Raw genomic sequence first — 173,106 nt, 5'->3', positions numbered from 1 at the left:
CGAAGAAATCATCGACTCGCTTGCACGATATTGCCGACGAATTTCAGGCGCAGGACACTAGCCCTCCAGCGTCAAATACCCCTGCGCGAACCCCGCGGCCACCGCCGCCGCGCGGTCGTTTACGCCGAGTTTCGCATAGACGTGCAGCAAATGCGTCTTCACCGTCGCCTGGCTGATGAACAGCTGCTCCGCCGCCCGGCGGTTCGTCGCGCCCTTCGCGATCAGCTGCAGGACCTCGACCTCACGCTCTGACAACGGATCCGCCGCCGGTTGCCTCAGCTGTCCCATCAGCCGCGTCGCGACGGTCGGCGACAGCACCGCCTGCCCTTGCGCCGCGGCCTCGACCGCGCGGAAAAGCTCCTCCCGGGGCGCTTCCTTCAGCAGATACCCGGTCGCTCCGGCTTCGATGGCGGGAAGGACGTCGCTGTCGGTGTCGTACGTCGTCAGCACCAGGATCCGCGCGGGGACACCGCGTTTCGCCAGTTCCTTGATCGCCGTCACGCCGTCCGTCCCCGGCATCCGCAGGTCCATCAGGATGACGTCCGGGCGAAGCTGCTCACCGGCGGTGATCGCGGCCGCTCCGTCGGCTGCCTCGCCGACCACCTCGAAGCGCGGGTCGGCGCCGAACATGCCGCGCAGGCCGTCGCGCACCACCGGATGGTCGTCGACGATCAGCAGCGAGATCATCGCTCACCGCCGGCGGGAATGGCGGGAACGGTCGCCGAGATCGCCGTGCCTCGGCCCGGTTCCGATTCGACGTCCAGGCGGCCCGCGAGGCGCTGCACTCGCTGCCGCATCCCGGCCAGTCCGAAGCCGCCGTTCGTGGAACCGTTGGCGCGCTTGGCATTCGGTTCGAAGCCGACACCGTCGTCGCGGACATCCAACGTCACCAAATCCGGCATGTACGACAGGGTCAGGCCGACTCGGTTCGCCCGCGCGTGCTTCGCGACGTTCGACAGCGCTTCCTGCGCGGTCCGCAGCAACGCCACCTCGACGTCGGTGTGCATCGGCCGCGCGTCACCGGTGGTGGTGAGCACGGCGTCGACGTCGTTGGCGGCCGACCAATTCCTGGTCACCTCGCCGATCGCCTCCGGGAGCCGGGCTTCGGCGAGCACCGACGGCTCCACGGACTGGACCGTCCGGCGGGCTTCGACCAGGCTTTCCCTCGCCAGGTTCGTCGCGGTCGCCAGGTGGCGGCCCAGCACCGCCGGCTCGGCCGCTGTTTGCTCCGCGGCCTGGAGCTGGGTCAGGATTCCGGCCAGGCCCTGGGCGAGGGTGTCGTGGATTTCCCGCGCCATCCGCTGCCGTTCGTCCAGCACCCCGGCCTCGCGGGCCTGGACCAGCAATCGCGCGTGCAGCCCGGCGTTCTCGGCCAGCGCGGCCTCCAGTTTGAGATTCACCTCGTGCACTTCCGCCAGCGCCTGCTTCTGCAGTTCATTCCGCCGGTAAGCCATTTCCACGAAATAAAACACGGCTCCCGCCAGCGCGACCGAAAGCACGCTGACGCCCAGCCACACCCACCACAGCTTCTCGGCGCTGATTTTGGAGATTCCGCCGAGGAATGCCATCGCCGAGATCACCGCGGTGGCGGCTGCGCCAGCGTAACGCCAGCGTCCCGTCAGGTATTCGAAAGCCTGCGGGTAGCCGACGAAAGCGAAGAGGCAGTACCACGGCGCGAGAGCGGCCAAACCTGCTGCGATCGCCAGCAGACCGGTGTAATACCCCGCCATCAGCGAACGATTCCGGTGCCATTCCGAATGAAACGAGTGAAACCACAGCAGCAAAAGCACCGCCGCGGCGGAAAGTTCGAGAACAACCGGAAGGTGCTCGGGCAGTTGCAGCAAAGTAATGGTCACGCTGATCGCGAGAAGAACATAGGGCAGCGCGGTGAAGGTCGCCGCCTGTGCTTGTTCCCAGCGGTCGAACTCTTCGCGCAGATCCCCCTCGATGCCCACCAGTCACTCCCAGCGGAAATATCGTGCGGCCAAGCCCCCGGCCGCGACGAGCCACCCTAGCATGACCCCGAGGTGCAGCAGCTGCGGCCAATTCCCGGAAGCTGTGTCCTGCAACGCTTGTACGCCCGCGCCGAGCGGTGTCAGGTCGCTGATCGTCAGCAGCACCTGGTTCATGCTCGCCCGCGGCACCCAGAGCCCGGCGAAGAACACGAGCGGGAAGAACACCAGCGACCCGACTGCGCTGGCGCTCTTGGCCGAGGGCGCCAGCGCCGCGACCAGCAGGCCGATCGCGAACAACGCCAGCGCCAGCAACGCGAAGCTGAGCACGTACGCGGACAGTTGCCGAGGCAGGCCGACGTCGAACGCCAGCCGTCCCGTCACGACGATGACCAGCGTCGAGGCCGCCGAAAGCACCACGGCCATCAGCAGTTGCGCGCCAAGCATGACCGTCGGTTTCACTGGCGTGAGCCGCATTCGCCGCAACACGCCCTTCTCCCGGTACGAAGCGAACAGCTGCGACAGCCCGCTGAGCGAGAACAGCGCAACCCCCATCGCGACCACGACCGGCAGGTACCGGCTGATCATCCGGACCCCGTCCGGGCCGGGTTCGCGCAGAGCCGGGATCAGGCCGAGGACGCCGAACAGGATCGGCGAGAAAGCGAGCGCGAAGAACACGACGATCGGTTCGCGGAAGAATAGTTTCGTCTCGGCGGCGGCGAGCCGGACCAAAGCGGGCACCGGGATCTCCTCAGGATTCGATGGAACGGCCGGTGAGCGCGACGAACGCGTCGTCCAGCGTGGTCTGGTCCACCCGCAGGTCCACGACGGCGAGCTCGTGGCGGGCGAGCGTGGCGGTCACCGCCAGCAGCAGGTTTCCGGTCCCGGTGACGACGATCTGACTGCCCGCCCGCTCGACAGCGGCGACCTCCGGCAGCCCGGTCAGCACCGCGTCGTCCAGCGGCGCGGACGCGCGAAACCGGATTCGCTGCCGATCGTCGACCCGCGACACCAACCCGGCCGGGCTGTCCACCGCGACGACCTGACCAGCGTCGATGACCGCCAGCCGGTCGCACAGCCGCTCGGCTTCCTCCATGAAGTGCGTGACCAGCAGGATCGTGACGCCGCGCGCGCGGATGCGCTCGACCAGGCCCCAGACGTCCCGGCGAGCTTGCGGGTCGAGTCCGGTGGTGAGCTCGTCGAGCACCGCGACCTTCGGGTTGCCGAGCAGCGCGAGCGCGATGGAAAGCCGCTGTTTCTGACCTCCGGACAGGCGGCGGAACTGGGTGCCGAGTTTGCCGTCGAGAGTGAGGATTTCGGCCAGCTCGCGCCAATCGGCCGGGTCGCGGTAGAACGAGCTGTACAGCTGGAGCGCCTCGCCGACTTTCAGTTTGTCCGGCAGTTCGCTTTCCTGGAGCTGCCCGCCGAGCACCTGACGCAGTTCGCCGTCATCGCGCTGCGGGTCGAGACCGCAGACGCGGATCGTCCCGCCGTCCGGCCGGCGCAGCCCTTCGACGCACTCGACTGTCGTGGTCTTGCCGGCTCCGTTCGGGCCGAGAATGCCGAAAATCTCGCCCGGTTCGACGGCGAAGCTGACTCCGTCCACCACGGCTTGCCCGCCGTACCGCTTGACGAGGCTGTCCACCTCGATGATTGCCATGCTTCAACCGTGCCGGGCGGGGCCGGCGCGGCGAATCGACTGCGTGGCCAGACTTTCCGGCCAGCCGGGGCGGAGCGGCGGATCAACCGATCGGTCGATGCGCAGTCACCCGAGATGGACGGCCTCCGCGCCGACAGCCGGTTCGACGTGCACTGCCGCCGCGGTCAGCCGGGGCACCGCGGCGATCAGCCGGTGTTCCAGGCTGTGCGCCAGTTCGTGCGCTTGCTCGACGGTGAGCGTATTGGCGACCTGGACGGAAAGTTCGGCGCGCAGGCTGTGGCCGATCCAGCGCATCCGGACCTCGCGAACGCCCTCCACTCCGGGCACCGTCGCGGCGGTCCGCTCGGCCAGTTCGACGGTCGCCGGATCGACCGCGTCCATCAGCCGCCGGAAGACTTCCTTGGCCGCGTCGCGCAAAACGAACAGGATCGCGACCGTGATCAGCAATCCGATCACCGGGTCGGCCGCCGGGAAACCGAGGGCGACGCCGATCGCGCCCAGCACCACCGCCAGCGAGGTGAAGCCGTCGGTGCGGGCGTGCAGGCCGTCGGCGACCAAGGCGGCGGAGCCGATTTCGCGGCCGACAGTGATTCGGTACCGGGCGACGAGTTCGTTTCCGGCGAATCCGACCACGCCTGCTGCGGCGAGCACCCAGAGCTGCTGGACCGGGTGCGGGTGCAGCAGGCGGTCGATCGCTTCGTAGGCCGCCAGTGCCGCCGATCCGGCGATGATCAGCACCACCACGACTCCGGCCAGATCCTCGGCGCGGCCGAGGCCGTAGGTGTAGCGGCGGGTCGCCGCGCGGCGGCCGAGGGCGAAGGCGATGCCCAGGGGCAGGGCGGTCAGGGCGTCGGCGAAGTTGTGGATCGTGTCGCCCAGAAGGGCTACCGAACCGGTGACGGCCACCAGGGCCAGCTGGATGACGGCGGTACCGAACAGGGCGGCGAACGACCAGGTCAGCGCCCGGATGCCGCGTTGGCTGGTTTCGAGGGCGGTGTCGAGGCGGTCGGCGCTGTCGTGGCTGTGCGGGGTGAGGAAGTGCTTGACGCGGTGCCGCCAGGTCCCGTGACCGTGATCATGCCCGTGGCCGGAAGGCTGACCGTGCCCGTGCGCATGTCCGTGCCCGTGACCAGGAGCGCGGTCGCGATCGGAAGCCCGCTCGTGCGCGGGACCGCGGCCGTCCTCCGGCCGCGGACGATCATCGCGCAGCTCTGCCATCAGCAACTCCCGGGATCCTCGAACGCCTCTCGCGACCGGGCGAACGGACCGGTCGGCTACCAGCATACCTGCGCAGATGCGCAGGTAGTCGAGAAGGGACGGTAGCATGCGGGACATGCACTCCTCCCTGCCGGACTTCGACATGCCTTCCGACGAGCAGGTCCACCTGGCCGCGGAAAGCTTCCGCCTGCTGTCGGACCCGACGCGGATCAAGGTGCTCTGGGCGCTCCTGCAGGGAGAATCGTCGGTGGCCTGCCTCGCCGAGCTGGCCGGGGCCGCGCCGACCGCGGTCAGCCAGCATCTGGCCAAGCTCCGGCTCGCGGGCCTGGTCAAGGGCCGCCGCGAGGGGACGTTCGTGTACTACTCCGCCGCGGACGAGCACGTCCGCGGGCTGCTCGCCCAAGCGCTGCACCACGCCGACCACGTGGACCGCGACATCCCGAGCGAGCCCGGCGGCCACGCCCAGCCGCACCGGCCGCGGATGCGGAACACCTGAGTCACGCGACCCGCAGCCGCTCCGCTTCCACCAGCTGCCGCAACGGTTCCGGCAGCACGTCCCACACCTCGTCCGCGACGTGCACCGTCTCCCGGCTCAGCACGTCCAGCACCACACCTGCCCGATGGAGGGCCTCGGGATCCGTCAAGTTCCCGCGCTCGGCGATCCGCTCCACGAAATCCGCCAGCTCGAAGCCTCCCTCGACCGGACCGCCGCCCGGGCGCAGGTCTTCCGCCAGTTCGGACGGCAGCTGCGCGGCCAGGCTCGCCGCCGCTTCCGGGGAAATCCGTTCGGACAGCGTCCGCAGCACCGCGTGCGCGACCAGTTCGGCGTCACGGGATTCCGCGAGGCAGGCCCGTCTGCGGATCAGTTCGACGATCTCGTTCATCGTTCCCGGATACCCGCGGCAGCGGTCCGCAACCGTCCGGTTAGCCGTGCCACCACCGGGTATCAGCGATACATGGACCATTCAGCGACGTCTCCCGCACCAGCCGAGCAGGCGCAGGCCGCGCTGCGCCGGCTCCGTCGCGAAGCCGGCGCCGGCGGCTACGAATCCCCCGCGGAGCTGTACCGGACGCTCGGCTCGCTGAGCCTTCTCGCCGACGACCTCTCCGAACTGCTCCCCGACCTGTGCGGCCAGCTCGAGGGCGCCTTGCTCGCCGGACGCGTGCGGCATCGCGCGGCCGACGCGCAGGAAGCCTGCGACGCCGTCGCCTCGGCCGCGCACAGCATTTCGGTCGCCCGCTTCACCGCGCTGCTGGTCGGGCAGGAAATCCAGAAGGCGCAGACCGCGATCCGCGACCTCGCCGCCGCCTGACGCCGTTTTGTCCCGTTCCACGCGGGTACCCGGCCAGGAAAGCGTTGCACGGAGAAGGGAGCACGATGGCCGACCGCGATCCGGCAGAGCCCGAAACGCTCGATCCGTCCGAGGCCCTCGACGAGGACGAACTGCGGGTCGACCCGCTGGAGGACGGCGTCGAACCCGCCGAACGCTGGAGCCCGGCGACCCGGCAGGCCACGACGCCCGCCGAGGCGCGCGAAGGCGCACCGCTCGGCCGCAGGCTCGCCGAGGAACGGCCGGACGTCCAACCCGAACAGAACCCGCCTGACGACGAGACCCTCGCGCGGGCGGAAGCGGCCCGCGCCGTCGCCCCGGACGAGGATCTCCCGCAGCGCCGGGCGGATCCGGATCCCGGCGAACAGGCGGACGAAGCAGGCGGTTCCGTCGCGAAATCGCTTCGCGAGGAGTAACCCGCCGCGGGCCGTGCCGGAGAGGATTTCCCATGCGGACGGTCACCACGCCCGTCCGGTCGTCGCTGTGCTCGGGCTGGTTTACCTGGGCCTCGGCACCGCCAGGTTCTTCGTCCCGGAAACCACGCGCGTCGTGTGGATGTTCAGCTCCAGCGCGGTGCTGAACATCGTCCACACGGCACTGGGCCTACTCGGAATTTTGGCCGCACGCAAGCTTTCCGGAAGAACGAGCGTGACGGGCACGGAATTCACTGCACCGCAGCAGCCCATCCGGACTCTTCCATCGGCATGGCCTTCTCGTACACCCGCACGGTTTCCGCCGCGATCCGGTCCCACGAATACCGCGCCCGAACCCGCTCCAGGCCCGCCGTCCCCATGGCCTCCAGCTCGGCGGGTTCGTCCAGCAAAGCCCGCAACCGAGCCGAAAGCCGGGCCGGATCGCGCGGCGGCACCAGGCGTCCGGTGATGCCGTCCACCACCGTGTCGGCCAAGCCGCCCACTGCGGCGGCCACCACCGGCACTCCGCACGCCATCGCCTCCAGCGGGACGATCCCGAACGACTCGTACCAGGGCGTGCACAGCACCGCGTCCGCCGAACGCAACAACGCTGGCATCTCGGCACGGCTCACCTGACCTGCCAGCTGCACCCGATCAGCGACCCCGAGCCGTTCCGCCAGCCGCCGCAGCCGCTGCGCCTCCGGATGCCGCGAGAGCGCCTCGGAAGGCGGTCCGCCCGCGATCACCAGTTCGGTGTCCGGCACCCGCGGCAAGGCGGCGATAGCCAGGTCGAATCCCTTGCGCGGCACCAATCTCCCCACCGACACCAGCCGCTTCGGCGCGGTCCGCGAAGCCACCGGGCCGCCGGTGCCGAACCGGTCGAGGTCGACCCCGCACGGCACCACCGAGATCCGCTGCCGCGGCACCCCTTGGCGGGCCAGTTCGAACACCTCGTCCGAGCAGCCCGCGACGATCCGGCCGGCCTGTTTGCCGACCATCCGCTCCAGTCGCATCCGGTCCGGCGGGCTCGTGTCGCCGTCCCCCAGATTCCGCCGCTTCACCACCCCCAGCGTGTGAAACGTCTGCACTGTCGGCACCCCGGCCTCGCGCGCGGCGAGGACGGTCGCCACCCCGGACGTCCAGAAGTGCGCGTGCGCCACGTCCGGCGGCTCCTCCGTCCACCGGTCGCGCAGCCAGCTCCCGAATTCCCCCAGATACGGCACGATTTCGGCCTTCGGCAACCGGCGAGCCGGGCCTGCCGGGACGGGCACGACGCGGTAACCGGCCGGAGCGTCCACCGAAGCGGGTGCTTCCGGGTCGTCGCGTCGCGTGTAGACAGTCACGTCGTGCCCGCTGCGGACCAGCGCCGCGGAAAGGCCCGCCACGTGGACGTTCTGGCCGCCCGCGTCGTCCTCCCCCGGCGCGGCGAGCGGGCTGGCGTGTTCGGCCACCATCGCGATCCTCATCGGGCTCCTTCCGCGGCGGGACGGTCTCGGCAGGCAGGCGCGCCAAGACGGCGTCGGGGCATGGGCCTGGTTAGCCGCGCGGAAGCGACGTTAAACCAGGCTCGCTATCGGGTACCCGCAACGGTTTCCGTCGAGCGAAACACTCGCGCACGCCACGGCCGGTCAGCTCTTCCGCCCGGTCAGCGCGTCGCGGATCTTGTCGACGAACGCCGCGCCCGGCGCGAGGACCAGATTGGCCGGCGGGGTGCTCGGCGCACCCGGATGCGGCCTGGTCGGCGCGATCTTCTTCGCCGCCAGCACCCGCTCGCCGAGCCGGTCGAGTTCCTCGGCGGAACAGGCTTCCCGCAGCCTCGGCAAGAGGTCGGTTTCCTCCTCCTTGATGTGATGACGGACGTCCGCGATCAGCTTGCCGAGCAGCTCTTCGAACTCCGGTTCGCCGGGGTTCTTGCGCTCCAGCTGCTTCATGACCTTCTCGGCTTCGGCGTGCTCCTCGATCTCGTGGTCGGCGATCTCGTCGCCGTCGTCGAGGTATTTGCGCGCGGCCGGGTACATCAGCTGCTCCTCCGCGACCGAATGCCGGACCAGCTCGGCGATCACGTGGTCGACCACGTCTTTCCGGTTGCCCGCCGCGGGTTCGCCCTCAAGTTCGGCGAACACCCGCTCCACGTCGCGGTGGTCGTCGGTGATCACGGTGATGAGGTCGGTTCGGGTGGATCCGGTCATGCTGCCTCCTCGGTGTCGGGAAGGCTCCGGTTACCCGTTGCGCCGCAGGGCAATCACCGGAAACGGAACTACTCGGTCCCCGCCTGTGCCCGGTCGTCCGCGACCACCACCCGCCGCAGCAAGGAAATCAGCGTCTCGCGTTCCTTCGCCGACAGTTCGGCGAGCAACACGTCCTGCGACCGGCCGGCCTCCCGTTTCAGCTCCCCCGTCAGCGCCTTCCCGGCTTCGGTGAGCGTGACGCGCTGCCGCCTCCGGTCGTCCGGATCGCGTTCGCGGCCGACGAGGTCCCGGCGTTCCAATTCGTCCAGATAGCCGACGAGGTGGCTGCGGTTGAGCCCGAGCCGGTCGGCGAGCGCGTGCTGTGCCAGCGGGCCGAAGTCGGAAAGCCCGGCCAGCACGGCGAAATGCGGCAGCCGGAGACCGCGTTTCTCGAGCGCGCCCGCCAGTTCCCGGCGTCCGATCCGCGCGACGTGCCCGGCGAGGTACGACGGCAGCGCGAGCAGGGTCGGCGGGCGCAGTTCGTCCATTCCGGGATCCTACCTGCTGGACGTCATTTGTTCCGTCGTGTAATCATGTCGTCATGACACGATTTCGGCCGACCCATGCCTGACTACGGCCACGACCTCCAGTTCGGCGTCATCCTCCTGCCGGAAGCCGCCGCCCCCGACACCGCGATCAGGCTCGCCGAAGCCGCCGACGCCGCCGGGCTCGACCTGCTCAGCGTGCCGGACCACCCGTATCGTCCGGACCTGCTCGACGCGTGGACCGTCCTGAGCGTCGTCGCGGCGCGCACCGAACGGCTGCGCGTGTTCCCCAACGTCGCCAACCTGCCCCTGCGCCCGCCCGCCGTGCTCGCGCGCTCGGCGGCGAGTCTCGACCTGCTCACCGGCGGCCGCGCCGAACTCGCGCTCGGCGCCGGTGCGTACTGGGACGACATCGCGGCACAGGGCGGTCCGCGGTACACGCCCGGCGAAGCCTTCGACGCGCTCACCGAAGCGATCGAAGTCGTCCGTGCATTGTGGACACCCGGGCCGCCTGCCACCGTGTCCGGCACTCATCACCGGCTCACCGGCACTCCGCCGGGCCCGTTCCCGGCGCACCGGATGGAAATCTGGCTCGGCGCGCTCGGCCCGCGCATGCTGCGCCTGATCGGCCGGGTTGCGGACGGCTGGCTGCCGAGCATGACCCGCATCCCGCCGGACCGGCTGCCCGCCGCGAACGCGCTCATCGACGACGCCGCCCGGAAAGCGAGGCGCTCCCCTGCCGAGATCCGGCGGCTGTACAACCTCCCCGGGATTCCGTCCGGCAGCACCGCCGGATGGGCCGAGCAGCTCGCCGAACTGGCGCTCACACACGGGATGAGCGCATTTCTCCTGGCCGTGGACTCGGCCGACGCCGTTCGGTTGTTCGCGCGGGAGGTCGCGCCGCGGGTCCGTGAACTGGTGGCCGCGCGCCGGTAGTCAGCCGCGGATCCCGGGCGGCAGCGGCGAACCCGCCACGACCGCGGGTGGCACCCGAACCACCGCCAGCGCTCCCCGCCCGGACGGCGGGTCCTCGAAGCGCACGTATCCGCCGTGCGCGGCCGCGATGTCCGCGACGATCGCCAAGCCCAGTCCCGATCCCGGCAGCGACCGGGCCTCCGGCGCGCGCCAGAAGCGGTCGAACGCCGAGGTCCGGTCCGCCGCGGCGACGCCCGGGCCCTCGTCGGCCACCGCCACCAGCCCCGGTTCCGAACGCACCGTCACGGCCGAACCGGCGGGCGAGAACTTGATCGCGTTGTCCAGCAGGTTCAGCACCATCCGTTCCAGCGCGCCCTCGTCGCCGCAGACGTGCCATTCGGCGCTCCGCACGTCGAAGGTGTGCTTGCGCGCGCGGCTCGACGCCCTGCGGACGGCGTGCCGGACAACCGTGCCCATGGCTACGTCGGCGTGGTCGAACTCGTGCTCGTCGCGGGCGAGCACGACCAGTTCGGTGACGAGGTCGCCGAGTTCGCCCGCCTGCGCCTGGAGCCGGTCGAGCAACCGGCCGCGGTCGCCGTCGGCGAGCGCGCGGCCGGTGTGCTCGCTGCGCGCCAGCAGGTCGATGTTGGTGCGCAGGCTGGTCAGCGGCGTCCGCAGCTCGTGCGCGGCGTCGGTGACCAGCGCGCGCTGCCGCCTGCGCGAATCGGCCAGCGCGCCGGTCATCGCGGCGAACGCGCGGCCGAGCCGGCCCACCTCGTCGCGGCCGGACACGGTGACCGGAAGGTCGAGGTCGTGGGTGCGGGCGATTTCCTCGGCGGCGCCGGTCAGCCGCGCCATCGGCCGCAGCGTGCGGCGGGTCAGCAGCAGCCCGGCCGCGGCGGCGAGCAGCGCGCCCAGCACCGAAACCGCGATCAGGACGGTGCGCAGGCCGGCGAGCGTGCTGTCGACCTCGGCGAGGCTGCGCGAGATGACCAGCACGTTCCCGTCGCTGAACGGGCCGAGCAGGACCCGGACCGGAGTGCCGGACCGCGTGTGGCCGTCCCGCAGCGTCACCGTGCGCGCGGCGAGGTCGGCCGGGTCGACGACGACCGAGTCCACGCCGGGCGGCGCGCAGACCGAGCCGTCCGCTTTCAGCAGCTGGACGCCCTCCAGGAACCGCTGCAGCGGCCTGCCGGGGGTGCCGCGGCGGCAGAGATCCTCCAATCCCGGCTTCGGCGCCGAAGGATCGCCCTCGCCGGGCGGCGGCCAGCCGCCGAGCAGTGTTTCGTCCAGCTGTGTGCGGAGACTGTGCTCTGTGGACAGATAAGTGACGGTGCTGATCGCCGCGATCGCGACCGCGACGATCGCCGCGGTGATCAGCGCGACCCGGCTGCGCAGCAGCATCCGGGGCTCTCGAGGCCGCCTCACGGCGCCCGCAGCACGAATCCGACACCGCGCACGGTGTGCAGCAGCCGGTCCGCCCCGCCCGCCTCGGTCTTGCGCCGCAGATACCCGACGTAGACGTCGAGATTGTTGGTACGGCTCGGTTCCCGCCCCCACACTGCCTGCCGCAGCCGGTTCTTGGTGAGCACCTTCTCCGGCGCCTGCAGGAACACCGCGAGCAGATCGAATTCGGTCGGCGTGAGCTCCAGCCGCCGCCCGGCGCGGGTCACCTCGCGCGTTTCCGGGTCGAGTTCCAGATCCGCGAACCGGTGCACCGCCGAACCCGGCGCGGCGCGATTCTGCTTCAGCAGCGCCCGTACCCGCGCGAGCAGTTCCTCCAGCGCGAACGGCTTCACGAGATAGTCGTCGGCGCCGGAGTCGAGGCCGGTGACACGGTCGCCCAGCGCGTCCCGCGCGGTCAGCATGAGCACCGGCAGCCGCTCCCCCGCCGCCCGGATCCGCCGGCACGTCTCCAGCCCGTCGATCTCGGGCATCATCACGTCCAGGATCACCAGATCGGGCCTGGCCGCCCCGGCGAGCGCCGCCACCGCCGCCGCGCCGCCCGCGGCCACGGCGACGTCGTAGCCCTCGAAGGCGAGGCTGCGCTGGAGGCTTTCCCGCACGTCGGGGTCGTCGTCCACCACCAGCAGCCGCATCCGCCCGGTCCCTTCCGCGTCGTGAGCCTCCCGAATCGGGCCGAGGCTACGCGGTCAGCCTGTGCGGAACCTGTTCGTCCCACGACCGGGGAAAGATCAGCTTCTCACAATCCTCTCAGGTTTTTTGCAGGTCTTTCTCACGACGACCGCGCCACGGTGAGACCCGAAGCGGTCACACAGCGTCGTGCACGGCCGGAAACCATCCCCGAACGGAGGAAGCATGTCGGTCGGCGCGACCAGAGGGTTGACCACGTCCCCCGAACCGGGGGCGGCGACCGCGACCGTGGACATCGTCATCCCGGTCTACAACGAGGAACGCGCCCTGCCCGGCTGCGTTCAGGTCCTGCGCGAGTTCCTGCGCCGCGAGTTCCCCTTCGAGTGGACCGTCGTGATCGCGGACAACGCGAGCACGGACCGGACGCTGGAGGTCGCCGAGGCGCTCGCCCGCGACGACAAGGCGCTGCGGGTGCGCCACCTCGACCGGAAAGGCCGCGGGCTGGCGCTGCGCGAAACCTGGCGGGCGAGCACCGCCGACGTCGTGGTCTACATGGACGTCGACCTCTCCACGGGCCTCGACGCCCTGCTCCCGCTGGTGGCTCCCCTGGTGAACGGCCATTCGGACCTGGCCATCGGCTCGCGGCTGGCACCGGGGGCGCGCACCGTGCGCGGGCCGAAACGCGAGTTCGTTTCCCGGTGCTACAACAAGATGATCCGGCTGAGCCACGGTGCTCGGTTCTCCGACGCGCAGTGCGGGTTCAAGGCCGCGCGCACCGACGTGCTGCGTCCGCTGCTGGACCGTGTGCGGGACGACGCGTGGTTCTTCGACACCGAACTCCTGCTGCTGGCCGAGCACAACGGGCTGCGCGTGCACGAGGTGCCGGTCGACTGGGTCGAAGACGCCGACAGCCGCGTCGACGTCGCCAAGACCGCGCTCGACGACATCCGCGGGCTGATCCGGGTCGCCCGGGCCAAGGCGGCGGGCACGGCGAAGGTGCCGGACCTGCCCCGCCGTCCCGCGCCGAGGGCCGCGCACCCGGACGCCGTGCTGAGTCCGCCGGGCGGCGGCCGGTTCTGGGAAATCCTGTCGTTCGCGGTGATCGGCGTGCTCTCCACGGTCGCGAATCTCGCGCTGTACGGGCTTTTCCGCCTGTGGTGGCCGGTGCTCGCGGCCAACCTCGCCGCGCTCGTGCTCACCACGCTGTTCAACACCGAGGCCAACCGCCGCTTCACCTTCGCCGGTGCGGGCACCCCGCGCCGCAAAGCGCACCTGCAAGGATTCGTGGTGTTCGGCCTCTACTACGCCTTCACCTCGGCCGCGCTGCTCCTGCTGCACGCGCTGGTCGCCGAGCCGGGCCGGGCGCTGGAACTGACCGTGCTGCTCGCGGCCTCGGTGCTCGGCACCGCGGGCCGGTTCGTGCTGCTGCGCACCTGGGTCTTCCGACAGGACAACGGAAAGGACGAAGAATGACAGTCGACGCCCCTTCAGCGGCGCCGGCCGAAACCGCCGCCCCGGCGAACCGCTCGCGATGGCGGCCGTGGGCGCTCGCCGTGATCTGCGCGGCCGCCGGCGCGCTCTACGCCTGGCGGATCGGCGGCGGGCAACTGGGCAACAGCTACTACTCCGCGGCTGTGAAGTCCATGACCGGCAGCTTCTCGAACTTCCTTTTCGGTTCGTTCGACCCCTACGGCGTGTTCACTGTGGACAAACCGCCGATGTCCCTGTGGCCGCAAGCGATTTCGGCGTTGATCTTCGGTTTCCACGGCTGGTCGCTGCTGCTTCCGCAGGTGCTCGAAGGCATCGCGGCGGTTTTCCTGCTGCACCGCACCGTGCGGCTGTGGGCCGGGGAAAACGCCGCGCTGCTGGCCGCGTCGATCCTCGCCCTCACGCCGATCACCGTGGCGATCAACCGGGACAACAACCCGGACACGCTGCTCGTGCTGCTGCTCGTCGCCGCGGCCTACGCGTTCACGCGCTCGGTGCGGGCGGACGCGAGCCGCGCGCGCACCCGGTGGCTGCTGTGGTGCGCGTTCTTCGTCGGCTGCGGGTTCGTCACCAAGATGATGCAGGCGTGGATCGTCCTGCCCGGCTTCGCGCTCGCGTATTTCGTCGGCACCTCGGCACCGGTCAAGCGGCGGCTGCTGGACCTGCTCGGCGCGGCCGGGGTGCTGATCGTGTCCTCGTTCTGGTGGACGGCGCTGCACGACCTGTGGCCGGGCTCGAAACCCTACATGGGCGGCAGCACCGACGGCACCGCGCTGAACCTGATCTTCGGCTACAACGGTTTCGGCCGGATCTTCGGCGGCGAGGGCAACTTCGGCCCCGGAGGAGGCGGCCCGCGCGGCGGAGACCTGCCCGGCGGCCTGGAACTGCCCGCGGGCATGACCCCGCCGCCGGGCGGCGCCGGCGGCATGTTCGGCGGCGAGACCGGTCTCGGCCGGATGTTCAGCAGTTCGGTCGGCGGGCAGATCTCCTGGCTGCTGCCGCTGGCGCTGCTGGTCCTGGTCGTCGTCGCGGTACGCGGCATCCGGCGGAAGCAGCCGGGCGACCCGGCCCGGCGGGCAGGCTGGTTCGCTTGGGGCAGCTGGCTCCTGGTGACCGGCGTGGTCTTCAGCTACGCGCAGGGGATCTGGCATCCCTACTACACGACCATGCTGGCCCCGGCGATCGCCGCGATCTGCGCGGCCGGGCTCACCGGGTTCTGGCGCGAGTACCGGCAGGACTCCGGCTACGGCTGGGTGCTGCTGCCCGCGGCCGTCGCGCTCACCGCGGGCTGGGCTTTCGTCCTCGCCAACCGCGATCCCTCGTGGCACGGCTGGACCCGGTGGACCGTGCTGGCGGTCGGCGTGGTCGCCGTCCTCGCGCTCGTGCTGGGGAAGCTGACCGCGGCGCGGAAGGCGATCCTGACCCGGGCGTCGCTGGTGCTGGCGGTCGTCACGGTGCTGTTCGTGCCTGCCGTGTGGTCCACCGCGACAGCCGCCACCGGCGAGAGCATGGGCGGCATGCCTTCGGCCGGACCGGGCGGCCTCGGTTTCCCCGGCGGATTCGGCGGGATGCGGATGCCGGGCGGCGGGCGCGAGGCCGGAATGCCCGGGATGCCGGACGCCGCTGAGTTCCCCGGCGGTCCGGGCGGAATGCCGGGAGCCCCCGGCGGCGCGCGGAAGCCTGGCGGAATGGCCGATTTCATGAACGGCAAGCTCACCGACGACCAGCGGCGCGTCCTCGACTACGCCAAGCAGCACAGCGGCGGCGCGGAGATCACCCTCGCGGTGGACGGCTCGGCGATGATGTCGTCGAACTTCATCATCGGCTCCGACGAGACCGTGATCGGCATGGGCGGCTTCCTCGGCAGCGACGATTCGCCGTCGGTCGGCCAGCTCCAGCAGTGGACCGCCGAAGGCAAGCTCAAGTTCGTCCTCGGCGGCGCCGGCGGCATGCGCATGCCGGGAATGCGCGGCGGAGCCGGGGAAAAGCGGCAGGAGTGGATCAAGCAGCACTGCACCGCGGTCGATCCGGCCGCTTACGGCGGAAAACCGGCCTCCGCACAGCCGGAGGCCGGGCCGATGGGCGGAGCTCAGACGCTCTACCAATGCCACGCGTGAAAACCCGCAGGGGCAGGCCGAAGTCTGCCCCTGCGGGCCGCTAACCGGCCGCCGGAACCTTCCCGCTCAGCAGATGCCCCGCGTTCGGCACCTCCGGCGCAACCCCCAGTTCGGAGAGAATCCGGAACGTCGTAGCCGTAGCCGCAGAAAGCACCGGAATCCCCACCGCGTCCTGAACCGGCTGGATCGACGGCAGCGACGGCATCTGCACACAAGCCGACAGCACCAGCGCGTCCGCCCGCGAAAGGTCCAGTTTCCGGTAGTGCGCAAGCAGATCCGCCGGGTCCAGCCGCGCCACCGCGAGGTTGTCGGGCACCTCCAGCGAGAGCGAATCGACCACCTCGACGCCCGCGTCTTCCAGGTACTCGATCACCGCCTGGGTCAGCGGCTTCATATACGGCGTCACGATCGCGACCCGCTTCGCCTCCAGCGCGGCGATCCCGGACAGCAGCGCGCCCGCCGACGAAACGACCGGCGCGTCGGAGCCTTCCGCGCGCAACGCCGACGTGATCGAATCCTCGGCGGTGCAGTGATAACCCGGCCCCTGCGCCATGATCGCGACCAGGCACGCAGTCGCCACGACGTCGGGCCGCGCGTCCGCCAGTTCGGTGGCCGCGCGTTCGGCCTGGGCGTTCATGGCGCGCAACTGCTCCGGCGTCACGTGTTGCATTCGCGCGCGGGCGGAGTGGAAGACGAACCGGTCCTCCGGGTACTGCTCCTCGCGGGCGCGCAGCATCCGCGGCAGCTCGGTTTCCATGGTCAGGTTGGAGCTCGGGACGATCATCCCGATGTGGTGGTCGGTCATCGCTTCGCCGCCGGGCGCATGTCCTTCACGGCCAGCTCGCCCGCGTCGACGATCAGCTCGTCGTCGAGGTACAGGCTGTTGCCGCGCATCGGGATGTCGAAGTGGCAGGCCGTGTCGTTCGGGCCGCCGAGTTCGTTGTTCGGGCCGATCGAGAACATCACGTTGCCGTAGAAGCTGCGCAGCTCCATGCCCATGCCGCCGGGGAACTGGGTCAGGCCGTGCCAGTGCGCCCGCTCGTCGAGGCCCCAGCCGACGTGCGACATGCCGTAGCCGCGCGGGTCGTGGAACGATTCGATGTAGCTGCGCAGCAGGTCGGCGTCGAGGCCGGACGAGCCAGCGCCGCCGCGGATGTCCTGGATGAAGCCCTTTTCGATGGTCAGCTCCACCGGCGTCTGCACGTAGGTGTTGAACGGCAGCAGCACGTCGCCGGGCGCGAGCACGATCTTGCCGTCCACGCCGTCGTCCGAACCGCCGGTGAAGACGAACGCGGCGGGCCAGTGGTCCCAGCGGCCGGCCTGGTCGGTGTAGCCGTACTCGCTCATCGTCGGGTACACGCCCAGCTGGTAGGTGACGTCCGTCCCGTGTGGACTGGTGATCCGCATGGTCTTGGCCTTGGCCAGCAGTTCCGCGCCGATCTCGACGCGCTCGCGCAGCTCCTTCGTCGGCATCAGCCGGGCCAGCAGCTCGGGCGGCTCGACGGCGGTCAGGATCCGCGTGCCGGCCGCCTGGATCGCGAACTGCTCCTCGCTGAACAGCAGGAACGTGCAGTCCACGACCATGTCGGCGGCCTTCAGCGCGTCCACCGCGAGCGGCAGCTGGTCGAGGCCGGACTGCCCGACCGCCCACGCGCCGGACGCGCTCGCCGGCGACGGCAGCCGCATGTGATAGGTCGCCGCGCCGAGCTGCTGGGCGGCCCAGAGGAAGGCGTCCGCGTACTCCGCGCGCTCGGCGCCGCGAGTCAGCACGACGACCGTCTCCCCCTCGTGCACGCCGGAAAAAGTCAGCTGGCGCAAGCAGATGTCGTTGAACAGGTTCTGGTCCATGGCGACCTCCTTTATTGTCCGAATACGGATTATCCGAGTACGCAGAATCGGGGAAAGTCCGTGAGGGGAACCCTGAGGGAATCAGAGTCCCTGAGGGTTCCCCTCACGGACGGCGGATCAGGTGCGAGCGGCGAGCAGGTCTTTCAAGGTCGAGCGAAGGGCGTCGAGGGCGGGCCCGGGTTCGTCCCAGAAGATCATGTGCCCGGCTCCCGCCACGGCCGCCAGCGGATGCGGCGATTTCTCCAGCACCGCGACGTCCGCTGAAGTCACCACCGGGCTCTCCGCGCCGTAGAGCAGCACGGCGGGCCCGGGCAGGTTTTCCCACAGCGGAAGGAATCCCTCGGCTTCGAAGCCCGCGTGGGTAGCCGCGATGGCGGTACGGGAGCACGACGCGAGCCATCCGGCGCGCAGTTCCTGTTCCCGGCGCGGCCATCGCGGCCACGAGGCGGCGACCTCGTCCGCGTCGGTTCCCCGCCGCGCTTGGTCCAATTGGGACTCGAAGACCGCCAGCGAAGTCGGGTACGGGCGTCCGGGACCGCTCATCGGCGGGTCAGCGAGGACCGTGCCCGCGACACGGCCGGACAGCGCGGCCTTGGCCGCGATCCGCGCGCCCATCGAGTGGCCGAACAGCAGCGGCTTCGCCAGCTGAAGCTGGTCGATGACCGCTTCGACGTCCGCAGCGTAGGCGTCGAGGTCGTAGCCGGGCCCGTCGTCGGACAGGCCCCGTCCGCGGATGTCGAGCACCAGCGGGCGGACCAGGTCGGTCAGCTCGCGGGCGACGAAGTCCATGGTGATCGCCGGGCTGGTGATCCCCGGCAGGATCACGAGCGGGACGCCGTCGGCTGGGCCGTAGTCGAGGACGTGCAGCCGGACTGCACCAGACCGTACCCAGACGCTCTTGGCCGGGACGTTCGCCAGTTCGGCGAGCGCGGGCTGGGTCAGCACCCGGTCGGAAACTGAAGACATACGGCAACTCCTAGCGGGCTTTGGCGAGCAGCTCGACGCCCTCGCTCAGGCCGATCACGTCGGCGTATTTGGCTTGCAGGTCAAAGAGAGCGGCGTCGTGCGGTCCGCGCGCACGGTCGCCGCAGGCTTCACGGACGACGAGCGTGTTGAAGCCGGATTGGACGGCGTCGACGGCGGTGGCCCGTACGCAGCCCGAGGTCGTCGCGCCGCAGACCAGCACGGTGTCCGCGCCCAGACCGGTCAGCAATGCAGCGAGGCTTGTTCCGTGGAAAGCGGACGCGCCCTTCTTGACGATCAGGTGGTCGGTGTCGCGTCGTTCCAACCGCGGATCGAGCGCGACTTCGGCGCTTCCGTCGCGGAGGCTGCGCATGCCGGGAGCCTTGCGCAGCCACGCGATGGCGTCGCCGTCCGCTTCCGCGGCGGTGTAGCTGATCGCGGTGTAAACGACCGGGGCACCGCTCTCGTGCGCGGCCCGGACCAGCGCGCCGGCGGCCTCGACCTCGGCGGAAAGGTCTGCGCCGGACGGGAAATCCGGTTCAGTGAAGCCACGAGTCAGGTCGACCACGACCAGCACCGGCGCGGTTCCCCTCGGCACCGCGGCGCCGAAACCCGCGCGGGCGTAAGTCTGGTCGGTCTCGGAGCCGTGCAGTCCGTTTTCAGGCGCGTTCACGCAGCAACTCCTTGATCAGTTTGTGCTGCGACCAGACCCGGCCCAGCAACCAGCCCTGGAACAGCCCGAGCGCGCCCGCCGCGACGACCGGGAGGTAGCGCTTCGCGCTCGGAGGGAGCAGCATCGCGAGGCCATCGAGCGAATCCGACGCAGGCGCAGCGGCCGTCGTGGCGCGGGCCGGAGCGGGTGCGGTGCCGCCGTTTTCCAGCAGCTGGCCGAGATTCTGCGCGAACTGCTGCAGAATCCGGTTCGACACCGTGCTGATCGCGCCCTTGCCGAATTGCGCGATCTTGCCCCGCACCACGAGATCCGTGTGCAGATTCAGCGACGATCCCTTCGGCCCGGGCACCAGGGTCAGCGTGACGTCCGCTTCCGCGTCGCCGTTGCCGTGGCTGTCCGCGCCCCGCGCCGACAGCCGCAGCCGCCGCTCGCCCTCGGCGATCTCGGTGAACCGCACCTTGCCCGCGTACGCGGCGCTGACCGGGCCGACCTTGAACTTGACCTTGCCGAGGTAAGACTCGCCGTCCCGGCCCTCCAGCACCGCGCCGGGCAGGCAGCCCGCGACCCGCTCGACGTCGTTGAGCAGTGCGAACACCGTGTCCGGGTCGCCGGGAAGGTCAAGGGTGTTCTCGAGAATCATCGGACAGCGTCCTCTTTCTTGCCGGATTCCGCGGACCGCTGGGCGGCGGTCGCCTCGATCGCGTCCACAATGGTCTGATACCCGGTGCAGCGGCACAGATTCGACGACACCGTCTCCCGGATCGCCTCCCGCGTCGGCGACGGTTCCTGCGCGAGGAATCCTTCGGCGAGCATCAGGAATCCGGGCGTGCAGAAACCGCACTGCAACCCGTGGTGTTCCGAAAACGCCTGCTGCAAATCGTTCGGTTCCTCAGGCGTGCCAAGGTCTTCGACGGTCCGGATCGCGCAGCCTTCCGCCTGCACGGCGTACATCAGGCAGGCGCGCACCGGCTCGCCGTCGACCAGGATCGTGCATGCCCCGCAGACCCCGTGCTCGCAGCCGACGTGCGTGCCGGTGAGGCCCACGTTGTGCCGCAGCACATCGAGCAGCGTCCACCGGGGTTCGACGAGCAGTTCGTGCTCCTCGCCGTTCACGGTCAGGACGATCAGCTGTTTGTCGGTCATGCGCCGGTTCCCGCTTTCTCCCGGTCGGCCGCGGCGAGCGCGGCGAGGACGGCTTCGGGGTGGATCGGGGTCTGCTCCAGCTGGACCCCGGTGCGCCAGAGGAGGTCGTTGACCGCGTTCAGCACCGCCGCGGGCGCGCCGATCGTGCCGCCCTCCCCGGCTCCCTTCGCACCGCTTTCGGTGAAGGCGCAAGGGGTTTCGAGGTGGTCGACGGTGATGTCGGGGATCTCCGCGGCGGTCGGCACGAGGTAGTCGATGAAGCTCGCCGCCGACGGTTCGCCGTTCTCGGCATAGGTGACCTCCTCGAACAGCGCGCCGGCGATGCCCTGCGCGATACCGCCGCGCGCCTGTCCGTCGACCACCTTCGGGTTGATCACCACACCGCAGTCCTCGACACAGGCGTAGCGGAGGATCTTCACTTGGCCAGTGCCCGGATCGGCTTCCACCACGACCGCGTGCGTGGCGTTCGAGAACGTGCCGTCGCCGGGAACGTCGAACGCGGCGGTGGCGGTGAGCGTCGGCTCGGCCTCCTTGGGCAGCAGGTGGCTGCGCAGGTACGCGACGTCGGCGATCTCCTCGAACGACAGCCGCCGGTTGGGGTCGTCGAGCTGGATGACGCCGCCGTCGCCGTCGAGGCCGACGTTCTCGACGCGGGTGTCCAGCAGGTGCGCCGCGATGACGCAGAGCTGCTCGCCCAGCCGGGTCGCCGCCGTCGCCACCGCGGAGCCGCCGATGGTGACCGATCGCGAGGCGAAAGTGCCCCAGCCGTAGGAAATCCGCTCGGTGTCGCCTTGGCGCAGCTTGACCTTGGCGAGGTCGACGCCGAGCCGTTCCGCGACGATCTGCGCGAACGTCGTTTCGTGGGACTGCCCGTGGTTGATCGTGCCGCTGGTGACCACGACGGAGCCGGTGAGGTCCATCCGGATCTCGCTCACGTCGAACCCGGGGACGACGGTCATCTTCCGCTTCGCGAACGCCTCCGAGCCGTAGCCGGTGCGCTCGGAGAAGCAGCTGAAGCCGATGCCGAGGTGCGGGTTCTTCTCGCGCAGCTCGTACCAGCCCTCGTCGCGGAGGATCTTTTCGCCCAGCTCCAGCGATTCGAGGTAGCTGCCCGGGTCGTAAGTCACCTTGTTGATGCCCGTATACGGAAATTCGGTGATCACGTTGCGCCGCCGGATCTCCACCGGGTCGAGGCCGAGCCGGCGCGCGGCCAGGTCCATGATCCGCTCCATCACCATGACGTACTGCGGACGGCTGACCCCGCGATACGGCGCGGTCGGCGCCTTGTTGCTGGTGATCGCCCTCGCCCGGACGCGATACGCCGGAACCCGGTACACCGACGGCATTTCCGCCGCCGCCATCAGCGGTTCGATGCCGACGGTGAACGGATAGCACGAGTACGCGCCCATGTCGCACACGATGTCGGACTCCAGCGCGGTCAGCTGGCCGTCCGGAGTGAACGCGGCGCGCGTGCGGTACCGCTGCTCGCGGGCGAGGAACCCGGACGCGAGAGCTTCGCTGCGGTCCTCGATCCACTTCACCGGACGCCGCAACAGTTTCGCCGCCGCCGCGACCGCGATTTCCTCCCGCCCGACCACGCACTTCTGCCCGAAGCCGCCGCCCATGTCCGGGACCACCACGCGCACCGAACGCTCCGGAATCCGCAGCGAACGCGCCAGCACGGTACGGACCTGGTGCGGCACCTGGCTGCAGGTCTGAACGAGAAGCTGCTCGTCGCGGTCGTCCCAGGACGCCACTGCGCCGCGCGTCTCCAGCGGCAACGCGTTCTGCCGCCCGCTGCGGGTGACGAGCTCGATCACGCACCCTTCCGCGAACGCTTCGTCCACGCCCGGAGTGTCGAACGACGTGACATCCAGCAGCACATTGCTCGGCGCGTCCTCATGCACTAACGGCGCGTCCTCGGCGAGCGCGGTCTCCTCGGACACGACGGCGTCGAGGACCTCGTAGCTGACCTGCGCGGCCTCGATGCCGTCCTCGACCGCGTACGGATCCTTCGCGATGACCAGCGCGACCGGCTCGCCGACGAACCGCACCTTGCCGCGCGCGAGGATCGGCATCGTCGTCGGCGTGAACTCCTCGGGCGGACGGTCCAGCAGTGCGACCATGTCGCCGAGCTGCAGGTCTTCCGCCGAATACGCGGCTACGACGCCGTCCACCTCGCGGGCGGCGCTGAGGTCGAGTTCGGTGATCTTGCCGTGCGCGACGGTCGCGCGCACGAACCCGGCGTGCAGCATGCCGTGGAGGTGGATGTCGTCCACGAACCGTCCGCGGCCGGTGACCAGCCGAGGATCCTCGCGGCGGCGCACGGACGCGCCGATCCACTTGCCGCCCCGGCCGTCGAACCGGGGTTCTTCTGGCGTGCTCGCCATTACCGGTCTCCCCTCTCCCACGCCTGACCCAAACTCCGCGCCACCAACGTCCGCGTCAGCGCACGCCGGTAATCCGCGCTGCCCTGCGCGTCTCCCCGCGGATCGATCGCCTCCGCAGCCGCCCGGCCGCAAGCCGCGAACAACTCCGGCCCCGGCGCCCCGCCCGCCAGCACCGCCTCGGCCTCCGGCACCCGCAACGGCGCGGGCGCGACCCCGCCGAGCACCACCCGGCCGCCTTCCAGCGAACCGTCCGCGCGAGGTTCCAGCGTCACCGCCGCCGCGACCGTCGCGAAATCCCCAGCCCGCCGGGAAAACTCGGTCAACGCGGCCTTCGGCGCCGCCCGGGTGAACCGGACCTCGGTGACCACCTCGTCCGCCTCCACCGCGGTCGCGTAGAAGCCGTAGAACATCTCCCCCGCCGGGATCTCGCGGCGGCCGTTCGGGCCTTCGGCGACGATCACCGCGTCCAGCAGCAGCGCGAGCATGCACCACTCGGCGGTGGCGTCGCCGTGCACGAGACTGCCGCCGACCGTGCCGCGCGACCGGATCGGCAGGTGCCCGACGTACCGCATCGCCTCCGCCAGCACCGCGAAATCCGGGCCGAGCCGGGCTAGCTCGACCTGGCGGTGCGTCGTCATCGCGCCGAGGCGGAGCGTCGAACCAGTGTGCGCGATCTCGGTCATCCCCGGCTGGTCCCGCAGCCGTCCGAGGTCGACCAGGTCGCTCGGGCGGGCCAGGCGGAAGCTCATCATCGGCATCAGACTCTGCCCGCCCGCGATCGCTTTCGGCTCCCGGCCTCGCGCGGCGAGGTCGGAAAGCAGGCCGACGGCGTCGGCGACGTCGTGCGCCCGGTGGTAGGCGAACGCGGCGGGCTTCATGCAATTCCCTTTCTGCTGCCGAGAATCAGACTGCGTCCATTTCGGACTGGTGCGGCGCGGGCGCGGTCTCGCTGTCGAGGTGGTCCAGCTCCCGGCCCCGCGTTTCCGGCGCGCAGAAGACCATGAACACCACGGCCCCGACGACGAGCAGGCCGAGCAACGTGAACGTCAGCGGCAACCCGAGCACCGGCCACAGCACACTGCCGAACAGCAGCGGAGCGAACCCGGTGACCGCCCGGCTGGACGACGAGGCCCAGCCGAAGCCCGACGCGCGCAGCTCCGTCGGGTACAGCTCGGACACGAAGGCGTACATCACCGGGATCACGATGAGCGAGAACAGCCCGAACGCGCCGATCGCCACCACCGCGGCCCCGGCCGAGCCGAGCACCAGCGAGAAAATCACCAGCGTGACCGCGGCGAGCGGCCCGGCCGCGGCGATCACCCGCTTGCGGCCGATGCGGTCCACGAGCAACACCGCCACCACGACGCCGACGATACCGAGCGCGTTCATCAAAGTGGTCGAAGCGAACGCGGCGATCTCCCCGAAGCCCTGTGCCTTGAGGATCGAGGGCATCCAGCTCAGCGCGGCGTAGTACACCAGCATCACGGTGATGAACAACGCCCACGCGACCCCCGTGACCTTCGGGTTGTACGCCCACACCCGGCGCAACTGATCGACCGCCGCGAACAGCCCGCCGCCGCGCTTGTCCTCCTCGATCGCCGGCGGAATCCGGTACTGCTCCTTCGGCGCGCCCGTGCGCTCGACGAGATCGTCGATGACCAGCCGGGCTTCCGCCTCGCGTCCCATGCGCACCAGGTACAGCGGCGATTCCGGAACCCCGCGCCGCGCCCAGAACAACAGCACCGCGGGCAGGATCATCAGGACCAGCATCCACCGCCAGTTCCCGGAAACCGGAACCAGCAACGTCGCCGACGCCCCCGCCAACGTCGTGCCGACCGGCCACCAACCGTCCATCGCGGACAGCACCCGCCCGCGTTGCTTGCGCGGCGAAAACTCGCTGACAATGGCGTAATCCACCGGAATACACCCGCCGAGCCCGACTCCGGCGAGGAATCGCAGCAGCAGGAACACCTCGATATTCGGCGACAACGCCGCGAATACCGAGAAGAAAGCAAACAACAGCAACGTAATGCTGAACGCCCGCTTGCGCCCGATCCGGTCCGCGACCGTCCCCCAGGCGACCGCGCCCACCGCCATGCCGATCAAATTGGCGGTCGCGACGAACCCCCGCTGCGTGGCCGACAGCCCGAATTCCGTGCCCACCAACGGGGTGAGGAATCCGTTCAGGGCCACGTCCCAGGCGTCGAACATGTAGCCGAGCCCGCCGATGAGGAAGATCTTGCCCTGGACGCGCCAGCGCCACGGCAAGTCTTGGACCACCTGGTCTCCGGTACGCATAGCCTTTGCTCCTTTGCGAAGTCTGCGTGTGCCGTTCGTGCTATCGGGCGAACTGGTAGTGAATGGATTCGTTGTCGGGGTCGCCCAGCGGAGTACCGTTCCACAGCCAGTCGTAGGACACGTCGGACTCGCCGTCGAAACTGCGCAGCTTTTCGTCTCGCTCGCGCTGCTCCGGACCGTCCGGAAGGTGGTAGAAACTCATGTTCCGCAAGGACGCGTCCTGAACCATCCCAGCATGTTTCGCGCGCCGGTGCACGTACCGGGTCAACGCGTTGTCGATCCCGTCGCGGGTCGCCTGCCCCAGCTCCTCCGCGAGAACCGCCCCGTCCTCCATCGCCTGCGACGCCCCTTGCGCCTGGTACGGAAGCATTGCGTGACAAGCATCCCCGAGCAACGCGACGCGCCCGTCCACCCACACCGGATCGCGACGCCGCCGGTACATCGCCCAGACCGAGACGTCGTCCTTGGCCTTCGACAGCATCGCAGGCACGCGATCGTCCCAATCGGAATACTCGGCCGCGAACTGCTCCGCGCTGGCCGGCGCACTCCAGTTTTTCTCGACTTCCTCCGTGCACGGCACAATCGCCACCACGTTCAGGTATTCGCCGCCTCGGATCATGTAATGGACGAGGTGTTTGTCCGGGCCGTACCAGATCGTGGAGTGATAGCGGTCGACCAGGAACCTCGTCGCCGGATCCGCTGCGATCGAATCCCCAGGGATCAACGCCCGGTACGCCATCTCGCCGGAGAACGCGAGGGTGTCGTCGAATCCGGCTAGATCCCTTACCGCAGAACGGATTCCGTCCGCTCCCACGACGACGTCGCCCTCGAACCGCCGCCCGTCCTCGGTGATCACGGCGGGCCGCTCCGGATTGCCGCGATCAAGCTCGACCACCTTCGCCGCAGTCGCCACCTTCACGACCGGCCCCGCACCTTCGGGGTCGATACACGCCCGCAGGAGAACGGAATGCAGATCCGCCCGGTGGTAATGCCAATACGGTGCCCCGTACTGCTCGACGACCCGCTGGCCGAGCGGGAGCTGCGCGATGATGCTGCCGTCAGCCCAGCGTCGCCGGACCTGGTCCTGCGGTTCGCACCTGACTTTTTGGAGCTCGGCCCGCAACCCCAGCCCGATGAGAATCCGGCTGGCATTGGGCGCCGTCTGGATCCCGGCCCCGATTTCGCCCAGCTGCGGTGCCGCTTCGACCACGGTGACCCGCAACCCGCGCTGCCGCAACGACAAGGCGGCACACAGCCCGCCCAACCCGCCGCCGGCGACCACTACCTCGAACGACTGACTTGCCGCCACCTGACCTCCTACCGCTAGCCGCTTCCGGCAGATCCTCGCCTGGATGTCCTCGCCTGGATGCGGTTAATCCGAACACGGATTATCCGAACACGCAATAGTCGGCGGGGAAGTTTTGTTGGGCGGGGGTGGGTTGGGTGCGTTGGGTGGTGGGGTGGTTACCGGGTGAGGTGGCGTTGTGGATTCGCGGCGGATACTTCGGACGACGCGGAGGGGCGTTCCGGTTGGACCGCGTTGAGGGGAAGTTTCGGCTGGACTGGCGTTGTGGAGCGGCTCCGGTCGGGTTGGCCGTGCGCGGCGGTTCTTGAGGGTTCGGCTCGCGAAACCGTGGTTGCGTGGGGCACCCCGAAGTTTGATTGTCCTGACGGTCTGGGGGTGCTTGTCAAGGCGGGAAAGATGCCTTGACAAGCACCCCCAGACCGCAGAGAAGGCTTCGTATCGGGGTTGGGGCAGGGCCGGGTGCCTCGAACTTTGGGTGCATCGGTGCGGGAGAGGGGCCGGGTGCCTCGATCGTGGGTGCAGCGGCGCGGATTGGTAGACGGGAGGGGCTGGGTGCCTCAAACGTTGGGTGCACTGGTGCCCGTTGGGATCGTGGTTCGTGAGGGGAACCTTCACGGACTCTGAGTCCCTCAAGGGGACCCTCACGGCCAGCCTGCCCAACCGCACCCGCGAACGCCGCTCACCCAGTCACCCAAGCCGCGCGTCCACCCGCAGCCGATGCACCCGACTATCGAGGCACCCAGCCCCGAAACCGCACCGGTGCACCCAAGGTTCGAAGCACCCGGCCCCTCCCCCGCACCCCGATACGAAGCCTCCCTGCGGTTCGGGGGTGCTTGTCAAGGCATCTTTCCCGCCTTGACAAGCACCCCCGAACCGTCAGCACAATCAAGCTTCGGGGTGCCCCACGCAACCACCAGCGATGTCGCCGCCAGGCGACGAGCCGAACCCCGAACCCCGACACCAAGCGTCAAATCTCCGACCGCTCAGCAACCGCCTCCCACAACGCGCCCAGATCGTTCAACATCCCCGCAATCTCCGCCCGCCGGTCCTCCGGGCAGTCCGCGAGCAACGCCTGGTCCAGCTTCCGCGTCCGCCGAGTCACCTCGCGGAACGCGGCCGCTCCGTCGTCGGTCAACGTCAGCACCTTCGCCCGGGCGTCATGCGGCGCGGGCCCCCGGGCGATCAGTCCCCGGTTCTCCAGCCGCCGGCAGACATCCGCCATCGTCGAAGTGTCCAGCGCGACCGCCTTGGCCAACGCGGTCTGGTCGAACCCGGGATAAGCCCGCACCGCCGACAACACCGCGAACTGCGGTCCGGTCAGCACCGAATCGACATGCCGATTCCAAGCCGCCAAATACGCCTGATACAGCCGCCGAGCCCCGTACCCGGGCGCCGCGGCAAGATCTGTGGGCGCCTCCAGGCTGACCCGCCGCCCCGCCCGCGGGCCGCCCTTCGCTGACCCACCTACTGCTGTCGACATCCCTCGACCTTAACTACGCACCCGCGCCCCAGCAGCCCGTCCGGTCCGCCGGAGCCTGTCCCCGCATCCCTGTCCGCCCACAATAGTACGTCCCCGGACAAAGTGCGGCCCGGGCACAGGCCGCTCAGGCAACACCGGCCGATTTCTGCTGATTCCGGTCGAACAGGGCCGCGCCGCCCATCAGGAACAACTGCGCGACCACCCGATCCAGCCGTCGCTGCCGCCACGCGGTGGCCAGCAACCCTCGATGCGCGGCCAGATGATCGGCCAGCACGTCGTGGCCAAGATTGTGCGCACGCCCGAAATGCCGGTAAGCCGCGCGGTAATCCCGCACCGCCAACGCCGCCCGGCCCCGGTCCATTTCGCCTTCGTACTCAGCGTCTGCCATCAGACCTCCCCGTTCACGTCTTCTCCGATCCCCTTCCCTTGCAGCATAGGCAAAAACCGGGAGCAACCGAGCAGCACACGAGGTCGCCCAACACCCGATTCGGGCACCGACAAGCGATTCACACGACATGGCAACCAGCAACGGATGAATACCCCGCAATCGAACGAATTCATCCCGAAAATCGCATCCTCGCCGACATAGTCCGAGACGGAGTTCTGGCGGCCGGGCTGTCCCTGAAGCACGCCGGGACGGACGCTGGCGCGGCAGTCAGCGTCGGCAGAGCGGACCATCGCGGCGTAGTCGTCCACTGGTACACGAGCAGCCAGCTCAGCGACGCACTGATGGCCGAGGCGATGCGCGCGGTCCTCACCGAGGGCGGGCTCGAAGCCGCGCGGACGGAGTCCAGCGACGCCCTGGTGGCTCGGCGGCTGGCCGTATCTCCGTGGCGAGCCTGCCGCGACGCCGGGTTCGAGGCCCGGTACTAGAGGACGCTGGCGAACTGCCCGAACCCCGACTGCGAGACACACCATCCGAAGCAGGGGCAAACCCCGTAGCGCCAGAGGGTTCAAGGTCGGGTAGCCGCAGCGACGAACAGCGGCACCGCCGCGAAGAACCGGCCGTCGCGGGCGCGGGTGGTTTGTTCGGCGATCCACCCGTCGGCGAGTTCGCGCTCGATCGTTCCGGCCGCACGAGCCGCTTCGGCTAGGCCGGTCGCCATCGGCAGCATCGCGGCGGCGGTGAAGACCGCGGTGGGCATCTCGACCGCAACGTCGGTGAACCCGTTGTCCAGCAGCAGAGTCCGATAGGAGCGGGCGACCGTGGGGTTGGTCACCAGGTCCGCGCGGGCGTGGACGATCGTGCGGGTCAGCAACGGGTCGTCGGAGTCGATCACGACGGTGTCCCAGTCCTGGCCCGCCAGCACGATCCGTCCGCCCGGTGCCAGCACGCGGCGAGCCTCGGCGAAGGCTGCCGGCACATCGCGAACGTCATGGAACACCTTGTCCGCGCGATACCCAGCCACAGCACCGTCGGCGAGCGGCAGCGCTTCCGCGGTCCCGGTCTGGAAGTCCAGCCGCGGCCAGCGCTGTCGGGCGGCGTCGAGCATCACCGGGTCGGGGTCGACGCCCACCGCGTTCGCGCCGAGGCCGGCGAGTTCGGCGACGGCCCGGCCGGAGCCGCAGCCGACATCTACCACCGCCTGTCCGGGATCGAGGTGCAGCAGGTCGTAGGTACGTGCGCGCAAGTCGGCCGCGCCGGGCAGAGCGTCGGCGGCGTCGAGCAGGCGGATGAGGGTCTCGGTGGACATGTCCGCCATGCTGCGACTTAATGACGACATGAAGTCAAGCGAGCTGACCATCGGCGCGGCAGCCGACCGCTTCGGGCTGGCGACGCACGTCCTGCGGCACTGGGAATCGGTCGGCCTGCTGACCCCGGCGCGAGTCACCGGATCCCGCCGCCGCTACGGCGAGGACGACCTCCGCCGGATCGCGGTCATCCTGCGAGCCAAAGAAGCCGGGTTCAGTTTGGAGGACATCGGCGCGCTGCTGACCGCCCGCGAACCCGGGCAGCGCACACACCTCCTGCGCCGCCGCCGGGCCGAACTCGCCGCCCGGATCGCCGAAGTTCAAGCATCGCTCGACCTGGTCGAATGCGCCCTCGGCTGCGGCCACGACGATCTCGCGTCGTGCCCGCATTTCCAGGCAGTCGTCGACAGCCGGGGCTCAGCCTGAGGGCCGGAAATGCGGGCACGACGCATCACCACTCCGGCCGCGAACTCCCCAGTCGAGGAGTCGTCCCAGCCCAGCGCGGCGGGGTCTCGCTCATCCGGATCACCGGACCGAGGCTCTTCAGATCGCCGTAGATCGTGTCGTCATCCGAAACCGCATAACGCTCGAATTCCGCCGGCGAAAGACGGCCGGGAGCATCCGCGTAATCAGTCAGCAACCCCTGCCGCTGCAACAACATCGACGATTGGCACAGCGAAACCCGCACGTGATAAGACCCGCCTTCCCTGGCCCTCCGAGCCAGCGCCAGCATCGCGCCGTAACTCCCGAGGAAGCCGGTCAGGAAGTCGCACAGGTACACCGGAGTCAACTGTGGACGGTCGCCGCCCTGAACAACGCAGGCGCCGGTCACGGCTTGCGCGACCTGGTCCCATCCGGCACGCATTCCGAACGGACCGCCGGAGCCGAAGCAGTTCACGCTCACGTAGACGATTCCCGGTCGCAGTGCCGCGAGATCCTCCGGGCCGAAGCCGTGGGCGGACATCCGGCCCGGGCGATAGCCTTCGACGAACACATCAGCGGCGCCGGCCAATGACCGCAACCGGGCCGCATCGTCCACTGTGGAGTAATCGAGGTAGGCGCTTCGCTTGCCGTGGCTGGTATCCCGGACGAACGGCGCGACTTGAGGCAAGTGCGGAGCGGTCACCATCAGCACGTTCGCGCCGTGTTCGGCCAGGCTCAGCGCGGCGGTCGGGCCAGCGAGAATACGGGTCAGGTCCAGGACCCGGACGTCGGAAAGAGGCGAAGCACCGCCGTCGGGCAGCGGAGAAGGGGCGCTGTCAGCGATTTTGGCGATCTCGACAACCGGGCGCGAGGCCAGGTAGGAACCGTGCGGGTGCGCGAGCCATTCGTCCGGCGTGCGAACCACTCCCCCGCACGCGCCGGCGGCGGCGATGGCGTCCTCGAGGTCGTCGGCCTTCCACTTGGCGACCGCGGCGGCGACTGAGGACGGCGTCGGCTCGCAGCCGAGGACGTCCAGGACCCGGCGTTCCAGGTGCGGCAGGTTGAAATGCGGCAGAAACCAGCGTCCGTCGGCGGTCGGCCAGGGCTGGGTGAGCGCGACCATGTGCTCGACAGCGGGCGAAAGCGGCGCGGGACGGTATTCGCCGTCCGCGGCGCGGATGAGCGTCATGTCTTCGCCGCCGAGAGCGGTGGCCGCGGCGGCGCGGACGTCGACGTCGATCTTCTGCCGACGTCCGGTCCGCAGTTCCCACAGGTCGTTCGCGGCGACAGCGCGGGCGGCGAGTGCGTCGGCGAGGGTTTCGCCGATCCGGAACGGCGACGCGAAAAGCGGGTCCGCGCCGGTAATGGTGACCTCGTCGGCCGCCGGGCGCGGGGCGTCGCGCAAGGTCATCAGTTCGTCGAAGGCGGGCATTCTCTTTCCTTTCAGGCCGAAGCGACGTCGACCACGATGCGGCCGGTACCAGCACCGGCCAGGAGCGAAGCGGCGGCGTCCTTGGCGTCGGAGAGCGGGACGACGCGCGTCACCGAGTCCAGGAGCGCCGGGTCGAGCAACTGAGCGAGGCGCTGCCAAGCGGCCTCGCGGCGGAGCGGCGGCGTGCGGACCGAGTCGATCCCGAGCAGGGAAACGCCGCGCAGGATGAACGGCAGGACAGTGCCGGGATACTCGGCGCCGCCGGCAAGTCCGCAGGTCGTCGCGACGCCCGAATGCTGGAGACCGGCCAGTGCACCGGCGAGGACCGGACCGCCGACCGCGTCGACCACGCCTGCCCAGCGCTGTTTGCCCAATGGTTTGCCGGAAGACGTCAGTTCGGCACGGTCCAGGACATGCGCGGCGCCCAATGCGGTGAGTTGCGAGGACAGTTCGGAAGGGCGGCCGGTGGCGGCGATGACCTCGTATCGAGCCGCAGCCAGCAGCGCTACCGCGATCGAACCGACGCCGCCGCCCGCGCCGGTGACCAGGATCGGGCCGGTTTCCGGGGCCAGGCCGTGGCGTTCCAAGGCGAGCAGGCTCAGCGCGGCGGTGAATCCGGCGGTGCCGATGGCCGCCGCGCGGAGCGGGCCGAGTTCCGAGGGGACGCGGACGAGGTCGTCGCCGTTGACCGCGGCGAGGCCTGCCAGACCGCCGTGCAGGTCTTCGCCGAGGCCCGCGCCGTTCAGCGTGACCAGGTCGCCCGCCTGCCACCGAGGATGTCGAGACGCGAGCACCTCGCCGGTCAGGTCGATCCCGGCGATCAGCGGATGCCGCCGGATCACGCCGGGGCGGCCGTGCAGCGCGAGCGCGTCTTTGTAGTTGATGCTGGAATAGCGCACGCGGACGACGGTGTCGAGGTCGTCCAGCATGGCCGGGTCGAGCTGCTCGAGCGTCACACCGTCGCGCGCGATCCAGCCGGGGAAGGCGGTGATCTCCTGGTCCATGCTTTCCACGGTAGAAATCCGGAGCCTGGCAGGGAAATGCCCGTCACAGCGACGCCATGCGCGGCGGGCATAGCTGGGTAGGCTGCCGGACATGGAGGTCGAGCTGCGGCATCTGCGCGCGTTCGTGACGGTCGCGACGTGCGGCACGTTCACGGCCGCGAGCCGCGAGCTGCTGATCACCCAGCCGGCGCTCACGCGCACGATTCAGCAGATCGAGGAGTCGGTCGGAACTCGGCTGCTGGAACGCACGCCGCACGGCGTCGAACCGACCGAGGCAGGCGGCGAACTGCTCGGACGGCTTCGCGTCGTGTTGCGCGATCTCGACGCCGCCCTCGCCGCGGCGGGCGGAAATGCCGGGCTGCGGATCGGGTTCCAGTGGGCGCTGCCGGATCCGTGGGCGAGCGATCTGCTGTCCGCCTTCGAAACCGCGACCGGCGCGACTGCCACTCTCCTGCGCCGCGACGACATCGTGGCAGCCCTGCATTCCGGGGACGTCGACGCCGCATTGGTCCGCGGGGACGTCGACGCGTCCGGGATCAGCGGGACGTTGCTGTTCGAGGAAGACCGGCTCGCCGCCGTCTCCGCGAGTTCGGAACTGGCGGCGCGCGCGGAAGTGGACTGGGCGGAGCTGGCCGCGCATCCGGTGGTCGTGAACACGGTCAGCGGCGCGACCAGTCCGCTCGACTGGCCGCCGGAAAACCGGCCCGCGCAGGTGATCCAGTGCGGCAGCTACGACGAATGGCTCACGATCATCGCGTCCGGCCGGGCCGTCGGGTCGACCACCACCTCCGCCGCCGAGGCACACACCCACGCGCGAGTCGCGCATCTCCCGCTGCGGAACGCGCCCCGGGTGGCGCTGCGCCTGCTGTGGCCGGCGCGCCGGTCAAGCGACCCGTTGCTGCGCCGGTTCAGCGAACTGGCGCATTCGGTTCAGCGAGCGTCGTAGTCCGCGCGGGACTTTTCGATCTTCGCCAAATGCTCGACGCTCCATTCCAGCAACGGCGCGGTCGCTTCCCGCAGGGTCCGGCCCATCGCGGTCAGCTCGTAGGAAACGTGCGGCGGCATGACATTGTGGACAGTCCGGGTGAGAATCCCGTCGCGTTCCAGATCTCGCAGCGTGACGGTCAGCATCCGCTGGCTGATCCCCTCGATTTCCCTTTTGAGTTCGGTGAACCGCCGCGGTCCGTCGCGCAGCATGCGGACGATCAGCAGCGCCCACTTGTCGCCCACGATCGCCAGGACCGCTCGGGTCCGGCACACGTCGTCGGCCATGGTTACCTCCGGAGAACCGGGGCACTAATTAGTGCCTTATTGCCCGCCTCGGCGCGGACGATCACGATGGTTCTCGAACAGTACCGAGTTACTTCCGGTAACCGTGAATCCCGTGATGAGGAACCCTAGAATGACGACGTTTCTGCTGGTCCACGGCGCTTGGCACAGCGGCCGGGCCTGGGACCGGGTGGTCCCGCTGCTGGAATCGGCCGGGCACCGGGTGCTCGCGCCCTCGCTGACCGGCTACGGCGACAAGAAGCACCTGCTCAGCCCGGAAATCGGGCTCGACACCCATGTCCAGGACATCGTGGACCTGCTCCGCGACGAGGAAGACGTGGTCCTGGTCGGCCACAGCTATGCCGGGCTGGTCATCTCCTCCGCCGCCAACGAGATGCCGGACCGGGTCGCCGAGCTGGTCTATCTCGACGCGATGGTCCCCGAGGACGGCGAAACCGCGGTCGACGTCCAGCCGATCAGCCAAACCCTCATCGACCTGGCCGCACAGCACGGCGACGGCTGGCGCGTCCCGCCGCTGCCGGAGCAGCCCGCGCCGTTCGGGCTGTTCGGCGTCACCGATCCGGACGACGTCGCGTGGGTGCGCGAAATGCTCTCCGACCAGCCAGTTCGCTGTCTGCAAGAGCCAGTGCGGCTCGACAACCCGGCCGTGCGCGCGATCCCGCGCACGCACATCCGCTGCGTCGGCGCGACCCCGGAGGGCATCACCCGCCGCCCGGTCCCGGCGATCCAGCCCAACGGGACGCCGTCGCAGGTGTGGGAGCTGCCGACCGGGCACGACTGCATGGTCACGATGCCGGTCGAGCTGAGCGAACTGCTGCTGAAGCTCGGGTAGTCCGGCCGCTCCCGCTTCAGACGTCCGCGAGGGCAAGGTGCCCGCTGAGCAATGTTGCCCAGTGGGCACTTTTGTGGCTACCTTGGGAGCAGCACTCCTGGGGGAAGGACGTCGAGCCATGCCGAGAACCGTCGCGCCGGAGGAAACCGATCCGTTCACCCGGCGCGTCAAGATCGGCGTCGCCGGGGCGTTGTCCGGCATGGCGCTGGGCATGCTGGACAGCTATGTCGTGGCCACCGCGCTGCCGAGCATCGCCGCGGATCTCGGCGGTCCGGGGTCGATGACCTGGATCATCACCGCGTACGCGCTGGCGATCGCGGCGTCCACCCAGGTCTGGGGCAAGCTCAGCGACCAGTTCGACCGCAAAGCGGTGTTCCTGCTGTCAGTGGCGGTCTTCCTGGCCGGTTCGATGCTGTGCGGGCTCGCCCCGGACATGGGCGCGCTGATCGGTTTCCGCGCGCTGCAAGGGATCGGGGCCGGCGGGCTGCTCGTCGGCGCGATGGCGATGGTCCAGGTTCTGGTGCCGCCCAAGGAATCCACGCGGATCTCGAGCTGGACCGGACTGCTGCTGGGCCTCTCGCTCGTCGGCGGCCCGCTGGTCGGCGGCTTCCTCGCCGACGCGCTCGGCTGGCGCTGGATCTTCTACGTCAACGTGCCGTTCGGGCTGCTCTGTCTCGCCGGGACAATCATCGGGGTCCAGGCGCCACCGAAGAGCGGGAAAGCGCGAATCGATTACGGCGGAACGGTTTTGCTGGTCGTCGCGGTCGTCAGCTTTACCCTGGCCACCAGTTGGGCAGGCACGCGCTATGCCTGGAGTTCGCCGACGATCCTCGGATTGTGCGCGGTGGCAGTCGGCGCACTGACGGCGTTCGCCTTCGTGGAACGCCGCTGTCCCGAGCCGCTCGTGCCGTCCCGGATGTTCCGCACCCGCAATTTCGCCCTGGCGCAGGTGCTCGGCTTCGCGTTCAACGTCACCATGGTAGCGACGGTCGCCTTTCTCCCGCTGTACTTCCAAAACGCGCGGGGGGTGCCGCCGTCGCTCAGCGGGTTGCTGCTGATCCCGATGACCGCCGGGATGGTCGCGGTGATGAACGGAAGCTCGAAGTACATCCGCCGCACCGGCCGTTTCCGGATCCTGCCGATCATCGGCAGCGCGTGCGTCGGCGTCGGCATGGCCGGGGTCTGGCTGCTCGGGCCGGAGACTCATCCGCTGGTCGCATCGCTGGTCGGGCTGCCGCTCGGGGCCGGGCTCGGCTGCCTGATCCAGAACACGATCCTGATCATCCGGATCAGCGTCGAACCCCGCGACCTCGGCGCGGCACTGGGCATGGGCTCCCTGACCCGGACGCTCGGCAGCGGCATCGGCGCGGCCCTGTTCGGCTCGCTTTACGTCGGCGCACTAACCCGCGGCGGAACCGGACCGGCCGCGGTGACCGACGGGTTGCACGCGGTTGCCGCCGCGACGCTCGTCGTGGCGGCGCTCTCGCTGACCGCGGCGTGCTTCGTCCGCGAGATCCCGCTTACTGACCGCTTGCCGCGCTGACGTCCATTATGGACGATCTAGCTCGGCGGCAGAGCGCACTCCAGCAACACCTCAGCCGCCGCTCGCGCATGACGGCCGTAGCCAGGATCGCCGAGAACCATCGCCCGGCTCGCGGCTCCGTCGGCCAGCGTGACCAGCTGCTCGGCGAGCGCGGCGGGATCGGCGGCCCCCAGCTCCGCGACAAGATCAGTGACCAGCTGGAGCATCAGCAGTTTCTGTTCCCGCGCGTAGGCGTGCACCGCGCTGTCCGGGTCGGGGTACTCCGCCGCCGCGTCCACGAAGAGGCAGCCGCGCACCGGCTCGGACTCCGGCAGCTCGAACATCGCCAGAAGCCGTTGCCGCGGCGGGAGATCCGCGCGGGTCAGCACGTCGTGCAGGGTGCCGCCCGAGCGGACCAGCTCCCGCAGGTAGGCGACGACCAGATCGTCCTTGACCGGGAAATGCAGGTACAGCGTCCGTTTCGACACCGGGGCCGCGGCGGCGACCTGCTCCATCGTCGTGCCGGTGATGCCGTGGCGGGCGAACAGGTCCGCGGCGGCGGCCAGTACGCGCTCGCGTCCACCGCGCCCGGCCCGGCGCGCCTTCTCCTCGACCATGCGCCCAAGTGTACAGAAACGTTTACTTAAGCCGCCCGAGCCTGCTACCGTCCTTAGGTATACGAGATAGTTTACCTAAGGAGCGCTCCCGATGGCCCCCACCGAACTCGCCGACGCGGCCGCGACCCTGATCCGCGGGCGGCGGGCGACCCGGTCGTTCCGGCCCGATCCCGTGCCGGACCGCACCCTCCGCGAGATTTTCGGCCTCGCTGCCGCCGCGCCGTCCAATTCCAACGCGCAGCCGTGGCAGGTCGAAGTCGTCAGCGGGGCAACGCGGGACCAGCTCGCCGACGCACTGGTCACCGCGCACGAAGAAGGTCGCCGGTCGGTCGATTTCCCTTACAGCGAAGCGATTTACGAAGCCGTGCACCAAGAGCGCCGGGCCGCGGCGGGCGGCGCGTTGTACGGCGCACTGCAGATCGGCTTCGACGACCACAAAGCGCGTGCCGCCTACGACGCCCAAAGTCTGCGCTTCTACGGCGCCCCGCACGTCGCGCTGCTGTTCGCCCCGGACACCGCCGAAGCCCGGCTCGCGGCGGACGTCGGGATGTACGGCCAGACCCTGCTGCTGGCCATGCAGGCACACGGAGTTTCCAGCTGTCCGCAAGGGTTGCTGAGCTTCTACGCGGACACGGTCCGGGAAACGCTCGGCCTCGAAAGCGGGAAACTGCTGTTCGGGATCTCGTTCGGCTACGCCGATCGCGCCGCGCCGGTCAACCGGTTCGCGGTCGGACGGGCGCCGCTCGCGGAGACCACCCGGTTCCACGGCTGAGCCGCACGCCGGGCCTCGGGTGCACTGTCCGGAAAGGACTCCCCCCGGCTGCCTCGCGGCGCCGTCGGCATTCCGGCCCGGGAGCTTCCGATGGACGTGCTTGCCTGCGGCACCGCTGAAGAATGCCGCCGCGCCGCCCCTGCCGACGGCCGCTGTGCCACGACGACGCAGCCCCGGCGAACCGCGCTGTCAGCCGGAAGACTCGCAGGCCTCGCGCGCCGGCACCCCGCAGCCGAGCCGGGCCCAGACCGTCTTGCCGCCGGAATGCTCGTGCACGCCCCAGTCGTCGGCGAGCCGGTCGACGAGCAGCATTCCCCGCCCGCGCGCCCGCTCGAAGTCCGGCGGGCGGACCCGCGGGCGGCCCGGCTCCGGGTCGTCCACCTCGATCACCACGACGCACGGCCGGGACAGCACGGTCAATCGCGCATAGGACGGGCCCGAGGTGTGCTCGTAGGCGTTGGAGGCGAGTTCCTCGATCACCATCAGGACGTCCGCGAGGTGCTCCGCCGACAGGTGGCCCAGCGACTTGCCCGCCCAGGCGCGCACCCGCGGCAGCGCCGAGACTCCGGTGCCGCGCAGGTCCAGTACCCAGGGTTCGTCGTCCGGGCCGGTCACAGCCGGTCCCTCTTCCACAGGCCGGGACAAAAAGCCCCCTCTCCGGCCGACGGCGCGACGGGGCGCGAGGACCTGTCCGTGCCGGTAAACGCCGCCGCGCTTGCCCGCCCCTCGCCGCAGCCGCTTGACATCACGTGGGGCAGTCCCCTTTTCGTTCTCGACTTCGCCGGTGCCCATTCGGGCGTACCCGGACAGGGCCGACTTCACACCTGTTCCCGCACATCTCTGGACCCCGGCACCGGTTCGGTTACTGTCGCTGCATGCCGCCTCACGCGCCGGAGCCCGAATCGCGCACTCGTCTCGCCGAAATCCTCGGCGCCGGGGCGACCGACGCAGACCTCGGCGAGGAGCTCGCGAAGATCCTCGCCCGCGCTTGCACCGTCCTCGACGTCGACACCGCGACCGTGCTGCGGCACGACGCGCGCTGGCAGCGTCTCGTCGCCATCGCGGCCGCGGGGCTCGAGGAGGAGGTCTACCAGGGCGTTCAGGTCCCGGTCGGCGCGGGGTTCGCCGGAGCCGTCGCGGCGCGCCGGGAGCCGGTGGTCATCGACCAGGTCGACAAGACCACGGTGCTCAACGCGCTGCTGTCCGACCGCGGGCTGCACACCATGCTCGGCGTCCCGATGCTGGCCGGCGCCGAACTGGTCGGCGTGCTGCACATCGGAGCCGTGCGGGAGCGCAGGTTCACCACCGACGACATCGAAACCTTGCGGCTGCTCGCCGACCGGCTCGCCGCCGTGCTGCAGGCGGAGATCATGCACCAGAACCAGGCCGCGACCATCGCCCTGCAGCGCAGCCTGCTGCCCGGCGTCCTGCCCGTCATCGACGGCCTGCGCCTGGCCGCCCGCTACGTGCCGGGCGCGGAGGCCGGGCTCGGCGGAGACTGGTACGACGTCTTCCGGCTTCCCGAGGGCCAGACCGGCATCGTGATGGGCGACGTGTCCGGGCACGGCCTCGAAGCCGCGGTCATCATGGGACGGCTTCGCAGCGCACTGCGCGCGTATGCGCTCGACTGCGACGATCCCGCCGAAGTCCTCGCCAAGCTCGACCGCAAGGCCAACCACTTCGAGCACGGCGTGATGGCGACGGTCGCGTACGGCATTCTCAGACCCGGCCACGACAGCATCGCGCTCTCGCTCGCCGGGCACCTGCCGCCGGTCGTCGCGTCGCCGGGCAAACCCGCGGAACTCGTGGCGGCTCCGCCGGATCCGCCCGTCGGCTTGACTGTCGGGGCCACCGTCGAGCGGCGCACCACCCACGTCGAACTGCCGCCGGAAGCCGTCGCCGTCTTCTACACCGACGGTCTCGTCGAGCGGCGCGACCGGCTCGTCGACGCGGGCATGGACCAGCTCACCGCGCTGGTCCGGCCGGAGGACCCGGAACGGGCCTGCGCCCGGATCATGGCCGCGATGGTCGGGTCCCGGCCCCCGCAGGACGACGTCGCACTCGTCGTGCTCCACCGCACCGCCGGGGCCGGAACGCCCTGATCACTTGCCGGCCAGCGCCTCTTCGAGCGTGCGGTACAGCGGCAGGCTCTGCTCCAGCCCGGTCAGCTGGATCGGCCGCAGGGTCGCCCGGCCGGACGCCACGATCCGCACCTCGGTCCCTTCCGGGGCCTCCCGGCACGCGGCCAGCAGCACGGTCAGCCCCGCCGAGGCGAGGAAATCGACCCCTGTCAGGTCCAGCACCAGCACCGAGGGCTTCCCGGACACGGTTTCGGCGACCGCTGCCGTCAATTTCGGGGCGGTCCCGAGGTCCAGGTCCCCGTTCAGGGCCAGCACCGCCGCGGGAGCGCGGTCGGCCCGGTCGATCGACAGCGAACCCGGCGGGTCGATCACCGGGTCGGTCAGCTCACTCATCGCTCTTTCCCTCCTCAGGAAGCCCGGCGCGCTCGCGTCCGGGCAGGAAAAGTACGCGGCTGGCTGCTCAACCGCGAATAGCATGCCTTACGACGGCGGCCACGCACGAATGCCGTCGCGGGAAATGATCTCGGATCGCCGGAGGGCCGGCAGCGCGGGGGCGCCCGGGATGCGACGTTCGGCTCACTGCGAGCGGGCGCGGTCTCGCGCTGGCGGGTCGGTGCGCCCGCCGACCTGATCCGCCAGCGTGGTGCCGGGGACCTCCGATTCCTGAGGCTTGCGACGGCGCCCGGCCGCGATCCGGGGCGCATGCTTGCCGACCTGATCGGCGCGTCCGTCCTTCTCCGACGACGAAAGCGCCTCCGACCGGGCTCATTGCACACGACCCCGCCGCTGCCCAGCCGCGTCCGCGCGCAACCGGTTCGCGTGCTCGCCGACCTCCCCGACCCGATCCGCCAGCGCGGCATGCCGTGATTCGAGATGCGCGCGCACGTCCGCCAGCGGCAGCAGCAGGTGCGTGACATCGTCCTCTCCCAGCGCTACGCCGAGCCGGTCGGCGCTTTCCTGTCCGGCGGCGTCCAGATCCGGCGCGGAGCTGACCTCGGCGGCCAGCCGTCGCAGCACCGCCGCGTTGCGCCGGGCCCACTCCGCCACCGCCCGGTCTCCCGCGCGGCGGCCGCGTTCAGCGTCGACGCGGGCTTCCCCGGTGGTCTCCCCGGTCGCCGACGGCCGCAGCCGCAGGTACCGGCGTTCCGCGGCCTGCCTGCTCGCCACGCCGAGCGCCGGGGCCAGCGCGGCCCAGCTCGCGCCCGCCTCCCGCGCGCCCGCGATCAGTTCCGGCTCCCACTCGCCGAGCTGGTCGCGCAGCGCCCGCAACGCGGACAGCGCGGCCAGCGACCGTTCGGCCGGCGCGCCGCCGTCCCGGGCGGCCAGCACCGCCTCGCGGACGCCTTCGACCAGCATCGCGGGATCCACCTCCGCCATCGCGTCATCCTCCTGACGACTAGGCAGTTGTCATCACTTCGACGACATGCTAGAAGAAAGAAGAGTCCCTGTCGAACCGCGGAGGAGACTCCGGACGACCGGCCGGACGCGCGGGCCGATTCGCCGCGTTCCGCAGGTTTCCCGTGCCCCTTCACCGGGAATCAGGTCCGGACCGCCCGCCAGGGCGCGTCCCGGCCGCCGGCCGGAGAACCCACGCGGTCCGTCGCGCGGAGCGGGCGATCCCCGTTCCGCGCGAGTCCTTCGCGCGAGAAAGGCGTTGTCCCCGTGTCCATGCCGCTGCACACCGCCCAGACCGGTCCGTCGCACCCCGCGCTGGCGCGGCTGTGGAACTACCTCGCCGACGTCACCGGCGCACTGGGCGTCGGCCTCGAGTCCTGCACCGTCGACCACGACACCCCGGTGTCGGCGTACGTCGCCCTCGACGGCCGTCTCCCCGCCTACCCCGACCGCGACGTCGCCCTGCTGTGGGACGAAATCCACGGCTGGGCCGCGGCCGTCGAAACGCATTCCGGCGAGGACCTCATCGTCATCCGTTACCTGGGCGGGCCTTCGGTCGCCCCGTCCGCGCCGCGCGTCGCCGAGTTCACCGCCGCGGTGCGCGACGACGACCACCGGATCGGCTGCCTCGCGCCGCCCAAACTCCGAGCCCTTGGCACCCCGGCCGATCTCGACGCCGTCCTCAGCGAGGTGGTTTGACCGTCGCGCCAGGCATCTTCGCCGACCCTGATCGTCCACTGTGGACTCTCCCGTTTCGCGTTGCCGCGAACCGGGTAGCCAAGATCATGACCGAGTTCGAAGCCGAGCGGCGGATGCCCGCGACGGCGGAACACGTGTACGCCGTCGCCGCCGATTCCGCGCACCTGAACGAATGGCTGCCCGGCCAGGTCGTCGCGTCCCCCGCCGGACGCGGCGACCGGCTCCGGCTGGAATGGAGCGGCGGCTGGCTCCAGGTCGCGTCCGGCGACGCGGGCACGAGCCACGCGACGCTGCACCTGTCGGTTCCGGCCGGTCGGCGCGGCGACGATGTGCTCGCGGATCTGCGCGCCTCCCTCGACCGGCTCGCCGTTTTGTCCGGCTCGCCCGGCTGAGCCCTCTCCCGAGTCCACAATGGACACCACCGGATCGTTTTCCGTCGCACGGAACGGGACGGTCACGCCGCGGCGCGGATCGGCTACTCTGCGCCCAGGAGTTGATGGTCCCATGGTGGTGCGGAAGGAAATTCTGCCCGGGCCTCGCCGAATCAGCACGGAACGAAACCGGCTCGCGATCGACTGCGTCGTCGACAGCCTGCTGCGATGTCTCCCTCTGGCCGAGCAAACCCGGCTGGGCATCGTCGCGCCGAACCGGGGCCGCACGTGCGACCGCGAGGCCCTCCTGATGGAAATCTCGTTGCGCACCAGGCGTTCTCCGCGGGCGGCGAGATGCCTGGTCAGCGCGGTCTATTCGGCACTGGGCCGAACCTCGCCCGAGCTCGCCTCCCGGGTGCGCGCGGGCGTGAGCCCGGACGTGCTGGTCCTGCTGGGCGGGACGCGGCAGCCGTGCGCCTGGTCGCGGGAAACGCCGCCGCGGCGCCACAGCGGGTGACCGCCTTCCCGGTCAAGCCCAAGCGAACCGCCGGATCCCGTCCGCGCTGATCAGCCGTCCGAAAGCCAGCTCCGGGAAGTGCGCGGGCGCGAAAACGTCGCCGGACGCTTCGAGTTCCGCCGCGAGCCGCTGCCGCATCGCGGTCGCCGCGGGCCGGTCCACATCGAACATGCCCTCCCATTCGGGGTCGGTCAGCTCGCCCACGGTGTGCAGGACGTCGCCGAGCAGCAGGGCGCGTTCGCCGGCGTCGCTGACCACGAACACCGTCGAGCCGGGCGTGTGGCCGGGCGCGGGGCGCGCGATCAGCCCGGGGACCAGTTCGGTTTCCTCGTCGAAGGTCTCGATCCGTTCGGCGATCGGCGCGAACGTCCGCCGCACAGCCGGATCCGCGGTGTCGCCGGTCGTGAAGTGCGCCCAGTCGGCAGCGTGCATGCGGAAGGTCGCCCTCGGGAAAACGGCTTCGCCGCGGACGGTCGACCAGCCGATGTGGTCCACGTGCAAGTGGGTGAAGACCACTTCGGTGACGTCCTCGGGCGCGACTCCGGCGCGGCGCAGGTTGTCGAGCAGGCCGCCGGTGGCGAAGCCGTCGTGCTCGAAGCCCGGCCCGGTCCCGGCGTCGACCAGCACCGTGGCGCCGCCCAGCCGGAGGAGGAACGAGCCGACGTCCATCCGGATCCGGCCGTCGGCGTCCACCGGCTGGTGGCGGCATTCCCACCGCGCGCCCCTGGCGTGGACCACCGTGCCGGCCAGCGGCAGCCGGGCGATGCCGTCGAGGATCGGGACGATGTCGATGGCGCCGATTTTCATTCCAGCTCCTCGCTTTCCGGCCGTGCGCGTCCGACAGTACCGGCGAAACGATCTTGCCCGGCGCAGTCCAGCATGTGGGAGTTGCCGTTCCGGCAAGATCGCTCGCCCTCCGCGTCCGGCAGCGGCGACCCTGGACGCACACCGACCCCCGAGGAGCCGACCGATGACCACCGACGCGTCCCTGTTCTGGGACGAAGTGCACGCCGCCCGGCCTCCCGCGGACCCGCAGCCGAACGCCCGGCTCGTGGAGTGCGTCTCCGACCTCCCGCCCGGCGACGCACTCGACCTGGGCTGCGGCAACGGCGGCGACGCGCGCTGGCTCGCCGCTCGCGGCTGGACCGTGACCGCCACCGACATCTCGTCGGTCGCGGTCAACCGCCTCGCCGGAACCCGGATCACCGCGGTCCGGCACGACCTGCGGGCGAGCTTCCCGCCCGGCGACTTCGACCTAGTGACGGCGCACTACCTGCAAACCCCTTTTGAGCTGGACCGGACAGGAGTCCTGCGCACCGCCGCGCACGCCCTGCGCCCGGGCGGCCGACTGCTGGTCGTAGACCACGGTTCGAGCGCACCGTGGTCGTGGAACCAAGACCCGGACGCGCATTTCCCCGGCCCCGCGGAAATCGCCGCAGACCTAGCCCTGGACCCGGCCGAGTGGCCCCTCGAACGCGCTGACTCCCCCACCCGCATCGCGACCGGCCCGGCCGGCCAGACCGCCGAGGTCGTCGACCACGTCCTGCTGATCCGCCGCGCCGCCTGACCCTCAAGGAGACCCCCCGTGCCTCGCCGTCGCGACACCCCGCCGCCCCGCACCGGAAGCAGCGAATCCGAAGTCCTGCGCGGTTTTCTGGACTATCTCCGCACCTCGATCGCCGCCAAAGTAGACGGCGCACCAGAACCCGAAGCCCACGCCGCCGCAGTACCCTCCGGAACAAACCTGATCGGCCTGCTCCACCACCTGACCTTCGTAGAGCAGTCCCTATTTCTCGGCGAAACAGTGACAAACTGGCAATCCACTTTCCGCACCACCGACAACGTCGCCGAAGTCGTAGCCCGCTACCGAAAAACGGTCAAGCGCGCCAACAAACTCCTAGACAACTGCCCAGACCTCTCCGCCCCCATACCACCCCACAACGGCCCGACCATCCGCTGGGCCCTGACCCACATGATCGAAGAAACCGCCCGCCACGCCGGCCACGCCGACATCCTCCGAGAACAAATCGACCACTCCACCGGCCGCTAACCCCCCAGCCCCACACCCCACACCACTCCCCCACCACCTCAAGCCCCCCTCCCCTTCCCCCCTTCTCCCAACTTGCCCACCACGCGGGATCGCGCCGGCGTTTGGGGGCTGCCCGGCGTGACAGGCCGAAGGCCCCTCACGCCGGGCAGCCCCCAAACGCCGGCTTAAAAGCGATCCCGCACGCGACGACGAAGTCGGCGCCAAAAACACAGCTGGTGAGCTAATCCACCAACCTCACCACAACAAACCCACCCCGACCTAAGACAACAACCGAGGCACCCACCTCACATAACAAACCATCCCCACCACCTCCACCAACGTCTGCGCCACCACCCCCACTGCCGCAACAGCAAACTCACCGGGCAACGCCAACACCACCGGAAGCACCACCAACGAATTCCGCGCAGCCCCCGTAAACACAATCGCCCGCCCACCCGAAACATCCAACCGAAACAGCCGCACGACCCCAAGCCCGGCGAACGCCATCACCACCAGAAAAACCACATAAACCGGCACCACCGCAACCACCCCAACCCCGTGGACCTTCGGAGCCTGCGACGCGACAACAGTCGCCAACGCCACAGCCATCAACGGCACCATCGCGCTCCCGCCCGCATCAGCGAACCGCCGTCCACTCGCGTACCGCGCAGCCCACGCCTGAGTGAGCCAAGCCAGCACCAGCGGGACCACGATCAGCACCAGAAACGCCCGAAGAAACGGCCCGACCCGCACGACCCGCGCCAGGTCCGCACCCAGGAACAAATACAAGAACCCCGGCAGCAGGATCATCTGCGCGAGCAGCAGCACCGGGGTCGCGGCGAGCAGGCGGCGACTGCTGCCTCCGGCCAGGCCGCTGAAGACGATCACGTAGTCGACGCACGGGGCCAGCAGCACGAGCAGCATGCCCAGCCGCAGCGCCGGTCCGGCCGGGAAGAAGGCGAACATCGCCGCGACGACCAGCGGCACGACGACGAAGTTCACCGCCAGCGCTGCGCCGAGGAACCGGGCGTCGCGCAGGGAGCGGCCCAGTTCGGCGGCGGGCACCTGCAGGAACGTGACGTACAGCAGCGCCGCCAGGATCGGGTTGATCGCCGGTTCCAGGCCCGGCCCGGCCGCCGGGGCGAGCCGGCCGAGCAGCGCCCCGGCGGCCAGCGCGCCGAGGTAGACGGCGACCTGGTGCCGTTCCATCCGCGACGCCGGACCGGATGATTGCGACAACGGGCGCGCTCCTTCACGAATGCCAGGTACCGGACCAGGCTAGCGATCGACCCGGCAGCCCGCGGAAAGCCACCGTCTTGACGAAATCCTAACGCTCGCGAGAGACGTTTTAATGCACTCCTGACGCAAGAGAAGAACCCATTTCTTAACGCATTTCAGAATGGGGTTGATCTCGCCGCACAGCGCGTGCCAGGCGGGTCGCGCGTGCATGCTGAGCCCGTGACAGACACGGAAGAACCCCAGCGCCGCCTGGAACCGGGCGCGTTCGGGTACGCGGTGAAGCGGCTGTTTCTCGGCAAACCGCTCATCAACGCGCAATTAACGCACGAACGCCTTTCCAACACGACCGCGTTGGGCGTGCTTTCCCCGGACGCGATCTCGTCGTCGGCCTACGGCACGGAGCAGATCCTGGTCGAATTGCTCCCCTACGCCGGGCTCGCCGCGTTCAGCCTGGTGCTGCCGATCACCGGCGTGATCCTGGTCATCCTGGTGCTCGTCGCCGCCTCGTACCGGCAGGTCGTGATGGCCTACACGCGCGCGGGCGGGTCGTACGTCGTCGCGCGGGAGAACTTCGGGCCGCGCGTCGCGCAGGTCGCCGCGGCGGCGTTGCTGATCGACTACATCGTGACTGTCGCCGTGCAGACCTCGGCCGGCACGGTCGCCGTGGTGTCCGCGATCCCGGCGCTCGGGCCGTACAGCCTGGAAATCACCATTGCGATCGTCATCCTGCTCTGTTACGCCAACCTGCGCGGCCTGCGCGAAGCCGGCCGCCCGTTCGCGATCCCGACCTATCTGTTCTCCGCGCTGATGCTGGTGATGATCGTGGTCGGCCTGGTCAAGGCGATGACCGTCGGGCTCCCGGCCTACGACGCCGCCCACCTGCCCGGAGCGGTGCCGGTCCAGCACGGGGACGGCCTCATCGCCGGCGCGACAGTTCTGGTGCTGCTGCGCGCTTTCGCGAACGGCGGCTCGTCGCTGACCGGCGTGGAAGCCATCTCCAACACGGTGTCCGCGTTCCGCAGCCCGCGCGGCCTCAACGCCCGCAAGGTCCTGGTCACGATGGCCGTCATCCTCGGCGTCCTGGTCGGCGGCGTGTCGCTGCTCGCCTTCTTCACCCACGCGACTCCGTACGCCAGCGGCTACCCGTCAGTGGTCTCCCAGGAAGCCCGCGCGGTGTTCGGCGACGGCTGGTTCGGGCAAGCGATGTTCGTCGCGATCCAGACCGCGACCGCGCTCATCCTCTACACCGGGGCCAACACCAGCTTCAACGGCTTCCCGTTCCTCGCCAGTTTCGTTGCCAGCGACCGTTTCCTGCCCCGCCAGCTGACGACGCGCGGGCACCGGCTGGTGTTCTCCAACGGCATCCTGGTACTGACCGTGCTCGCCGTCGCACTGCTGTTCTTCTCCGGCGGCACGGTGACCGCGCTGGTGCCGTTCTACGCGATCGGTGTCTTCACCGGCTTCGCCATGGCCGGGTACGGCATGACCAAACACCATCTGCGCCTGCGCGAACAGGGCTGGCGGTTCAAGCTCTCGGTCAACCTCGCCGCCGGGATTCTGTCCACTGTGGTCGTCGGCATCTTCGCCATCGCCAAGTTCACCGAGGGCGCGTGGCTGGTCGTGGTGGTCTTCCCGATCCTCGTGTTCGTCCTCATCCGGCTCAACCGCGAGTACCGCGCCGAAGCCGCCGTGCTCGAACGCATCACCGCCAACCGCGCCAACCCGACGCGATACGCGCGCCACCAGGTTTTCGTGCTGGTCAATACGATCGACCTGGCCGTCCTCGAAGCATTGCGGTACGGCAAGAGCCTCCGGCCGGACAAGATCACCGCCGTGCACTTCGTGATCGACGCCCAAGCCGCCGAACGCCTGCGCGCCCGCTGGGAAGAACTCGGCATGAAAACCGGCCTGCGGCTGATCGACGTGCCCGACCGGCGAATCGCCCGCGCCGCTTACACGTTGGTGCAGAAGGCGATCGCCGACGCGGAACGGACCAGCGTGACCGTGCTCCTGCCGCGTCGAAGCTACGCGCCTTTGCTCGGACGGCTGCTGCACGACCGCACCGCCGACCGGATCGCCCGCATCGTCAGCCGCATCCCGCAAGCCGCCGCGACGATCGTGCCGTACGACGTGCAGACCCGCATCCGCACGCTCATGCCGCACCTGCCCGAGGAACGCGCCACCGCGGCAGTCGAACGGCTGCTCACCCGGATCGGTTCCACCCCGAAGGAGGAGCTGACACCCAGCGCCCTTGCCGAACTGCGGCCCGGTACTGACGTCAGCATCGATGGGAGGCTTCAGGAACTGACAGTGTCCGAAGAGGACACTCGCGGTCCGGTTCTTACGGCACAGCTCACCGACGACACCGCGACGGTCGCGCTGGAGTTCACCCAGGCGCATCCCGATCTCGAACCCGGCCAGGTGGTGCGCGTGACCGGCCGAGTCGCCGAGGGAACGCCGCTGGTCATCCGCGATCCGGTCTGCCACATCCTCGAAGCCGCCAGCGAAGAGGAGGAAGACCGGTCAGGGTCGTGAGTGTTGGCGCCGGTGAGAACCGGCATGCGCACTCACGAGGCCAGCCCGCTGAGGATCGCATCGATCCCGAACCCGAACGCCTCGTCCGAGTCCCCGCTGTGCGCCGGATCCTCCTCGACGATCCCGGCACGCACCAGCTCGGCGTGGTTCTGCTCCTCGGAGACGAAGCCGAGTACATAGTGGACGACCGTCCGCGCCGCCCATTCCGCGCGCCGCTCGTCGAACTTCCCGGTGAACAGCCGGCGCAGCGCGTGCGTGGGCACCAGCAGGTCCGGCCGGTAGGCCTGCACGAACGACACCACCTCGGCGCCGTCGCGGACTTGCAGCAGCGCCGAGCGGAAGCCCTCAGCCGCGTCGCGCGGGTCCTTCGCCACCCCCGGCAGGCCCTTCAGGATCCGCGCGGCGACGACGGCGAGCAGCTCCTGTTTGTTGGCGACGTGGTAGTACAGCGCGCCCGGCTGGACCCCCAGGTCGAGGGCCACCCGCCGCATCGACAGGCTGCTCAGCCCCGCTTCCCGCAGCAGCTCGTACGCCCGGTCGACGATCTGGTCTCGCGTCACCTTCACCCCTCTCATTCTGCCTGCCGCTTGCTTCCGGCCGAGCGGCCGCCTAGGATTTGATAGGTGTTCAAAACCTTCGACGACCTGGCCGACCGGCAGCTGGCCGGCGGCGTACTCGACCGAACTGACGCCCGCGCGGTGCTGGAAGCGCCGGACGAGGACGTGCTCGGCCTGGTCGCGGCGGCCGGGCGGCTGCGGCGCGCGCACTTCGGCAACCGGGTCAAGGTCAACTACCTCGTCAACCTGAAATCGGGCCTGTGCCCCGAGGACTGCGGGTACTGCTCGCAGCGGCTCGGGTCGTCCGCGCAGATCCTCAAGTACTCGTGGCTGTCCGCCGAGGAAACGGCGCGCCAGGCGAGCGCGGGCGTCCAAGGCGGCGCGTCGCGGGTGTGCCTGGTCGCGAGCGGGCGCGGGCCGAGCGACCGCGACGTCGACCGCGTCGCGCAGGCCGTCGAGGCGGTGAAATCCGCCCACGCCGACGTAGAGGTGTGCGCGTGCCTCGGGCTGCTCAAGGACGGTCAGGCCGAGAAGCTGCGCGAAGCCGGCGTCGACGCGTATAACCACAACCTCAACACGAGCGAGTCTCGGTACTCCGAGATCTGCACGACGCACGGGTACGACGACCGGGTGGACACCGTCGAAAAGGCCAAGTCCGCCGGGCTTTCCGCGTGCTCCGGCCTGATCGTCGGCATGGGCGAGACCGACGACGAGCTGATCGACGCGATCTTCGCGCTGCGCGACATCGACAGCGATTCGATCCCGGTCAACTTCCTGATGCCGTTCGAGGGCACGCCGCTCGCCGGAACCTGGGAGCTGAACCCGCTGCGCGCGCTGCGCATCCTCGCGCTGGCGCGATTCGCTTGCCCGACAAAGGAAGTCCGGATGGCCGGCGGGCGCGAGATGCACCTGCGTTCGCTGCAGCCGGTCGCGCTACACGTGGTCAACTCGCTGTTCCTCGGCGACTACCTCACCAGCGAAGGCCAGGCCGCGAAAGCCGACCTGGAGATGATCGCCGACGCCGGGTTCGAGGTCCTCGGCGCGGGCGAACAGCAGCAGGCCGAGCACTCCTCCCCCGCCCTGCGGGAACGCGGCGCGGGCACCGCCGCCGCACCCAACGCGTGACCGCCATGGTGTCGATGCACGACTGGCTGACCTCCGCCGAGCGGGACCGGCACGTCGCCGGCCTCGTCCGGCGGACCGATGACCGGCGGCATCCGCGAGCGTCCACATTGGACCTCGCGTCGAACGATTATCTGAGCCTCAGCACTGATCCGCGATTGCGCGCGGCCGCCGTCCAAGCCGTCGAGAAGTACGGCGCGGGCGCGGGCGCGTCGCGAGTCGTCACCGGCACCACGCCGTGTCACACGGAACTGGAACGCGAGCTGGCCGACCTCACCGGTCAACCGGCCGCGCTCGGGTTTTCCAGCGGCTATACGGCCAACATCGGCATCATCACCGCACTCGGTTCGCCGGACACGCTGCTGATCACCGACGCGCACATCCACGCGTCGCTGATCGACGGCGCGCGGCTGTCCCGCTCCCCTGTCGCGATCTGCCCGCACGGCGACCTGGACGCGCTCGCGCACCTGCTGCGCGACCGGTCGCAGGAACGGGCGATCGTGGTGGTCGAGTCGATCTATTCGGTGCTCGGCGATGCCACGGATCTTGTTCGCACCGCGGCATTGTGCGCTGAATACGACGCGTTCCTGGTGGTGGACGAAGCACACGGCATCGGCGTCGCGGGCAACGGCCGGGGCGCGGTGCACGCGGCCGGTCTCGCGGGCGCGCCGCACGTCGCGGTGACTGCCACTTTGTCGAAGGCATTGGGCGCACAGGGCGGTGCGGTGCTGGGATCGCCGTTGCTGCGCGAGCACTTGGTGAACACCGCGCGGACGTTCATCTTCGACACCGGTCTCGCCCCCGCTGCTGCCGCCAGCGCGGCGGAAGCGTGCCGGATCATCGCGGCCGAGCCTTCGCGCGTGGAGGAGCTGCACCGCGCCGCAGTCGCGATCGCCGACGCCGCAGGGGTTTCGCGGGCGCCTGGTGCGGTCCAGTCGATTCCCGCGGACTCGCCGGAGCAGGCTGTGGCCGCCGCGAACCTGCTGTACGAAAAGGACATCGTCGTCGGCTGCTTCCGCCCGCCGAGCGTCCCCGACGGCATTTCGCGGCTCCGGCTGGTCGCGCGCGCCGGTGTTGACTTGGACCGTGCGCAGGAGGCCGCGCGGCTCGCTGCCCGGTGGTCGCGCGCCGCGAGCATCGTCTGACCGGCTCGCCCGCGCTCAGGGAACGGATCTAGGACGGCAGCTCTTAGCTTCGATCTCGCACCGGCCGACGCCAAGGTCGTGAACTCCACGTGCGACGCCCTAGTCGCCCGCACCGGGATTGGCCGGAACCGTGCCGCCCACCACGACACCCAGCGGTCGCGCGTCGCGAGCCTCACCCGACCCCTTCCGGAACAACGCATCGAGCGCCAGCGCACCCGGCCCAGTGAAGGCCAGCAACAGAAACGCCCAGCAGAACATCGCCGCGGGCTCGCCGTGGTTCTGCAGCGGGAGCAGCCCGTCCGGCTGGTGGACCACGAAGTACGCATACGCCATCGAGCCCGACGCGACCAGCGCCGCGATCCGGGTGCCCACGCCGAAGGCCACCAGAAGGCCGCCCACGAGCTGGATCACCGCCGCGTACCAGGACGGCCACACGCCGGCCGCGACCGTTCCGCCCTTCGGGCCGCCGCCGAAAATCCCGAACAGCGCCGCCGCGCCGTGGGCCGCGAAGAGCAGGCCGACGACGATCCGGAACAGGCCGAGCACGAACGGGACGGCCCGGTCGAGCACACGCTCTGGCATGGGTCCTCCTCGGAGAGTGACTAAGGTAAGGCTTGCCATACCGTACGGGGCGGAGTCCCTCCCGTCCAGACGCTGTGACGCTCGCTAAATCGAACTGAACCGTTCCGCCGCCAGCCGCGTGTCGAGGGAAGGACGTCGCCCACGCACTGTTGGAGGCTGGGATGAAGGTCAAAATTCGGGCAACCCCAAGAACTTTCGGACTCTTGGCCGCGCTGGCCGGGGCGGGCTTGTTCGCCGCAGCATGCGGCGGCGGCACCAGCGGCACTGGCGGGAGCACGGCCGCACCGCCCGCCGCTCCGACGCATTTGACCGACAGCAAGGGCGACACGATCTACGTGTTCGCCGCGGACCACGACGGCCAATCCGCCTGCACCGCCAGCTGCGCGAGCTACTGGCCCCCGGTCGCGGCGGGCACCCAGCTCACCGGACCCGCGCAGGGCAGCATCGGCTCGATCACCCGGCAGGACGGGTCCAAGCAGGAGACGCTCGGCGGCCATCCGCTGTACCGGTACCTCGGCGACCACTCCGCAGGCCAGACCAACGGCCAGGGCCTGAACCTCAGCGGCGGGCTGTGGTGGATGGTCGCGCCGGACGGCACCGCGATCACCAACGCGGCAGCGCCCGCCGCGCCCAGCACCGCGCCGTCGAGCACCGGCGGGTACAGCGGGGGCGGCTACACCGGCGGCGGGTACGGCTGAGCAGCGAGGTAACGCCCTTCCGGGTAGGCGCAGTCTCAATGGGGTACCTCTGATCAGGCGAACTTGACCGAGCGGCCGAATAAGACCAAACTTCGCTAGTGATATAAGTACCCCCGTCGTCCCCGCATCGAAGGAGTTCGTCCGTGACCTCGTCGTTCGTCATCATCGGAGCCGGGCTGGCCGGAGCGAAAGCCGCCGAAGCGTTGCGCGACAAGGGTTTCGACGGGAAAATCACCATCGTCGGCGACGAGCGGCACCTGCCCTACGAGCGTCCGCCGCTGTCGAAGGACTACCTCGCGGGCAACGCCGAGGCCGAGAGCTTCCAGGTGCACGACGCCGCGTGGTACGCCGAGAAGAACGTCGAGCTGCGCCAGGGCGTCAAGGCGACGGCGATCGTGCGGGACGAGAAGCAGGTGACGCTCGACGACGGCACCAGCCTCGGCTACGACAAGCTCCTGCTGGCCACCGGCGCGAGCCCGCGCGTGCTGCCCGACACGGCGGGGATCCATTACCTGCGCCGCATCGAGGACTCCGACCGGCTCCGCGAGCTGTTCGGCACCGCGGCCAAGCTGGTCGTCGTCGGCGGCGGCTGGATCGGCCTCGAAGCGACCGCCGCCGCGCGCCAGGCCGGGGTGGAGGTCACCGTCGTCGAGGCGCTCGAACTGCCGCTGATCACCGCACTCGGCCCGGAGGTCGCGCCGGTGTTCGCCGACCTGCACCGCGCGCACGGCGTCGACCTGCGGCTCGGCGTCCAGGTCGAGCACATCTCCAACGGCGGCCAGAGCAAGCGGATCCGCCTCGGCGACGGCAGCGTCCTCGAAGCGGACGCCGTGCTGGCCGGGATCGGCGCGAAGCCGAACGTCGAACTGGCCGAGGCGGCCGGCCTCCGCGTCGACAACGGCGTGGTGACCGACGCGAGCCTGCGCACGAGCGACCCGGACATCTTCGCCGCGGGCGACGTCGCGAACGCCTACCACCCGTTCCTGGGCAAGCACGTGCGCGTCGAACACTGGGCGAACGCGCTCAACCAGCCCGCCGTGGCCGCGGCCGGGATGCTCGGCAAGGAGGAGTCGTACGACGAGCTGCCGTACTTCTTCACCGACCAGTACGACCTCGGCATGGAATACCTCGGCGCCATCGAGGGCCACGACCGCGTCGTGTTCCGCGGCGACGTGGCCGGGCGCGAGTTCATCGCCTTCTGGCTCAAGGAAAACCGCGTGCTGGCCGGGATGAACGTCAACGTCTGGGACGTCACGGACCCGATCAAGGCGCTCATCCGCTCCGGCAAGGCGGTGGACCCGGAGCGGCTGGCCGACCCCGGGGTCGCGCTGGAGGACCTCGCCTGATTTCCGTGCCCGCGGGCCGCTCCGCGTCCGGGGCGGCCCGCTAGGCTTTTCGCCGTGGGGACCGAAATTCTTTCCGACGGCTGGGACTCTCCGTACTGCGTCTTCCGCACCTCGGCGTTCGACGCGATGTTCCTAGTCGGCGGCGGAGAGGCCCCCGAGGAGGTGGACAACGTCGACGTCGAGGTCCGCTATCCCGACGGATCCCGGTGGAGCGCGACGATGTTCACCCTCGACGAGGTCGACCGGATCATGCGCCGCTGGGAAAGCACCGGCGAGTGTGCCGGTGGCAGTTATTTCGCCGGTGTCGATGAGGTGATCGTCCGCGAACCCGGCGTGCGCAAGATGACCGCCGTGCTGATCGCGATGCACGACTGCGGCGAACTCACGTCTCACCTGATGCGCTTGGACGACTAGTCCCGGGGCAGCAGGCCCTCCAGCGCCAGCTCCAGAAACCGCCGCCAGTCCCCGCTCCCCGTTCGGACCACCGACGACAAGCAGCCGACCAGCAGGTACACGTCGCCGACCGTGCAGTCCGCGCGGAGCACCCCCGCCGCCTGGTCCGCCGCGATCGCTTGCGCCAGCACCGTTTCCAGCTCTGCCAGTGCGTCGCCGCGCGGTTCGCTCCCCGCCGAACCGCGCGCCGTCTCGATCGCGGACGACAGCGCCCGGTCGCCCGACAGCACCTCGCCGACGTGCCGCAGATAGCGTTTGACCCCGGACTTCCCGTCGAGGCACCGCTTCCGCGCGTACTCCGCGATCTCGGCGAACCGCTGCTCCGCCAATGCTTCCACCAGCGCCCGCCGATCCGGGAAATTCCGGTACACCGTCCCGACGCCCACCCCGGCGACCCGCGCGATCTCCGGCAGCTGGACGTCGTCGTGCTCGGCGAGCAGCGCGCGGGCCGCCTCCAGCACCCGCGCCCGGTTACGTTCCGCGTCCGCCCTCGGCTTGCGCTCCGTTGACAACCGACGCCCTCCTCTGGTTAATCTGGAAACGGACTCCGCTTCCGATAATTGAGAGGATACCCCATGACGAAGGACCGCTTCCTGCTCTTGCAGCCCGGCGAGGCGCGCCCGGGCCGGGTGCCGCTGCCGCCCGCGTTCGCGGTGAAGGCGATGACAGGCGACACCGAGACCCGGTTCTCGCTGCTGGAGGTGACGCTGGCGCGCGACATCCCGCGCCACGTCCACCACGAGGCCGACGAGTGCATCTACGTCCTGGAAGGCGAACTGGGCATCGACTTCGCCGACGAGACGCATGTCGCGACGAAGGGGATGTTCGTGCTGCTGCCGCACGGGGTCCCGCACGCGCTGCGGGCGGTGTCGGATCCCGCGCCGCGGTTGCTGCAGATCTCCTCGCCGGGCGGGTGGGAGCATTATCTGGAGGATCTGTTCGAGGCCGGGCCCGCGGTGCTGACGGACGGCGCGGTGGACCCGGTGAAGATCAATCCGGTGGCGGCTCAGTACTCGATCACCTACGAGGAATGAGGCCGCGCAAGAGGGTCAGTGCTGCAGCACCGGCCAGACCGCCGCCGGATGACAGTGCTCAGGACACGCGAGCAAGTACAGCGCGTTGCCGAGAAAGAGCACGTAGGCGTAGGAATAGGAGCTGTCCGGCTGTTCAGGCTGACCGGGGCGGCTCTGGAAGCCGACATCCTCCGGCAGGCCGCACAAGAACAGCATCTCGGCGCCGCACGCGCAACGGTGGCTTTCCGGATCCTGCTGCCAGCGCGGCAGGCCGCCGACCTTGAACCCGCTCCGGCCGACGCTCAGTTCAGGGTGCGTTTCGGTGTTCGTGTTTCCGGGGAGGGCGGCCCGCCATACGGTTTCCGTCTCGAGCTCCGGACGGAGCACCAGCGCACGGCTGAGGAGGTGCGGTTCCTCCTCGTCGGCCGGGCCGGTCGGGTCCCGGTGCAGCAGGATCCGCCAGAACGCGCCGGGGTGCCCCCAAATCCGCGGTTTTTCCCAGTAGCGCTCCGGAAACTGCTGCGGGTCTTCCCGTAGACAGGCCGCGTCGTTGTGCACCGGGCACTGGAACACGAGCAGGTGGTCGCCGCCGAAGCGCGGGATGTCCGGCGGGACGTCCAGCTGGAAGAAGAGCACCATCCGCGCGCCGCAGTAGCACTCCGGCCAGTCCTCGCCCGCAGGCAGGATCGGCCTGCCGCCGAAGGTATTCCGCGAACTGGGTCCGGCTGGAGCGCGCGGGTCTTCCACCAGATACATCGGAAGGTCTGATCGGCGAATCTCGGACGACGGCTCGAAGACAGTCACCGGACCAGCCTAGGGCGGCGCGAGATTCCCGTCTGGCTTTCCGCGCTGAAACGGGCACCGGCCCGAAAGCCGGTACCCGCTCAACCGCTCACACGGTCCGCAACCGCCGCCACTCCCACGCGGCCAGCCCGGCGAACAACACCGTCGCCACGCAAGCGACAGCCGTCAGCAGCCACTCGGCTTCCCCGCCCCCGCCGTCCGGGGACGCGCCGGTCGTGCGCTCGATCCAATCCGGAACCGTCAACGTCAGCACCAGCGCGACGGCGCTAAGCGCGGCGAGCGCCGCCTCGGCCGAGATTCGGAGCTTTTGTGCAGTGTTCATGAGAGCCTCCCTCAGTACTTCGCCGCGTTGAGGCGCGTCCGCCAGGTGTTGCCCGCGCCGGCGTATTCGCCGTAGCTCCACACCGTCCGGGAATCCGACGGGTCCCGGCCGATGCCGAAGTAGTCGCCCCATCTGCCGCCGGTGTAGGCGCTCTGCCCGGCGATCACCGAAGCGCTGCCCTGCAGCGTTCCCGGCGGGTCGGTGGCGAGGCGGCCGGTCTGGCGGAAGTGGCCGTATTCGTCGTCCGCGGACCGGCCGAACGCGACGTGGGCGTTGCGGGAAATGTCGGTCTGGACCACCGGGAAGAAGTAGTGCCTGCGCGGCGCGCCGAACGCTCCTTGCTGCGTGATCGAGTGGCTGGGCACGTCGATCTCGTACCACTGCACCACTGACCGCGCCTCGGAGTCGCCCGGCCAGCTGTACGCGGAGGTGTGCGTGGTCCACAGACGCTGCGTTCGGCCCGCCGCTTGGAAGACCGCGTTGAGCAGCCGGGTGTCGTTCGTGGCGATTCTCGTTGTCCCGCCGTCCTTTTGCACCGCGCCGGGCGGCAGGTTGTAGCTGCGGCAGTTCACCGCGGTCGAGGTGAGCGCCGGCGCGCCGCCGGACCACAGGCCGAGCGGGTTCGAGAGCGTCCACAGGGTCAGGCTCGACCCCGACGGGAACAGCGAATTCACCAGGTAAGCCCGCGGATTCCCGCCCACGCCTTGAAAATGGCTGCACGGCTGCACGGAGAACGCGGCGCTGCGGTCCGGGTTCTTCAGGCCCCAGAAGTCCCACCAGCGGATGGTGTGGCCGCCGCCCGCGCCGCCGCCGTACAGCTCCGCCTTGTTGAAGATCCGCAGTTTCGCGTAGGCGAACCCGCCGCCGAACGCGAATTGGTTGGCGGACACGTAAATCGCCTGGGAGTCGAAGCCCAGCATCGGGTAGTCCGACCAGTTCGCGGTGGCGGTGGACCCGTTCGCGGTCGCGTCGGTGCTCCAGATCCAGTACCCGCCCGCGGGGTCGCCGGTCTGCGAGACGCCGAGCATGATCCAGGAGCCCTGCGGGTTGGCGCGCCGGGCGGCGATGCAGACGATCCACCGGCCGCTGTAGTGGTCATAGGCCAGTTTCGGGTCGAAAAGCTGCGCCCCGGCAGGCAGCACCGGGTTGAACATCGCGGTGAAATTCGCCCACCGGAACTGCTGCAGGCCGGTCTTGTCGTAGCCGACCAGGTCGACGTTGACCGCCGCCATCACCTGCTTCGGGCCGACCGCGACCGTGCAGTCCGGCGGCCGGAACGCGGTCTGCGAGATCCCCTCGAAACTCGCCGACGCCGCCGGGGCCAGCCCCTCGACGATCTCGTCCTCCGGCGGATTCTCCTCCGACAGTTCCGCCGCCGCCTCCTCGTCGAGCTGCGCGTCGAGCGCGTCCCCGGGCGCCAGCGCTTCCGCGCCGTGCTCCCGCGCCCCGGTCTTGAGCTGGTCGTACTCCTCGACCGGAACCGGGAACCGTTGCGCGAACAACGGAGACCGGTCCGGCGACGGCGGTTCGGCGAGCAGTTCGCCGACCGTCAGATCCGCCATTTCCCGCGACGCGCCGCCGGCCGTTTCTCCGGCTTGGCCCTCGAGCACCTGTGCTTCAGGCATCACGGTGATCACCCTCTTCCTCCGCGGCCTCGTCGCCGGCCCGTGCCGGGGCGTCGGCCTCCTCCTCCCGATCGCGGTGCCGCCGCGCCGCCGCTTTCAGCCGTTCCATCTCGGCGGCCGGAACCGGCATCCCGATCGGAATCTCGTACCCCGGTTCCGGTTCGGCGGGCGCGTTTTCGTTCGCCGGGCCGCTTTCCGCGCCCTCGGCGCGTCCCGCACCGGACCGTTCGCCCATCGCCCACCCCCGGGAAATCCGCCCGAAAAGATCCATTTCGGCGGCGTTCACGAAAAAGGTCGCACAAGAGCCGAGAACGGATACCGGAGCCCCGCAACCTTCAGCCGAACGGCGCAGCGGAAATCGATTGCACCATTTTTTCCCCGACTCCCGACGAAGGCGCATAAAAACCGACCGAAAACAGTTTCCAAGAACCTTTCCAAGCGCCGGGAGCCCTCGGCCCGCCCCCTGCCCCGTACGCCCGAATACTGGCGGATCAAGCTGTTTTGGGCCGTTGACCCGTACTTGACCGGGTTGCGCCGCACTCGCTGATCATCTCGCGCGAAAGCCGCTTCGCAACCCCGCGCTTACGTCCACCTTGTGCATTTTGTCGCCCGACAAGTTGAGCGCCCGGTTAATTCTTCACTCATTCCTTCGAAGGTAGGTACCGCGATAACCCGGTCACGGCGGACGCTGGCGCGACCGTGCCCGAGGAGGAGATTTCCATGTCCCGACTTGCCCGTTTCGCCGCGCCTGCCGTCATTCTGGCCGGTTCGCTCGCTTTGGTCGCGCCGGCCGCGCACGCCGACGTCCAGCACTCGCTGGCCGCGAAGTGCTCGCAGTCCTACCTTCCGCTGCCCGACCCGGCCTGCACGCCCGGCGCGACCAACCCGGACGTCACCCAGGACACCATCGACGACACGATCTGCGTCTCCGGCTGGACGGCCACCATCCGCCCGCCGACGTCCTACACCAACCAGCTCAAGAAGCAGGGCATCATCGACTACGGCTACTCCGACACGTCGCTCAGCTCGTACGAGGAGGACCACTTCCTGCCGCTCGAACTGGGCGGCGCGCCGAAGGACCCGAAGAACCTCTGGCCCGAACCGCACGACGGCGACCAGAACTCCTACAGCAAGGATTCCGTCGAGAACGCGGTGAAGAAGGCGGTGTGCGCGGGGAAGGCAACGCTGGCCGACGCGCAGCACGCGATGCTGACCAACTGGACCACCGCGGAATCCGTGCTGGGCATCGACTGATCTGGGGTTTCAGCTTCCGGGCCCTTGCCTAGGCCCGAAACCGCAATGTCCGTGAAGGGCTCCTCGAGGGAATCTGATTCCCTCGAGGAGCCCTTCACGGTCCCGCGACAGGGCCCTCAGCGTTCGGCGGGCCGGGAAAGCACAGCCAGCCGTGGGCGTCGCGTGTCCCCCAGGCCCGGCCCCGGCCGGTGCGCGCGGCACACCGTGCACACCACGGCGTGGCTGACCGGAGTCCCGTCCTCCTGGACCAGCCTTCCCACGTGCACCGCCTCGCGTCCGCACTGTCCACAAGGGACGGTCGCGCTTTCCGGGTCCACCAGCAGCCTGCTCATCTCGTGCTCCCTCCATAGGTTCTCCGGCGAGTGCGCCCGCCCGCCCGGTTACCCGTCGTCTTCCCGGGCAAACCGGACGCTTCCGCCCTTCCGGTTTGCCCTGGCCGGAAGCGGGTAAGCCGTCGGTCAGGCGGAAGGGAGCAGGCGATGGGGCCACACCGGCAGCCGGATCCCCGCCGGGCGCTGCGGTCGATGGAACGGGATCTTCTCGCCACCGACGCGCTGTGGGTGCGCCGTGCCTTCGGCGAGAAGGCGTGGCCGCTGCGCAGGGCGTGGCCCGTGGCGTGCTGGGCTCTCACCGCGATCGCCGCCGGGCTCGTGGCCTGCGGGATCGCCTTTCCGCCGGAGGTGCCGCTCGCGCTGCTCGGCTTCGTGCTGGCCGCGGTCGCGGTGTGCGGGCACGTCGCCCGCCAGGAGTGCCTGCGTCCGCCGGCCCGCCGGACTCCCGGTCCGGGAAAAGGATTTCCATGCCGCCCGTCGCAGTCGTGACCGGGGCCGGCACCGGAGTGCGCCGGGCCGAACGTGAGCCGGGGCCGATCGACGTCTGGGCCAATGTCGCGTTCGGCTCGCGGTTCGCCGACCTCCGGCCCGAGGAATACCGGCGCGTCACCGAAGTGGCCTATCTCGGTTTCGGGCAAACCGACCGGCCTCAGCCGCCGGACCAGCCCGCGAACCTGGGGGAACCGGCGGACGGCCCGCGCGGGTTCGACCAGCAGGCGAAAGGGCACGCCGTCCAGCCGGTGCTGAACCGTCGTCACGGCGCGGTGACCGGACAGCTGCTGCACCGCATCGTCAAGTCCGAAAAGGACTGTCGATTCCGCTGCTGGGCAAGGAAAGTCCGCTGGTGAGACCGTTCCGGAACCGCGCCGACGCGGGCGCCCGGCTCGCCGCCGCGCTGGCCTGGCGGGAGTGGGCCGACCCGGTCGTCTTCGGGCTCGCCCGCGGCGGCCTGCCGGTCGCCGCACCTGTCGCCCTTGAACTGGACGCACCGCTGGAACTCCTGGTCGCCCGCAAGATCGGCGCGCCGGGACGGCCGGAGCTCGGCCTCGGCGCCGTCGCGGCGGACGGGCCGCCGTTCTTCGACCGCGCCGGGCTCCGCGCGCTCGGGCTGACGGTCGACGACGTCGCCCCTCTCGTCGACCACGCCCGCACCGAAGCCCGCGACCAGGTCCGCCGCTACCTGGGCAGTCGCGTCCCGCGCTCGCCGGCCGGGCGCGACGTGGTGGTGGTCGACGACGGCGTGGCCACCGGCGGGACCGCGATCGCCGCGCTGCGAGCCCTTCGCTCGTCCGCACCGTTGCGGCTGGTCTTCGCCGCTCCGGTCGGCGCGCCGTCCGCGGTGGAGAAGCTCGCCCGGGAGGCGGACGAGGTGGTGTGCCTCCGCGAGCCGGAGGGCTTCCGCGCGGTCGGCGAGTTCTATTCGGACTTCAGCCCGACCAGCGACGACGAAGTCCTCGCCCTCGTTCCCCGGTGATCAGCCGAACGCCGACAACAGCCAGAAAACCAGCGCCGCGACCCCCGCCGCGGCCGGGAACGTGAGCACCCACCCCAGCACGATGTCGCGCGCGATCCCCCACCGCACCGCCGAAAGCCGCCGCGTCGCGCCGACCCCCATCACCGCCGCCGTGATCACGTGCGTGGTCGAAATCGGCGCCTTCACCGCGAAAGCAGTCAGGTACAACACCGACGCGCCAACGGATTCCGCGACAAACCCGTGCGGCGGGTCGAGCGGGAACACCCGGCGGCCCAACGTCCGCATGATCCGCAGACCGCCCGAGCAGGTACCGAGCGACAACGCCCCGGCGCACACCAGTGTCACCCACAGGGGCACCGAAAACGTGTTCTGCTTTCCCGCCGCGATCAGCGCCAGGACGAGCACGCCCATCCCCTTCTGCGCGTCCTGCAATCCGTGCCCGAGCGCCAGCGCCGAGGCCGACACGATCTGCAGCCGCCGGAACACCCGGCCGCTGCGGTGCGGATTCGCCCGCCTCAGCAACCACAGCACCGCCACCATCGCCGCATAGCCGAGCACGAGCCCGAGCAGCGGCGAAGCGACCATCGGCACCAGCACCTTTTCGACGATGCCGGTCCAGTGCACCGTGCTCGCCGCGGCCAGCGCGGCCCCGACCATGCCGCCGATCAGCGAATGCGACGACGAGGACGGCAGCCCGAAATACCAGGTCACCAGGTTCCACGCGATCGCGCCGACCAGCGCGGCGAGCACCACGGTCAGCGCGCCCGGGCCGGCCGGGACGTCGATGATTCCTTTCGCGACAGTCGCGGCGATCCCGGTCGACAGCAGCGCTCCGGCCAGGTTCATCACCGCGGCCAGCACGAGCGCGGTGCGCAGCGGGAGCGCCCGCGTCGACACCGCGCTGGCGATCGCGTTGGCCGCGTCGTGGAAGCCGTTGGTGTAGTCGAAGAAAATCGTCAGCGCCACGACCGCGATCAGCGCGGCGGTGCCGTCCACTCAGGACTCCTTGACCGCGATCGTCTGCACCACGTCCGCGACGTGCTCGAATCCGTCCGCGGCCAGTTCGAACTGTTCGACGACTTCCTTCGCCTTGAGCACTTCGAGCGCGTCGGCCCCCGGCTGGAAGAGGTCGGCGAGCATCCGCCGGTAGGTGTGGTCCGCCTCGTTCTCCAGGGCGTTGATCTCGATCCAGTACGGCGAGAGCTCGCCGACCTTCGCCAGCCCCGGCATCGCCTCCGCGGTCAGCTCCGCGGCGCGGGACAACACGCGCAGCATCCCCTTGGTGCCCGGCGGAAACTCCGCCAGCCGGTACAGCACGGCGAGGTCGGCCGCAGTGTCCAAAAAGTCAAGGACGTCGTCGATCCGCGCGGCCAGCGCCTGGATGTCCTCGCGGTCGAACGGCGTGACGAACGTGCTGTTCAGCTCGACCATGACGGTGTGCGTCAGGTCGTCTCCCGCGTGCTCGACCTCGTGCAGGCGGGCCGCGATGGCCTCCCGCTCTCCGGGCGGCGCCTCGGTGAGATCGCGCAGCAAAGCGGTGGCGGTGACGAGGTTGGCCGCCGCGTCCGCGAGCAGCTGGAAGAACTGGCTTCCGCGAGGTTTTATGCGCATCGGAAGATCAGTTACCCCGAATGCCCCGCGGTTACACCGGCGCGGTGTGCCGAACGCCCGCATCGGGTACCCACCGGGCAATCAGGGAGGAAGGAGCTGCCGATGCGTCCGGTCTGGCAGGGTGCGCTGTCGTTCGGGCTGGTGAACGTCCCGGTGCGGATGTACAAGGCGGTCGAGGACCACGCGGTGCACTTCACGCAGTTCCAGCGCGGGACGCGGGACCGCATCCGCTACCGGCGGGTGAACGAGCGGACCGGCGACGAGGTGCCCTACGACGACATCGTGCGCGGCCGGGAGGTCGGCGACGACGAGTACGTGCTGGTCGAGCAGGAGGAACTGGACGAGATCGCGCCTGGCCGGTCGCGGTCGCTCGAGGTGGAGAGCTTCGTGGACCTCGAGGAGGTCGACCCGGTGTACTTCGACCGCGCCTACTGGCTCGCCCCCGCCAAGGAGGAGGCGCAACGCCCGTACGTGCTGCTGCTCGACGCGCTCTCCCGCCGGGACAAGGCGGCCGTCGCGAAGTTCGTCTTCCACGGCCGGGAGCACCTCGCGCTCGCCCGAGCCGGAGACGGCGTGATCGTGCTCAACACGCTGCATTACGCCGCCGAGGTGCGCAGCGCGGACGACGTGCCGCAGCTGCCCGCCAAGGCCAAGACCAACCAGAAAGAGCTGGACCTCGCGGTGAAGCTGATCGACGCGATGTCCGAGCCGTGGCGGCCGGAGGAGTTCCGCGACACCTACCGCGAGCGGGTGGAGGAACTGATCGAGGCGAAGAAGGCGGGGAACACCGTCACGCCCGCCGCGGAGCCGGAGCAGCCGACCAAGGTGGTCGACCTGATGGAGGCGCTGGCCAAGAGCGTGCGGGGCAGCCGTCGGCCGCGTACGCCGGATCTGTCCGGGCTGTCCAAGACGGAGCTGCAGAAGCTGGCGAAGGAGCGGGACGTCAAGGGGCGCTCGAAGATGTCGCGCGCTGATTTGGAGGCTGCGCTGAAGGCGTCGTAAGGGTCAGCGCAGCGCCCGCGCCAACTGCGGAATCCGCCCGCCGGCCAGCAGCACGTCCACCTGGCGCGGCGACAGCTGATGCCTCGCCCGGTACTCCTCGTCCCGCGTCTGATTCCGCACCACGAACTCCGCGGTCTCAGCCAGCCGATGCAGGCCGGACACGCACAGCACGTCGTCGCGCCGGATCTTCTCGCCGTCCTCCGGATCGGCGAATTCCAGCGGCAGCACCCCGAAGTTCACCAGGTTCTGCCAGTGGATCCGGGCGAACGACCGGGCCAGAACCACTCGCAGGCCCAGGTACCGGGCAGTGATCGCGGCGTGCTCGCGCGACGAACCCTGGCCGTAGTTCTCCCCCGCCACCACGAAATGTTCCGGGCTGTCGGCCGCGCGCTTCGGGTAGTCCTCGTCGAGCCGAGTGAACGTGAACTCGGCCAGCTTCGGGATGTTCGAGCGGTACGGCAGCGCGCGTGCCCCGGCGGGCGAGATCTCGTCGGTCGACACGTCGTCCCCGGCCTTCAGCAGCACCGGGCCCTCGATCTCGTCCGGCAACGGCTCGAAGTCCGGCAGCCCGGCGACGTTCGGGCCCTTCACCAGCTCCTCCCGCATCGCCTCGTCCTCGGGCAGCGGAGCGGTGAAGACGCGCGGGTCAGCCGCCGAGCGGGCCGGTCCGGAAACCCGCGGGTGGGCGAGGTGGTGGACGGTGGCGTAGTCGCGCGGATCGGTCAGCACGCCGGTCAGCGCCGACACCGCGGCGGTCTCCGGCGAGCACAGCCAGACCGAATCGTCCGAGGTGCCGGACCGGCCGGGGAAATTCCGCGGGAACGTGCGCAGCGAGTTCGTGCCGGGCGCGGGCGCCTGGCCCATCCCGATGCAGCCGAGGCAGCCCGCCTGGTGCACCCGGGCCCCGGCCGCGACGAGGTCGGTGAGGTGTCCGCTGCGGGCCAGTTCGACGAGGATCTGCCGCGACGTCGGGTTGACGTCGAAGCTGACCGAATCGGCCGTCTGCCTGCCCCGGACGGTGGCCGCGGCGACCGCGAAGTCCCGGAACCCGGGGTTGGCCGACGAACCGATCACCACCTGCCCAACCGGAGTGCCCGACACCTCCCGCACCGGAACCACGTTGCCGGGCGAAGAGGGTTTCGCGACCAGCGGCTCCACCGTGGACAGATCGATCTCGTCTTCGATGTCGTAAGAAGCGTCGCGGCCGGCGCGCAGGTCGCGGAAGTCGTGCTCGCGCCCCTCCGCGCGCAGGAACGCGCGGATCGCTTCGTCGGCCGGGAAGACCGTCGCGGTCGCGCCCAGTTCGGCGCCCATGTTCGCGATCACGTGCCGGTCCATCGCGCTCAGGCAGGCCAGCCCCGGCCCGTGGTACTCGATGATCCGGTGCCGCCCGCCGCTCACGCCGTGCCTTCGCAGCATCTCCAGCACGACGTCCTTCGCCGACACCCACGGCGGCAGCTCGCCGCTCAGCCGGACACCCCAGATCTCCGGCATCCGCAGGTAGAGCGGCTCCCCGGCGATGGCCAGCGCCACTTCGAGGCCGCCGACACCCACCGCGAGCATGCCCAGCGCCCCGGCCGCGCAGGTGTGCGAATCGGACCCGGCGAGGCTCTTGCCCGGCGCGCCGAACCGCTCCATGTGCGTCGGATGCGAGACCCCGTTGCCCGCTTTGGAGAACCACAGCCCGAACCTGCGGCAGGCCGAGCGCAGGTAGGCGTGGTCCTCGGCGTTCTTCTCGTCGGCCTGCAGCAGGTTGTGATCGACGTACTGGACGCTCAGCTCGGTCCGCGCGCGGTCGAGCCCGAGCGCCTCGAGTTCCTGCATCACGAGCGTGCCCGTGGCGTCCTGGGTCAGCGTTTGATCGGCCCGCAGGCCGATCTCGGTCCCTGGTTCGAGCCGGCCGGCGACCAGGTGCTCGGCCAGCAGCCGCCCGGCGAGAGTCTGTTCGCGTCCCACGCCCGGGCGGATACCCGTTTCCGGCGCGGCGAACCGCCATGTTTCCGGCCCGCCCGCACCGGCAATCCGGGGATCAAGAACGGCGGAAGGAGACTGGGATGCCGCAGCAGGCTTGGAGTTCGAAACGCGAACGGCAGTACCAGCACATCGAGGAGTCGCAGGAGGACCGCGGCGCGAGCAAGAAGCGCGCGAAGGAGATCGCCGCGCGCACGGTGAACAAGAACCGGGCGCAGTCGGGCGAATCGGACCGCGCGAGCAAGACCTCGGTGCGCGACAAATCGCCGCAGCAGCGCGGCGGGCACCGCTCCGGCAAGGGACTCGGGCCCGGCGGTCCGACGCGCGACCAGTTGTACAACGAGGCCAAGCAGCGCAACATCCACGGCCGGTCCACGATGACGAAGAAGGAACTGGCCAACGCGCTGGGCCGGGGCTGATTCCGCCGCGGTGAACCAGCGCCCGACCGGCGCGGTCCGGCCTTGGATCCGCATTGTCGACGCCGTGCGGAAAGAACTGTCGCGAGACGGTTTCGCCCATCGTTACGACCCGGACGCAGACAATGGCCCCGGCGAATTGCGCGGCGGCGAAGACGCCTTCCTGCCGTGCGGTTTCCGGTTCGCCGATGCCCTGCACGACATCGACGCACGAGAGGATTGCCATGACCGAGACCGTCGGCGACTACCTGCTTTCGCGGCTGCGCGATTGGGGCGTGGAGCAGGTGTTCGCCTACCCCGGGGACGGGATCAACGGTCTCGTCGCCGCCTTCGGCAAGGCGGACAACCAGCCGCGCTTCGTGCAGGCCCGGCACGAGGAGATGGCCGCCTTCTCCGCGGTCGGCTACGCGAAGTTCAGCGGGGCCGTCGGCGTCTGCATGGCGACGTCCGGGCCCGGTGCGATCCACCTGCTGAACGGGCTCTACGACGCGAAACTCGACCACGTCCCGGTCGTCGCGATCGTCGGGCAGACCGCGCGCACCGCGATGGGCGGCAGCTACCAGCAGGAGGTCGAACTCCAGGCGCTGTACCGGGATGTCGCGAACGAGTACTGCATCGAGGTGAACGTCGCCGAGCAGCTGCCCAACGCGCTCGACCGCGCGTTCCGGGTGGCGCAGGCGTCCCGCACGCCGACCGCGCTGATCATCCCGGCGGACCTGCAGGAAGCGCCCTACGAGCCGCCGCAGCACGCGTTCAAGCAGATGCCGTCGAGCCCGCCCGGGACCGCGTGGCCGAATCCGGTGCCGCCCGAACCCGCCATCACCGAGGCGGCCGACGTGCTCAACGCCGGCGAGAGGGTCGCGATCCTCGTCGGGCAGGGCGCTCGCCGCGCGGCTGCGGAAGTCCGCGAAGTCGCCGACCTCACCGGGGCGGGAGTGGCGAAAGCGTTGCTGGGCAAGGATGTTCTGGCTGACGATCTGTCCTATGTGACCGGTGCGATCGGACTGCTCGGCACGCGGCCGAGCTACGAGATGATGCGCGACTGCGACACGCTGCTGATCGTCGGGTCGAACTTCCCCTACAGCCAGTTCCTGCCGGAGTACGGCCAGGCCCGCGCGGTGCAGATCGACCTCGACGGCCGGTTCATCGGCATGCGCTACCCCACCGAGGTCAACCTCGTCGGCGACGCCGCCGCGACGCTGCGCGCGCTGCTGCCGAAGCTGAACCGGACCGAAAACCGTTCGTGGCGCGAGAAAATCGAGAAGAACGTCGCCGACTGGTGGACCACAATGGACCAGCAGGCGGCGGTCGACGCGAAGCCGGTCAACCCGATGCGGATCGTGCACGAGCTGTCGAAGCAAATCCCGGACAACGCGATGGTCACCGCCGATTCCGGTTCGTCGACCAACTGGTACGCGCGCAATCTCCGGATCCGCGACGGCGTCCGCACCACCCTGTCCGGCACGCTCGCGACGATGGGCCCCGCCGTGCCTTACGCGATCGGGGCGAAGTTCGCGCATCCCGACCGGCCGGCGATCGCGCTGGTCGGCGACGGCGCGATGCAGATGAACGGATTGGCCGAGCTGATCACCATCGCCCGCTACCAGGGATTGTGGACCGATCCGCGGTGCGTCGTCTGCGTGTTCCACAACAACGACCTCAACCAGGTCACCTGGGAACTGCGCGCGATGGGCGGCGCGCCGAAGTTCGAGGAATCGCAGTCGCTGCCGGACGTCGACTACGCCGGTTTCGCGCGCAGCGTCGGCCTCGAAGGGATCAATGTCGAGGACCCGCGCGACCTCGCTTCGGCTTGGGAGACCGCGTTCGCCGCGGACCGGCCGACCGTGCTGGACGTGCGGTGCGACGCCGAGGTTCCGCCGATTCCGCCGCACGCGACGTTCGAGCAGATGAAATCGGTGACCGAGTCCGTGCTCAAGGGCGATCCGGAAGCGTTCCACCTGATGTTCCAGGGCGCGAAGACGAAGCTGCAGGAGTTCTTGCCCGGGCGGTCGCGGTGACGGTCGCCGCCCCGCACATCGAACGGATCGACGCGCGCGCCTACCGGGTGCCGACCCCTTCGCCGGAAGCCGACGGCACGCTCGCCTGGGACTCCACGACGCTCGTCGTGGCCAGGGTGCGCGCGGGCGGCACCGACGGACTCGGCTGGACGTATGCCGATTTCTCCTGCGCCCCGCTGATCGAAGGAAAACTCGCCTCCGCGATCGCCGGAATGCCGGTCCTGGATCCGCCCGCGTGCTGGAGCGCGATGCAGCACGCGATCCGGAACCTCGGGCGCGCCGGACTGGTCTCTTGTGCACTGTCCGCTGTGGACATCGCGATCTGGGACGCCGCCGCGCGGCTGCTCGACGTTCCGCTGAGCCGGTTGCTCGGGCGGGTGCACGACGAGGTCGAAGTCTACGGCAGCGGCGGTTTCACCTCGCAGGATGACGACGAACTGGCCGCACAGCTGGAATACTGGGTGCGGAAGCAACGCATTCCGCGCGTGAAAATCAAGATCGGCGAAGCTTGGGGCAACGCGGTCGCCCGCGACATCGGCCGGGTCCGGCTGGCGCGCGAGACGATCGGGGACGACGCCGCGCTGTACGTCGACGCGAACGGCGGCTACTCGGTCGGCCGCGCTCGCCGGATCGCCGACACGTTGCGCGAGTTCGGCGTGACCTGGTTCGAGGAACCGGTGTCCAGCGACGATCTGCCCGGCCTGGCCCAGCTGCGCACGCCGGACGGCCCGGACATCGCGGCCGGCGAGTACGGCTGCGACCTGCCGTACTTCGCCCGGATGCTGCCCGCGGTCGATTGCCTCCAGGTCGACGTGACGCGATGCGGCGGCTACACGGAATGGCGTCGCGTCGCCGCTTTGGCCGCTGCCGCGAACCGCGAGGTTTCCGCGCACTGCGCACCGAATCTGTCCGCGCACGCGGCCGCGGCGACCCCGAATTTCCGGCACCTCGAATGGTTCGCCGACCACGACCGCATCGAACGGGAACTCTTCTACGGCGGCCTCGACCCCAGCGGCGGCCGGGTCGCCCCGTCGATGTCCGTCGCCGGGCACGGGCTGCGCCTGCATGCCGACGCGGCCGCCGAGTACGCGGTCGAGGGCCGATGAGCCAGCGCTGAACTCCTGAATCCCGTTGTCCGCATGCGCCGACACCAGCGCCGAACTGCTGGCCGCCGAGCTTGCCGAGGAGCGCTATCCGCCCGGGACCGTCTCGCCGCCCAGCGCGGCCAGCACCTCGCCGCTGTAGTACGACGAAAGGCGATTCGACGCGAGAAACACATACGACGGCGCGATGTCGTCCGGATGCGCGGCCCGCTGGAACGGTGCCTGCAGGCCGAATTTCTCCACCTTCTCCGGCGGGAACGTCGACGGGATGAGCGGTGTCCACACCGGACCCGGCGCGACGCAGTTCACCCGGATCCCCCGGTCGGCCAGCGCCTGCGCCATCGCGTACGTCCAGGCGTGGATCGCGCCCTTCGTCGCCGAGTAGTCGATGAGGGTTTTGTTGCCGCGCAAGCCGTTCACCGAACCGGTGTTGATGATGACGTCGCCGTCGCCGAGATGCGGCAGCGCGGCGGCGGTCACCCGGAAGCAGCTGTGCAGGTTCACGTCGAACGTGTGCATCCACTGCTCTTCGGTCAGGTCCTCGGGACGGTCGACCGGCCATTGCGTCGCGGCGTTGTTGACCAGGATGTCGAGACCGTCCAATTCGGACAGCGTGTGGTCGACGATCTCCCGGCAGTGGCTCGCGTCGGCGAGATCGCCGGGAAGCAGCAAGCATTCCCGGCCCTCGGCGCGCACGCGATCGGCGGTGTACTCGGCGTCTTCGTGCTCGCTGAGATAGGAGATCGCGACGTCCGCGCCTTCTTTCGCGAAGGCGATCGCGACCGCGCGGCCGATCCCGGAGTCGCCGCCGGTGATCAGCGCGCGTTGCCCGGCGAGCAGGCCCCGGCCCTCGTAGCCGGTCATCGAATCGCGCGGCTGCGGATCCATTTCCGCCGTGGCGCCCGGCGGTTCCTGCTGCTGCGGCGGTCGGATGCGGTCTGCCATGCGAGAGTCCTCCCCGAAAAGTCGGTGCCGTCGCTTTCCGGCTACCCGCTGCGCCGCGGTTCAATCACCCGAACGGCCGCGCAACCGTCCCCCTGCGACGGTTGCGCGGCCCCTCGCCCCCTGGCCCGCCCTGTGGATGCGCGGCGATTACCCCGCTGCGCGGCCGGCAAACCCGGGGACGATCAGTAATCGTGCGACAGCGCCTCGACCAGCACGCCGGTGTCCGACTCTCGCACGCACGGCTTCGCCGACGAGGCCTGCTGGTCCGGCACGATCCCGGAATCGCCGCTTTGCGCGAGTCCGGCGTCGACGCACTCCGCGAAGCACTGGCCACGCTCGGATCAGCACGGCGCTGATCCGTTTCGCCGCCCCCAAGCCGGGTACGCCTCGAACAAGAAGGGAGGACAACCGTGCTGGAGGAGATGAACCGGACGCCCGCGGAGGAGAAGTCCACCGCGGACCTCGCGGCCGATCTGACCACTTCCATCAAACGCCTGCTCCAAGACGAGTTCCGGTTGGCGCTGGCCGAATTCCAGACGAAGGGCAAGCGCTTCGGCGTCGGGGCCGGGCTCGTCGGGTTCGCCGGCGTGCTCGCGCTTCTCGGCGGCGCGACCCTGATCGCCGCGGCGGTGCTCGGTCTCGCGCTCGTGGTGCCCGGCTGGCTGGCCGCGCTGATCGTCGGCGGCGCGTTGCTGCTGGTCGCGGGGCTTGCCGCGCTGATCGGGGGCAAGGAGGCGAGCCGCGCCGGCGGGCCGGTGCCGGAGGAGTCCGTGGACAGGGTGCGCGAGGACGTCGAGACGATGAAGCAGGTGCGGTCATGACCGAACGCAAGGTGGAAGAGGCCCGCGCGGACCGGGACGTCACCCGCGAGGAACTGGCCGAAACGCTGGACGCGCTGGGCCACAAGCTGGACGTCCGCACCCGCGCCGCCGAGAAGGTGGACGAGACGATCGACCGGGCGGCCGCGCAGGTGGAGAAGACCGTCTCGGCCCCGGCCGCGGAGAAGGTCCGCGCCGGTGCGGAGGCCGTCCGGAGCAACCCGCTCCCGCTGTTCGCGGCGGTTTTCGGCGGCGTGTTCGTGCTCCGGTTCCTGATCCGCCGCCGGTCCGCGCACCGGAAGCAGGGCGGCGCATGCTGACCGACCGGGAACAGCGTGTGCTGAACGAAATCGAACGCGGTTTGGGCGAGACGGATCCGCGGCTCAGCGCGAAGCTGGACCGCGGATCCGGCCGTCCGCGCCGTCGCCGCTCCGCGCTGGAGATCCTGGCGACGATCACCAGCGTCGTGCTGATCGCGACCGGCGCGTTCGACACGCGGCCGGGCATGATCGTGGCCGGGGTGGTCGGGCTCGCGGTGCTCGTCGGCGGGCCGTTCGCGGTGCGGCACTGGAAAGCCGGATCCTGGCGCTGACCCGCCGGGCGTTCGCCAGATCAGTTCGCTAGATCAGTTCGCTAGATCACTGTCAGGAAACCGTCAACGACCGTCCCTTGAGCGCTCGCCGGGGTCCAGCCTGACCGGGTGACCGCAACTCTGTCCCGCCCGGAAACGCCGCCGGCCGCCGACCGGCACCGCCTTTCCGTCGTCGGCGGACTCGCCGCGCTGTCCCTCGACGCGATGGCGTCGGTCGCCTACGGACCCGAGGCGATCGTGCTCGTGCTGGCCGTCGCCGGCGGAACGGGACTCGGCTTCACGCTGCCCGTCACGCTCGCGATCGCCGTCTTGCTCGCCGTGCTGACCCTGTCGTATCGGCAGGTCATCGCCGCGTTCCCGGACGGCGGCGGGGCCTACGGCGTCAGCCGCACCCACCTCGGCCGCCGCGCCTCGCTGGTCGCCGCCGCGTCGCTGATCGTCGACTACGTGCTGAACGTCGCGGTCTCCGTCGCCGCCGGGGTCGCCGCGCTGACGTCGGCGTTTCCCGAGTTGCTGCCGTACAAGCTCCCCCTCTGTCTCGGCGTGCTCGTGCTGATCACCGGCATCAACCTCCGCGGCATCGCCGAGAGCGCGCGGGCGTTCATCGTGCCGACCGCGGTGTTCGTCGGCTCGATCCTCACCGTCGTCGTAGTCGGCCTCTTCCGCACCGCTCCGGCCGCGAGCGTCGCCAGCGGGCACCTCCCCAGCCTTCAGACCGTCGGAATCCTTTTGCTGCTCAAGGCTTTCGCCAACGGCTGCGCGGCGCTGACCGGCGTCGAGGCGATCGCCAACGCCGTCCCGTCCTTCCGCAAACCGCGCGTGCGCCGGGCTCAGCGGGCGGAGGTCGCGCTCGGCGGGCTGCTCGCGGTGATGCTGCTCGGGATCGCCGTGCTGATCGGGAAGTTCTCGATCCACCCGGTCGACGGCGTGACCGTGCTGTCGCAGGTCACCGCCGCGTCGCTCGGGAACGGTTTCGGTTACTACGTAGTGCAATTCTCCACCGTGGTCCTGCTGGCACTGGCTGCGAACACTTCCTTCGGCGGGCTTCCGGTGCTGGCGCAACTGCTCGCGAAACACAACAACCTCCCGCACGTTTTCGCCTTGCGCGCCGAACGTCAGGTGTACCGCTACGGCGTCGGTTTCCTCGCTCTCGCTTCCGCTTTGCTGCTGATTCTCGCGAATGGCGACATGAACACCCTGGTGCCGCTGTTCGCGATCGGCGTGTTCGTCGGCTTCACCCTTTCGCAGGTCGGAATGGTGCGGCATTGGTTCGGCGCCCGCCCGCGCGGCTGGCGAGGAAAGGCCGCGCTCAACGGTTTCGGCGCGCTGCTCACCGGAATCGCGGCGATCGTGGTCACCGCGACGAAATTCGGCGAAGGCGGCTGGCTGATCGTCGTCGCGCTGCCGGTGCTCGTGCTGATGATGGAATGGGTCCACCGCAACTACCGCCGCATCGGCGACCGTCTCGAACTCGGGCGCATCCCCCCTCCGCCGCGGCTCAACCGGTCGCTGGTGGTCGTCCCGGTCCACACGGTGTCGCGACTGACCCGCGACGCGCTCTCCGCCGCGCTGTCGCTCGGCGAGCACGTCGAGGCCGTGCACGTGACGCATCCCGAGGAGGAGGCGGCCGCGCGCGAGTTCGTCGAAACGTGGGAACGCTGGCACCCGGAGGTCACGCTCGTCCAGCTGCACGACGAACGCCGCCGCCTCGGCGAGCCGATCGCGGAACACCTCCGGCGACACGACGGATGCCACGTTTTCGTCCTGGTCGCCGAGGTCGAGCCCGAGCATTTCTGGCAGCGCGTCCTGCAGAACCGCCGCGGCGCGGTGCTCGCCCGGGTGCTGCGCCGCCGTTCCGACGCGGTCGTCTGCCGGATGCGGTTCCGGGTCAAGGCCTGAGCCATTTCGTCCGGTTTTCCCGAATGCCCGTTTTCCCGGGGCGGGCCACGCGTTGCCCGATAGTACTTTCGGCCGATGTCCGCAGGGCGAAAACCCGCCGAAAGGCGTGGGCCATCCCGGGGGTCTTTCCCTCGCCCCGGTTTCGCCGCCCAAGATCGTCTTAGGGTTGGGCGTATTCGTGATCTTGAAACCGGAATGAGGGGCCCATGCGGAAACGGACCAGAATTCTCGGCAGAACGCTCGCGGCGGCAGGCACCCTCGCCGCGCTGACGGTGGCCACGGCCGTCCCGGCGATCGCGACGCCGCAGGCGAAAGCGGCCGAGCCGACGTCGGTCGAGCAGGACATCGCGCAGCTGTACCAGGACGTCGAAGACCTCTACAACGGGCTGCCCGCGAACGCGCTGCGCGGCGTCGACCCGCTGTTCGACTCGCCGGTGAAGCGGCCGGGCCAGCAGGCGCACGCCGCGCAGGGCCCGATCCCGGGCTGCACCGAAGGATCGCTGCTGACATACGCGAACAACCTCGCGTCCAAGCTGACCCCGACCGAGGGCCAGGCGCTCAGCGCGCTGAGCGCGATCGGCCAGCTCTACACCCAGGCCGTCGCCAGCGACAAGACCCCGCAGGTCTTCGGCACCGACGGCCAGTACACGCCGCGGGCAGGCTCGACGATCGACAAGCTGCGCGGGTTCTGGGACATCGAGAGCTGGAACATCCAGCTGGTCGCCTGGAAGGGCACCGACCTCGGCAGCCAGGACCGCACGACGCAGACGTTCAAGCTCGGCCTCGACCCGAAGCGGGCCGCCGCGGCGGGCGCGCTCGCGACCAAGGTGCTCTACGAGGTCCCCGCCCTGCAGGGCGGCCGCAACCCGCTGCTGACCCTGAACGCGTTCTCCGCCCCGGCCGACAGCCTCGGCGGCAAGCGCGTCATGCTCGGCGACGGCCTGCTCGACGTGGTCAACCACCTCGGCTTCGACGACGTGTCGGTGGAAGCGGTCGTCGGCCACGAGTACGGCCACCAGGTCGACTTCGCGCACAACAACTACCCGCGCGACGAATCCGCCGAAATGGGCCCGGACGCGTACGGCGGCTACTTCGTCGCGCACGCCAAGGGCGAGGCGTGGAATGCCCGCACCCAGCAGGAGGTCACCTACCTCGACGCCTCCATCGGCGACTGCTTCCACAGCCACGGCACCCCCGACCAGCGCAAGGCCGCCGGCGCGTGGGGCGAGAAGCAGGCCGTGAGCCAGAACAACCCGAACCGGATCATCCCGTCGGCGAAGATGATCGAGAAGTTCCAGAAGGAATACCCGAAGCTGATGCCGCCCGCCACGGCGGCGCTCGCCTCGGCGCACTGATCTCTTGCGGTGTCAGGGCCCCGTCTCCGCTTTCCGGGAGACGGGGCCCTCTCGCGTGCTCAGGTGGCGATGGTGGCCAACGGGTCCAGTCCGTACGTGCGGGCGTAACCGTTCTCGGTGCCGACGAGCAGGTCGACGACCTCGAAATACCGGTCCCAGAACGGAGTTTCCCGCAGCGCGTCGATCAACAGCTGGTAGGCGTGGTGATCATCGGCTTCCCAGACCCAGACGTCGGTGACGCGCGCGGAGTAGAACTCGGTGTCGTAGAAGCGCGACCGGACGCCGGCGGTTTTCGCCTCGATCGCGGGCACGACCTGGGTGGCGAAGGCCTCGGCCCGTTCCGGCGGGGTCAGGGCGAGCCATTCCGGCGTGGTCTTGACGAGCAGGAACGCGGTGACCGGTGTTTCCTTCGCGGACATTGCGGCTCCTTGGAGGTCAGGCTTCGAAGGCGGGCTTGAGGGTTTCGGCGCACCACTGTTCGAAAGTGGTCGGAGACGCCGTTTCCGCGGTGCGCGTGACACCGGCGTCGAGGCCGTTGTCCTTGGCGTGCTTCATGTCCGCGATGCCGTGGACGAAGGTTTCGTTCAGCCCGTAGCCGATGAGCGTGCTGCGCAGGTCGTCCAGCGACTCGCGCTCGTAGCGGACCGGACGGCCCAGCTGCTCGGTCATGATCCGGGCGACCTCGTTGGGAGACAGGTCTTCCGGCCCCAGCACCGGGACGTCCGCGAACCCGGTCCAGGACCGGTCCCGCAGCAGCCGGGCGGCGACCGCGGCGATGTCCGCGACGGCGACGAGCGGGGCCTTGCGGTCCGGGTCCAGTACGTCGGCGTAGACGCCCTTCTCCCGGATCGAGTCGACTTCCTCCAGCAGATTCTCGAAGAAGGACGGGTTGGCCAGCGCCCGGTACGCGACCCCGGTTCCCGCGATCAGCTCGTCCATCGCGAGCGACGCGGTGACCAGCCCCGCCCGATCGGCGACCGCGGTGCCGCGGCCGAGCGCCGAAACCCCGACGACATGCCCGACGCCGTGCGCGGCAAGCGCTTTCGCGGCCGGGCCGGTGAAACCGCTCCAGCCGTCCGCCGGAGTACGCGACGAATCCGGTGGGACCACCCAGAAAACGGCGTCCGCGCCCGCGAAGGCCCGGTCGACGACTTCGGCGTCGCCGTGCGAGCCGACGACGACCTCGACGCGCTCGCGCACCGAATCCGGGAGCCGGGCGGGGTCGCGGACGATCACCCGCAGGTCCTCGCCCGCGTCGAACAGCAAGCGCAGCACCCGGCTGCCGATGTTCCCGGTGGGGGCAGTGATGACGATCATGAAAACCTCGTGGATTAGGACCGATGGGTACGCCCTCGATCCTGCTGAGCGCGGCGGTGCTGCCACAATGGGAACTTCGGCACGCAATCCTTGCCTGAAGTGGAATTACCCTGGTGAACAGCCTGAACCCGGCACTCGACGCCAACCTCGCCGTCGCCTTGGACGCCCTGCTGACCGAGCAGAGCGTCACCAAGGCCGCCGCGCGCCTGCACACCTCGCCGGCCGCGATGAGCCGCACGCTCGCCCGGCTGCGGCGCATCCTGCAAGACCCGCTGCTGGTCCGGGCCGGGCAAGCGATGGTCCCCACGCCGCGCGCGCAGTCCCTGCGCGAGGAGGCCGCCGCAGTGGTGCACAGCCTGGGCGCGCTGCTGAGCCCCGGCACCGTCGTCGACCCCGCGACCCTGCGCTCGACCTTCACGATCCAAGCCGCCGACCTGGTCGGCGCCGCCCTGGCCGTCGGCCTCCTTCAGTTGACCGGAGAGGAAGCCCCCGGCGTCTCCCTGCGAGTCCGAGCCGAGGAATGGGAAGCCGGTTCCGCCCTCCGCGACGGACGGCTCGACCTCGAGGTCGGCTCCATCGACCACGTCGACCCGGAAACGCAGGTCGAAGAACTGCTCACCCTGCGCATGGCCGCCGCCGTCCGCCCCGGCCACCCGCTCGCTTCGGCCCCCTTGACCCCAGCCCGGCTCGCGGCGGCCGACCACGTCGCCGTCAGCCGCCGCGGCCGGTTCACCGGCCCTCTCGACACCGCACTGGCCGAACACGGCCTCCGCCGCCGCGTCGCGATCGTCCTGCCGAGCCATTTGGCCGCGATGACCCTCGCCGCGCGCAGCGATGTCGTCTGCCTGATCCCCGCGTCGCTCCCCGGCGAACCCCCGTCGCCGCTCACCGCCGACGCCACCGCGCTCGGCCTGCGGCTGCTCGACATCCCGGTTCCGTTGCCTCCCTTGACGATCGGCATGGCGTGGCATCCGCGCCAGTCGGCCGACGGGGCGCACCGCTGGCTCCGCGCCGCGGTGCGGCGGGCACTTTGCGCGCCAGGGACTTCTCCGCATTAGGCGCGCTTCGCTTCCGCGGCAACGCCCGAATTTGCCTCCGGTCCGCCTCCCGAGGTCCGGTAGGTTGCCCCGCGTGGAGTTCGTGGTTGCCGAGGACGAGGTGTGGTTCTCCGTTTTCGACGTCCTCCCGCGGACAGAGGAGGCGACGGGCGACGACTTCGTGCGGGAAGTCAGGATTCCCGTCTCCGAGACCGAGGAACTCCACCTCAGCTGGGACGCGACGCACCGGAGCGTCCGCTTCCGGCACCGGCGGGAGTCGGACATCGTCGTCGATGTCTACCGCGAGCACGCGACCTTGCTGACGATCGAGGTCCGCGACACCGGGCCCGTGGTCGTGGCGGAGTATCACGCGAACGGCTTCCGAGGCAGGACGGCTGTGCGGTTTCGACCGACCTTCGCCCTGACGGACGTCCTCCTCCAGACCTGACTCCGGCACCGGGTCCTGGCCCGCCTTGCCCGGCAGTTCTTCCGCTGAGCCCATTTGCCTGAACTGCTCGGCGAAGTCAAGCATCCGGACCGGTGGAGCACGCCAGCGGTCGCGCCGTCCGCGCACCCCGTCTCCGCCGTGCCGAGACGAGGTTAATGCCCTTCACTTTTCCTATTGACCTTCACCAGCGCCGAGCTATAGGGTTTCACCACAGTTAATGGCATTAACAGCCACTCGACAAGAGGAGACACCCATGCGCAGCACCGACCCGGCCACCTCGCGAACACCTCGCCGCCGCAGCCTCGGGACCGCCCTGCTCGCAGTCCCGCTGACTGTCGCCGCCACCCTCGGAGCCGCCCCCGCCGAAGCCGCCACTCCCGGCCCCGGCTCGCTGACCTGCCAAGGCAAAGGCGTCGAACCGGCCGCGAAAGCCCGTCACCGGGCCGAAATCCTCATCCACGCGCCGCTGCACACCATCTGGGACTTGCAGACCGACGTGGAAGCCTGGACGTCCTGGCAAAAACCCGCCGCCCCGATGACCGTGCGACGCCTGGACTCCGGCCCGCTGCGCAAGCACTCGCGGTTCCAAGCCACCGTCCACGTGCCCACGACTACCCCGAGCACCGTGGTCATCAGCTCCACCGTCCAGCAACTCCAGCGCGGCAAATGCCTTCGCTGGACCGGCCCCGCCGACAGCACCGGCTACCACATCGACGGCACACACGTCTGGACCTTCACTCCCGTCCGCGGCGGCATCCTCGTCCGCACCGAGGAAAGCCATTCCGGCCCGCAAGCCGACCCGACCTCCGACATGGGCCTCGAAACCTGGCTCGCCGACCTCAAGGCCGCCGCCGAATCCGGCACCTGCGACGGACCGCACCAGCGCTGACCGGGACGGGCACACGGTCCGACGGGCCACGCAGACACCGCTGACCCGACCGCCCGTAGCGCCACCACCCGGTCGGCACGGTCTCCGAGCTCTTGCACCCGGAGCGTGCAAGAGCTCGGACCCACCCAGGCGACGGCCAAGCCGCCCCAGCGGATCACTCCGCGTCGAGCACCGACCGCAAGGTCCGCAGCAACGGCGCGGCCTCGGCGCCGAACATCTCCACGTCCACCCGCTCCACCGCGGTCACCGCCCGCCCGGCCAGGTCGCGGCCGTTTTCGGTCAGCCGCACCAGTTTCGCGCGCGTGTCGCCGGAGTCGACCGTCCTCGTCACCAGTCCGGCCGCCTCCAGCCGGGCGATCACCTGGGACGTCATCTTGATGTCGGTGCCCGCCCGCGCGGCCAGTTCCTGCTGCCGCGGCGGCGCGCCGTGCGTTTCCATCCACCAGCAGCACGCGAGCAGCACGAACTGGACGTGCGTGAGGCCCAGCGGTTCGAGCGTCTGCCGGATCCGCCGCTGCCACGCCAAAGTCACGTGCCACAGCAGGAAACCCGGGCTGTCCCCCGGACCCGCGAACCGCGTCATCGCGCGGACCGCTCCGCGCTGGTCAGCAAATCGCTCATGGCGACCGGGAAGTCCTCGCTGATCTGCGGCCCGAGTTCCGGACCCGCGTCCCCCTCGATTTCCAAGCGATGCGTGACGCGCGTGCCGCCGCCCGCGAGCGGGGCGAGCGTGTGCCGGAACCGCAGCACGACCTCGCCGAAGCGCGTTTCGTCCTCGTAGACCTCGTTCTCGGTCAACTCCGTGATGCGCGAACGGAACGTGTCCTGCCCCTGCGGGGTGACCGACAGCTCGGTCCCCTTCTCGAACGGTCCGTGCAGTTCGAATCGGTCGCTGCGCTCGCTCAGCGGCGTCCCGCTGTGCAGGGCCCGCAACGCCGCCCACACCGCGTCCGGACGCGCCGAAGTCTCCGCGCTGTAGTCAGTGGTCCACATGATCGGTCCTCCCAGTTAGTCTGCGCAGAGACTATCTGCGCGCAGACTAACTGGCAAGCCCGAGCCGCGCGGCCCCTCACTCCGGCCAAGCGCTCCCCTTGATCAGCTCCACGAAGTCCGTCCGCTCGAACGCCGGATCGAAATAGGCGAGCACGTCGTCGTTCATCGTGCCGAACGTCGTCTCCGGACGGCCGGCCATCCCGTCCCGGAACGCGCGCAGGATGCGGTTCTTGAAGTCCGGCCGAGGATGCGCCGCGACGACCTCCGCGCGCCGGTCGCCGGCGATTTCGGCCAGGCCGAGGCCCAGCACGTCGGTTTCCACGCCCAGCGTCACCACCGCCACCTCCGGGGCCAGCCGCAGCGGGACGTCCGGCGTCGTGTGCAGGGCGATCGCGAGCCAGACGTTCCGGGCGTCTTCCTCCGAACGGCCGTGGTCGAGCAGGAACGTCCGGGCCGCCTCGGCGCCGTCGAGTTCGAAACGGCGGTCGGAGGTCGCGTAGCCGTCGGTGAGCCCCAGGTCGTGGAACAGCCCGCCGACGTACGCGAGTTCCGGATCCACCGTCAGCCCGCGCGCGGCGGCTTTCAGCGAACCCCACAGGAACACGCGCCGCGAATGGTGGAACAACGTCTCGTCGGCGACGTCGCGCACCAGCGCCGTCGCCTCGCGCACCAGCGCGGTATCCGGAATCTCGATCCCGGCGATCACCTCGGGCACCACAGACCTCCTCGGGAAAAATTGGGCTCAGCCCGAGTCTCGCCCGGCGAAGTCCGCGGTCCCACTGCGAAAACCGACCGCGTGCCCACAGATCCGGACAGGAGTCAGGAGGCCGTGGTCTCGAAGCGCGCGCGGTACTGGCTCGGCGAAATCCCCAGGCGGGCCACGAAGACGCGGCGCATCGTCTCGGAGCTGCCGAATCCGGAGGCGCGGGCGGTCTCCGCGACGCCGTGCCCCGCGCCGAGGAGGGCTTTCGCGTGGTCCAGCCGCACCTGCTCGACGTACTTCGCCGGCGTCGTGTCCAGTTCGCTCGCGAACAGCCGCGCGAGATGCCGGGCGCTGACGCCCGCCCGCGAGGCCATCGCGGACGCATTGTGGTCGAGCGCGGGCTGCGCCGAAACCAGGTCGGTCACCTCGCGCAACGTCGGGGTGCTCGGCCGCGGCATCCGCAGCGGCGCGGAGAACTGCGACTGGCCGCCGGGCCGTTGCATGAACATCACGAGACCGCGCGCGACGGTGCGCGCGAGATCGGGGCCGTGGTCCTGTTCGACCAGAGCGAGCGCCAGGTCGATGCCCGCGGACACTCCGGCCGAGGTGAAAATGTCGCCGTCCCGCACGAAAAGCGCGTCGGGAAGCACCTCGACGTCCCGGTACGCGCGGGCGAGCCGGGCCGCGTGCCGCCAATGCGTGGTGGCGCGCCGTCCGGACAGCACGCCCGCGGCGGCCAGCGCGAAGGACCCGGTGCAGATCGACACCAGCCGACCAGCACGCGGCGCGATTTCCCGGATCGCGGCGACCAGATCCACGGGAACGCCGTGCTCCACCAGCCCGTCGCCGCCGGCCACCACGACGAGATCCGGGTCCGGCGTCTCGGCGACCGGCCCGTCGACGGGCAGCCGGACGCCCACCGAGGTCGCCACGGGAGCCCCCGACGGCGACCGGTAGCTGATCGAATACCCGGCCCCGGCCAGATTCGCCTCGGCGAACACCTCGGCGGGCCCGGTCACGTCGAGCATCTTCACGCCGTCGAACACGACGAAAACCACGCTCGCGCCCATGATCCGACCTCCGGGGCCCAGCATGGCAGACCGTCAGGCGGACGCGAACCGGAGCACTGCCGCGTCGTACTGGGCGCGGGCGAACCGGAACGGCCCGAACCCGCGGTAGTCCCGCTTCCGCCGGTGCGGTTGCGCGAACGAATCCCAGACGACCTCGTCGCCAGGTCACCGTGATGCGCGCCAGCAGCGGCCAGCAGCCCCAGACCCCGCACGCACAGGCGAGCAGCGGCGTTTCGCCTTCCTCGAAGTCGAGGCCGTGGAAGTGCTCGGTCGGCGCGCCAGCGAAACAGTCCGGAATCAGGCCGCCGTAAGCACCCCGGCCGGGGACATGCCTTCGGCGAGTTCGAACCGGTCGATCAGCTCGGTCAGCGCGACGTCGTCGACATACGGCACTACGACCGGACCGCCCAGTTCGCCGGGCGGAGGGAACTCGAAGCGAAGCGTGGCCACCGCTCGAATCATCCCCGAGCCTCACGCCGGGGTTTCGTTCGGCTCCCGCCGCTCAGCCAAGATCTCCGTCACCCGCTCGCTGGGCAACGCACTCCGCAGCGCCAGCGCGATCACCACCGCGGTCAGCACCAGCGACGCCGCCGCACCCAGCGAAAAGTCGAGCACCCCCAGGTTCCCGGCATGCTTCGACGCCTCCGGATACGTGCCGAGATAGCTGATCACCGCGAGGCCCGCGAACCACACCAGCACCCACCAGCCGTGCCGGAAGTCCAGCTTCGGAGCGGTCTTCGCGAAGGCCTGGTGCGCCGCGAGCAGGAGGTATCCGAAGACGATCACCACGAACAGTTTCCAGTTCGTGTCCCAGCCGGTCCAGTAGATGATCAGGTTGGTGGAGAACATCGCGAGGAAAGCTACCGCCCACGTGAAGCCGCGGCCGAGGCGGAACGGGCGGTCGTGGCGCGGGAGCTGGCTGCGCATCGCGAGCAGCACCAGCGGCCCCGAGCCGAACGACAGCACCGTGCTGTTCGTGACGAACGAAACCAGTTTGTTCCATCCGGGGAACGGCAGGAAGAAGAAACAGCCGACGACGAACGCGAGGATCAGGCTGAGCCACGGCACGCCCGCGGAATTCACCTTCGCGAGGCCGGACGGCGCGTTTCCGTTGCGCCCCATGGCATACGAGATGCGCGCGGTGACGCCGGTGTAGATCAAACCCGTGTCGCCGGGCGAGATGATCGCGTCCGCGTACAGCAGGGTGGCCAGCCAGCCGAGGCCGAGCACGCTCGAGATCGCGGCGAGCGGACCGAAGGTGGCGAGCACGTCGCTGCCCGCGGTGAAGTTCGCGCCGACGTGTTCCCAGCCCTGTTTGGCGATCGCGTCGGACGGGGCCGCGCCGATGAACGCGATCTGCAGGAGCACGTACAAAATCCCGGTGAGCACCACCGAACCGATGAGGGTGAGCGGCACGTTGCGTCTCGGGTTGGCCGTCTCCCCCGCCAGTTCGACGCCTTGCCGGAAGCCGAAAAAGGAGAACGCGATCCCGGCGCTCGCGACCGCGGAGAAGATCCCGTGCGTCCCGTACGGAGCGAACCCGCCGAACCCCGCGAAATGATCAGTGTTGAAAGCGGTCACCAGGAAAACCACGATCACCACCGCGATGACCGCGAGTTTCCACCACACGAGCACATTGTTGATCCGGGAGAACCAGCGCACGCCGAAGAAATTCACCAGCACGAAGAACGCCAGCAGCAGGACCGAAATCCCGGTGCCCGCCGGGGTGAGCACGGCGTTGCGGTCCGCGTCGAGTTTCTCCAGCCAGGGAAGGTAATTCGTGGAATACTGGACGACCGCGAGCACCTCGATCGGCGACACCGCGGCCGCGGCGACCCAGGTGACCCAGCCCATCGAAAAGCTCGCGAACGAACCGTACGAATAGTGCGGGAACCGCGCGACGCCGCCCGAATGCGGGAACATCGTGCCCAATTCGGCGTACGTCATCCCGATCAGCACGAACATCACCGCGCCGATCCCCCACGACACGATCGCCGCGGGCCCGGCGAGCTGCGCCGCGTTGAGCGCGCCGAAGAGCCATCCGGACCCGATGATCGACCCCACCGCGGTGAACAGCAGCCCGATCGGGCCGAAATGCTTCTTGAGCCGCTTGTCGTCCCCCGCGACGAGCGCCGGGGACGGCTGTTCGGTCGTTCCGGCTTTGTCCATGGCGCGGCCTCCTGCCGGGTCGGCGGTCCGCTTCCACTGTCCTCCCGCGGCGGCGCGCGCAGAACAAGCGGACATGAGATCGTTACCTGGTGCACCGGTTCGGCGCAGGGCCGCGATCCTGCTCGGTTTTCCGTTGCCGCACAACGGTATTCGCGAACTATGTCCGGCATCGCCGGTTTCCCGCCGCGGACTACCAGGTCGCGCGGAGAATCCCGGTCACGTCGTCCGCCGAGACCTCGCGCGGGGTGTTCGCCAGCACCCCGTCCGCCAGGGTGTCGGCCACCAGGTCCGGCAGATCTCCTTCGCCGATACCGAATTCGCGGAGCCGGCCGGACAGTTCGACGTCGGCGACCAGCCGTTCGATCGCGGAAATCGCCGCGTCCGCGTTGTGTGCGAACGATTTCCGCGCGTCGGCCACGCCCAGCGGTTCCGCCAGCCGCGCCAAGCGTTCCTCCCGCACCGCGCGGTTGAACCGCAGGCATTCACCGAGCACCAAAGCCAAAGCCTGGCCGTGCGGCAGGTCGAACCGGCCGCCGAGCGAGTGCCCGACGCCGTGCACCACGCCGAGTCCGGTCGTCCGCATCGCCAGGCCCGCGGTGTGCGCGGCCAGCATCAGATTCGCCCGCGCCGCCAGATCTCCGCCATCGGAGACCGCGCGACGGAGATTCTCCGCGACCAAACGGACGGCTTGCAGGTCCAGACCATCCGCCCACGGATTCGGCCGGGCGGAAAGAAATGACTCCACCGCATGGGTCAGGCAGTCGATTCCCGCGGCGGCAGTCGCGCGCGGCGGCAGGCTCAGCGTGAGCGCCGGGTCGAGAAGTGCATACCGGGCAAGGCAAGTCGGGCCGCCGAGGTAGCACTTCCGCTGCCGCGCTGGGTCCGTGATGACGCCGAGGTCGTTGCATTCCGAACCGGTGCCGGACGTGGTCGGGATCGCCACGATCGGCAACGCGGGTGCTAAATCCGTCGAATCCTCGGTGCTCCAGCCCAATTCAGTGGCGGGACGGTCGTTGACCGCGGCGAGCGCGATCGCCTTCGCAGCGTCCAAAGCAGACCCGCCGCCCAGTGAGATCACCGCTTGTGCACCAGCAGCACGCACGAAGGCACCGCCCGTGTCGACGTCGTCGATGGTCGGATTCGGGTGCACCTCGGAGAAAACCTCGACCGCCAAACCGTCTCGCCGCAATAACTCCGACGTCTGCTCCGGCAGCGGGGTCGCGGCCAATCCGCGATCACTGACCAGCACAACTTTCCGCACACCGATCGTCCGGACCAATCGCGGCAACTGCTCGACCGCACCGGCGGCGAAGGTGGCGGCCGGATAAGGCCCGATTTCGATGGCCGGGATCTCGGTCATGACTTCCTCCCGAACCGTTCCTCGTCGACAGCGACGCCCAGCCCCGGCGCGGACGGCACGTGCAGCAGGCCTTCCGCGTCGATGTCCAGCGGCGCGGCGAGCAGGAAATCGCGCCGCTGCGGCGTCCACACCGGTGGGTCGTAAGGGAATTCGAGGTACGGTCCCCCGCCGACGCCCGCTGTCACGTGCAGGTTCGCGAGCAGGCCGAGGCCGTTCGACCAGGTGTGCGGCGTGAAGAGGCGGTTGCGCGCCAGCACCAGTTCGGCGAGAGTCCGGCCGCGCAACATGCCGGCGGCGAGCGCGACGTCCGGCTGGTAGACGTCGAGGGCGTCGGATTCCACCAGGTCCAGCAGCTCACGGAAGGTCCGGACCATTTCTCCCCCGGCGACGCGGATCCCGGTGTCCCGCACCGCGCGCAGGCCGGGCGGGTCGTCCAGCGGCAGCGGTTCTTCGAGCCAGAACACGTCGAGCTCGCGCAGCGCCTCCGCGAACCTCCGGACCGCCGCCGGGTCGAGGGAAGGCCGCACGTCGCCCGGCATCCGCCACGCCTGGTTCAAGTCGGCCATCAGCGTCATCTCCGGCCCGACCGCCTCGCGGACCGCCCGCATGGTGGCGATTCCGCCGGCGAAATCGTCCGCGGCCAGCCGGATCTTCGCCGCCCGGAACCCTTGGCCGCGGATCCCGGCCATCACCTCGGCCCGCTGGTCGGCGGGCAGGATCCGGCCGGTCGACGCGTACGCCGGGATCGCGTCCGCCGCGCCGCCGAACAGCGTCGCGACCGGGACGCCGAGCACCTTGCCGATGACGTCCCACAGCGCGATCTCCAGCGGCCAGTAGCGCCCGGCGTGGAACGCCACGGTCTCCAGCGCCCGCACGTGCCTGCTGATCGCCATCGGATCCTGGCCGAGGAACAGCTCCGCGTACGGCTCGAAGCCGGCCATCGTGTCGCCGGAGCCGTAGCCGACCACGCCCTCGTCCGTCACGACCTTGACCACCGTCGCGTCGAACCGCGTGCGCGGAACCGGATCCCAGGCGGCGTCGAACGGCGGATCGAGCGGCAGCGTCCCGGGCAGCAGCTGGATGTCGGCGATCTTCACTCTCCGGACGGTAACTCCGGATTGACGCTCGCCCAATCGTTGTTGCACAGTCCTCAACATGGCGAACCAGCGCACCTACGGTTCGGGTCTGGTCCGCGACGTCGACCTGCTCGAAGTCCTCGCACTGCCGGAAGCGCGCGACGGACTCGGCGTGTCCCGCGTCGCCGAACTGTCCGGCCGGGACAAGGCACAGGTCTCGCGAGCCCTCGCGACGCTCGCCGACGCCGGCCTGGTGTCGCGCGACGAACACACCCGCGCGTACCGGCCGGGCTGGCGGCTGTTCGCGTTGGCCACGCACGCCACCGAAACGCACCTCGCGCACCTGGCCGCGCCTTTTTTGCGCACGATTGTGGCGCGGCTGAACGAAACGACGCATTTGTGCGTCCTGCGCGCCGGCCAGGTGTTCACCCTCCGGAGCGAACTCGCGTCCCACGCTTTTCGCGGACTCGGCTGGGAAGGCGTCGGCGTCGACCCGTTCACGACCTCACCCGGACGGGTGTTATTGAGCGAATGGGACGAGGAAACCGTCGGGCAATGGTGGCAGACCTTCGCCGGCGCCGCCGCGCACCCGCTTCCGGACCTCCCCGGCGCCGCGGAGGAACCGCCGCCGCTCACCCTCGAAGCGCTGACCGCGAAGCTGGCGGGGATCCGGAAACGCGGCTACGAAACCGTGGACGAGGAGTTCGAGCCGGGATTGGTCGGCGTCTCGGCACCGGTGTACGGCTTTCGCGGCGACATTGTCGCGGCAGTCAACGTGTCCGCGCCGAAATCGCGTCTCGGCGGACGACTGCCCGCGGCGGGCCGGTTCACCCGCACCGTCGCCGACCGGATTTCCGCCGCCCTCGGCGCCCCTCGCTGAACCGCGATCTGCAAGGCCCCGCACCGTTCATTTATGCTTCGCCAAATCGTCGTTTTCCCGGCAGGTGGTCGCCATGTACGAAATCCCGCCCACTGCGGCCATGCAACGCTGGTCGGTCTCGGTCGACGGGACCAGCGCGATCTTCGCCTGCGCGCCATGGCTCGAAGACCACACTGCCGACCGGGTGCTGCCGCGTGTGTGGCCGGGCCGCGGACTAGGCGTCAGCGACACCGACGCCGCGGGTTTCGCCGCCGCGATCGCCGAGACGATGAAGGCCCCGAGCTACTGGATCGCCAGCCACGCCGCGGCGCGCGCTTGGCAGGATCAGCCGTGGTCCCCGGCGCGCCGCGACCAGGACGACGGGTTCGTGTACTTCGCGGGACCGTGCGGGGACGGGGGTGTCGCGGTGGGGTATCGCCCGGCGTATCACTTGCCGCTCGCGCTGCGGGATCTGCGGGGGCTGCGGATCCGGCTGGCGTCCTACCTGCGCGGGGCGCGCGTTTTGAGCTGAGTCTCGTGAGTGGCGATGCCGGTTAGAACCGGCGTAGCCATTCACGAGCCCCTCCCCTCAAGCTGACAGCCCGAACTCCTGCCGCGCGATCAACCCCCGCATCACCTCCGTAGTCCCGCCGCCGATCGTCTCCAAGATCGACTGCCGCCACAGAAACTCCGTATCCGTCCCCGCGACCACCGCTTCCGCCCCGCCGAACTCCACCCCCGCGCGGGCGATGTCCTGGGCCAGCACCGTGCCCGCCAGCTTGTGATACGCCGCCGGAACGGCAGCCGGTTCTCCCCGGATCACCTCGCCCAGCAAAGCCAGCGCCAGCGCGTCCACCTCCGCGAGCCGCACCGCCAGCTCGCCGACCTGCCGCCGCACCACCGGATCTTCGGCGACCCCGGCCGATTCCAGCGCCGCCATCAGGTCATGCAGATCCCGGCGCAACCGCTTCGGCGGGAACTGCACGTGCCGCTCCACCGCGAGCGCCGAAGCGACGACCTGCCACCCCTCGTTCTCCGCGCCCACCCGATCGGCAACCGGGACCCGCACGCCGTCGAACCGGACCTCGTTCAGCCGTCCGCCGTCCAGGGTCGGGATCGGCGACACGGTGATTCCGGGGCTGTCCAGCGGGACGATCAGCACGCTCAACCCCCGTGACCGGCTGTCCGCAGCCCCGGTCCGGCACAGCAGCCACATGGAGTCCGACCAGTGCGCATTGGACGTCCAGCACTTCGCCCCGTCGACCACGTAGTGGTCACCCTCGCGACGAGCCTTCGTGCGCACGGCGGCGAGGTCCGAGCCAGCGTCGGGTTCGGAGTAGCCGAGGCAGAAGTTGAGCCGGCCGCGTCGCAGGTCGGCGAGGTACCGCTCGCGTTGCGCGTCGGTGCCGTGCGTCATCAGCGCTTTGGCCACGAGACCCGGGCCCATCGGCGGGCGCGCCACCCGCGCGTAGGCCATCTCGTCCCAGAGGATGAACTCGTACGCGGGCGACCGTCCGCCGCCGCCGAACTCGGTCGGCCACGACAGCGACAGCCAGCCCCGGTCGCCCAGCGCACGGTAGACCCGGCGGACGCCGTCGGCGGTGTCCTTGCCGCGGTGGAAGTATCCGTCGGTGTCCCGGTATTCCCAGAGGAATTCGAGGACCTCCGCCCGGAACGCCTCTTCCTCAGCGGTGAAGCCGAAATCCATCTCTCACTGCTCCCCGGTCGTCCAGTTGGGCTCGCGGCCCTCGGCGAACGCGCGCGGGCCTTCCTTCGCGTCCGGGTGGGCCCAATGCATGCGCAGCAGCGACCAGCCGTACTCGCACGCCTGCCCGTACCCCATCTCCAGCGAATTCCAGACCGCCTGCTTCGACAGCGACACCGCCTCCGGCGAGTTCCGCGCGATCGCCTGCGCCATCTCCTCGGCGTCGGCCATCAGATCCTCCGAAGTGGACAGTTCGTCGACGAGCCCGAGCTGGTACGCGCGCTGGGCGGGCATCCGGTAGCTCTTGCCCATCAACGTCATCCGCAGCGCCGACCCGAGCGGAAGCCGTTTCGCCAGGCCGATGTTCTCCATCGCGCCGACGAGACCGACGTTCACGTGCGTGTCCATGAAGGCCGCGTGGTCGGCCGCCAGCACGATGTCCGCGTCGACCACGAAGTGCAGCCCGGCCCCGGCGACCAGCCCGTTGACCGCGCTGATCACCGGTTTCCACACCCGGTTCTGCCGCGGCGACCAGAACACCTCGTCGGTCAGCGGCCCGTTCCCGGTGCTCATCCCGCCGCGCCCGGCGACCGCGTGCACGTCGGCCCCGGTGCAGAAATGCCGCTCCCCCGCGCCGATCACGATCGCCGCGCGGATCCACGGGTCGTCGCGGACCTCGGCCCACATCTCGCGGATCACCGGCATCATCGACCCGGTCAGCGAGTTGCCCCGGTGCGGGCGGTTGAGCGTGAGGCAGGCGACGTGGTCGCGCTTTTCGAACAGCACCTCGGGCGCGTCGCTCATCGTTCCTGGCCTTTCCGGCGGTACTTCGCCGCTATCTTGTCCGCGCACCCCGGCCGTAGTGCCTGGTGCCTGATCCGCTGCGAAAGCGGCCCGATCGGTCCCTCCACCGAGTACCCGATCGCGCCTAACGTCTGATGCGCGACTTCCGCCGCCTCGACCGCCGCCCGTCCTCCCGAACACCGCGCCGCGGCCGCCAACGCGGTTCCGTCGGGATGCTCGTCGTCGAGCGCGAGCGCCGCCATCGTAGTGAGTTTCTCCGCCGCAGTAAGCGAAAGTCCGGCATTCACGAGGGGATGCGCGACCGCCTGAAATGTCCCGATTGGACGTCCGAATTGGACTCGCGTGCGCGCGTGTTCGACGGCGAGGTCCAGCAACCGCCGTCCCGCACCGCTCAAATACGCCGCCGCCGCGATGTCCGAGAGCGCCGTCGCCGCCTCGACGCGTTCCAACGGCTGACCTCGCGTCAGCGCAACCCGGCCCCACTGTTCTCCGCCCAGCACCTCGACCGGCTCGACTGGACCAGCCTCGGCAAGCCAGGCACCGGCACCGTCCGTTTCAACGAAAACACCAGCGACCGGAGCCCACGGCATCAAGGGCGGCGCGCCCACCGAGGCCACCCAATTCCCGTCCGCGACCTGGGCAGCAAGCTCCGGCGGCAGCACGTGGGTCGCGAACACCGTCTCCGCCAACGGCCCGGGCGCGGCAGCCCGGCCCAGCTCCGCGAAGGCAGCGGCGATGTCACCTGCTCCGCCGCCTTCGCCCGGCACCGCCAGCGAAAGCACTCCGAGCGAGGCCAGCCCGCGCCAGAATTCCGCCGGGAACACGCCGGAACGCCAGACCTCGTCCGGACAGTGTGTCCGGCAGAAACTCCGGACCACCTCAGCCAGCGCCCGCTGCTCCTCGGTCGGCGTCAACGCGACGCTCATGCTGTCGCCCACCGTGCTTCGACGGCGGCCCGGCTCGGCGTCCGCCAGCTGCCCAGTTCCGCGCGCAACGCCTGCAACCTCAGCGTCCAGAGGTGCAGGTCGTGCTCCGCGGTCAGCCCGATCGCACCCATGATCTGGTGGGTTTCCCTGGTCACGCGGCCGAGCGCGGACATCGTGTGCGTCGCGGCGACCGCGGCGGCTTCGGCCGGAGCCCCGGCGAACGCGGCCTCGTACACCAGCCAGCGCGCGCCTTCCACCAGCACGTTCACCTCGGCCAGCCGATGCTGCAGCGCCTGGAACGAGCCGAGCGAGCGGCGGAACACCTTGCGGTCCTTGGCGTAGGCGACCGCGATGTCAGCGGCCCGGCGCATCATGCCGACCGCCTCCGCGGACACGCCGACCCGCCACCAGTTCACCATCGTCGCGGCGCTCCCGGGAGCCAGTTCCTCCCGGCCAGCAGCGACCACTCGGGCGAGCGGATAACCGTAAGCCGACGGAACCCGTTCAGCAGCAACGGAATCGAGGTCAACGGCGAAACACCGATCGCCGTCGGCGAGAAGCATCCGCGTCGCCTCGTCGCCGTAACGCACCGGACCCGGCTCGCCCGCCGCGAGCACCACCGGCCCGGCCGGACGGTCGAGGCCAAGTGCGGGCAGCACCAGCAGATGCGGCACCGCGCTGACCGCACCGAGTTCGGCGGCGATCGCCTCCACCGCCAAGGCCGCGTCGAGCGGACCGGCGTCCTCCGCGGCGAACAGGTCGAGAAAACCGTCGCGCTGCAACGCTTCTTCGAGGTTCCAGTCGTATTCGCCGCGAGCCGCCAGCGCACGGCTGCGTTCCGGTCCGGCGTGCCGGGCCAGCAGGGCGCCCAGCGCGTCGAGCACCGCGCGCTGGGTCGAGGTCGGTTCGAAATCCACGGCTAGTCCTTCGGCAGTTCGAGGATGAGACGGCTGATCAGGTTGAGCTGCACCTCGTAGCTGCCCGCGGCGATGCCCGCGCCGAGCGAGTTGCGGAACTGCGCGTCGCCCAGCGCCCCTTCGACGAGCGCTTCGCTGCCCAGCACGTCCAGCGCGAGGTCGCCCACCGCGCGTTCGGCCTGCACCATCGCGGCGCGAGCCTGATACGCCATCGGCGAGGGCTCCTTCGCTTTCGCCCGCTCGTCGATCACCCGGTACACCAGCACGCGCGCCGCCTCGCACGCTGCCCGCGCGCGGCCGAACTGCTCCTGGATCCCCGGGTCGGCGAGCCGTCCGGACGCGCGGACCTCGGCGGCCAGCCGGTCCAGCACCAGCGCCGCCCGCGCGTACCGGGGCGCGCCGACGCGTTCGTAGGCGAGCGTGCGCCGGACGATCTCCCATCCCTTGTTCTCCTCCCCGAGCAGGCAATCGGCCGGAATCCGGGCGTCGGTCAGGAAGAGCTCGTTGAAGGAATGATCGCCCACGAACCCCGGGATGCGCCGGACCTGCGCCCCCGGGGTGTTCAGCGGGAGCAGGAAGACCGAGATGCCGTCGCGGCCGTCGGCGGCCGATCCGGTGCGCGCGAGCAGGAAGCAGTAGTCGGCGACGTTGGCGTAGGACGTCCAGATCTTCTGTCCGTTGAGGACGTAGCTGTCGCCGTCGCGCACCGCCTTCGTCCGCAGCGCGGCCAGGTCCGTGCCTGCTTCGGGTTCGGAGAAGCCCTGGCACCAGAAGACCTCGCCGCGCGCGATCGGCGGCAGCAGCTTCCGCCGCTGGTCCTCGGTGCCGTACTTGATGATCGCCGGCCCGACCCAGTTGACGTTCATGTACTGCGGCCCGCGCGGCTCCCCGCGCCGCCACATCTCCTCGCCGAGCACGAAATGCTGCCACGCGCCCTGCCCGCCGCCGCCGTACTCGCGCGGCCAGTGCGGCGTCAGCCAGCCCTTTTCGGCCAGCCTGCCGACGAACCCACGCGAAAAATCGCTGTAGACGGCGCTGCCGAGGCCGGTCTCGGACCGGTCCCATCCCGCCAGCTCGCGGTCGAGGAAGTCCCCCAGCTCGCGCCGGAACGCGACGTCGGCCCGATCCCACGCGAACTCCATCAGCGTCCCTCCGGCCCGCGGCGGCCCAGGCTTTCGTCCAGTCGGTGCACGTCGCCGACTCCTTCCACCTCGTTCGATGAATAAAGGATACTCAATTAGCTCCACTGCGCAACCATGCGCGGAACCTGAAGGTCCTGCTCCGTCGCAAAATCACCGGTCACAGCGGTGGTAACGGAATCGCATCCGGAGCGCGCACCTCTTGCACTCCGGCGACCTATCAGTATCCTCAACTCGGTCGCCCACCGCCCCCATTCCCCGGAGGTCCCGATGGTCTCGCCAGCACCCCAGCCGCCCGCCCCCGGCGGCGCCGCGTCCCCCGAACTGCGCAAGGTGACGATGTCCAGCCTGCTGGGCACCGTGATCGAGTACTACGACTTCCTGATCTACAGCTCGATCGCCGCGCTCGTGTTCGGGCCGCTGTTCTTCCCGTCGCTGAACTCCTCGACCTCCACCATCGCCGCGTTCGGCACCCTCGCCGCCGGGTACGTCGCGCGTCCGCTCGGCGGGCTCGTGTTCGGCCACTTCGGCGACAAGCTCGGCCGCAAGTCGATGCTGATGGTGACCATGACGCTGATGGGCGCGGCCAGCTTCCTCATCGGCGTGCTGCCGACCTACAGCTCGATCGGCATCGCCGCGCCGCTGCTGCTCGTGTTCCTCCGCGTGGTGCAAGGGATCGCGGTCGGCGGCGAATGGGGCGGCGCGGCGCTGATGGTCGTCGAGCACGCGAGCGCGCGCCGGCGCGGTCTGTGGGCGGGCATCATGCAGCTCGGGTCGCCGCTGGGGTCGTTCCTGGCGACGCTCGTGTTCGCGCTGGTGAGCCTGCTGCCGAAACCCGCGCTGTTCTCGTGGGGCTGGCGGCTGCCGTTCCTGCTGAGCGCGCTGCTGCTGATGATCGGGCTGTACGTGCGGCTGCGGGTGTCGGAGAGCCCGGTCTTCCGCGAGCAGGCGGCCAAGTCCGGCGACAAGAAGCCGGCCGTCCCGGTGCTGCAGGTGCTGCGCCGCCCGCGTGCGCTCATCCTCGCCTGCGCGGCCGGGATCGGGCCGTTCGCGCTGACCGCCCTGGTCAGCTCGCACAGCATCGCCTACGCCAAAACCCTCGGCTACGACGTGTCCGACGTCGCCCGCGCGCTCCTGTTCGTCGCGGGCGTCGGGATCATCTGCATCCCGACCTTCTCCGCGTGGTCGGACCGGATCGGGCGGCGGACCGTGAGCCTGATCGGCGCCGTCGGCACGATCATCTACGCGATTCCGTTGTACGCCATGGTCACCAGCGGCTCGGTGCTGTGGCTGACGGTCGGCCTCATGGGTGCGCAGGTGCTGCAGAATCTGATGTACGCGCCGCTCGCGCCGATGCTGTCGGAGATGTTCGGCACCGAGGTGCGCTACACCGGGGTTTCGCTGGGATACCAGCTGGCGAGCCTGATCGGCGCCGGGTTCACGCCGCTGATCGCGAGCAGCCTGGTCGCCGGGTTCGGCGGGTCGAGCCTGCCGCTGAGCGCCATCGCGGGCGTCGGGGCGGTGGTCACCATCGTGGCGATCTGGCGGATCTCGGAAACCCGCGGCAGCGACCTCACCGCGTCGTCCGAGGCGGACTCCCCCGCCGCCGAACCGGCCGCTCGATGGTCCTGACGATCGCCGAAGCCGCGGTGGCCCTCCGGACCGGGAGGACCACCGCGGTGGCGTTGGCCGAATCGGCGTTTGCCGCCGCCGACAAGCACGACGCCGAGCTGGGCATCTACCTCTCCCGGTTCGACGGACCGGCGCGGGCTGCTGCGGAACGGGCGGACGCCGAGCTGGCGGCTGGCCTCGATCGCGGGTCTTTGCACGGGATTCCGTTGGCAATCAAGGATCTTCTCGCCACCGACGACGGCGAGACGACCGCGCAGAGCCAGGTGCTCGACCGCGCCTGGGGCCGGCGCGGCGACGGTCCGGCGGTCGCCCGGTTGCGCGCCGCGGGCGCGGTGCTCACCGGAAAGACGACCACCATGGAGTTCGGGATCGGCGCGCCGGACCGGACGAAGCCGTTCCCGTTCCCGCGCAACCCGTGGCGTCCCACGCACTACCCCGGCGGATCCAGCTCCGGCAGCGCGAGCGCGGTCGCCGCGGGCCTGGTGTTCGGCAGTCTCGGCACCGACACCGCGGGCAGCATCCGGTACCCGGCCGCGCTGTGCGGGGTCACCGGGCTCAAGCCGACGTACGGCCGGGTGCCGAAGAACGGCTGCGTCCCGCTCGCGCCCGGCTTCGACCACATCGGCCCGCTCGCCCGCAGCGCCGAGGACTGCGCGATCCTGCTGACCGCGCTCGCCGGGGCCGATCGCGGCGATCCTTCCTCGGTCGACCGGCCTTTCGAGGACTACCGCCACGGGCTGACCGAGTCGCTGGCCGGTCTGCGGATCGGGGTGGTGCCGCACGCCGAGGATCGGGTTTTCGAGCAGACAGTGGCTGTTCTGCGCGACGCGGGCGCACACACGACACCGGTCGAACTGCCGTACTACGCGGAACTGAAGACGGTGACCAAGTTCGGTCTCGCGGCGGAGGCTTTCGCTTGGCACCGAACGAATCTCCAGGGCCGGTGGTCCGATTACGGTGCTTCCACGCGGATGGCGATCGCGAAGGGCGCGCTGGTCTCCGCCGCTGATTACGTGCAGCTCCAGCGAGTCCGACGGGCCGGGCAGCGGAAGCTCTCGCAACTGTTCGCCGAAGTCGATCTGGTGGTGATGCCGACCGCCACCGGCGGTGCCCCCAAGATCGCTGAGCTGAGCACCTCCGGGATGGCCGAAACCGCGCTCACCTCCTATTGGAACGCCGTCGGCAACCCGGCGCTGTCCGTCCCGATGGGTTTCACCGCCGACGGCCTGCCACTCGGACTGCAGATCGCCGGACGGCCGTTCGACGACGCCACCGTGCTCGCCGCCGGACACGCCTACCAGCAACGGACCAGCTGGCACCGCCGGACGCCGTGGGAGAGCGTCCGATGACCGTCGCGGCTCTGCTCGCCGCGGCCGGACTGTCCCCGGCTCCGGCCGAGATCGCCCAGCTCGAAGCGGACTACCCCGGCTGGGCAACCGAGCTGTCCGCGTTGGACGAGGCACTATACGAGGAGCCCGCCCCGGTCTTCCGGGCGGAGCTGTGAGAAGGAGGAACGACCGTGGGCAACGACCTGACGCTGCCGAGCTGGCTGCGCACGATCGGCGGCCAGCCGCACGGCGCGCACCGTCGCGCCCTGGCCGACGAGCACGGCGAACTCACCTTCGCCGAACTGGTCGCCGCCATGGACGCGACCGCCGCCGGGCTGCGCGCGTCCGGGGCCAAGCCGGGCGACCGGATCGTCACTGCGATGGAACCGTCGGTCCCGCACACCGTCGCGATCCTCGGCGCGCTGGCCGCCGGGATGGTAGCCGCGCCGCTGAACATCCGGCTGACCGCGCCGGAAGCTCGCGCGTACCTCAGCGCGCTCGAACCCGCCGCGCTGGTCGCCGACCCCGCCTATGCTCCGCTCGCCCGGGAAACCGGGTACCGCGTGATCGAACTTCCCTCGGCGAATCAATCCGCGCCGATCGCCGAACGGCTGGCCCCGCTGCATGATCCGAGCGGTGAACCGGCCGCTCCGGACGAGGACGGCTTCGCGATCATCTTCGGCACCGGCGGCACCACCGGCAGCCCGAAAGGCGCGGTGCACACCCACCGCAGCCTGTGGCTCTGGCTGAACACCTGCGCGCACGGCAATCCGCGCGTCCCCTCGGACGTCGAGCTGTTCTTCTCGCCGTTCTTCCACATCACGCTCGGCACGAACCTGCTGACGCCGCTGTTCGCCGGCGGCGAGGTCTGGATCCACCGGCGCTTCGATCCCGCCGCCGCGCTCGCCGCGATCGACCAGGGCGCCAGCAGGCTCATGGGCGCGCCGACGATGTTCGCCGCCCTGCGCGCCCGGCCCGAGTACGCGTCGACCCGGCGGGAGAACGTCACCGCGATCCGCTTCGGCTCCGCCCCGTCCACCGGCGATTTCGTGCGGGACCTGCTGTGCGACTTCCCGAACGCCCGCGTCCGCGCCGGTTTCGGCGCGACCGAATTCGGCTCGGTCCTGGGATTCGACCACGACGACCTGCTGGCCGGACGGTTCGCCGGAGTCGGAAGGCCGCTGCCGGGCGCGACCGTGCGGATCCTCGACGCCGACGGCCGCGAAGCCGCGCCGGGCGTCGTCGGCGACCTGGTGGTTTCGTGCCCGTGGCAGACGCACGGCTACTACGGCCTTGCCGGCGAAACGGCGTCGACGTTCCAGGCTGACGGTGTCCACATCGGAGACCTCGCGTCGCGCAGCGAGGACGGCTGGGTGACCATCGCGGGCCGCCGCAAGGAAATGATCATCAGCGGCGGGGAGAACGTCTACCCGCGCGAGGTGGAGGAGGTCGTGCTCCGGCACCCGGACGTCGCCGACGCGATCGTGTACGGGATGCCGGACGAACGCTGGGGAGAACGGGTCGAGGCGAGCGTGGTCGCGGTGGCGGGCCGGACGGTGGAACCCGCCGCGCTGCGCGAGTATTGCCGCGCGGAACTGGCGGGGTACAAGATCCCGAAGACGGTCCGGCTGATCGCCGCGGTGCCGCTCACCGCGAACAACAAACCGGACCGCCGCCGGGCTCGGGCCGACGCTCTCGCCGCGCGGGGCTGAAGCTCCGCATTCCGCCGCCGGTCCCCGCCTCGACTTCCGTGAGGGGAACCCTCACGGACTCAGAGTCCCTCAGGGTTCCCCTCACGGACCACCCGTCATTCCGCCAGCTTGCGCAGTTCCGCCTTGCGGATCTTGCCGGTCGAGGTCTTGGGCAGTTCCGCAAACCGGATGTCCCTGGGCACCTTGAAATGCGCGAGCCGCCCCCGCAGCCAGCTGATCAGGTCCACATCGGACACTTCCGCCCCCGCGCGGAGGCGGACGAACGCCACCGGCACCTCGCCCCACTTCGAATCGGCCTTCGCGACCACTGCCGCCTCCGCGACCGCCTCGTGGTCCAGCAGCGCGTTCTCGACCTCGATCGACGCGATGTTCTCCCCGCCGCTGATGATCACGTCCTTGAGCCGGTCGCGGACCTCCACATACCCGTCCGGATGCCGCACCGCCACGTCCCCGGTGTGCAACCAGCCGCCGGCGAACGCCGCCTCGGTCGCCGCCGGATTGTCGAGGTACCCCGCCATCACCGTGTTCGAGCGGATCACCAGCTCGCCCAGGGTCTCCCCGTCCGGGGGAACGTCCTCGAACTCCGGAGTCACCACCCGCGCCGACTCGACGTTCACCGTCCGGACCCCTTGCCGGGCCATCAGTTTCGCCCGCTTCTCCGGTCCAAGTTCCGGCCACTCCGGCCGTGGAACGCACATCAGCGAAGGGCCGTACGTCTCCGTCATCCCGTACAGGTGCGTCACCTCGATCCCGATCCCGGCCATCGCCGCGATCGCGGCGGGCGACGGCGGCGCTCCCCCGACCGCGAACTGCACCCGCTGCGCGAACCGCGCGCCGCCGCTCGCCTGCACCAGCAGGTCGAGCACGACCGGCGCACCGCTGAGATGCGTCACGGCTTCCTGCTCAATGAGCTCGAACGCCCGCGCCGCGTCCACCTTCCGGAGCGTGATGTGCCGCGCGCCCGCCGCGGTGACCGCCCAGGTGTAGCACCAGCCGTTGCAGTGGAACATCGGCAGCGTCCACAGATAGCGCGAACTTGCTTGCAGGCCAGTGGAAACGACCTGCCCGAGCGCGTTCAGATACGCGCCGCGATGCGTGTAGACCACGCCTTTCGGACCGGCCGTGGTGCCCGAGGTGAAGTTGACCGCCAACGGCTGACGTTCGTCGCTCGGCAGCCGCAACGGCACCGGATCCGAGGTGCGCAGCCAATCCTCGTAGTCCTCGCCGATCACCACGACCGCGCACAGCCCGGACCCCGCCTCGGCGACCTGGGCGACCAGCGACTGGTCGACGATGAGCACTTTCGCGCCGGAAAGCCGCAACAGCTGCGTGTATTCATCCGGTGCGAGACGCGTATTCAGCGCTACCAAAGCACATCCGGCCCCAGGCACGCCGTAATGCGCTTCCAGCAACGGCACACCGTTCGGCGCCAGCACGGCGACCCGGTCGCCCTCGCCGAGCCCCAGCTCCCGCAGGCGTCCGGCCAGCCGCTCCGCCCGGTCCGCGAGCCGCGCCCACGTCACGCGTTCCCCGGTGTCGGTGACCACGCCGATCCCGTCGCCGTCGAGGTCGACCATGCGCCGCAGGAAACTCAGCGGGCTGAGCGGCACGTCGTTGGCGAATTCCATCCCGGCTCCCTTCACACGACAGCGATCGGGCGCAGCGGCGAACCGGTCCCGCCGCGCAGCGTCAGCGGCAGCGCGACGAAGAGGAACGTGACGACGCCGTCCGCCGCCAGGTCCTCACAGTTCACCCATTCCATGATGTGAATCCCGTGCTGCTGCAGCAAAAGCACATGCACCGGCAGCGGATTGCCCGGCACCGGCGACGGCCGGACCTCGAACGACATCGTGTCCGCGCCGACGTACCGCACGCCCTTCGACACCAGCCACTGCGCCCCGTCCACGCCGACGCCGCTGCCGCCGCTCTCCTCGGCGATCCGCGCGGTGTCCGGCCAGAACTTCATCTGCCCGGTCCGCACGAGCACGATGTCCGACCCGGTGATCTCGACCCCGCCCGCCTCGGCCGCCTGCCGGAGGTGGTCTTCCCCGACCGAGAAATGCGGCGGCAGGACGTCGAGGCCAAGCACCTTCGGGATGTCCAGCAGCACGCCGCGGCCGATGATCGGACCCAGCTCGGACGCGTCGCCGCGGAGCGCGCCGTAGTCTCCCAGCGCGCCGTTCGCCGAGGTTCCGCCGTGCCACTCGTCCTCGCTGCCGCACGTGACGTGACAGAGCGCGTCGATGTGCGTTCCGGTGTGCAGGCTGCCGGAGACCAGTTCGGACACATAGCCGAACTCGACGTCGTTCGTGCCGGGCGAGTCGAACGGGAACCGGCCTTCGGCGCGCTGGCCCTGCGGGGAGTTGTAGGTGACGACTTCCAGCTGCGGGTTGCCCGCGAACGTCGGCATGTGCCGCCACCAGCCGGTCGACAAGTCGTACACGGAGCCGGTCGCGGGCAGGCCGAGGCTGCGCACGAGGTCGGCGTCGGGCGGGGTGCTTCGGGAACTCATGAACACTTCCTTGTGGTCAGAGGGGTTTCAGACCGTGACGGACAGTCCGGCGTCCACCGGGACTACCGCGCCGGTGATCCCCGCCGCCGCCGGGGAAGCCAGGAACAACACGGCGGCGGCGACCTCGGCGGGTTGCACCGCCCGCCCGCGCGGCGTGCGGCCCACCATGCGCTTGCCGGTCTCCGAGGGCAAGAACTCCTTCATCCGCGGCGTTTCCACCAGGCCGGGCGCGATCGCGTTCACCCGCACGCCGAACGGCGCTTCCGCGGCGAGATACCTGGTGTAGCCGAGCACGCCCGCCTTCGCCGCGGAGTACCAGCTCACGCCGCCGCCGATCACCGTGCCCGCGATCGACGCGACGTTCACGATCGCTTCCGCCCGCTCCCGCACCCGGTCGAGCCAGGAAGTCGTGACCAGCTCGACGAGCCCGAGCACGCCGACCACCCCGTCCGCGAACGGCCGCGGACGCTGGCTCGACGGACCGGCGTTGTTGACCAGCATTCCCGGAATGCGCCACGCGAGCGTGCGGTCGAGTGCTGCGGCGACCGACGCTGGGTCCCCGGCGTCTGCCTCGACTGGCAGCACGTCGCCGTCCGACTCCCGGGCGAGACTGGTCACCGCGGCGAGGTCGAGGTCCCACGCGGCCACCGCGACCCCCAGATCGGCCGCCCCGAGCGCGATCGCGCGGCCGATCCCGCTGCCCGCGCCGGTGACCAGGACACAGCTTCCGGCTTCAAAGCCCATAGTGGTCAGCATCAATACAGGATACTCTTTTACCGGACCTGAAGCCAGAATCTTGACGCGCTGCCGAGAGGAGTCGAAAGAGTGTACTCTGAAGGTCAGGCTTCCGGCCGCAGCAACGCGGCGATGGCCTGCAGGTGCCGACGCATCCGGTGCTGGCCCAGCGGAGCGTCCCCGGCGACGAGGGCCGCCACGATCGCTTCGTGCGCCTCGTGCGATTCGCGGGCCGCGTCGCGGTGTTCGCCGCCGGAGGATTCGGCGTCCCATTCCCGCTGCACGATGTCCTGATCGAGTTGCGCGAGCACTTCCACGAACAATGTGATCGCCGGGTTTCCGGCGAGTTCGGCGATAACGCGGTGCAGATTGCGCGCGTGCCCGCGGGTGAATCCCTGTTCGATGAGTTCGCGTTCGGATTCGAGCGCTTCTTTCAGCCGGACGATTCCCGATTCCGTCAGATTCTCCGCGGCCAGCGCGATGCCCGCCACCTCGAGCGCGGTCCGCGCCTCCATCAGCTGCCGGCGGCTCACCTCCGCGTGCCGCAGGTACACCCGCGCCGCGTTGCGCACGACGCCCGGATCCGGTTCTGTCACCACGAGTCCGCCGCCGGGACCGCGGCGCATCGCCGCCATCTGCTGGTGCTCGACCAGCCGCACCGCCTCGCGGAACACCGCCCGGCTGACCCCGTACCGCTCGATCAGCTCCGTTTCCGAGCCGAGCACCGATCCGACGCGCCACCCGTCGTCGATGATGTCTTTTTCGATCCGCTCCGACACCTTTTCCGCCAGCCGCCGATTGCCGCCTTTTTCCCCGGCCGGCGTGGCGTTCTTCTTGCTGGTCATCGGTCGACCCCTGTCGGTGCGCGTGCGGCGAATCGGTAATCACGTGGGCCGCGCCAGTCTATACCACGGCGGATTTCCGGCGGGGACGCGGCGAACCGCATTTCCCGCCTCCGCGCGCCCGGTATCGCTCAGCGGAGATACGGCGCCAGCATCGCCCCGGTCATCCGGCGCGCAGTCGCCGCCGCGTGCGCGGCATCGCCCTCGACCAGGCCGAGCAGCGGGTCCAGCCCCTCGACGTGCGGGGCCAGCGCCAGGTGCGGCAACACCAGCAGCAGCAACGACAACACGATCTCGACGTCGGTGTCCGCGCGCAGCTGCCCCGCCGCCACCGCGCGTTCGACCAGCGGCCGCAGCACCGCCAGGTAGTGGCTGTTGACCGCCTCGCGCACCGGCGTGCGGGCGACCGGATCGGGCTCGAGGTTGGCCGCCGCGGTCATCGCGCGCTCGAGCGGATGGTCGTAGAAATACCGCACCCACGCGTCGAGCAACTGGTCGAGCGAACCGGTGAAGTCCTTGTCCCACGGGAGCTTCGCGATCTCGGCCTCCATGGCCGCGCGGATCCGCACGCTCGCCAGCTCGGCGAGGTGGACGTACATGTCGGCCTTGTCGGTGAAGTACTGGAAAAGGCTGCCCTTCGACACGCCGGCCTCGCGGCAGATCGTGTTGAGACTGCCGCCGCTGAAGCCGCGCGCCGCGAACTCCGCCTCCGCCGCCGCCAGCACGGCCGCCCGCCGTTTCTCCGGCAGCCGCTCCCACGTTCCCGTCGGCACCGCCGACCTCCTCTTCTTGACTCTCCCCGCCCTTCGATCGTACTCTATGACCGCCGGTCATATGACCACCGGTCATAAGGAGGAGAGCGCATGTCCGCGAACAGCTTCCGGGTCTGCGTCGTCGGCGCGGGCTCGTCCGGGATCGCCGCCGTCAAGGTGCTCGCCGAACGCGGCATCGACGTGGACTGCTGCGAACTGTCCGACCGGGTCGGCGGGAACTGGGTGTGGGGCAACCGCAACGGGGTCTCCGCCGCCTACCGGTCCCTGCACATCAACACCTCGCGGCAGCGGATGGAATTCAGCGATTTCCCGATGCCCGCGAATCTGCCCGATTTCGCCCGGCACGACCAGATCGCCGACTACTTCGCGGCGTATACGGAGCATTTCGGCTTCGGCGACCGCATCCGGTTCGGCACCGGCGTGACGCACGTCGAGCCACAACCGGACGGCAGCTTCGCGGTGACACTGTCCACAGGGGACACCGAACGGTACGACGCGGTGCTCGTCGCGAACGGCCACCATTGGGATCCGCGGCTGCCGGAGCCGATGTTCCCCGGCGTCGAAGGATTCCGCGGCGAGGTGATGCATTCGCACTCCTACACCGAGGAATCCCAGTTGGCCGGACGGCGCGTCGTGGTGGTCGGCATGGGCAATTCCGCGATGGACATCGCTGTCGATGCGTCGTACCACGCCGCCGAGACGTATCTTTCCGCGCGGCGCGGGGTGCACGTGATCCCGAAATACGTGTGGGGCAAGCCGTACGACCAGATCGCCGGGAAGGAATGGCTGCCCTCCGCGTTGCGCTGGCCGGTCGCGCGCCGGTTGATGGCCGCCGCGACGGGTCCGATGACGCGGTACGGGCTGCCCGCGCCGGACCACAAGTTCGCGCAGGCGCATCCGACGATGTCCAGCCGCATCCTCGACCGGCTCGCGCACGGCGCGATCACGCCGGTGCCGAACATCGAACGCTTCGACGGGGACGACGTCGTGTTCGCCGACGGCCGCCGGGTCGCGGCCGACCTCGTGGTGTTCTGCACCGGGTACAAGATCAGTTTCCCGTTCTTCGACCGGGATTTCCTCGATCCTTCCGGCGACAACGAAATCCGGCTGTACCGGCGGGTTTTCCATCCGGCCGTGCCCGGGTTGTATTTCGTGGGACTGGTGCAGCCGCTCGGTGCGATCATGCCGATCGCGGAACGGCAGGCGCTGCTGATCGCCGACCATCTGCAAGGCCGCTACCACCTGCCCGGCGCGGCCGCGATGGAGCGCGAAATCGACACGCACCGGCGGCGGATTTCGCGGCGTTACGTCGCGTCCAAACGGCACACCATCCAGGTTGACTACGACGATTACATGCGCGACCTTCGGCTCGAACGGCGTCGCGGCGCCCGTCGCCCGGCTGGTCGCACTCCCGCCGACCGTCCGGTGGCCAGTGCCGCCGCCCGAGAGGAGATCCCGGCATGAACGTGTCCTTCCCGGTCGGCGGCGACCACTGCGCGGCCACGCTTTACCTGCCAGCGAACGAAAACCCGCCAGTGATCGTGATGGCGCACGGTCTCGGCGCGGTCCGCGAAATGGGGCTCGCCGCCTACGCCGAACGCTTCACCGCCGCCGGATATGCGTGTCTTGTCTTCGATTACCGGCATTTCGGCGGCAGCGAAGGCACCCCGCGCCACCTGCTGTCCCCGCGGAAACAACTCGCCGACTGGACCGCCGCGCTCGCTTACGCGCGCACACTCCCCCAGGTCGACGGCGACCGCGTCATCGCGTGGGGCACGTCGTTCGGCGGCGGGCACGTGCTCGCCACCGCCGCGAGCCGCCCGGCCGGGCTCGTCGCCGCGATCGCGCAATGCCCGTTCACCGACGGCATCTCCTCCGCGCTGGCCATGCACCCGGCCAGCTCGGCGAAGGCCACCGTCGCCGCCGCCCGCGATGTCGTCGGCCAGTGGCTCGGACGGCCGCCGCACCTGATCGCCACTGCCGGTCCGCAGCGAGGCACCGCGCTGATGACTGCGCCGGACGCCGAGCCGGGGTATCTTGCGCTCGTGCCGCCGGGCAGCGATTTCCGCAACGAGGTCGCGGCCCGGGCGGTGTTCGACATTCTGCGGTATCGCCCGGGTCGAGGTGTAGGGAGGATCGAAGTGCCCACGTTGTTCGCGGTGTGCGAGAAGGATTCCGTCGCTCCTGCTGGACCCACGCTGCGGTATGCCGCCCGTGCGCCGCGCGGCGAGGTGCACACCTATCCGGACGGGCATTTCGCGATCTACCAAGGAGATCCTTTCGAACGGGTAGTCGCCGACCAGGTCGACTTCCTCCGCCGGCACGTTCCGGTGACGGCATGACCGGGCGGATCGTGGTCTTCGGCGCGACCGGCTACACCGGCGGCCTGGTCCTGGAATCACTGGTGCGGCGCGGAATACGGCCAGTTCTCGCCGGACGCGACCGGACCGCGCTGGAGGCTCTTGCTTCCGAACACGGCGATCTGGAGATCGCGGTCGCGGACGTCGGGGACCCCGCGAGCCTTCGCTCGCTGGCCGGGCCCGGGGACGTTCTGATCGCCACCGTCGGCCCGTTCGACCGGATCGGCCACGCGGCCGCGCAAGCCGCCGCCGACTCCGGGGCGCACTATCTCGACTCCACCGGCGAGGTCGGTTTCGTTCGCACCCTCCGGGAACGACACCATGAGCGAGCCGTGGAAACCGGCGCGGCGATGGTCCCGGCCTTCGGCTACGACTACGTTCCCGGGATCCTGGCCGGCGCGCTCGCCGCGCGGGAAGCCGGCGATGCCGTGCGCACGCTGGAGATCGGATACTTCGCGACCGGACCGCTCTATCGCGGATTGAGCCAAGGCACCCGCGAGACCATGCGTGACGGCTTGACCCTGCCGTCGCTGCGCTGGCGGGGCCGACGCCTGATCGAGGAACGAACCGGCAGCCGGGTGCGCGCGTTCCCGGTCCGCGGACGGTCCAAGGCGGCGTTTCTCGTTTCCGGCACCGAAGTGCTGTTCCTGCCGGGGAACTACCCGTCGCTCGACGAGGTGACTGTCTACAATGGATGGTTCCCGGCCTTGAGCCGGGTGATGCCCGCGGTGTCCGCGCTGACCGCGGTCGCCGGGCCAGTGATGCGGGCGGCGAGCGGGCTGATCAAGGGGCCGTCCGGTGGACCGGACGCCGCCGAGCGCGCGAAAACCGGCGCACAGGTCGTCGCGGTCGCCGATTCCCGCGTCGAGGTGCGGCTCGAGGGGCCGAACGCGTACACGCTCACCGGCGATTTGCTGGCGTGGGCGGCGATCCGGCTGAGCGCCGAGGGACCGGTGAAGCCCGGAGTGGTGGGACCGGTGGACGCGTTCGGCCTGGACCCGCTCCGGGACGGGTGCGCGGAACTCGGCTTGGTGCAGCAGGAACCTTGAGCCGCCACGGTCGGCGAGGTGTCGTCGCTGCGGCAAAAGCCGTGAGGGGAACCCTGAGGGACTCAGAGTCCGTGAAGGTTCCCCTCACGGACACGATCAGCCACCCGCGAAAGCCGTGAAGGGCTTCTTGAAGGAATCCCACCTCCTCAAGAAGCCCCTCACGGACTTGCCCCGCACCCCCGGGTCTATTCCGAGCGCAACGTGTCCAGCCGCGTCACCTGGCGCAGCAGCGGCAACGTCAGCGCCGTCACCAGCAGCACCGCGGCCACCGCGGCCCCGGCCAGCCCGGCCAGGACTCCGCCGTCCACCATCATCGGCATCTTCGCCAGCCGCAGGATCGGCGCGGTCAAGCCGAGCCCGGCCCCGACGGCCAGCACCACCCCGACCACCACCGGAACCGCCGTCTGCCACAGCGATCCGCGGGCCAGCACGCCGATCGGCACGCCGGACGCGGACAGCGCCGCCAGCGGACGACGCCGCTCGCTGATCTGCTCGATCGACAGCATCAGCAGGCTCATCGCGGCCACCGCCAGCACGAAGAGCGACGCGGTCAGCAGCACCGCGCGGAAGCTCGCCATCATCCGCTCGTCGCGGCCGGAGAAGTCGGCCATGTAGTCCGTCTTGCCGACTTCTGCCTTCCACGCCAGCGGGCGCAATTCCGTCGCGACCCGGTCGATCAGCGCATCGGCTCCGCCGGCGCCCGCGACCAGCAGTTGCAGGCGTTCCCCCGGCGCCTGGATGCCGCCGAGCGCGCCGGGCGTGATCATCAGGTCGCCGGACACGCCCTTCGCGTCGTTGGCCGAGGACACCACCCGGATGTTGTCCGGAACCGTCCACTTCGGACCGTCGACCTCGACGTCCTTGCGGTAGTCGGTCATCCGCAACTCGCCCTTCGGGGCGGGCTGGGCCGACGAGCCCGTGACATAGAAGACGTCGCCGTCCGCACAGTCGCCGATGTTCGCCTGCGTCTTCAGCGCCACGCAGTCCCCGAGAGTGCCGAAGACGTGCTGTTCACCGGACTTGAACTGCACGGATTTGGCGCTGTGCACACCAGTCACCCCGGCCACCCCGGACAGCCGCTGCCGGACCTCGGCCTCGTGCGCGGTCGTCGTGTCCACTCGCACCGGCGCGGCCGCGACGCCGTCCGGCGTGTGGTACGCCCTCGAGGTGCGGTTGGTCATCGACGTGAGCACGCCCTGGACCAGGATCGTCCCCGCCAGCACCACGACCAGCCCGGACACCACCCGGCTGGCGGTGCCGCTGTCGAGCTGCAGCCGGCGCACCGCGAGCTGCCACGACGGCGGCCCGCCCTGCAGCCGCTCCACGATCCGTTCGACCAGCCACGGCAGCAGCGCCGCGACGCCGATGAGCAGGAACACGCTGCCCACCGCGAGCGCCATCGCCGCGCCCTGGTCCCCCGACCCCGGCGCCACGACAAGCGTCCCGAGCAGGAACACCACGCCGATCCCGGTGATCGTCCAGCGCCACCACATCCGCCGCCGCACCGGTTTGCCTTGGCGGACCACGCCGAGCGGTTCGACGATCGTCCGGCGCAGCCCGAACAGCGCCGAGCCGACCGCGAGCCCGGGCACCAGCAGCACGATCACGAGCAACGAAATCCACGACGGCGTGAAGTCGTCCGCGAACACGCGCAGGCCGAACGGCAGCCAGTCCCCGATGAACGGCCGCAGCGCGTAGAACAGCGCACCGCCCGCCACCAGCCCGATCACCGCGCCGACCAGCGATTCCGCCGCCGCGACCCGCTTGATCGACCGGGCGTCCACCCCGATCAGCCGGAGCGCGGCGAGCCGCCGTTCGCGTTGCGCCGCGCCCATTCGCGACGCGGTGGTCACGAAGATCAGCAACGGCAGCAGCAGCACCGCGGCGATCGGCGCGATGACCATCCACATCACCAACGGCAGGGTGAACCCTTCCGCGGGCTTGCCGTAGGCGTAAACGCTGCTGGCGTTTTCGCCCTCGGCCTTGATTTCCGCGGGGGTCGACCCGTAGTACGCCGTCAGGTCGGCGGCGTCGCTGACGCCCGGTTCGGCGATCTGGCCGACCACGTTCCCCGGCAGCCGCGCCTTGACCGACGCGCCGTCGGCCGAGTTCAGCTTCTCCGCCAGCGCCGGCGACACGATCACCTCGCCCGGCGCGGGCAGCCGGTCGAGCCCCGGCGGCACCGGCGAATTCGGCCCGGTCGGCGCCACCGCGGTCAGCTGGAGGAAGTCCGCGCCGACCGACGGGTACCAGCGATACGTCGCCAGCGGCGCGATCCCCTCGCGCGGCGCCGTGTCCTGCTTGATCGCCGCCGCGCGGTCCGCCCGCGCGTTCACCAGGTGGCTCACCGAAGCGGCGGGCAGGAGCACGGCGACCGCGAGCGCGATCCCGAACGCGGTCATCGCGAGCCGCAGGAGCGCCGAGCCGGACATCCGGCCGCCCCCGACGGCCAGCCGGAGTCCCAGCAGCAGATCCCGCGTCATGCGACCAGCTCCCGGTCGACCGTGCGCCCGTCCCGCACCACGATCTCGCGGTCGGAGTACGCCGCGACCCGCGGTTCGTGCGTCACCAGCACCACCGCGGCGTGCGTTTCCCGCGCCGCCTGGGTGAGCATCTGCATGACCTTCTCGCCGTTGAGCGAATCGAGCGCGCCGGTCGGCTCGTCGGCGAAGACGACCTTCGGCCCGGTCACCAGCGCCCGCGCCACCGCGACGCGCTGCGCCTGCCCGCCGGAAACGTCGCCCGGGCGGCGCTTCGCCAGGTTGTCGACCTCGAGCCGGGCGAGCCATTCCGTCGCCTTGGCCTCGGCCGGCCCGCGCTTCGCCCCGGTCAGCCGCAGCGGAAGCGCGACGTTCTCCAGGCAGGTCAGCTCCGGAACGAGCTGGCCGAACTGGAACACGAAGCCGAATTCGGTGCGCCGCAACGCACTCCGGCCCTTGTCGTCCATCGCGACCAGGTCCTGGCCGCCGTACTGGATGACGCCCGAGTCCGGCCGGACGATCCCGGCGAGACAGTGCAGCAGCGTCGATTTCCCCGAACCGGACGAGCCCATGATCGCGAGCACTTCCCCCGCCGAGACGGCCAGCGCCGCCCCGTCGAGCGCCCGCGTCTGGCCGAACGATTTGTGCAGCCCGTTGCCCACGAGCAACGGAGTTCCCGGCCTGGTCATCAGCGCACCGCCTTCTCGAGTTCGCCGAGCCGGGCCGCGGTGAGCTCGAGCCACCGCAGGTCCGCCTCAAGATGGAAGAGCGCGTGGTCGCAGATCAGCTGATCGGCGAGGTCGCCCTCGTACTTCCGCTTCGTGAGCGAGCGCATCACCTTGAGGTGCTCGCTGCGCTGGACGTCGAGCACGTCGGTGGCGTCGCGGCCGGACAGCAGCGCGAGGACCACCTTCGTGTACAGCGTGTTCTGCAGGTACGGCTCCGGGTTTTCCGGAGTGCCCAGCCAGGTCTCGACGTCGGTGACCCCGGCGTCGGTGATCGTGTAGCGCTTGCGCTCGGGTCCTTCTCCGCTCTCGACCCCCGCGACCTCGACCATGCCGTTGCGCAACAGGCGCGACAGCGTCGAGTAGACCTGGCCGTACGCGAGCGGGCGGTCGTGCCCGAACTGCTCGTCGTACGCCCGTTTCAGGTCGTACCCGTGTCTCGGCCCCGACTCGAGCAACCCGAGCAAGGTATGTGAAACCGACATTCCCCTGTTCCTCCCTTGACCCCGGAATCCCGGGGGTGAAGATCACTATACAACACGGGTATACGCGCCGTGTATACCACCGCAGAGTAGTGCATCAGGGCAGGTCAGGGAGTTTCTAGCGGCGCGTCGGCGGGAGCCGCTACTTCCGCTCGCCGAGGTCCGCCCGGAGGCGCGTCAGCAGGTCCGCGGTCGTCTTCGCGCGGTCCGGCTCCCGGCTCGCGATGGTGTGCGCGAGGATGTCGGTGACGATCGACGCGGTCAGGGTTTCGCCGGTGAATTTCGTCGGGGAATCCGGGGCCGGCAGCACCACGCGGACCCGGGATTCGAGGTCCGCCGACAGGTCGCTCGTCACGAGCACTACCGCCGCGCCGACTTCCTCCGCGTAACGCAGGATCAGCTCGACATCGCGGTTCTGCCGAGCCGGGACGTACACGAGCACCGCGTCGTCGGCGCCCAGCGGGAGCAATGCGTCCGCGAGCCGGAACCCCGTGTCGTCGCAGTGCCGCGTCACCAGCCCGCGGCGGGCGAGCCGGAACGCGGCGTACTCGGCGCACACCGACGACAGCCCGAGCCCCCAGGTGAACACCATCCGCGCGTCGAGCAGCAGTTGCGCCGCTTCCTCGACCGCCTCCGGCGCGAGCTGCCGCTGCATTTCCTGCAACCGCTCCGCGCTGTCGGCCATCACCCGGTCGATCTGGCGCGACCCGGTGGACCCGAGGTTCTCGATCGCCGCGCTCAGCCGGACGGTCGGCTCGGTGCGCGCGGTGAACGTCTGGCCGAGGTGGCGCTTCAGCTCCGGCAGACCGGAATAGCCGAGCGCTTTCGCCGTGCGGACGACGGTCGCGTCGCTGGTCCCGGCCGCCGCGCCGAGATCGCCCGCCGAGGAGAACAGGACCTCGTTCGGGTTGGCCAGCATGAACCGGGCGACCTGGCGTTCCGCGGGCTTGAGGTCGTCGAGCCGGGCGCGGACGTGGTCGTCGAAGTGGTCGCCGCCGAGATAAGTAGTGGACATGACACCCTTGACTGGACGTAGTGGCTACTACAAGATGCCGGAAGGTTCTCCGTTGTGTAGTGAACCCTACCTGCCGGCTCGACGAGGAGCACTCATGAGGACAGATCAGCCCCTGGTACGGCTGCGCGGCGTCGGCAAGTCGTTCGGATCGGCCCGGGTGCTGACCGGGATCGACCTCGACGTCCGGCGCGGCGAGGTCGTCGTGGTCATCGGCCCGTCCGGGTCCGGGAAATCGACGCTGTGCCGCTGCGTCAACCGGCTCGAGACCGCGGACGAGGGCTCGATCGAGATCGAGGGCCGCCCGCTGCCCGCCGAGGGCGCGGAGCTGGCACGGCTGCGCGCGGACGTCGGCATGGTGTTCCAGTCCTTCAATCTCTTCGCGCACAAAACCGTGCGGGACAACGTGATGCTCGGCCCGGTCCGCGTGCGCGGGCTGAGCCGCGCCGCGGCGCACGAACGCGCCGACGAACTGCTGGAACGGGTCGGCGTCGGCGCGCACGGCGACAAGTACCCGGCACAGCTGTCCGGCGGGCAGCAGCAGCGGGTCGCGATAGCCCGCGCACTGGCGATGGAGCCGCGCGTGCTGCTGTTCGACGAACCGACCAGCGCGCTCGACCCGGAGATGATCCACGAGGTGCTCGACGTGATGACCGCGCTCGCCGCCGACGGCATGACCATGATCGTGGTGACCCACGAGATGGGCTTCGCCCGCAAGGCCGCCGACCGCGTCGTGTTCATGGCTGAGGGCCGGATCGCCGAATCCGCCGCGCCGGACGTCTTCTTCGGCTCGCCGCAAACCGAACGCGCGCGCGATTTCCTCGCCCGCGTGCTCAGCCACTGAGGTGTTCGAACGCCTGCCTGGAGGACCCTGATGCCCGCTCCCCTCCCCCGCCGGACCGCGTTGCGCGCCGGTCTGTTCGCCGCCGGCGCGGTCCCGTTGCTCGCGTCCTGCAGCGGCGGAACCACCCGTACCGCGGGCAATCCCGCCTACGCCACGCTCGACCAAGCCGACGCCGTCGCACGCGGCCCGGTCGGCGTGGACCTGCCGGAAACGCCGACGCTGCGCCGGATCCGCGGCCAAGGCGTGCTGCGGCAGTCCGGTTCGGTGACCACACCCGGGTTCGGCATGATGAACCCGGCGACCGGCAAGATCACCGGCTTCGACATCGGAATCGCGCAACTGCTGGCCAAATACCTGCTCGGCACGCCTGAGGTGGACACCATCACCGGCGGCGCCGACACGCGCGAAGCGATCCTGCAGAACCAATCCGTCGATGTCGCCGTCTGTACTTACACGATCAGCAAAAGCCGGGCGCGGCTCGTCTCCTTCGCCGGGCCGTACTACGTCGCGCGCTCCGGCATCGTCGTCGGCGCGGACGGTCCGCAGGTCACCGCCGTGCGGGATCTGGCGGGCAAAGACGTCGCGGTCCAGCCTGGCGCGGCGCAAGAAGCGCTGCAGAAGGCGTGTCCGCAAGCGCGTGCGGTGGTGTTCGAGGAATCGAGCCAGTGCGCCGCCGCGGTGCGGCAGGGCCGGGTCCAGGCGTGGTCGGCGAACACCGCGATCCTGCTCGGCAAGGCAGCGGTCGACGCGCGGCTGCGGATGACGCTCGCGACGTACGGCAGCAGCCCGTTCGGCATCGGGCTGCCGAAGGACGATCCCGCGTTCAAGCAGATCGTCGTCGGTTTCCTGCAACGCATCACCGCCGACGGAAGCTGGCGGCGGCTGTGGGAACAGACCGTCGGCCCGCTCGTGTCCGGTCCCGCCCCCGAGCCGCCCCGGCCCGGCTCAGTCCCCGGCTCCTGAAGGGAGATCGCCCGTGCTTTCCGGTCATGCTGGGGAAATCCTCGGCGGTTTCACCACCACTCTGCTGCTCACCGCGTGCGCCTTTCCGCTCGCGCTCGTCCTCGGCTGCGTCGTCGCGATCTGCCGGATCAGCCCGGTCCGGCCGCTGCGCATCGCCGGCCGGCTTTACGTCGATCTCGTCCGCAACTCGCCGTTGCTGCTGATCGCCGTGCTGCTCATCTTCGGGCTGCCCGACGCGGGCGTCCTGATTCCGTTGTTCTGGTGTCTGGTGCTCGCGCTCGGCGTCTACTTCGCCGCGTACGTCTGCGAAACCATTCGCTCGGGCATCCGCGCGGTGGATCGCGGGCAGGTCGAGGCGGCCAGGGCGATCGGGCTGCCGTTCCGCCGCGTCGTACTGGATGTCCTTCTGCCGCAAGCGTTTCGGGCGATGGTGCAGCCGCTGGGCACGATCCTGATCAACGTCGCGCTCGGGTCGGCACTCGGCGCGGCCGTCGGCGTGGACGAACTAACCCTCGAAACCCGCTCGTTCAACCTCGAGACCGCCGAGCCGATCCTGGCCTTCGCCGTCGCGGCCTGCGGTTATCTCGTCATCAACCTGGCCGTCAGCGGGGTCGTGCGGCTCGTCGAGCGAAAGGTCCGGGTGCTCCGGTGAACGACGACATCCTCTTCGACGCGCTCGGCCCGAAGGCCAAAGCCCGGCTGCGCACCGTATCGATCCTTTGCGGACTCGTATTGCTCGGGCTGCTGGCACTGGTCCTCGTGCGGCTCGGCGCCTCCGGCCAGCTCGACCCGGCCCGGTGGGCGATCCTGGTCGACGGCGCGATGCTGCGGTTTCTGTTGCAGGGCTTGGCGATGACGCTGCTGGTCGGCCTGGTGTCCACCGTTCTGTCGGTCGCGGTCGGGGTGCTGCTCGCGCTCGGCCGGTTGAGCCGGAAACGGTGGCTGAGCTGGCCGTCCGCCACCGTGATCGAGTTCTTCCGTGCGATGCCGCTGTTGCTGATCCTGTTCTTCTTCATGTTCGGGCTGCCGCTGCTCGGCGTCCGGGTGCCGATCTTCTGGCAGCTGGTGCTGGCGATCGTCGCGCACGCCGGCGCGATCTTCGCCGAGATCGTGCGGGCCGGGATCCTCGCGGTGGGCCGCGGGCAGAGCGAGGCCGGGCACGCGATCGGCCTGCGGCACTGGGAGACCATGGCGTTCGTCGTGCTCCCGCAGGCGGCCCGCGCGCTCGCGCCCGCGCTGATCAGCCAGACCGTGCGGGTGATCAAGGAATCCAGCCTCGGCTACGTCGTCGGCATCGCCGAACTGCTGAACAACGGCAAGGTGCTCGGCGAGTTCAGCGGCGATTTCATCCAGGCGTACGTCGGGGCCGGGCTGCTCTACATCGTCGTCAACATCCTTCTTTCGCGGGTCGCCGAACGGCTCGCGAACCGCAAGAAAACACTCGTCCGGGAGCCTTCGTGACCTCTGCTTTCCCCTCCGCCGCCCCGTCCGAAGCGGGCCTCGACGCCCAAGGCGTGCGCGGTTTCCTGGAGCGGCTGACCGCCGACGGGATCTCGCTCGACAGTCTCCTGGTGTACCGGTCGGGCAAGCTGGCGTTCGAGCACTACTGGTGGCCGTATCGCGCGGACCGTCCACATACGACACATTCGGCGACGAAGTCCTTTGTCGGCACGGCGATCGGGCTCGCGCTGGACGAAGGATTGCTGCGCCTGGACGATCATCTGGTTTCGTTCTTCCCGGAACTCGTGCCGTCCGACGCGTCGGAGCATCTGCGCGCGATCACCGTCGAAGACCTGCTGACCATGCGGACCGGCCACCGCGTCGGCCTGTCCGGCAAAACCTGGCGGCTGCTGAAGACCAGCTGGGTGCGGGAGTACCTGCGCACTCCCGTGGACCTCCCTCCGGGCAAGGCGTTCACGTATTCCAGCGCGACCTCGCACATGCTGTCCGCCATCGTGCAGCGGACGTCCGGCCACTCGGTCTTCGACTATCTGCGGCCAAGGCTGTTCGAACCGCTCGGTTTCGCCGGGCACAGCTGGGACACCGACCCGGAAGGCATCTGCTCCGGCGGGAACGGCCTCAGCCTGCGCAGCATCGACTTCCTGAAGTGGGGCGTCCTGCACCTGCACGACGGACTCTGGCAGGGCGAGCGGATCCTGCCCGCGGGCTGGGTGCGCGAGGCCACCGCGTGGCACGTCCAGAACGCCGACGCCGGAACCTGGAACGGCACCGAATTCGTCCCGGTTTCCGGCGCCGAGGCGGACGAACGGCCGGAAGGCTACGGCTACCAGCTGTGGCTCGACGCCGACGGCGGCTACCGGGCGTCCGGCATGTTCGGCCAGGACGTCTTCGTGCTCCCCCAGCACGACGCGGTGGTCGTCACGACCGGCAGCATCACGCACGGAAAGCACCGGCTGCTGTCCGGATTGGTGCACGATCTGCTGGTGCCCGCGTTCGACGGCGAACCGTCCACTGTGGCCGATTCTTCACTGGCTGCTGATCTGTCCGACGTCGCCGCCCCTGCACTTTCGCCGACGTCCGTTGCGCTGGACGGCCAGCGGTACGAGTGCGAGTCCAATGAGGACGGACTCTCGGAGATCTCGTTCACAGTGGACGAAGATGTTCTCGTGGTGACCTTGGACGACGCCCGCGGCCGCCATTCGGTCCGCTGTGGACTGTCCACGTGGGTCGAGTCGGACACCGGCATCAGCACTTGGCAGCTGCACCACTCGTACCAGGCCGAATCGACCCGCGTCCTCGCCGCGGCTCAGTGGCGTGCTCCGCGCGAATTGGTGCTGGAGTGGTATTTCGTGGAATCGCCGTTCCACGACACCGTCACCATCGAGTTCGGCGACGGCCAGTTGCGCTGGCACCGTCGCACCAATGTCAACAGTGGACCGACCGAGCGTCCGGTGGTCACCGCCACGCTCGGGTAAGCCACCGAAGCTGGTCGAGCGCGTCCCATACCGGCAGGCCGGTAGCAGCCCGCAAAGCGGCGCTGTAGGGCGGGAGGTTGGCGCATTCGACTACGAGCGCGCCAACCTCTGGACCGACCGCCCGCACGGACTCGCGGATATCTCGTTCCGCGAGCCGAGGGTCGATGGCAAGGCCGTTCCGCAGCGCCGGGAGGAAATGCCGCGTCCCGGACAGATCCAGCACCTCGACGCGCTCCGGGGCAATCCCCGCCGCGGCCAGTCTGGCGGGGGTGAGAAGGTCCGCGATCGCCGTGATCACCCCGATTTTCCGGGGCGCGACGGCCTTCAGCAGCGGCGGTGCCTGCAGCAGTGGGGAGACCGCCACCGGAGCGGCGAACCGTGCGGCCAGGTCGTGCTGGAGGGTGGTCAGGAGGCCGCAGGTGGTGGTGAGGATCGTCGCGCCGCGCTCGATCAACGCCTGCCCGGCCTCGGCGAGGGACGGCAGCATTTCGCGCTCGCGGCCGTCGAAGACCTGCTGCATCGAGGTGCCCGCCGCCGTTTCGAAGACGACGGGTTCCGAGTAGGTCTCCGGACAGCCGACGTCGCCGCGGATCCTCGCGCGACGGCCGCCGATCACGATTACGCCGAGCACGGCGCGAGCTCCGAGCGCACCTGCGATCCCGCCGCTCCGAGCGCTGCCGGGTTCATCGCCGGCCGCCGTTCACGAGCCGAACTCAGAGCGCAGCACCGGCAAAACCTCTTTGCCCAGCAATGCCACCGCGGCCAGCGCGTCCGGGCCCATCGGCGGGCCGAACGACAAATGCCGCGCCCCCGCCTCGATCAACGTCCCGCACTGCTCGATCACCTCGGCCGCCCCGCCCGCGATCCCCAGGCCGAGCATCGTCGAGGACGTGAGCACCGTGTCGATCGCGGCGTCCTCGTCACCGTCGAGCACCAACTGCTGGGTCCGCGCGAATTCCTCCGGATCGAGGCCGTTCGCGACCAGTGCGTCGGTGCTCAGCGAGCCGCTGTAGTGCGCGATGTGCCGGGCGAGCAATCGTCGCGCCGCGGCCGCGTCGGTGTCGATCGAGCACCACAGGCACGCGGCGACATCGAGCTCGGCCATCGCGCGTCCCGCCTTCGCGGCACCGGCGCCGATCTGCTCCATCGCGCGGTAAACCTGGCGCGGCGGCAGGCAGAGCGGCAGCGCGCCGTCGGCGTACCGGCCGGTCATTTCCAGCATCCTGGGTCCCATCGCACCGACGTAGATCGGCACTGGGCGCGGCTGCTGGATCCGTGCTTGCCCAGACCAGAAATCCCCTGCCCCGGGCACGCCCGCGGGACTGCGGCCGCAGGTCAGCTCGCGGATCGCGACGATCGCTTCCCGCGTGCGCACCACCGGTTTCGCCGGCTTCAGCCCGGCCCAGCCCAGGAACAGGTCCGAACCCGCGCCGAGGCCGAGCAGGAACCGGTCGCCGGACATTTCCTGGAAACCGCTCGCCAGCTGCGCGATCTGCGCGGGATGGATCGACACCGGGTCGAGCACGCCGGCGCCCACCGAGATCCGGCTGGTCCCCAGCAGCATCGAAGCGAGCCCGGCGATGCCCGGCGGCCCGAAGATGTCGTTGCCCGCCCAGACCTGGTCGAATCCGGCCTCCTCGGCGTTGACCGCCGCCGCGGTCAGGCCGCGCGTCCCGTGGCCCGCCGCGCCGACCCGCACGCTCACTACGAGGTCGCGTTCCATGTTCACCGTCCTTTCTCCGGCAGTGCGCGCACCCGCATGACCAAGTTCTCCGGCGGATCGGGGCAGGCGACGAGCGGTTCGCGGGCCAGCCACGCCGACAGGGGTTCCGGCCCGGCCCGTCCGGCGAGCGCGGACGCGACGGCGGAGATCGCGAACATGCAGAACCCGCGCCCCTCCGGCAGTTCGACGCCGCGGTCGCCGAGGTCGAAGCTGTCCCCGACAGCCAGTTCGCAGGCCGAGTAGTTCATCGATTCGACCGTGCACCGCAGGCGCGCGGTCACGGCCCGACCCGTTCGAGCCGGAGCAGGACGTCGTCGTCCGGGTCGGGGCAGCACACGAACGGCTTGCGCTCCAGCCAATCCTCCGGCGGCCGAGAATCCATTTTGGACATCACGAGCGGGACCGCGGCCAGCATCGCCTGAAGGCAGAACGGCTTGCCGGACGGAATCCGCAACACCGGGCCGGTCACCTCGAACGCGTCGTCCGTCGCGAGACCGCAACGCGGCGAAGCACCCTCTTCGACCACCACGCGCACGGTCGTCACGAAGCAGCTCCCAGCAGTTCTTCGGCGTACCCAGCCCAGTGGAACTTCTTCGCGCCGAAGTGCGCGAGCGCGCCCCACGCGTCCCGGATGACCCGTTCCAGCGGATCGGACTGGTAGATGTAGCGCGAACCGTAGAGATCGACGCACAGGTCGAGGACGCGCCGCAGGGTCTCGCCCGCTTGGCTGTTGGCGACCCGCAGCCGAGCCTCCTCGACCGGATCCAGCACGCGCCCCGGCGTGAAGATCGCCTCGTCGGCGCGGCGGGCGACTTCCTCGATGCCGCGGTACACCAGGTCCGTCTCGGCCGCCGCCTGCCCGAGCTGCTGCTTCGTCGCGGTGTCCAGTGTGGACACCTCGCCGCGGCAGCGCGTGCGGACGGCGCCCAGCGTCAGTTCGACCACGTGCCGAGCCAGCCCGAGGCACACCCCGGTCAGCGGGAAGAACAACAGGCCGACGTGCTTGTTGAGCGGATCCGCGTCCGGGTCCGGCGGAGCCTCCCGGTCGAAAACATGCGTCTCCGGAACGAAAACCGGCTCGGCGATCTCGTACGATCCGCTGCCGGAGCCCCGGATTCCCAGCGCCTGCCAGTTCCCGGCGTGCCGGACCGCGGCGCGCGGAAGCCAGACGCCCAGCAGGATCTGACGGCCGTCGGCACGTCGCACCGGTTCGCCTTCGCGGTAGACGAGACAGCCGCCGACGATGCGCTCGGCCGTCGGGGTGCCGCTCCCCCAGTCCCAGCGGCCGCTCACCAGATAGCCGCCGTCGACGATCTCCGCTCGGCCGGGCGGGTGGAACGAGCCGCCGGTCGGCAGGTCTCGCGTCGGGTACAGCTCGTCGTACGCGGCCTGCCCCAGCCGTCCGGCGTAGTAGCCCGACGCGTTGAGCACCGCGACATTCCAGCCGGCGCCCGCGTCGTGGCGCGCGATCTCCGTGACGACCGCGAGCTGGTCCGCGAGCGGCATTTCGAGGCCGCCGCGGCTCGCCGGGAACCCCATCTGGAACAGGCCCGCTTCGCGGAACGCGCGCATCAGAGTGCCGGAAAGCCGGGCTTCGGACTCGCATCGGTCAGCTTCGGCGCGGACCAGCGGGCCCAGCGCGACGGCGTTGGCCCGCACCGCCGCGCTCGACAACGGGGCCTGCCATTCGTTCCCCCGGACCTCGCCGGGCGTTGCGTAGGTCGACGTCATAGCCGGTATTCTTCATCGCACCGGAGCGCACTGTCAACTATTCGGGACCGGTCAGCCGCCGCGGCGGCTGGGCTATGCTGGCGGCTTGCGCACCTCGACCGACGACCCGCTGTTCGACCCGAAACCGCAGGGCCTGCTCTTCAGCATGTTCGGCGCCTACCTGCACCCGAGGACGGCGCCCATGTGGTCCGGCGGGCTCGTCGTGCTGCTCGAAAAGTTCGGCGTCACCACCGCTACCGGCCGGATCACACTCAACCGGATGGTGCACCGCGGGCTCGCCGAACGGCACCGCCGCGGCCGCGCGATCTCCTACACGCTCAGCCCGCGCGCGCTGCATCTGCTCGAGGACGGCGACAACCGGCTCGCCACGCTCGCGGCGGCCGACGACACGCCCAAGACCTGGACCGTCGTGTGGCACAACCTCGGCGACAGCCGCAAGGCCGACCGGTCGAATTTCGTCAAGCAGCTGCGGTTCCACGGGTTCGGGCAGCTGCAGGAAGCCGTGTGGGCCTCGCCGAAGGACTATCTGCGCGAGGTGAAGGACTACGCGAAACTGCTCGGCATCTCAGACGAGGTCGCGATTTTCCAATGCCGGCTGGACGAGGAGACCGTGCCCGCCGCGCTGCTGAGCCATCTGTGGCAGCTCGACGACCTCGCCGGGCAGTACGAACGGTTCGCCCGGCGCTACGCCGCGCTCGCGACCGAACCGGAATCGGCGCCGGAAGACGCGTTCCTCGCGTGCACCACGATGCTGCACACGTTCCGGTCCTTCGCGAACCTCGACCCGGAGCTCCCTCCACTGTGGACACCGCACGCCGGAGCGCGGGCGAAGGCGCTCGCGGTGTACCACGAGGTCCTCGACGCGCTCCGGCCGCGCGCGGCCGCCTACTTCGCCGAGGCGGTCGACCCCGCGTCCGCGACCCCCTGACCGGGCAGCACCCGGTACTGTCCGTTGTAGAACAGCAACGGGTCCCGCTCGGCCAGCTTGGTCGCCACGACGCAGCCGATCACGATCACGTGGTCGCCCTTCACCAGCGTCGAGTCCACTCGGCACAGCAGCCCGGCCGGAGCGTCCCGGATCACCGGAAGCCCATGCGCGAACTCGAAAGCTTCATCGTCCACAGCGGGCTGGGACCGGGCCAGCCGCTCGGAATGCCGCTGGTGGTCGTCAGCCAGCACGCAGACGCTGAAGAACCCTCGCCGCTCGATCGCGGCGCAGGTCCGCGAACCGGTCTTCAAGCACACCAGGATCAGCGGCGGGGCAAGGGAAACCGAAGTGAACGAGTTGACCACCGCGGCGAACGTCCGGTCCTCGTCGGCAGTGGCCACGACGGTCACTCCGGTCGCGAACCCGCGCATCACCGCGCGCAAGCTGCCCGGGTCCACCGGATCGGTCTCGTGCGCCACCACGCCGGAACCCAGCCGGTTCGCCGTCATCGCCGCTCCCCTTCCGTCTCGAATTCCCGCGCGCTGTTTCGCAGCAGCAGCGTGCAGACCGCGAGGATCCCCGCGAGCACCACGCCGAACAACGGAACCGACCACACCGCCTGTCCGGAGACGTCGAAGAAGAACACCGCCGCCGCGGGCGCGAATCCGCTGATGGCCGCACCGGTCTGGTACGCGAGCGAAACGCCGCTGTAGCGGACCTTGGTCGGGAACAGGCTCGCGAAATAGACCGGCGTCGGCCCGGTGATCAGCGCGTTGATCACCCCGGCGACGGCGAACGCCGCGAAGAACGCGACCTGGCTGTGTCCCGCGATCACGCCGAAGAGGACGAAGTTGAACACCGCGGTCAGCACCGCGCCGAGCACCACCGCTTTGTGCGCGCCGATCCGGTCGGCGAGCGCGCCGGCGAAGATCACCGCGGCGGCGACCGCCGCGACCAGCAGGACCTGCCCGGCCAGCGCCTGCGAACCGGACCAGCCGTTGTCCTTGCTGTAGGTGATCGCGAAGGTGAGCAGGATGTAGATGAGGCCGTTCGTGCCGACGCTCAGGCCAGTCGCCAGCAGGAGCGCACGCGGATGTTCACGAAACAGCACCCGCAACGGCGTCCGGCCGGCTTTCCCGGCGCCGACCTCGGAGACGAAGTCCTTGGTGTCGCGGGTGCGCGCCAACGCCAGAATGCCGATCAGCGTGACGATCCCGCCCGCCAGGAACGGGACGCGCCAGCCCCAGCTGAGCAGCGCGCTTTCCGGCATCGCCGCCGAAACGGCCGTGAACGCGCCGATCGCGAGCAGCGCGCCGAGACTCTGGCCCATGCCGGAGTAGCTGCCGAACACGCCGCGTTTGCCCGCCGGCGCGTTCTCGACGCCGTAGACGATCGCGCCGCCGCTCTCGCCTCCGGTCGCCAGTCCCTGCACCAGCCGCAGCACCACCAGGAGAACCGGAGCCCACCAGCCGATCTGGCGGTACCCGGGCAGCAGGCCGACGAGCGTCGTCGCCGTGCCCATCGCGACCAGCGAAGCGAGCAGCACGGGACGGCGGCCGTAGCGGTCGCCGAAATGCCCGGACAGGATCCCGCCGAGCGGGCGCGCCACGAAGCCGACGCCGAAACTCGCGAGCGCGAGCAGGGTGGCGGTCAGCGGGTTGGCCACCGGGAAGAACACCGGGCCGAACATGATCGACGCGGCGATGCCGAACAGCATGAAATCGTAGTACTCGAGGGCTGTCGCGCCCGCCGCCACGAGGAACGCGGAGTTCCCCCTCGCGTGTTCGGTCGCCGGATTTTTCCGTGGGTCGATGGTGATTTCGCGAGAGTTGTCCGCCACCCCGCACCTCCTGTGCGCCCGGTCGTCTTCGCTGACGTGGTGTGGTGGGCGGCGGCCGAGGCCGCGCTGCCCGGGTAGCGCGGTAATCTACATGACAGCCTACTGCGATGTCTATTAACCGCGTACGGTACCGGGCATGGCAGCCGATCCCGCGTCCCGGTTTTTCGCCGAACGGTTCCGTCCCGCCGGAGTCCGGCTGGGTTTGCTCGTGTTGTCCGAATGCGACATCGCCGTCGCGGAAGCAGCCGCGCAGGTGCTGTCCGCGCACGGGCTGCGCCCGGCTCGGCGGCTGGCGAAACTCCGGCCGCGGCTTGGGTTTCCGGCGGTGACCACGCGGGAGGTGGTCGGGTTCCTGGAGCGGTACGGGCATGAGTACTGCGCGGCCTGGCTGCCGGAAGCGACTGCGGACGGGCAAGATCTTGACCAGAACGCGATCGAACAAGCCGGGCGGGCGAGCGGTTGTGCCGTCGTGTGGTACCGGCGCTCTTGACCACAGCCGCAGCCGACGTACGCTCCCCCGATGAGCCGCTTGGCCGGGATCGCCTCGCTCGTGCGGGAGCGCGGGGAACGGATGGTGCACGCCGACGACGACGTGGACGAGGTCGTCGGCGCGTGCAGTTCCGCCCTGCGCCCGCACACGCTGCGGGTCCGCGAGCGCCGGCTTTCCGCGCGGCTCGACCACCTCGCCGCCGGTTCGGTCTCGCTGAACCGGCTGCGGTACGGCGCGGCCGTGAGCATCTCGGAACTGGCTCCCGAACAGGACGAGTTCCTGCTTTCGCTGCCGGTGGGCGGCCGGGCGCGGTTCGCCTACGGTGCGACCAACGCGGTGCTGCGGCCGGGAGCGGCGTCGGTCGTGAGCCCGTACCGCGCGTTCCGGCTGGACCTCGACGGCGAGTTCGACCAGGTCGTGCTGCGCCTCGACCGGCCGCTGGTCGAGCGGACCGCCGCGCTGCTCGCCGGGGTGCCCGGCACGATCGCGGTGCAGTTCGATCTTCGAGCGAACGCCGTCTCACCCGGCGTGCTGGCACTGGTCGAGGCCGCGATCCATCTGTCCGGCGGTGGCGCACGGACCGGGCACCTCGAAGCGCTGCTGGCCGAGACGTTGCTGCTCGGCCATCCGAACAGTCTCAGCGAAGCTCTTGCCGCCGAAGCGAAACCGCCGTCGTCAGCGCGGGTCCGGCGCGCGATGGACTACCTGCTGGCACACCTGCCGGAGTCGTTCTCGATGGCGGCGGTGGCCCGGCATTCCGGGGTGTCGCTGCGCAGCCTGCAACTCGGCTTCCGCCGCGAAACCGGCCGCACCCTCAGCGAATGGCTCCGCGAACAGCGTCTCGACCGAGCCCGCGCGCTGCTGGCCGCAGCGGATCCGGCCAGCACCACGGTCACGGCGACCGCAACCGCTTGCGGCTTCGTGCACCTCGGCGATTTCGCCGCCCAGTTCAAGCGCCGGTTCGGCGAATCGCCGTCCGCGGTGCTGCGCAAAACCGATGACGGCGGTTCGCGCAGGCGATAGTCCCGGGACGGCGGGCTGCGCAGACTCTGCGCATCGCAACTCCGCACCGCCTGAGGAGACCGCCGTCATGCCACTATCCCTTGAGGACAAGCTCGCGATCGTCGAGCTTTCGAACACACAAATGCGCGCCCTCGACAACCACGACGTCGACGGCTGGGTCGATGCCTGGGTCCCGGATGGACAGTTCATTTCCACCTACGGCACCTTCACCGGCCGCACCGAACGGACCGAGTTCATCAAGGGACACATCGCCGCGGGCAAAGAGGACGGTGCCCGCCACCTCCTGACGAACTACGTCGTCACCGGCGACGCCGACCGCGCGACCGTCACCTGCCTGGTCACCAAACTTCAGGTAGAAGCGCCGCCCTTCATCATCGCGACCGGCGTCTACCAGGACGTCGCAGTCCGCACCGCCGACGGCTGGCGCTTCGAATCCCGCCGCCTGGACATCGACCGCGGCGTCTTCGCCCGCGCCGAGGCGGCCGCCCGATGACGGACCTGGCCGCCGAACGGTGGGGAGAATCCGGCCCGCCGATCGTCATGGTGCACGGCAGCCTGAGCTCGGCCGCCGCCGCTGTCGGCGAGCAGAAAGCGCTCGCGGACCGATTCCGGATCATCGCCCCGTACCGCCGGGGATACCAGCCCAGCCCGCCGGCCGCCCGGATCGACCCGGACCGCGACGCCGCCGACGTAGCCGAACTCCTCGGCGACGGCGCGCATTTGCTCGGCACCTCGATGGGCGGCGTGGTCGCCATGCGGGCCGCCGCTCTCGCACCGGACAAGGTCTGGTCGCTCACCGTGGTCGAGCCGCCCGCCCTGCCGAACGGCTCCGGCCGTCCCGCCGCCGACCAGCTCGCCACAGCCCTCCGCGACTACTGGGCTGCCAACGCGGACAGCGATCCCGCGACGTTCGTGGCTGGGTTTCTCCGGGTGCTGAACGTCGATCTGCCGTCGCCGCTTCCGCCGCCGATGGCAGAGGCTGCCCGCAACCTGATGACGGAACGGCCGTGGGAGACGGATGTGCCGGTGGAGGCGCTGGCCCGCACGCCGTTCCCGAAGCTGGTGGTGACTGGCGGCGGGACTCCGGGGTTCGAGGATGTCGCCGACGCGCTGGCGGAAGGGTTGTCCGCCAAGCGGGTTCTGTTCCCCGGCAGTCCGCACGCGGTGCAGCGGATCGGGCAGCGGTTCAACGACGAGTTCGTGGCTCATTTAGACGGTTAGGGCGAGGGAGGGCCGGTCCGGCCCTCCCTCAGGTCCGCTCCCCCAGCGACCGCACGAACACTTGTGTCGTCCGGTGTTTCGGCGCGCCCAGCACCTCCGACGGCGTGCCCAGCTCCACGATCGTCCCGCCGTCCATCACCGCGACCCGGTCCGAAACCTGCCGCGCGAAGCCGATCTCGTGCGTCACCACGATCATCGTCATCGTCCGCTGCGCGAGCCGCCGCATCACGCCGAGGACCTCGCCGACCAGTTCCGGGTCGAGCGCCGACGTCGGCTCGTCGAACAGCATCACGTCCGGCTCCATCGCCAGCGCCCGCGCGATCGCGACCCGCTGCTGCTGTCCGCCGGACAACTCGCGCGGATACGCCGCGTGCTTCTCGGCCAGCCCGACCGACGCGAGCAGCTCGTGCGCCTGCTCAGTGCACTCGCCCCTGGACCGGCGCAGTACCCGAGTGGGCGCTTCGACGACGTTTTCCAGCACAGTGAGGTGCTGGAACAGATGGAAGCCCTGGAACACCATCCCGAACCGACGCCGCTGCCGGGCCGCCGCACGGTCGCCGAGCGGGTAGTACGTGTCGCCTTTGCGCGTGTAGCCGATCAGCTCGTCTTCGAGCCGGATCTCGCCGCCGTCCACCGTTTCCAGATGATTGACACAGCGCAGCAGGGTGCTCTTGCCCGAACCGGACGGTCCGATCAGGCACACCACCTCGCCCCGGCCGACGTCGAGGTCCACGCCCCGCAGCACTTCGAGCGGGCCGAAGCTCTTGCGCACGCCGGACAGCCGCAGGAACGTCATCGCGAGTACTCCTTTCCCGGGCGGCCCGCGGCGAACCCGCGGCCGAAACGGCGTTCGAGGCAGCGCTGGCCGATCATCGCGAGGCTGGTCAGCACGAGGTACCACAGGCAGGCGACCAGCAGCAGCGGAATGGTCTGGTAGGTGCGGCCGTAGATGAGCTGCACGGTGGTGAGCAGTTCGGTGTAGCCGACCACCGACACCAGCGAGGTGTTCTTGAACATGGTCACGAGCTCGTTGCTCAGCGGCGGGATGATCACGCGGATCGCCTGCGGCAGAACGACTCTGCGCAATCGCTGCCGCCGCGTCATCGCGAGCGCGGTCGCGGCTTCCAGCTGCCCGGCGGGCACGGACAGGATCCCGGCGCGGAAGATCTCCGCGCTGTACGCGCCGAGCACCAGCGCGAGCCCGACGACCGCGGCGGAGAACTGCGAGATCAGCCGGTTCGTCGGCACGCTGAGGAACTCCGGGCCGAACGGGACGCCGAGCGACAGCTTCGGCAGCAGCGCGCCGAGGAAGAAGATCAGCAAGAGCAGCACCAGCGCCGGGATGGCGCGGATGAACCAGATGTAGGCGGTCGCGACCCAGCGCAGGACCGGGTCGTCGGACAGCCGCATCAGCGCGACGACCACGCCCGCCACGAGCCCGGCCGCGCTGCTGATCAAGGTCAGCAGCACGGTGTTCAGCAGGCCGCGCAGGATGTCGGCCGAGAACAGGTACCCGCCGACGAGACGCCAGTCCCAGCGCGGGTTGGTGATCAGGAAGTGCGCGAACATCGCGGCCAGCACGAGCGCGGCGCCCGCGGTGAGCCAGCGCGCCGGCTGCCGTCGCCGGGCGAACCGGACGCTCGCCGGAGCCTCGACGGGCGCGCGGGTGGAGGTGGAGGTCGGCATCAGGGCTCCTTCAGAGCGGCCCGGACGGCGGCCGTCGCGGGGACGGCCGCCGCGGGGGTCAGACGGTGACGAACTCGCCGAGCGTCCGTTCGGTGTGCGGATAGGGCGCGTCGTTCTCGTGCCCCGCCACGCCGAGACCGGCCAGCGCGGCCACGATCTCCGCGCCGCGCGCGCCGGCCAATTCGACCGCGCGGACGTTGTCCTCGATCTGCGCGATCCGGGTGGAACCGAATAGCACCGACGCCGTCGCGGGCTGCGCCAGGCAGAACGCGAGCGCGAGCTGCGACGGGCTCGCGTCGAACGAGGCCGCGATCTCCGTCAAGCGAGGCACGAGTGCCTTGATGCGCTCGCGGATGCCGCCGGTGTCGATGCCGATCTTGCGTTCGGGGTCGAGCTTTCCGGCGAGGATTCCGCCCTCCATGGTGTCGGAGGCGTGCAGCGAGATTCCCGTGTCGGCGAACAGCTTCTGGTACTCCGCACTGTCCACAACGGACCTGCGCGCGACACTGTACTTGAGCTGGACCAGCTGCGGGGTCGGAATTCCTTGCGCCGCGGCGTGGTCGTAAGCGGTGCGGAGGTCGGCGGCCGACCAGTTCAGCGCGCCCCAGCTGCGGGCACGGCCGCTGGTGACCAGACCGGCGAGTTCCTCGGTGATCGCCGCGACGTCCATCCCGGGCCGCGGGTGCTCGGTGATGATGACGTCGACGTAATCGGTGCCGAGCCGGACCAGCGATTCGTCGAGCTGTTCGGCGAGCGGCTGCCGCGGATAGTCGAAATACCAGACCTTTTCGGCGATCGCGTAGTCCTCGCGAGGTTTCCCGACGACGTCGAGGATCCGGCCGAGCAGCACCTCGGTGTGCGGTTTGTCGCGGTAGTAAGCGACGTCGAGGAAATCGATGCCGAGGTCGAACGCGCGCCGGACGAGCGCGACGCCCGCCTCGAACGTCATCCGGCTGTAGGTGTTCCACGACCCGAGCGACAGCGCGGAAACGGTGGGCCCTTCGCGGCCGATGCGACGGTAGTCCATGTGTTTCTCCTTCTTCGTTGGACCGGGCGGCTCAGAACTGGGAACCGTTGACCACGACCCGGTCGACGGCGATCGAGCCCTGCCCCCATTCGTCGAGGATCTTGCGGTAGGTGCCGTCCTCGACGAGCTTCTGCAGCGCACGCTGCGCGGCGTCGCGCAACTGCGTGTCGTCCTTGCGGAACCCGGCCGCGTACGGCGCGAGCCAGTGCACGCCGTCGCCGGTCAGCTCGAACTGGCCGGGATTCTGCTTGATCAGGTAGTTCGCCGGCGCGATGTCGTTCCACGCGGTCTCGACGCGGTCGCTCTGCAGGGCCAGCACCATCGCCTGCCCGTCGGCGAACGCGTTGATGTTCACCGCGGGCTTGCCGTTGCCGACGCATTCCTTGCTGACCCGCTGCGCGTCGGTCTCCTCGATCGACCCGCGCCCGATGGCCAGCGAACGGCCGCACAGATCGTCGATCCCTTTGACGCCGTGCGGATTCCCGGAACGGACCATCAGCGCGGTGCCGCCGCGCAGGAAGTCGACGAAATCCATCGTGGGCTGCCGGGATTTGAAGTCCCCCACCGACATCACGGCGTCGAACCGTCCGGAAAGGACACCCGGCATGACGTTGCCGCCCTCGGTGCGCACCACCTGCACGTCCAGGCCGAGCAGTTTCGTCCACGCCTTCGTCAGGTCGACGACCACGCCGGTGATCTCGTTGTTGTTGCCGCTATTGACAAACGCGAGCGGCGGAACGCTCGCACTGGTCGCGACGGTGATCGTTTTCTTGTCCCGGTACCGCTGCGGCACGAGCGCACTGAGCCCTGCGTCGACCTGGACCGCCGCCTCCGCCCCGGCCCCTTTCTTCTGCGCGCCTTCCGGCGCGGGCTCCCGCGGAGCGGCACAACCGCTCACCACCACGAGCGCCGCACACACGGCGGCGGCAACGCGCCCTCGGGTTCGGTGTCGCATCGAGACCTCCATTGCTCTCTCGGACGCCGGGAACGCTAGAAGCCGGTCCGGAACATTGTCAAGGCTTTGACGTTCAACCTTTGACAATCTCGTGGAACCTGGCATGATCGAGAGGCGTGAGGGAGCCCGAAGCCGCCGAACCGGATTACTGGACCTTTGTCGACCACGCGGTCCGCTCGGTGAGCGAAACCCTGCCCGAGGTCGACCCGGACGCGATGCGGCTGGTGATGACCCTGCACCGGGCCACCGACCTGCTGTCCTACGACCTGCATGCCCGGCTCGGCGAGATCAAGCTGAACGAATCAGCTCAGCTGAGCAGCACCGGTTTGCGGCTGCTGCTGGTGCTGTCGGCGGCTGGCCCGCTGGAGCTGCGCAGAGTGGCGGCGCTGTCGGGGATGAGCCGGGCGGCGGTGTCGGCGGCGGTGGAGAACCTGGCCGCGAACGGGTTGGTCGGGAAGGAACCGTCGCAGGAGGACCGGCGGACGGTGCTGCTGCAGCTGACTCCGGAGGGGCAGGAGACGTTCGCCCGGTGCTTCGCGGCGTACAACGCGGGGGAACAGCATTGGGCGGCGACGTTGACGGCTGAGGAGCGGGGTCAGTTGGTGGGGTTGCTGACGAAGCTGATGCAGACTCAGGACGTTCAGCGGCGGGCGTGAGCAGCATCCGTCGCGGCCGGAATGCGTTTCGCCGGGGCGTGGTGCGCGATTAGCCACGCCGCCGGTTCGCTCAGATGCTCGCGGACGACGTCGTGCGGGACCGCCGCCAGCGGAGGCGTCCGATGCCGCCGCGCGAACGCCGTGGTCACGCCGAACGGAACACGAAAAGTCACTTGCTTACCCCTGATCGGACTACTTCGAGGTTTCGCGCCGTGCGCGGCGAGGTATCGCTCCGGGCGTCGTCACCCGTCAGAGGAGGAACCATGCACGCACAGCGCGGAGATTGGCTGGTCGTGAAGGGAATCCACGTGGACGTGCCGGAGCACCGGGGCCGCATCGTGGCCGTGGGGTCACCGGACGGCGGCCCGCCGTTCACCGTCCGCTGGCTCGGCGCGGACCACGAGTCGACCGTCTTCCCGGGGCCGGACGCGATCGTCCTGACCGACGCCGAGCTGGCCGCCCAGGACGCACGCGCCCGGCGATAGCGCCGCCAGTGGTCCGTGAGGGGAACCCTGAGGGACTCAGAGTCCCTCAGGGTTCCCCTCACGGACCGTCATGCCCGATCCGGTTCCCGATCCATCGCCCGATCTCGATCAGCACCACTCCCGCCGCGGCGCAGCACACCGCGGTCAGCGTGTACGTCGTGTTGCTCGGGTCGAGTTCGAAAGTATCGCGCGTCCACGGCAGCAGGAACATCAGCGCCGAGACCACCGCCATCGTCGCCACCAGCGCGGCTTTCCACCAGGTGTAGGGCCGCGCGACGACCGCCAGCACCCACAATGCGAGTGCCATCAACGTCATCAGCGCCGTGGTGCTCGCCTGGACCTGCGCGGCATCGGTGGTCGCATTGCCGGGATGGACCAGGAGGTACGAGACGAACGACGCGGCCCCGATCACCACCCCGGCCGGGATGGCCATCCGCAGCACGCGGCCGACGAATCCGCCGCGCGCGCGGTCGTTGTTGGGAGCCAGCGACAGCACGAACGCGGGCAGGCCGATGGTGAACCAGCCGACGATCGTCACGTGCCGGGGCAGGAACGGGTACGGCATCGAGTCGAGGCCGATCAGCCCGGGCACGCCGACGATCAGCGCCAGCAGCACCGAGTACACCGTCTTGGTGAGGAACAGGTTCGCGACGCGTTCGATGTTGCCGATCACCCGGCGGCCTTCGCCGACGACGTACGGCAGGGTCGCGAAAGCGTTGTCCAGCAACACGATCTGCGCGACCGACCGGGTCGCCGGGCTGCCCGCGCCCATCGCGACGCCGACGTCGGCGTCCTTCAGCGCGAGGACGTCGTTGACGCCGTCGCCGGTCATCGCGACCGTGTGTCCGCGAGCCTGCAGCGCCGCCACCATCGACCGCTTCTGCGCGGGCGTCGCGCGGCCGAACACCGCGGTGCCTTCCAGCTCCTCAGCCAGTTTGCCGGGATCCTCGGACAGCGTCCGCGCGTCCACCGGGGCCTCGCCGCCGGGCAGCGCCAGCGCGCGGGCCACGCCGCCGACCGACACCGCGTTGTCGCCCGAAATCAGTTTCACCGCAACGCCTTGGGCGGCGAAGTAGTCCAGCGTCTCGCGGGCGTCGCCGCGGATTTTCTGCTCCAGCACGGCCAGCGCGACCGGCGTGACCTCGCCTGGCCCGTCGGGCGCGTCGACGGCGTTCGCCGCGCGGCCGAGCAGCAGCACCCGCAGGCCCTGCGCGCCGATCCGTTCGGCTTCCGCGCGCTCCTCCGATTCGGCGGGCAGCAGCACGTCCGGCGCGCCGAGCACCCAGTCGCCGTGCTCGCCGAACGCCGCGCCGCTCCATTTCCGCGCCGACGAGAACGGCACCACGGCGGTCGGCGTCCAGTCCGGCGCGGCCGGGCAGCCCTCGGCGATCGCGACCAGGCTGGCGTTCGGCCGCGGGTCGGCGGCGGCGAGCGCGGCCAGCACCGTCTCCGGAGCCTCGCCCGCCTCGTGCAGCCGCCGCAGCTCCGACAGCCGCATCGTGTTCTCGGTGAGCGTGCCGGTCTTGTCCGCGCACACGACGTCCACGCGGGCCAGCCCCTCGATCGCGGGCAGCTCGTTGACCAGGCATTGCCTGCGGCCCAGCCGGATCACGCCCACCGCGAACGCCACCGACGTCAGCAGGATCAGCCCCTCCGGGACCATCGGGACGAGCGCCGCGACCATCCCGCGCAGCGCGGCGGGCAGCTCCTGCGAACCGGAAAGCGCGTTGTAGATCGACAGCGCGCCGGCCGGGATCAGCAGGTACGTGATGACCTTCAGGATCTTGTTGATCCCGTTCCGCAGCTCCGAATCGACCAGCGTGAACCGGCCGGCCTCCTCGGCCAGCTTGGCCGCGTACGCCTCCGAGCCGACCTTCGTCGCCCGGTACGCGCCGTTCCCGGCCACCACGAAACTGCCGGACATGATCGGGTCGCCCGCGCGTTTCACCACCGGGTCCGATTCGCCGGTGAGCAGCGATTCGTCGACCTCGAGCGCGTCCGCGGACAGCACCTCGCCGTCGACCACCACCTGGTCGCCCGCGCCGATCTCGATCACGTCGTCCGCGACGACCTCTTCCGGGGCCAGCTCGCTGCTCGTCCCGTCGCGGCGCACGCGCGGGCGCACCTGCCCGACGATCGCGAGCCGGTCCAGCGTCCGCTTGGCCCGCAGCTCCTGCACGATGCCGACGACGCTGTTCGCCACGATCACCCCGGCGAACAGCCCGTCCAGCAGGAAACCGGTGGAGAAGATGATGACCGCGAGCACCGCGAAGATCGCGTTGATCCGGGTGAAGACGTTCGACCGGACGATCTCCCACGCGCTGCGGCTCGTGCGCGAGGGCACGTCGTTGGTCCGTCCCGCGGCGACCCGCTCGGCCACCTCGGCCGCGGTGAGCCCGCGCGTGCTGTCCTGCGTGAGCAGGCCGTCGTCCCCTGGCATGGACTCGACTTTACGCAGTTTCCGGGCAAACCCGTCGCGCCGCCGCCCCGGACGGGTCCGCCCGTTCGGGTGACGCGGCGCAGGTCACCGGCCGAGGCGGGACGCGCGGACCTCCCTCGTGCCGATCAGATCGAGGTGCACCTCGCGGCGCGCGAACCGCCATTCGCCGCCGATCTTCGCGTAGCGGTCGAGGTAGCGCAGATGCCACACCGCGTCGGCGAATCTTCCGTCGCGCCGGGTGACGTGGTGGGCGACGCAGGTGATCCGTCCGCGGGCGGTCGCGGGGTCGTCGCCGGGGTCGAAGACGGCACCGGTGATGCCGTGCGCGGTCAGCGGCACCTCGTCCAGCACTGACAGGGCCGCTGCGACGGCTTCGGGACCGCGATGCTCGTGGACCGGGCCGAACTCGCGAGGCGGATCTGGCAGCACGAGCACACCGGGTTCGCCAGGGTCGCCGGGTTCGCCGAACAACCGGGCGACTCCGGCGAAATCGCGCTCGTCGACGCGGGCGGCGTAACGGTGCACGAGATCGTGCAGCGCGGCCCACTCCTCGACGGGGATCACCAGTCCTGCCACGGGACGATCGTGCGAACCGGTCCGGACAGCAGCACCCGCTCGGCCTCGGGATGCGGTGCGGGCTCCCAGCGGCGCTCTCGCTCGGCCATTTCGCGGCTCACTTCCACCGGGTCCTCGTCCAGGTACAGCAGCCGGACCCGCAGCGAACCCGGCTCGCGTTCTCCGTCGGAGCCGATCTTCAGCGTCGAATGCTGCTGCCTGCCGAGAAACGAGAACGTCCAGGCTCCGGCGACGCCCGGGCAGGTCAGCAGGTCGAGGATGCGCGTCCGGTCCTGCCAGGCGAATTGCGCGTGCGCTTCGCCGCTGTGCGGTTCGGCCAGTTCGGTGACCGTGACGTGCAGGCCGCGGTTCGGCCGGAACGGCAACGCGTCCGCGGACAGCCGCACGCGCGGCGCGACGTAGCCGAGCACCGGCGTGAAGAACCCCAGCAACGGCCGCCGCACGCCCGGGATCAGCGGCCCGCGCCCCCATTGGAACGAGTCTTCGCCGAGCTTGCGCCACTCGGCCACGCTGTGCTCGTACGGCGGGCGGAACCAGTACATCGCGACGTAGTCGACACCCGCCAGCTCCGGGCTCGCGGCGCCGTCGCCGGTCCAGGACCAGCGATCGCCGTGCGCGACGCCGGGGAGGCGCAGGTTCTCCGGCAGGTGGTCGAGCTGATGCCACTCGTTGTACTCGCGTTTCCGCGCAGGGTCGGCCAATGCGACGAAAGAGAAGAACGCTCGTTCGGAGAACACCGCGCCGAGCGTACGAACAACGGCACCGCCGCGGCGGCGATCGTCTCGGCGACCGGGACGGGTTCAGCTCAGCCACTGCTTCGGCGGCGGGTACACGTACCGCGCGATAGTGGTGCTCACCCAGCCGATGCAGAAGCCGCCGAACACCGGCAGCACGACCTGCACCTCGTGCCCGCCGCGGAGCAGGCCGACGAGCAGGAAGACCAGCGCCCACGCGACGAGCAGCCCGGCACTGTAGGTCCAGTAGTTCCTCCGCATGGCAACCTCCCGAACGCTCTCCTTCACCAGTGTTCCCCGCGCGGATCTCGATCGCAGGTCCGCTGAGGCGGTTCCGGCACAATTGAGATCCGGCTCTACTCCTGAGCTTCGATCAGGTCGAGGTCGCGGACGCAGAACCCGTGGTGCTCGAAGGTTTCGTTGAGCACCGTGCGCAGGCACTGCCGCACCGAGCGGCCCCGCGCGTACGGCGGCCAGACATCGTCCTCGGGCACCGGTGCCGGCGCCGCGAGCTGCGCGGCGGTGACCTCGTCGAGCCAGGCCTCAAGCTCGGCGGACTGCGCGTCGCGCACGCGCACGATCTCGTCCAGGGGCGGATCGAGCGAGCGGTCCAGCCCGTGCGCGTCCCGGTACGGCTCGACCTCCGGCCCGATGCCCATCGGCGTGAACTGCTCCGCCGAGCCAAGACAGCAACGGCGGAACCACGAATCGTGAACGAAGACCAGGTGGCGCATCGTCTGCACCGCCGACCACTCGTCGTTCACGCCGCGGCGCTCGATGCCGGGCGCACGCCGGAGGCGCTCGACCGTGGCGTCCCAGGCAGCCCGGAGCTGCCGCGCTGCTTCGCGCAGATCGGCCGGGTCCTCGGAGCGGAGCAGCACCCGCACCGGATGCCGCCGGTCCAGCTCCGCCTCGACGTACTCGCTGACCTCGACCCCGTTCACCACGAGGTTGGAGACGAGCCCGTCGATCACGGCGTCCTGCAGGACGACGCCGATCAGGCGCGCCCCGGTCAAATCGCACTCGCGGAACTCCGCGTCGTGCAGGTCTTCGTCGACATATCGCGTCATGCTCCGCATCGTAGGTCCGAGCACCGACAAAACCGGGCTCCCCGGCTTGCTCTGGCTGCTCGCCGGGCCGCGAAACCGCAGTGAGGTTTTCTCCGTGGTGCGGTGTGTGGCGGGTTCGTTGCAGCGGTGGCTTGCCAGGGATGCGAAGCACCGCCTGGCCAGCCGGGCCCTCCCCGCAGGGCTGCGCGATGGCATGCGGCGTGCGGCCGGCCCTCGCCACGCCGCTCCCGCAGACGTCCTTCACGGACCTCCCCAAGGCCCACTACTGAGAAAACCGCACTGAGAGATTTCGGCATTCAGCCGCACAAAACGGTCTTTCGCTGCCATTCAGCCGAAAACCGAGAGCGCCGAAATACCGCTATGCTCAATTCCGTGGCGCCGAACAAAATTGTGCCTCCGGACGGCAGTCGCCGGGCTGCCCTGCTGCTCGCGCTCGTCCTTGGCGTCGCAGGTTGCTCGTCCGCGCCGCCGCCTCCGCCGCGGCTATCGCCGCCACTGCCCGACGCCCCGCTTGATCTCACGCAATTCACGACCAAACCCTGCGATCTGATGACCTCGCACCAATTGGCCATGTTCTTCGTCAGCAACCAGGGAACGGCCACTCCAGCCGCCGGGGAAACCGCCTGCACATGGATCCCCCGCGACACGAAGGCCCTGACGTACGTCGCCTCCGTCGACACCACCTCAGGCGGGCTGGAAGCGCTGTACCACCGCCGGTCCGCGGTTCCGGGCTTCGCTCCGGTCCTCGTCCACAGCTACCCCGGCGTTCACCGGGACAGCCGCGACGGCCACTGCACTGTCGAAACCGGCGTCGCCGCCGACACGCTTCTCAACGTCACCGTCACGGCGACCGATCCTAAGCTGGACGCGTACGCCGATCCTTGTTACGAGGCCGACCGTTTCGCCGGAATCATGATCGCCTACCAAGCCAACCGAGCGCCCTGACCGATCAGGCCAGCACGCAGTCCCCGCACTTCGGACCGTTGCGATCCGGCGTCGCCCGATAAAACAGGCAGCAGCTGCGGCGCCGGAACCGACCGTTCTCCCGCGTCGCAGTACCGACGAGCTCCGGTAATTCCTCCAGCGCGGCAACGATTCCGGCGACCCGATCCGTCCACTCTGGACGCTCGGACCGCAGCACCGTCACCGCGCCGTTCAGCGCCGACGCCACATTCCCCCGCCGGACATTCTCCGCAAGCGAGAATGCCGCCATCGCCTTGTCCAGCCGCGCCAACGGACCGCGCAGCACCCGTTCCGCGAAGGCAGCGACCACATCGGACTCAACCGGCGAATCTTCCGTCAAGGACAACGGAAACGCACCGCCGAGCTTCGGCTGCCACCAAGCCTTCGAGTAATCCGGAACCGCTCCCGCCCCGACAGCCAGCCCCAGCGCGGGCGAGATGAGCCGCGCCGCCAGCCCGAGATGCGCGATCGACGCCGCGACCCGCAATTCCACGAAATCGCCGCCGAGCACGGCCCGGTTCTGCGCGATTCGCCTCCGCAGCACCGGGCCGTCATCGAGGACTTCAGCGAGCGGACGCCACGGCGAGGCTGGTTCCTCGGCCGCATGCGTGTCGACGGCGAAGAACGGGCCCAGTCCGGTCAGCGGGTTCACGCCTCGACGGTAACCGCGCGCCCGCGGTCCAGCACGCGTTCGGCGAGCGGGCCGAAGACGAGCGCGATGGTCGCCCAGAGGATGACCTGCGCCAGCACCGAGTACAGCCGGAACCCGACGAGCGTGTCGGCGGGGAATCCGGGATACACGATCTGGCCGTCGGGCGCTTTGAGCGGCAGCGGGGTTTCGCTGGTCTGCGGGCCGTATTCGGCGACGTTGCTGGCCAGCGACCCGAGCGACGGCAGCAGCGCCATCAGGAGCGCGGACAGCACGACGAACCCGGCGCCCGCGACGAGCGTCGCGTTCCAGTTGCCCAGCCGCGGCGCGAGCCGTTTGCCCGCGACGACGGCCGCGACCAGGAAGAGCACCGACGCGACGACCATCGTCAGGTACAGCCCGGTGCGCGCGCCGATGGTGGCCTCGTGCCCGATCGCCGGCGGGTTGGCCGGGTATTTCAGGAACGGCACGAGGTACAGCGACAGGAATCCGGCTCCGGCCACGAGCACCGCCAGCACCCGCGCGCGGATCCGGCCGACGCGGCCCAGCAGCACGGTGTAGGTCACCGCGAACAGCAGGCCCATGGCGACTCCGAAGAGCACCATGCCGAGCCCGATGCCGAGGTTGCCCTGCACCGCACGGCTGAAAATCTCGTGGCCCTCGTGTTCGCTCGCCATCCCGGCTGCCTTGTCGAGCGCCATCTGCGCCTCGTCGCGGCCGGATTCGTAGTCAATGGCATCCTGCGTCAGCGGTTCGGCGAAGATCCGCGCGAAGACGAACGCCAGCAATCCGCCCAGCGCTCCGGCGAGGAGGCCGCGCAGAATCAGCTTGTTCTGCATTGTTCGGTTGTCCGTTCCGGGCGCGTCAGTGGCAGGGGAAGCCGAGGAAGTGCCGCGCGTCGTGGACGAACTCGTGCACGTGCGTGTCGCTGCCGAAGATCGAGACCGCGCCCTGGTCGACGCCGATGAAGTAGTACAGCAGCAGCGCGCCGACGATGGTCGCGCCGAGCAGCAAAGCGGCTTTCGACACGGGCAAGACGACCGGCGTGGACCGGTCGGCCGGAATGGTGGCCATGGCTCTCCTTCGGGATGACGCGTCCCTTGCGGGTGGACCTGACGACGGCTCCTCGACCTGACTCGCCCGGGATGGGCACACAGTGGCGCGACCGTGCCGGAATCTCACCGGCTTCGGGAAGCCGTCGCGCGAGCAGCACCGTACGGCGGCGTCCGGCCGGTCGTCAATCGCCCGAGGGTCCGACGTGTCGCTTATCGCCTGGTTTGCGCAGCCGGTGTGCGCGGGGTCGCACCGAACGGAGCAAGGCCGCTCACGCGGGGTTGCGATAGAAGGCCAGATGCTCCGGGCACAGATAGAGCGTGAGTCCCTCCGGCGTGTCGTAGCGCGACAGGCCGCCCCATTCCTCGTCCGGGTCGAGTTTGCCGAGCATGGCCTTCAGCGCGCGGAAGTCCGCGTCGGTCTTCGCGTGCGGCTCCGGGAGGTCGTCGTCGGGCCGGTCCGCGCCGGGCAGCACGCGCTCGCGGTGCAGATCCTTCGGCAGCTGCGCGGCCAGCTCCTTCATCAGGCCGGTGTCCGACTTCAGCTGCTCGTTCAGCACGCCTGCGGTCACCCCGAGCACCGGCCCGGCGAGCGGCGCGGCGTGTTTCAGGACCCGGATGAGGTGCTCCAGGTACGGCCCGAGCTTCACGAACCACTCGTGCGGCTGCGAAACCGGGTAGACGCCCTTGCCGCCGTCCAGCCGATGCCAGGCGCCGGGTTCCTCGCAGTAGAGGTGGATCTCGTACGGCGAGCCGGTGATCCGCCGCCGCCCGGCCGGGACGACCGCGAACACGCTGGGGCAGCGGGCTTCCTGCTGAAGCTGTGCGAGCCGTTGCAGGCGAAGGAACATCCGCTGGTGGTAGTCGCTCTGTTCCTCCAGCCGCTCGCCGAACTGCTCGACGGTCCGGGTCAGCTGCTCCATGGACGCGCGCGTCGAATCGCGCTCGGCCGGCGCGAGGCCGAACAGCAGCTCCGGCACCGAGACCTGCTCGCCGGAGCGATGGCATTCGATCTCGTGCTTCGGCGGCGTGCGCTCCAGCCGGGCGCGGAGGTTCTCGTAGTCGAACAGCTCCGGGCAGTCCGGCTCGCACCGGCACGGCACGCGGCGCGTGATGTCCAGGCCGGGAAATCGTTCCAGGGTCAGGTTGAGGCCCTCGTCGAGCACCATGAAGAACCCGACCGGCGACGGCCCGCGCACGGTCAGCTCGACGGTGCTGTGCTGCCGGTCCGCGCTGACGAGCGCGAGGTGGCGGCCGTCGCGATGGCCGAGCAGCGCGCCGGTGCGCCAGTGCACGTCGCGGCTGAACCGGTGCGACCGCGCGATGAACCAGGTCGGAATGCCCGGCGGCATGGTGTTGAGCTGGTAGATGACCTTGATCTGCTGCGAATTCTCCCGCGCGGCCGCCCATGGCGCTTCGTATTCCGGCGGATTCCACTGCAGCCGCTCGACGACCAGGCTGAGGTCTCCCCCGCCGTTCGACTCGACGCGGTAGGACAGGTCGTATTTGTCCATCATCCCGAGGAAATGGTCGCGAATCCCCTTGTCGAGGTCGTGCCACAGCCCGGTCAGGTGTTCCCTGGTGAGCAGCCCGTGCCGCTCGGCCACCTCGTCGCTGTCGAGGACGCGGCTGATGTAGTCGTTGACCCACGAGGGCCGCAGCACGACCGTTTCCTGCAGTTCGGGGTCGTCCGGGTAGTAGAGGATGTCGCCGAGTTCGTGCAACGCCCGCGCAATGAACCGGCTCGGCTCCGCGCCGGTGACCCCGGCTTCGGCCATGATCCGCCACATCCGGCCGACCGTGATGTGGTTCTCCTGGGTCTGCCGCACCGCGTCCGCGGCGGCCAGCCAGGACGTCGGCCATTCCGAACCCATGAGCGGCAGTTCCGCGGCGTGCTGCGCGAGAAGGTCGCGGAGTTCGCCGACGCCGTCCCTGGTCGCGTTGTCCACGTGCACACTCGCGACGATTCTCGGGTATTTCGCCCGCAGTTCGGCCAGCGGCAGATCCACCGGACGGCCGTGAATGTGCGTGGCCACGAGAACGATCGGCGATTCCGGCGCGCGGGCGGTGATGATGTCGAGCCAGTAATGGAGTTTTCCCTGTTCCCAGCCGAGCCGCGAATTCCACAGGAGGACGAAGAGGGAACGGTTGGTGAGGAAGAACTGGTGCGTGGCGTGGTAGATCTGCTGGCCGCCGAAATCCCAGGTGCTGAGCCGCATCCGGACGTCGCGGCCCGGATGGGCGAGTTCGAGGTCCCGGACGAGGAGGCCGTGCGTGGAGGGTTCGTCGGGGTCGTGCTCGTCTTCGGCGAGGGCTCGGACGAGGGAGGTTTTGCCTACTCCGCCTTCGCCTACTACGAGGAGTTTGGAGACCCATTGGGCGGTGCTGCCGCGTTCGCGTTCGCGGAGGAATTCGAGAATGGACTCGGAACCGCTGGCGGTGATTTCCGGAGGTGGGCTGATGAAGGGGTTTCCGGAGACGCTGAGGGTGGTGAGGTTCGGGAGTTCGATGAGGGCGGCGGGGAGACTGCGGAGGCGGTTGTCGGAGAGCAGGAGGGTGGTGAGGCGTTCCAGGCGGGGGAAGCTTTCCGGGAGGGCAGTGAGTTGATTGCCCCGGACGTCCAGGCTGCGGAGACCAGCGACGTGTCCCAGGGACTCCGGGAGTTCGTTCAGCGAGTTCTCCGCCAAAGACAACGTTTCGAGCTTCACGAGCTTGTCGAGAGGTTCAGGGAGGTTCAGCAGGTTATTGACCGACAGATCGAGCGTTTCGAGGGCGGCGAGGTCGACCAGGCTTCCCGGCACGCTCGGGAGATCGTTCCGCCCCGCTCGCAACGACCTGAGTTTGACGAGATCGCCGATGTTCTCCGGAAAGCCCGCGAGTTCGTTGCCGTCCCAGGATAAACTGGTGAGACCCGTCAAGCAGGTCAGCCATTCGGGCATCGTGAAAAGCACGTTGTTGCTGAGAACGAGAGTTTTCAATCCGGTGAGTCGCGCCAGTGTCTCCGGCAGCTCAAGCAGCGAACATCGAGCCAGGTACAGCGTGCGCAGCCCGGTCAGCCCGCCGAAGTCGAAGTCTGTCCGCTCCAGCGGGTTCCCGTCCGCCGAGAGATAGAACAACCCGGTGAGGCCCGCCAGCCACGCGGGCAGCTCGGTCGCCCCGATGTCGTCGAACTCGAGCATCGCGAGGCCGCTCAGATCGCCCACCACGTCCGGCAGACGGCCCAGCGGATTCGTGCTGATGTACAGCTCGGTCAGCGAGCGGCACGAGCCGAGCCATCGCGGCAGTTCGGCGAGCTGGTTGTTCCGCACGGAAAGCGACCCCAGGCGCTTCAGCTCGGCAAGCTCCGCGGGAAGGACGGCCAGCTTGTTGCGGTCCAGCCGCACGTCGGTCAGGTTCGCGAGTTCCGGGAACCAGCCGGGAAGCTCCGCGATCCGGTTGTCGCTCAGGTCCAGCCCGTCGAGCTGACGCAAGCCGCGCACGCAGCCGGGCACCGCGCCGAGGTCGCAGCGAGCCAGGTCCAGCCTCGTCAGCGCGGGGAAATCGCCCAGCCATTCCGGCACTCCGCTGAGCCGGTTGTCCCCCAGCGACAGCTCGCGAAGGTCAGAGCACCGGCGCACCCAATCCGGCACCCGCGCGATCAGGTTTCCTCGCGCGGAGAGAACGCACAGGTTGCCGAGCGGGCCAGGCAGCTCAGCGAGCCGGTTGTTGTCCGTCCGCAGTTCGGTCAGCTCGGTCAGGCGGCCGAGCGAACCGGGCAGGTCCGCCAGGCAGTTCGCGGATGTTTGGAGGACTTGCAGCGACGTCAGGTCCCCGAGCCACTCGGGCAGCGCTTCCAGGCCGCAATTGGTGATGCTCAGGTCAGTCAGCTCGGTTCTCCGCAGCCATGGCGGCAGCTCGCGCAGCGGCAAGGAGTCGAGGTACAGCGTGGTGAGCTGGGCCAGATCGCCCAGCCAGTCCGGCAGTTCGGCGAGCTGGGTCTTGTCGAGCCGGAGCTGGACGAGATTCTCGAGCCGGGCGAACCAGTCCGGCAGCTCACGCAGCGGATTGTTGTTCAGCCACAGGATTTCGAGCCCGCGCAACCCACTCAGCCACTGCGGCAGCCCAGTCAGGCCGCACGCGCCGACGCCGAGTGTGGTCAGCCCGGTCAGCTCGCCTAGCCACGAGGGAAGGCCGCGCAGCAGGTTGTTGCCCAGGTACAGCCGCCGAAGGTCGCGCAGGCCGCGCAGTGACTCCGGCAGCTCGGTCAGCCGGTTGTCGTTGGCCCACAATGCTTCCAGCGCGGTCAGCTCGCCGAGCCACTCCGGCAGTTCGGTCAGCTCGTTCTGGTCGACGTACAGCCGCGTCAAGCCAGTGCAGCCGCGGACCCACCCGGGCACCGCGTCCAGGGCGAGGTCGCTGAGCGTCAGGGTCGTCAGGCCGCGCAGAGTCGCCAGATGGGCGGGCAGCTCCGGGATGGGATTCGACCCGAGCCGCAGTTCCCGGAGTCCGGACGGCAGCGGCGGCACCGTGCGCAGCCGGTTTCGCGCGACGTCCAGCATGGTCAGGTTCTCCAGGCCGACGGTCCAGCCCGGCAGTTCGGCGATCCGGTTGCCGTCCAGGTCGAGTTCGGCGAGGCGGTCCAGCCCGGCGATCCACTCCGGGACCTCCGTCAGGCGCAAACGGGCCAGGCCGAGTTCCCTCAGCCCGGCCGCTTCGCCCAGCCAGGCGGGCAGCCCGGCCAGCGGATTGTCGTCGAGGTGCAGTTCGGCCAGCGGCAGGCCGCGCAGCCACGGCGGCAGTTCGGTCAGGAGGTTGTCGTGCAGGTACAGCTTCGCCAGCCCGGAGATCTCGCCGAGCCAGTCGGGGAGGTTTTCGATCCGGTTGCCGTCCAGGTCGAGCCGGACCAGGTTCGGCAGGCCGCGCACCCACTCCGGGACTGCCGCCAACCGGCAGGTGCCGAGGTCCAGGATCTCCAGGCTGGTCATCCCGCCGATCCACTCCGGCAGTTCTGCCAGCAGGTTCGACGCGACGCACAACTCGGCGAGTTCGAGGCCGGCCAGCGCCGGCGGCAGTTCAACGAGCCGGTTCCGGTCGATTTCCAGGCTCCGGAGGCCGGTCATCTCCCCCAGCCGTTCCGGCAGCCGCACGAGGCGGTTCCGGCGGGCGTTCACCGCCCGCAGCGGCAGGTCTGTCAGCCATTCCGGCAACTCCCGCAGGAAGTTGCCTTCCAGCACCAGCTTCTCGAGACCGCCCAGCTCCGCCACCCGGGCCGGGACCTCGGTCAGGTGCAGCCCCCGCAGATCCAGCGTCGTCTCCCCGGCGGCGAGCGCGGCGTCGATGCGGCGGTTCGCTTCCTCGGTCCCCATGCGGCAAGTCAATCAGGTTCGCGCGCCAAGCGTTGCGCGGCGAGCGGGAAAGCTATACCGTGCCTGAACTAGAACAGGTTATAGTTTCGGCGGTGCGCGGGACGAGGAGCGGACATGGCAGCCAGGGTGGCCCGGAGCAACGAAGCCGACTACGTGGTCGTCGGGTCGGGCAGCTCGGGAGCTGCCGTCGCCGGACGGCTCGCGGAGTCCGGGGCCAGCGTGATCGTGCTCGAAGCGGGCAAGAGCGACGAGCAGCTGCTGTTGCGCAAGCCGGGGCTGGTGGCCCCGCTGCACGCGGTGCCCCAGCTGAAGAAGATGAGCGACTGGGGGTTCTACTCCGTCCCGCAGAAACATGTTCTCGATCGGCGCATGCCGGTGCCGCGCGGGAAGGTGCTCGGCGGCTCCAGTTCGGTCAACGGGATGGTCTACGTCCGCGGCAACCGGGCGAATTTCGACTCCTGGGCGGCCGAGGGCAACACCGGCTGGGACGCCGACAGCGTCAACGCCGCGTACAAGCGCATGGAGGACTTCGAGGACGGCGAGAACGCCTTCCGCGGCGCGGGCGGGCCGATCAAGATCACCCGCAACAAGATCCCGCAGGAAGGCACGCTGCAGTTTCTCGACGCGACGGCCGACGCGATCGGCTGCGACATCATCGACGACTACAACGGCGAGTCGCAGGAAGGCGTCAGCCGGATGCAGCAGAACGCTGCCGACGGCCTCCGCTACAGCGCCTCGCGCGGCTATCTGCACCACCTCGCGCCCCGGACGCTCGAGATCCAGTCCCGCGTGTTCGTGCGGAAAGTGGTGATCGAGAACGGCCGCGCGACCGGCGTGGAGGTGACCGACGCGGGCGGCAAGCACCGCACGATCCGCGCGGGCAAGGAGGTCATCCTCGCCGCCGGGTTCGTCGGTTCGCCGCAGCTGCTGATGCTGTCCGGGATCGGGCACGCCGAGCACCTCAAGGAGCACGGCATCGACGTGCTCGCGGACCTGCCGGTCGGCGACAACCTGCACGACCACATGTTCCACGCGCTGACGTTCCAGGTCTCGTCGTGCAAGAACAAGGGCACCGCGCCGTATTTCGCCCGCGGGATGGCGCGCGAACTGCTGAAGCCGGGTTCGACCTTCCTGGCGAACTCGGTGTTCGAGGCGCTGGCGTTCCTCAAGACGTCGCAGGCCTCGGAAGTGCCGGACCTGCAGCTGCACCTGCTGCCGTGGGCGTACGTGTCGCCGAACCAGGACGCGCCGATCCGGCATCCAGTCGACAAGCGGCCGGCGCTCACCGTGCTCACCACGCTGATCTACCCGAAGAGCCGCGGCACGATCCGGCTCGCCTCGGCCGATCCGTCCGCGACGCCGCTCATCGACCCGCAGTACCTCTCCGACCCGGCCGACCTCGAAGTGCTCGGCGAGGGGTCGGAGATGGTGCGCGAGATCTTCGCGTCGAAGGCGTTCAAGGGCTCGATCAACGAGGAGATCCACCCCGGCAAGCAGGTGCGCGGCCAGGAGCTGCGCGACGCGATCCTCAACCGCGCGACGTCGGTGTACCACGGCGTCGGCACCTGCCGGATGGGCGTGGACGACCTGGCTGTCGTCGGGCCGGACCTCAAGGTGCGCGGCGTGGACGGGCTCCGGGTCTGCGACGCCTCGATCATGCCGTCGATCACCGGCGGCAACACCAACGCGCCCTGCATCATGATCGGCGAAATGGGCGCGCAGCTGGTTCTTTCCGGCAACTGAGAAGGAGCGGAAGACCATGACCGTCACCCCGGTCCGGCCCACTCGCCCGGCCTCGGCGACCGACGAGTTCCTCCGGCAGCTCGTCGCGCGCGTGCCGGGCTCGGGAGGCGCGGTGTGGCCGCTGACCGAGGTCTACACCGGCGACGTCCTGGTGGAGCTGCCGCAGTCGACGCCCGCGGACATCGAGCAGGCGTTCGCCACCGCTCGGGCGGCGCAGGCGAAATGGGCCGCGACGCCGCTCAAGCAGCGGCTCGCGGTGTTCCGGCGGGCGCATTCGCTCTTCATCGACCGCGCGCGGACGATCGCCGACCTGATCCAGGTCGAAAGCGGCAAGAACCGGCGGATGGCGATCGAGGAAACGTGCGATCCGCCGATGATCATGAGCCATTACCTGCGGCGGGCGCCCAAACTGCTCGCTCCGACCCGGCGCGGCGGACCGGTGCCGCTGGTGTCGTCGTCGACCGAGATCCGGGTGCCCAAGGGCGTCGTCGGCGTCATCGCGCCGTGGAATTTCCCGTTCGCCACCGGCATTTCCGACGCGATTCCGGCACTGATGGCGGGCAATGCGGTGGTGTTGAAGCCGGACAACAAGACCGCGCTTTCACCGCTGTACGGCGTGCGACTGCTGGAAGAAGCCGGGCTGCCTCGCGGTTTGTTCCAAGTGGTGTGCGGCGAGGGGCCAGACGTCGGCCCCACGCTCATCGACCAGGCCAACTACGTGATGTTCACCGGCTCCACCGCCACCGGCAAGGTGATCGGCGAGCAGGCCGGCCGGAACCTGATCGGCTGCTGCCTCGAACTCGGCGGCAAGAACCCGATGATCGTGCTCCCGGACGCCGATTTCGCCGACGCGGTGCCGGGCGCGGTGTTCGGCGCGTTCGGCAACACCGGGCAGATCTGCATGCACATCGAGCGGATCTACCTGCCGGAGTCGCGTTACGAGGAATTCAAGGAAGCCTTTGTCGCCAAGGCTTCTTCGCTGGATGTCCGGGCGGCTTACGATTTCGGCCCGGAAATGGGTTCGCTGGTTTCGGTGGACCACATGAACCGGGTCAAGTCCCATGTGGACGATGCGGTCGCCAAGGGAGCCACCGTCCTGTGCGGCGGGCGTGCCCGACCGGATCTCGGCCCGGCGTTCTTCGAGCCGACCATTCTGGAAGGCGTCACGAAGGACATGCTGTGCGGGGTCACCGAAACCTTCGGGCCGGTGGTGGCGTTGCATCGGTACCGGACGGTGGACGAGGCCGTCGAACTGGCCAACGACACCGACTATGGGCTGAACGCTTCGGTGTGGGGCAAGGACCTTCGTGCGGCCTCCGCGGTGGCCGCTCGATTGGAGACGGGCAACGTCAACGTGAACGACAGCCTGGCGACGGCTTATGCCGCCAAGGGGACGCCTTCCGGCGGGGTGAAGACGTCCGGAGTCGGTGCCCGGCACGGTGATCAGGGGCTGTTGAAGTACACCGACGTGCAGAACCTGGCGGTGTTGAAGAAGCCCGTGATGAGTCCTCGGCCTGGACAGAAGTACGAGAAGTATGTGGAAGGAATGCTGTCCGGGCTGAAGATGATGCGGCGGCTCAGGATCCGGTGATGTCCGCAATGGACTGACGGACGGCGTGGACCACCTTTCCGTCCGCTTCGGTCAGTCCGCTGAGCCGGGTCCGCCGCACCAACAGTCCGCCCAGGACCAAATCGACCAGTTGCGCGCCCACCTCCTCCGCGGATACCGGGCCGTCCGGGTCGAACCACGTCCACGCCCATTGTGCCGAGCCGAAGATCAGCAGGCTCTGCACCTCGACGTCGCACGAGCGGAACTCCCCCGACGCGACCCCGTCGGACAACACCGCCCGCACTAGGTCGAGATATTCCGCGCGCATCCGGCGGCCCTGCGCCATCGCCTCGCTGTCCGCCAGCCGGACGATCTCGCGCTGGAACGCGACGGTCGCCTCCCGGTCCACCACCTGGTACAGCACGAACGCGTACAGCAGCCCGGCGAGTTGCTGGGTCGGCGTCGCGAGGCGCTCGCGGATCAGCGCGGCCTCGGCGAGCCTGCGGCGCATGTACGACTCGTGCAGTGCCGCCAGCAGCCGTTCCTTCGTGCCGAAGTGGTGCACGATGGTGCCCTTCGACAGCCCCAGCTCGCCGGCGATGTCGGAGAAGTTCGCGGCGTCGTAGCCGCGTTCGGCGACGTAGCGGGTGAACGTCGCCAGGATGTCCCCGGCGCGGCCTTTGGGTGGCATCGGCCCACTGTAGCCGAAAGTTTGACCACTGACCGTCCGTACGGTTACCTTCGTCGTGGTCCCCGGCGACGAAGGAGTCTCGGCATGGCATCGAGCTTGGCGCAGTGGATTGCCCGGCGCGGCACCGTCACCCCGGAGTCGGTCGCGCTCGTGGCCGCGGAGACCGGCGAGCGGATCACGTATGCCGACCTCGAACAGCGGGTCGCGCGGCGGGCGGCGGCATTGCGCGGGCTGGGCGTGCGCAAGGGCGACCGGGTGGCGTTGCTGGGCCTGAATTCCACCGGCTATCTCGAAACGCTCTTCGCGGTCGCCTGGCTCGGCGCGATCACGCTGCCGATCAATTTCCGGCTCGCGGCAGCCGAAGTCGAGTACCTCCTCGAAGACGCGCGGCCGGTGGTCGTGGTGCACGACGACACGTTTGCCGCGCTCGCGAAGGTGGCTTCCGGCGCGCGGACGCTGGTCAACAACAGCGAACTCGTCCAAGAGGACCGCGTCGAACTGGAACCGACTGGGCCGGACGAGGTCGCGGTGCTGATGTACACCTCCGGCACCACCGGACGGCCCAAGGGCGCCATGCTCACCCACGGCAACCTGGAGGCGAACGCGATCAACGTGCTCACCTCCGGAGAGGGCCTGCTCCCCTCCGACATCACGCTGACCGTCGCCCCGCTCTTCCACATCGGCGGGCTGGCGCTGTTCACCCTGCCGTTGCTGTACGCGGGCGGCACCGTGGTGGTCGCGGGGAAGTTCGATCCACAAGAGACACTCGCGCTGATCCAGCGGGAGAAGGTCACCGTCCATTTCATGGTGCCCGCGATGTGGGCGGCGATGACGCAGGTCCCGGACTTCGATTCCTACGACCTGACGCGCCTGCGCTACCTGCTGTGCGGCGGCGCGCCCTGCCCGTTGCCGGTGATCGAGTTCTACGAGGGCAAGGGACTGACCTTTGTGGAGGGTTTCGGGATGACCGAACTCTCCCCCGCCGCCCTGGTGCTGGAATCGGCGTTCGTGCGCTCGCACGCCGGGTCCGTCGGACGGCCCTTCCTGCACGTCGAGGCGCGGATCGTGGACGAACGCGACGACGACGTCCCCACCGGAACGGTCGGCGAACTGGTGCTGCGCGGCCCGAACGTCTTCGCCGGCTACTGGGGCCTGCCCGAAGCGAGCGCCGAAACCATGCGCGGCGGCTGGTTCCACTCCGGCGACCTCGCCCGCTGCGACGCGGACGGCTTCGTGACTTTGGTGGACCGCAAGAAGGACATGATCATTTCCGGCGGCGAGAATGTCTATCCGATCGAGGTCGAGCAGGTGCTGCACCGGCATCCGGGCATCGCCGACGTCGCGGTGATCGGCGCGCCGGATCCGCAGTGGGGAGAAACGGTGGTCGCGGTGGTCGTCCCCGCCGACGACTCGCTCGACGGGGACGCGGTGATCGCCTATTGCCGGGAACGGATCGCCGCTTTCAAGTGCCCGCGCCGGGTCGAGGTGGTCGCCGAGCTTCCTCGCAATGCCACGGGAAAGCTGCTGAAACGCGAACTCCGCGCCCGCTACACCGACTCCGCCGCATCGGTCTCCCGGTAGGGACGTGAGGGGAACCCTGAGGGACTCTGATTCCCTCAGGGTTCCCCTCACGGCACGTCGCCAGGATCAGATGAACCGCCACAGGTGGTCCGGCGTCCCGTTGTCGTCCCACTGCGTCACCTGTGCACCGTCCGCAGTGGACTGCTGATCGACTGCCATCACCTTTCCACTGTGGACATTCTGCAGCTTCCACCACCCGCCGCCCGCGTCCACGATGCGCCACAGGTGATCCGGCGTTCCGTTGTCCTGGAACTGCTGCACGTGCGCGCCGTTGTCGAGGCTCTGGTCGTGCACCGCCAGCACCTTGCCGCTGTTGCGGTTCATGATCCGGACGGTCCCGTCGCCGCTGTCAACGACTGTCCACACGTGATCGACCGTGCCGTTGTCCTGCCACTGCGTCACATCGGCAATGTCCGAAAGCGACATATCCTGCACCGCCAGCAGTTTGCCGGACCGCTGGTTCTGGATCCGCCGCCACGAAGTCGTCGAGGCGGCCGGACGCGGCAGCAACGCCAAATACCCAGCGGCGACCGGGCGTGCTTGGAAGCCGGACTGCCGGGCATCGGCGACGAAGTACCAATCCGAGAACGGAACCCGCGAACCGGTGGTGTTGGCGAAGCTGTAGACGCCTTCGATGAGCGTCGTGCGGATGTCAGCGTGGTCGGTCAGCCAGGCGGCCGTCCACAGCTCCCAATCGGCCTTCGTGTAGTCGTGGCGCAGGTCCAATGGGACGCCATTCGCGCCTCGTTTTGACTGGTACCAAGCAGCTTCTCGTGCGGCGGTGCCGAGCGGCACCAGGTCGAGGCCCAGCAGTCGGTCCGCGAAACCGTTGTACTTCAGGCTCCAGGTGCCGGGCTGGTCATACGCCATCCGCAGGTGCGAACCGTCGTTGGCCAACGTCGTCCACTGGCTGATGTAAGAACGCGAAATCGACCGGTACCGCAACGCGTCGGCGGAATTGCCGGTGACGTCGGCGAGAACGGCCATCGCACCGACGCCGATGATGCCCTTCAACGCGAGGTTGGCGCTGTGCGCGATCCAGCCGGTGAAGTCGTCGGTCTGGTTCTGGTTGCCCGGATCGAGAGTGTTCCCGACCAGATATTCCGCCCACTGCCGCAGGATTCCGTAGTGCGCGTTGACGAAAGCCTTCGCGGCCGCGGAGTCCAGGCGTTGCACCACGGCGGCGGACATGATCAGCATGTTGGCCGATTCCTCGACCGGCATGCTTTCCTCGTTGCCGTCGTTGTGCCCGGCCGCGTTCGGATAGGACGCGCCGATGTCGTGTTCCGAGAACGTCATCGGCCAGCCGCCGTGTTCGGCGTAGTCGAGCACCGGTTCCAGCAGCAGCCGCACGAACTCCGGTGAGAGATGGAGATAGCCGGGCAAAGCCGGATAGATTACGTCCACTGTGGACACATTGCCGCTCGACGAGATCTCTTTCAGGAACGCCCACGGCGAGCCGTTCCGGTCGACCAGTTCGGTGCCGCCGAACGCTTGGCGCAATGCGAGCGCACAGACCGCCGCGTAGTGCTCTCCGCCGGCGGCGGAGGCTTCGCTGTCGATCCGCTGGTCCAGCGCGATCCCGGCGGCCAGCGCGGCCGGGTAGTCGGCGTGGAACCAGGCGACCATGTCCTGCCACGACGACCAGTAATGCGTCCACCACGGCGCCAGTTGCGCGCCGAGGTAGCTGACCGCGGGCGTGCGGACGTGCCCGATCGCCACCACCAGCGGATCTGCCGCTGCCCCAGGCCCGACAACGCCCAGGTCTTTGGCGAACGCGAGGACGGGCCAGCGGTCGCTGATCGCGCGCGGCTGGTCGGGATCGCTGGTCCCAGGCAGCGCTCCCCCGTTCGCCGACGTCGCGCGTACGACCGTGTCCTGCCCGATTTGCCAGGTCACGCCGGACGAAGGCGCCGCGACCACGAGCGAACCCCAGCGCGGCTGGTCATGCCCGTCCTCGGCCAGCACGCCCGGCGAAGCGGCCTGGACGCTCAGCGACGTGATGCCGCCCGATTCCTGCCGCTGCCAGCCGACTGGTGTGGCCGAATCCCATTGCAGCCACTCGGCGGACGTGTCGAAATGCAGCGAAACGGCATGCGCCCGCCCGTCGGTGCTCGCGGCGGCGATCGTGACATAGCCGAACGGCACGCACTGCCGCTGGAGGTTGCCGGGGTCGACCGGCGAGAAGAAGGTGACGGTGAGGGTCACGCCGCCGCCGGAGAATTCGTAGATCGAGCGGGTCGCGGTGACCTGCAAGGAGTTCTGCGACATCGGCGTCAGGCTCGGGCCCGAAGGCAGCTGCGGCGCACCGGCGAAGACGTACGCCGTGCCGTCGATCCGGGCGATCCCGCACAGCGCGGTGATGTGCCCGGTCCAGAACGTCGACCAGGTTCCGGGCAGGTTGTCCGCGGCCTGCCAGGTCGAGAGGTACGGCGAACGCACGACCAGCGGCGTCGCGGGCGGGCGCAGCGGGTTCAGCGTGCCCGCCGGAGCCGCCGAGGCGGTGGACTGGACCAGTTCCGGAGCGCACCAGAGCGCGGCGGCCGCGGCCGCGCCGGTGCCCGCCCAGCGCAGGGCGTCGCGGCGGCTGACTTCGCGGGGACGTTCGGAGGAGGACATCGACAGCTTCTTTCGGTCAGATGCCGGACACGGGAAAGAAGAAACCGAGCGACCTCAGTGTGGCACCGCGATACAACGTTGTAAATCTGCCGAAAGCACTGACACGCGCTGTCCGTTTCCAGACAGCGCTTGTCATTCCCGCCTATCGCCCGGCGGCGTACCCCTGCTCGCCGCGCGAATTCGCCGCCGCCGAAAGCACCCCGGTCTCAGGATCCTTCGCCACCGCGCACAACCGCCCCTCCGACCACGGCTCCCCCACCGTCACGTCGTGGCCCCGGCTCTCCAGCGCGGCAATGACGTCCGCGCCGATTCGCGATTCCACCGTCACGCTCCCGGCCGCCATGCCGCGCGGGTAGAACGAACTCGGGAAGCTGTCGGTGTGCCAGTTCGGCGCGTCGATCGCGCCCTGCAGGTCGAGCCCGCCGCGGACCTTCTCGCGCAGGGCCGTGCCGAGGAAGAAGTGGAAGTTCCACTGGTCCTGCTGGTCGCCGCCGGGCGTGCCGAACGCCATCACCGGCACGCCGTCGCGCAGCGCGAGCGACGGCGAAAGCGTGGTGCGCGGCCGTTTGCCCGGCGCGAGCGAGTTGGGCAGGCCCGGGTCGAGCCACGCCATCTGCAGCCGGGTGCCCAGCGGGAAGCCCAGCTCCGGCACCACCGGGTTGGACTGCAGCCAGCCGCCGCTCGGCGTCGCGGCGATCATGTTGCCCCAGCGGTCGACGACGTCGAGGTGGCAGGTGTCGCCGCGGGTCAGCCCGTCCTTCGCGACGGTCGGCTCCCCCGCCCCGATCGCCGACGCGGTGACCCCGCCGTCCGCGACGTACCGCGCGTGCCGGCTCAACCGGGGCTCACGGCCTTCCGGGCTGCCTGGACGCAGGTCGAACGACGCCCGCTCACCGATCAGCTTGCGCCGGATCTCGGTGTACTCCGGCGAAAGCAGCGCCTCGATGGGCACTTCCGTGCTGTCGCCGTACCAGGCTTCGCGGTCGGCCATCGCGAGCTTCGTGCCCTCGATGAGCCGGTGGTAGTACTCCGGCGTCGCGTACTCCAGCTCGTCCGGCAGGAGCGCGAGCTGCTGCAGAAACGCCGGGCCTTGGCTCCACAGGCCGACTTTCGCGACGGTCCAGCCGTTCCAAGTGTGGGTGACCGGATCCTCGTACGTCGGCCGGAACGCGGCGAGGTCGTCGGCGGTGAGCGTGCCCGCGTGCCGTTCGCCGGACGAGTCCATCGCCGGCTTCGCGGCGAAGGCGGCGAGTGCTTCGGCGACAAATCCCTCGCGCCACGCCTTCCGCGCCGCCTCGATCTGCGCTTCCCGATCGCTCCCGGCCGCCTCCGCTTCCGCGACCAGCCGGCGCCAGGTCTCGGCGAGCGCGGGATTCTTCAGCAGCCCACCGGGTTTCGGTGCGACTCCGCCGGGCAGGTACAGCTCGGCCGACGTCGTCCATTCGTTCTCGAACAGCTCGCGGACGGTCTCCACCGTCGCGCCGACGCGTTCGACCGCGGGATGGCCGTCCGCCGCGTAGGTGATGGCGTACTTGAGGACTTCGCGCAGCGACTTCGTGCCGTGGTCGTGCAGCAGGAGCAGCCACGCCTCGACCGCGCCGGGCACCGCGGCGGCGAGCGGGCCGGTGCCGGGAACGAGGTCGAGGCCGAGCGAGGTGTAGTGCTCGATCGTCGCGCCGGCCGGCGCGGGTCCCTGCCCGCACAGCACCTTCGGCGCGCCGCCCGCCGGGGCGAGGATCATCGGCACCTCGCCGCCGGGGCCGTTGAGGTGCGGCTCGACGACGTGCAGCACGAACGCGCCCGCGACGGCGGCGTCGTAGGCGTTGCCGCCGTCCTCGAGGACCGCCATCGCGGCCGCCGAGGCGAGCCAGTGGGTGGACGACACCATGCCGAAGGTGCCCTGCAACGTCGGGCGCGTCTGGACCATGGCCTTATCGTCGCGCGCGGGCTGGCAGTACGTCAAAGACATCTGAGACACCAATCCGATAGCGTATCGCTATGGAACGCCGTCAGCTGGAGTACTTCGTCGCGATCGCCGAGCACGGCGGGTTCACGCACGCGGCGCGGGCTTTGCGGGTGGCGCAGCCGTCGTTGTCACGGGCGATTTCGAAGCTGGAACAGGACCTGGGCGTCGAACTGTTCCACCGGGTCGGGCGCAACGCGGTGCTGTCGAACGCCGGCGAACTCCTCGCCGGACGCGCCCGCCTGGTGCTGCGCGACCTCGACGCCCTGCGCGCCGCCGCGCGGATGGCGGGCGACGGACCAGCAGGGCGGATCGACGTCGCGGCTACGTCGTCGTCCGCGCTGGAGCCGGTGATCAGCATCATCGCCGAGATGCGCACGCGGTATCCCGGCGTTTTGGTGAGCACGTCGGCGGCGTTGTCGGCGGCCGAGGTGGTCGCGATGGTGGTGCAGGGGCGCTGCGAGGCCGGGGTGTGCGGGAGTGCGGAGCGCCCGGTCGGGCCGGGTCTGGTCGCGCATCACCTGCGGGACGAGGAACTGCTGCTGGTCGCCCCGCCGGGCACGGAGATCGGTTCGGACGGGGTCGTCGAGCGGGCTGAACTCAGCGGCATGCAGTTCGTCGTCACCACGTCGCCGACGGCGGTGCGCGGGTTCTTCGACCGGCTGGCGGCAAGCGTTCCGGACCTGTCGATCGCGGCCGAAGTAGGCGACCGGAGCGTCGTGCTGCCGATGGTGCTGCGCGGGATCGGCGCGAGCCTGATGCCGGACGGCTGGGCGGACCTGGCCCGCCGGGCCGGTGCCGAGGTGCTCCGGTTCGCGCCGCCGGAGACGCTTCCGCAGTGGTTGATCCATCGGTCCGGGCCGATTACCGCCGCGACTCAGGCCTTTGTAGACATCACCCTCGCTTCAGGCGGGACGGACAGCAGCGGCGCGTAGTGGCCGTCCGGATACGGCTCCCCCACCGCGCGGCCGTCCGCTTCGATCCACGCGTGCGCGGCGAACGGGCTCGTCCGCACTCCGGTGCACCAGGTCGGCCAAGAACCCCTGAGGCGGCACAAGAGTGCGGCGGCGATCGAGCGTTGGAGACAGCCTTGTCCAGCACAACGAAGGCTCACCGAGACGACGTTTGTCCGAGCAGCTAGGGCTTCGTCGGCGGCGGCCGGCCGTGCGCCCCGGCGGGCGAATTCCAGGACGCGGCGTAGCCTCGCCGGACGGAGCCGAGCCAGCGGGCGGGCCAGTGCGACGGCGAGCAGCGGCAACGGACGCCGGTGCAGCGGCAGGCGGGCACGCGCCGCGAGCGCGACCGGGGCGGTCATGCCGTCACCAAACCGGCGGACTGCAACTGATCGAGCACCGCCGTCACGTCCTTCCGCGTCGCGGCCTCGTCGACCCCGTGCAGCGAGGCCAGTTCCGCCGCGATGCCTTCTGGGTCGCTGCCGTCGAGAAGCCCTTGCAGGACCGTGCTTCCGGTGGCGTTGAGCTGCCAGTACCGGCCGGTCGTCAGGTGCAGCAGGACGGTGCCGTCCGGGGTGTCGGTGGTGGTGACGTCAGGGTGCAAGCGCATCGAGCCTCCTCGGGGCTGGGCGGTCGGCGGCGCGCAGCCACCTCTCACATCCGATGAGCGGTTCCAGGGCGGCGACCACGCGGTAATCCCGCTGCGGCGAACGGACTGCGGCCCGCAGCCGGTCCGGGTCGAGGAGCCCGCGCGCGGCGAGTGCGGAATCCTCGAACAGGCGCAGGATCGCGGTCTGGTTGCGGCGCAGGCCTTCCCGGATGTCGGCGCCGAACTCGCCCTTCGTGGCCCGGCCGAGCACGACGTCCGGCACGATCCCCCGCATCGCCTCGGCCAGCAACGGTTTGTAGCGGCGTGCGTCCGCGTGTTCATGTCGCCGGACGCGCAGGACGGCTTCCACCACCCGGTCGTCGAAGAACGGCAGCCGCAGCTCGACCCCGGCGTCGGCGTAGAGCCCGGCTGTCAAGCGGTACTGCGCGGCCGCGGAGCGCAGGACAAGCATCGCTTGATGTTCGCCGGGATCGCGGCCGAGCGGCTGGGCTTCGTTCGCGGTGCGGTGCAAGACTTTCCGGGCCATGTCGCGGCCGTCGGCGGTGACCCACGGCTGGGCTCGCAGCGGTGCGACACCCCAGCCGAGCACCGGGCGGCGTGCCGAGCCGACCGGATCCGAGAGGTGCTCGGCCTGCTGTCGCCACCAGCCCGCCACGGTGCCCGGCCGGAGAAGTCCCGCCATCGTCCCGAAGAGCGGCCAGCGCCGGAGCGCGGCGTGCGCCCGGACGTGGCTCAACGCGGTAACCGGCCGACGGCGCAGCAACTGATGCAGGTACCCGGGCAGCGGGCTGAACAACTCGTCCCCGCCGTGTCCGGCCAGGTGCAGTTCCGACCCGCGCGCGGCCAGGGTTTCGGCGCTGTACCGGATCCTGGCCGCGGACCGGGTGAACGCGTACGGCTCGTCGGCGTCGACCGGCCGGTCCGGATCGGCGAAGACGGCGGGCAGTTCGTGCTGCGGGACGATCAGGTGCTCGGCCCGGTCCAGCGCGGCGATGGACCGGGCGGCGAACTCCGCGTCGTCGTTGCCCGTCTCCGCCTCGGCCCAGCGGAAGGTCAGCAACTCCGGGTTCTCCCGGGCGGCAAGGAAACACAGCGAGGTCGAATCCAGGCCGCCGGACAGGTCAGCGGACACTTGTCCCGAGTGGACAGTCTCGGCCAGCGCGGCCCGCACTCCCTCCGCGCCGCGGGCCAGCGACTCGCGAGCGGCTGGCGGCCGCCACCACGGCTTCACCTGTGCTCGTCCGTCCGTCCATACCAGACAGTCGCCCGGCGGCACAGCGGAAACCTTGGCATACAACGGTCGTTCGTTCAACGGCGGCGGAAGCTGCAGCCCGCACGCCACCCGTGCGGCAAGCACTTCCTCGTCCACTGAGGACTCAAGCAAATCGGCGAGCAGATCAGCGCGATCCGCGGCGACCGGCACGCCGTCCGTCCGGCAATAGAACACCCGCCGCAATCCCGTTGCGGTTCCTTGGACCCGCACCGCACCGTCCACAGTGGCCACCAGATGGAACGACCCGGTCAGCGCGGCGGCGACCCGGCCGACGTCCGACAGCGACGACACCCGCGCCGCGAGTTCGCCGAGCCGGACGGCGGTGACCGGGGAAGACCCGATCACCGCCAGCCGCACCGGCCCGGCTGTCCCCACCGCCACCTCGGCGCGACGCCATCGCCCGACGAGCCACGGCCGCCCGGACGCGTGGGCGTGCACCTGCGCGCCCGGCCACGGCCGCCGGATCCCCGCCGCGGCGGGAAGATCCGGCAGCACCACGAATCCCGGCCTGCTCATCGGCTGCGATCCCGGCTCAGGAGGCGAAGAAGCCCATCGTGTCCGACAGGTAGCCCCCGAAGCCGAGGGTGTCGTCGCTGAACTCGCCGACCTCGACCAGCGCGGGCGGCGTGTATTCGGGCAGTTCGCGAACCTGCTTGTCCTGAACGTCCATGATGCCTCCGATGTTCGGCTCCGGCAGCCGCTGCGACCGCCGTCCCCGACACTGGCACGCGCCGCCCGGCCGCGACAGGCGGGAGTTCCCGTGCGTACCAACAGCTTTACCTCGCAGTACCGGACCCGCCCGCTCCGCTGCCCCGAATGGACTAGACCACTGTCAGCCGATCCCGAGCCCGCGCCGCCCGGTCGCGTTCAGCTGCCCGGGCGCGAACCGATCCGGCCAGGAACGCTCGTAATGCTCAGCAGGGAAGTCCGTCGGACTGGACCCGGACTCGAACGCCTCGCGCACCGACTCGGCGTACGCCTCGTTGCGCGGGCACCACGGCGCGGCCGGGATGTACATGACGTTGCCCCAGCCCCGCTGGTTCTCCACTGGCGCGACACTGTGGATCAGATCGCAGTGCCACCACACGGAATCGCCCGCTCGCACGTCCGGGATGCCGCTGGAAGCCCGCAGCAGCAAGGAATGCCATTTCTCGCTGGCCGCGTACATCTTGTTCACCGTGACGCCGCACATGTCGTCCACGGGCACGTCGGCCAGCAGCGGCCGCAGCATCAGGTAGCCCATCGCCTCCGGGATCGGCACCGCGTGCAGCACGCCCTGGTCGTGCTCCATGTCGGACAGCGCGGTCCAGCCCTGGAAGGTGCGGAACGCCGAGCACATCGTCGAGCCCTCGAACTGCGGCCCGGCCGTGCGATGCGCGGCGTCCCACGGGTCGTAGGACTCGACGGTGCCGTCGAACAGATGCCGGAACGCCCGCTGGTACGCCTCGGTCATCCAAAGGTCCAGCGTGCCCGGGTCGAGATGGGGACGAAGACCGCCGGAATCCGCGCCGGGCGGACGGCGGCGGATGCGGTCCGGGTACAGCGAATCCCGGCCGGGGTCGAACCAGCGGACGCCGTCGGATTCCGAGCGCCACCGCGCGTTGAGGAACGCCTGCACGCGCGCCATCCGGTCGCTTTGCCGTGCTTCCATTTGCGTCGGCGACCAGTAGATCGGGTAGATCCCCGCCTTCGAGACGAGGCTGCCGAAGAAGTTGTCGCCGGGGCCGCGGTAGCTCTCGGAGAACCGGTTGCCCTCGAGGTAGCCGACGATCCCCGCGTCCCAGTCCAGCGCCTGCTCGCGCGGGAAGTGACCGCGCACGACCAGGCAGCCGCGCCGCCTCAGCCGAGCCAGGTCTTCCTCGGAGACCCTGCCCGCCTCGATGTCGGCGTAGTCCAGCTCCGGCCAGATCGCCTCGCCGCGCGCCTTCGCCGCCTCGATCTCCTCGACCGCGGCGGCGACGCGCGCCTCGATCACCGCGAAAACCTCTTCCACAGTGCGCCCGGACGCCTCGATCCGCGCCCGCAGCGCGGCTTTGATCTCGCGAATCGCGGCCGGAAGGTCGTCCGGCGTCGTCTCCCAGTGCGGCAACGGGGGAAGCTGCATAGCGCTCGCTCCATTCAGGAAGGGCTCCTTACTGAACCGACGGTAGGGCGCCCGCGCCGATTCAGGCAACACTCCTGACTAAATCGGCTACACTCCCGCCGGTGACCCCGGCCAAGCCCTCCCTCGACCTGCTCCGGTCGCTGACCGACGAGCACGTCCTGCGGGCACTGCTCGCGCAGCGCCAGCTCACGCGCGCGCAAATCGCCGCTCACACCGGCATTTCCAAGCCCGCCGTCGGCGACAGCGTCGCCCGGCTCGCCGAGGCCGGGCTGCTGCGCGACACCGGCGAGCGCACCACCGGCCGCGGCCGCGTCGGCACCTATTACGCACTGGCCGACGACCTCGGCACGGCTTTGGTCGTGAGCATCGCCCACGAGGGCGCGGTCGCCGAAGCCGTCGACGTTTTCGGCGAGGTGCTCGCCCGGCACGTCGAAGACCTCGGCCGCCCGGTGCGTCCGCGGAAGGTCGCTCAGGCATTGCGCAAGGCCGCGTCTCAGGTCGCCGACGACGCCGGACCGCTCCGGCTCGCGGTCGTCAGCGCCGCCGATCCCGTCGACCGCGCGACCGGGAAACTGGTCCATCTGCCCGATTCCCCGTTCCTGCTCGGGGAACTCTCCCCCGCCGACGTCCTCGCGCCGTTCGTCGCCGGCCCGGTCACCGTCGACAACGACGTGAACTGGGCCGCCCGCACCGAACAGGCCGCCGACGATTTCGCCTACCTCTTCCTCGGCGAAGGACTGGGCTGCGCAGTGGTCGCCGACGGCGACGTGCGGCGCGGACACGCCGGTTTCGCCGGGGAAATCGCGCACGTCCTCACCCGCGGCGCGGACGGTCAGGCGCTCGCGTTCATCGACGTCTTCGCGGATCTCGGGGTGCGCCAACCGGATTCGACCACAATCGACGTCGACGCTCTGTTGTGTGCGATCAAATCCGACGACGTCCTCGACACCCTCGCCGAGGCGATCTGCGGCGTGCTCCTCGCTTTGGTGACGGTGTCCGACCCGGAACTCATCATCCTGGGCGGACCGTGGGGCCCCGCCGTGCTCGACGCAGTGTCGGCCCGCTTCGCGCAGCTGCCGCGCAATGTCCCGCTTCGCGCCCCGCACGCCACGGATTCCCCCGCCCTCACCGGCGCGCGCGACGAAGCCGTGCGCGCCCTGCGGAGCGCCGTTCTCAGCCCTTGATGGTCTTCTTGATCCACTCCAGCTGACCGAAGACGTCCCCGTCGGCCGCGACACTGCTGCGGTCGGATTTGCTGGTGACTCCCACAATCGTGTCGCGATCCGTGGTCGACATGACCGGGCCGCCGGAGTCGCCGCCCGCCGTGACGCCGTCCGTGGTCAGCGCGCAGAAATCGGTGCCGCCGGAGATGGTCATGCCCTCGCAACGCTGGTCGTCGGGGTCGATGACCTTCGCGTCCACCTGCTTGAGCACGTCGGACTGGCAGCTGTTCTCGTCTCCGGTGCAGGTCGCGCCCCAACCGAGCTGGCGAACCGTCTCGCCCGGCCGCACCGGCCCGGCGGTCGGCAGCTTCGCCGGGGTGATGTTCATCGGGGTGACTTTGATCAGCATGAGGTCGGCCAGCGTGTGGTTGTTGCGGCTGCCCGGCACCGGCCGGACCACGGTGCCGAGCCGCTGGTCGAGATTGCCGACGCGGAACTCGATCCGGGAGTCCGCGATGGGCTCGGCGGCCTCGGCGAAGCAATGGTCGGCGCCGATGATCCATTCGCGGCTGATCGCGGTGGCGGTGCACTCGGGCTTGCCGTCGACCAGCATCCGCACCGCCCACGGGCCGTAGCCGGAGACCGAACCACCGATCACGGCCGACGCCGGGGTCGCCACGGCGACGGCGGCCAGGGCGGCGGCTGGGGCCAGGACAGCCAACCGGCGGAGCAGCATGATCAGGACATCCCTTCGGCAGCTGGCGTTACAACATCAAGACGCGGCAGCTGGCGACTGGTTGCGCCTCGTGAGCGGCGATTCCGGAATCGCCGCTCACGAGGCATCCGGATTCAGGACTTGTCCGCAGCCTGAGCCACGAAAATCCCCGCCTCCAGGAATGCCCGTCACTCAGCCGGAGACTGACTGTCCATCGCTCGGCGAGCAGCTGCCTGGACCTGACTGTTGGGCGTCGAGCGAGTCCAGATCCCGCTGGTGTGCAACATAAATCGCGGTTTCAAGGAAGTACGACGTCGAGCCGACGGTGTCCGCGTAGGCCTCGTACCGGACTCCCTCAGCAACGTCTCCCTGTCGTTGCGCGGCCAGGTAGATCGCTGAGCCGCAGTCGCGAAAGCCGGAGCGACGACCCCGGCCGCCACGGTCATCGCGGCGAGGACAACCGCGGCCGCCAGTCTCCGAACTCAGCAATTCGACATAAGCTTCATACCGGGTGGATATCCCCCAGGCCAGCGGACGTTACCGAGCATCGGCCGCAGTCCCGCCGGTTGACATGTCGGAAACTTCCGACGTAACGTAGCGTCATGCCCGACGACGTCTTCCTCGCTCTCGCCAGCCCCGTCCGCCGGCGGCTGCTCGAGATCCTCGCGGACGGCCCGCACACGGCGGGCGACCTCGCGGCGCGGTTCGAGCTGAGCCGTCCGGCGGTGGCCGAGCACCTCAAAGTGCTGCGAGACGCCGCGCTGGTCCGCGACGAAGCCGTGGGGCGGCAACGTTTTTACCACCTGGAAAGCGACCCGCTGGAGCAGGTCGGCGAATGGCTGCACCCGTTCGAGCGGTTCTGGCGCAGCCGCTTGCGCAGCATGGCCGACCTGCTGGAAAACGAGGAGGAAACCCCGTGACGTACGCCCGCATCGGCAGCATCTCGGTCGACCAGTTCATCGCCGCCGCCCCGGAAAAGGTCTGGCGCGCGCTCACCGATCCCGAACTGCACGCGAAGTGGTGGGCGCCCGGCGACATCGGCCCGGACGTCGGCCGCGAGTTCCGGCTGGAGATGCCCGGCTTCGGCTCGATCCCTTGCCGCGTCATCGAATCCGAGCCGCCGTCGAAGTTCGTCTACACCTTCAACGGCGACTGGACCCTCACCTGGACGCTTGTCGCCGAGGGCCAGGGCACCCGGCTCCTGCTGAACCACTCCGGCTTCGACCTGGACGACAAACGCCAGGCGGACGCGTGCGAGCGGATGGGCCCCGGCTGGCGCGACGGCGTCCTGCCGCGGCTGGCGAAGCTGGACCTCGGCTGACCCTCTCAGGCCGGACGGCGAGCGTAGACCACCGCTTGCGGCACCTCGCTGTCCAGCTCTTCCACCCATTCCGCCTCGACCGTGAACCCGGCCCCGCGCAACCACTCCGACACCTGCACGGGCTGCCGACGGTGGACGTACAGCTGCATCGCATGCCCGCCGTAACCCTGTGTCTTCAACCGGGCGACGTCGCCGACGTGGAAGCCGATCGCGACCGGCGCCCCGGGCTTCAGCACCCGATAGAACTCCGCGATCGCCGTGGGCACCTCCTCGTCCGGGACGTGGATCAGGGCCCACCACGACAGCACCCCGGCCGCCGAAGCGTCGGGCAGCGGGAGCGCGGTCATCGAACCGACCGCGAACCGCAGCCCCGGGTGATCCCGCCGGGCCACCTCGATCATGCCGGGAGAAAGGTCCAGTCCGAACGCGTCGAGACCAAGGCTTTTCAGGTGCGCGGTGACGTGCCCGGTGCCGCAGCCGACGTCGGCGACCGGGCCGGTTCCGTGCACCAGCGAGGCGAACAAGCCCAAGGTCATGCGCAGCGAAGGACTTCTGGCGATCGAGTCGCGCAACCGGTCGGCATAGCTGTCGGCGACGGTGTCGTACGAAGTCCGGGTGTCGGTCAGCCAGGTCTGCACGACGGCCACGCTAGCTCACCGGCGCGCCGAACCAGCGGCGAAGCGCGGGCTCTAGCCCGTCCGGATCACCAGCCCACGCCACATATCCGTCCGGCCGGACCAGCTTCGCCTCGGCACCCGTCTCAACGCTGTGCACCCGATCCGCCCACCGTGTCGCGAGATCGCGGAACTGTCCTTCGGGATCCACGAGAACGCCGCGTCCGGTCCGCAGTTCCGCACCGAGATCGTGCGCGGGCAACCCGACCAGCGGATGGTCCTCGCTGCCCGGAATCGCATAACGGAAACCCATGCCGGACAACATGTCGTCCAGCAGGTACTGGACCTCGGGCAAGCGCACCAGCTCCGTGAACAACGACCGGACCGCGGCCGAATCGGGACCGTCGTCCAGGAGCAGCGACTGCGCCTGGACGTTGCGCAGCACCGCCGCGCCGACCGGATGCCGTTCCGCGTGATAGCTGTCCAGCAGTCCCTCGGGCGCGGTGCCGCGAACCGCCGCACCGAGCTTCCAGCCGAGGTTCATCGCGTCCTGGATTCCGGCGTTCATGCCTTGCGCGCCAAAGGGAAGGTGCACATGCGCGGCGTCGCCGGCGAGGAAGACGCGGCCGTGCCGATACTGCGCGGCCTGCAGCGCGGCGTTCGTAATCCGGCGTGCGTAACGAAGTTCGACCAGTTCCACGCGATCGCCGAAGACCGTTTTCAGTCCGGTGCGGATCTCGTCCTCGGTGACCGGGATGTCCCGTTCCCGCGACCAGCCGGGTCCGCCAAAAGTCAGACGGCGGAGCGGGCGGCCTTCGGCGTCGACGCCGAGCGGGAACACCTGCGCGCGATAGCCCTCCCGGGTGATCGTGGTCATCGGAACCTCGGCGCTCAGCCGCACGTCGGCGGCCACCATGGTCTCGGTCCCGGGACGGCCGGAGAACTCCGCGCCCAGCAGCTTCCGGACCGTGCTGCGCCCGCCGTCGGCGGCGACCAGGTACTGGGACCGGATCGCGGTGCCGTCGGCGAAGGTCGCGGTGACGCCGTCCGCGTCTTGCTCCAGCCCGGCCAGTTCGTGATCCCGACGGACCTGGATTCCCTCCGCGGCAAGGTGTTTCTCCAGAAATCCCTCGATCACCACCTGCGGGACCGACCGCCACGGGAACCGGTGGCGCTTGCGGACCAGCGGCAGCAGATTGCCGGCGAAATGCGCGGTGGTGACCGGATAGTCGCCGGTGGCCAGCAACGGTTCGAGCAGGCCGCGCTGGTCGAACGCCTCCTGCGTGCGAGACTGCAGCCCGCCTGCCTTGGACAGTTCGCTGGCCTTCGGCAGCCGGTCCGCCAGCACGCAGGACACTCCGGCGAGCCGCAGTTCGTTCGCCGCCGTCATCCCGGTCGGCCCGGCGCCGACGACGAGCACCTCGACAGTCATGATCTCTCCCCTCCTGGGTCGGTGTGTTCGGAACCGACTCTCGGCCCGGCGACGGCCCGCGAGCCAGAAAGCGAGACGATTGCGGCGGATTCCGACCTGAGTAGTCTCGAACCGGTGGATTCCGACTACGACGACCTCGACCGCCAGCTGGTGCACGCCCTGCAGCTCGATCCGAGGGCCCCGTTCAGCACGATCGCCGACGCGCTCGGCGTGTCGGATCGCACCATCGCGCGCCGCTACGCCCGGCTCCGGTCGACGGGAGCGGTCCGGGTCGTAGGCGGCGTCAACGAGACTTCCGGTGCGGTGCAATGGTTCCTGCGCATCCGGTGCGCGCCCGCCGCGGCGGTGGCGGTCGCTGAGGCACTCGCGCGGCGGCCGGACACCGCCTGGGTGAGCCTGACGTCCGGCGGCACCGAAATCACCTGCACGGTCCGCACCGAAAACGAGGCCGACAGCGAAGCGTTGCTGCTGGCCAAACTTCCCCGCACGCCACGGGTCGAGGGCGTCACCGCGCATTCGGTGCTGCACGCGTTCTACGGCGGGCCGGACAGCCTGGTCGCCAAGCTCGGCGTGCTGGACGACGCCACCGTCGCTCGGTTGCGCCCGCCGCCGATCCCTCTCCGGCCAGGCCCGGCAACCCTCGACGACGGCGACCGCGAACTCCTCGCCGCGCTGGCCGCCGACGGCCGCGCCGGGTTCGAACAGCTCGCCGCCGAGACCGGCTGGTCCCCCACCACCGTCCGCCGCCGCATGGCGGAACTGCGCGAACGAGACGTGCTGTACTTCGACCTCGATCTCGATTGGCGGTTGCACGGCAAGGGAATCCGGACGCTGCTGTGGCTTTCGGTCGCCCCGGCGGCGCTGGAGGAGGCCGGGGCCGCGCTGGCCGCGCACCCGGAAGTCGCGTTCGCCGCCGCGACCACCGGCCCCACCAATCTGTACGCGACAGCGGTGTGCGGCAGCCAGCACGAGCTGTACCGCTACCTCACCACCAGCGTCGCCGCGCTCCCCGCGGTCACCCACGTGGAAACCGCACCGGTGATCAAGACGGTCAAACGGGTAGCGAACCGGCTGTGACGCAGTACGAACGGGCGCCCTCCCGGTCAGCGGTTGACAGCGCGGCGGTGGTCCGTCAATGATTCGTTCGGCTTTCCCCGGTGGGAAATTCCCGTACGCGTCCGCGAACTGTCCCCGAGTTTTCGAGGAGACATCGATGTCATCGGTCAGCCGCCGCAGATTCATGCAACTCGCCGCCGCCACCGCCGCCGGCACGGCCTTGCCCGCGAGCATCGCGCGGGCGGCTTCGGTGCCGGCCGCCGTGCGCTCCGGCACCCTCGCGGACGTCGAGCACGTGGTCGTGCTGATGCAGGAAAACCGGTCGTTCGACCATTATTTCGGGACCCTCAACGGCGTCCGCGGCTTCGGCGACCCGCGCCCGGTTTCCCTGCCGAGCGGGAAATCCGTGTGGAACCAGGCCGACGCGAGCGGCGCCGAAACCCTGCCGTTCCGGCCCGCCGAGGACAATCTGGGCCTCACCTTCATCGAGGACCTCAACCACGACTGGAACGGCACGCACACCGCGTGGAGCACCGGCCGGTGGGACAAGTGGATCCCGGCGAAAACCCGCACCACGATGGCGTATCTGACGCGCAAGGACATCCCGTTCCACTACGCGCTCGCCGACGCGTTCACCATCTGCGACGGCTACCACTGCTCGATGCTGTCCTCGACCGACCCGAACCGGTACTACATGTACACCGGCTGGACCGGAAATGACGGTTCCGGCAACGGACCGGTGCTGGGCAATGAAGAATCCGGCTACGGCTGGACCAGTTTCCCGGAAATCCTGGAAAAGGCCGGGGTTTCGTGGAAGATCTACCAGGACATCGGCAACGGTCTCGACAAGGAGCACAAGTGGGGCTGGACCGATGACGCCTACATCGGCAATTACGGCGACAACTCGCTGCTTTACCTGACCCAGTACCAGAAATCCGCTCAGGGCACGCCGCTCTACGACAAGGCCCGCACCGGCACCCACGCCGCCGCGGGCGACGGTTTCTTCGACCACCTCACCGCGGACGTCAAAGCGAACCGGCTGCCGCAGGTTTCCTGGATCGTGGCCCCGGAGGCGTACTGCGAACATCCGGCGTGGCCCGCCAATTACGGCGCCTGGTATGTCTCCGGAGTCCTCGACGCGCTCACGTCGAATCCGGACGTGTGGAGCAAAACCGTCCTGCTGATCACTTACGACGAGAACGACGGTTTCTTCGACCACGTAGTCCCGCCGTATCCGCCGCGCGACGCGAACTGGGGCAAGTCGACGGCGAGCGTCGCCGGCGAATGGTACGAAGGCGGTGCGGCCGCGTCGTATCTGACCGGAATGCCGTACGGACTCGGCCCGCGCGTGCCGCTGCTGGCCGTCTCGCCGTGGAGCACCGGCGGCTGGGTCTGTTCGCAGACTTTCGACCACACGTCGCTGATCCAGTTCGTGGAAAAGCGTTTCGGCGTGCACAACCCGAACATTTCGCCGTGGCGCCGCGCGGTCTGCGGCGACCTAACGTCGGCGTTCGACTTCACCGGCGCCAACAGCGGCGTCCCGTCCCTGCCCGGCACCGGCGACTACCAGCCGCCCGCCGACCACAGCACCCCGCCGACCTATCACCCGGTGCCGCCCTCGAACGGTTCGCTCCCGAAGCAGGAACCCGGCACCCGCAAAGCACGCGCGCTGCCGTACGACCTCGCCGCGGACACCGAAGCCCGCGACGGCCGGATGTACTTCACCTTCACCAACTTCGGCGACGCCGGAGCCGGATTCCACGTGACGTCGAAGATGCGTTCCGACGGACCGTGGCCGTACACCGTCGAGGGTCACAAGTCGGTCAGCGACAGCTGGCATCTGCCCAGCGGCGCGGGAGATTGGTACCAGTACTCGGTTTTCGGCCCGAACGGCTGGCTCCGCGAACAAGCCGGAACAATCGGCGGCCTGGGCCCGGAGGTGACTGCCCGGCACGACGCTGGCTATGTGACAGTCACGTTCACGAACCCGAGCAACCGAACGGTCACCTTCACCGGCATCGACGCCTACGCGCCTACCGAGGCTTACCAGTACACGCTCGCCCCGGGCACTTCACGAGCGGTGCCGAAGTGGGGCGTGGCGAACGGCTGGTACGACATCACGGTGAAGGCGGATCACGACGGCCAGTACGTCCGGCGTTTCGCGGGCCACGCGGAAACCGGCCAAGCCTCGACCAGCGACCCGGCCATCGCCACCAGCTGAGCGGTCCGTGAGGGGAACCCTGAGGGACTCAGAGTCCCGCAGGGTTCCCTTCACGGCTTTCGGAAGCCAGCCACCACCAGACCAATCACCGCCAGCACCACGGCCAGCCCGCCGAAGCCCGCGCCCAGTGTCGCCGCCGAGGCGATCGCGCCGACCAGCAACGGTCCGCCCGCGTCGCCCAGTTCGCGGCCGACCTCAGCCGCGCCCATCGTCTGGCCGAGCCGTTCCTTGGGCGCGGCGCCGGCCAGATGCGCGAACCCGATCGGCGTCGCCACCCCGACCCCGGCTCCGATCGCGACCGCCGCGGCCAGCACCCCCGCGATCCCCGGGATCAGCGCCCCCAACGCCAATCCGGCCGCGGTCAGCAGCAACCCGCCGGCCATCCCCGGCCCGTCGGGAATCCGGCCGGCGTCGCGGAGCCGGCCAGCCCACGGCTGCACCAGCGCGGAACACAACGCCAGCACCGACACCACCGCACCGGTCGCGACCGTGCCGAGCCCGCTCGCCGCCCCGGTCACCGGCAGGAATCCGATGCCGACCGCGAGCGCCGCGGTCGTCCCGGCCAGCACCGCGGTCGGCCGCACGAACCCGGGCTCGGCCAGCCGGCGGGCGAGGTCGAGCACGGTCTGCCGCTGGCGCGGCAATGGCTCCGGCGCGGGCACCACTAGCGCCGCCCACCCCGCGACGGCGAAGGCCAGCACCGCGAGAGTGCCGAACAGCAAGGAAAACCCGCCCAGCATGATCAGCACGCCGCCGAGCAACGGGCCGAGCGTGTACCCGACGCTCTTCCAAGCACCGTAACCGCCGAACGCCCGCCCCTGCCGTTTCTCCGGCGACAACCGCGCGACCAGCGCCCCGGCCGCAGGCGAGAAGGCCGCCGCGGCCGCTCCCTGACCGAACCGGGCCAGCCCGACCGCCGCCGGATTCCCCGCGACGACAAAGGCCGCCGACGCCAGCGCGAACGCCAGCAACCCGCCGAGCAGCACCGGCCGCGGCCCGATGCGGTCCGCCAGCGACCCGAACACCGGCTTGAGCACGACCTCGGCGCCGTCGTAGACCGCGAGCAGCAGTCCCAAGGTCAGCAGGGAATCGCCGTGCGTGTACGCGCCCAGGCTGGCGGCGATGCTGTGTGCCCCGAAGGCGGTGACGAACCCGGCGGCGTACAGCGGACGCAGCTCAGCGGAACTCATGCGAAACTCTCACCTCTGTCGCGGGGACTGGAAAATCCGCCCGGAGCAGTCGGCGAACAGCCGCACGCCATCCCGAGCCACGCTCAACTCACCACGACCCGTCCGAACCCTCACCACCGCGGCGCGACCAGCCAAACCCGCCCGACGCGGTCGGCGAACAACCGCACCGGCCCCAGCCGCGTGCGCATCCACCCGAAGCCCTCACATCTGGTGCAGGGCTTCGAAAACCCGCTCGGTGTACTCGGCAAGCCGCTCCGCACAGTGCTTCAACCGCTGCTCCGCCTCCCCGGCCGAAGGCGCGCCGAACACGTCCCGGGCCTTCAAATCCCGATACCAGCGCCGCAACCGCTCGAGGCTTTGCTCTTCCTCCTCCAGCTCGGCCATCGTGAACTTGACGATCCGGATTTCCTTGTCGATCTCGGCGTCGAACTTCCCGCAGTCGGCCAGGAATTCCGTCCACTCCTCTTCCCGATCGGCAGTGAACAGCTCCACCAGCCGCGAACCGTCCCGTTCGGCGGCGTCGAGCGTGATCACCTCGCCCTCGCCGCGTTCGGCCAGCTCGGTGACCCGCGCGACGCCGCCGGCGAACCCGGGCACGTCCGGCACCGCCCAGGCGCCCTGTCCGAGCGACAACGCGCCGACCCGCCGCAGCTCGCGCCACACGGCGACCCGGTGCCGCGACGGTCCGGACGGCACGCGCACCACCAGCACCAGCCACTTGTCGTCTGCCACAGCGGCGAATGTATCACGTGTTACATCGAGTGAGGTAGCGAAGCGAGGAACGCGCCGACCGTCCGGTCCGCCAGCACGCGACGGTCCGCCAGCGGCAGCGAGAGACACTGCAGCGTCACGCCGTCGATCATCGCGAACACCTGCGCCGCCACGTCCTCGGACAGTCCGGCGTGGACATACCACTGCCGCAGCTCACGATCGAGCTTCGCGTTTTCCTTCCGCAGCACCGGATCCACCACAGCCGCCGCCGCGTACGCGAGCCACACCCGGGCCCGCCGGGAGCGCGGTTCGTCCAGCGGCAGCCACAGTTCGACATACCCGGCGATCGATTTCGGTTGCGCCGCTTCGATTTCCGCCAGGAACTGCTCCCCCGCGTACTCGAAACCGGCGCGCACGAGATCACTCTTCGTCCGGTAGTAGTACTGCACCTGCGCCGGAGAAACGCCCGCCGCCGCGGCGACCGTCCGCACGCTCAGCGCGCCGATTCCCTGCTCTGCCAACACCTCCAGCACAGCATCGAGCACATGGGCAGCCCGCTTCACCGCCGAGACGCCCCCGCGCGCGCCCGCCACGCGACGGCGATCAAATCGAGAATCCCGATCACTCCCACCACGACGCCGACCTGCCGCAGCCCGACCACCGGCGTCTCGACGTCGTGGAACACGAAGTACAGCACCGCGCCGACGACCACCATCAGCACGCCGACCACGACGTGCCCCCATTTGCCGTTCATCCGAACCCTCCTATACGAACGTACAATACGACCGTACAGGACTAAGCGGCCTTCCGTGCCGCCAATCGCTCGACAATCCCGGCCTTGCTCCGCTCCGCCCGCTCCACCGCGAACCCGGCCGCCGAGAGCAACGGCAGCGGCCGGCGGGTCAGGTAATCCCCCAGCTGCCACACCGTCAGCTTCTCCGCCAGCCGCTGCACGGCAAGAACGAACCACCGGTCGCTGCCGACGTGGTCCAGCAGCAACAGCCGCCCGTCCGCCCGCAGCACCCGGTGCATCTCCGCGATCGCGGCGCGTTCGTCCGGGACGCCGCACAGGCCCAGCGTGCAGACGACCGTGTCGAACGAGCCGTCCGGGAACGGAAGGGACTGCGCGTCGGCCTCGGTCAGCGTCGCCTCGCGCCCGAGCGAAGCGGCCCGGCTTCGCGCGAGATCCAGCATCGACGGGCTGAGGTCGATCCCGGTCAGGCGCACGTCCGGCGGGTACAACGGCAGATTCCGGCCGGTCCCGACGGCGACCTCCAGCACCTCCCCCGAAGCCTGCCCGCACACCCACTCGCGGCCGTCGGCGAGCAGTGCCCGCTCGACCCACGCGATGTCGCGGTCGTACCGCGGCGCGGCCTTGTCCCACGTCCGCCGCAGCCAGTCCGTTCCCCGCTCCGCCATCGTCGCGAACTCCTCTCCGTCCGTGGTCCTTCCCAGTACCCTCGCATCCCATGGGGGACTTCGACTACGACGCGGAACTGCGCCGCTACGACCGGCACCTGCGCGAGGCCGCCGACGTCCAGCCGGACGACCACGTCCTCGACCTCGGCTGCGGCGCCGGGCAGACCACCCGCGCCGCCGCTCGGCTCGCGATTCGCGGCAGCGCGCTGGGAGTCGACCTGTCCGCCCCGATGCTCGCCCGCGCCGAGCGAGCGGCCGCGGACGTGCCCAACCTCCGGTTCGCCCGGGCGGACGCGCAGGTCCATCCGTTCCCGCCGGCCGCGTTCACGCTCGGGCTGAGCCGGTTCGGCACGATGTTCTTCGAGGATCCGGCCGCCGCGTTCGCCAACATCGCCCGCGCGCTGCGGCCCGGCGGGCGGCTCGTGCAACTGGTCTGGCAGGAGCGGCGCCGCCAGGAATGGGTCACCGCGATCCACCGCTCGCTCGCCGAGGCCGATCCGCCGGACAGCACCGCGCCCGGCGACGCCTTCTCCCTCGCCGATCCCGCGACTGTCCGAAGTGTCCTCACCGCGAACAGATTCGCCGACGTCGAACTGGCCGACGTGCGCGAACCGCTCTGGTACGGCCCCGATCCCGCCGCGGCGCTCGACGCGGTGCTCCAGCTCCGCGAAGCGAGCGACCTGATCGCCGCCCGTGCTGCCGGCGACAAAGACCGAGCCCTCGCCCGGCTGCGCGGCGAAATGACGGAGCACCACGGCCGCGACGGAGTCTGGTTCGACGCCCGGGCGTGGCTCGTCACCGCGCGCCGGACGTGATGTCACAAACTCCCGGCGGCCGGCGTCCTATGGGCGATCGTCCCCAGAACGCGAAGGAGCCACCCATGACAGCGCCCGGCGAAGCGAGCCCGGACCTCGCCACCGAGACCTTCCTCGCCCACCGGAACCTGCTGTTCACCGTGGCCTACGAAATGCTCGGCTCGGCCGCCGACGCCGAGGACGTGCTGCAGGAAACCTGGCTGAAATGGGCGGGCGTCAACCTCGGCGAGATCCGCGAACACCGCGCGTACCTGGTCCGGATCACGACCCGCCAGGCGCTGACCCGGCTGCGCACACTCGGCAGGCGCAAGGAGTCCTACATCGGGACCTGGCTGCCCGAGCCGCTGCTCACCGCGCCGGACGTCGCCGAAGACGTCGAACTGGCCGACAGCGTGTCGATGGCGATGCTGCTGGTGCTCGAAACGCTGAAGCCGACCGAGCGCGCGGTGTTCGTGCTGCGCGAGGTCTTCGACGTGCCTTACGACGAAATCGCCGAAGCGGTCGGCAAAACCCCGGCCGCGGTGCGCCAGATCGGGCACCGGGCGCGGTCGCACGTGTCCGCCCGCCGTCCGCGCGGCGACGTCACGCCCGCCGAGACCCGCGGCGCGCTCACCGCGTTCCAGCAGGCCGTCGAGACCGGCGATCTGCAGGGACTGCTCGACCTGCTCGCGCCGGACGTCGTCTTCCTCGGCGACGGCGGCGGAGTGAAGCAGGCGGTGCCGCGGCCGATCGTCGGCGCGGACAAGGTCGCGCGCCTGCTGACCGCCGGGCACGTCCGGCTCCCCGCGCCGCTGCGTCCGACGCAGGTCAACGGGCACCCGGCGCTGGTGCTGACGCTCGACGGCGAGGTCGACACCGTGCTCACGCTGCGCATCGACGACGGCAAGATCACCGGCCTGTACGCGGTGCGGAATCCGGCGAAGCTGTCGCACATGGACTCGGAAACCGCGCTCCGCCGCTGACTCCCGGTGAGGCTACGCACAGTAGCCCTGGCTCTGGCGCGCGCCACCCGTACGGACCATGCCATCCTGGTCCCGCCAGGGGCGGCCCGACGGGCCGCCGCCGTACCGAGGAGAGGACCGACGTGGGCGTTGTCAGCTGGATCGTGCTGGGCCTGATCGCCGGGTTGATCGCGAAGGCCCTCATGCCGGGCAAGGACCCGGGCGGCTGCATCATCACCATCCTGCTCGGGATCGGAGGCGCGTTCGTGGGCGGCTGGATCGGCAAAACGCTGTTCCACACCCAGCTCGGGACGTTCTTCGACCTGCGCACGTGGGGTCTCGCGGTGCTCGGCGCGCTGGTCATCCTGACCGGCTACCGGCTCATCGTGGGCGGCCGGCGCCGAGACTGATCCCCGGGGGCGGCCCGCTCGCCGGACGCGGCGGGCCGCCCCCGCTCAGCGGATTCCGAACGGATTTCGCGCCCCTCGGCCGGCGCGCCCCGGATCCCCCGCGAGGCCTCGAGTTGAACGCGACCCCGGTTTCCGGCCGTTTTTCGTGGCAGAATCAGCGGAGAAGTTTCGGCCAGGTCGACGGGCGGAGCGGACGATGGCGCTGCGCGACCACGAACAACATCAGCTGGACGAGATCGAACGATGCCTCGCCCAGGAAAGTCCGCGCCTTGCCCGCCGGTTCGAGAAGTTCCGCCCGATGCCGGTGATGACCTTCGCCGCGGCCGCGCTCGGCGTGCTCAGCGTGTTCCTCACCGGCCTGGTCACGCTCGTGGTCGGCTTCGGCATGGATTCCGCCCCGCCGATCGCGGTGGGCGCGGTGCTCACGACGGCGATCCCGCTGGCGATCATCTGGTTCTACCGCTGCCACTGGCGCTGACGCCCGCCCCGGCCTGAAACTGCTGGCGCGGCGGGGAAAGCGCCCTCAGGCGGCGACGCGCCCGCGCCCGCGCCCGAAACGACGGAACAGCGCGAACCCCGCGATCGCCGTGACCAGCTCCCAAGCGACCGTCGTGATCACCGAAACCGACAGCACGTCGATCCGGTCCGGAGACGACGACCGCAGCTGCCCCCGCGCATCGACGCGGACCCGCGTCAGGCCGCGCGCCGCCGGGTCCGAGCGCAGCGGGATGTTGGCTTCCTCGGTGCCGCCGTCCGGGGCGGTCCACGTGACGCGCCGGGTGTCGGGCATCGCGGCGCCCTCGGTCCCGCGCAGCGCGCCGGACTCGGGTGCGACGGCGGCCATGACGGACCGGCCGGGCGCGCGGTCGATCGCCCCGGTGCCCTGGCGGTGGATCCACAGGCCCAGCCAGACCCCGGCCACCGCCGAGACCGCGACGGCCGCGGCCAGGACGGGAAGGAGGAACACGCGACCGCGCGGCGCGGACGCGCGGAAACCACCAGCAGCCATGCCCTAGAGAATGCCGGGAAAACCGGGAGCACGGCAGTGTTTGCGGACAAATGTGCCCAAGTCGCAGGAAAAGGCGCCCGCGACGGGCAAGCGACGCCCGGTTTCACCCGTTCTTTTCACTCATTCGTGGGTAACGCCACACGGAAGCAACCCGGACGCGAACAGCGACTCTCGAGCACCGGTTCACCGCCGCGCCGCGGTGTTCCATTCCCGATCGCCCGCGCCGCGTGGTTTCTCGCCGCTGTCTTCCGGCAGTACGTGAGATTCCTCCGGGCGCGCGATCATTCCCCGTCACCCGCCGGACGCGCTCAGCAATGCCTGCCCGGTGGACGTCACCGCGTGCCGAACCGTGTTCCCGTCTTGTTGGCTCTCCACCAATCCCGCGCGACGCAGAACTCCCGCGTGCTTGCCCGCCGCCACCGGCGTCACGCCGATCTCCCCGGCCAGTTCGGCCGTCGACCGCGGAACGGCCAGCGCGTGCAGCGCGCGGGCCCGGGTGGCGCCGAGCAGGTCCGGCAGCGGGTCCGGCACGGCGCCGTCCGCCGGAATCGCGCGCTCGCCGGGCAGGCCCCAGACCACCGGCGGCTCTGGTCCGGTCGCCGGATCCGGTTCCACGACCCGGAAATAGGCCGGGATCACGAGCAAGCCTCCGAAGTAGACACTGCGGTCCGCGGACGGCTCCGGGCCCTCCCAGCGGATCGGCGCCGCGGCGCGGGTGTCGCCGGCGGACGGCCACATCGGAGCCTGCCGGGCCGTGCCGTACGACGTGAGCGCCGACCCGAGCAGAGCGCGGGCCCCGTCGGCCAGCTCCCCCACCCACGAGGGCGCGACCCCGTGCACGAAAAACGTCTGGAGATCCGCGCGCAGCCTCGTTTTCGGGACGTGCACGAGGCCGTCTCCCGCGACCGGGCCGATCTGCCGCCGCTCCGGCCGTCCCAGCGCGGCCGCACGCCGGACGGCCGGTTCGCCGCGGCCCCCGCCGGGCGGCAGCGCCTTCACCGCCCGGGCGCGGATCTCCAGCGCGGACCCCGGACGGGGTTGCGGAAGCAGGCTCTCTCTGCGAAGTTGCTTGCGGGCGCGGGCGGACCAGACCCGCAGCCCGCTCGCCGGACGGCGGCTCTGCAGCGCCGTGAGGCTCAGCACCAGTTCCCACAGCGGATCGGGGCCGGTGCGCCGCCTCGTCCGGCCGAAATCGTCGTCGGTGAAATGAATGCGCAACGCCATGTGCTCCCCCTGCCCCCCGACATGGTTGCGCTTCCAGAGTGCCGCGCCGATCCGCCGCTGTCCAGGCGCGTTTTCCGTTCGGGGAAAGAACCCACCGAATGCGAGCGAATCTCGCTGAATCAGGTGGTCCGTCTACAGACAGTTCACGGCGCGACCGCGAAAGCGAGACAAATCGTCTCGCCGATCGGGCGTGCGCATTCACCGGACGCGCGCCGTGCCCGCGCGGAGGCCGCCGGATCCGGACTGCGCGGCCTGCCTGCCCGGTTAGCGCGCCGCGGCGGAGTGCCGATGGACCAGCAGTTCCCGACATTTGCCGCAGCGATTTCCCCCACCCGGGCGACTATTTCCGCCACGGAATGCGAAACGGAGCCCGGCCGCGTGGGCCGGACCCCGTTTCCGGTGCCTCAGTGCGTCGGGCTCAGCCGAGCAGGAGGCCGTTGCCGCCGGCGACGGCGTTGTCGAAGCGCTTGGAGATCTCG

The 173,106-nt window shown here is 69.9% G+C and carries 184 protein-coding genes; 76 read left to right on the top strand and 108 right to left on the bottom strand.

Translation table 11 applies throughout. From position 1 onward, the window contains the following. Positions 1–57 precede the first annotated feature (57 nt). The 5 genes from ABD156_RS00970 to ABD156_RS00950 form a co-directional block, all read right to left on the bottom strand. Positions 58–687, bottom strand: a complete 630-nt coding sequence (locus ABD156_RS00970; RefSeq protein ID WP_344264755.1) for a response regulator — start codon at positions 685–687, stop codon at positions 58–60. Beyond that, positions 684–1,955, bottom strand: a complete 1,272-nt coding sequence (locus tag ABD156_RS00965) for a sensor histidine kinase (protein ID WP_344264751.1) — start codon at positions 1,953–1,955, stop codon at positions 684–686. The genes ABD156_RS00970 and ABD156_RS00965 overlap by 4 nt, the downstream gene beginning before the upstream one ends. Positions 1,956–1,958: 3 nt before the next feature. Beyond that, complete coding sequence (locus ABD156_RS00960) at positions 1,959–2,693, bottom strand: ABC transporter permease (protein WP_344264748.1); 735 nt, start codon at positions 2,691–2,693, stop codon at positions 1,959–1,961. Positions 2,694–2,703: 10 nt separating this feature from the next. Continuing rightward, the gene (locus tag ABD156_RS00955) at positions 2,704–3,612 is read right to left on the bottom strand and encodes an ABC transporter ATP-binding protein (protein ID WP_344264745.1); all 909 of its coding nucleotides are present in this window, start codon (positions 3,610–3,612) and stop codon (positions 2,704–2,706) included. 105 nt (positions 3,613–3,717) lie between these two features. Further along, positions 3,718–4,830 (bottom strand): cation diffusion facilitator family transporter, encoded by a 1,113-nt coding sequence (locus ABD156_RS00950; protein ID WP_344264742.1) that lies wholly within the window; start codon positions 4,828–4,830, stop codon positions 3,718–3,720. A gap of 115 nt (positions 4,831–4,945) precedes the next feature. On the opposite strand from ABD156_RS00950, the gene ABD156_RS00945 reads away from it, so the two are divergent. Continuing rightward, entirely contained in the window at positions 4,946–5,326 is a 381-nt protein-coding gene (locus tag ABD156_RS00945; protein WP_344264739.1) for an ArsR/SmtB family transcription factor, read from the top strand. A gap of 1 nt (position 5,327) precedes the next feature. Here the strand turns inward: ABD156_RS00945 and ABD156_RS00940 are convergent, their stop codons facing one another. Further along, complete coding sequence (locus ABD156_RS00940) at positions 5,328–5,714, bottom strand: DUF2267 domain-containing protein (RefSeq protein WP_344264736.1); 387 nt, start codon at positions 5,712–5,714, stop codon at positions 5,328–5,330. Positions 5,715–5,786: 72 nt separating this feature from the next. Between ABD156_RS00940 and ABD156_RS00935 the strand changes: the two genes are divergently transcribed. Beyond that, complete coding sequence (locus ABD156_RS00935; RefSeq protein WP_344264733.1) at positions 5,787–6,143, top strand: hypothetical protein; 357 nt, start codon at positions 5,787–5,789, stop codon at positions 6,141–6,143. Between the two features lie 65 nt (positions 6,144–6,208). Then, on the top strand, positions 6,209–6,577 hold the full coding sequence (locus tag ABD156_RS00930) for a hypothetical protein (RefSeq protein ID WP_344264730.1): 369 nt from the start codon (positions 6,209–6,211) through the stop codon (positions 6,575–6,577). 248 nt (positions 6,578–6,825) lie between these two features. Here the strand turns inward: ABD156_RS00930 and ABD156_RS00925 are convergent, their stop codons facing one another. From ABD156_RS00925 to ABD156_RS00915, 3 genes are all read right to left on the bottom strand, one after another. Next, a complete protein-coding gene (locus ABD156_RS00925; RefSeq protein WP_344264727.1) occupies positions 6,826–8,040 on the bottom strand; it encodes a glycosyltransferase in 1,215 nt (404 codons plus the stop codon). Between the two features lie 162 nt (positions 8,041–8,202). Then, positions 8,203–8,763: a hemerythrin domain-containing protein gene (locus ABD156_RS00920; protein WP_344264724.1), complete on the bottom strand. Its 561-nt coding sequence runs from the start codon at positions 8,761–8,763 to the stop codon at positions 8,203–8,205. A 68-nt stretch (positions 8,764–8,831) separates the two neighbouring features. Further along, positions 8,832–9,290, bottom strand: coding sequence for a MarR family winged helix-turn-helix transcriptional regulator (locus ABD156_RS00915; RefSeq protein WP_344264721.1), 459 nt, complete (start codon positions 9,288–9,290; stop codon positions 8,832–8,834). A 75-nt stretch (positions 9,291–9,365) separates the two neighbouring features. Here ABD156_RS00915 and ABD156_RS00910 point away from each other — a divergent pair, with 75 nt between their 5' ends. Beyond that, complete coding sequence (locus ABD156_RS00910; protein WP_344264718.1) at positions 9,366–10,223, top strand: LLM class flavin-dependent oxidoreductase; 858 nt, start codon at positions 9,366–9,368, stop codon at positions 10,221–10,223. On the opposite strand, the gene ABD156_RS00905 is transcribed toward ABD156_RS00910, so the two are convergent. Then, on the bottom strand, positions 10,224–11,606 hold the full coding sequence (locus ABD156_RS00905; protein ID WP_344264715.1) for a HAMP domain-containing sensor histidine kinase: 1,383 nt from the start codon (positions 11,604–11,606) through the stop codon (positions 10,224–10,226). 20 nt (positions 11,607–11,626) lie between these two features. Beyond that, positions 11,627–12,301: a response regulator transcription factor gene (locus ABD156_RS00900; protein ID WP_344264712.1), complete on the bottom strand. Its 675-nt coding sequence runs from the start codon at positions 12,299–12,301 to the stop codon at positions 11,627–11,629. Positions 12,302–12,521: 220 nt separating this feature from the next. Here ABD156_RS00900 and ABD156_RS00895 point away from each other — a divergent pair, with 220 nt between their 5' ends. Continuing rightward, positions 12,522–13,769 carry a bifunctional glycosyltransferase family 2/GtrA family protein gene (locus ABD156_RS00895; protein WP_344264709.1) on the top strand — a complete coding sequence of 416 codons (1,248 nt, stop codon included), beginning with the start codon at positions 12,522–12,524 and terminating at the stop codon, positions 13,767–13,769. Next, positions 13,766–15,901, top strand: coding sequence for an ArnT family glycosyltransferase (locus tag ABD156_RS00890; RefSeq protein ID WP_344264706.1), 2,136 nt, complete (start codon positions 13,766–13,768; stop codon positions 15,899–15,901). Before ABD156_RS00895 ends, ABD156_RS00890 begins: the two co-directional genes overlap by 4 nt. Before the next feature lie 40 nt (positions 15,902–15,941). On the opposite strand, the gene ABD156_RS00885 is transcribed toward ABD156_RS00890, so the two are convergent. The 12 genes from ABD156_RS00885 to ABD156_RS00830 all read right to left on the bottom strand — a co-directional run bounded on the left by ABD156_RS00885 (position 15,942) and on the right by ABD156_RS00830 (position 28,390). Then, the gene (locus ABD156_RS00885) at positions 15,942–16,706 is read right to left on the bottom strand and encodes a maleate cis-trans isomerase family protein (RefSeq protein WP_344264703.1); all 765 of its coding nucleotides are present in this window, start codon (positions 16,704–16,706) and stop codon (positions 15,942–15,944) included. Further along, the gene (locus ABD156_RS00880) at positions 16,703–17,749 is read right to left on the bottom strand and encodes a 2,5-dihydroxypyridine 5,6-dioxygenase NicX family protein (protein WP_344264700.1); all 1,047 of its coding nucleotides are present in this window, start codon (positions 17,747–17,749) and stop codon (positions 16,703–16,705) included. The genes ABD156_RS00885 and ABD156_RS00880 overlap by 4 nt, the downstream gene beginning before the upstream one ends. Before the next feature lie 117 nt (positions 17,750–17,866). Continuing rightward, positions 17,867–18,715, bottom strand: a complete 849-nt coding sequence (locus ABD156_RS00875; RefSeq protein ID WP_344264697.1) for an alpha/beta fold hydrolase — start codon at positions 18,713–18,715, stop codon at positions 17,867–17,869. A gap of 10 nt (positions 18,716–18,725) precedes the next feature. Beyond that, a complete protein-coding gene (locus ABD156_RS00870; protein WP_344264694.1) occupies positions 18,726–19,385 on the bottom strand; it encodes an isochorismatase family protein in 660 nt (219 codons plus the stop codon). Continuing rightward, on the bottom strand, positions 19,372–20,025 hold the full coding sequence (locus ABD156_RS00865) for an SRPBCC family protein (protein ID WP_344264691.1): 654 nt from the start codon (positions 20,023–20,025) through the stop codon (positions 19,372–19,374). The genes ABD156_RS00870 and ABD156_RS00865 overlap by 14 nt, the downstream gene beginning before the upstream one ends. Beyond that, entirely contained in the window at positions 20,022–20,528 is a 507-nt protein-coding gene (locus tag ABD156_RS00860) for a (2Fe-2S)-binding protein (RefSeq protein WP_344264687.1), read from the bottom strand. The genes ABD156_RS00865 and ABD156_RS00860 overlap by 4 nt, the downstream gene beginning before the upstream one ends. Continuing rightward, complete coding sequence (locus tag ABD156_RS00855; protein WP_344264684.1) at positions 20,525–22,918, bottom strand: xanthine dehydrogenase family protein molybdopterin-binding subunit; 2,394 nt, start codon at positions 22,916–22,918, stop codon at positions 20,525–20,527. The genes ABD156_RS00860 and ABD156_RS00855 overlap by 4 nt, the downstream gene beginning before the upstream one ends. Then, complete coding sequence (locus tag ABD156_RS00850; RefSeq protein WP_344264681.1) at positions 22,918–23,796, bottom strand: FAD binding domain-containing protein; 879 nt, start codon at positions 23,794–23,796, stop codon at positions 22,918–22,920. Before ABD156_RS00850 ends, ABD156_RS00855 begins: the two co-directional genes overlap by 1 nt. A gap of 25 nt (positions 23,797–23,821) precedes the next feature. Continuing rightward, positions 23,822–25,216 (bottom strand): MFS transporter, encoded by a 1,395-nt coding sequence (locus ABD156_RS00845; RefSeq protein WP_344264679.1) that lies wholly within the window; start codon positions 25,214–25,216, stop codon positions 23,822–23,824. Between the two features lie 40 nt (positions 25,217–25,256). Continuing rightward, positions 25,257–26,525 (bottom strand): FAD-dependent monooxygenase, encoded by a 1,269-nt coding sequence (locus ABD156_RS00840; RefSeq protein WP_344264676.1) that lies wholly within the window; start codon positions 26,523–26,525, stop codon positions 25,257–25,259. A 964-nt stretch (positions 26,526–27,489) separates the two neighbouring features. Beyond that, entirely contained in the window at positions 27,490–28,002 is a 513-nt protein-coding gene (locus ABD156_RS00835; protein WP_344264673.1) for a MarR family winged helix-turn-helix transcriptional regulator, read from the bottom strand. Positions 28,003–28,126: 124 nt separating this feature from the next. Next, complete coding sequence (locus tag ABD156_RS00830; protein ID WP_344264670.1) at positions 28,127–28,390, bottom strand: DUF3703 domain-containing protein; 264 nt, start codon at positions 28,388–28,390, stop codon at positions 28,127–28,129. Positions 28,391–28,731: 341 nt separating this feature from the next. Between ABD156_RS00830 and ABD156_RS00825 the strand changes: the two genes are divergently transcribed. Continuing rightward, positions 28,732–28,875, top strand: coding sequence for a hypothetical protein (locus ABD156_RS00825; RefSeq protein WP_344264667.1), 144 nt, complete (start codon positions 28,732–28,734; stop codon positions 28,873–28,875). An 80-nt stretch (positions 28,876–28,955) separates the two neighbouring features. Here ABD156_RS00825 and ABD156_RS00820 read toward each other — a convergent pair whose 3' ends face one another. Further along, positions 28,956–29,696, bottom strand: a complete 741-nt coding sequence (locus tag ABD156_RS00820; protein WP_344264664.1) for a methyltransferase domain-containing protein — start codon at positions 29,694–29,696, stop codon at positions 28,956–28,958. Positions 29,697–29,724: 28 nt separating this feature from the next. Between ABD156_RS00820 and ABD156_RS00815 the strand changes: the two genes are divergently transcribed. Further along, positions 29,725–30,120, top strand: coding sequence for a MerR family transcriptional regulator (locus ABD156_RS00815; protein WP_344264661.1), 396 nt, complete (start codon positions 29,725–29,727; stop codon positions 30,118–30,120). A gap of 25 nt (positions 30,121–30,145) precedes the next feature. Here ABD156_RS00815 and ABD156_RS00810 read toward each other — a convergent pair whose 3' ends face one another. Further along, positions 30,146–31,549, bottom strand: coding sequence for a CoA transferase (locus ABD156_RS00810; RefSeq protein WP_344264658.1), 1,404 nt, complete (start codon positions 31,547–31,549; stop codon positions 30,146–30,148). Positions 31,550–31,560: 11 nt separating this feature from the next. Further along, positions 31,561–32,553 (bottom strand): MDR family oxidoreductase, encoded by a 993-nt coding sequence (locus ABD156_RS00805; protein WP_344264655.1) that lies wholly within the window; start codon positions 32,551–32,553, stop codon positions 31,561–31,563. Between the two features lie 91 nt (positions 32,554–32,644). Between ABD156_RS00805 and ABD156_RS00800 the strand changes: the two genes are divergently transcribed. After that, positions 32,645–33,499 carry a LysR family transcriptional regulator gene (locus ABD156_RS00800; protein WP_344264652.1) on the top strand — a complete coding sequence of 285 codons (855 nt, stop codon included), beginning with the start codon at positions 32,645–32,647 and terminating at the stop codon, positions 33,497–33,499. Here the strand turns inward: ABD156_RS00800 and ABD156_RS00795 are convergent. Continuing rightward, entirely contained in the window at positions 33,484–33,825 is a 342-nt protein-coding gene (locus ABD156_RS00795) for a winged helix-turn-helix transcriptional regulator (protein WP_344264649.1), read from the bottom strand. The two genes, ABD156_RS00800 and ABD156_RS00795, sit on opposite strands and share 16 nt — an antisense overlap. Positions 33,826–33,955: 130 nt before the next feature. On the opposite strand from ABD156_RS00795, the gene ABD156_RS00790 reads away from it, so the two are divergent. Then, positions 33,956–34,675: an alpha/beta fold hydrolase gene (locus ABD156_RS00790; RefSeq protein ID WP_344264645.1), complete on the top strand. Its 720-nt coding sequence runs from the start codon at positions 33,956–33,958 to the stop codon at positions 34,673–34,675. A 118-nt stretch (positions 34,676–34,793) separates the two neighbouring features. Next, a complete protein-coding gene (locus ABD156_RS00785; RefSeq protein WP_344264642.1) occupies positions 34,794–36,218 on the top strand; it encodes an MFS transporter in 1,425 nt (474 codons plus the stop codon). Positions 36,219–36,235: 17 nt separating this feature from the next. On the opposite strand, the gene ABD156_RS00780 is transcribed toward ABD156_RS00785, so the two are convergent. Further along, positions 36,236–36,814: a TetR/AcrR family transcriptional regulator gene (locus ABD156_RS00780; protein WP_344264639.1), complete on the bottom strand. Its 579-nt coding sequence runs from the start codon at positions 36,812–36,814 to the stop codon at positions 36,236–36,238. A gap of 91 nt (positions 36,815–36,905) precedes the next feature. Between ABD156_RS00780 and ABD156_RS00775 the strand changes: the two genes are divergently transcribed. Then, the gene (locus ABD156_RS00775) at positions 36,906–37,586 is read left to right on the top strand and encodes a nitroreductase (RefSeq protein ID WP_344264636.1); all 681 of its coding nucleotides are present in this window, start codon (positions 36,906–36,908) and stop codon (positions 37,584–37,586) included. Between the two features lie 189 nt (positions 37,587–37,775). On the opposite strand, the gene ABD156_RS00770 is transcribed toward ABD156_RS00775, so the two are convergent. Continuing rightward, positions 37,776–38,201 (bottom strand): ATP-binding protein, encoded by a 426-nt coding sequence (locus ABD156_RS00770; protein WP_344264633.1) that lies wholly within the window; start codon positions 38,199–38,201, stop codon positions 37,776–37,778. A gap of 260 nt (positions 38,202–38,461) precedes the next feature. Between ABD156_RS00770 and ABD156_RS00765 the strand changes: the two genes are divergently transcribed. Next, positions 38,462–39,688 carry a PP2C family protein-serine/threonine phosphatase gene (locus tag ABD156_RS00765; protein ID WP_344264630.1) on the top strand — a complete coding sequence of 409 codons (1,227 nt, stop codon included), beginning with the start codon at positions 38,462–38,464 and terminating at the stop codon, positions 39,686–39,688. On the opposite strand, the gene ABD156_RS00760 is transcribed toward ABD156_RS00765, so the two are convergent. Together ABD156_RS00760 and ABD156_RS00755 are read right to left on the bottom strand one after the other, a co-directional pair. Further along, positions 39,689–40,060, bottom strand: coding sequence for an STAS domain-containing protein (locus tag ABD156_RS00760; protein ID WP_344264627.1), 372 nt, complete (start codon positions 40,058–40,060; stop codon positions 39,689–39,691). It lies immediately after the preceding gene. Positions 40,061–40,432: 372 nt separating this feature from the next. Next, positions 40,433–41,044, bottom strand: coding sequence for an HSP18 transcriptional regulator (locus ABD156_RS00755; RefSeq protein WP_344264624.1), 612 nt, complete (start codon positions 41,042–41,044; stop codon positions 40,433–40,435). A 291-nt stretch (positions 41,045–41,335) separates the two neighbouring features. Between ABD156_RS00755 and ABD156_RS00750 the strand changes: the two genes are divergently transcribed. The 3 genes from ABD156_RS00750 (at position 41,336) to ABD156_RS00740 (ending at position 42,649) form a co-directional block, all read left to right on the top strand. Then, positions 41,336–41,761, top strand: a complete 426-nt coding sequence (locus ABD156_RS00750) for a DUF6292 family protein (protein WP_344264764.1) — start codon at positions 41,336–41,338, stop codon at positions 41,759–41,761. 86 nt (positions 41,762–41,847) lie between these two features. Further along, positions 41,848–42,153, top strand: coding sequence for an SRPBCC family protein (locus tag ABD156_RS00745; RefSeq protein ID WP_344264621.1), 306 nt, complete (start codon positions 41,848–41,850; stop codon positions 42,151–42,153). Between the two features lie 112 nt (positions 42,154–42,265). Beyond that, positions 42,266–42,649 carry a DUF2267 domain-containing protein gene (locus ABD156_RS00740; protein WP_344264618.1) on the top strand — a complete coding sequence of 128 codons (384 nt, stop codon included), beginning with the start codon at positions 42,266–42,268 and terminating at the stop codon, positions 42,647–42,649. A gap of 12 nt (positions 42,650–42,661) precedes the next feature. Here the strand turns inward: ABD156_RS00740 and ABD156_RS00735 are convergent, their stop codons facing one another. Further along, positions 42,662–43,456, bottom strand: a complete 795-nt coding sequence (locus tag ABD156_RS00735) for an MBL fold metallo-hydrolase (RefSeq protein WP_344264615.1) — start codon at positions 43,454–43,456, stop codon at positions 42,662–42,664. A 163-nt stretch (positions 43,457–43,619) separates the two neighbouring features. On the opposite strand from ABD156_RS00735, the gene ABD156_RS00730 reads away from it, so the two are divergent. Further along, the gene (locus tag ABD156_RS00730; RefSeq protein ID WP_344264612.1) at positions 43,620–44,216 is read left to right on the top strand and encodes a class I SAM-dependent methyltransferase; all 597 of its coding nucleotides are present in this window, start codon (positions 43,620–43,622) and stop codon (positions 44,214–44,216) included. An 18-nt stretch (positions 44,217–44,234) separates the two neighbouring features. Then, the gene (locus ABD156_RS00725; protein ID WP_344264609.1) at positions 44,235–44,699 is read left to right on the top strand and encodes a DinB family protein; all 465 of its coding nucleotides are present in this window, start codon (positions 44,235–44,237) and stop codon (positions 44,697–44,699) included. A 258-nt stretch (positions 44,700–44,957) separates the two neighbouring features. Here ABD156_RS00725 and ABD156_RS00720 read toward each other — a convergent pair whose 3' ends face one another. Beyond that, entirely contained in the window at positions 44,958–45,887 is a 930-nt protein-coding gene (locus ABD156_RS00720; protein ID WP_344264761.1) for a bile acid:sodium symporter, read from the bottom strand. A 249-nt stretch (positions 45,888–46,136) separates the two neighbouring features. On the opposite strand from ABD156_RS00720, the gene ABD156_RS00715 reads away from it, so the two are divergent. Beyond that, the gene (locus ABD156_RS00715) at positions 46,137–48,452 is read left to right on the top strand and encodes an amino acid permease (RefSeq protein WP_344264606.1); all 2,316 of its coding nucleotides are present in this window, start codon (positions 46,137–46,139) and stop codon (positions 48,450–48,452) included. A 32-nt stretch (positions 48,453–48,484) separates the two neighbouring features. Here the strand turns inward: ABD156_RS00715 and ABD156_RS00710 are convergent, their stop codons facing one another. After that, the gene (locus ABD156_RS00710) at positions 48,485–49,027 is read right to left on the bottom strand and encodes a TetR family transcriptional regulator (protein WP_344264603.1); all 543 of its coding nucleotides are present in this window, start codon (positions 49,025–49,027) and stop codon (positions 48,485–48,487) included. 48 nt (positions 49,028–49,075) lie between these two features. On the opposite strand from ABD156_RS00710, the gene bioB reads away from it, so the two are divergent. Both bioB and ABD156_RS00700 read left to right on the top strand, forming a co-directional pair. Then, entirely contained in the window at positions 49,076–50,134 is a 1,059-nt protein-coding gene (bioB, locus tag ABD156_RS00705) for a biotin synthase BioB (protein WP_377926637.1), read from the top strand. A gap of 5 nt (positions 50,135–50,139) precedes the next feature. Next, positions 50,140–51,276 (top strand): 8-amino-7-oxononanoate synthase, encoded by a 1,137-nt coding sequence (locus tag ABD156_RS00700; RefSeq protein ID WP_350540440.1) that lies wholly within the window; start codon positions 50,140–50,142, stop codon positions 51,274–51,276. A gap of 99 nt (positions 51,277–51,375) precedes the next feature. Here ABD156_RS00700 and ABD156_RS00695 read toward each other — a convergent pair whose 3' ends face one another. After that, the gene (locus ABD156_RS00695) at positions 51,376–51,858 is read right to left on the bottom strand and encodes a DoxX family protein (RefSeq protein WP_344264597.1); all 483 of its coding nucleotides are present in this window, start codon (positions 51,856–51,858) and stop codon (positions 51,376–51,378) included. A 161-nt stretch (positions 51,859–52,019) separates the two neighbouring features. Here ABD156_RS00695 and ABD156_RS00690 point away from each other — a divergent pair, with 161 nt between their 5' ends. The 3 genes from ABD156_RS00690 to ABD156_RS00680 all read left to right on the top strand — a co-directional run bounded on the left by ABD156_RS00690 (position 52,020) and on the right by ABD156_RS00680 (position 54,316). After that, positions 52,020–52,556 carry a COG4315 family predicted lipoprotein gene (locus tag ABD156_RS00690; protein ID WP_344264594.1) on the top strand — a complete coding sequence of 179 codons (537 nt, stop codon included), beginning with the start codon at positions 52,020–52,022 and terminating at the stop codon, positions 52,554–52,556. Between the two features lie 143 nt (positions 52,557–52,699). After that, positions 52,700–53,902 (top strand): NAD(P)/FAD-dependent oxidoreductase, encoded by a 1,203-nt coding sequence (locus ABD156_RS00685; protein WP_344264591.1) that lies wholly within the window; start codon positions 52,700–52,702, stop codon positions 53,900–53,902. 54 nt (positions 53,903–53,956) lie between these two features. Then, positions 53,957–54,316 carry a hypothetical protein gene (locus tag ABD156_RS00680; protein ID WP_344264588.1) on the top strand — a complete coding sequence of 120 codons (360 nt, stop codon included), beginning with the start codon at positions 53,957–53,959 and terminating at the stop codon, positions 54,314–54,316. Here ABD156_RS00680 and ABD156_RS00675 read toward each other — a convergent pair. Continuing rightward, positions 54,313–54,867, bottom strand: a complete 555-nt coding sequence (locus ABD156_RS00675) for a TetR/AcrR family transcriptional regulator (RefSeq protein WP_344264585.1) — start codon at positions 54,865–54,867, stop codon at positions 54,313–54,315. The genes ABD156_RS00680 and ABD156_RS00675 overlap by 4 nt on opposite strands. A 63-nt stretch (positions 54,868–54,930) precedes the next feature. Here ABD156_RS00675 and ABD156_RS00670 point away from each other — a divergent pair, with 63 nt between their 5' ends. Beyond that, on the top strand, positions 54,931–55,389 hold the full coding sequence (locus tag ABD156_RS00670) for a cupin domain-containing protein (protein WP_344264582.1): 459 nt from the start codon (positions 54,931–54,933) through the stop codon (positions 55,387–55,389). A 15-nt stretch (positions 55,390–55,404) separates the two neighbouring features. Here the strand turns inward: ABD156_RS00670 and ABD156_RS00665 are convergent, their stop codons facing one another. The 4 genes from ABD156_RS00665 to ABD156_RS00650 all read right to left on the bottom strand — a co-directional run bounded on the left by ABD156_RS00665 (position 55,405) and on the right by ABD156_RS00650 (position 58,405). Then, complete coding sequence (locus ABD156_RS00665) at positions 55,405–56,172, bottom strand: hypothetical protein (RefSeq protein ID WP_344264579.1); 768 nt, start codon at positions 56,170–56,172, stop codon at positions 55,405–55,407. Between the two features lie 88 nt (positions 56,173–56,260). Further along, entirely contained in the window at positions 56,261–56,494 is a 234-nt protein-coding gene (locus ABD156_RS00660) for a hypothetical protein (RefSeq protein ID WP_344264576.1), read from the bottom strand. A gap of 11 nt (positions 56,495–56,505) precedes the next feature. Beyond that, positions 56,506–58,119 (bottom strand): hypothetical protein, encoded by a 1,614-nt coding sequence (locus ABD156_RS00655; protein WP_344264573.1) that lies wholly within the window; start codon positions 58,117–58,119, stop codon positions 56,506–56,508. Beyond that, positions 58,112–58,405, bottom strand: a complete 294-nt coding sequence (locus ABD156_RS00650; protein WP_344264570.1) for a hypothetical protein — start codon at positions 58,403–58,405, stop codon at positions 58,112–58,114. The genes ABD156_RS00655 and ABD156_RS00650 overlap by 8 nt, the downstream gene beginning before the upstream one ends. Before the next feature lie 434 nt (positions 58,406–58,839). Here ABD156_RS00650 and ABD156_RS00645 point away from each other — a divergent pair, with 434 nt between their 5' ends. Next, positions 58,840–59,373, top strand: coding sequence for a hypothetical protein (locus ABD156_RS00645; RefSeq protein WP_344264567.1), 534 nt, complete (start codon positions 58,840–58,842; stop codon positions 59,371–59,373). Between the two features lie 116 nt (positions 59,374–59,489). Here ABD156_RS00645 and ABD156_RS00640 read toward each other — a convergent pair whose 3' ends face one another. Next, positions 59,490–59,705 (bottom strand): hypothetical protein, encoded by a 216-nt coding sequence (locus ABD156_RS00640; RefSeq protein ID WP_344264565.1) that lies wholly within the window; start codon positions 59,703–59,705, stop codon positions 59,490–59,492. 147 nt (positions 59,706–59,852) lie between these two features. Here ABD156_RS00640 and ABD156_RS00635 point away from each other — a divergent pair, with 147 nt between their 5' ends. Genes ABD156_RS00635 through ABD156_RS00625 form a run of 3 tightly spaced genes read left to right on the top strand, consistent with a single transcriptional unit; the run spans position 59,853 to position 61,179 of the window. After that, on the top strand, positions 59,853–60,194 hold the full coding sequence (locus tag ABD156_RS00635; protein WP_344264563.1) for a DUF3040 domain-containing protein: 342 nt from the start codon (positions 59,853–59,855) through the stop codon (positions 60,192–60,194). Beyond that, positions 60,173–60,553, top strand: coding sequence for a hypothetical protein (locus ABD156_RS00630; protein WP_344264559.1), 381 nt, complete (start codon positions 60,173–60,175; stop codon positions 60,551–60,553). The genes ABD156_RS00635 and ABD156_RS00630 overlap by 22 nt, the downstream gene beginning before the upstream one ends. Beyond that, entirely contained in the window at positions 60,550–61,179 is a 630-nt protein-coding gene (locus ABD156_RS00625; protein ID WP_344264556.1) for a phosphoribosyltransferase, read from the top strand. Before ABD156_RS00630 ends, ABD156_RS00625 begins: the two co-directional genes overlap by 4 nt. Here the strand turns inward: ABD156_RS00625 and ABD156_RS00620 are convergent, their stop codons facing one another. After that, positions 61,180–62,175, bottom strand: a complete 996-nt coding sequence (locus tag ABD156_RS00620; RefSeq protein WP_344264553.1) for an inorganic phosphate transporter — start codon at positions 62,173–62,175, stop codon at positions 61,180–61,182. Further along, a complete protein-coding gene (locus ABD156_RS00615; protein WP_344264550.1) occupies positions 62,176–62,790 on the bottom strand; it encodes a DUF47 domain-containing protein in 615 nt (204 codons plus the stop codon). Between the two features lie 102 nt (positions 62,791–62,892). Here ABD156_RS00615 and ku point away from each other — a divergent pair, with 102 nt between their 5' ends. Next, positions 62,893–63,792, top strand: coding sequence for a non-homologous end joining protein Ku (gene ku / locus ABD156_RS00610; RefSeq protein WP_344264547.1), 900 nt, complete (start codon positions 62,893–62,895; stop codon positions 63,790–63,792). A 3-nt stretch (positions 63,793–63,795) separates the two neighbouring features. On the opposite strand, the gene ABD156_RS00605 is transcribed toward ku, so the two are convergent. Continuing rightward, a complete protein-coding gene (locus ABD156_RS00605; protein ID WP_344264544.1) occupies positions 63,796–65,748 on the bottom strand; it encodes an aconitate hydratase in 1,953 nt (650 codons plus the stop codon). 98 nt (positions 65,749–65,846) lie between these two features. Here ABD156_RS00605 and ABD156_RS00600 point away from each other — a divergent pair, with 98 nt between their 5' ends. The 3 genes from ABD156_RS00600 (at position 65,847) to ABD156_RS00590 (ending at position 69,303) form a co-directional block, all read left to right on the top strand. Then, positions 65,847–66,182 carry a plasmid stabilization protein gene (locus tag ABD156_RS00600; protein WP_344264541.1) on the top strand — a complete coding sequence of 112 codons (336 nt, stop codon included), beginning with the start codon at positions 65,847–65,849 and terminating at the stop codon, positions 66,180–66,182. A 221-nt stretch (positions 66,183–66,403) separates the two neighbouring features. After that, positions 66,404–68,197: a thiamine pyrophosphate-requiring protein gene (locus tag ABD156_RS00595; protein WP_344264538.1), complete on the top strand. Its 1,794-nt coding sequence runs from the start codon at positions 66,404–66,406 to the stop codon at positions 68,195–68,197. Beyond that, a complete protein-coding gene (locus tag ABD156_RS00590; RefSeq protein ID WP_344264536.1) occupies positions 68,194–69,303 on the top strand; it encodes an enolase C-terminal domain-like protein in 1,110 nt (369 codons plus the stop codon). The genes ABD156_RS00595 and ABD156_RS00590 overlap by 4 nt, the downstream gene beginning before the upstream one ends. An 84-nt stretch (positions 69,304–69,387) precedes the next feature. Here ABD156_RS00590 and ABD156_RS00585 read toward each other — a convergent pair whose 3' ends face one another. Beyond that, the gene (locus ABD156_RS00585) at positions 69,388–70,245 is read right to left on the bottom strand and encodes an SDR family oxidoreductase (protein ID WP_344264534.1); all 858 of its coding nucleotides are present in this window, start codon (positions 70,243–70,245) and stop codon (positions 69,388–69,390) included. A gap of 410 nt (positions 70,246–70,655) precedes the next feature. On the opposite strand from ABD156_RS00585, the gene ABD156_RS00580 reads away from it, so the two are divergent. The 5 genes from ABD156_RS00580 to ABD156_RS00560 all read left to right on the top strand — a co-directional run bounded on the left by ABD156_RS00580 (position 70,656) and on the right by ABD156_RS00560 (position 74,909). After that, the gene (locus tag ABD156_RS00580) at positions 70,656–71,066 is read left to right on the top strand and encodes a phage holin family protein (RefSeq protein ID WP_344264531.1); all 411 of its coding nucleotides are present in this window, start codon (positions 70,656–70,658) and stop codon (positions 71,064–71,066) included. Continuing rightward, on the top strand, positions 71,063–71,383 hold the full coding sequence (locus ABD156_RS00575) for a DUF3618 domain-containing protein (protein WP_344264528.1): 321 nt from the start codon (positions 71,063–71,065) through the stop codon (positions 71,381–71,383). Before ABD156_RS00580 ends, ABD156_RS00575 begins: the two co-directional genes overlap by 4 nt. Further along, positions 71,377–71,655 (top strand): DUF3040 domain-containing protein, encoded by a 279-nt coding sequence (locus ABD156_RS00570; RefSeq protein ID WP_344264525.1) that lies wholly within the window; start codon positions 71,377–71,379, stop codon positions 71,653–71,655. The genes ABD156_RS00575 and ABD156_RS00570 overlap by 7 nt, the downstream gene beginning before the upstream one ends. A 108-nt stretch (positions 71,656–71,763) precedes the next feature. Further along, positions 71,764–73,554 carry an APC family permease gene (locus ABD156_RS00565; RefSeq protein WP_344264522.1) on the top strand — a complete coding sequence of 597 codons (1,791 nt, stop codon included), beginning with the start codon at positions 71,764–71,766 and terminating at the stop codon, positions 73,552–73,554. 206 nt (positions 73,555–73,760) lie between these two features. Beyond that, positions 73,761–74,909: a hypothetical protein gene (locus ABD156_RS00560; protein WP_344264519.1), complete on the top strand. Its 1,149-nt coding sequence runs from the start codon at positions 73,761–73,763 to the stop codon at positions 74,907–74,909. Between the two features lie 59 nt (positions 74,910–74,968). Here the strand turns inward: ABD156_RS00560 and ABD156_RS00555 are convergent, their stop codons facing one another. Beyond that, complete coding sequence (locus ABD156_RS00555; protein ID WP_344264516.1) at positions 74,969–75,328, bottom strand: darcynin family protein; 360 nt, start codon at positions 75,326–75,328, stop codon at positions 74,969–74,971. Between the two features lie 16 nt (positions 75,329–75,344). Next, the gene (locus ABD156_RS00550; RefSeq protein ID WP_344264513.1) at positions 75,345–76,226 is read right to left on the bottom strand and encodes an NAD(P)H-binding protein; all 882 of its coding nucleotides are present in this window, start codon (positions 76,224–76,226) and stop codon (positions 75,345–75,347) included. Positions 76,227–76,339: 113 nt separating this feature from the next. Here ABD156_RS00550 and ABD156_RS00545 point away from each other — a divergent pair, with 113 nt between their 5' ends. The 3 genes from ABD156_RS00545 to ABD156_RS00535 all read left to right on the top strand — a co-directional run bounded on the left by ABD156_RS00545 (position 76,340) and on the right by ABD156_RS00535 (position 78,600). After that, entirely contained in the window at positions 76,340–77,284 is a 945-nt protein-coding gene (locus tag ABD156_RS00545) for a LysR family transcriptional regulator (RefSeq protein WP_344264510.1), read from the top strand. Positions 77,285–77,357: 73 nt separating this feature from the next. After that, positions 77,358–77,711, top strand: a complete 354-nt coding sequence (locus ABD156_RS00540) for a hypothetical protein (protein WP_344264507.1) — start codon at positions 77,358–77,360, stop codon at positions 77,709–77,711. Between the two features lie 253 nt (positions 77,712–77,964). Next, positions 77,965–78,600 (top strand): SRPBCC family protein, encoded by a 636-nt coding sequence (locus ABD156_RS00535; RefSeq protein WP_344264504.1) that lies wholly within the window; start codon positions 77,965–77,967, stop codon positions 78,598–78,600. A gap of 154 nt (positions 78,601–78,754) precedes the next feature. Here the strand turns inward: ABD156_RS00535 and ABD156_RS00530 are convergent, their stop codons facing one another. From ABD156_RS00530 to ABD156_RS00495, 8 genes are all read right to left on the bottom strand, one after another. Further along, on the bottom strand, positions 78,755–79,183 hold the full coding sequence (locus ABD156_RS00530; RefSeq protein WP_344264501.1) for a MarR family winged helix-turn-helix transcriptional regulator: 429 nt from the start codon (positions 79,181–79,183) through the stop codon (positions 78,755–78,757). Beyond that, a complete protein-coding gene (locus ABD156_RS00525; protein WP_344264498.1) occupies positions 79,180–79,593 on the bottom strand; it encodes an SRPBCC family protein in 414 nt (137 codons plus the stop codon). The genes ABD156_RS00530 and ABD156_RS00525 overlap by 4 nt, the downstream gene beginning before the upstream one ends. Before the next feature lie 76 nt (positions 79,594–79,669). After that, complete coding sequence (locus tag ABD156_RS00520; protein ID WP_344264495.1) at positions 79,670–80,308, bottom strand: HD domain-containing protein; 639 nt, start codon at positions 80,306–80,308, stop codon at positions 79,670–79,672. Between the two features lie 104 nt (positions 80,309–80,412). Beyond that, a complete protein-coding gene (locus ABD156_RS00515) occupies positions 80,413–81,366 on the bottom strand; it encodes a GlxA family transcriptional regulator (protein WP_344264492.1) in 954 nt (317 codons plus the stop codon). 297 nt (positions 81,367–81,663) lie between these two features. Further along, entirely contained in the window at positions 81,664–81,816 is a 153-nt protein-coding gene (locus ABD156_RS00510; RefSeq protein ID WP_344264489.1) for a hypothetical protein, read from the bottom strand. Positions 81,817–81,837: 21 nt separating this feature from the next. Next, positions 81,838–83,535, bottom strand: a complete 1,698-nt coding sequence (locus ABD156_RS00505) for an APC family permease (RefSeq protein ID WP_344264486.1) — start codon at positions 83,533–83,535, stop codon at positions 81,838–81,840. Between the two features lie 190 nt (positions 83,536–83,725). Then, entirely contained in the window at positions 83,726–84,895 is a 1,170-nt protein-coding gene (locus ABD156_RS00500; protein ID WP_344264483.1) for an iron-containing alcohol dehydrogenase family protein, read from the bottom strand. After that, positions 84,892–85,992 carry a mandelate racemase/muconate lactonizing enzyme family protein gene (locus tag ABD156_RS00495; RefSeq protein WP_344264480.1) on the bottom strand — a complete coding sequence of 367 codons (1,101 nt, stop codon included), beginning with the start codon at positions 85,990–85,992 and terminating at the stop codon, positions 84,892–84,894. The genes ABD156_RS00500 and ABD156_RS00495 overlap by 4 nt, the downstream gene beginning before the upstream one ends. A gap of 58 nt (positions 85,993–86,050) precedes the next feature. Between ABD156_RS00495 and ABD156_RS00490 the strand changes: the two genes are divergently transcribed. Next, on the top strand, positions 86,051–86,851 hold the full coding sequence (locus ABD156_RS00490) for an IclR family transcriptional regulator (RefSeq protein WP_344264477.1): 801 nt from the start codon (positions 86,051–86,053) through the stop codon (positions 86,849–86,851). 73 nt (positions 86,852–86,924) lie between these two features. Next, positions 86,925–87,362, top strand: coding sequence for a hypothetical protein (locus ABD156_RS00485; RefSeq protein WP_344264474.1), 438 nt, complete (start codon positions 86,925–86,927; stop codon positions 87,360–87,362). 57 nt (positions 87,363–87,419) lie between these two features. Here ABD156_RS00485 and ABD156_RS00480 read toward each other — a convergent pair whose 3' ends face one another. From ABD156_RS00480 to ABD156_RS00460, 5 genes are read right to left on the bottom strand one after another with little or no spacing between them, the layout of a single operon-like run. Then, positions 87,420–88,538, bottom strand: a complete 1,119-nt coding sequence (locus tag ABD156_RS00480; protein ID WP_344264471.1) for an acyl-CoA dehydrogenase family protein — start codon at positions 88,536–88,538, stop codon at positions 87,420–87,422. Positions 88,539–88,541: 3 nt separating this feature from the next. Beyond that, complete coding sequence (locus ABD156_RS00475) at positions 88,542–89,339, bottom strand: enoyl-CoA hydratase/isomerase family protein (RefSeq protein ID WP_344264467.1); 798 nt, start codon at positions 89,337–89,339, stop codon at positions 88,542–88,544. After that, on the bottom strand, positions 89,336–90,265 hold the full coding sequence (locus tag ABD156_RS00470; RefSeq protein ID WP_344264464.1) for an acyl-CoA dehydrogenase family protein: 930 nt from the start codon (positions 90,263–90,265) through the stop codon (positions 89,336–89,338). The genes ABD156_RS00475 and ABD156_RS00470 overlap by 4 nt, the downstream gene beginning before the upstream one ends. After that, positions 90,262–91,182, bottom strand: a complete 921-nt coding sequence (locus ABD156_RS00465; RefSeq protein ID WP_344264461.1) for an acyl-CoA dehydrogenase family protein — start codon at positions 91,180–91,182, stop codon at positions 90,262–90,264. The genes ABD156_RS00470 and ABD156_RS00465 overlap by 4 nt, the downstream gene beginning before the upstream one ends. Positions 91,183–91,184: 2 nt before the next feature. Continuing rightward, on the bottom strand, positions 91,185–92,324 hold the full coding sequence (locus ABD156_RS00460) for an acyl-CoA dehydrogenase family protein (protein WP_344264458.1): 1,140 nt from the start codon (positions 92,322–92,324) through the stop codon (positions 91,185–91,187). 267 nt (positions 92,325–92,591) lie between these two features. Between ABD156_RS00460 and ABD156_RS00455 the strand changes: the two genes are divergently transcribed. From ABD156_RS00455 to ABD156_RS00440, 4 genes are read left to right on the top strand one after another with little or no spacing between them, the layout of a single operon-like run. Beyond that, the gene (locus ABD156_RS00455) at positions 92,592–93,953 is read left to right on the top strand and encodes an MFS transporter (protein ID WP_344264455.1); all 1,362 of its coding nucleotides are present in this window, start codon (positions 92,592–92,594) and stop codon (positions 93,951–93,953) included. After that, positions 93,944–95,302 carry an amidase gene (locus ABD156_RS00450; RefSeq protein WP_344264453.1) on the top strand — a complete coding sequence of 453 codons (1,359 nt, stop codon included), beginning with the start codon at positions 93,944–93,946 and terminating at the stop codon, positions 95,300–95,302. Before ABD156_RS00455 ends, ABD156_RS00450 begins: the two co-directional genes overlap by 10 nt. Next, positions 95,299–95,457, top strand: a complete 159-nt coding sequence (locus ABD156_RS00445) for a hypothetical protein (RefSeq protein WP_344264450.1) — start codon at positions 95,299–95,301, stop codon at positions 95,455–95,457. Before ABD156_RS00450 ends, ABD156_RS00445 begins: the two co-directional genes overlap by 4 nt. A gap of 15 nt (positions 95,458–95,472) precedes the next feature. Further along, the gene (locus tag ABD156_RS00440; protein WP_344264447.1) at positions 95,473–96,993 is read left to right on the top strand and encodes a class I adenylate-forming enzyme family protein; all 1,521 of its coding nucleotides are present in this window, start codon (positions 95,473–95,475) and stop codon (positions 96,991–96,993) included. Positions 96,994–97,088: 95 nt separating this feature from the next. Here ABD156_RS00440 and ABD156_RS00435 read toward each other — a convergent pair whose 3' ends face one another. From ABD156_RS00435 to ABD156_RS00415, 5 genes are all read right to left on the bottom strand, one after another. Continuing rightward, entirely contained in the window at positions 97,089–98,621 is a 1,533-nt protein-coding gene (locus ABD156_RS00435; protein ID WP_344264444.1) for an AMP-binding protein, read from the bottom strand. A gap of 11 nt (positions 98,622–98,632) precedes the next feature. Beyond that, entirely contained in the window at positions 98,633–99,505 is an 873-nt protein-coding gene (locus ABD156_RS00430) for a cyclase family protein (RefSeq protein WP_344264441.1), read from the bottom strand. Positions 99,506–99,532: 27 nt separating this feature from the next. Then, positions 99,533–100,261 (bottom strand): SDR family NAD(P)-dependent oxidoreductase, encoded by a 729-nt coding sequence (locus ABD156_RS00425; protein ID WP_344264438.1) that lies wholly within the window; start codon positions 100,259–100,261, stop codon positions 99,533–99,535. Between the two features lie 83 nt (positions 100,262–100,344). Next, positions 100,345–101,085, bottom strand: a complete 741-nt coding sequence (locus ABD156_RS00420) for a FadR/GntR family transcriptional regulator (RefSeq protein WP_344264435.1) — start codon at positions 101,083–101,085, stop codon at positions 100,345–100,347. Positions 101,086–101,213: 128 nt separating this feature from the next. Next, positions 101,214–101,855, bottom strand: coding sequence for a TetR/AcrR family transcriptional regulator (locus ABD156_RS00415; protein WP_344264432.1), 642 nt, complete (start codon positions 101,853–101,855; stop codon positions 101,214–101,216). 90 nt (positions 101,856–101,945) lie between these two features. Here ABD156_RS00415 and ABD156_RS00410 point away from each other — a divergent pair, with 90 nt between their 5' ends. Genes ABD156_RS00410 through ABD156_RS00400 form a run of 3 tightly spaced genes read left to right on the top strand, consistent with a single transcriptional unit; the run spans position 101,946 to position 105,264 of the window. Further along, complete coding sequence (locus tag ABD156_RS00410; protein ID WP_344264429.1) at positions 101,946–103,319, top strand: flavin-containing monooxygenase; 1,374 nt, start codon at positions 101,946–101,948, stop codon at positions 103,317–103,319. Continuing rightward, entirely contained in the window at positions 103,316–104,197 is an 882-nt protein-coding gene (locus tag ABD156_RS00405; protein WP_344264426.1) for an alpha/beta hydrolase, read from the top strand. The genes ABD156_RS00410 and ABD156_RS00405 overlap by 4 nt, the downstream gene beginning before the upstream one ends. After that, positions 104,194–105,264 (top strand): saccharopine dehydrogenase family protein, encoded by a 1,071-nt coding sequence (locus tag ABD156_RS00400; protein ID WP_344264423.1) that lies wholly within the window; start codon positions 104,194–104,196, stop codon positions 105,262–105,264. The genes ABD156_RS00405 and ABD156_RS00400 overlap by 4 nt, the downstream gene beginning before the upstream one ends. A gap of 185 nt (positions 105,265–105,449) precedes the next feature. Here ABD156_RS00400 and ABD156_RS00395 read toward each other — a convergent pair whose 3' ends face one another. The 4 genes from ABD156_RS00395 to ABD156_RS00380 form a co-directional block, all read right to left on the bottom strand. After that, on the bottom strand, positions 105,450–107,747 hold the full coding sequence (locus ABD156_RS00395; RefSeq protein ID WP_344264420.1) for an FtsX-like permease family protein: 2,298 nt from the start codon (positions 107,745–107,747) through the stop codon (positions 105,450–105,452). Then, the gene (locus tag ABD156_RS00390) at positions 107,744–108,433 is read right to left on the bottom strand and encodes an ABC transporter ATP-binding protein (RefSeq protein ID WP_344264417.1); all 690 of its coding nucleotides are present in this window, start codon (positions 108,431–108,433) and stop codon (positions 107,744–107,746) included. Before ABD156_RS00390 ends, ABD156_RS00395 begins: the two co-directional genes overlap by 4 nt. After that, on the bottom strand, positions 108,433–108,954 hold the full coding sequence (locus ABD156_RS00385) for a PadR family transcriptional regulator (RefSeq protein WP_344264414.1): 522 nt from the start codon (positions 108,952–108,954) through the stop codon (positions 108,433–108,435). Before ABD156_RS00385 ends, ABD156_RS00390 begins: the two co-directional genes overlap by 1 nt. A 139-nt stretch (positions 108,955–109,093) precedes the next feature. Next, a complete protein-coding gene (locus tag ABD156_RS00380) occupies positions 109,094–109,966 on the bottom strand; it encodes a MurR/RpiR family transcriptional regulator (RefSeq protein ID WP_344264411.1) in 873 nt (290 codons plus the stop codon). 94 nt (positions 109,967–110,060) lie between these two features. Here ABD156_RS00380 and ABD156_RS00375 point away from each other — a divergent pair, with 94 nt between their 5' ends. From ABD156_RS00375 to ABD156_RS00355, 5 genes are read left to right on the top strand one after another with little or no spacing between them, the layout of a single operon-like run. Next, positions 110,061–110,807, top strand: coding sequence for an amino acid ABC transporter ATP-binding protein (locus ABD156_RS00375; protein WP_344264409.1), 747 nt, complete (start codon positions 110,061–110,063; stop codon positions 110,805–110,807). 30 nt (positions 110,808–110,837) lie between these two features. Further along, positions 110,838–111,770, top strand: a complete 933-nt coding sequence (locus tag ABD156_RS00370; RefSeq protein WP_344264407.1) for a transporter substrate-binding domain-containing protein — start codon at positions 110,838–110,840, stop codon at positions 111,768–111,770. A 13-nt stretch (positions 111,771–111,783) separates the two neighbouring features. After that, positions 111,784–112,422, top strand: coding sequence for an amino acid ABC transporter permease (locus ABD156_RS00365; RefSeq protein ID WP_344264404.1), 639 nt, complete (start codon positions 111,784–111,786; stop codon positions 112,420–112,422). Continuing rightward, positions 112,419–113,231, top strand: a complete 813-nt coding sequence (locus ABD156_RS00360) for an amino acid ABC transporter permease (protein WP_344264401.1) — start codon at positions 112,419–112,421, stop codon at positions 113,229–113,231. The genes ABD156_RS00365 and ABD156_RS00360 overlap by 4 nt, the downstream gene beginning before the upstream one ends. Then, on the top strand, positions 113,228–114,706 hold the full coding sequence (locus tag ABD156_RS00355) for a serine hydrolase domain-containing protein (RefSeq protein WP_344264398.1): 1,479 nt from the start codon (positions 113,228–113,230) through the stop codon (positions 114,704–114,706). Before ABD156_RS00360 ends, ABD156_RS00355 begins: the two co-directional genes overlap by 4 nt. Here ABD156_RS00355 and ABD156_RS00350 read toward each other — a convergent pair. From ABD156_RS00350 to ABD156_RS00330, 5 genes are all read right to left on the bottom strand, one after another. Further along, positions 114,687–115,337 (bottom strand): aspartate/glutamate racemase family protein, encoded by a 651-nt coding sequence (locus ABD156_RS00350; RefSeq protein WP_344264395.1) that lies wholly within the window; start codon positions 115,335–115,337, stop codon positions 114,687–114,689. The genes ABD156_RS00355 and ABD156_RS00350 overlap by 20 nt on opposite strands. A gap of 69 nt (positions 115,338–115,406) precedes the next feature. Continuing rightward, positions 115,407–116,429, bottom strand: coding sequence for an LLM class flavin-dependent oxidoreductase (locus tag ABD156_RS00345; protein ID WP_344264392.1), 1,023 nt, complete (start codon positions 116,427–116,429; stop codon positions 115,407–115,409). A gap of 2 nt (positions 116,430–116,431) precedes the next feature. Next, positions 116,432–116,710, bottom strand: coding sequence for a TIGR04076 family protein (locus ABD156_RS00340; RefSeq protein WP_344264389.1), 279 nt, complete (start codon positions 116,708–116,710; stop codon positions 116,432–116,434). Continuing rightward, a complete protein-coding gene (locus tag ABD156_RS00335) occupies positions 116,707–116,973 on the bottom strand; it encodes a TIGR04076 family protein (RefSeq protein ID WP_344264386.1) in 267 nt (88 codons plus the stop codon). Before ABD156_RS00335 ends, ABD156_RS00340 begins: the two co-directional genes overlap by 4 nt. Beyond that, on the bottom strand, positions 116,970–118,160 hold the full coding sequence (locus tag ABD156_RS00330) for an acyl-CoA dehydrogenase family protein (RefSeq protein WP_344264383.1): 1,191 nt from the start codon (positions 118,158–118,160) through the stop codon (positions 116,970–116,972). The genes ABD156_RS00335 and ABD156_RS00330 overlap by 4 nt, the downstream gene beginning before the upstream one ends. 85 nt (positions 118,161–118,245) lie before the next feature. On the opposite strand from ABD156_RS00330, the gene ABD156_RS00325 reads away from it, so the two are divergent. Next, a complete protein-coding gene (locus tag ABD156_RS00325) occupies positions 118,246–119,088 on the top strand; it encodes a PaaX family transcriptional regulator (protein WP_344264380.1) in 843 nt (280 codons plus the stop codon). Here ABD156_RS00325 and ABD156_RS00320 read toward each other — a convergent pair. Continuing rightward, positions 119,046–119,597 carry a flavin reductase family protein gene (locus tag ABD156_RS00320; RefSeq protein WP_344264377.1) on the bottom strand — a complete coding sequence of 184 codons (552 nt, stop codon included), beginning with the start codon at positions 119,595–119,597 and terminating at the stop codon, positions 119,046–119,048. The two genes, ABD156_RS00325 and ABD156_RS00320, sit on opposite strands and share 43 nt — an antisense overlap. Continuing rightward, positions 119,594–120,928, bottom strand: coding sequence for an MFS transporter (locus ABD156_RS00315; protein WP_344264374.1), 1,335 nt, complete (start codon positions 120,926–120,928; stop codon positions 119,594–119,596). Before ABD156_RS00315 ends, ABD156_RS00320 begins: the two co-directional genes overlap by 4 nt. A 136-nt stretch (positions 120,929–121,064) precedes the next feature. Here ABD156_RS00315 and ABD156_RS00310 point away from each other — a divergent pair, with 136 nt between their 5' ends. The 4 genes from ABD156_RS00310 to ABD156_RS00295 all read left to right on the top strand — a co-directional run bounded on the left by ABD156_RS00310 (position 121,065) and on the right by ABD156_RS00295 (position 123,662). Further along, complete coding sequence (locus tag ABD156_RS00310; RefSeq protein WP_344264371.1) at positions 121,065–121,418, top strand: hypothetical protein; 354 nt, start codon at positions 121,065–121,067, stop codon at positions 121,416–121,418. 30 nt (positions 121,419–121,448) lie between these two features. Further along, positions 121,449–122,441 (top strand): AraC family transcriptional regulator, encoded by a 993-nt coding sequence (locus ABD156_RS00305; protein ID WP_344264368.1) that lies wholly within the window; start codon positions 121,449–121,451, stop codon positions 122,439–122,441. Positions 122,442–122,508: 67 nt separating this feature from the next. Next, the gene (locus ABD156_RS00300) at positions 122,509–122,934 is read left to right on the top strand and encodes a nuclear transport factor 2 family protein (RefSeq protein WP_344264365.1); all 426 of its coding nucleotides are present in this window, start codon (positions 122,509–122,511) and stop codon (positions 122,932–122,934) included. Continuing rightward, a complete protein-coding gene (locus tag ABD156_RS00295) occupies positions 122,931–123,662 on the top strand; it encodes an alpha/beta fold hydrolase (protein WP_344264362.1) in 732 nt (243 codons plus the stop codon). The genes ABD156_RS00300 and ABD156_RS00295 overlap by 4 nt, the downstream gene beginning before the upstream one ends. Before the next feature lie 28 nt (positions 123,663–123,690). Here the strand turns inward: ABD156_RS00295 and ABD156_RS00290 are convergent, their stop codons facing one another. Genes ABD156_RS00290 through ABD156_RS00275 form a run of 4 tightly spaced genes read right to left on the bottom strand, consistent with a single transcriptional unit; the run spans position 123,691 to position 127,330 of the window. Continuing rightward, positions 123,691–124,458, bottom strand: a complete 768-nt coding sequence (locus ABD156_RS00290; RefSeq protein WP_344264359.1) for an amino acid ABC transporter ATP-binding protein — start codon at positions 124,456–124,458, stop codon at positions 123,691–123,693. Continuing rightward, on the bottom strand, positions 124,455–125,348 hold the full coding sequence (locus ABD156_RS00285) for an amino acid ABC transporter permease (RefSeq protein WP_344264355.1): 894 nt from the start codon (positions 125,346–125,348) through the stop codon (positions 124,455–124,457). Before ABD156_RS00285 ends, ABD156_RS00290 begins: the two co-directional genes overlap by 4 nt. A 58-nt stretch (positions 125,349–125,406) precedes the next feature. Next, complete coding sequence (locus ABD156_RS00280; protein WP_344264352.1) at positions 125,407–126,375, bottom strand: aldo/keto reductase; 969 nt, start codon at positions 126,373–126,375, stop codon at positions 125,407–125,409. A 31-nt stretch (positions 126,376–126,406) separates the two neighbouring features. Beyond that, entirely contained in the window at positions 126,407–127,330 is a 924-nt protein-coding gene (locus ABD156_RS00275; protein WP_344264349.1) for an ABC transporter substrate-binding protein, read from the bottom strand. A 116-nt stretch (positions 127,331–127,446) separates the two neighbouring features. On the opposite strand from ABD156_RS00275, the gene ABD156_RS00270 reads away from it, so the two are divergent. Further along, the gene (locus ABD156_RS00270) at positions 127,447–127,986 is read left to right on the top strand and encodes a MarR family winged helix-turn-helix transcriptional regulator (RefSeq protein WP_344264346.1); all 540 of its coding nucleotides are present in this window, start codon (positions 127,447–127,449) and stop codon (positions 127,984–127,986) included. Here ABD156_RS00270 and ABD156_RS00265 read toward each other — a convergent pair. Then, the gene (locus ABD156_RS00265) at positions 127,971–128,159 is read right to left on the bottom strand and encodes a hypothetical protein (protein WP_344264343.1); all 189 of its coding nucleotides are present in this window, start codon (positions 128,157–128,159) and stop codon (positions 127,971–127,973) included. The genes ABD156_RS00270 and ABD156_RS00265 overlap by 16 nt on opposite strands. A gap of 90 nt (positions 128,160–128,249) precedes the next feature. Between ABD156_RS00265 and ABD156_RS00260 the strand changes: the two genes are divergently transcribed. Beyond that, positions 128,250–128,471, top strand: a complete 222-nt coding sequence (locus ABD156_RS00260) for a DUF1918 domain-containing protein (protein WP_344264340.1) — start codon at positions 128,250–128,252, stop codon at positions 128,469–128,471. A gap of 58 nt (positions 128,472–128,529) precedes the next feature. Here ABD156_RS00260 and ABD156_RS00255 read toward each other — a convergent pair whose 3' ends face one another. The 5 genes from ABD156_RS00255 to ABD156_RS00235 all read right to left on the bottom strand — a co-directional run bounded on the left by ABD156_RS00255 (position 128,530) and on the right by ABD156_RS00235 (position 133,291). Continuing rightward, entirely contained in the window at positions 128,530–130,911 is a 2,382-nt protein-coding gene (locus ABD156_RS00255; protein WP_344264337.1) for an HAD-IC family P-type ATPase, read from the bottom strand. Positions 130,912–130,995: 84 nt separating this feature from the next. Further along, complete coding sequence (locus ABD156_RS00250; protein ID WP_344264334.1) at positions 130,996–131,487, bottom strand: nuclear transport factor 2 family protein; 492 nt, start codon at positions 131,485–131,487, stop codon at positions 130,996–130,998. Further along, complete coding sequence (locus ABD156_RS00245; RefSeq protein WP_344264331.1) at positions 131,472–132,224, bottom strand: hypothetical protein; 753 nt, start codon at positions 132,222–132,224, stop codon at positions 131,472–131,474. Before ABD156_RS00245 ends, ABD156_RS00250 begins: the two co-directional genes overlap by 16 nt. A gap of 63 nt (positions 132,225–132,287) precedes the next feature. Then, the gene (locus tag ABD156_RS00240) at positions 132,288–132,482 is read right to left on the bottom strand and encodes a hypothetical protein (RefSeq protein WP_344264328.1); all 195 of its coding nucleotides are present in this window, start codon (positions 132,480–132,482) and stop codon (positions 132,288–132,290) included. A 95-nt stretch (positions 132,483–132,577) separates the two neighbouring features. Next, a complete protein-coding gene (locus tag ABD156_RS00235) occupies positions 132,578–133,291 on the bottom strand; it encodes a DinB family protein (protein WP_344264325.1) in 714 nt (237 codons plus the stop codon). 360 nt (positions 133,292–133,651) lie between these two features. Here ABD156_RS00235 and ABD156_RS00230 point away from each other — a divergent pair, with 360 nt between their 5' ends. Continuing rightward, entirely contained in the window at positions 133,652–134,236 is a 585-nt protein-coding gene (locus tag ABD156_RS00230) for a DUF3558 family protein (RefSeq protein ID WP_344264322.1), read from the top strand. Positions 134,237–134,240: 4 nt separating this feature from the next. On the opposite strand, the gene ABD156_RS00225 is transcribed toward ABD156_RS00230, so the two are convergent. The 4 genes from ABD156_RS00225 to ABD156_RS00210 all read right to left on the bottom strand — a co-directional run bounded on the left by ABD156_RS00225 (position 134,241) and on the right by ABD156_RS00210 (position 141,300). Next, entirely contained in the window at positions 134,241–134,906 is a 666-nt protein-coding gene (locus tag ABD156_RS00225; RefSeq protein WP_344264319.1) for a (2Fe-2S)-binding protein, read from the bottom strand. Continuing rightward, positions 134,903–135,742 (bottom strand): CbtA family protein, encoded by an 840-nt coding sequence (locus ABD156_RS00220; RefSeq protein ID WP_344264316.1) that lies wholly within the window; start codon positions 135,740–135,742, stop codon positions 134,903–134,905. The genes ABD156_RS00225 and ABD156_RS00220 overlap by 4 nt, the downstream gene beginning before the upstream one ends. Before the next feature lie 25 nt (positions 135,743–135,767). Continuing rightward, on the bottom strand, positions 135,768–135,977 hold the full coding sequence (locus tag ABD156_RS00215; RefSeq protein WP_009077103.1) for a CbtB domain-containing protein: 210 nt from the start codon (positions 135,975–135,977) through the stop codon (positions 135,768–135,770). Positions 135,978–136,227: 250 nt separating this feature from the next. Then, positions 136,228–141,300: a leucine-rich repeat domain-containing protein gene (locus ABD156_RS00210; RefSeq protein WP_344264308.1), complete on the bottom strand. Its 5,073-nt coding sequence runs from the start codon at positions 141,298–141,300 to the stop codon at positions 136,228–136,230. Between the two features lie 114 nt (positions 141,301–141,414). Between ABD156_RS00210 and ABD156_RS00205 the strand changes: the two genes are divergently transcribed. After that, positions 141,415–143,043: a GMC family oxidoreductase gene (locus ABD156_RS00205; protein ID WP_344264305.1), complete on the top strand. Its 1,629-nt coding sequence runs from the start codon at positions 141,415–141,417 to the stop codon at positions 143,041–143,043. Positions 143,044–143,059: 16 nt separating this feature from the next. After that, positions 143,060–144,634: a succinic semialdehyde dehydrogenase gene (locus ABD156_RS00200; protein ID WP_344264302.1), complete on the top strand. Its 1,575-nt coding sequence runs from the start codon at positions 143,060–143,062 to the stop codon at positions 144,632–144,634. On the opposite strand, the gene ABD156_RS00195 is transcribed toward ABD156_RS00200, so the two are convergent. Next, entirely contained in the window at positions 144,621–145,283 is a 663-nt protein-coding gene (locus tag ABD156_RS00195) for a TetR/AcrR family transcriptional regulator (protein WP_344264300.1), read from the bottom strand. The two genes, ABD156_RS00200 and ABD156_RS00195, sit on opposite strands and share 14 nt — an antisense overlap. Before the next feature lie 84 nt (positions 145,284–145,367). Here ABD156_RS00195 and ABD156_RS00190 point away from each other — a divergent pair, with 84 nt between their 5' ends. After that, positions 145,368–146,864 (top strand): acyl-CoA synthetase, encoded by a 1,497-nt coding sequence (locus ABD156_RS00190; RefSeq protein WP_344264297.1) that lies wholly within the window; start codon positions 145,368–145,370, stop codon positions 146,862–146,864. A 66-nt stretch (positions 146,865–146,930) separates the two neighbouring features. Here the strand turns inward: ABD156_RS00190 and ABD156_RS00185 are convergent, their stop codons facing one another. Then, complete coding sequence (locus ABD156_RS00185; RefSeq protein ID WP_344264294.1) at positions 146,931–149,483, bottom strand: glutaminase domain-containing protein; 2,553 nt, start codon at positions 149,481–149,483, stop codon at positions 146,931–146,933. 142 nt (positions 149,484–149,625) lie between these two features. Beyond that, positions 149,626–151,410: a gamma-glutamyltransferase family protein gene (locus tag ABD156_RS00180; protein WP_344264291.1), complete on the bottom strand. Its 1,785-nt coding sequence runs from the start codon at positions 151,408–151,410 to the stop codon at positions 149,626–149,628. A gap of 71 nt (positions 151,411–151,481) precedes the next feature. On the opposite strand from ABD156_RS00180, the gene ABD156_RS00175 reads away from it, so the two are divergent. Further along, positions 151,482–152,381: a LysR family transcriptional regulator gene (locus ABD156_RS00175; protein ID WP_344264288.1), complete on the top strand. Its 900-nt coding sequence runs from the start codon at positions 151,482–151,484 to the stop codon at positions 152,379–152,381. Here the strand turns inward: ABD156_RS00175 and ABD156_RS00170 are convergent. From ABD156_RS00170 to ABD156_RS00150, 5 genes are all read right to left on the bottom strand, one after another. Next, on the bottom strand, positions 152,324–152,761 hold the full coding sequence (locus ABD156_RS00170) for a lasso peptide biosynthesis B2 protein (RefSeq protein ID WP_344264285.1): 438 nt from the start codon (positions 152,759–152,761) through the stop codon (positions 152,324–152,326). The two genes, ABD156_RS00175 and ABD156_RS00170, sit on opposite strands and share 58 nt — an antisense overlap. Beyond that, complete coding sequence (locus ABD156_RS00165) at positions 152,758–153,009, bottom strand: lasso peptide biosynthesis PqqD family chaperone (RefSeq protein WP_344264282.1); 252 nt, start codon at positions 153,007–153,009, stop codon at positions 152,758–152,760. Before ABD156_RS00165 ends, ABD156_RS00170 begins: the two co-directional genes overlap by 4 nt. After that, positions 152,993–154,798 carry an asparagine synthase-related protein gene (locus ABD156_RS00160; protein ID WP_344264279.1) on the bottom strand — a complete coding sequence of 602 codons (1,806 nt, stop codon included), beginning with the start codon at positions 154,796–154,798 and terminating at the stop codon, positions 152,993–152,995. Before ABD156_RS00160 ends, ABD156_RS00165 begins: the two co-directional genes overlap by 17 nt. Positions 154,799–154,814: 16 nt before the next feature. Further along, complete coding sequence (locus ABD156_RS00155; protein WP_344264276.1) at positions 154,815–154,952, bottom strand: lasso RiPP family leader peptide-containing protein; 138 nt, start codon at positions 154,950–154,952, stop codon at positions 154,815–154,817. A 162-nt stretch (positions 154,953–155,114) separates the two neighbouring features. After that, positions 155,115–156,386, bottom strand: coding sequence for a YbiU family protein (locus ABD156_RS00150; RefSeq protein WP_344264273.1), 1,272 nt, complete (start codon positions 156,384–156,386; stop codon positions 155,115–155,117). 101 nt (positions 156,387–156,487) lie between these two features. On the opposite strand from ABD156_RS00150, the gene ABD156_RS00145 reads away from it, so the two are divergent. Then, a complete protein-coding gene (locus ABD156_RS00145) occupies positions 156,488–157,570 on the top strand; it encodes an ROK family transcriptional regulator (protein ID WP_344264270.1) in 1,083 nt (360 codons plus the stop codon). Here the strand turns inward: ABD156_RS00145 and ABD156_RS00140 are convergent. Beyond that, positions 157,560–158,285 carry a S1 family peptidase gene (locus ABD156_RS00140; RefSeq protein ID WP_344264267.1) on the bottom strand — a complete coding sequence of 242 codons (726 nt, stop codon included), beginning with the start codon at positions 158,283–158,285 and terminating at the stop codon, positions 157,560–157,562. The genes ABD156_RS00145 and ABD156_RS00140 overlap by 11 nt on opposite strands. A 581-nt stretch (positions 158,286–158,866) precedes the next feature. Between ABD156_RS00140 and ABD156_RS00135 the strand changes: the two genes are divergently transcribed. Beyond that, positions 158,867–159,184 carry an ArsR/SmtB family transcription factor gene (locus ABD156_RS00135; protein ID WP_344264264.1) on the top strand — a complete coding sequence of 106 codons (318 nt, stop codon included), beginning with the start codon at positions 158,867–158,869 and terminating at the stop codon, positions 159,182–159,184. Continuing rightward, positions 159,181–159,585: an SRPBCC family protein gene (locus tag ABD156_RS00130; RefSeq protein ID WP_344264261.1), complete on the top strand. Its 405-nt coding sequence runs from the start codon at positions 159,181–159,183 to the stop codon at positions 159,583–159,585. The genes ABD156_RS00135 and ABD156_RS00130 overlap by 4 nt, the downstream gene beginning before the upstream one ends. A gap of 5 nt (positions 159,586–159,590) precedes the next feature. On the opposite strand, the gene ABD156_RS00125 is transcribed toward ABD156_RS00130, so the two are convergent. Together ABD156_RS00125 and ABD156_RS00120 are read right to left on the bottom strand one after the other, a co-directional pair. After that, positions 159,591–160,232, bottom strand: coding sequence for a class I SAM-dependent methyltransferase (locus ABD156_RS00125; protein WP_344264258.1), 642 nt, complete (start codon positions 160,230–160,232; stop codon positions 159,591–159,593). Between the two features lies 1 nt (position 160,233). Then, positions 160,234–161,631 carry an FAD-dependent monooxygenase gene (locus ABD156_RS00120; RefSeq protein ID WP_344264255.1) on the bottom strand — a complete coding sequence of 466 codons (1,398 nt, stop codon included), beginning with the start codon at positions 161,629–161,631 and terminating at the stop codon, positions 160,234–160,236. A gap of 114 nt (positions 161,632–161,745) precedes the next feature. Here ABD156_RS00120 and ABD156_RS00115 point away from each other — a divergent pair, with 114 nt between their 5' ends. Both ABD156_RS00115 and ABD156_RS00110 read left to right on the top strand, forming a co-directional pair. Continuing rightward, positions 161,746–162,708: an Lrp/AsnC family transcriptional regulator gene (locus ABD156_RS00115; protein ID WP_344264252.1), complete on the top strand. Its 963-nt coding sequence runs from the start codon at positions 161,746–161,748 to the stop codon at positions 162,706–162,708. 136 nt (positions 162,709–162,844) lie between these two features. Further along, entirely contained in the window at positions 162,845–164,908 is a 2,064-nt protein-coding gene (locus tag ABD156_RS00110; protein ID WP_344264249.1) for a phosphocholine-specific phospholipase C, read from the top strand. 50 nt (positions 164,909–164,958) lie between these two features. Here the strand turns inward: ABD156_RS00110 and ABD156_RS00105 are convergent, their stop codons facing one another. From ABD156_RS00105 to ABD156_RS00085, 5 genes are all read right to left on the bottom strand, one after another. Then, complete coding sequence (locus ABD156_RS00105; protein WP_344264246.1) at positions 164,959–166,098, bottom strand: MFS transporter; 1,140 nt, start codon at positions 166,096–166,098, stop codon at positions 164,959–164,961. A gap of 201 nt (positions 166,099–166,299) precedes the next feature. Further along, entirely contained in the window at positions 166,300–166,830 is a 531-nt protein-coding gene (locus ABD156_RS00100) for a Chromate resistance protein ChrB (RefSeq protein ID WP_344264243.1), read from the bottom strand. Positions 166,831–166,850: 20 nt separating this feature from the next. Continuing rightward, positions 166,851–167,342 (bottom strand): TetR/AcrR family transcriptional regulator, encoded by a 492-nt coding sequence (locus tag ABD156_RS00095; protein ID WP_344264240.1) that lies wholly within the window; start codon positions 167,340–167,342, stop codon positions 166,851–166,853. 26 nt (positions 167,343–167,368) lie between these two features. Continuing rightward, positions 167,369–167,563, bottom strand: coding sequence for a hypothetical protein (locus ABD156_RS00090; RefSeq protein ID WP_344264237.1), 195 nt, complete (start codon positions 167,561–167,563; stop codon positions 167,369–167,371). Positions 167,564–167,604: 41 nt separating this feature from the next. Beyond that, positions 167,605–168,228, bottom strand: coding sequence for a class I SAM-dependent methyltransferase (locus ABD156_RS00085; protein ID WP_344264234.1), 624 nt, complete (start codon positions 168,226–168,228; stop codon positions 167,605–167,607). Positions 168,229–168,278: 50 nt separating this feature from the next. Here ABD156_RS00085 and ABD156_RS00080 point away from each other — a divergent pair, with 50 nt between their 5' ends. The 4 genes from ABD156_RS00080 to ABD156_RS00065 all read left to right on the top strand — a co-directional run bounded on the left by ABD156_RS00080 (position 168,279) and on the right by ABD156_RS00065 (position 170,872). Continuing rightward, a complete protein-coding gene (locus ABD156_RS00080) occupies positions 168,279–169,043 on the top strand; it encodes a class I SAM-dependent methyltransferase (RefSeq protein ID WP_344264231.1) in 765 nt (254 codons plus the stop codon). A 65-nt stretch (positions 169,044–169,108) separates the two neighbouring features. Beyond that, entirely contained in the window at positions 169,109–170,005 is an 897-nt protein-coding gene (locus ABD156_RS00075) for an RNA polymerase sigma-70 factor (protein WP_344264228.1), read from the top strand. A 122-nt stretch (positions 170,006–170,127) separates the two neighbouring features. After that, positions 170,128–170,394: a GlsB/YeaQ/YmgE family stress response membrane protein gene (locus ABD156_RS00070; RefSeq protein WP_009077073.1), complete on the top strand. Its 267-nt coding sequence runs from the start codon at positions 170,128–170,130 to the stop codon at positions 170,392–170,394. Positions 170,395–170,590: 196 nt separating this feature from the next. Beyond that, positions 170,591–170,872, top strand: coding sequence for a DUF3040 domain-containing protein (locus tag ABD156_RS00065; RefSeq protein ID WP_344264210.1), 282 nt, complete (start codon positions 170,591–170,593; stop codon positions 170,870–170,872). A 45-nt stretch (positions 170,873–170,917) separates the two neighbouring features. Here the strand turns inward: ABD156_RS00065 and ABD156_RS00060 are convergent, their stop codons facing one another. Together ABD156_RS00060 and ABD156_RS00055 are read right to left on the bottom strand one after the other, a co-directional pair. Next, the gene (locus tag ABD156_RS00060) at positions 170,918–171,403 is read right to left on the bottom strand and encodes a hypothetical protein (protein ID WP_344264207.1); all 486 of its coding nucleotides are present in this window, start codon (positions 171,401–171,403) and stop codon (positions 170,918–170,920) included. Positions 171,404–171,694: 291 nt separating this feature from the next. Next, positions 171,695–172,627, bottom strand: a complete 933-nt coding sequence (locus ABD156_RS00055; protein WP_344264204.1) for a winged helix-turn-helix domain-containing protein — start codon at positions 172,625–172,627, stop codon at positions 171,695–171,697. Positions 172,628–173,106: the final 479 nt, after the last annotated feature.

Origin of the sequence: Amycolatopsis albidoflavus (assembly GCF_039525725.1) — a bacterium.
GTDB classification, from domain to species: domain Bacteria; phylum Actinomycetota; class Actinomycetes; order Mycobacteriales; family Pseudonocardiaceae; genus Amycolatopsis; species Amycolatopsis albidoflava.
The sequence above is the reverse complement of the archived record's forward strand: the minus strand, read 5'-3'. Positions and strand labels throughout refer to the sequence as shown.

Coding starts and splice junctions, on each gene's coding strand:
- ABD156_RS00655 (WP_344264573.1), bottom strand. CDS start 58,119: ATGCCTGAAGCACAGGTGCTCGAGGGCCAAGCCGGAGAAACGGCCGGC.
- ABD156_RS00215 (WP_009077103.1), bottom strand. CDS start 135,977: ATGGCCACCATTCCGGCCGACCGGTCCACGCCGGTCGTCTTGCCCGTG.
- ABD156_RS00920 (WP_344264724.1), bottom strand. CDS start 8,763: ATGACCGGATCCACCCGAACCGACCTCATCACCGTGATCACCGACGAC.
- ABD156_RS00430 (WP_344264441.1), bottom strand. CDS start 99,505: ATGAGTTCCCGAAGCACCCCGCCCGACGCCGACCTCGTGCGCAGCCTC.
- ABD156_RS00755 (WP_344264624.1), bottom strand. CDS start 41,044: ATGGCGGAGGTGGATCCCGCGATGCTGGTCGAAGGCGTCCGCGAGGCG.
- ABD156_RS00695 (WP_344264597.1), bottom strand. CDS start 51,858: ATGCCAGAGCGTGTGCTCGACCGGGCCGTCCCGTTCGTGCTCGGCCTG.
- ABD156_RS00200 (WP_344264302.1), top strand. CDS start 143,060: ATGACCGTCACCCCGGTCCGGCCCACTCGCCCGGCCTCGGCGACCGAC.
- ABD156_RS00090 (WP_344264237.1), bottom strand. CDS start 167,563: ATGAACGGCAAATGGGGGCACGTCGTGGTCGGCGTGCTGATGGTGGTC.
- ABD156_RS00855 (WP_344264684.1), bottom strand. CDS start 22,918: ATGGCGAGCACGCCAGAAGAACCCCGGTTCGACGGCCGGGGCGGCAAG.
- ABD156_RS00555 (WP_344264516.1), bottom strand. CDS start 75,328: ATGTCCGCGAAGGAAACACCGGTCACCGCGTTCCTGCTCGTCAAGACC.
- ABD156_RS00230 (WP_344264322.1), top strand. CDS start 133,652: ATGCTCAATTCCGTGGCGCCGAACAAAATTGTGCCTCCGGACGGCAGT.
- ABD156_RS00815 (WP_344264661.1), top strand. CDS start 29,725: ATGAAGTCAAGCGAGCTGACCATCGGCGCGGCAGCCGACCGCTTCGGG.
- ABD156_RS00940 (WP_344264736.1), bottom strand. CDS start 5,714: ATGAACGAGATCGTCGAACTGATCCGCAGACGGGCCTGCCTCGCGGAA.
- ABD156_RS00175 (WP_344264288.1), top strand. CDS start 151,482: ATGGAACGCCGTCAGCTGGAGTACTTCGTCGCGATCGCCGAGCACGGC.
- ABD156_RS00805 (WP_344264655.1), bottom strand. CDS start 32,553: ATGGACCAGGAGATCACCGCCTTCCCCGGCTGGATCGCGCGCGACGGT.
- ABD156_RS00830 (WP_344264670.1), bottom strand. CDS start 28,390: ATGGCAGACGCTGAGTACGAAGGCGAAATGGACCGGGGCCGGGCGGCG.
- ABD156_RS00885 (WP_344264703.1), bottom strand. CDS start 16,706: ATGACCGACCACCACATCGGGATGATCGTCCCGAGCTCCAACCTGACC.
- ABD156_RS00525 (WP_344264498.1), bottom strand. CDS start 79,593: ATGTGGACCACTGACTACAGCGCGGAGACTTCGGCGCGTCCGGACGCG.
- ABD156_RS00700 (WP_350540440.1), top strand. CDS start 50,140: ATGGTGTCGATGCACGACTGGCTGACCTCCGCCGAGCGGGACCGGCAC.
- ABD156_RS00740 (WP_344264618.1), top strand. CDS start 42,266: ATGGTGGTGCGGAAGGAAATTCTGCCCGGGCCTCGCCGAATCAGCACG.
- ABD156_RS00405 (WP_344264426.1), top strand. CDS start 103,316: ATGAACGTGTCCTTCCCGGTCGGCGGCGACCACTGCGCGGCCACGCTT.
- ABD156_RS00195 (WP_344264300.1), bottom strand. CDS start 145,283: ATGCCACCCAAAGGCCGCGCCGGGGACATCCTGGCGACGTTCACCCGC.
- ABD156_RS00530 (WP_344264501.1), bottom strand. CDS start 79,183: ATGACGCGGTTCGCGGGTCCGGGGGACAGCCCGGGTTTCCTGCTGTGG.
- ku (WP_344264547.1), top strand. CDS start 62,893: ATGCGTCCGGTCTGGCAGGGTGCGCTGTCGTTCGGGCTGGTGAACGTC.
- ABD156_RS00155 (WP_344264276.1), bottom strand. CDS start 154,952: ATGGACGTTCAGGACAAGCAGGTTCGCGAACTGCCCGAATACACGCCG.
- ABD156_RS00575 (WP_344264528.1), top strand. CDS start 71,063: ATGACCGAACGCAAGGTGGAAGAGGCCCGCGCGGACCGGGACGTCACC.
- ABD156_RS00560 (WP_344264519.1), top strand. CDS start 73,761: ATGCGGAAACGGACCAGAATTCTCGGCAGAACGCTCGCGGCGGCAGGC.
- ABD156_RS00785 (WP_344264642.1), top strand. CDS start 34,794: ATGCCGAGAACCGTCGCGCCGGAGGAAACCGATCCGTTCACCCGGCGC.
- ABD156_RS00810 (WP_344264658.1), bottom strand. CDS start 31,549: ATGCCCGCCTTCGACGAACTGATGACCTTGCGCGACGCCCCGCGCCCG.
- ABD156_RS00085 (WP_344264234.1), bottom strand. CDS start 168,228: ATGGCGGAGCGGGGAACGGACTGGCTGCGGCGGACGTGGGACAAGGCC.
- ABD156_RS00660 (WP_344264576.1), bottom strand. CDS start 56,494: ATGAACACTGCACAAAAGCTCCGAATCTCGGCCGAGGCGGCGCTCGCC.
- ABD156_RS00765 (WP_344264630.1), top strand. CDS start 38,462: ATGCCGCCTCACGCGCCGGAGCCCGAATCGCGCACTCGTCTCGCCGAA.
- ABD156_RS00835 (WP_344264673.1), bottom strand. CDS start 28,002: ATGTCGACAGCAGTAGGTGGGTCAGCGAAGGGCGGCCCGCGGGCGGGG.
- ABD156_RS00570 (WP_344264525.1), top strand. CDS start 71,377: ATGCTGACCGACCGGGAACAGCGTGTGCTGAACGAAATCGAACGCGGT.
- ABD156_RS00930 (WP_344264730.1), top strand. CDS start 6,209: ATGGCCGACCGCGATCCGGCAGAGCCCGAAACGCTCGATCCGTCCGAG.
- ABD156_RS00890 (WP_344264706.1), top strand. CDS start 13,766: ATGACAGTCGACGCCCCTTCAGCGGCGCCGGCCGAAACCGCCGCCCCG.
- ABD156_RS00375 (WP_344264409.1), top strand. CDS start 110,061: ATGAGGACAGATCAGCCCCTGGTACGGCTGCGCGGCGTCGGCAAGTCG.
- ABD156_RS00455 (WP_344264455.1), top strand. CDS start 92,592: ATGGTCTCGCCAGCACCCCAGCCGCCCGCCCCCGGCGGCGCCGCGTCC.
- ABD156_RS00320 (WP_344264377.1), bottom strand. CDS start 119,597: ATGACGGCGAACCGGCTGGGTTCCGGCGTGGTGGCGCACGAGACCGAT.
- ABD156_RS00735 (WP_344264615.1), bottom strand. CDS start 43,456: ATGAAAATCGGCGCCATCGACATCGTCCCGATCCTCGACGGCATCGCC.
- ABD156_RS00515 (WP_344264492.1), bottom strand. CDS start 81,366: ATGGGCGCGAGCGTGGTTTTCGTCGTGTTCGACGGCGTGAAGATGCTC.
- ABD156_RS00060 (WP_344264207.1), bottom strand. CDS start 171,403: ATGGCTGCTGGTGGTTTCCGCGCGTCCGCGCCGCGCGGTCGCGTGTTC.
- ABD156_RS00385 (WP_344264414.1), bottom strand. CDS start 108,954: ATGTCGGTTTCACATACCTTGCTCGGGTTGCTCGAGTCGGGGCCGAGA.
- ABD156_RS00745 (WP_344264621.1), top strand. CDS start 41,848: ATGACCGAGTTCGAAGCCGAGCGGCGGATGCCCGCGACGGCGGAACAC.
- ABD156_RS00880 (WP_344264700.1), bottom strand. CDS start 17,749: ATGGACCAGAACCTGTTCAACGACATCTGCTTGCGCCAGCTGACTTTT.
- ABD156_RS00255 (WP_344264337.1), bottom strand. CDS start 130,911: ATGCCAGGGGACGACGGCCTGCTCACGCAGGACAGCACGCGCGGGCTC.
- ABD156_RS00845 (WP_344264679.1), bottom strand. CDS start 25,216: ATGCGTACCGGAGACCAGGTGGTCCAAGACTTGCCGTGGCGCTGGCGC.
- ABD156_RS00080 (WP_344264231.1), top strand. CDS start 168,279: ATGGGGGACTTCGACTACGACGCGGAACTGCGCCGCTACGACCGGCAC.
- ABD156_RS00180 (WP_344264291.1), bottom strand. CDS start 151,410: ATGGTCCAGACGCGCCCGACGTTGCAGGGCACCTTCGGCATGGTGTCG.
- ABD156_RS00955 (WP_344264745.1), bottom strand. CDS start 3,612: ATGGCAATCATCGAGGTGGACAGCCTCGTCAAGCGGTACGGCGGGCAA.
- ABD156_RS00110 (WP_344264249.1), top strand. CDS start 162,845: ATGTCATCGGTCAGCCGCCGCAGATTCATGCAACTCGCCGCCGCCACC.
- ABD156_RS00420 (WP_344264435.1), bottom strand. CDS start 101,085: ATGACCAGCAAGAAGAACGCCACGCCGGCCGGGGAAAAAGGCGGCAAT.
- ABD156_RS00445 (WP_344264450.1), top strand. CDS start 95,299: ATGACCGTCGCGGCTCTGCTCGCCGCGGCCGGACTGTCCCCGGCTCCG.
- ABD156_RS00390 (WP_344264417.1), bottom strand. CDS start 108,433: ATGACCAGGCCGGGAACTCCGTTGCTCGTGGGCAACGGGCTGCACAAA.
- ABD156_RS00900 (WP_344264712.1), bottom strand. CDS start 12,301: ATGCGGCTGCTGGTGGTGGACGACGACCCCGACGTGCGGGAAAGCCTC.
- ABD156_RS00865 (WP_344264691.1), bottom strand. CDS start 20,025: ATGATTCTCGAGAACACCCTTGACCTTCCCGGCGACCCGGACACGGTG.
- ABD156_RS00490 (WP_344264477.1), top strand. CDS start 86,051: ATGGCGAACCAGCGCACCTACGGTTCGGGTCTGGTCCGCGACGTCGAC.
- ABD156_RS00595 (WP_344264538.1), top strand. CDS start 66,404: ATGACCGAGACCGTCGGCGACTACCTGCTTTCGCGGCTGCGCGATTGG.
- ABD156_RS00140 (WP_344264267.1), bottom strand. CDS start 158,285: ATGCTGCTCCGCCGGTTGGCTGTCCTGGCCCCAGCCGCCGCCCTGGCC.
- ABD156_RS00310 (WP_344264371.1), top strand. CDS start 121,065: ATGGCAGCCGATCCCGCGTCCCGGTTTTTCGCCGAACGGTTCCGTCCC.
- ABD156_RS00450 (WP_344264453.1), top strand. CDS start 93,944: ATGGTCCTGACGATCGCCGAAGCCGCGGTGGCCCTCCGGACCGGGAGG.
- ABD156_RS00260 (WP_344264340.1), top strand. CDS start 128,250: ATGCACGCACAGCGCGGAGATTGGCTGGTCGTGAAGGGAATCCACGTG.
- ABD156_RS00690 (WP_344264594.1), top strand. CDS start 52,020: ATGAAGGTCAAAATTCGGGCAACCCCAAGAACTTTCGGACTCTTGGCC.
- ABD156_RS00905 (WP_344264715.1), bottom strand. CDS start 11,606: ATGCTGCTGCGCAGCCGGGTCGCGCTGATCACCGCGGCGATCGTCGCG.
- ABD156_RS00950 (WP_344264742.1), bottom strand. CDS start 4,830: ATGGCAGAGCTGCGCGATGATCGTCCGCGGCCGGAGGACGGCCGCGGT.
- ABD156_RS00670 (WP_344264582.1), top strand. CDS start 54,931: ATGACGAAGGACCGCTTCCTGCTCTTGCAGCCCGGCGAGGCGCGCCCG.
- ABD156_RS00210 (WP_344264308.1), bottom strand. CDS start 141,300: ATGGGGACCGAGGAAGCGAACCGCCGCATCGACGCCGCGCTCGCCGCC.
- ABD156_RS00790 (WP_344264645.1), top strand. CDS start 33,956: ATGACGACGTTTCTGCTGGTCCACGGCGCTTGGCACAGCGGCCGGGCC.
- ABD156_RS00075 (WP_344264228.1), top strand. CDS start 169,109: ATGACAGCGCCCGGCGAAGCGAGCCCGGACCTCGCCACCGAGACCTTC.
- ABD156_RS00055 (WP_344264204.1), bottom strand. CDS start 172,627: ATGGCGTTGCGCATTCATTTCACCGACGACGATTTCGGCCGGACGAGG.
- ABD156_RS00275 (WP_344264349.1), bottom strand. CDS start 127,330: ATGCGACACCGAACCCGAGGGCGCGTTGCCGCCGCCGTGTGTGCGGCG.
- ABD156_RS00505 (WP_344264486.1), bottom strand. CDS start 83,535: ATGGACAAAGCCGGAACGACCGAACAGCCGTCCCCGGCGCTCGTCGCG.
- ABD156_RS00730 (WP_344264612.1), top strand. CDS start 43,620: ATGACCACCGACGCGTCCCTGTTCTGGGACGAAGTGCACGCCGCCCGG.
- ABD156_RS00120 (WP_344264255.1), bottom strand. CDS start 161,631: ATGACTGTCGAGGTGCTCGTCGTCGGCGCCGGGCCGACCGGGATGACG.
- ABD156_RS00825 (WP_344264667.1), top strand. CDS start 28,732: ATGGCCGAGGCGATGCGCGCGGTCCTCACCGAGGGCGGGCTCGAAGCC.
- ABD156_RS00205 (WP_344264305.1), top strand. CDS start 141,415: ATGGCAGCCAGGGTGGCCCGGAGCAACGAAGCCGACTACGTGGTCGTC.
- ABD156_RS00860 (WP_344264687.1), bottom strand. CDS start 20,528: ATGACCGACAAACAGCTGATCGTCCTGACCGTGAACGGCGAGGAGCAC.
- ABD156_RS00235 (WP_344264325.1), bottom strand. CDS start 133,291: ATGACGCGATATGTCGACGAAGACCTGCACGACGCGGAGTTCCGCGAG.
- ABD156_RS00285 (WP_344264355.1), bottom strand. CDS start 125,348: ATGCCGACCTCCACCTCCACCCGCGCGCCCGTCGAGGCTCCGGCGAGC.
- ABD156_RS00915 (WP_344264721.1), bottom strand. CDS start 9,290: ATGGACGAACTGCGCCCGCCGACCCTGCTCGCGCTGCCGTCGTACCTC.
- ABD156_RS00135 (WP_344264264.1), top strand. CDS start 158,867: ATGCCCGACGACGTCTTCCTCGCTCTCGCCAGCCCCGTCCGCCGGCGG.
- ABD156_RS00710 (WP_344264603.1), bottom strand. CDS start 49,027: ATGAGAGGGGTGAAGGTGACGCGAGACCAGATCGTCGACCGGGCGTAC.
- ABD156_RS00795 (WP_344264649.1), bottom strand. CDS start 33,825: ATGGCCGACGACGTGTGCCGGACCCGAGCGGTCCTGGCGATCGTGGGC.
- ABD156_RS00105 (WP_344264246.1), bottom strand. CDS start 166,098: ATGAGTTCCGCTGAGCTGCGTCCGCTGTACGCCGCCGGGTTCGTCACC.
- ABD156_RS00720 (WP_344264761.1), bottom strand. CDS start 45,887: ATGGAACGGCACCAGGTCGCCGTCTACCTCGGCGCGCTGGCCGCCGGG.
- ABD156_RS00305 (WP_344264368.1), top strand. CDS start 121,449: ATGAGCCGCTTGGCCGGGATCGCCTCGCTCGTGCGGGAGCGCGGGGAA.
- ABD156_RS00370 (WP_344264407.1), top strand. CDS start 110,838: ATGCCCGCTCCCCTCCCCCGCCGGACCGCGTTGCGCGCCGGTCTGTTC.
- ABD156_RS00500 (WP_344264483.1), bottom strand. CDS start 84,895: ATGACCGAGATCCCGGCCATCGAAATCGGGCCTTATCCGGCCGCCACC.
- ABD156_RS00240 (WP_344264328.1), bottom strand. CDS start 132,482: ATGCGGAGGAACTACTGGACCTACAGTGCCGGGCTGCTCGTCGCGTGG.
- ABD156_RS00760 (WP_344264627.1), bottom strand. CDS start 40,060: ATGAGTGAGCTGACCGACCCGGTGATCGACCCGCCGGGTTCGCTGTCG.
- ABD156_RS00185 (WP_344264294.1), bottom strand. CDS start 149,483: ATGTCCTCCTCCGAACGTCCCCGCGAAGTCAGCCGCCGCGACGCCCTG.
- ABD156_RS00630 (WP_344264559.1), top strand. CDS start 60,173: ATGCCGCCCGTCGCAGTCGTGACCGGGGCCGGCACCGGAGTGCGCCGG.
- ABD156_RS00295 (WP_344264362.1), top strand. CDS start 122,931: ATGACGGACCTGGCCGCCGAACGGTGGGGAGAATCCGGCCCGCCGATC.
- ABD156_RS00640 (WP_344264565.1), bottom strand. CDS start 59,705: ATGAGCAGGCTGCTGGTGGACCCGGAAAGCGCGACCGTCCCTTGTGGA.
- ABD156_RS00945 (WP_344264739.1), top strand. CDS start 4,946: ATGCACTCCTCCCTGCCGGACTTCGACATGCCTTCCGACGAGCAGGTC.
- ABD156_RS00330 (WP_344264383.1), bottom strand. CDS start 118,160: ATGACGTCGACCTACGCAACGCCCGGCGAGGTCCGGGGGAACGAATGG.
- ABD156_RS00065 (WP_344264210.1), top strand. CDS start 170,591: ATGGCGCTGCGCGACCACGAACAACATCAGCTGGACGAGATCGAACGA.
- ABD156_RS00190 (WP_344264297.1), top strand. CDS start 145,368: ATGGCATCGAGCTTGGCGCAGTGGATTGCCCGGCGCGGCACCGTCACC.
- ABD156_RS00435 (WP_344264444.1), bottom strand. CDS start 98,621: ATGGAATTCGCCAACGACGTGCCGCTCAGCCCGCTGAGTTTCCTGCGG.
- ABD156_RS00280 (WP_344264352.1), bottom strand. CDS start 126,375: ATGGACTACCGTCGCATCGGCCGCGAAGGGCCCACCGTTTCCGCGCTG.
- ABD156_RS00460 (WP_344264458.1), bottom strand. CDS start 92,324: ATGGAGTTCGCGTGGGATCGGGCCGACGTCGCGTTCCGGCGCGAGCTG.
- ABD156_RS00970 (WP_344264755.1), bottom strand. CDS start 687: ATGATCTCGCTGCTGATCGTCGACGACCATCCGGTGGTGCGCGACGGC.
- ABD156_RS00645 (WP_344264567.1), top strand. CDS start 58,840: ATGTCCCGACTTGCCCGTTTCGCCGCGCCTGCCGTCATTCTGGCCGGT.
- ABD156_RS00410 (WP_344264429.1), top strand. CDS start 101,946: ATGTCCGCGAACAGCTTCCGGGTCTGCGTCGTCGGCGCGGGCTCGTCC.
- ABD156_RS00910 (WP_344264718.1), top strand. CDS start 9,366: ATGCCTGACTACGGCCACGACCTCCAGTTCGGCGTCATCCTCCTGCCG.
- ABD156_RS00615 (WP_344264550.1), bottom strand. CDS start 62,790: ATGCGCATAAAACCTCGCGGAAGCCAGTTCTTCCAGCTGCTCGCGGAC.
- ABD156_RS00220 (WP_344264316.1), bottom strand. CDS start 135,742: ATGCAGAACAAGCTGATTCTGCGCGGCCTCCTCGCCGGAGCGCTGGGC.
- ABD156_RS00875 (WP_344264697.1), bottom strand. CDS start 18,715: ATGTCTTCAGTTTCCGACCGGGTGCTGACCCAGCCCGCGCTCGCCGAA.
- ABD156_RS00550 (WP_344264513.1), bottom strand. CDS start 76,226: ATGATCGTCATCACTGCCCCCACCGGGAACATCGGCAGCCGGGTGCTG.
- ABD156_RS00290 (WP_344264359.1), bottom strand. CDS start 124,458: ATGACGTTCCTGCGGCTGTCCGGCGTGCGCAAGAGCTTCGGCCCGCTC.
- ABD156_RS00395 (WP_344264420.1), bottom strand. CDS start 107,747: ATGACGCGGGATCTGCTGCTGGGACTCCGGCTGGCCGTCGGGGGCGGC.
- ABD156_RS00600 (WP_344264541.1), top strand. CDS start 65,847: ATGCCGCAGCAGGCTTGGAGTTCGAAACGCGAACGGCAGTACCAGCAC.
- ABD156_RS00780 (WP_344264639.1), bottom strand. CDS start 36,814: ATGGTCGAGGAGAAGGCGCGCCGGGCCGGGCGCGGTGGACGCGAGCGC.
- ABD156_RS00485 (WP_344264474.1), top strand. CDS start 86,925: ATGTACGAAATCCCGCCCACTGCGGCCATGCAACGCTGGTCGGTCTCG.
- ABD156_RS00850 (WP_344264681.1), bottom strand. CDS start 23,796: ATGAAGCCCGCCGCGTTCGCCTACCACCGGGCGCACGACGTCGCCGAC.
- ABD156_RS00585 (WP_344264534.1), bottom strand. CDS start 70,245: ATGGCAGACCGCATCCGACCGCCGCAGCAGCAGGAACCGCCGGGCGCC.
- ABD156_RS00425 (WP_344264438.1), bottom strand. CDS start 100,261: ATGCTGACCACTATGGGCTTTGAAGCCGGAAGCTGTGTCCTGGTCACC.
- ABD156_RS00925 (WP_344264727.1), bottom strand. CDS start 8,040: ATGAGGATCGCGATGGTGGCCGAACACGCCAGCCCGCTCGCCGCGCCG.
- ABD156_RS00150 (WP_344264273.1), bottom strand. CDS start 156,386: ATGCAGCTTCCCCCGTTGCCGCACTGGGAGACGACGCCGGACGACCTT.
- ABD156_RS00935 (WP_344264733.1), top strand. CDS start 5,787: ATGGACCATTCAGCGACGTCTCCCGCACCAGCCGAGCAGGCGCAGGCC.
- ABD156_RS00775 (WP_344264636.1), top strand. CDS start 36,906: ATGGCCCCCACCGAACTCGCCGACGCGGCCGCGACCCTGATCCGCGGG.
- ABD156_RS00480 (WP_344264471.1), bottom strand. CDS start 88,538: ATGGATTTCGGCTTCACCGCTGAGGAAGAGGCGTTCCGGGCGGAGGTC.
- ABD156_RS00400 (WP_344264423.1), top strand. CDS start 104,194: ATGACCGGGCGGATCGTGGTCTTCGGCGCGACCGGCTACACCGGCGGC.
- ABD156_RS00170 (WP_344264285.1), bottom strand. CDS start 152,761: ATGACCGCCCCGGTCGCGCTCGCGGCGCGTGCCCGCCTGCCGCTGCAC.
- ABD156_RS00820 (WP_344264664.1), bottom strand. CDS start 29,696: ATGTCCACCGAGACCCTCATCCGCCTGCTCGACGCCGCCGACGCTCTG.
- ABD156_RS00800 (WP_344264652.1), top strand. CDS start 32,645: ATGGAGGTCGAGCTGCGGCATCTGCGCGCGTTCGTGACGGTCGCGACG.
- ABD156_RS00895 (WP_344264709.1), top strand. CDS start 12,522: ATGTCGGTCGGCGCGACCAGAGGGTTGACCACGTCCCCCGAACCGGGG.
- ABD156_RS00300 (WP_344264365.1), top strand. CDS start 122,509: ATGCCACTATCCCTTGAGGACAAGCTCGCGATCGTCGAGCTTTCGAAC.
- ABD156_RS00345 (WP_344264392.1), bottom strand. CDS start 116,429: ATGGAACGCGACCTCGTAGTGAGCGTGCGGGTCGGCGCGGCGGGCCAC.
- ABD156_RS00475 (WP_344264467.1), bottom strand. CDS start 89,339: ATGAGCGACGCGCCCGAGGTGCTGTTCGAAAAGCGCGACCACGTCGCC.
- ABD156_RS00535 (WP_344264504.1), top strand. CDS start 77,965: ATGCGCAGCACCGACCCGGCCACCTCGCGAACACCTCGCCGCCGCAGC.
- ABD156_RS00635 (WP_344264563.1), top strand. CDS start 59,853: ATGGGGCCACACCGGCAGCCGGATCCCCGCCGGGCGCTGCGGTCGATG.
- ABD156_RS00160 (WP_344264279.1), bottom strand. CDS start 154,798: ATGAGCAGGCCGGGATTCGTGGTGCTGCCGGATCTTCCCGCCGCGGCG.
- ABD156_RS00380 (WP_344264411.1), bottom strand. CDS start 109,966: ATGTCCACTACTTATCTCGGCGGCGACCACTTCGACGACCACGTCCGC.
- ABD156_RS00165 (WP_344264282.1), bottom strand. CDS start 153,009: ATGCGCTTGCACCCTGACGTCACCACCACCGACACCCCGGACGGCACC.
- ABD156_RS00750 (WP_344264764.1), top strand. CDS start 41,336: ATGCCGCTGCACACCGCCCAGACCGGTCCGTCGCACCCCGCGCTGGCG.
- ABD156_RS00470 (WP_344264464.1), bottom strand. CDS start 90,265: ATGAGCGTCGCGTTGACGCCGACCGAGGAGCAGCGGGCGCTGGCTGAG.